The sequence below is a fragment of the Streptomyces sp. NPDC058796 genome (assembly GCF_042745235.1).
Lineage (GTDB): Bacteria > Actinomycetota > Actinomycetes > Streptomycetales > Streptomycetaceae > Streptomyces.
This window is the reverse complement of sequence record NZ_JBHYOP010000008.1, coordinates 1-224486: the sequence shown is the minus strand read 5'-3', so window position 1 is coordinate 224486 and position 224486 is coordinate 1. Positions and strand designations below refer to the sequence as shown.

At 72.1% G+C, this 224486-nt stretch carries 201 protein-coding genes and 18 pseudogenes (1 of these 219 running past the window's edge); 109 read left to right on the top strand and 110 right to left on the bottom strand.

The features are described from left to right. A protein-coding gene (locus ACFW47_RS21450; protein ID WP_386283387.1) for a haloacid dehalogenase type II crosses the window boundary here: on the top strand, window positions 1–205 show its 3' portion. Its footprint begins 479 nt before the window's first position; the window shows 205 of its 684 coding nt (coding positions 480–684); the start codon falls outside the window, past its left edge; the stop codon is at window positions 203–205. A gap of 3 nt (window positions 206–208) precedes the next feature. Here ACFW47_RS21450 and ACFW47_RS21445 read toward each other — a convergent pair whose 3' ends face one another. Then, window positions 209–1222 carry a LacI family DNA-binding transcriptional regulator gene (locus tag ACFW47_RS21445; RefSeq protein ID WP_386306687.1) on the bottom strand — a complete coding sequence of 338 codons (1014 nt, stop codon included), beginning with the start codon at window positions 1220–1222 and terminating at the stop codon, window positions 209–211. 260 nt (window positions 1223–1482) lie between these two features. On the opposite strand from ACFW47_RS21445, the gene ACFW47_RS21440 reads away from it, so the two are divergent. From ACFW47_RS21440 to ACFW47_RS21425, 4 genes are all read left to right on the top strand, one after another. Next, window positions 1483–2790 carry an ABC transporter substrate-binding protein gene (locus ACFW47_RS21440; RefSeq protein ID WP_386306686.1) on the top strand — a complete coding sequence of 436 codons (1308 nt, stop codon included), beginning with the start codon at window positions 1483–1485 and terminating at the stop codon, window positions 2788–2790. 106 nt (window positions 2791–2896) lie between these two features. Beyond that, entirely contained in the window at window positions 2897–3883 is a 987-nt protein-coding gene (locus ACFW47_RS21435; protein ID WP_386283379.1) for a carbohydrate ABC transporter permease, read from the top strand. Between the two features lie 12 nt (window positions 3884–3895). Beyond that, window positions 3896–4819, top strand: coding sequence for a carbohydrate ABC transporter permease (locus ACFW47_RS21430; protein ID WP_386283376.1), 924 nt, complete (start codon window positions 3896–3898; stop codon window positions 4817–4819). 90 nt (window positions 4820–4909) lie between these two features. Continuing rightward, window positions 4910–6352 carry a GH1 family beta-glucosidase gene (locus ACFW47_RS21425; RefSeq protein WP_386283373.1) on the top strand — a complete coding sequence of 481 codons (1443 nt, stop codon included), beginning with the start codon at window positions 4910–4912 and terminating at the stop codon, window positions 6350–6352. A gap of 111 nt (window positions 6353–6463) precedes the next feature. Here ACFW47_RS21425 and ACFW47_RS21420 read toward each other — a convergent pair whose 3' ends face one another. Continuing rightward, entirely contained in the window at window positions 6464–7660 is a 1197-nt protein-coding gene (locus ACFW47_RS21420; protein WP_386306684.1) for a glycoside hydrolase family 64 protein, read from the bottom strand. Window positions 7661–7797: 137 nt separating this feature from the next. Here ACFW47_RS21420 and ACFW47_RS21415 point away from each other — a divergent pair, with 137 nt between their 5' ends. Then, a complete protein-coding gene (locus ACFW47_RS21415) occupies window positions 7798–8292 on the top strand; it encodes an HIT family protein (protein ID WP_386306683.1) in 495 nt (164 codons plus the stop codon). A 9-nt stretch (window positions 8293–8301) separates the two neighbouring features. Here ACFW47_RS21415 and ACFW47_RS21410 read toward each other — a convergent pair whose 3' ends face one another. From ACFW47_RS21410 to ACFW47_RS21385, 6 genes are all read right to left on the bottom strand, one after another. Next, window positions 8302–8808, bottom strand: a complete 507-nt coding sequence (locus ACFW47_RS21410; RefSeq protein WP_386306681.1) for an NUDIX hydrolase — start codon at window positions 8806–8808, stop codon at window positions 8302–8304. Between the two features lie 42 nt (window positions 8809–8850). Beyond that, the gene (locus ACFW47_RS21405; RefSeq protein WP_386306679.1) at window positions 8851–10896 is read right to left on the bottom strand and encodes a CocE/NonD family hydrolase; all 2046 of its coding nucleotides are present in this window, start codon (window positions 10894–10896) and stop codon (window positions 8851–8853) included. 12 nt (window positions 10897–10908) lie between these two features. Further along, window positions 10909–12213: an acetyl-CoA carboxylase biotin carboxylase subunit family protein gene (locus ACFW47_RS21400; protein ID WP_386283365.1), complete on the bottom strand. Its 1305-nt coding sequence runs from the start codon at window positions 12211–12213 to the stop codon at window positions 10909–10911. Between the two features lie 70 nt (window positions 12214–12283). Further along, complete coding sequence (locus ACFW47_RS21395) at window positions 12284–13894, bottom strand: VWA domain-containing protein (protein ID WP_386283363.1); 1611 nt, start codon at window positions 13892–13894, stop codon at window positions 12284–12286. A gap of 20 nt (window positions 13895–13914) precedes the next feature. Next, window positions 13915–15114 carry an AAA family ATPase gene (locus ACFW47_RS21390; RefSeq protein WP_386283360.1) on the bottom strand — a complete coding sequence of 400 codons (1200 nt, stop codon included), beginning with the start codon at window positions 15112–15114 and terminating at the stop codon, window positions 13915–13917. 138 nt (window positions 15115–15252) lie between these two features. Beyond that, complete coding sequence (locus ACFW47_RS21385; RefSeq protein ID WP_386283358.1) at window positions 15253–15771, bottom strand: lytic polysaccharide monooxygenase auxiliary activity family 9 protein; 519 nt, start codon at window positions 15769–15771, stop codon at window positions 15253–15255. Window positions 15772–16067: 296 nt separating this feature from the next. On the opposite strand from ACFW47_RS21385, the gene ACFW47_RS21380 reads away from it, so the two are divergent. The 6 genes from ACFW47_RS21380 (at window position 16068) to ACFW47_RS21355 (ending at window position 19582) form a co-directional block, all read left to right on the top strand. Then, window positions 16068–16376 carry an ArsR/SmtB family transcription factor gene (locus ACFW47_RS21380; RefSeq protein WP_386283356.1) on the top strand — a complete coding sequence of 103 codons (309 nt, stop codon included), beginning with the start codon at window positions 16068–16070 and terminating at the stop codon, window positions 16374–16376. Further along, window positions 16373–16762 (top strand): VOC family protein, encoded by a 390-nt coding sequence (locus tag ACFW47_RS21375; protein ID WP_386283354.1) that lies wholly within the window; start codon window positions 16373–16375, stop codon window positions 16760–16762. Before ACFW47_RS21380 ends, ACFW47_RS21375 begins: the two co-directional genes overlap by 4 nt. Window positions 16763–16863: 101 nt before the next feature. Then, a complete protein-coding gene (locus ACFW47_RS21370) occupies window positions 16864–17700 on the top strand; it encodes an alpha/beta fold hydrolase (protein ID WP_386283352.1) in 837 nt (278 codons plus the stop codon). A gap of 22 nt (window positions 17701–17722) precedes the next feature. Beyond that, window positions 17723–18256 (top strand): TetR/AcrR family transcriptional regulator, encoded by a 534-nt coding sequence (locus ACFW47_RS21365; protein ID WP_386283702.1) that lies wholly within the window; start codon window positions 17723–17725, stop codon window positions 18254–18256. Window positions 18257–18436: 180 nt separating this feature from the next. Further along, window positions 18437–18952: a hypothetical protein gene (locus tag ACFW47_RS21360; RefSeq protein ID WP_386306677.1), complete on the top strand. Its 516-nt coding sequence runs from the start codon at window positions 18437–18439 to the stop codon at window positions 18950–18952. A 21-nt stretch (window positions 18953–18973) separates the two neighbouring features. Continuing rightward, window positions 18974–19582, top strand: a complete 609-nt coding sequence (locus ACFW47_RS21355) for a DUF998 domain-containing protein (protein ID WP_386306675.1) — start codon at window positions 18974–18976, stop codon at window positions 19580–19582. A gap of 24 nt (window positions 19583–19606) precedes the next feature. On the opposite strand, the gene ACFW47_RS21350 is transcribed toward ACFW47_RS21355, so the two are convergent. Further along, on the bottom strand, window positions 19607–20212 hold the full coding sequence (locus ACFW47_RS21350; protein WP_386306674.1) for a TetR/AcrR family transcriptional regulator: 606 nt from the start codon (window positions 20210–20212) through the stop codon (window positions 19607–19609). Between the two features lie 154 nt (window positions 20213–20366). On the opposite strand from ACFW47_RS21350, the gene ACFW47_RS21345 reads away from it, so the two are divergent. Both ACFW47_RS21345 and ACFW47_RS21340 read left to right on the top strand, forming a co-directional pair. After that, window positions 20367–21818, top strand: a complete 1452-nt coding sequence (locus ACFW47_RS21345; RefSeq protein ID WP_386306672.1) for an amidase — start codon at window positions 20367–20369, stop codon at window positions 21816–21818. 165 nt (window positions 21819–21983) lie between these two features. Continuing rightward, the gene (locus ACFW47_RS21340; protein WP_386283341.1) at window positions 21984–22961 is read left to right on the top strand and encodes a DUF3500 domain-containing protein; all 978 of its coding nucleotides are present in this window, start codon (window positions 21984–21986) and stop codon (window positions 22959–22961) included. Between the two features lie 20 nt (window positions 22962–22981). On the opposite strand, the gene ACFW47_RS21335 is transcribed toward ACFW47_RS21340, so the two are convergent. From ACFW47_RS21335 to ACFW47_RS21315, 5 genes are all read right to left on the bottom strand, one after another. Continuing rightward, a complete protein-coding gene (locus tag ACFW47_RS21335) occupies window positions 22982–24541 on the bottom strand; it encodes a mucoidy inhibitor MuiA family protein (protein ID WP_386283339.1) in 1560 nt (519 codons plus the stop codon). A 6-nt stretch (window positions 24542–24547) separates the two neighbouring features. Continuing rightward, window positions 24548–26644 (bottom strand): DUF4139 domain-containing protein, encoded by a 2097-nt coding sequence (locus ACFW47_RS21330; protein ID WP_386306671.1) that lies wholly within the window; start codon window positions 26642–26644, stop codon window positions 24548–24550. A gap of 23 nt (window positions 26645–26667) precedes the next feature. Next, window positions 26668–27366, bottom strand: coding sequence for a YceI family protein (locus tag ACFW47_RS21325; protein ID WP_386306670.1), 699 nt, complete (start codon window positions 27364–27366; stop codon window positions 26668–26670). A gap of 290 nt (window positions 27367–27656) precedes the next feature. Next, entirely contained in the window at window positions 27657–27893 is a 237-nt protein-coding gene (locus ACFW47_RS21320; RefSeq protein WP_386283332.1) for a hypothetical protein, read from the bottom strand. Window positions 27894–28122: 229 nt separating this feature from the next. After that, window positions 28123–28506, bottom strand: coding sequence for a winged helix-turn-helix transcriptional regulator (locus tag ACFW47_RS21315; RefSeq protein ID WP_386283329.1), 384 nt, complete (start codon window positions 28504–28506; stop codon window positions 28123–28125). Window positions 28507–28605: 99 nt separating this feature from the next. Here ACFW47_RS21315 and ACFW47_RS21310 point away from each other — a divergent pair, with 99 nt between their 5' ends. Beyond that, complete coding sequence (locus ACFW47_RS21310) at window positions 28606–29007, top strand: RidA family protein (RefSeq protein ID WP_386306668.1); 402 nt, start codon at window positions 28606–28608, stop codon at window positions 29005–29007. A 39-nt stretch (window positions 29008–29046) separates the two neighbouring features. On the opposite strand, the gene ACFW47_RS21305 is transcribed toward ACFW47_RS21310, so the two are convergent. Further along, window positions 29047–29949: an aminoglycoside phosphotransferase family protein gene (locus ACFW47_RS21305; protein WP_386283327.1), complete on the bottom strand. Its 903-nt coding sequence runs from the start codon at window positions 29947–29949 to the stop codon at window positions 29047–29049. A 150-nt stretch (window positions 29950–30099) separates the two neighbouring features. On the opposite strand from ACFW47_RS21305, the gene ACFW47_RS21300 reads away from it, so the two are divergent. After that, window positions 30100–30507 carry a YciI family protein gene (locus tag ACFW47_RS21300; protein WP_386283697.1) on the top strand — a complete coding sequence of 136 codons (408 nt, stop codon included), beginning with the start codon at window positions 30100–30102 and terminating at the stop codon, window positions 30505–30507. Window positions 30508–30515: 8 nt separating this feature from the next. Beyond that, window positions 30516–31661, top strand: a complete 1146-nt coding sequence (locus tag ACFW47_RS21295) for an RNA polymerase sigma factor (RefSeq protein ID WP_386283695.1) — start codon at window positions 30516–30518, stop codon at window positions 31659–31661. Here ACFW47_RS21295 and ACFW47_RS21290 read toward each other — a convergent pair. Further along, window positions 31639–32235, bottom strand: a complete 597-nt coding sequence (locus tag ACFW47_RS21290) for a TetR/AcrR family transcriptional regulator (RefSeq protein WP_386283325.1) — start codon at window positions 32233–32235, stop codon at window positions 31639–31641. The two genes, ACFW47_RS21295 and ACFW47_RS21290, sit on opposite strands and share 23 nt — an antisense overlap. Window positions 32236–32327: 92 nt before the next feature. Here ACFW47_RS21290 and ACFW47_RS21285 point away from each other — a divergent pair, with 92 nt between their 5' ends. Both ACFW47_RS21285 and ACFW47_RS21280 read left to right on the top strand, forming a co-directional pair. Further along, window positions 32328–32750 (top strand): nuclear transport factor 2 family protein, encoded by a 423-nt coding sequence (locus ACFW47_RS21285; protein ID WP_386306667.1) that lies wholly within the window; start codon window positions 32328–32330, stop codon window positions 32748–32750. Next, window positions 32747–33625, top strand: a complete 879-nt coding sequence (locus tag ACFW47_RS21280; protein ID WP_386306665.1) for an NmrA family NAD(P)-binding protein — start codon at window positions 32747–32749, stop codon at window positions 33623–33625. Before ACFW47_RS21285 ends, ACFW47_RS21280 begins: the two co-directional genes overlap by 4 nt. Here ACFW47_RS21280 and ACFW47_RS21275 read toward each other — a convergent pair. After that, window positions 33603–34304 (bottom strand): 2-phosphosulfolactate phosphatase, encoded by a 702-nt coding sequence (locus ACFW47_RS21275; protein ID WP_386306663.1) that lies wholly within the window; start codon window positions 34302–34304, stop codon window positions 33603–33605. The two genes, ACFW47_RS21280 and ACFW47_RS21275, sit on opposite strands and share 23 nt — an antisense overlap. Window positions 34305–34438: 134 nt before the next feature. On the opposite strand from ACFW47_RS21275, the gene ACFW47_RS21270 reads away from it, so the two are divergent. Next, complete coding sequence (locus tag ACFW47_RS21270; RefSeq protein WP_386306661.1) at window positions 34439–34987, top strand: pyridoxamine 5'-phosphate oxidase family protein; 549 nt, start codon at window positions 34439–34441, stop codon at window positions 34985–34987. A 28-nt stretch (window positions 34988–35015) separates the two neighbouring features. Here ACFW47_RS21270 and ACFW47_RS21265 read toward each other — a convergent pair whose 3' ends face one another. Continuing rightward, window positions 35016–37022 (bottom strand): CocE/NonD family hydrolase, encoded by a 2007-nt coding sequence (locus ACFW47_RS21265; protein WP_386306659.1) that lies wholly within the window; start codon window positions 37020–37022, stop codon window positions 35016–35018. A 55-nt stretch (window positions 37023–37077) separates the two neighbouring features. Then, window positions 37078–38583 (bottom strand): peptide MFS transporter, encoded by a 1506-nt coding sequence (locus ACFW47_RS21260; RefSeq protein WP_386283310.1) that lies wholly within the window; start codon window positions 38581–38583, stop codon window positions 37078–37080. A gap of 178 nt (window positions 38584–38761) precedes the next feature. On the opposite strand from ACFW47_RS21260, the gene ACFW47_RS21255 reads away from it, so the two are divergent. Then, a complete protein-coding gene (locus ACFW47_RS21255) occupies window positions 38762–39559 on the top strand; it encodes a VOC family protein (RefSeq protein WP_386283307.1) in 798 nt (265 codons plus the stop codon). 33 nt (window positions 39560–39592) lie between these two features. Here ACFW47_RS21255 and ACFW47_RS21250 read toward each other — a convergent pair whose 3' ends face one another. Then, window positions 39593–40774 (bottom strand): serine hydrolase domain-containing protein, encoded by a 1182-nt coding sequence (locus ACFW47_RS21250; protein ID WP_386306657.1) that lies wholly within the window; start codon window positions 40772–40774, stop codon window positions 39593–39595. A 206-nt stretch (window positions 40775–40980) separates the two neighbouring features. Between ACFW47_RS21250 and ACFW47_RS21245 the strand changes: the two genes are divergently transcribed. After that, entirely contained in the window at window positions 40981–41559 is a 579-nt protein-coding gene (locus ACFW47_RS21245) for a dihydrofolate reductase family protein (protein ID WP_386306655.1), read from the top strand. Window positions 41560–41577: 18 nt separating this feature from the next. Here ACFW47_RS21245 and ACFW47_RS21240 read toward each other — a convergent pair whose 3' ends face one another. The 6 genes from ACFW47_RS21240 to ACFW47_RS21215 all read right to left on the bottom strand — a co-directional run bounded on the left by ACFW47_RS21240 (window position 41578) and on the right by ACFW47_RS21215 (window position 53022). Further along, window positions 41578–43983: a SpoIIE family protein phosphatase gene (locus ACFW47_RS21240; RefSeq protein WP_386306653.1), complete on the bottom strand. Its 2406-nt coding sequence runs from the start codon at window positions 43981–43983 to the stop codon at window positions 41578–41580. 72 nt (window positions 43984–44055) lie between these two features. Further along, window positions 44056–46782 (bottom strand): SpoIIE family protein phosphatase, encoded by a 2727-nt coding sequence (locus ACFW47_RS21235; RefSeq protein ID WP_386306651.1) that lies wholly within the window; start codon window positions 46780–46782, stop codon window positions 44056–44058. Window positions 46783–46845: 63 nt separating this feature from the next. Then, a complete protein-coding gene (gene betT, locus ACFW47_RS21230; RefSeq protein ID WP_386283296.1) occupies window positions 46846–48969 on the bottom strand; it encodes a choline BCCT transporter BetT in 2124 nt (707 codons plus the stop codon). Then, window positions 48966–50528, bottom strand: coding sequence for a GMC family oxidoreductase (locus ACFW47_RS21225; RefSeq protein WP_386283294.1), 1563 nt, complete (start codon window positions 50526–50528; stop codon window positions 48966–48968). Before ACFW47_RS21225 ends, betT begins: the two co-directional genes overlap by 4 nt. Window positions 50529–50568: 40 nt before the next feature. Continuing rightward, the gene (locus ACFW47_RS21220) at window positions 50569–52035 is read right to left on the bottom strand and encodes an aldehyde dehydrogenase family protein (RefSeq protein ID WP_386306649.1); all 1467 of its coding nucleotides are present in this window, start codon (window positions 52033–52035) and stop codon (window positions 50569–50571) included. A gap of 126 nt (window positions 52036–52161) precedes the next feature. Next, entirely contained in the window at window positions 52162–53022 is an 861-nt protein-coding gene (locus ACFW47_RS21215; RefSeq protein WP_386306647.1) for an alpha/beta fold hydrolase, read from the bottom strand. Window positions 53023–53182: 160 nt separating this feature from the next. Between ACFW47_RS21215 and ACFW47_RS21210 the strand changes: the two are divergent. Both ACFW47_RS21210 and ACFW47_RS21205 read left to right on the top strand, forming a co-directional pair. Continuing rightward, window positions 53183–53937, top strand: a pseudogene (locus ACFW47_RS21210) (helix-turn-helix domain-containing protein). A gap of 24 nt (window positions 53938–53961) precedes the next feature. Beyond that, window positions 53962–54552 (top strand): annotated as a pseudogene (locus ACFW47_RS21205) (hypothetical protein). Window positions 54553–54559: 7 nt separating this feature from the next. Here ACFW47_RS21205 and ACFW47_RS21200 read toward each other — a convergent pair. Further along, window positions 54560–55435, bottom strand: coding sequence for an NAD(P)-dependent oxidoreductase (locus ACFW47_RS21200; protein ID WP_386306645.1), 876 nt, complete (start codon window positions 55433–55435; stop codon window positions 54560–54562). A 119-nt stretch (window positions 55436–55554) separates the two neighbouring features. On the opposite strand from ACFW47_RS21200, the gene ACFW47_RS21195 reads away from it, so the two are divergent. Next, complete coding sequence (locus ACFW47_RS21195) at window positions 55555–55989, top strand: winged helix-turn-helix transcriptional regulator (protein ID WP_386283281.1); 435 nt, start codon at window positions 55555–55557, stop codon at window positions 55987–55989. Here ACFW47_RS21195 and ACFW47_RS21190 read toward each other — a convergent pair. The 3 genes from ACFW47_RS21190 to ACFW47_RS21180 all read right to left on the bottom strand — a co-directional run bounded on the left by ACFW47_RS21190 (window position 55938) and on the right by ACFW47_RS21180 (window position 60088). Further along, window positions 55938–57236, bottom strand: coding sequence for a VWA-like domain-containing protein (locus ACFW47_RS21190; RefSeq protein ID WP_386306643.1), 1299 nt, complete (start codon window positions 57234–57236; stop codon window positions 55938–55940). The two genes, ACFW47_RS21195 and ACFW47_RS21190, sit on opposite strands and share 52 nt — an antisense overlap. 77 nt (window positions 57237–57313) lie before the next feature. After that, a complete protein-coding gene (locus ACFW47_RS21185; RefSeq protein ID WP_386306641.1) occupies window positions 57314–58582 on the bottom strand; it encodes an AAA family ATPase in 1269 nt (422 codons plus the stop codon). Between the two features lie 51 nt (window positions 58583–58633). Next, window positions 58634–60088: a hypothetical protein gene (locus ACFW47_RS21180; protein ID WP_386306639.1), complete on the bottom strand. Its 1455-nt coding sequence runs from the start codon at window positions 60086–60088 to the stop codon at window positions 58634–58636. A gap of 308 nt (window positions 60089–60396) precedes the next feature. Between ACFW47_RS21180 and ACFW47_RS21175 the strand changes: the two genes are divergently transcribed. Genes ACFW47_RS21175 through ACFW47_RS21165 form a run of 3 tightly spaced genes read left to right on the top strand, consistent with a single transcriptional unit; the run spans window position 60397 to window position 63201 of the window. Continuing rightward, window positions 60397–61416 carry a FecCD family ABC transporter permease gene (locus ACFW47_RS21175; protein ID WP_386283693.1) on the top strand — a complete coding sequence of 340 codons (1020 nt, stop codon included), beginning with the start codon at window positions 60397–60399 and terminating at the stop codon, window positions 61414–61416. 1 nt (window position 61417) lies between these two features. Beyond that, the gene (locus ACFW47_RS21170) at window positions 61418–62215 is read left to right on the top strand and encodes an ABC transporter ATP-binding protein (RefSeq protein WP_386306637.1); all 798 of its coding nucleotides are present in this window, start codon (window positions 61418–61420) and stop codon (window positions 62213–62215) included. Then, complete coding sequence (locus tag ACFW47_RS21165) at window positions 62206–63201, top strand: ABC transporter substrate-binding protein (RefSeq protein WP_386306635.1); 996 nt, start codon at window positions 62206–62208, stop codon at window positions 63199–63201. The genes ACFW47_RS21170 and ACFW47_RS21165 overlap by 10 nt, the downstream gene beginning before the upstream one ends. 115 nt (window positions 63202–63316) lie before the next feature. On the opposite strand, the gene ACFW47_RS21160 is transcribed toward ACFW47_RS21165, so the two are convergent. Then, window positions 63317–64624, bottom strand: coding sequence for an MFS transporter (locus ACFW47_RS21160; RefSeq protein WP_386306633.1), 1308 nt, complete (start codon window positions 64622–64624; stop codon window positions 63317–63319). A gap of 248 nt (window positions 64625–64872) precedes the next feature. Here ACFW47_RS21160 and ACFW47_RS21155 point away from each other — a divergent pair, with 248 nt between their 5' ends. From ACFW47_RS21155 to ACFW47_RS21140, 4 genes are read left to right on the top strand one after another with little or no spacing between them, the layout of a single operon-like run. After that, window positions 64873–65625 carry a methyltransferase gene (locus tag ACFW47_RS21155; RefSeq protein ID WP_386283264.1) on the top strand — a complete coding sequence of 251 codons (753 nt, stop codon included), beginning with the start codon at window positions 64873–64875 and terminating at the stop codon, window positions 65623–65625. After that, window positions 65622–66428 carry a Rossmann-like domain-containing protein gene (locus ACFW47_RS21150; protein WP_386306631.1) on the top strand — a complete coding sequence of 269 codons (807 nt, stop codon included), beginning with the start codon at window positions 65622–65624 and terminating at the stop codon, window positions 66426–66428. The genes ACFW47_RS21155 and ACFW47_RS21150 overlap by 4 nt, the downstream gene beginning before the upstream one ends. Further along, complete coding sequence (locus ACFW47_RS21145; RefSeq protein WP_386283260.1) at window positions 66425–67477, top strand: GHMP kinase; 1053 nt, start codon at window positions 66425–66427, stop codon at window positions 67475–67477. Before ACFW47_RS21150 ends, ACFW47_RS21145 begins: the two co-directional genes overlap by 4 nt. Further along, on the top strand, window positions 67398–68453 hold the full coding sequence (locus tag ACFW47_RS21140; protein ID WP_386283258.1) for a pyridoxal-phosphate dependent enzyme: 1056 nt from the start codon (window positions 67398–67400) through the stop codon (window positions 68451–68453). The genes ACFW47_RS21145 and ACFW47_RS21140 overlap by 80 nt, the downstream gene beginning before the upstream one ends. Here ACFW47_RS21140 and ACFW47_RS21135 read toward each other — a convergent pair. Continuing rightward, window positions 68404–69138 carry a class I SAM-dependent DNA methyltransferase gene (locus ACFW47_RS21135; protein WP_386283256.1) on the bottom strand — a complete coding sequence of 245 codons (735 nt, stop codon included), beginning with the start codon at window positions 69136–69138 and terminating at the stop codon, window positions 68404–68406. The genes ACFW47_RS21140 and ACFW47_RS21135 overlap by 50 nt on opposite strands. 142 nt (window positions 69139–69280) lie before the next feature. On the opposite strand from ACFW47_RS21135, the gene ACFW47_RS21130 reads away from it, so the two are divergent. Beyond that, a complete protein-coding gene (locus ACFW47_RS21130) occupies window positions 69281–69886 on the top strand; it encodes a class I SAM-dependent methyltransferase (RefSeq protein WP_386283253.1) in 606 nt (201 codons plus the stop codon). Between the two features lie 24 nt (window positions 69887–69910). Here the strand turns inward: ACFW47_RS21130 and ACFW47_RS21125 are convergent. The 3 genes and pseudogenes from ACFW47_RS21125 to ACFW47_RS21115 all read right to left on the bottom strand — a co-directional run. Then, window positions 69911–70116, bottom strand: a pseudogene (locus ACFW47_RS21125) (pyridoxamine 5'-phosphate oxidase family protein); the annotation flags it as partial. Between the two features lie 58 nt (window positions 70117–70174). Beyond that, window positions 70175–70735: a hypothetical protein gene (locus tag ACFW47_RS21120; protein WP_386283251.1), complete on the bottom strand. Its 561-nt coding sequence runs from the start codon at window positions 70733–70735 to the stop codon at window positions 70175–70177. Between the two features lie 54 nt (window positions 70736–70789). Continuing rightward, window positions 70790–73276: an SCO7613 C-terminal domain-containing membrane protein gene (locus ACFW47_RS21115; RefSeq protein WP_386306629.1), complete on the bottom strand. Its 2487-nt coding sequence runs from the start codon at window positions 73274–73276 to the stop codon at window positions 70790–70792. Between the two features lie 145 nt (window positions 73277–73421). Here ACFW47_RS21115 and ACFW47_RS21110 point away from each other — a divergent pair, with 145 nt between their 5' ends. Both ACFW47_RS21110 and ACFW47_RS21105 read left to right on the top strand, forming a co-directional pair. Then, on the top strand, window positions 73422–74942 hold the full coding sequence (locus tag ACFW47_RS21110; protein WP_386306627.1) for a carboxylesterase/lipase family protein: 1521 nt from the start codon (window positions 73422–73424) through the stop codon (window positions 74940–74942). A 78-nt stretch (window positions 74943–75020) separates the two neighbouring features. Next, window positions 75021–76427, top strand: coding sequence for a glycoside hydrolase family 5 protein (locus tag ACFW47_RS21105; RefSeq protein WP_386306626.1), 1407 nt, complete (start codon window positions 75021–75023; stop codon window positions 76425–76427). Window positions 76428–76486: 59 nt separating this feature from the next. On the opposite strand, the gene ACFW47_RS21100 is transcribed toward ACFW47_RS21105, so the two are convergent. The 4 genes from ACFW47_RS21100 to ACFW47_RS21085 all read right to left on the bottom strand — a co-directional run bounded on the left by ACFW47_RS21100 (window position 76487) and on the right by ACFW47_RS21085 (window position 81239). Further along, window positions 76487–77149 carry a histidine phosphatase family protein gene (locus ACFW47_RS21100; protein WP_386306624.1) on the bottom strand — a complete coding sequence of 221 codons (663 nt, stop codon included), beginning with the start codon at window positions 77147–77149 and terminating at the stop codon, window positions 76487–76489. A 104-nt stretch (window positions 77150–77253) separates the two neighbouring features. Beyond that, entirely contained in the window at window positions 77254–77988 is a 735-nt protein-coding gene (locus tag ACFW47_RS21095) for a D-Ala-D-Ala carboxypeptidase family metallohydrolase (protein ID WP_386306623.1), read from the bottom strand. A gap of 111 nt (window positions 77989–78099) precedes the next feature. Further along, window positions 78100–78963, bottom strand: a complete 864-nt coding sequence (locus ACFW47_RS21090; RefSeq protein ID WP_386306814.1) for a phosphotransferase — start codon at window positions 78961–78963, stop codon at window positions 78100–78102. Window positions 78964–79121: 158 nt separating this feature from the next. Continuing rightward, window positions 79122–81239 carry an acyltransferase family protein gene (locus tag ACFW47_RS21085; RefSeq protein WP_386283239.1) on the bottom strand — a complete coding sequence of 706 codons (2118 nt, stop codon included), beginning with the start codon at window positions 81237–81239 and terminating at the stop codon, window positions 79122–79124. A 130-nt stretch (window positions 81240–81369) separates the two neighbouring features. On the opposite strand from ACFW47_RS21085, the gene ACFW47_RS21080 reads away from it, so the two are divergent. From ACFW47_RS21080 to ACFW47_RS21055, 6 genes and pseudogenes are all read left to right on the top strand, one after another. Next, entirely contained in the window at window positions 81370–82008 is a 639-nt protein-coding gene (locus ACFW47_RS21080; RefSeq protein WP_386283237.1) for an RNA polymerase sigma factor, read from the top strand. Then, window positions 82005–82934: a CU044_5270 family protein gene (locus tag ACFW47_RS21075; protein WP_386306621.1), complete on the top strand. Its 930-nt coding sequence runs from the start codon at window positions 82005–82007 to the stop codon at window positions 82932–82934. Before ACFW47_RS21080 ends, ACFW47_RS21075 begins: the two co-directional genes overlap by 4 nt. A gap of 229 nt (window positions 82935–83163) precedes the next feature. After that, on the top strand, window positions 83164–83544 hold the full coding sequence (locus ACFW47_RS21070; protein WP_386306619.1) for an RNHCP domain-containing protein: 381 nt from the start codon (window positions 83164–83166) through the stop codon (window positions 83542–83544). 21 nt (window positions 83545–83565) lie between these two features. Continuing rightward, entirely contained in the window at window positions 83566–83994 is a 429-nt protein-coding gene (locus ACFW47_RS21065) for an RNHCP domain-containing protein (RefSeq protein WP_386283231.1), read from the top strand. A 132-nt stretch (window positions 83995–84126) separates the two neighbouring features. Then, a pseudogene (locus tag ACFW47_RS21060) lies at window positions 84127–84609 on the top strand (CatA-like O-acetyltransferase); the annotation flags it as partial. Next, on the top strand, window positions 84522–85163 hold the full coding sequence (locus ACFW47_RS21055) for a DJ-1/PfpI family protein (RefSeq protein ID WP_386306813.1): 642 nt from the start codon (window positions 84522–84524) through the stop codon (window positions 85161–85163). The pseudogene ACFW47_RS21060 and the gene ACFW47_RS21055, both read left to right, overlap by 88 nt. Before the next feature lie 162 nt (window positions 85164–85325). Here the strand turns inward: ACFW47_RS21055 and ACFW47_RS21050 are convergent, their stop codons facing one another. The 4 genes and pseudogenes from ACFW47_RS21050 to ACFW47_RS21035 all read right to left on the bottom strand — a co-directional run bounded on the left by ACFW47_RS21050 (window position 85326) and on the right by ACFW47_RS21035 (window position 86720). Then, window positions 85326–85574 (bottom strand): hypothetical protein, encoded by a 249-nt coding sequence (locus tag ACFW47_RS21050; RefSeq protein ID WP_386306617.1) that lies wholly within the window; start codon window positions 85572–85574, stop codon window positions 85326–85328. A 110-nt stretch (window positions 85575–85684) separates the two neighbouring features. Beyond that, a pseudogene (locus ACFW47_RS21045) lies at window positions 85685–85936 on the bottom strand (class I SAM-dependent methyltransferase); the annotation flags it as partial. Beyond that, a complete protein-coding gene (locus ACFW47_RS21040; protein ID WP_386306615.1) occupies window positions 85933–86097 on the bottom strand; it encodes a hypothetical protein in 165 nt (54 codons plus the stop codon). The pseudogene ACFW47_RS21045 and the gene ACFW47_RS21040, both read right to left, overlap by 4 nt. 80 nt (window positions 86098–86177) lie before the next feature. Next, a complete protein-coding gene (locus tag ACFW47_RS21035; RefSeq protein WP_386306613.1) occupies window positions 86178–86720 on the bottom strand; it encodes a hypothetical protein in 543 nt (180 codons plus the stop codon). A gap of 160 nt (window positions 86721–86880) precedes the next feature. On the opposite strand from ACFW47_RS21035, the gene ACFW47_RS21030 reads away from it, so the two are divergent. Continuing rightward, entirely contained in the window at window positions 86881–87639 is a 759-nt protein-coding gene (locus ACFW47_RS21030) for an IclR family transcriptional regulator (protein ID WP_386306611.1), read from the top strand. An 84-nt stretch (window positions 87640–87723) separates the two neighbouring features. Further along, complete coding sequence (locus ACFW47_RS21025; RefSeq protein WP_386283221.1) at window positions 87724–88140, top strand: STAS domain-containing protein; 417 nt, start codon at window positions 87724–87726, stop codon at window positions 88138–88140. A 25-nt stretch (window positions 88141–88165) separates the two neighbouring features. Here the strand turns inward: ACFW47_RS21025 and ACFW47_RS21020 are convergent, their stop codons facing one another. The 3 genes and pseudogenes from ACFW47_RS21020 to ACFW47_RS21010 all read right to left on the bottom strand — a co-directional run. After that, window positions 88166–88612, bottom strand: a complete 447-nt coding sequence (locus ACFW47_RS21020; protein ID WP_386283219.1) for a TIGR03618 family F420-dependent PPOX class oxidoreductase — start codon at window positions 88610–88612, stop codon at window positions 88166–88168. Between the two features lie 33 nt (window positions 88613–88645). After that, complete coding sequence (locus ACFW47_RS21015; RefSeq protein WP_386283217.1) at window positions 88646–89488, bottom strand: alpha/beta hydrolase; 843 nt, start codon at window positions 89486–89488, stop codon at window positions 88646–88648. Window positions 89489–89680: 192 nt separating this feature from the next. Continuing rightward, window positions 89681–90567: pseudogene (locus ACFW47_RS21010) on the bottom strand (proprotein convertase P-domain-containing protein); the annotation flags it as partial. Between the two features lie 347 nt (window positions 90568–90914). On the opposite strand from ACFW47_RS21010, the gene ACFW47_RS21005 reads away from it, so the two are divergent. Next, on the top strand, window positions 90915–91355 hold the full coding sequence (locus ACFW47_RS21005; RefSeq protein WP_386283215.1) for an OsmC family protein: 441 nt from the start codon (window positions 90915–90917) through the stop codon (window positions 91353–91355). 246 nt (window positions 91356–91601) lie between these two features. Here the strand turns inward: ACFW47_RS21005 and ACFW47_RS21000 are convergent, their stop codons facing one another. Next, complete coding sequence (locus ACFW47_RS21000) at window positions 91602–92015, bottom strand: arsenate reductase ArsC (RefSeq protein ID WP_386283213.1); 414 nt, start codon at window positions 92013–92015, stop codon at window positions 91602–91604. Between the two features lie 95 nt (window positions 92016–92110). On the opposite strand from ACFW47_RS21000, the gene ACFW47_RS20995 reads away from it, so the two are divergent. Genes ACFW47_RS20995 through ACFW47_RS20985 form a run of 3 tightly spaced genes read left to right on the top strand, consistent with a single transcriptional unit; the run spans window position 92111 to window position 94613 of the window. After that, window positions 92111–92419: an ArsR/SmtB family transcription factor gene (locus ACFW47_RS20995; protein WP_386283211.1), complete on the top strand. Its 309-nt coding sequence runs from the start codon at window positions 92111–92113 to the stop codon at window positions 92417–92419. Then, on the top strand, window positions 92416–93525 hold the full coding sequence (arsB, locus tag ACFW47_RS20990; RefSeq protein ID WP_386283209.1) for an ACR3 family arsenite efflux transporter: 1110 nt from the start codon (window positions 92416–92418) through the stop codon (window positions 93523–93525). The genes ACFW47_RS20995 and arsB overlap by 4 nt, the downstream gene beginning before the upstream one ends. Then, the gene (locus ACFW47_RS20985; RefSeq protein WP_386306609.1) at window positions 93522–94613 is read left to right on the top strand and encodes an ArsO family NAD(P)H-dependent flavin-containing monooxygenase; all 1092 of its coding nucleotides are present in this window, start codon (window positions 93522–93524) and stop codon (window positions 94611–94613) included. Before arsB ends, ACFW47_RS20985 begins: the two co-directional genes overlap by 4 nt. Before the next feature lie 106 nt (window positions 94614–94719). On the opposite strand, the gene ACFW47_RS20980 is transcribed toward ACFW47_RS20985, so the two are convergent. Further along, the gene (locus ACFW47_RS20980; RefSeq protein WP_386283203.1) at window positions 94720–95094 is read right to left on the bottom strand and encodes an ArsR/SmtB family transcription factor; all 375 of its coding nucleotides are present in this window, start codon (window positions 95092–95094) and stop codon (window positions 94720–94722) included. A 37-nt stretch (window positions 95095–95131) separates the two neighbouring features. Further along, complete coding sequence (locus ACFW47_RS20975) at window positions 95132–96193, bottom strand: flavin-containing monooxygenase (protein WP_386306607.1); 1062 nt, start codon at window positions 96191–96193, stop codon at window positions 95132–95134. A 108-nt stretch (window positions 96194–96301) separates the two neighbouring features. Here ACFW47_RS20975 and ACFW47_RS20970 point away from each other — a divergent pair, with 108 nt between their 5' ends. After that, a complete protein-coding gene (locus tag ACFW47_RS20970; RefSeq protein ID WP_386283198.1) occupies window positions 96302–97627 on the top strand; it encodes an NAD(P)-binding domain-containing protein in 1326 nt (441 codons plus the stop codon). A 41-nt stretch (window positions 97628–97668) separates the two neighbouring features. On the opposite strand, the gene ACFW47_RS20965 is transcribed toward ACFW47_RS20970, so the two are convergent. Together ACFW47_RS20965 and ACFW47_RS20960 are read right to left on the bottom strand one after the other, a co-directional pair. Then, window positions 97669–98145 carry a nuclear transport factor 2 family protein gene (locus ACFW47_RS20965; RefSeq protein WP_386306605.1) on the bottom strand — a complete coding sequence of 159 codons (477 nt, stop codon included), beginning with the start codon at window positions 98143–98145 and terminating at the stop codon, window positions 97669–97671. Between the two features lie 230 nt (window positions 98146–98375). Beyond that, window positions 98376–99095, bottom strand: a complete 720-nt coding sequence (locus ACFW47_RS20960) for a VOC family protein (RefSeq protein WP_386283194.1) — start codon at window positions 99093–99095, stop codon at window positions 98376–98378. Window positions 99096–99509: 414 nt separating this feature from the next. Here ACFW47_RS20960 and ACFW47_RS20955 point away from each other — a divergent pair, with 414 nt between their 5' ends. After that, complete coding sequence (locus ACFW47_RS20955; RefSeq protein WP_386283192.1) at window positions 99510–99917, top strand: ASCH domain-containing protein; 408 nt, start codon at window positions 99510–99512, stop codon at window positions 99915–99917. Window positions 99918–99935: 18 nt separating this feature from the next. Next, window positions 99936–100403 (top strand): annotated as a pseudogene (locus ACFW47_RS20950) (GNAT family N-acetyltransferase); the annotation flags it as partial. Here the strand turns inward: ACFW47_RS20950 and ACFW47_RS20945 are convergent. Next, window positions 100331–101179, bottom strand: a complete 849-nt coding sequence (locus ACFW47_RS20945) for a helix-turn-helix transcriptional regulator (RefSeq protein WP_386283189.1) — start codon at window positions 101177–101179, stop codon at window positions 100331–100333. The pseudogene ACFW47_RS20950 and the gene ACFW47_RS20945 overlap by 73 nt on opposite strands. An 80-nt stretch (window positions 101180–101259) precedes the next feature. On the opposite strand from ACFW47_RS20945, the gene ACFW47_RS20940 reads away from it, so the two are divergent. Further along, window positions 101260–101790, top strand: a complete 531-nt coding sequence (locus ACFW47_RS20940; RefSeq protein ID WP_386283187.1) for an SRPBCC family protein — start codon at window positions 101260–101262, stop codon at window positions 101788–101790. Window positions 101791–101869: 79 nt separating this feature from the next. On the opposite strand, the gene ACFW47_RS20935 is transcribed toward ACFW47_RS20940, so the two are convergent. The 4 genes from ACFW47_RS20935 to ACFW47_RS20920 all read right to left on the bottom strand — a co-directional run bounded on the left by ACFW47_RS20935 (window position 101870) and on the right by ACFW47_RS20920 (window position 104861). Next, entirely contained in the window at window positions 101870–103057 is a 1188-nt protein-coding gene (locus ACFW47_RS20935; protein WP_386283184.1) for a GTP-binding protein, read from the bottom strand. A 6-nt stretch (window positions 103058–103063) separates the two neighbouring features. Then, the gene (gene rpmF, locus ACFW47_RS20930; RefSeq protein WP_386283182.1) at window positions 103064–103234 is read right to left on the bottom strand and encodes a 50S ribosomal protein L32; all 171 of its coding nucleotides are present in this window, start codon (window positions 103232–103234) and stop codon (window positions 103064–103066) included. A gap of 100 nt (window positions 103235–103334) precedes the next feature. Next, window positions 103335–103856 carry a GNAT family N-acetyltransferase gene (locus tag ACFW47_RS20925; protein WP_386283180.1) on the bottom strand — a complete coding sequence of 174 codons (522 nt, stop codon included), beginning with the start codon at window positions 103854–103856 and terminating at the stop codon, window positions 103335–103337. Window positions 103857–103946: 90 nt separating this feature from the next. Next, entirely contained in the window at window positions 103947–104861 is a 915-nt protein-coding gene (locus tag ACFW47_RS20920; RefSeq protein WP_386283178.1) for a YceI family protein, read from the bottom strand. Between the two features lie 401 nt (window positions 104862–105262). Here ACFW47_RS20920 and ACFW47_RS20915 point away from each other — a divergent pair, with 401 nt between their 5' ends. Both ACFW47_RS20915 and ACFW47_RS20910 read left to right on the top strand, forming a co-directional pair. Further along, window positions 105263–105622 (top strand): hypothetical protein, encoded by a 360-nt coding sequence (locus tag ACFW47_RS20915; RefSeq protein ID WP_386283176.1) that lies wholly within the window; start codon window positions 105263–105265, stop codon window positions 105620–105622. Window positions 105623–105707: 85 nt separating this feature from the next. Further along, window positions 105708–105923 (top strand): annotated as a pseudogene (locus ACFW47_RS20910) (transcriptional regulator); the annotation flags it as partial. A 141-nt stretch (window positions 105924–106064) separates the two neighbouring features. On the opposite strand, the pseudogene ACFW47_RS20905 reads toward ACFW47_RS20910, so the two are convergent. The 10 genes and pseudogenes from ACFW47_RS20905 to ACFW47_RS20860 all read right to left on the bottom strand — a co-directional run. Continuing rightward, a pseudogene (locus ACFW47_RS20905) lies at window positions 106065–107155 on the bottom strand (deoxyribodipyrimidine photo-lyase); the annotation flags it as partial. A 43-nt stretch (window positions 107156–107198) separates the two neighbouring features. Continuing rightward, window positions 107199–108767, bottom strand: coding sequence for an SDR family oxidoreductase (locus ACFW47_RS20900; RefSeq protein ID WP_386306603.1), 1569 nt, complete (start codon window positions 108765–108767; stop codon window positions 107199–107201). Between the two features lie 249 nt (window positions 108768–109016). Then, on the bottom strand, window positions 109017–109580 hold the full coding sequence (locus tag ACFW47_RS20895) for a GNAT family N-acetyltransferase (RefSeq protein ID WP_386306601.1): 564 nt from the start codon (window positions 109578–109580) through the stop codon (window positions 109017–109019). 239 nt (window positions 109581–109819) lie between these two features. Then, window positions 109820–110530, bottom strand: a complete 711-nt coding sequence (locus ACFW47_RS20890; protein ID WP_386283169.1) for an ATP-binding cassette domain-containing protein — start codon at window positions 110528–110530, stop codon at window positions 109820–109822. Then, a complete protein-coding gene (locus ACFW47_RS20885; RefSeq protein WP_386306599.1) occupies window positions 110527–111486 on the bottom strand; it encodes an ABC transporter ATP-binding protein in 960 nt (319 codons plus the stop codon). Before ACFW47_RS20885 ends, ACFW47_RS20890 begins: the two co-directional genes overlap by 4 nt. After that, complete coding sequence (locus ACFW47_RS20880; protein WP_386306597.1) at window positions 111455–113227, bottom strand: ABC transporter permease subunit; 1773 nt, start codon at window positions 113225–113227, stop codon at window positions 111455–111457. The genes ACFW47_RS20885 and ACFW47_RS20880 overlap by 32 nt, the downstream gene beginning before the upstream one ends. Next, complete coding sequence (locus ACFW47_RS20875) at window positions 113224–114711, bottom strand: ABC transporter substrate-binding protein (protein WP_386306595.1); 1488 nt, start codon at window positions 114709–114711, stop codon at window positions 113224–113226. Before ACFW47_RS20875 ends, ACFW47_RS20880 begins: the two co-directional genes overlap by 4 nt. A gap of 296 nt (window positions 114712–115007) precedes the next feature. Continuing rightward, window positions 115008–115316, bottom strand: a pseudogene (locus ACFW47_RS20870) (MarR family transcriptional regulator); the annotation flags it as partial. A gap of 156 nt (window positions 115317–115472) precedes the next feature. Continuing rightward, window positions 115473–116078, bottom strand: a complete 606-nt coding sequence (locus ACFW47_RS20865) for a dihydrofolate reductase family protein (protein WP_386283158.1) — start codon at window positions 116076–116078, stop codon at window positions 115473–115475. A gap of 125 nt (window positions 116079–116203) precedes the next feature. Beyond that, window positions 116204–117079: a sigma-70 family RNA polymerase sigma factor gene (locus tag ACFW47_RS20860; RefSeq protein WP_386306593.1), complete on the bottom strand. Its 876-nt coding sequence runs from the start codon at window positions 117077–117079 to the stop codon at window positions 116204–116206. 87 nt (window positions 117080–117166) lie between these two features. On the opposite strand from ACFW47_RS20860, the gene ACFW47_RS20855 reads away from it, so the two are divergent. Next, entirely contained in the window at window positions 117167–117625 is a 459-nt protein-coding gene (locus tag ACFW47_RS20855) for a carboxymuconolactone decarboxylase family protein (protein ID WP_386283153.1), read from the top strand. Between the two features lie 14 nt (window positions 117626–117639). On the opposite strand, the pseudogene ACFW47_RS20850 reads toward ACFW47_RS20855, so the two are convergent. Beyond that, window positions 117640–117960, bottom strand: a pseudogene (locus tag ACFW47_RS20850) (hypothetical protein); the annotation flags it as partial. Window positions 117961–118005: 45 nt separating this feature from the next. Between ACFW47_RS20850 and ACFW47_RS20845 the strand changes: the two are divergent. The 4 genes and pseudogenes from ACFW47_RS20845 to ACFW47_RS20830 all read left to right on the top strand — a co-directional run bounded on the left by ACFW47_RS20845 (window position 118006) and on the right by ACFW47_RS20830 (window position 119982). Continuing rightward, window positions 118006–118296: a hypothetical protein gene (locus ACFW47_RS20845; RefSeq protein ID WP_386306591.1), complete on the top strand. Its 291-nt coding sequence runs from the start codon at window positions 118006–118008 to the stop codon at window positions 118294–118296. Between the two features lie 90 nt (window positions 118297–118386). Next, a pseudogene (locus tag ACFW47_RS20840) lies at window positions 118387–118965 on the top strand (ABC transporter permease); the annotation flags it as partial. Next, window positions 118965–119144, top strand: a pseudogene (locus ACFW47_RS20835) (SUMF1/EgtB/PvdO family nonheme iron enzyme); the annotation flags it as partial. The pseudogenes ACFW47_RS20840 and ACFW47_RS20835, both read left to right, overlap by 1 nt. 280 nt (window positions 119145–119424) lie before the next feature. Then, window positions 119425–119982 carry a GNAT family N-acetyltransferase gene (locus ACFW47_RS20830; RefSeq protein ID WP_386283685.1) on the top strand — a complete coding sequence of 186 codons (558 nt, stop codon included), beginning with the start codon at window positions 119425–119427 and terminating at the stop codon, window positions 119980–119982. Window positions 119983–120775: 793 nt separating this feature from the next. On the opposite strand, the gene ACFW47_RS20825 is transcribed toward ACFW47_RS20830, so the two are convergent. Beyond that, a complete protein-coding gene (locus tag ACFW47_RS20825; RefSeq protein WP_386306589.1) occupies window positions 120776–122260 on the bottom strand; it encodes a PHB depolymerase family esterase in 1485 nt (494 codons plus the stop codon). A 270-nt stretch (window positions 122261–122530) separates the two neighbouring features. On the opposite strand from ACFW47_RS20825, the gene ACFW47_RS20820 reads away from it, so the two are divergent. Beyond that, window positions 122531–123187 (top strand): hypothetical protein, encoded by a 657-nt coding sequence (locus ACFW47_RS20820; RefSeq protein ID WP_386283146.1) that lies wholly within the window; start codon window positions 122531–122533, stop codon window positions 123185–123187. Between the two features lie 215 nt (window positions 123188–123402). Here ACFW47_RS20820 and ACFW47_RS20815 read toward each other — a convergent pair whose 3' ends face one another. Then, window positions 123403–124269, bottom strand: a complete 867-nt coding sequence (locus ACFW47_RS20815) for a DMT family transporter (protein ID WP_386306587.1) — start codon at window positions 124267–124269, stop codon at window positions 123403–123405. Window positions 124270–124342: 73 nt separating this feature from the next. Between ACFW47_RS20815 and ACFW47_RS20810 the strand changes: the two genes are divergently transcribed. Then, complete coding sequence (locus ACFW47_RS20810) at window positions 124343–125254, top strand: LysR family transcriptional regulator (RefSeq protein ID WP_386306585.1); 912 nt, start codon at window positions 124343–124345, stop codon at window positions 125252–125254. Window positions 125255–125328: 74 nt separating this feature from the next. Here the strand turns inward: ACFW47_RS20810 and ACFW47_RS20805 are convergent, their stop codons facing one another. The 5 genes from ACFW47_RS20805 to ACFW47_RS20785 form a co-directional block, all read right to left on the bottom strand. After that, window positions 125329–125748 carry a hypothetical protein gene (locus ACFW47_RS20805; protein WP_386306583.1) on the bottom strand — a complete coding sequence of 140 codons (420 nt, stop codon included), beginning with the start codon at window positions 125746–125748 and terminating at the stop codon, window positions 125329–125331. Window positions 125749–126264: 516 nt separating this feature from the next. Next, window positions 126265–126840: a GNAT family N-acetyltransferase gene (locus ACFW47_RS20800; RefSeq protein ID WP_386283138.1), complete on the bottom strand. Its 576-nt coding sequence runs from the start codon at window positions 126838–126840 to the stop codon at window positions 126265–126267. A gap of 217 nt (window positions 126841–127057) precedes the next feature. Further along, a complete protein-coding gene (locus ACFW47_RS20795; RefSeq protein WP_386306581.1) occupies window positions 127058–127804 on the bottom strand; it encodes a phosphotransferase family protein in 747 nt (248 codons plus the stop codon). 127 nt (window positions 127805–127931) lie between these two features. After that, window positions 127932–128780, bottom strand: coding sequence for an ABC transporter permease subunit (locus tag ACFW47_RS20790; protein WP_386306579.1), 849 nt, complete (start codon window positions 128778–128780; stop codon window positions 127932–127934). After that, entirely contained in the window at window positions 128777–129685 is a 909-nt protein-coding gene (locus tag ACFW47_RS20785) for an ATP-binding cassette domain-containing protein (RefSeq protein WP_386306577.1), read from the bottom strand. The genes ACFW47_RS20790 and ACFW47_RS20785 overlap by 4 nt, the downstream gene beginning before the upstream one ends. A gap of 133 nt (window positions 129686–129818) precedes the next feature. Between ACFW47_RS20785 and ACFW47_RS20780 the strand changes: the two genes are divergently transcribed. Together ACFW47_RS20780 and ACFW47_RS20775 are read left to right on the top strand one after the other, a co-directional pair. Continuing rightward, complete coding sequence (locus ACFW47_RS20780; RefSeq protein ID WP_386306575.1) at window positions 129819–131117, top strand: sensor histidine kinase; 1299 nt, start codon at window positions 129819–129821, stop codon at window positions 131115–131117. Then, window positions 131114–131773 carry a response regulator gene (locus ACFW47_RS20775; protein ID WP_386306573.1) on the top strand — a complete coding sequence of 220 codons (660 nt, stop codon included), beginning with the start codon at window positions 131114–131116 and terminating at the stop codon, window positions 131771–131773. Before ACFW47_RS20780 ends, ACFW47_RS20775 begins: the two co-directional genes overlap by 4 nt. A gap of 3 nt (window positions 131774–131776) precedes the next feature. Here the strand turns inward: ACFW47_RS20775 and ACFW47_RS20770 are convergent, their stop codons facing one another. The 6 genes from ACFW47_RS20770 to ACFW47_RS20745 form a co-directional block, all read right to left on the bottom strand. Further along, window positions 131777–132748 carry a fumarylacetoacetate hydrolase family protein gene (locus tag ACFW47_RS20770; RefSeq protein ID WP_386306571.1) on the bottom strand — a complete coding sequence of 324 codons (972 nt, stop codon included), beginning with the start codon at window positions 132746–132748 and terminating at the stop codon, window positions 131777–131779. Window positions 132749–132882: 134 nt separating this feature from the next. After that, on the bottom strand, window positions 132883–133821 hold the full coding sequence (locus ACFW47_RS20765) for a VOC family protein (RefSeq protein ID WP_386283122.1): 939 nt from the start codon (window positions 133819–133821) through the stop codon (window positions 132883–132885). Next, window positions 133818–134837 (bottom strand): amidohydrolase family protein, encoded by a 1020-nt coding sequence (locus tag ACFW47_RS20760; RefSeq protein WP_386306569.1) that lies wholly within the window; start codon window positions 134835–134837, stop codon window positions 133818–133820. Before ACFW47_RS20760 ends, ACFW47_RS20765 begins: the two co-directional genes overlap by 4 nt. Continuing rightward, window positions 134834–135964 (bottom strand): FAD-dependent oxidoreductase, encoded by a 1131-nt coding sequence (locus ACFW47_RS20755; protein WP_386306567.1) that lies wholly within the window; start codon window positions 135962–135964, stop codon window positions 134834–134836. The genes ACFW47_RS20760 and ACFW47_RS20755 overlap by 4 nt, the downstream gene beginning before the upstream one ends. 23 nt (window positions 135965–135987) lie before the next feature. Continuing rightward, window positions 135988–136968 carry a cyclase family protein gene (locus ACFW47_RS20750; protein WP_386283116.1) on the bottom strand — a complete coding sequence of 327 codons (981 nt, stop codon included), beginning with the start codon at window positions 136966–136968 and terminating at the stop codon, window positions 135988–135990. After that, window positions 136965–137966, bottom strand: coding sequence for a fumarylacetoacetate hydrolase family protein (locus ACFW47_RS20745; protein WP_386306812.1), 1002 nt, complete (start codon window positions 137964–137966; stop codon window positions 136965–136967). The genes ACFW47_RS20750 and ACFW47_RS20745 overlap by 4 nt, the downstream gene beginning before the upstream one ends. 127 nt (window positions 137967–138093) lie before the next feature. On the opposite strand from ACFW47_RS20745, the gene ACFW47_RS20740 reads away from it, so the two are divergent. Continuing rightward, the gene (locus ACFW47_RS20740; protein WP_386283114.1) at window positions 138094–139011 is read left to right on the top strand and encodes a LysR family transcriptional regulator; all 918 of its coding nucleotides are present in this window, start codon (window positions 138094–138096) and stop codon (window positions 139009–139011) included. Between the two features lie 196 nt (window positions 139012–139207). Here the strand turns inward: ACFW47_RS20740 and ACFW47_RS20735 are convergent, their stop codons facing one another. Continuing rightward, the gene (locus ACFW47_RS20735) at window positions 139208–140041 is read right to left on the bottom strand and encodes a helix-turn-helix transcriptional regulator (protein WP_386306565.1); all 834 of its coding nucleotides are present in this window, start codon (window positions 140039–140041) and stop codon (window positions 139208–139210) included. 141 nt (window positions 140042–140182) lie between these two features. On the opposite strand from ACFW47_RS20735, the gene ACFW47_RS20730 reads away from it, so the two are divergent. The 8 genes from ACFW47_RS20730 (at window position 140183) to ACFW47_RS20695 (ending at window position 149664) form a co-directional block, all read left to right on the top strand. Continuing rightward, window positions 140183–140449 (top strand): Atu4866 domain-containing protein, encoded by a 267-nt coding sequence (locus ACFW47_RS20730; RefSeq protein ID WP_386283110.1) that lies wholly within the window; start codon window positions 140183–140185, stop codon window positions 140447–140449. Beyond that, on the top strand, window positions 140446–141180 hold the full coding sequence (locus ACFW47_RS20725) for an SDR family oxidoreductase (RefSeq protein WP_386283108.1): 735 nt from the start codon (window positions 140446–140448) through the stop codon (window positions 141178–141180). The genes ACFW47_RS20730 and ACFW47_RS20725 overlap by 4 nt, the downstream gene beginning before the upstream one ends. After that, window positions 141084–141698: an MFS transporter gene (locus ACFW47_RS20720; protein ID WP_386306810.1), complete on the top strand. Its 615-nt coding sequence runs from the start codon at window positions 141084–141086 to the stop codon at window positions 141696–141698. Before ACFW47_RS20725 ends, ACFW47_RS20720 begins: the two co-directional genes overlap by 97 nt. 568 nt (window positions 141699–142266) lie before the next feature. Further along, entirely contained in the window at window positions 142267–143121 is an 855-nt protein-coding gene (locus ACFW47_RS20715; protein WP_386283102.1) for an oxygenase MpaB family protein, read from the top strand. A gap of 219 nt (window positions 143122–143340) precedes the next feature. Next, window positions 143341–144177 carry a DUF899 family protein gene (locus ACFW47_RS20710; protein WP_386283100.1) on the top strand — a complete coding sequence of 279 codons (837 nt, stop codon included), beginning with the start codon at window positions 143341–143343 and terminating at the stop codon, window positions 144175–144177. A gap of 497 nt (window positions 144178–144674) precedes the next feature. Further along, window positions 144675–145643: a PfkB family carbohydrate kinase gene (locus tag ACFW47_RS20705; protein WP_386306563.1), complete on the top strand. Its 969-nt coding sequence runs from the start codon at window positions 144675–144677 to the stop codon at window positions 145641–145643. A gap of 293 nt (window positions 145644–145936) precedes the next feature. Beyond that, entirely contained in the window at window positions 145937–147439 is a 1503-nt protein-coding gene (locus tag ACFW47_RS20700) for a multicopper oxidase family protein (protein WP_386283095.1), read from the top strand. A 173-nt stretch (window positions 147440–147612) separates the two neighbouring features. After that, window positions 147613–149664, top strand: a complete 2052-nt coding sequence (locus tag ACFW47_RS20695; RefSeq protein ID WP_386306561.1) for a flavin monoamine oxidase family protein — start codon at window positions 147613–147615, stop codon at window positions 149662–149664. Window positions 149665–149840: 176 nt separating this feature from the next. Here ACFW47_RS20695 and ACFW47_RS20690 read toward each other — a convergent pair whose 3' ends face one another. Then, window positions 149841–150530 (bottom strand): nitroreductase, encoded by a 690-nt coding sequence (locus ACFW47_RS20690; RefSeq protein WP_386306559.1) that lies wholly within the window; start codon window positions 150528–150530, stop codon window positions 149841–149843. A 102-nt stretch (window positions 150531–150632) separates the two neighbouring features. Between ACFW47_RS20690 and ACFW47_RS20685 the strand changes: the two genes are divergently transcribed. Then, on the top strand, window positions 150633–151226 hold the full coding sequence (locus ACFW47_RS20685) for a TetR/AcrR family transcriptional regulator (RefSeq protein ID WP_386306557.1): 594 nt from the start codon (window positions 150633–150635) through the stop codon (window positions 151224–151226). Between the two features lie 33 nt (window positions 151227–151259). On the opposite strand, the gene ACFW47_RS20680 is transcribed toward ACFW47_RS20685, so the two are convergent. From ACFW47_RS20680 to ACFW47_RS20670, 3 genes are all read right to left on the bottom strand, one after another. Beyond that, complete coding sequence (locus tag ACFW47_RS20680; protein WP_386283083.1) at window positions 151260–151916, bottom strand: hypothetical protein; 657 nt, start codon at window positions 151914–151916, stop codon at window positions 151260–151262. Next, on the bottom strand, window positions 151913–152344 hold the full coding sequence (locus ACFW47_RS20675; protein ID WP_386306555.1) for a hypothetical protein: 432 nt from the start codon (window positions 152342–152344) through the stop codon (window positions 151913–151915). The genes ACFW47_RS20680 and ACFW47_RS20675 overlap by 4 nt, the downstream gene beginning before the upstream one ends. A gap of 62 nt (window positions 152345–152406) precedes the next feature. Beyond that, window positions 152407–157344: a CHAT domain-containing protein gene (locus ACFW47_RS20670; protein ID WP_386306553.1), complete on the bottom strand. Its 4938-nt coding sequence runs from the start codon at window positions 157342–157344 to the stop codon at window positions 152407–152409. A gap of 277 nt (window positions 157345–157621) precedes the next feature. Here ACFW47_RS20670 and ACFW47_RS20665 point away from each other — a divergent pair, with 277 nt between their 5' ends. Further along, window positions 157622–157792, top strand: a complete 171-nt coding sequence (locus ACFW47_RS20665; protein ID WP_386283077.1) for a polysaccharide deacetylase family protein — start codon at window positions 157622–157624, stop codon at window positions 157790–157792. 320 nt (window positions 157793–158112) lie between these two features. On the opposite strand, the gene ACFW47_RS20660 is transcribed toward ACFW47_RS20665, so the two are convergent. Then, a complete protein-coding gene (locus ACFW47_RS20660) occupies window positions 158113–158541 on the bottom strand; it encodes a VOC family protein (protein ID WP_386283075.1) in 429 nt (142 codons plus the stop codon). A gap of 151 nt (window positions 158542–158692) precedes the next feature. Here ACFW47_RS20660 and ACFW47_RS20655 point away from each other — a divergent pair, with 151 nt between their 5' ends. Beyond that, window positions 158693–159265, top strand: a complete 573-nt coding sequence (locus ACFW47_RS20655) for a PadR family transcriptional regulator (protein WP_386283072.1) — start codon at window positions 158693–158695, stop codon at window positions 159263–159265. Between the two features lie 58 nt (window positions 159266–159323). Beyond that, window positions 159324–161042 carry an acyl-CoA dehydrogenase family protein gene (locus ACFW47_RS20650; protein ID WP_386306551.1) on the top strand — a complete coding sequence of 573 codons (1719 nt, stop codon included), beginning with the start codon at window positions 159324–159326 and terminating at the stop codon, window positions 161040–161042. 68 nt (window positions 161043–161110) lie between these two features. On the opposite strand, the gene ACFW47_RS20645 is transcribed toward ACFW47_RS20650, so the two are convergent. Beyond that, complete coding sequence (locus ACFW47_RS20645; RefSeq protein WP_386306549.1) at window positions 161111–161701, bottom strand: TetR/AcrR family transcriptional regulator; 591 nt, start codon at window positions 161699–161701, stop codon at window positions 161111–161113. Between the two features lie 114 nt (window positions 161702–161815). Here ACFW47_RS20645 and ACFW47_RS20640 point away from each other — a divergent pair, with 114 nt between their 5' ends. From ACFW47_RS20640 to ACFW47_RS20600, 9 genes and pseudogenes are all read left to right on the top strand, one after another. Further along, window positions 161816–162289: a DUF1348 family protein gene (locus ACFW47_RS20640; protein ID WP_386283065.1), complete on the top strand. Its 474-nt coding sequence runs from the start codon at window positions 161816–161818 to the stop codon at window positions 162287–162289. 316 nt (window positions 162290–162605) lie between these two features. Next, the gene (locus ACFW47_RS20635) at window positions 162606–163280 is read left to right on the top strand and encodes a hypothetical protein (RefSeq protein WP_386306547.1); all 675 of its coding nucleotides are present in this window, start codon (window positions 162606–162608) and stop codon (window positions 163278–163280) included. After that, window positions 163229–163345 (top strand): annotated as a pseudogene (locus ACFW47_RS20630) (hypothetical protein); the annotation flags it as partial. The gene ACFW47_RS20635 and the pseudogene ACFW47_RS20630, both read left to right, overlap by 52 nt. A 166-nt stretch (window positions 163346–163511) precedes the next feature. Beyond that, entirely contained in the window at window positions 163512–163670 is a 159-nt protein-coding gene (locus ACFW47_RS20625) for a hypothetical protein (RefSeq protein WP_386306823.1), read from the top strand. Continuing rightward, entirely contained in the window at window positions 163667–164161 is a 495-nt protein-coding gene (locus tag ACFW47_RS20620; protein WP_386306821.1) for a hypothetical protein, read from the top strand. Before ACFW47_RS20625 ends, ACFW47_RS20620 begins: the two co-directional genes overlap by 4 nt. Before the next feature lie 14 nt (window positions 164162–164175). Next, complete coding sequence (locus ACFW47_RS20615) at window positions 164176–164586, top strand: hypothetical protein (RefSeq protein ID WP_386306808.1); 411 nt, start codon at window positions 164176–164178, stop codon at window positions 164584–164586. Between the two features lie 144 nt (window positions 164587–164730). After that, the gene (gene lanA / locus ACFW47_RS20610; protein ID WP_063484126.1) at window positions 164731–164892 is read left to right on the top strand and encodes an SCO0268 family class II lanthipeptide; all 162 of its coding nucleotides are present in this window, start codon (window positions 164731–164733) and stop codon (window positions 164890–164892) included. Window positions 164893–164979: 87 nt separating this feature from the next. Beyond that, window positions 164980–168120 (top strand): lantibiotic dehydratase, encoded by a 3141-nt coding sequence (locus ACFW47_RS20605; RefSeq protein ID WP_386306544.1) that lies wholly within the window; start codon window positions 164980–164982, stop codon window positions 168118–168120. Between the two features lie 13 nt (window positions 168121–168133). Beyond that, on the top strand, window positions 168134–169534 hold the full coding sequence (locus ACFW47_RS20600) for a lanthionine synthetase C family protein (protein ID WP_386306542.1): 1401 nt from the start codon (window positions 168134–168136) through the stop codon (window positions 169532–169534). A gap of 246 nt (window positions 169535–169780) precedes the next feature. Here ACFW47_RS20600 and ACFW47_RS20595 read toward each other — a convergent pair whose 3' ends face one another. The 5 genes and pseudogenes from ACFW47_RS20595 to ACFW47_RS20575 all read right to left on the bottom strand — a co-directional run bounded on the left by ACFW47_RS20595 (window position 169781) and on the right by ACFW47_RS20575 (window position 175874). After that, the gene (locus tag ACFW47_RS20595) at window positions 169781–170707 is read right to left on the bottom strand and encodes a hypothetical protein (protein ID WP_386283060.1); all 927 of its coding nucleotides are present in this window, start codon (window positions 170705–170707) and stop codon (window positions 169781–169783) included. Between the two features lie 130 nt (window positions 170708–170837). Further along, complete coding sequence (locus ACFW47_RS20590) at window positions 170838–171395, bottom strand: dihydrofolate reductase family protein (RefSeq protein ID WP_386306540.1); 558 nt, start codon at window positions 171393–171395, stop codon at window positions 170838–170840. Window positions 171396–172325: 930 nt separating this feature from the next. Continuing rightward, window positions 172326–173417, bottom strand: a pseudogene (locus ACFW47_RS20585) (cellulosome protein); the annotation flags it as partial. A 137-nt stretch (window positions 173418–173554) separates the two neighbouring features. Then, window positions 173555–175012 (bottom strand): sugar porter family MFS transporter, encoded by a 1458-nt coding sequence (locus ACFW47_RS20580; protein ID WP_386306538.1) that lies wholly within the window; start codon window positions 175010–175012, stop codon window positions 173555–173557. 286 nt (window positions 175013–175298) lie between these two features. After that, complete coding sequence (locus ACFW47_RS20575) at window positions 175299–175874, bottom strand: helix-turn-helix domain-containing protein (RefSeq protein ID WP_386283052.1); 576 nt, start codon at window positions 175872–175874, stop codon at window positions 175299–175301. 121 nt (window positions 175875–175995) lie between these two features. Between ACFW47_RS20575 and ACFW47_RS20570 the strand changes: the two are divergent. The 3 genes and pseudogenes from ACFW47_RS20570 (at window position 175996) to ACFW47_RS20560 (ending at window position 178002) form a co-directional block, all read left to right on the top strand. After that, window positions 175996–176577, top strand: a pseudogene (locus ACFW47_RS20570) (hypothetical protein). Window positions 176578–176602: 25 nt separating this feature from the next. Continuing rightward, on the top strand, window positions 176603–177250 hold the full coding sequence (locus ACFW47_RS20565) for an FMN-binding negative transcriptional regulator (RefSeq protein ID WP_386283050.1): 648 nt from the start codon (window positions 176603–176605) through the stop codon (window positions 177248–177250). Between the two features lie 44 nt (window positions 177251–177294). Beyond that, window positions 177295–178002, top strand: coding sequence for a B3/4 domain-containing protein (locus ACFW47_RS20560; RefSeq protein WP_386306536.1), 708 nt, complete (start codon window positions 177295–177297; stop codon window positions 178000–178002). A 220-nt stretch (window positions 178003–178222) separates the two neighbouring features. Here ACFW47_RS20560 and ACFW47_RS20555 read toward each other — a convergent pair whose 3' ends face one another. Next, window positions 178223–178819, bottom strand: a complete 597-nt coding sequence (locus ACFW47_RS20555) for a TIGR03086 family metal-binding protein (protein WP_386306534.1) — start codon at window positions 178817–178819, stop codon at window positions 178223–178225. An 82-nt stretch (window positions 178820–178901) separates the two neighbouring features. On the opposite strand from ACFW47_RS20555, the gene ACFW47_RS20550 reads away from it, so the two are divergent. Next, entirely contained in the window at window positions 178902–179804 is a 903-nt protein-coding gene (locus ACFW47_RS20550) for a DUF6597 domain-containing transcriptional factor (RefSeq protein ID WP_386283043.1), read from the top strand. 140 nt (window positions 179805–179944) lie between these two features. Here the strand turns inward: ACFW47_RS20550 and ACFW47_RS20545 are convergent, their stop codons facing one another. Together ACFW47_RS20545 and ACFW47_RS20540 are read right to left on the bottom strand one after the other, a co-directional pair. Continuing rightward, the gene (locus ACFW47_RS20545) at window positions 179945–180916 is read right to left on the bottom strand and encodes a CU044_5270 family protein (RefSeq protein WP_386283041.1); all 972 of its coding nucleotides are present in this window, start codon (window positions 180914–180916) and stop codon (window positions 179945–179947) included. Then, on the bottom strand, window positions 180909–181541 hold the full coding sequence (locus ACFW47_RS20540) for an RNA polymerase sigma factor (protein WP_386283039.1): 633 nt from the start codon (window positions 181539–181541) through the stop codon (window positions 180909–180911). The genes ACFW47_RS20545 and ACFW47_RS20540 overlap by 8 nt, the downstream gene beginning before the upstream one ends. A gap of 311 nt (window positions 181542–181852) precedes the next feature. Here ACFW47_RS20540 and ACFW47_RS20535 point away from each other — a divergent pair. After that, window positions 181853–182149 (top strand): annotated as a pseudogene (locus tag ACFW47_RS20535) (serine hydrolase domain-containing protein); the annotation flags it as partial. On the opposite strand, the gene ACFW47_RS20530 reads toward ACFW47_RS20535, so the two are convergent. Both ACFW47_RS20530 and ACFW47_RS20525 read right to left on the bottom strand, forming a co-directional pair. Then, on the bottom strand, window positions 182125–182586 hold the full coding sequence (locus tag ACFW47_RS20530) for a hypothetical protein (RefSeq protein WP_386306532.1): 462 nt from the start codon (window positions 182584–182586) through the stop codon (window positions 182125–182127). The pseudogene ACFW47_RS20535 and the gene ACFW47_RS20530 overlap by 25 nt on opposite strands. After that, a complete protein-coding gene (locus tag ACFW47_RS20525) occupies window positions 182580–182774 on the bottom strand; it encodes a hypothetical protein (RefSeq protein WP_386283035.1) in 195 nt (64 codons plus the stop codon). Before ACFW47_RS20525 ends, ACFW47_RS20530 begins: the two co-directional genes overlap by 7 nt. A gap of 210 nt (window positions 182775–182984) precedes the next feature. On the opposite strand from ACFW47_RS20525, the gene ACFW47_RS20520 reads away from it, so the two are divergent. Further along, window positions 182985–183308, top strand: coding sequence for a hypothetical protein (locus tag ACFW47_RS20520; protein WP_386283033.1), 324 nt, complete (start codon window positions 182985–182987; stop codon window positions 183306–183308). A 1054-nt stretch (window positions 183309–184362) separates the two neighbouring features. On the opposite strand, the gene ACFW47_RS20515 is transcribed toward ACFW47_RS20520, so the two are convergent. Together ACFW47_RS20515 and wrbA are read right to left on the bottom strand one after the other, a co-directional pair. Continuing rightward, on the bottom strand, window positions 184363–184806 hold the full coding sequence (locus tag ACFW47_RS20515; RefSeq protein ID WP_386283031.1) for a YybH family protein: 444 nt from the start codon (window positions 184804–184806) through the stop codon (window positions 184363–184365). 52 nt (window positions 184807–184858) lie between these two features. After that, on the bottom strand, window positions 184859–185467 hold the full coding sequence (wrbA, locus tag ACFW47_RS20510) for an NAD(P)H:quinone oxidoreductase (protein WP_386306530.1): 609 nt from the start codon (window positions 185465–185467) through the stop codon (window positions 184859–184861). 171 nt (window positions 185468–185638) lie between these two features. Between wrbA and sigJ the strand changes: the two genes are divergently transcribed. The 3 genes and pseudogenes from sigJ (at window position 185639) to ACFW47_RS20495 (ending at window position 188426) form a co-directional block, all read left to right on the top strand. Then, complete coding sequence (gene sigJ / locus ACFW47_RS20505) at window positions 185639–186574, top strand: RNA polymerase sigma factor SigJ (protein WP_386306528.1); 936 nt, start codon at window positions 185639–185641, stop codon at window positions 186572–186574. 94 nt (window positions 186575–186668) lie between these two features. Continuing rightward, window positions 186669–186958: pseudogene (locus ACFW47_RS20500) on the top strand (transposase family protein); the annotation flags it as partial. Between the two features lie 709 nt (window positions 186959–187667). Beyond that, entirely contained in the window at window positions 187668–188426 is a 759-nt protein-coding gene (locus ACFW47_RS20495) for a PAS domain S-box protein (protein ID WP_386306527.1), read from the top strand. A 105-nt stretch (window positions 188427–188531) separates the two neighbouring features. On the opposite strand, the gene ACFW47_RS20490 is transcribed toward ACFW47_RS20495, so the two are convergent. Continuing rightward, a complete protein-coding gene (locus ACFW47_RS20490) occupies window positions 188532–189050 on the bottom strand; it encodes an RNA polymerase sigma factor (protein ID WP_100047403.1) in 519 nt (172 codons plus the stop codon). Between the two features lie 73 nt (window positions 189051–189123). Continuing rightward, complete coding sequence (locus tag ACFW47_RS20485; RefSeq protein ID WP_386306807.1) at window positions 189124–190452, bottom strand: condensation domain-containing protein; 1329 nt, start codon at window positions 190450–190452, stop codon at window positions 189124–189126. 485 nt (window positions 190453–190937) lie between these two features. On the opposite strand from ACFW47_RS20485, the gene ACFW47_RS20480 reads away from it, so the two are divergent. From ACFW47_RS20480 to ACFW47_RS20465, 4 genes are all read left to right on the top strand, one after another. Then, a complete protein-coding gene (locus tag ACFW47_RS20480) occupies window positions 190938–199571 on the top strand; it encodes an amino acid adenylation domain-containing protein (protein WP_386306526.1) in 8634 nt (2877 codons plus the stop codon). Beyond that, a complete protein-coding gene (locus ACFW47_RS20475; protein ID WP_386306525.1) occupies window positions 199564–203547 on the top strand; it encodes a type I polyketide synthase in 3984 nt (1327 codons plus the stop codon). The genes ACFW47_RS20480 and ACFW47_RS20475 overlap by 8 nt, the downstream gene beginning before the upstream one ends. A gap of 31 nt (window positions 203548–203578) precedes the next feature. Next, window positions 203579–204808 (top strand): crotonyl-CoA carboxylase/reductase, encoded by a 1230-nt coding sequence (ccrA, locus tag ACFW47_RS20470; RefSeq protein WP_386306523.1) that lies wholly within the window; start codon window positions 203579–203581, stop codon window positions 204806–204808. 98 nt (window positions 204809–204906) lie between these two features. After that, complete coding sequence (locus tag ACFW47_RS20465; protein ID WP_386306522.1) at window positions 204907–205104, top strand: antitoxin; 198 nt, start codon at window positions 204907–204909, stop codon at window positions 205102–205104. 58 nt (window positions 205105–205162) lie between these two features. Here ACFW47_RS20465 and ACFW47_RS20460 read toward each other — a convergent pair whose 3' ends face one another. The 3 genes from ACFW47_RS20460 to ACFW47_RS20450 all read right to left on the bottom strand — a co-directional run bounded on the left by ACFW47_RS20460 (window position 205163) and on the right by ACFW47_RS20450 (window position 207763). After that, window positions 205163–205909 (bottom strand): enterobactin synthetase, encoded by a 747-nt coding sequence (locus ACFW47_RS20460; RefSeq protein WP_386283015.1) that lies wholly within the window; start codon window positions 205907–205909, stop codon window positions 205163–205165. Window positions 205910–206012: 103 nt separating this feature from the next. Then, entirely contained in the window at window positions 206013–207497 is a 1485-nt protein-coding gene (locus ACFW47_RS20455; RefSeq protein WP_386283013.1) for a class I adenylate-forming enzyme family protein, read from the bottom strand. Beyond that, the gene (locus ACFW47_RS20450; protein WP_019328959.1) at window positions 207497–207763 is read right to left on the bottom strand and encodes an acyl carrier protein; all 267 of its coding nucleotides are present in this window, start codon (window positions 207761–207763) and stop codon (window positions 207497–207499) included. Before ACFW47_RS20450 ends, ACFW47_RS20455 begins: the two co-directional genes overlap by 1 nt. 336 nt (window positions 207764–208099) lie before the next feature. On the opposite strand from ACFW47_RS20450, the gene paaA reads away from it, so the two are divergent. From paaA to ACFW47_RS20405, 9 genes are all read left to right on the top strand, one after another. Next, on the top strand, window positions 208100–209107 hold the full coding sequence (gene paaA / locus ACFW47_RS20445) for a 1,2-phenylacetyl-CoA epoxidase subunit PaaA (protein ID WP_386306521.1): 1008 nt from the start codon (window positions 208100–208102) through the stop codon (window positions 209105–209107). Continuing rightward, the gene (gene paaB / locus ACFW47_RS20440) at window positions 209104–209415 is read left to right on the top strand and encodes a 1,2-phenylacetyl-CoA epoxidase subunit PaaB (protein ID WP_386283007.1); all 312 of its coding nucleotides are present in this window, start codon (window positions 209104–209106) and stop codon (window positions 209413–209415) included. Before paaA ends, paaB begins: the two co-directional genes overlap by 4 nt. A gap of 130 nt (window positions 209416–209545) precedes the next feature. Then, window positions 209546–210286 (top strand): 1,2-phenylacetyl-CoA epoxidase subunit PaaC, encoded by a 741-nt coding sequence (paaC, locus tag ACFW47_RS20435; protein ID WP_386306806.1) that lies wholly within the window; start codon window positions 209546–209548, stop codon window positions 210284–210286. After that, window positions 210283–210795: a 1,2-phenylacetyl-CoA epoxidase subunit PaaD gene (gene paaD / locus ACFW47_RS20430; protein WP_386283005.1), complete on the top strand. Its 513-nt coding sequence runs from the start codon at window positions 210283–210285 to the stop codon at window positions 210793–210795. The genes paaC and paaD overlap by 4 nt, the downstream gene beginning before the upstream one ends. Window positions 210796–210836: 41 nt before the next feature. Next, the gene (locus ACFW47_RS20425) at window positions 210837–211928 is read left to right on the top strand and encodes a 2Fe-2S iron-sulfur cluster-binding protein (RefSeq protein ID WP_386306804.1); all 1092 of its coding nucleotides are present in this window, start codon (window positions 210837–210839) and stop codon (window positions 211926–211928) included. Between the two features lie 62 nt (window positions 211929–211990). After that, the gene (locus ACFW47_RS20420) at window positions 211991–212767 is read left to right on the top strand and encodes an SDR family oxidoreductase (RefSeq protein ID WP_386282999.1); all 777 of its coding nucleotides are present in this window, start codon (window positions 211991–211993) and stop codon (window positions 212765–212767) included. A gap of 25 nt (window positions 212768–212792) precedes the next feature. Then, a complete protein-coding gene (locus ACFW47_RS20415) occupies window positions 212793–213641 on the top strand; it encodes a tryptophan 2,3-dioxygenase (RefSeq protein ID WP_386282997.1) in 849 nt (282 codons plus the stop codon). Further along, entirely contained in the window at window positions 213631–214461 is an 831-nt protein-coding gene (locus ACFW47_RS20410; protein WP_386306520.1) for an alpha/beta hydrolase family protein, read from the top strand. Before ACFW47_RS20415 ends, ACFW47_RS20410 begins: the two co-directional genes overlap by 11 nt. Window positions 214462–214759: 298 nt before the next feature. Then, window positions 214760–214918, top strand: coding sequence for a DUF6207 family protein (locus ACFW47_RS20405; RefSeq protein WP_386306518.1), 159 nt, complete (start codon window positions 214760–214762; stop codon window positions 214916–214918). 157 nt (window positions 214919–215075) lie between these two features. On the opposite strand, the gene ACFW47_RS20400 is transcribed toward ACFW47_RS20405, so the two are convergent. Both ACFW47_RS20400 and ACFW47_RS20395 read right to left on the bottom strand, forming a co-directional pair. Continuing rightward, the gene (locus ACFW47_RS20400; RefSeq protein WP_386282990.1) at window positions 215076–215636 is read right to left on the bottom strand and encodes a DUF6328 family protein; all 561 of its coding nucleotides are present in this window, start codon (window positions 215634–215636) and stop codon (window positions 215076–215078) included. A 126-nt stretch (window positions 215637–215762) separates the two neighbouring features. Beyond that, entirely contained in the window at window positions 215763–216101 is a 339-nt protein-coding gene (locus tag ACFW47_RS20395; RefSeq protein ID WP_386282988.1) for a helix-turn-helix transcriptional regulator, read from the bottom strand. 108 nt (window positions 216102–216209) lie between these two features. On the opposite strand from ACFW47_RS20395, the gene ACFW47_RS20390 reads away from it, so the two are divergent. Further along, window positions 216210–216593, top strand: coding sequence for an STAS domain-containing protein (locus ACFW47_RS20390; RefSeq protein WP_386282986.1), 384 nt, complete (start codon window positions 216210–216212; stop codon window positions 216591–216593). A 553-nt stretch (window positions 216594–217146) separates the two neighbouring features. Here ACFW47_RS20390 and ACFW47_RS20385 read toward each other — a convergent pair. Beyond that, the gene (locus ACFW47_RS20385; protein ID WP_386282984.1) at window positions 217147–217443 is read right to left on the bottom strand and encodes an STAS domain-containing protein; all 297 of its coding nucleotides are present in this window, start codon (window positions 217441–217443) and stop codon (window positions 217147–217149) included. Then, a complete protein-coding gene (locus ACFW47_RS20380; RefSeq protein WP_386306517.1) occupies window positions 217443–221600 on the bottom strand; it encodes a SpoIIE family protein phosphatase in 4158 nt (1385 codons plus the stop codon). The genes ACFW47_RS20385 and ACFW47_RS20380 overlap by 1 nt, the downstream gene beginning before the upstream one ends. 200 nt (window positions 221601–221800) lie before the next feature. Here ACFW47_RS20380 and ACFW47_RS20375 point away from each other — a divergent pair, with 200 nt between their 5' ends. Together ACFW47_RS20375 and ACFW47_RS20370 are read left to right on the top strand one after the other, a co-directional pair. Beyond that, window positions 221801–223117: a PP2C family protein-serine/threonine phosphatase gene (locus ACFW47_RS20375; protein WP_386306516.1), complete on the top strand. Its 1317-nt coding sequence runs from the start codon at window positions 221801–221803 to the stop codon at window positions 223115–223117. Continuing rightward, complete coding sequence (locus tag ACFW47_RS20370) at window positions 223114–223473, top strand: STAS domain-containing protein (protein ID WP_386282978.1); 360 nt, start codon at window positions 223114–223116, stop codon at window positions 223471–223473. The genes ACFW47_RS20375 and ACFW47_RS20370 overlap by 4 nt, the downstream gene beginning before the upstream one ends. A gap of 71 nt (window positions 223474–223544) precedes the next feature. On the opposite strand, the gene ACFW47_RS20365 is transcribed toward ACFW47_RS20370, so the two are convergent. Together ACFW47_RS20365 and ACFW47_RS20360 are read right to left on the bottom strand one after the other, a co-directional pair. Beyond that, entirely contained in the window at window positions 223545–223988 is a 444-nt protein-coding gene (locus ACFW47_RS20365) for an ATP-binding protein (RefSeq protein ID WP_386282975.1), read from the bottom strand. A gap of 147 nt (window positions 223989–224135) precedes the next feature. Continuing rightward, window positions 224136–224486: sigma-70 family RNA polymerase sigma factor (locus tag ACFW47_RS20360; protein WP_386306514.1), on the bottom strand; the 351-nt coding region annotated here is incomplete at its 5' end.

Here is a 224486-nt window from a genome sequence, read left to right as displayed (position 1 = left end):
GTACCGGTTGGCCGTCACCGTCTCCGGCCGGCCGCCGGCCCGGCTCCTCATGGTCGCCGCCCACGCCTGGGACCTGCGTGCCGCACAGGCCCTCGGCCTGCGCACCGCCTACGTCGCCCGTCCCGTCGGCGACCCGCCGGCCCCGGCGGACCGCTTCGACCTGCACGCCGACGGCCTGGCGGATCTGGCCGGCCGGCTCGGCTGAACGTCAGGACGACTCGCGCACCACCAGCTCCGTCGGAAGCGTCGTCTGCTGACGTGGCGCCCCGTGCCGCGTGATGTCGGTGAGGATACGGGCCATGGTCCGGCCCAGTTCCTCCACCGGCTGACGCACCGTCGTGAGCGGCGGATCGGTGTGGCGGGCGAGGACGGAGTCCTCGAACCCGACGACGGCGACGTCCCCGGGCACCCGCCTGCCCCGCCCGCGGAGTTCGGCCAGAGCACCGACCGCCATGAGGTCGGAGGCGGCGAAAACCGCGTCCAGATCGGGGACGCGTTCAAGAAGCAAACGCATGGCCCGCCGACCGCCCTCCTCGGTGAAGTCACCCGCCTCGACCAGGAGTTCCCCGGCGGGCAGCCCCGCCTCCTCGTGCGCGGTCCGCCAGCCCGCCAGCCGGCTGCGGCCGACGTCCATGTCCAGCGGCCCGGCGATCGTGGCGATCCGCCTCCGGCCCCTGCCGATCAGGTGCCGGACCGCCGCGGCGGCACCCCCGGCGTTGTCGGAGTTTACGTAGCTCAGCCGCTCGCCCGCGTCCCGGCGGCCGGCCAGCACGGTGGGCAGGCCCATCTCCTCCAGCATGCCCGGCAACCGGTCCTCGGAGTGCACGGAGACCAGGAGGACGCCGTCCACGCGGCGGGTCGCCACCGACTCGGTCAGCTGGTCCCGCTCCGCCTGGTCACGGACGAGCATCAGCTGCAACTGGGTCCGGCTGTCGGCGAGCGCGCCGCTGACGCCGCGGATCAGCGCGGCGAAGAACGGCTCCGAACCGAGCCTGCTCTCCGATTCCGGGATCACCAGGGCCACGGCGTCGGTCCGGTTGGTGACCAGGCCGCGCGCGACCGAGTTGGGAACGTAGTTGAGCTCCTTGATGGCCGCGAGGACGCGGGCCCGTGCGTCGGCACTGACGAGATCCGAGCCGTTGACGACCCGGGAGACGGTGGTGCGGCCCACGCCGGCACGGGCGGCGACCGTTTTGATCGTGGGACGGCGGTCTCCGGTCATGTACTCCCCCCTCGGCGGCCGCGGCGGCGATGCCTGCCGCGGAGGTGACCTGCGGCAATTCTTGCAGACGCCGCCCCGGGCAGAGTGACTTCGGGGACCGGGCAACGAATGCGGGGCCCCGGACTTACGGGTGACTTGCGTTCAAGTCATTGACAGATGGGCGCGCTCCCACGAGTCTTCACTGCGCCGGGTGGGCACGTGCCCACCAAATTGGGCACGTTCCCACCTCATGTGTGAGCGCCGTCGCTAGGAGGAGATCCATGGGCAGTCTCGGTTCGTTGCGCACGAGGGCGGTGGCGGCGGTCGCGGCCGTCGGAGCGCTGACACTCGTGGTCGGCTGCAGCAGCGGTGACGACTCCGTCACCGGCGGCGGCAAGAAGGACGGCAAGACCGTCATCACCATGGGCCTGTACGGGGTGATGGGCATCAAGGAGACGGGCCTCCTCGAGAAGTACGAGAAGGAGAACCCGGACGTCGACATCCAGGCCGAGATCGCCGGTGACGAGCAGACGTACTACACCGCGCTGCAGACCAGGCTCGCCGCCGGCAAGGGCCTGAAGGACATCCAGGGCATCGAGATCGGCCGCGCCAAGGAGATCACCGAGACGCAGGCGGACAAGTTCGCCGACTTCTCCAAGATGGCGGGCACCGACCACTTCCTGCCCTGGAAGGAGTCGCAGATCAGCACCGAGGACGGCAAGGTGCTGGGTCTGGGCACCGACATCGGCCCGATGGCCGTCTGCTACCGCAAGGACTACTTCGAGCAGGCCGGCCTGCCCACCGACCGCGAGGAGGTCGCCAGGCTGTGGGCGGACGACTGGAAGAAGTACGTCGAGGTCGGCCGCACCTTCAAGAAGGACTTCAGGAGCGACGACGTGGCCTACATGGACGCGGCCAGCGGCCTGTTCAACGCCATGGTCTACGGCTATCCCGAGCAGTACTACAACGAGCAGGGCGACCTGATCCACGAGACGAACCCGGCCGTCAAGGAGGCGTGGAACCTCGCCGCCGACGCCGGTGAGGGCGGGCTGACCGCCAAGCTCCGCCAGTTCCAGCCGGGCTGGGACCCGGGCCTGGCCAACGGCACGTTCGCCACGGCCGTGTGCCCGGCGTGGATGCTCAGCCACATCAGCGAGAAGGCCGGTGAGGCGAACAAGGGCAAGTGGGACGTCGCCCGGGCCCCGAAGGGCGCCAACTGGGGCGGCTCCTTCCTCGGCGTGGTGGAGCAGAGCCCGGTCAAGGAGGAGGCCAAGAAGCTCGTCGCCTGGCTGACCGCGCCCGAGCAGCAGGCCCACATCTTCAAGGAGATCGGCAACATCCCCTCCTCGGAGCAGGCGCTGCAGTCCGCCGACGTCAAGAACGCCAAGTCGGAGTACTTCAGCGACGCGCCGATCGGCCAGATCTTCGGCGCCGCCGCCCAGGAGATACCGGACAAGCAGGTCCTCGGCCGCAAGGACGGCACGATCAAGGACCTCTTCTCCCAGGGCCTGACCCTGGTCGAGCAGGGCGACTCGCGTGACGAGGCGTGGAAGACCACCGCGGAGCGCATCGAGAAGGCGGTCGGCTGACCCGCGGGCCGCTCGCTCCCGTGGCCGTCCGGGCCCGCCGCCAGTCGAGCGGCGGGCCCGTGCCCCGGCCCGCACATCCGCTTTCCGCTCTCAGGAAGGAAGTCCGGTGGCCACCTCCACCACCAAGGCCCTGACCGGCGAGGAGCCGCCCGGCAGGACGGGCGCCGAGGGCACCGCCCGGCGGCGCGGCGCACTGATGCACCGGCTCGACGTCAAGGGCGCCCCGTACGCCTTCGTCGCGCCGTTCTTCGTCGTCTTCGCGGCGTTCAGCTTCTACCCCCTCGTCTACACCTCGTGGATCTCCCTGCACGACGTGGAACTGGCCACCCTCGACGTCATGGAGTGGGTGGCGTTCGACAACTACGTCGAGCTCTGGGGCGACTCACGGTTCTGGAACGCGCTGCAGAACACCATTACCATCGGCATCATCTCCACGGTGCCCCAGCTGATGATGGCGCTGGGCCTCGCCCACCTGCTCAACTACCGGATGCGCGCCTCCCTGTTCTTCCGCGTAGCCTCGCTCGTTCCCTACGCCACATCGGTCGCCGCCGCCGCCCTCGTGTTCACCATGATCTTCGAACGCGACTTCGGCATGATCAACTGGGCGCTGGGGGCGGTCGGGATCGACCCGGTGAACTGGGAGGCCGACAAGTGGCCCGCCCAGGTCGCGATCTCCACCATCGTCATCTGGCGCTGGACCGGCTACAACGCGCTGCTCTACCTGGCCGCCATGCAGGCCATCCCCGCCGACCGCTACGAGGCCGCCTCCCTCGACGGCGCCTCCCGGTGGCAGCAGTTCACCCACGTGACCGTCCCCGGCATCCGCTCCACCATCGTCTTCACCATCGTGCTCTCCACGATCGGCGCCACCCAGCTGTTCGGCGAGCCGCTGATCTTCGGCCAAGGCCCCAACGGCATCACCGGCGGCGCGGACAACCAGTACCAGACGCTCGGCCTGCTCCTGTACGAGGAGGGCTGGAAGAACTACCAGATGGGCCGCTCGGCGACCGTCGCCTGGGCGATGTTCATGCTGCTCGTCCTCGCCTTCGTGGCGCAGCGTCTGATCAAGCGCCTGCGCTCCCGCACGTCCTGACCTGGAGTCGCCATGACCACTCAAAGTCTCCCGGCCCGGACGGACGCGCCGGCCCGGACCTCCGTCGGGCAGCCGGCCGGCCGCGGCGGCCGCCGGCTGCTGCGCCAGCGCGCCGGCCGCCAGCACCACGCGGGCCCGCTCGCCTACGTCCTGCTCGCCGTCATGGCGGTACTGTCGATCTTTCCGCTGTACTGGACCATGGTGGCCGCCTCCACCGACAACACCCGGGTCAGCCAGACGCCTCCGCCGTTCCTGCCCGGACCGAACCTGTTCAGCAACCTCGCCCGGGCCTGGGACGAGGCCGCGATGGGCAAGGCCATGATCAACAGCCTCATCGTGGCCGGGGTGATCGCCCTGTCCACGGTGCTGTTCGCGACCCTGGCCGGATTCGCCTTCGCCAAGCTGCGCTTCAAGGGCCGCAACCTCCTGCTGATGCTGGTGATCGGCACCATGATGGTGCCGCCGCAGCTCGCCGTCGTGCCCCTGTTCATGATGATGTCCGAGCTGGGCTGGTCGCAGCAGCTGCCCGCCGTCATCTTTCCCACCCTGGTCAGCGCGGTCGGCGTCTTCTTCATGCGCCAGTACCTCTCGGAGGCGCTGCCGGACGAACTCGTCGAGGCCGGACGTGTGGACGGCGCGCACTCGCTGCGCATCTTCTGGAGCATCGTGCTGCCCGTCGCGAGGCCCGCCATGGCGGTCCTGTTCATGATCACGTTCGTGCACGCGTGGAACGACTTCTTCTGGCCGTTCGTGGTGCTCGACATGACCAACCCGACGGTCCCCGTCGCCCTCACTCAGCTCAGCGCGGGCTACGTCCGCGACCAGTCGCTGATCATGGCCGGCGCGCTGCTCGGCACGCTGCCCCTGCTGGTGATGTTCATCGTCTTCGGCCGGCAGATCGTCAGCGGCATCATGGCGGGTGCCGTCAAGGGCTGACCGGCCGCCCTCCTGCTCCTCCGCGCCGCCTTCCCGCCGGGCACGAGCCCGCGCACCCCCTCACCGCACCCTTCACCCGAAAGGACTCACGTGGTCACCGCCGCACAGCAGGCCGCGTCCGCCGCCCAGGACGCCCCCCTGACCTTCCCCAAGGGCTTCCTCTGGGGCTCCGCGACCGCCTCCTACCAGATCGAGGGGGCCGCCACCGAGGACGGCCGCACCCCGTCCATCTGGGACACGTACGCCCGCACCCCCGGCCGGGTCCGCAACGGCGACACCGGCGACACCGCCACCGACCACTACCACCGCTGGCGCGAGGACGTCGCCCTCATGGCCGAACTCGGCCTCGGCGCCTACCGCTTCTCCCTGGCCTGGCCCCGCGTCCAGCCCACCGGCCGCGGACCCGCCGTACAGAAGGGCCTGGACTTCTACCGGCGCCTCGTCGACGAACTGCTGGACAAGGGCATCCAGCCCGTCGCCACCCTCTACCACTGGGACCTGCCGCAGGAACTGGAGGATGCCGGGGGCTGGCCCGAGCGCGCCACGGCCGAGCGGTTCGCCGAGTACGCGGCCCTCGCCGCGGACGCCCTCGGCGACCGGGTGAAGACCTGGACCACCCTCAACGAGCCCTGGTGCAGCGCCTTCCTCGGCTACGGCTCCGGCGTGCACGCCCCCGGCCGCACCGACCCGGTCGCCGCCCTGCGCGCCGCCCACCACCTCAACCTGGCCCACGGCCTGGCCGTCCAGGCCCTGCGCGAGCGCCTCCGCGCGGACGCCCAGTGCTCGGTCACCCTCAACATCCACCACGTCCGCCCGCTGACCGGCAGTGACGGCGACGCCGACGCGGTCCGCCGGATCGACGGGCTCGCCAACCGGGTCTTCACCGGACCGATGCTCCAGGGCGCCTACCCGGAGGACCTGCTCAAGGACACCGCCGCGCTCACCGACTGGTCCTTCGTGCGCGACGGCGACCTCCAGCACATCCGGCAGCCGCTGGACTTCCTCGGCGTCAACTACTACACGCCCACCGTCGTCTCCGAGGCCGACGGCAGCGGCGCGCACACCTCCGACGGGCACGGCAACAGCCCGCACAGCCCCTGGCCGGGAGCCGACCGGGTCGCCTTCCACCAGCCGCCGGGCACCACCACGGCCATGGGCTGGGCCGTCGATCCGACCGGCCTGTACGACCTGCTGCGCAGGCTGACGTCCGACTTCCCGAGGCTGCCGCTGGTCATCACCGAGAACGGTGCCGCCTTCGACGACTACGCCGACCCGGCGGGCCAGGTCAACGACCCCGCCCGGATCGCCTACGTGCGCGACCACCTGGCCGCCGTGCACCGGGCCATCGTGGACGGCGCGGACGTGCGCGGCTACTTCCTGTGGTCGCTGCTGGACAACTTCGAGTGGGCGCACGGCTACGGCAAGCGCTTCGGCGCCGTCTACGTGGACTACCCCACCGGCACCCGCATTCCCAAGGCGAGCGCCCGCTGGTACTCCGAGGTCGCCCGCACCGGCGTCCTGCGCGGCGCCTGACCGACCCGGTGCGGCATCGCCGTCCACCGCCCCGCGCGGTGCCGCACCCAGAGCCCGCCCCCGGCCCCCCGCCGATGCGCGGGGCCGGGGGCGGGGCACCTTCCGACCGGGTCAGTCCAGCGGGTCGAGCGTCAGCCGCGCCTCGACCGGGTTGCCGTCGTGCACCAGCGACTCGTGGTGGCCGACGTCGTCGAAGGCGAAGGCGTACGCCTTCCCGTCGGCCATGTGGTCGTGGACGATCCGCGCGTAGTGGTTGGTCACGGAGTCCTGGTAGAAGCCGGCCGCCGAGGGGTCGGGCTGGTTCGGGTTGCTCAGCAGCGTCGAGCGGTTGAAGCCGGCGCACAGGGTGCGGGAGACCGGCCCGCGCACCTGGTCGTTCGGGGCGTCCAGGAGCTTGTGGCAGCCGAAGACACTCGAGGCGTCGGGCTTCTGGAAGCTCGTCACGACCGCACCGGAGCCGTCGGTGAAGTTCATGACGCCGCCCGAGACACGTCCGTAGTACTTCGTGCCGGGCCGGTCCGCGAACGGGGAGACGGTGAGGGTGCTCGTCGTGTACTTCTGCCAGACCCGGTTGATGTAGTCGTCCATGACCGACGCCGGCAGGGCCCCGGTCTCCACGCCGTACAGCGGCGCCAGCGCCCGCAGGACGGTGCCGTCGGGCCGGGTCTGGATCAGCCCGCCCCAGCCGGGCTGTGCCCGCAGCGCGCTGAACACGCCGTGGTAGCCGCCGGCCTCGAGCCGGCCCGCGCTGCTCACGCCGCCGTCGGCGCGCTGCACGCCGACGGTGTAGGGCGCGGAGAACATGTCGACCTGCGTGCTGTTCAGCCACAGTCCGGAGTCGTTGAGCGTGTACTCGGACCAGTTGAACAGGATGTCGCGGTTGGGGTCGTTCGGGTTCTGGACCGCCGGTTGCACCAGGCCGCCCGTGGTGAGCCGGAAGTCGAGCTTCCGGCCGTACGAGAAGTAGATGCGTCCCGACACCTTGGGGATGCGGATCGTCTTGGTCTGTCCGGCGGCGGGTCCGGGGATGGACGCGTCCGGTGCGGGGGTGGGGGGACTGCCGCCGGCGGGCCAGGCGTGGAAGGTGCCGTTCGCGTCGGCCCAGCCCTGCTGACCCGTCGTCAGCGAGGTGCCCAGGTTGTAGATGTGGACCGGCTCGCCGCGGTCGGAGTTGTTGGTGATCTTCAACGGGATGGTGGCGGGAACCGCCGCGTCCGCGGGTGGCGAGCCGCCGAGCGTGAGCAGGACGCCGGCCAGGCCCGCGGCCGAGACCACGGCGAGCAGACGGTGTTTGAGGCTGGTGAGCACCCTCGACCTCCGTGCGGGTGTGGAGGGATTGGTCCGTACCGAACGTGAGAGCGCTCTCAGAGTCTCGCCGGGACGCGTCCATGTCAATGCGTGGATAGGGTGGCGGGACCTGTCCGGTGGTGCGGGAGGAGAGTGGCGTGGTCACGGGTTCCGGTGCGGACGACGACTGCCTGGCGTGCGACCTGATGACGGGGAAGGCGCCGTTGCCGGGCGGCACCGTACTGCGCACCGGAACATGGGTGGTGGAGCACTGCGTCGGACCGTTCGGTCCGGGCACCCTCGTGGTCAAGCCCGTCCGGCACGTGGTGCACGTCGCCGGCCTGACCGCGGAGGAGTCCGGCGAACTGGGGCCGCTGCTGCGGAAGGTCGGCGCCGCCGTCACCGAGGTGACGACCCCGGAGCAGGTCTACGTGTGCCTGTGGTCGCACGCCGGGGGAGTGCCCGGCCACATCCACTTCGTCGTGCAGCCCGTCGGCGGCGCGGACATGGCCCGCTTCGACGCCTTCGGGCCGGCGCTGCAGGTGGCGATGGGGCAGGCCGGGTGCTTCCCGGACGCGGTGGAGGTGGAGCGTGTGTGCGACCGGCTGAGGGAAGTGCTCCGCTCGACCGGCCCGGCGGACCCGACGCGCTGAGCGGCCGGATCAGCCGGTCCGGGTGCCCCCGCCGCAGAGCAGCCCGTAGTGCCGTACTCCGGCGGGCCCCCGCGGCGTCGCCTCGGGCCACAGGCAGTCCAGCACGCAGGCGGACGGCGCGAAGAGCACGGAGGGCACCGCCGGGCGGGCGAACCACTCCCAGCGCACGATCTTGTCCGGCTCGGTGACCCGGGGCGTCCCGGCAGCGCCCTCGGTGACGGCCGCCGCCGTCACGCGGGTCAGGCCGCCCAGGCCGTCGACGAGAACGGCCAGGACCCGTACGTCCGCCGGGTCCGCCACGAGCCCGGTCTCCTCCGCCAGTTCCCGGGCGGCGGCCGTCTCGAAGTCCTCACCGGCGTCGACCTTGCCGCCCGGGAGTTCCCAGCGGCCGTCGTGGCCGAGGCCGAGCAGGACCCGGCCGGAGGGATCGAGGACGGCGAGGCCGACACCGGTGAGACTGTGGGGTGAGGGGTGGGCGCGTTCGGGGCGTTCGGCGCCGGGAGTACGAGAGTTCACCCGGCCATTTCACACCGTCGAGACCGTCCGGAACCACCGGCCCTACAGCAGGTCGCGCGGCACCGTCTCGTTCCAGGTGCGCGAGAACACCCGTCGGCCGCCCTCGTAGCCGTCCAGCGTGGCGTCGACGAAGAACCGGTTCTCGTCGCAGGTGAGACGGGTGTGCGTGACCACGCGCACGTCCCAGTCGGCGCGCCTGAAGTCCATCGTCCACGTGGACTCACCGCTCACGGACGTGAAGTCGTCGGCTACGGAGGAGTAGCGTTCGTGCGCGCGGCGGCCGACGTCGAGGCCGATCTCCTCGAAGCGGACCGTGCCCCGGTCCTTCACCGTCTCCAGCTCGGCCCGGTAGCCGACCAGGTCCCGCTTCACGTCCCACCGTTCCTCCGGGGGCGTGATCGTCGTGGTGGCGATGGGCGGGGTGCCCTCGGGCTCGCCGAACGGCACCGACAGGCTGTCGTCGGCCTTCTCCGGGGGACGGACCGGGAGGGTGATCGTGCTGGAGCCCTCGCGGAGGCCGAGCGTCGCCGGTTTCGGCGGCGGCCAGGCGAGCGGCCAGTAGGAGGTGGACAGCGAGAGCCGGACGCGGTGACCGGGCGGGAAACTCTGCGCCACTCCGTTGAGGTGGACCCTGGCCCGGTAGCGGCGGCCGGGCACCAGTGGCTCGGGCTGTTCGGCGCTGGCCAGGCGGGTGAGGTTGAGCAGGCCGTAGGTGACCCGGGTGGCGGCTCCGTCCGGGTGGACGTCCGACAGGCGCGCGGCCACCATGGCGACGGGCTGGTCGACCGTCAGGTCGAGGTCGACGGCCGGCGAGCCGAGAATCTCCACCCGCTCGGTCAGCGGCTCGGTCTCGAAGACGAGGGAACCGCCGTCCTCCTCGCGCTGGTCGTACGGCAGGTCGGGCGGCGCGTTGTAGGAGGCCCACTTGCCCGCGAACTGACCGACGGACAGCGGGGACCGCACGGTCAGCACCCCCCCTCCGTCACCGGGATCCGCCTCCGCGTCCGCTGCGAGGGCCGGCCCGATCCGCCGCCCGGTGAGCGGGTGCGTGACCGGACGGACGTGCGGTGACGGCCACTGGGGCTCCGCCACCCAGCGTCCCGGCCGCTCCTCGTACGACGTGGACGGCGGGACGCTGTCCTGCATCCACGTCTGCAGCATCGGGCCGTCCATCACGCCGTTGTCGACGCCCTTGAGCCAGTGGTCCCACCAGCGCACGACCTCCTGGAGGTAGCCGATGGCGGGCCCCGGTTCGCCGAGGTGGGGGAACTTGTGCGACCAAGGGCCGATGAGCCCCTTGCGGGGCACGTCCAGGTGGGCGAGCAGCCGGGTCACGGCGTTGGAGTAGCCGTCCGCCCAGCCGCTGGACGCGAGCACCGGACAGCGCACGTCCGCGTAGTTCTCGGCGACCGAGGCGTGCCGCCAGTAGTCGTCGAGCCGCTGGTGGCGCAGCCACTCCACGACCCAGGGGCGCGCGTGCTCGAGGCGTTCGCGCCACATGTCGCGCCAGCTGTCGCCGACCACGGCCGGGTCGGGGGGACAGGTGGCGTAGGCGAACATGGTGCCCGCCTCGGCCAGGTTGTCCGACAGCATGGCGCCGCCCATGTAGTGCATGTCGTCGGCGTGGCGGTCGTCGGTGAAGGACGCGATCACGACGGCCTTCAGACTCGGTGGCCGCCGGGCCGCCACCTGGAGGGCCGCGAACGCCCCCCACGACAGCCCCATCATCCCCGTGCTGCCGTCGCACCAGGGCTGGTCGGCGAGCCAGGCCAGCACCTCCTCGGCGTCGCGCTGCTCGATCTCCAGGTACTCGTCGCGCAGCACCCCCTCCGACTCGCCGGTGCCCCGCAGGTCGACGCGGACACAGGCGTAACCGTGCCCGGCGATGTAGGGGTGGTGGATCGAATCGCGTTCGGCGGTGAGGTCCCGCTTGCGGTACGGGATGTACTCCAGCACCGCCGGCACGGGTTCGTGGTCCGACGACGTGGGCCGCCAGATCCGCGCCGACAGGCGGACGCCGTCCGACATGGGGATGACGACGTGTTCCTCTTCCTTCGTCGTGTACGGCAGATGGGTCACATGACGCATGGTCGGCGCTCCTTAACCCCGCGCTCCTTCCGGCGGCCCGTCGAAGGTGAGGCCCAGGGCAGCGACGCACTGGTCGTACTTCCTGCGCAGGTCGTCCTCGTCGTCGCCGCCGGTGAAGATGTGCGCGAGTTCGTAGCTGTAACTGTCCTGCTGGGAGAGGTCGGAGAGCCGCCGGCCCGGCTCGGGCAGGACCTCGATCCGCACGCCCGGTATCTCGCGTTCGACGCGGGCGATGTCCTCGGCGGAGGGCACGTGCCGCACCACACCGTCCGTGAACCACCGGTAGTACCACTTCGCCGCCATCGCGTACGGGCCCTCGCGGTGCGGCATGCGCGGGTCCTGCCCGAGGGCGAGGGCGAGCATCGCGTGGTGGTTGGGTACGCCGTCCACGTACTGGAACAGCTCGGCGTGGGACTGGGAGTGGCGCGGGTTGATCTCCAGCAGGCTGATGTCCTGGCTGCCCGGGTCGTAGAAGTACTCCACGCTGAACGTCGCGTTGTCGAAGCCGATCCGGCGCATCACCCGCTCGGTCACGTCGCGCAGCCGGGCGACGACGTCGGGGGGCAGCATGGAGGGGTACTGGTGGCGCAGGAAGCACGGTGAGTCCGGATAGTCGATGGAGTCGAGTGTGCCGTAGACGATCACCTCGCCGTCGTGCACATAGCCCTCCACCGCGACCTGCACGCCCGACAGCGCCTCCTCGGCGAGACACACCCGGCCACCGACACCGTCCATCTCGGTCGGCAGGTCCACCCGGTCGAGGACGTGCTCGAAGGGGCGGCCGATGCGGGAGATGCCCTCACGTATCTCCGCGACGGCCTTGCGGAACTCCTCCTCGTCCCCGACCCCGAAGGCAAGTTCGGACGAATAGGACAAAGCGGGCTTGAGCCACATCGGGAACCGCACGCCGTCCGGTGGACGCGGCGGGTCCGCCGTCAGGTCGACACGGCCGAAGCGCGGATGCCGGTCCGTCACCTCACGCTGCTCGAGCCGGCTCCAGTACTTGTGCTCGCACTTGACCACCGACTCGAGGCTCGTGGTCCGGGTGCCGTACCTCTCGCCGAGGATCGGGACGAGGGTGCTGACCGGGAAGTCCCAGTAGCCGACGATCGCGTCGATGCTGCCGTCGAACGCGTCCAGCACCGCCTGCGCCTTCTCCAGCACCGTCGGCAGGTGCACCTCGCCGTCCTGCAGCTCCTGGACCGTCAGCAGTCCGTGGAAACGAAGTGAATCGGCACCAGGCGCCGCTTCGAGCGTCGGAAGGTTGGCCTCGTCGAGACCGACCACGAAAACGTTCTTGACCTTGTCGTCAGACACGGCTCTCCTCTCTCCTCCCAGGTTCGGCGGGGTACCCCGGCACGGCGCGGGAAACCTCCACCGTGTCCGGTCAGATGACGCGGAAGAGGTCCGCGGCGGAGTGGACGTCGGTGAGGTCCTCGACGGCGCGGAGGTTGTCGCACAGGGCGTCGAGGACCGAGTCGGCCTCGGCGACGCGCGGGGTGCCGACGGCGATGCCGAAGACACGGAAACCGAGCCGCTGCTTGGCGGCGTTCCAGTCGCGCATCCACTTCTCGGTGACGCCGCAGTCGTCGTCGGTCAGCATCACGATGTCGCCGCGGGCGCGGCCCGTGTCGTTGAACTCCTCCTCCAGCAGCCCGGCGGCCGCCGTGAGCGGCCGCTGGTAGCTGGTGCCGCCGCCGAGGAAGGACTCCGCGAAGTCGAGCACCTCGGTGACGGGGGCGGGCCGGCCGGCCGGGAAGCGGAAGACCCGGAGCTTGTCGGCGGCGGCGAACAGGACGCCCACGAAGTCGCGCCCGGCGTCGCGGGCCTGGTCCAGCAGCGCGAGGGCGCACGCCTTGGCCCACGCCTCCCGGGTGATGCCGCCGGGCCCCGCCTCGTACATCGAATGCGAGGTGTCCACGCAGGCGATGATCGCGCCCCGGCCGGTGGCCTGCTCACCCTGGCTGTCGTAGAGCATCAGCTCGCCGGCGGCGTAGCGGGCGGCGAACACCGCCCGCAGTTCGGGCAGTCCCAGGGTCGCCAGCTCGGAGGGGAGGACGCGGGAGAGGTCGTCGCCGAGCGTGACTCCGACCAGTTCCCCGGTGGCGTTCTCCACCCTGCGGGCCCGCTCACCGTCGGCCATCTGCCGGAAACGTCCGATCAGTTCGGCCCACCGGGCCAGCCGGCCGGTCCGCAGCCGCTCGGCGAGCCGGGCCCGCTGCTCGAAGGGCATCCGCTCCAGTGCTCCGGGGCCGACGCCCCACGCCCGCATCAACGCGGTCTCGCTGCGCGCGGCCTCGGCGGCCTGGGTCACGGCACTCTGCGCGGTGGCCCGGATTCCGGGGGCGGCCACCCCGAGCGCCTGTGCGGCGCCGACGGAGGCCTCACGCGCGGCGTCCTCGGCGTTCTCGGCCGCCTCGGCGGCCCGTCCCACGGCGTCGGTGTCGTCCTCGTGGGTCTCGTGGGCGGCCCGCCGGAGGGCGTCGGCCACGGCGGCGGCCGCCTCCTCGGCGTCCCGCAGGCGTCGCTTCGCCCGCTCGGCCAGTTCCTGGGCGCGCCCGGAGTGCTCCAGCATCCGGCGCAGCGCGCCGGCCTGGGCGAGTACGGCCATGGCGGCGGCATACGCGTCACCGGCCGTCTCCCGGTGCAGCGCGGTGAACTCCGGGGAGTCCGTCAGGGACGTGATGATCTGGTGGTTGACCAGCCGGGACGGGTCCATCTCCGCCGGCCGCCGCAGCCGTGGCCGTGCCTTGTAGGCGGCCAGGAAGGTGTCGGCCAGGAGATCGGCGGCGTGGGCGTGGCGTTCGCCCAGTTCCCGGGTCAGCTCGCGCAGTCCGTCCGACTGTCCGTGCATGTCGCGCCAGGTCATGAGGTCGAACCGGTCCGCGACCACGGCGGCGGTGTGCCGCTCGGCCGTGGCGCTCGAAAGGCTCAGCCACTTCCCGGCCCGGCTCGCCGGCTCGCCGTGAGCGTCCGTCGCGTCCGGTGTCCCGTCCATGCTTGCGACCGTCCCGGCGCTCAGAGCTGGGCCTGCACCGTGCTCGCGTCCACGCCGAGGGCCTCGGTCAGGACGCGGGCTCGTACCGCGCGTTGGCGACGGGCGACCCGGTCGATGGCGGCGGTGCTGCGTCCCGCGCTCGCGGCCTCCGCGCGCAGCTTCTCCAGCCGCTTACCCGTCGTGGCGAGCTGGTGGTGGGCCTTCTTGATGACCCACTCGCTCAGCGCCTCGCGGGACTGGCCGGCCATGGCGTCGAGCTGGGCCTCCAGTTCCTCGACGGTGTCCGCCAGGTCGAGGGCCTCCTTGGCGTCGGGATTGACCAGGTGCAGCACCTCCCGCTCGACGACCGGACGCTGGGCCGGGGAGTCCCACAGCACGTGTGTCAGCACCGACAGGTCGGTGTCGGTGACCGCGGGGCGGCCGTCGAGGTAGGCGGAGGCCTGGAGTAGGCGGACGGCCTGCCGCCAGCGGCGGTCCGAGGCGACGAGTTCCTTGCGGCGCAGCGCGGCCCGCAGCGTGCACACGGCGTCCACGACGGCGTCGGGGACCTCGACGGCCGGGACGGCCTCGGCCACGGCGTACTGCAGCGAGTCCAGCTCGATCGTGGTCCGCGGCGGTGCCTCGGTGGTGCCGACGGCGGAGCGGACCAGCGCGGCGAAGTTGGAGGGGTCCGTCAGGTAGCCGACCTCTAGGCGTACGAGCAGCCGGTCGTAGATCGCGGCCGAGTCCTCTCCGGTGGGCAGCTCGTTGCTCGCGGTGATCGCTCCTATCAGGGGACAGCGGATCGGTTCGCCGCCGTTCTCGGGATGGTAGATCCGTTCGTTGAGGAAACCGAGCGTCTCGTTGAGCGCCGCCGTGGAGCACTTGAAGATCTCGTCGATGAACGCGATGTGCGCGGTCGTGGCGCGGCCGTCGTAGACCTGGCGGTACTCGCCCCGGGCCAGGGCGGCGACGTCGATGGGACCGAACATCCTCGTCGGCGCGGTGAACTTCGACAGCAGGATCTCCCAGTAGGAGGCACCGTCGACCCGGCTCGTCAGCTCCCGGGCCAGTTCCGACTTGGCCGTTCCGGGCGGTCCGAGCACCAGTGAGTGCTGTCCGGCGAGCAGCGTCACCAGCAGCGTCCGCACGACGTCGGCTCGCTCGTAGAAGCGGTCCGACAGTTCGTCACCGATGGACCGGAGCCGCTCCGCCGTGTCCTGCGCGTCCTGTGCGCCCATAGCCAACTCCTCGCCTCGGCGCTCGGATGGGCCGACGATTCGTAGCCTATTACGCACATGTCCGTCCCCCGGCGAGGGGGAAGGCACCCGCTCGCGGCGGGTGCCTTCCCCCTCTTCACCGGGCGAAAGCGGTCGCGCTCAGCCGCCGACGTTGACGTCGATGCAGGCGTAGAAGGCGTTGTCGGTGTCGGCCACGTTCCACACGGCGAGCACCTTCTGCGGACCGGACAGGCCGCCGAAGTCGACCTGGTGGTTCACGACGGCGTCGGGCTTGGCGCCGCCGTCGTCGAACACGGCGATCCGCTGCCCGCCCGCGTAGTACTCCCAGGTGCTGGTGGCGTGCTGCGCGGTGAGCCGCCACGAGAACGTCGCGTTCTTCGGCACCGGGGTGACGGTCCAGCCCTTGCCGTCGTCGTCCAGCTCGGCGAAGCGGCTGTTGCCGCCGCTGCAGCTGGTCAGGCCCTTGGGGCCCTCGACGCTCTGGGGCTCGTACTTGATGTCCCCGCAGGACACCGTGCCCGCCGCGCACTGGGCCTGGCGGCTGGGCGGATCGGAGATGTAGCCGTGCGCGCTCGCCGACGAGGCGGGGAGGCTGACGGCGATGACGGGGGCGAGAGCCGCGCCGATCAGGGCAGCGGTCTTCCTGCTGGCGTGCATGTGAAGCTCCTTCACCTCGGGCCGTCCCGGGGGGCGCGCGGTCTTGTGTGGGGGCGACCGCACGTCGGGAACGGCCTCTCTGAGTGGGGGTCGAGAGACGCGAAGGTGACGCGCACCCGCCGCCCCGCGCGTGGAGTGGTGAGCCCGCGCGGGGCTCAACTCCGAAAGCGGAGCGGCGAGTTCTGTTGGACTAGACCATACAAGCGGTCGACGTGAGCGTGTCAAGAGTGTGGCGACCTGTGTCCGGGTGCCGCCCCGACTTGATAGGCAAGTGAAAGCTTGCCTATCCTGGAGTGGTGGCCGACGACCTGTTCAAAGCGCTGGCCGACCCCACGCGCCGCATCATCCTCGACGAGCTCACGGAGAAGTCCGGGCAGACCCTGTTCGAGATCTGCTCGCGGCTGAGCATGAAGCATCACCTCGGCATCTCCCGTCAGGCGGTCTCCCAGCACCTCGCCGTGCTGGAAGGCGCCGGGCTCGTCGAGGCCAGGCGGGAGGGGCGCTACAAGTTCCACGACCTGAACGTGGCCCCGCTCCGGCAGATAGCCGAGCGCTGGCCCGCGTCCGACCCCGACGCACCCGAACCGGAAGAGAGCACCCCATGAAGATCCATCTGACCAGCGTCTTCGTCGACGACCAGGCGGCGGCACTGCGCTTCTACACCGAGGTCCTGGGCTTCGTGAAGAAGCACGACGTCCCGGTGGGGGAGACGGACCGGTGGCTGACCGTGGTCTCGCCCGAGGACCCCGAAGGCCCGGAGCTCCTCCTGGAGCCCCTCGGCCACCCGGCCGCGCGGACCTACCGCGACGCCCTGGTCGCGGACGGCATCCCGCTCGCCCAGTTCGCCGTCGACGACGTCAAGGCGGAGCACGAGCGGCTGCGGGGCCACGGTGTCCGCTTCACCCAGGAGCCGGTGGAGATGGGCCCCGTCACCGCGGCCGTCTTCGAGGACGGCTGCGGCAACCTGATCCAGATCGCCACTCAGGGGTAGTGGGCGGTCTCCGTACCGCGGTGAGGGGTGGCATTGACAGGTCAGGCTAATGGCAATAGCTTGAGGCTAATACCATTAGCCAATGCTCCCCGGAGGCGTCCGTGACCGAGTACCTCCCCGTCGACGGCGGGACGATCGCGTACGAGGCGGCGGGCTCCGGCCCCCTGATCGTCCTGGCCCACGGCATGGGTGACAGCCGCGCCGCCTACCGTGCCGTCGTCCCGCAGCTGGTCGCGGCCGGATACCGGGTGGCCTCGGTTGACCTGCGCGGCTGCGGCGAGTCCAGCGTCGACTGGCCGGCCTGGAGTCGCACCGACATCGCCGGTGACCTGCTCGCCGTGATCCGCCACCTCGGCGGCCCGGCCGTGCTCGTCGGCCACTCGGTCTCCGGCGGTGCCGCCACCATCGCCGCGGCGCGAGAGCCCTCGCTGGTCACCGCGGTCGTCGAACTTGCGCCGTTCACCCGCAAGCAGTCGGTCGGCCTCGGTGACCTGAGGGTGAGGCGTTTCCGCCAGGGCATGCTGCGGCTGCTCGGCGCGGGTCTGCTCGGCAGCCTGCCGCTGTGGCGCTCGTACCTCGACCTCGCCTACCCGGGCGTGAAGCCGGCTGACTGGGCGCAGCGGCTCGGGCGCATCGACTCCCTGCTGCGCGAGCCGGGCCGGATGAAGGCCATGCGGGCCATGGGGCGCAGCGCCCCGACGGACGCCGGAGCCCAGCTCGGCAACGTCCGCTGCCCGGTCCTGGTCGTCATGGGAACCCTCGACCCCGACTGGGCCGACCCGCACGCCGAGGGCTCGGCGGTCGTCGAGGCGCTCCCGTCCGGCCTCGGCCGCCTGGAAATGATCGAGGGCGCCGGGCACTACCCGCACGACCAGTATCCCGACCAGGTGGTCTCGCTCGTGCTCGGCTTCCTGCGCACGGACCCCGCCCGTGCCTAGGGCGGGCCTGGATCCGGCGGCGGTGGTCGCGGCCGGTGCCGCCCTCGCCGACGAGGTGGGTCTGGCCAACCTGACGATGGGTTCGCTGGCGGAGCGGGTCGGTGTGCGGGCCCCGTCCCTGTACAAACACGTGGGCGGACAGGAGGATCTCCTCCGGCGCATCGCCGTCCTGGCGATGGGGGAGGCCGCCGACGCGGTCGGCGGCGCGGTCCAGGGGTACGCGGGCCGCGACGCGCTGGCGGCGGCGGCCCGGGCGTTCCGTGCCTTCGTGCTGGAGCACCCCGGCCGGTACGCGGCCACGATCGGACAGGAGCCGTCCGGCCCCGACGACCCGCTGGCCGCCGCCGCACGGCGGCTTCTCGACGCCTTCATGGCGGTCCTGCGGGGTTACGAGATCGGCCCGGCCGACGTGGACCACGCTCTGCGCATGCTCCGCAGCCTGTGCCACGGCTTCGCCACGTTGCAGGCCGCGGACGGCTTCCAGTGGAGCGCCGACGTCGACGAGAGCTTCGAATGGCTGATCGACTTCGCCGATCGAGGGCTGCGTGCACTGTGAGGGGACGCCCTGCCGACATTGCAACGGGCTGTAGTGGACTGTTGCGTTAATCGGTACGCATTGCAATGATTCCGAGCCGATTACCTGCGCAGATAGCCCGTCTCTGCAATAAATTGGTTGCCCACTTCATGAACGCAACGTAGCGTTTCCCTCGTCGGAAAGGATCGAGGGGGGTGGATCATGGACGCAGCGCAGAATCGGAAGCAGGCCGCACCCGGCGCCTTCACCGCCTTCGCTCGTTTCGTGCTCTGTGGTGGTGGAGTGGGGCTCGCATCGAGCTTCGCCGTGGCGGCTCTCGCGTCGTGGATCCCCTGGATCCTGGCCAACGCCCTGATCACCGTGGTCTCCACGCTGCTCGCCACGGAACTGCACGCACGCTTCACCTTCGGTGCGGGCCGGTGCGCGACCCGGCGCCAGCACGCCCAGTCGGCCGGTTCCGCCGCGGCCGCCTACGCGGTGACCAGCATGGCGATGCTGGCCCTGTACCAGCTCGTGACGACGCCCGACGCGGTGCTCGAGCAGGCGGTGTACCTCACCGCTTCCGCGTTCGCCGGTGTCGCGCGGTTCGCGGTGCTGCGCCTGGTCGTCTTCGCGCGAACCCGGTCGCAGGCCGCCGGGGAGGCCGGCCCCGTCACCCGTCCCGTCGGCCACGCCTCGGTCCCGGCCGCTCCGGCGGGGCTCTGCCGAGCCGCCTGACGGCCGCTTTATGGTTACTTGATGCGTGTTGTCCCCAGATGGGTCCTGGTCTCCTCCGGGTGTGCGCCCGTCCTGCTGATCGGGGGCTGGTCGGGCGCGGCACTGTTCGAAGGGCCCGCGTACGACCCCGCCACCCAGACGATCAGCGTTCTGGGCGCCCATGGGGCCGCGGGCTACTGGGTGATGACGACGGCGTTCCTCGCTCTGGGCGTCTGTCATCTGCTGACCGCCTGGGGTCTGCGGGCGGCCGCGACAGCCGGCCGCGTGGCGCTGGGCGGCGGGGGTGTGGCCGCGCTGGCCGTGGCCCTGCTTCCCGCGCCGAGCAGCGGGGGTTCCCTGCGGCACGGCGCGATCGCGGTAGTCGGCTTCACTCTTCTGGCGGTGTGGCCGCTGCTGGCCGTCGACGGCACGGCGGCCGCCCCCTGGGCTCTGCGGATCGCGCCGGCGGTGGCGGTGTGCGCGCTGATGGCCGCGGGCGGAGCATGGTTCCTGTTCGAGATGCACCGACACGGCAACGCCGGTGCCGCCGAACGCGTCGTGACGTTCCTTCAGTCGCTGTGGCCGTTCGTCGTCGCCGTCTCGTGCCTGAGCCGCACACGCCGACCGGACCGACGACCCGTACCGGAGTAGCGTCCCGGCGGGAGCGGCGACCGCTCAGGTGGCCGGGGAGTGGTGCCGGTCCACGATGCGCTCGACGATGCGCAGCAAGCGTTCGCCCGCCCGGTCGATGCTGCCGTTCTGCGTGCTGACCTGTGCGCCTTCGAGTACGAAGGTGATCTCGGCCGCGGCCTGCTCGGGGTCGGGCAGTCCCGCGTCGGCGCACATGCCGACCATTCTGCGGGTCTGGTCGGCCTTGTGCTCCTCGATGACCTGTCGTGCTGGATGAGAGCGGTCGGGAAGCTCGGCGAGGGAATTGATGAACGGACACCCTCGGTGCGAGACCGCGGGCAGCCCCTCGGCGATGAAGCGGGCGAGGCCCAGGATCTGCTCCCTGGGGCGCCCGGGATGTTCGGCCTCCACCCGGTCGAAGGCCGCCCGGTACTCGGCGGCGACGATGCGCAGCCACTCCGCGACGAGGGCGTCCTTGGTCTCGAAGTGCCGGTAGATCGCCATCTTGGTGGTCTCCGCCTTCTCGGCGATCGCCTGGACGCCCACCCGTCGGATCCCCTCGCTCTGGAAGAGCTCCTCCGCCGCGTCCAGGATGCGCTCGCGCGGCGGCAGTTTCGCCACCCTGCCCGGCCTTGCGGCGGTCGTTGCCATGGCTGCTCCCTGACGTCCGGTCCCGCGGGGGCGTCGGGCCCCTCGTCGCCTGCTACGGTACCAGTCCGTCCCGATCGATACCGCTCGGTATCGTTCGGGACCTTCCGGTATCGCGGTTGCCCGCGGTACACCGCCCCTTGTCTTGGAGTGGACAGTGAGAATCGACGAGTACGCACGCTTCGACGCCGTAGGGCTCGCGGAACTGGTGGCGAAGGGCGAGGTCACCGCCGCCGAACTGGAAGCGGCCGCACGTGACGCGGCGCAGGCGGTCAATCCGGAGATCAACGCCGTGGTCGAGACGTGGCCGGCGGAGACCCTGCCGGAGCCGGGCAGCGCCCCGCTGTCCGGCGTCCCTTTCCTGATCAAGGACATCGGGGTCGCCGTGGCGGGCCGGCGCATGGAGATGGGCAGCCGCCTGGCGGCCGGCCACGTGGCCCGTTCCGACTCGGCCCTGATGCTGCGCTTCCGCCGCGCCGGCCTCAGGACGTTCGGGCGCACCGCGACACCGGAGATGGCCTACAGCAACACGACGGAACCAGTGCTGTACGGCGCCACCCGCAACCCGTGGAACCCGGGGCGGAGCGCGGGCGGGTCCAGTGGTGGCGCGGGCGCGGCCGTCGCCGCCGGGGTGGTCCCGATGGCGCACGCCACCGACGCGGCCGGCTCGATCCGCGTTCCCGCCGCCTGCAACGGCCTCTTCGGCCTCAAGCCGACCCGCGGCCGCGTCTCCGTGGGACCTCACTTCGACGAGATCTTCAACGGCCTGGCCGTGCACGGCAGTGTCAGCCGCACGGTACGCGACAGCGCGGTCCTGCTCGACCAGATCCGCGGTCCGGAACCGGGCGACCCCTACTTCGCCCAGGAGCCGTCCAGGCCGTACGCGGAGGAAGTCACCCGTGACCCGGGGCCGCTGCGGATAGGTGTCCTCACCCAGGCGTGGGGCGGACACCGCACCACCGCGCCGGTGGCCGACGCCCTCTCCCGCACCATGCGTCTGCTCGACGCGCTGGGCCACGAGGTGGAGGAGGTCGAGGTCGGCCTGGGGGTCGACTGGGAGGACTTCCTCCTGGCCAACGCCCGTCAGTGGACCGCCAACCTGACGGCGTCGGTCGACGAGCTGGCCGCCGCGTCGGGCCGGTCCGTGAACGCGTCGACCCTGGAGGAGCCCATACTCGCGAGCTACCGCTACGGACAGGAGGTCACCGCCGCCGAGTTCGTCACCGCGCTGGCGACCCGCAACAGGGTCGCCCGATCCCTGGCCCGCTACTTCACCGGGCACGACATGCTGCTCACCCCGACGCTGCCCGAGCTTCCCGTGCCCCTCGGCACGCATGCCGAGGGCGCCGGGAGGCTGGACGGCCTCGGCTGGCTGCGCCGGCTCTTCGACATCTCGCCGTTCACCGCCGTGTTCAACGTGGCGGGCACGCCCGCCATGTCCGTACCGGTGACGGCCGACGCGGCGTCGGGGCTGCCGATCGGCATGCAGTTCGCCGCCGGATACGGCCTGGAGGACAGCCTTTTCCGCCTCGCCGGACAACTTGAACAGGCCAGCCCCTGGTCGGCCCGCACCCCCACGGTGTGGGCCGGGGACCGCCGGGACGACTGACCCCGAACCGGCGGCCCCGTACATCCAGCAGCCGCGGGGCGAGCAGACCGAGCCGACGCTCAGTCGACGCTCTCACCCCGTGTCGCCGGCTTCGTCGGCACGTGAACAGGTGTCGGTACGGGTAGGGTGCGCAGCCGTACGGGGCACCGCGCGTAAGGGGAAACGGTGGGCGTTCATCCAGCGGAGGCGACGGCCGCGGAGATGCGGGAGGCGGCGCGCGGACTGCTGTCCGTACTGGAGCCGGCGCAGGTGCGCGAACTGCGCGCGGGACCCGGCCGGCTCGACGCTCCAGAGCTGCGGCAGTGGACCTACCTTCCCGGTCCGCGCCCCGGACTGTCCACCGAGTGCCTCGACGGCCGGCAGCGAGAGGCGGTCGACGCGCTGCTGGCCGCGGCGCACAGCACACCCGGATCGGCGCTGGCGCGCGGGGCGATCGAGGTCGAGCGGCACCGCCGCGCCACGGCCGGTGCCACGGGCGCCGACCGCTACTGGGTGCGGCTGCTGGGGGACCCGGACGGGGACGGCCCCTGGGGCTGGCGGATGAACGGCCACCACCTCGCCGTGCACGTGGTGGTCACGGCCGCCGGAATCCGCGTGACACCCCACTTCGTCGGGGCGGAGCCGGCCCGCATCGCGTCCGGCCCACAGGCCGGGCTCCGGCCGCTGGGCCCGGAGGAGGACCTGGCCCGGGAACTGGTCACGGACCTGGACGCCGGCCGGCGCGCGAGGGCGGTCTTCGCCGCCGCCCCACCGGACGACATCCTGACCCGGGACGACCCGTTCGCCGACCCGGACCTGCTGCCGGCCGGTCTGCCGCACGGCGACATGACTCCGGGTCAGCAGCGGCTGCTCGCCCGCCTGGTGCGCCGCTACCTCGACCGGGCTCCCGCGGCGTACGCCGACCAGTGCTGGTCCGACCTGGCGGCGCGCGGACTGGACACCCTGGCGTTCGCCTGGGCCGGCGGCCGCGCTCCCGGCGACCGGCACTACTACTGCGTCCGCGCCCCGGATCTGCTCATCGAGTACGACAACACCCAGGACGACGGCAACCACGCCCACTCCGTCTGGCGGCACGTCCGCCACGACTGGGGCGCCGATCTGCTCCGCGCCCACTACACGGAGCAGCACGGGCGGGAGCACTGACCGCTGAGAGCCGGAATCCCCTAGAGCCCCTGCACCTTGGCGTTCGTCGAGATCTCGTAGACCAGTTCGAGAGTGCGCCGGCCCCCGGGAGGCAGGAGGACGTCCCAGCGGACGACGCCGTCCGCGTCGACGTCGTCGGGCGGGGGAGCGCAGGCACCCCGGCGCAGGCTCACCTCCACCGCCGACGTCTCGGAGACCGGGACGCGTTCCCGGACGACGACCATGTGCTGATGGCGCTCGCCGGGCCCCGAGAACCGTGACAGGTGCAGGCGGACGGTCCGGGTGAGCACGGTCCGCTGGGTGAGACCGGCGGTGTCACGGCTCTCCTCGGTCTGCCTCACGACCCGGTGGTCGTCGAGACTGCCGAAGGCGAGGGCGGCCGGGGCACCGGGAGCGGTGAAGTCCAGCGTGCCGCGACCGAGGAAGCCGCCGCCGCTGACGAGGTCCACGGGCCCGGCGAGCAGCGCGTGCCCCGAGCGGTTGTCGAACCGGACCAGTCGCCCAACCAGCGGGGACAGCTCGGGCGAGCAGGCGTACTCCGTGGTCGCGGGCGTCTCGAAGGAGGACAGCGGCACCCGGTGGGCCCGGCCGTCGGACGGTACCGAGACCGAGGCGTCACAGCGCAGGACCCGGACCTCGCCGCCGTCGTCGACCCCCGGCAGGCCTTGCACGGGCGCCGGACCCGGGTCTGCGATCTCCTCCTCGCGCCATTCGACTCGGACCGTGCGGCGTTCCGCCGCCGATCGGTCCCGGAGGGTCAGCCGGTCCTCCGTGAGACGCGGCGGCTCGGTGGCGAGCGTACTGCGGGCCGTGGACAGGGTCAGCCGTACGTCCGACCAGTCCTCGCCGGTGCGCTGCCAGACCATCGCCTCCGTGTCCAGGGCGAGGGAGTCACCGTCGAGCACGGCGCGGTAGGCGGGCCGCCACAGGGCGCATGGGACGAGGTGGGCCACGCGCAGCGCGGCCGGACCGGCGTCGCTCGCCCGTACGGTCAGTTCGATGTGGCCGGCCAGTTCGGGGGGTTCCGACTCCGTGTTCGCCAAGGCGTGCCGGGCGTCGCAGAGTTCGGTGCTGAGCGCCGTCAGCCGGGAGCCGACCGCGCGCAGCCGCTCCCCGCAGGTGTCGCGCTCCGCGTCGACCCGGTCGAGTTCGCGGGTCCACCGGGCCGTGTCGGACTCACCGAGCCCCGCTCCCTCGCTGATCTCCCGCAGCAGATCCGTGGCGAGACGGCCGAGGAGGTCGACGCGGGCGTGCAGGCGCTCGCGCTGCCGGCCCAGCGCCCGCTGCTCCTCCTCGAGGTCTCTCACACGGTGCCGCAGGGCGGAGTCGTCGTCGGCGGGGCCCGGCGCTCTCGGTGTCCACTCGCGTACGACCCGGGCGTCGAGCACGGCCGCCGGGCCGTCGGCGGACAGTTCGGCGTGCAGGCTGTGGTCGACGGTCAGGGCGCTGACCGGTCCGAGACGCAGCACCTGGGTGCCGGCCGCGAGGCCGACCACGGCGGTCCGCTCGACGTACGCCCGGTCCTCCAGACAGGTGACGGCGGTGACGGGAAGGGCGATCGGAGCGGGGCTCGTGTCCATGCGGGGTCAGCTCCTGCGATTGCCGCCGGTCAGGGCCTTGCCGGCCGGGATGCGGATGACGTAGCCGCCGTCGAGGGCGGAGGTGGAGTGGGCCGGGACCTCGACCCGCCAAAGGCGGGTGCCGGGGGCGTGCCGCTCGGCGTCGGTGCCGGCCGGGGGCGCCTTCCAGTCGGCCTTCTCCTCGATCCTGATGTCCGCGTCGGAGGTGACCGGCACCCGCTCGCGCACCTCGACGGTGACGGGGACCGGGAGGCGGTTGGCCAGTTCCACGTGCACGCGGTGGTCGAGGACGGTCACGTTGTTGCGCAGCCCGGAGGCCGATTCGAGCAGACTCGTGCGGCGCGTGACCCCGATGGCCTCGTCGGCGCCCAGGCCCACGCGGCGCACGCCGCCGGGGGCGAGCGTGGGCAGTGCGGTGGTCAGCAGGAAGTCTCCGTCGGCCGAGACCTCCAGCGGCCCGGCCAACAGCGCCTGGTCCGTCGCGTTGGACAGCACCAGGGTCGTGTAGACCGCCTGTTCCACCGACGGGACGCACAGGTACTCGGTCCGCAGACCGACCGCCACCTCACCGACGGTGATCGTGTGCCACGTACCGTCCGAGGGGACGTCCGCGCGCGCCGCGGCGTCGTAGCGGTGGTCGAAGGAACCGGCCGACTCGCGGGGGCGCACGGCGTTCCCCGGCAGGGGCAGCGCGGTGACCGCCTCGGCGCGCCGCCGGTGTTCGGCCGCCACCGGGTCGGGGGCGGAGTCGGGGAACAGCCGTCCGCGCCGCTCCGGTCGGCCGTCGGGGCCGGTGAGCACCAGTGCCGCGTAGTCGAGTTCGGCACCGCTCGGCCGCGGGGGCCCGGTCTCCGGGGCCGGTGACGGGGCGGCGGGCGCCGCCTGGGGAACGGCTGCGGACGGTGCCGCGGCCCGGCCGGGCGCCGCGGGAGCCACGGAACGGGGCGCGCCGCTCCTGCGGCGGGCGTGCGGCTGGGGTGCGCCGGGCGCCGAGCCGCCCGGCATCGCGCCCCCGGCGCTCGCCGGCACGCCGCCGGGCGGTGGCGGAAGGGCGCCGGGAGGCGCACCGTAGCCGTGACCCGCCCTCGGCGGGGCGGGGGGCGGAACCGGACCGGGCGCGGGTGCGGCCGCCACCGCCACCGCGTCGCTGACGGTCACGGCGGAGTCGCCGGCGCCCGGAGGCGGTCCTGCCGCGTCGTAGCCGCTGAAGAGGCCGAGCAGCCCGCGCGGGGGCTCACGCCATCCCGACGACGCGGGAGCGGGCTGCTCGCGTCCGATGCGGATCGATCGCAGCCGGGGCACATCGGCGCGCCGTCGCAGATCGGCCGTGGCCAGCGAGACCCGGACACCGGTCCAGTCCTCGCCGGTGCGCTGGGCGATCGACGCCCGCAGCAGCAGCCGTCCGTCGCTCCCGCCCTGACGGTGGGTGAGGCGGTAGGCCGGGACCCAGACGGCGCCGGGCACCCCGTACTCCACCTCGACCTCGACGTCCGTGTCCGCGCCGCCCGTGAGGGTCACGTCCGCGCACGCGGTGGTCCCGGAGCGCGATGCGGGGGTGTCGGTGGAGGCCCGGGCGAGCCTGTCGGCGGCGACCTTCCACGCGTGCTCGGCGTGCTCCAGTTCCATCTCCGTCTCGCGCAGCCGGGCGTGCAGCACGGCAAGCCGGTCGTCCACGAACGCGGCGAGGCCGAGCCAGGCGTCGACGGGGGTGCGACGGTGGGAAGCCTCGTCCCCGCGGGGTGGCGGCACCGGGCGCAGGGCCGCCACCTCGTCGATCAGCTCCTGCTGCCGGTTGTGGCGGGCCTGGGCGGCTTCCCGGGCATCGGAGAGCCGTTCCACCTCACGCCGGAGCTCGCCGACCGGGCGGCTGTCGAGCGGTTCGGCCTCGACGGTCACTCTCGCCTCGGTGACCCGTACCCCGGTGGCGCCGACGACCCGCACCCGCAGGGAACCCGGGTCCATCGAACGGGGGAGACCGGTCACCCGCACCCGTCCGCCCCGGGGCATGCCGCCGCGGGCGAGCCGGCGGCAGAGGGCGCCCTGCGCGTACACCACCACCGAGTCGAGCGTCGACGCCCACCTCGGGGCCGCCTCAGCCATCATGTGCTCCCCCCCCACACGCCGTGTCAGTGCCGAGGGAACTCTATGCCGGATGCCGGCCGTGAGGGCTCCGGTGCGGTGGAGCGGATCGCGGAGATGTCGAACTGGAGCCGGACCTTCTCGCTGACCATGCTGCCGCCGGCCTCCAGCCGCTGGTTGTAGACGAGCCCCCAGTCGCGGCGGTCGATGGTGGTGGTGCCGTCGAAGCCCGCGCGCTCGTAGCCGAACGGATCCATGACCGAGCCGAGGTAGTCCAGTTGGATCTCGACGGACCTGGTCGTGCCGCGAATCGTGAGGTCGCCCGTCATACGGAAGCTCTCCCCGCCGTCGTGGACGGTCGAGGTGCTGCGGAAGGTCATCTCCGGGTACCGGCGCACGTCGAAGAAGTCCTTGCCGACCAGGTGCCCGTCCCGCTGCTCCACGCCGGTGTCGACGCTCCCGACCCGGATGACGAGTTCCGCCCGGGACTCGGCGGGACGGGCTCCGTCGAAGTAGAGCGCGCTGTCGTAGTCGGGGAAGGACCCGCGGACGGTCGTGACCATGGCGTGCCGCACGGAGAAGCCGATCCGGCTGTGCGGGCGGTCGATGGTCCAGTGTCCGGTCAGTGCGCGAAGCGCCGGGTCGAGTGCGGCGCCGGCCGCCGTGGCCCGCGCACCGGGCCCACCGGAGCCCGCGGCCGGCGGCGGCTCGGCGACGTCGGTCTGGCGACGGCTGAAGATACCCATGTGACGTGGCCCTTTCGAGTCGGATCACTCGGTGTTACCACGCCGTGGGCGGGCCGGACCGGGCAAGATGTGCGGCCTCGTCCGGGTTCCATGACGCCGACCGGAAAACTGCACAGGATCGCCGGATCGAGTACGCGTACCCGCACGCCCGTCGGCGACCCGCTCCGCCCGTCCCGCGGCGCCCGCGACAGCCCGTCGTTCGCGCGCCCCGCCTCCGCCGCGGGCGGACCTCCGGTACGAGACCCGGACGGAGCGCGAACACGCTGTCCGCGCGTCCGGCGGGGCGCGGACTATCCGGCCGGATCCTCCTCCGCCTGCCGTACGGCGCGATGGACCGCCTTCTCGACCGCCTCCACCGACCGGCCGTCGGCCGCGGCGTGATCGGCGATCGCCGCCCGTGCCGCCTGGGCGGCCTCCTGCCAGGCCCGTTGCTGCGCTTCGAACTCCTCGCCGTCGAGTCCGGCGAGCCGCGCGCGCTGTTCTTCCGCCGCCCGCTCAAGGCTGATCAGGTCCTGGGGAATGTCCACGCCGCCGATCCTAGGCTCGGACGCGGCCGGGCCCCGGCCCCGACCCGCGGGCGTCGCGAGGGGCGTCAGTCCGCCGGGGACGCCCTCGGGGCGGCGAACGGGCAGGACAACGGTGACCGGCCATGTGAAGAGGAACGCGGAGGCCCCGTGAGCGAGCAACCCCGGCTGCGGCGCTCACGGCGCCGAGCGCCGAGCCGTGACGCAGTGCCGCGCCGTCGGCGCCGCCCCGTCACTCGCCGAACGTGCGGCGCGCGTCCTCGATGTGGCCGAGGTACTGGTGGGTCCAGCCGCACATGGCGTCGACCGTGGTGCGCAGGGCCCGGCCCGGCTCGGTGAGCGTGTACTCGACCCGTGGCGGCACCGTGGGGTACACCTTCCGCTCCAGCAGGCCGTTGCGCTCCAGCATGCGCAGGTTCTGCGTGAGCATCTTGTGGCTGACGCCCTCCACCTCGTCGCGCAACTCGCTGAAGCGCAGGGTGCGCTCGCCGAGCGCCTCGATGATCAGGAGCGCCCACTTGTTGGCGACGTCCGAGAAGATCTCCCGTGCCAGGGAGTCCGCGCGCCGCAGGTCCGCGTCCTCGGGCAAGCCCTTGAGCAGCTGTGTGGTCACCATCTGGTTCCTCAGTTACCGAAAAGTGCGTTCTTCCAGGTCCGCGCTGACTCTCCTACAGTTCTTCAGTAACCACAAGAGAGTGAACGAAGGGTGCGCACGTTGACTGCCATGGATGTCTTCAACCACCGGGTGCCGGCCGAGAGCGAGTTCGGCTACGCGCAGGCGATCAAGTCCCGCGATCTGATCCACGTCTCCGGGCAGCTGTCGCTCGACCGGGCGGGCGAGTTCGTCCACGCGGACGACTTCACCGCCCAGCTCGAGCAGACGTACGCCAATGCCGACAAGATTCTGGACCACTTCCGCGTCACCCGGAACCAGATCGTCTCGCAGACCCTGTACGTGGTGAACCTGCGGCAGCACGCCGCGGCTGCGGCGGCGGGCAATCTGACGTACTTCGGTGAGCACCGCCCGGTCAGCACGGTCGTCGGCGTCACCGAACTGACCTTCCCCGGCCAGGTCGTCGAGATCGCGTTCGTCGTCGACGAGAAGCTGCCGGCCTGACCGGGGCCCGGCGAGGACGCGCCGCCGCAGGGGGCGCGTCTACACCGGGGCGCCCCGAAGAACACGGTCGAGCGCCGCCCGGCCCGCGGGGCCCCAGGTCGGTTTGCCGCCGGGCAGCCCTCGGTCCCCGTTCCGGCCGATCAGCATGAGGACGAGGCCCTTCAGGGCGGCCAGCCCGCGGGCGCGCCGGACGGTCCCCTCGTCCGCGTGCGCGTACACGTCGAAGAAGCGTGCGGCGGCGCCCTCGGGAAGGACCACCCACGCGGCCGCGAGGTCCCACGCCGGATCACCGGCGAACAGGTCACCGAAGTCGATCACGCCCGAGAGGGTTCCGTCCGAGACGACGACGTTCGCGGGATGGAGATCACCGTGCACCCATACCGGCGGGCCCTCCCACTCGGGTGCCGCGACGGCGTCGTCCCATACGGCCCGGAGGTCCTCGGCGATGTCGCAGGGGGCGACGGCCTCGAAGAAGTGGTCGAAGCCGTCCGCGCAGTCTCCGGGGTGAGCGCCGCGGTCCGAACCGGCCGGCGCCTCGGCGGGAGCCGGAACGTGGAGCGCCCCGAGGAACCGAGCCAGCCTGTCGGCCGAGTCGTCGCCCCGGCTGATCGGAGTGTGGTCGAGCGGCTCGCCGGGGACCCACGTCATGACCGTCCACGGCTTGGGAAAGCGCGCGGACGGTTCACCGGTCCGCACCGGTTCCGGCACGGGGAGCGGCAGGCGCGGGGCCAGGACGGGCAGCCACCGGCGCTCCTTGCGCTGGAGATCCGGGGCACGCTCCGTACGGGGCACGCGTACGGCCAGTTCGCTCCCGAGGCGCCACTGCTGGTTGTCCCATCCGCCCGTCACCTCACGGATGGCCAGGTTCGCGAGGTCGGGGTGCTGCTCGTGCAGCAGATCGCGGACCAGGTCCGCGGTGATCTCGAATGCGGAGTCGGTCATGAGACGGCACAGTACTGGGCAGGCGGGGACCGTCCCCTCCCGAGAGCCTCGCGGAAAAAAACTCGGCGGTGATGTCGAGAATCCGTCACCGGCTCCGTCCCCGCTGTGAACGCGACCACAATGGGTCGCACCCGCACCGAGGAGACCACGATGGCCAAGTACCTGTTGCTCAAGCACTACCGGGGCGCACCGGCGGCGGTCAACGACGTGCCCATGGACCAGTGGACGCCGGAGGAGATCTCGGCCCACATGCGGTACATGCAGGACTTCGCGGACCGGCTCGAGAAGACCGGCGAGTTCGTCGACGGTCAGGCGCTCGCCCCCGAGGGGACGTGGGTGCGGTACGACGGTGAGGGGCGCCCGCCGGTAACGGACGGGCCGTTCGCCGAGACCAAGGACCTCATCGCCGGCTGGATGGTGATCGACGTCGACAGCTACGAGCGAGCCGTCGAGCTGGCCGGTGAACTGTCGGCAGCCCCGGGGGCGGGCGGGAAGCCGATCCACGAGTGGCTTGAGCTGCGCCCGTTCTACGGCGTCTCGCCCACCGTCACCGAATGACACCGACCATCGACGAGGCCCTGCTCAGGAGCCTCACGCCGAGCGTCCTCACCGTCCTCGTCCGCCGCGGAGCCGACTTCGCGGCGGCCGAGGACGCCGTCCAGGACGCGCTGGTCGAGGCGGTCCGGGTGTGGCCGGCCGACCCGCCGCGCGATCCCAAGGGCTGGCTGATCACCGCGGCCTGGCGCAAGTTCCTCGACGCGACGAGGGCGGACACCGCCCGCCGCCGGCGGGAGGACCTGGCCGACCAGGAGCCGGCCGCGGGACCCGCGTCCTCGGCGGACGACACGCTCCAGCTCTACTTCCTGTGCGCACACCCGTCGCTGACGCCGTCGTCCGCGGTCGCGCTCACCCTGCGCGCCGTCGGCGGCCTGACCACCCGCCAGATCGCCCAGGCCTACCTGGTGCCCGAGGCGACCATGGCTCAGCGCATCAGCCGGGCCAAGCGCACCGTCTCCGGCGTCCGGTTCGACCGGCCCGGTGACGTCGCCACCGTGTTGCGGGTCCTCTACCTGGTCTTCAACGAGGGCTACTCCGGCGACGTCGACCTCGCCGCCGAGGCCATCCGGCTCACCCGGCAGCTCGCGGCCGCGATCGACCACCCCGAGGTCGCCGGGCTGCTCGCCCTCATGCTCCTCCATCACGCCCGGCGCGCCACCCGGACCGCGTCCGACGGCAGCCTGGTACCGCTCGCCGAACAGGACCGCGGCCGGTGGGACACGGCGTCGATCGCCGAGGGCGTCGAGATCCTCCAGGCGGCGCTCGCCCGCGACCGGCTGGGCGAGTTCCAGGCCCAGGCGGCGATCGCGGCACTCCACGCCGACGCGCCCACCGCCGGCGAGACCGACTGGGTGCAGATCGTCGAGTGGTACGACGAACTCGTGCGGCTCACCGACAGCCCGGTCGTCCGGCTCAACCGCGCGGTGGCCGTCGGCGAGGCGGACGGGCCGCGCGCCGGCCTGGCCGCGCTCGCGGAGCTGGACGACACACTGCCCCGCCACGCCGCGGTGGCGGCGTACCTCCACGAACGCGACGGCGACCCGGCGACGGCGGCACGGCTGTACGCCGAGGCGGCCCGCAAGGCGCCCAGCCTCGCCGAGCGCGACCACCTGACGCGCCGGGCGGCCCGGCTCAACGCCCGTCGGCGTCGCTGACGGCCAGAACCCTGCCGGTGAACTCCGCCAGTTGCCTCCGCAGCACCTCCCGCGGTACACCCTCCTGACCCGCGAGCTGCTCGACGAGGTCGGCCCGGACCGCGGCGAGCAGGGCGTGAGCGGTGAAGTCGCGGTCGGGCAGGCCGGGGATCTGCTCCAGAACCGTCCGGAGCAGGAGGTGCCAGCGCGCGTAGTGCTCCGCCCGGTACGGGCTGCCCGCCCCGCCGTCCTCCAGTGCCAGCGCCAGGCGACGGTTGTCGTACTTGAAGCACAGGACGGCGTCGAGCAGGGCGGCCACCCGCTGCCCCGGCTCAGTGGCGGGCCCCAGTGGCGGCGGGCCGGATTCGACGGCCTCCCTGACCGGTTCGAGCCGCCTCTCGTACAGGGCGCGGAGCAGCCCCAGCCGGTCGCCGAACGCCCTGAAGAGCGTGCCCTTGCCGACGCCGGCGGCGGCCGCGACATCGGCCATGGTGACGTCCTCCGGGCTGTCGCGTCCGGCGAACAGGGCGTCGGCCGCCGCGAGGACGGCCTCCCGGTTGCGGGCGGCGTCCTTGCGGGGCCTGCGCTCGGCCATGGTGCTGCTCCTTCGTTTGCAAAGCGGACCAGGGGTCCGTATCGTCGATGAAACGGACTCCGGGTCCGGATTCTACGAGAAGGAGGACACCCATGTCCGCACCGACTTCCCCGGCGGATCTCTACCGCCGCAGCCTGCGCCTGCTGCTCGACAAGGACATCGCCGCCTGGACCGGCCTGTGGGCCGACGACGGAGTCATGGAGTTCCCGTTCGCCCCCGAGGGATGGCCGGGGCGACTGGAGGGGAAGGAGGCCATCGGCGCCTACATGCGCGGCTATCCCGACCACATCGATCTGCGCGACTTCCCGGAGCTGCGCATCCACCGGACCGTCGAGCCGAAGACCCTCGTCGTCGAGATGCGCGGCGTCGGCCGCCTCGTACGGACCGACGCGCCCTTCGACATGACGTACATCGCCGTCGTGACCGTGGAGGGAGGGCGCTTCACCTCGTACCGCGACTACTGGAACCCTCTCGCCGTCCTCGAACCCGGTGCGGACTTCCGGAGCGGCCGATGACCACCACCGGAACCACTTTGGTCGTCGGCGCCACCGGTACCACCGGCAGCCGCACGGTCGCGCGGCTGACCGCCGCCGGACACCGCGTCAAGGCGGCGAGCCGCCGTGCCACCCCGGTCCCCGGTGCCGAGCCGGTCCCCTTCGACTGGTACGACTCCGCCACCCACCCCGCGGCCCTCGACGCGGTCGACCGCCTCTACCTCGTGCCGCCCGTCGGCGACGCCGACCCCGCGGCGACCATGCTGCCCTTCCTCCGGCGGGCCGGGACGGAAGGGGTCCGCCGTGCGGTCCTCCTCGGCTCCTCGGCCATCGGCGAGGGCGGCCCCGCGGTGGGGGAGGTCTACGGGGCGGTGCGGGAACTGTTCCTCCAGTGGGCGGTGTTGCGCCCGTCGTGGTTCATGCAGAACTTCACCGGCACGCACGCGCACGCCCGGAGCATCCGTGAGGACGGCGCCATCCGGTCGGCGACCGGAGCCGGCCGGACCGGCTTCGTGGACGCCGAAGACATCGCGGCCGTCGCCTTCCACGCCCTGACCGACGAGCGGGCACCCTGCACCGATCTCGTCCTGACCGGACCGGAGGCGCTCAGCCACGACGACATCGCCGCGATCATGACCGACGTCACGGGCCGCCCGGTGGTCCACCACCGGCTGACCCACGAGGAGATGACCGAGCGCCTCACCGCGGTGGTGCCGCCGGAGTTCGCCGCCATGCTGGCCGGCCTGGACCGGGCCATCGCCGAAGGGGCGGAGGACCGCGTCACCGACACCGTCCGGCGCGTGACCGGCCGGGCCCCGCGCGGCTTCCGCGCCCATGTGGAGCAGGAGCTGCGTCAGGGCAGCCGGGCCGCGATCAGCCGGCGGTCACCTCGGTGAGGAGAGGGTCCGCACACGGGCGCAGGACCATGAGCGGGCCTTCCGGGGCCGCCACCATGGCGAAGGGGAAGCGGTCGAGCTCCAGGCAGAGCGCGACGTCATCGGGATGGGTTCCCTGACGCACCCCCGTCGTCAGCTCCGCGGCGGCCCGGGAGGCGGCGGCCCGGCGCAGGAACTCGGCGGCGTCCGTCGCAGTCCCGTCGGCCCGGCGCGCGATGTACTGGGCGCACGCCAGGTCTTCGTCGGCGTGCCCGTCCTCGCCGGTGACCACGAATGTGACGCGGTCGCACGCGCGTGTGCGCAGGAGCCGGGCCGTCGCCTCCGCCACCACGAAGCCGGCGCACAGCACCAGTGACGCGTCCTTGACCGCGAGGGCGCCGACCGTCCCCGCCGTGGTCTTCTGCACGACGGTCCGCCCGGCAAGGTCGGCGGACCGCAGCAGCCCCGGCGAGTTGACGGCGTCGAACCCGGACTCGGGCGGACCGTCCTTGACCGCCGCCCAGTCCGGGTGGCGAGCCTTCAGGGCCAATGCCTCGTCCAGCGACTCGGCGAGGACGATCCCTTCCGCACCCCGGGCAAAGGCCCAGGCGGCCACGGTGAAAGCGCGCATGACGTCGACCACGACCGCCACGGTGGGGGCTTCGACCAGGTCGGCGGTGCCGACGAAACGAGCGTCCATGCCGGCCATGATCGCGTACGCCGGCGGTCCCGGACAGCGAATTCACCTTCGGGGGTCCGGCGTTGGGCGCCCGAGACCGGCCGCACCGGCGAGCCTCGCCCCGCACCCCGGGGCCAGGGGGAGAGGATTCCGGCATGACACCGAAGCATCCCAAGACCGAGCTCGATGCCCGTTACAGCGCCGCGCTCAACCCGCGTCCGGGCGCGGAGGACGTCACCGCCACGGAATGGGCCGAGGCCGAGCGACGACTGCGCGCCGCCGAGATCTTCTGGATCACCACCGTCCGGCCGGACGGCCGCCTCCACGTCACGCCGCTGATCGCCGCCTGGCACGACGGCGCGCTGCACTTCAGCACCGGCTCGGGGGAACAGAAGGCCAAGAACCTGGCGGGCAACGCCCATTGTGTACTCACCACCGGGAACAACACGTTCTCCGAAGGTCTCGACATCGTGATCGAGGGCACGGCGGAGCGGGTGACCGATCCGGCACGGCAGGACGAGGTCATCGCCGCGTTCGAGGAGCAGTACGGGGACCGCGTCGCCTCGCCGGAGGGCCCCTTCTACGGCTTCGGCGAGAGCATCCGCGAAGGCAACGACCTGCTGTTCGCGGTGGCGCCCGGCACGGCGTACGGCTTCGGGCACGACGGCCAGGTGTTCAGCCACACCCGCTACACCTTCACCTGACCGCCGACGGGTGTCCGGTTCACAGAGGTCAGCGGGCGACCCGCGGGACGCGCCTCTCCCAACTGCGCCGGAAGACGACATCCTCGCCGTCGCGGCACACCACCTCGTTCGACGTGACGAAGTCCTCGGCGTCGCAGGTGATCTCCGACCTGGTCTCGACCCGTACGTCCCAGTCGCGCTCCGGACGGCGCAGACGCACGGTCCACGCGGACCCGGCCCGCGCCGACAGCGGGTCGTCCTCCCGGATGGTGTACGTCTCCAGCGCGTCCTCGGTGAACTCCAGGCCGTCGGGGTACACGCGGGTGCCGCCGTAACGCGGATCGACCTCCAGCCGCCATTCGCCCTTGGCCACATCGCGCACCACCAGCCGCTCCGGGCGTTCCTCCCGCTCGGCCGGCGGCACGGTGACGCGCAGCGGCTCGGACTGCTCGGGGGCCTCGAAACGGATGCCGGCGTCCTCCGGGTGGGCTCCGCCGTCCCGCACGGGCAGTACGAGTGCGGATCCGGCCGGTTCGAGCACGAAGCCGTCCTCGGAGCCCGCCTGCGGCCAGATCCACGGCCAGTAGGCGGAGGAGACGGCGAGGCGGATGCGGTGCCCGGCGGGGAAGGTGTGGCCGATGCCGTTGAGCTGGAAGGTCACCGTCTCCGTCGCTCCGGGCGGCCAGGGCACGTTGCGGTCCCGGCCCTCGCGGGCGGCGAGGTTGAGCGCGCCGCGGGTCACGAGGGTCGACGAGCCGTCCGGCGCCACGTCGCACAGCCGGGCGACGGCCTGCCCGTACGGCACGTCCGTCCGCAGCCGCAGGGTCACCTCGGGGCGGCCGAGGATCTCCACCGGGCCGCCGGTGACGGGGAACTCGAAGCACGCCGAGCGGGCGTCCTCCTCGCGCTGGTCGGGCGGCAGGTCGGCGTCGTTGCCGAAGGGGAAGAAGCGACCCGCGTCGATGCCGGTGTGCTGGGGCGAACGCACGACGACCGGGTCACCGCCGAGGGCGTGGGTCGTGGGGGTCGTGTACGGGGAGGGCCAGGCGGGGTCGCCGACCCAGCGGCCCGGCAGTTCGGGATAGACGGTGGCCGGGCGGTGCGACGCGCTGATCCAGGAACGGAGCAGCGGCTCCTCCATCACACCGGTGTCCCGGCCCTTGAGGTGCTGGTCCCACCAGCGCAGCGTCTCCTGCAGGAAGCCGATCGCCGGGCCCGGCGGCAGTCCGCGGTCCGGGTACTGGTGCGACCAGGGGCCGATCAGTCCGCGCACCCGGTCGCCGGGCAGGTGCTCCACGAGCCGGAGCACGGTGTCGCGGTACGGGTCGTGCCAGCCGCCGACCGCGAGGACGGCGGCGTCGATCGCGGAGTAGTCCTCGCAGACGCTGCCGTGCTTCCAGTACTCGTCACGGAGCTGGTGGGACAGCCAGGTGTGGATGAACGGGTCGACCGCCTCCAGCCGCCGCAGCCACATCCGCCGCCACTCCTCCCCGGCGTACTCCGGGTCCGGCGGTCGGCAGACGAAGGCGAGCATGGTCGAGGCCCAGGCGTGCATGTCGACGCCGAGCACCGAGCCGCCCATGTAGTGCACATCGTTGTCGTACCGGTCGTCCGCGGAGCAGACGGTGACGACGGCCTTGAGCGGTTCGGGTGCCAGCGCGGCGATCTGGAGCGAGTTGAAGCCGCCCCAGGAGATGCCGAACATGCCGACCTTGCCGTCGCACCAGGGCTGCGCGGCCAGCCACTCGACGACCGCGACGCCGTCGGCCAGCTCGGTGGCGTCGTACTCGTCGCCGGGCAGGCCCTCGCTGTTGCCGTGCCCGCGCACGTCGACGCGGACTGAGGCGTAGCCGTGGCCCGCGTACCAGGGGTGGCGCTGACTGTCCCGGGGCGCGGTCCAGTCGCTGAGCCGGTACGGCAGGTACTCCAGCAGGGCGGGGACCGGCTCGTCGGTGACCGGCCGCCACACGCGTGCGTAGAGGCGGGTGCCGTCCGGCAGGGGGATGCGGACGTCGTCGTGGGTCGTCTCGTAGGGGAAGTCGGTGCGGATGCGCATGGGGAGGTACACCTTCCGGCGGGCCGGGTGAGTCAGTGGTCGGTGGGGCCGGTGGTCAGTGGACGGGGTGCATCGTGCGCCGCAGCCACGGTGCGAGCGCGACGACGACCAGGCCGAGGACGACGGCGATCGCGCCGTTGACGCCGAAGTACGCGGGGTGGGACACGTCGTCATAGATCTTCACGACCTGGGCCTGGATGCCGTTGGCGAGGGCCAGCGACAGGAACCACAGGGCCATGGTCTGGCTGGAGAAGGCCTTCGGCGCCAGCTTGCTGCTGGCCGACAGACCCGAGGTCTCCAGGAGTACGTCGCCGAGGCCGAGCAGCAGGTAGGAGCCGACGATCCACCAGGCGGCCATCCGGTAGTCGGTGCCCTCGTGCCCGGAGGTCGGCACCACCATCAGCAGGAACGACAGGCCGCCGAGGATCACACCGAGCGCGATCTTGTTCGAGGCGTGCGGCTGCCGGCGGCCCATCCGCACCCAGACGGCGGCGACCACGGGTGCCAGCGCCACCTCGAAGGCGCCGAGCGCGGAGGCGTACCAGCTGGAGGGGAAGTCGAACCCGAGGATGCTGGTGTTCGCGTTCGTTGAGGCGAGCAGCATCATCGTCGAGTACGCCTGGAAGAGGATGAAGTTGAACACCACCGAGGCCAGGAAGAGCACGATGTAGGGCCGCAGCCGCCCGCGCTCCTCCGCGGTGACCCTGGGACTGGTGAACATGACCCAGAAGTAGACGACCGGCGCGACGACCGAGACGAGCGTGAGTACGTCGACGAACCGCCCCATGGTGAGCCAGCCGACCCCCGCGAGGACGCCGCACAGCACCGCGAAGGCCACGGCCCCGGCGGCCATCAGCCACACGGCCCGCCGCATGGCCGCCGGGGCCAGCGCGAACTCGGCGGCGTGCTTGCGGCCGGCGAGGTGCCGCCGTCCGGCGATGTACTGGATCAGCCCGAGGGTCATGCCGAAGGCGGCGGCCGAGAAGCCCCAGTGCCAGCCCTGGTGCTCGCCCAGCCAGCCGGTGATCAGCGGGCCGGCGAACGCGCCGATGTTGATGCCCATGTAGTACAGCGCGAAGCCCGCGTCGCGGCGGTCGTCGTCGGTGCGGTACAGCTTGCCGACCATGGCGGCCACGTTGGGCTTGAGCAGCCCGGTGCCGGCGCTGATCAGGCCCAGGCCGACCCAGGTCATGGTGGCGGTCGGCACGGCCATGGAGTAGTGGCCCAGCGCGATGAGGACGCCGCCCCACAGGACCGCCCGGTAGGAGCCGAGGATGCGGTCGGCGAGCCAGCCGCCCCCGACGGAGACCAGGTAGACGAGGGTGCCGTAGGCCGCCGACACGGACGCGGCGGTGCCCGCGTCCATGCCGAGGCCCTCGTTCGCCACCGAGTCGGCGAAGTACAGGACCAGGATCGCCTGCATGCCCAGGAACGAGAACCGCTCCCAGACCTCCAGGGCGGACAGCGTCAGCAGTCCCTTGGGCTGGCCGAAGAAGGCACGGTCGTCCTCGGACGGCGGCTGCTCGTCGTCGGTTGTCACGGGGCGGGCACTGTCTGTCATGGTTCCTGTCGCCGGTCGGGGGAGGTTCGCCGGTCAGGAGATCAGGGATCATGCTCGCTTCGCAACCGCGTACGTTCGCGCACCCTCCGGGCCGGCGCCCCTTCACGCTGGCCGAGGGGCGATTGTCAGTGGTGGGTGTCACGCTGAGAAGACACAGGAACTGCGAAAGGGAATCGCCGTGATCACCACTGATTTCGCCTCCGGCTCGCCCTGTTGGCTCGACCTCGGTGTCCCGGACGTTCCGGCCTCCGCGGCGTTCTACCGCGCGGTCCTGGGCTGGGAGTACGAGCCCATGGCCGGGGGAGACGGCCCGGAAGGCGGGATGTTCCGCAAGGACGGCAAGATCGTCGCCGGCCTCGGCACCCTCACGGAGGAGGGGGCCCGCCCGGCCTGGATGATCTACTACTCGGTGGCCGACGCCGACGCCACGACCCGGGCGGTGGAGGGCGCGGGCGGCACCGTGCGGGTGGCGCCGATGGACCTCGAGGACTGGGGCCGGATGGCACAGTACAGCGATCCGCTGGGCGGCCAGTTCGCCGTCTGGCAGCCGGGGAAGACCAGGGGCGTCGAGCTGGTGGACCAGCCGGGATCGCTGTGCTGGACGGAGCTGTACACGAGCGACGCCGCGGCGGCCAAGGAGTTCTACGGCGGGGTCTTCGGCTGGCAGTTCGGCGACATGGAGATGCCGGGCGGCGGGGGCACCTACACGCTCATCACCCCCGCCGGGCAGCCCGAGGAGCGGATGCACGGCGGGCTCATGCAGCTGAGGGAGCAGGACCTCGCCCTCGCGGGTGGCCGGCCGTACTGGCACCCGGTCTTCGCCGTCACCGACTGCGACGCCGCCGTCGCCGCGGTCACCGGGAACGGCGGCAGCGTACAGATGGGCCCGGAGGACGCGGAAGGCGTCGGCCGGCTGGCCGTCTGCCTCGATCCGGCCAACGCGGACTTCGTGGTGCTCCAGCCGAGCGAAGGCTGACACGGACCATTTCGGACCACCTTCGGCCACCTCTCAGGAAGCGGACGGCCTCTTACCGCAGAACGCCGCCTCCAGCGAGCCGCCGAGCGCCGTGTTCGCCTCGCCCCGGTTCGAGGTGTTCGCCATCGCGGAGAGGCCGCGCCTGCCGTCCCGGGTGGCGAACGCGTAGGTGTAGTAACCCTGGACGGTGCCGGTGTGCCCGTACACCCGCGTGCCACAGCTGAGGTCGTAGCGGCGCAGGCCGAGCCCGTAGAACCGGGAGTTCGTGGTGTCCGTCGGGGTGACGCTGGTCATGGCGTCGAGCATGCGGGGCGACAGCAGCCTGCCGCGCATCAGCGCGGTCATGAAGGTGTTGAGGTCGGCGGGGGCGGAGATGACCGCGCCGGCCGACTGGGCCCAGGACACCGTCTGCTCCGTGGAGTCCACCAGCGGGGCGCCGGCCTCGTCGGGGTGCAGGTACCCGCGCACGCGCGGCCCCGCGATCCGGGTGTCGGGATGCACGTACGAGGTGTCGCGCAGCCGGAGGGGTCCGATGATCCGCTGCTCGTACGCGCGCGCCACCGGCCGGCCGGTGACCTTCTCGACGAGCATCCCGGCCAGCACGAAGTTGGTGTTGGAGTACTCGTACGCCGCACCGGGCTCGGTGGTACGCGGCTCAGCCAGGGAGAGGTCCACGAGTTCCCGCTGGCTGAACACCCGGTTGCGGACGGCCTCGAAGCCGGGCACGGTCTCGTGGAACATCCGGTCCGTGTAGTCCGCCAGTCCGCTGCGGTGGGTCAGCAGGTGTCGCACCGTGATCCGGTCGTCGGGCAGGAGTCCGGGCAGGTAGTGGCTGACCGCGGCGTCGAGCGCCAGCCTGCCCTCGTCGACGAGCTGCAGCACCACGACGGCGGTGAAGGTCTTGCTGACACTGCCGACGCGGAAACGCGCCCGGACGTCCATGGGCGCGCCCGAGGCGCGGTCGCGGACCCCGGCAGTCCGGGCCCGGACCCCCTCCGGGCCGGTGAACCTGGCCATCGCGCCCGGCGCTCCCTCGGCCACGGCGGCGTCCAGAGCAGCGGCCACACCCGCCATGTCGGGGGACGGGGCGGCGGCCCGCGCCGCGGCGGGAGAGGCGGGGGCGCCGTACGCCACGGGGGAGGAGGCCACCCCGCCGGCGAGGGCGGCGATCAGGGCGGCAACCGCGGTCAGGCGGCGAGGCGGTGATGACGGCACGTCAGTCCTCGTTTCGTGAGCCGTGCGGGGAGCCGATGATCGCGCGGCTCCGGTTCCGGCCCAGTCTGCGGGGTGCCGTGGTCCCGCTCAGGCGTTTCGAGGGTGTTCACACCTCCGTGTCGCGACCGTCCCGGCACAACGATGACTTTCCGGCTCCGCGTCGGTCATAACCGGTACGCGCACGTACCGCGGGAAGGACAGGGCCGATGCCGGACCTCATGGTGGACTTCATCATCTCGCTCGACGGCTACGGGGCCGCGGACGGCTGGCCGGGCCTGTGGGGCATGGACGTGCCCGAGTACCTCGCCTGGCTCGACGAGGACTCCGCGGGCGACCGCACCACGCTGATGGGTGCGACGACGTACCGGCTGATGTCCGGCTTCGCCGCCGAGATGGCCGACAACCCCGTGTTCGTGAAGCTCACGGCGACGCCGAAGCTGGTGTTCTCCTCGACCCTGGAGTCCCCTCCGGCCTGGGCCAACACGGAACTGGTGCGCGGGGACGCCGCCGAAACGGTGCGGGACCTCAAGCGGCGCGGCTCCCGGCCCCTGCGCACCCTCGGCAGCGTCAGCCTGTGCCGGTCGCTGCTGCGGGCCGGTGTGGTGGACCGGTTCCGGGTGGTCGTCTTCCCGGTCATCACCGGCGCCAGCGGGAGGGACCGCATCTTCGACGAGTATCCGGACGTCGCCCTGGACCTGGTCGGGCACCGCACGTTCGACGGCCGGCTCCAGCTGCTGGAGTACGCCCCCACGGTGCTCGACGGTCCCCCCGGCACCGGTGACTAGCCCACGCGAGGCGGCCCGTCAGCCCGGTTCGGGCAGGGCCTGTTCGGTCCAGATGGTCTTGCCGGAGCCGGAGTAGCGTGTGCCCCAGCGCTGGACGAGTTGCGCGACGATGAACAGCCCTCGCCCGCCCTCGTCGTCCTCGCCGCTGTGCCGCAGGTGCGGTGACGTGTGGCCGGTGTCGGCGACCTCGCACCACAGGGTGCGGTCACGGATGAGGCGTACCTGGACCGGTCCTTCGGCGTACCTGACGGCGTTGGTCACCAGCTCGCTGACGACCAGCTCGGTCGTGAAGGACAGTTCCTCCAGGCCCCACCGGTGCAGTTGCCGCGTGGTCAGGTCCCTGAACCGGCCGGCGGTGACCGGATCGGCGGGGAGCTCCCATTCGGCCACCTGCGTGGTGTCGAGTTCGCGGGTGCGGACGAGCAGCAGCGCGGTGTCGTCGGCCGTCGACCCGCTCGGCAGGAGTTCCGCCACCACCCGGTCGCACAGCTCGTCCAGGGAGGCGCACGGGTCGCTCAGTACCCGCCCCAGGACGGCTAGTCCGTGATCGATGTCGCGGTCGCGGGCCTCGACCAGACCGTCCGTGAAGAGGGCCAGCAGACTGCCCACCGGCAGTTCGACCTCCATGGACTCGAACGGCAGGCCACCGAGGCCCAGGGGCGGACCGGCCGGCAGGTCCGGGAAGGTCACCCGGCCGTCGGGGGCGACCACCGCCGGCGGCAGATGCCCGGCCCTGGCCATGACACAGCGCCGCGAGACCGGGTCGTAGACCGCGTAGAGACAGGTCGCCCCGGTGGTCACATCGGCGTGGGTGCCGTCCGGCATGCCCATCTCACCCCATTGTTCCTCCGCCGACTGGGCCACCAGGTCGTCGAGCCGCGACAGCAGCTCCACCGGGTCCATGTCCATCTGGGCGAACGCGTGGACGGTCGTACGCAGCCGCCCCATGGTGGCGGCCGCCTGCAACCCGTGGCCGACCACGTCTCCGACCACGAGTCCGACCCGGGCCCCGGACAGCGGGATGACGTCGAACCAGTCACCGCCGACGCCGGTCACGTCGTCCGTGGGCAGGTACCGGTAGGCCAGGTCGCCCGCCGACCCCTCGGGCAGTTTCTGGGGCAGCAACTGGCGCTGCAGGGTCAGTGCGGCGGTGCGCTCACGGGTGAATCGCCGGGCGTTGTCGATGGAGACGGCCGTGCGGGCGACCAGCTCGTCGGCCAGCGCCACCTCGCCGCCGTCGAAGACGGCCGCCTCGGCGCCGCGGACGAAGGTGACCAGCCCCAGCATGCCGTCGCCCGCCCGGAGCGGCACGACGAGAGTCGTGTCGTCGAGCACGAGCCCACCGGAGGAGAGGCAACGGTCCTGCGGCGAACCGGACGGGTACTCCACGGGTGAGCGCTCCGAGACGGGGGGCGAAGGGCAGGAGGGCCCGCCCGGCCCTGCGGTGCCGTCGTTCCCGGCCGAGCAGCGGGCGGCCCGGACCAGGGGCGCCCGCGTGCCGCCGCCGGCGGCTGGGACCTCGCCCTCCAGCACCTCGCTCGCCAGGTCGACCGTGACCGTCGACGCGAAATCCGGCACCGCCACCTCGGTGACCTTGCGGGCGGTGACCATCACGTCGAGGGCGGTGCCGATGCCGCGGCCCGCCTCGACGAGCAGGGCGAGCCGCTGCTGCGCCCGGTGGCGGTCGGAGATGTCGAACGCGTCCTCGCAGACCCCGAAGACGTGGCCGTCGGCGTCCTGGAGCCGGTAGTAGGCGCAGGACCAGAGGTGGTCCGCCTCCGGATCGCTGGGCGGCCGGCCCCGGAAGTGCAGGTCGAGGAAGGGCTCCCCGGTGTCGAGTACCCGGCGCATGACCGCTTCCAGTGTGGGCGGATGCCCCTTGGTCACGAATCTTCCACCGGCGTACAGCTCGTCGGCCCGGCGCCCCCGGAACTCGGCGAACGGACGTCCGATCTCCCGCTCGTACGCCGTGTTGCACCAGATCAGACGCAGATCGGTGTCGTAGACGGCCAGGCCGACGGGTGACTGGGTGGCCAGTCCGTCGAACAGGGCCAGCCGGAAGTCCCACAGCCGGAAGTCCTTCAGTTCGGTGGCGATGAGAACGCGCTCCGCCGTGCCGGAGCCGGACAGGGGAGAAATCGCGGTGGCGAGGACCAGTTCGAGCCCGTCCCGTCGCCGGGCGGTGCGCGTCTCGTTCCCCCGGAGCCGGTGGGAGAGCGGGGCGACGGAGGCGCTCGGGCCGGGAGACAGGAAGGTGGACAGGGGACGGCCGACGACCTCCTCCGGCCGGTAGCCGAGCAGCCGCTCCGCCGCCGGGCTCCACCCGACGACCGTGTCCTGGGCGTCGATGACCATCGTGGCTGCCCTGGAGACGTCGAGAGGACCCCGGAGGTCAGCGTTCTCGTCCGCGTTCCATACAGCCATAGCCGGTACCAGCCCCGTTCCTCCCCTACAGAATCCGCCGTCCCCCGAGCGGGCACAACCGCAGCCCCGCGGTCACAGTTCGTCGAGGTCCGGGAACGCGGCGAGATCGGGAAGCGCCCCCTCGGCCGAGGGCGCGTCCGTCAGCGACTGCTCCGTCCACACGACCTTGCCGGTCGCGGTGTAGCGCGTACCCCAGCGCTGGGCGAGCTGCGCCACGAGGAACAGTCCGCGTCCGCCCTCGTCGGTCGTGGCCGCCCGGCGCAGGTGGGGGGAGGTGCTGCTGCCGTCGGACACCTCGCAGATCAGCGCACGCTCGTGGAGCAACCGCACGTGGATCGGTTCGGAACCGTGCCGGATCGCGTTCGTGAGCAGTTCGCTGAGCACGAGTTCCGTGGTGAACGCGAGGTCCTCCAGTCCCCAGACGGCCAGTTGACGGCTGCACGCGTTGCGGACCGTGCCGACGGCGGCCGGGTCGCGGGGGACGTCCCAGTCGGCGACGTGCGAGGGGTCCAGGAGCCTGGTGCGGGCGACGAGCAGTGCGACGTCGTCGCGGCGGTGCTCGGGCAGCAGGCCGTCGAGCACCGCCTCGCAGATCTGCTCCGGAGTGCGCTGCTGCGCGCCCGCGAGCGTGCCGCGCAGTATCCCCAGCCCCGTGTCGATGTCGCGGTCGCGCCGCTCGACCAGACCGTCGGTGTAGAGGACGAGGGTGCTGCCCTCGGGCAACCGCAGTTCGGCGGACTCGAAGGGGAGGCCGCCCAGTCCCAGGGGCGGGGCGAGCGGCACGTCGGGGGTCTCCACGGTGCCGTCGGGGTGGACCAGCATGGGGGCGAGGTGCCCTGCCCGGGAGATGCTGCACAGGCCGGAGACCGGGTCGTGCACCGCGTAGAGGCAGGTGGCGCCGGTGACCGCCTCCCCGCTTCGGCCCTCGGGGTCCTCCTGGTCGAGACGGCTGACCAATTCGTCGAGGTGGGTCAGGAGTTCGTCCGGGGGGAGGTCGAGCGTCGAGAAGTTCTGCACGGCGGTGCGCAGTCGGCCCATGGTCGCCGCCGCGTGCAGTCCGTGCCCGACGACGTCACCGACCACGAGCGCCACCCGGGCACCCGGAAGGGGGATCACGTCGAACCAGTCGCCGCCGACCCGTGCCTGGGCGGGCAGGTAGCGGTAGGCGACGTCGAGGGCGCTCTGGTGGGGCAGGGCGTGCGGCAGGAGGCTGCGCTGGAGGGTCTCCGCCATGGTGTGCTCGCGGGTGAAGCGGCGGGCGTTGTCGATGGCGACCGCGGCACGGGCGGTCAACTCCTCGGCGAACGTCAGGTCCTCCTGACCGAAGGGCTCCGAGTTCTCGGTGCGCCAGAAACGGGCCAGGCCCAGAGGGATGCCGCGGGCCTGCAACGGCACCGTGACCAGCGAGCGGATGCCGTACGCGCGGACGCCCGCCGGATCGGTCTCCAGCACCGCGTGACCACCGGTCGGCGCCGCGGCCGCCGACGTGTCCGTGACGTCGAACGGGACAACGCTGCCGACGGGCCGGAACGGATGGTCTGCCCGGACACCGCGCAGGACCGCGCGCCGCATCTGGCCAGGGCTGCCGGACGGCTCCTCGCCGCGCGTCACGGCGCCCAGCAGGTCCACGGTGACGAAGTCGGCGAACCGCGGCACGGCCACGTCCGCCAGCTCTTCTGCCGTCCGGACCACGTTCAGGGTGGTGCCGACGCGCACCCCCGCCTCATGGAGGATGTTCAGCCGCTCACGGGCCGTCTCCGCCGTGCCGGCCAGGGCGCGCAGCTCCGTGGTGTCCCGCAGCGTCGTCACGTTCCCGGAAGGCCCGCCGTACGGGGCGGTGTGCCTGGTGTTGACGGACACCAGACGGTCTCCGGCCAGGTGCACCTGGTCCGTCACGGGACGGTCCGAGCAGAGCAGTTCGACCGTGTTGGGGTCCAGGCCCAGTTCCGTGATGTGCCGCCCGTCGGAGTCCTCCGGCAGGTCCAGCAGCCGTCGTGCCTCGTCGTTGGCCAGGACCAGCCGGCCGTCGTCGCCGGTGATGAGCACTCCCTCGCGCACGGCGTGCAGCACCGCGTCGTGGTGTTCGTACATCCGGGTCATCTCGCTCGGCCCGATGCCCCGCGTCTGACGCCGCAGCCGTCGGCTGACCAGGGCGGCACTGCCGACGGCGAGGAGCAGCGCGACACCCGCCGAGGCGAGGATCACCGGGATCTGGCTCCGCAGGGACTGCCCGACCGTCTCGAGGGTCACCCCTGCCGCGATCAGTCCCATGACCGATCCGTCAGCACCGGTGACCGGCACGACGGCGCGCGCCGCGTCCGACGGATCACCTTCGTAGATCTCGGTGAACGGCTCCCCCCTGGCCGCTCGCTCGACGCCGTCCGCCCGCTCGCCGATCAGCCCCGGGTCGGTGTCCGCCAGACGTGTGCCGTCCGGCGCCATGACGACGATGAAATCGACCCCCGTGCCTCCGTGGGCCGCGGCCACGTACGGCTGCAACCCGGCCGTGGGATCGTCGGACTCCAGCGCCGCGGTGAGGCCCGGTGAGTGCGCGAGAGTCTCCGCTACAGCGCGTGACCTCGCCTGCGCGTCCTGTTCGGCGTCGTTGCGCGCCTGGAGGGTGAGCCCCGCGACGGCCCCCACGATGAGGAACACCGCGACGACGACCTGCAGGAAGAGCACCTGCCCGGCGACACTGCGCCCACGCACTCTCCACCACCGGCCCGGGCTCTTCTCCTCACCGGACAGGTCGGCCGAGAGCCTGTCTGCGCGGTTCCTTCGAGCGGAACGCCCCTGCATACCCCATTTCTAGCACTTTCCAGCAGAATGGCTGGCAGGCGCGGAGCAGAGCCAACGGTGGGGCTACTCCGGAAGGTGCGCCTCCGGGTCGTCGGGGCGGTGGTCGGGCAGGGCCGACCGGGCGGCCGCCTCGTGGTGCAACCGCAGGAACTCCAGATGGCGCTCGTACTGGTCGAGCACGTCGGCGATGAGCTGCTCCCTGGTGTAGCCCATCACGTCGTAGCCCTGGTTCCCTTCGGACAGCTGGACCTCGAAGCGCACGTACGTGTCGTGGGTGCTGACCGATCGGGTCGCGAAGCCGGGGGTCGGCATTTCGACGGGCCAGACCCGGTAGACGAACACGTCACTCGGCCCGATCGGTACTTGCAGACCGACGTGCGAGAGACCGTTCTCCTCGCTCTCCCCTTCCAGGAGCGCAGCCTCCGCGCCCTGCTCCCGCAGCTCCTCGGCGACGTCGCGGAACGCCGGACGGCACACGTCGTCGACGAAGCGGCGGGCCGCCCGCCGGCCGGGGAACGTCATGGCCCGCGCCAGGCGCTGCCGCCAGTTCCGCGTTCCCGGCGGGCCCTGCTGAGTGGTGCGCCCGGACAGCGACGCCGGGAGCGAGGTGGTGAGTGCCTCTTCCCGCATGCGCTCGGTACGCAGTGCCAGATAGAGCCCGATCATGATCAGAAACATGACGACGGAGAACGGCAGACCCATGATGATGGTGGCGTCGGTCAGCGCCTGCACCCCTCCCACGAGGAGCATGGCGAGGGTGAGCAGGCCTGTCGTCAAGGCCCAGAAGATGCGCATCCAGGGAGCGGCGTCCGTCACCGGAGTCGGCAGTTCGGAACTGAGATTGCCCATGACGAGCGCACCGGAGTCCGCGGAGGTGACGTACAGCAGCAGCCCGACGAAGGTAGCGAGGCCGGCGCTGAACAACGCGCCCGGATACTGCTCCAGCAGCCCGTAGAAGCCCTGCTCGGGCAGGGCCATCGCGGTCCGGCCGAACTCGGTGTCCCCGTCCCGGACGACGAACAGCGCGCTGTTGCCGAAGACCGCCAGGAAGAGACCGGTGAACAGGAACGGGATGATCAGCGTCGCGGCCACGAACTGACGCAGGGTACGGCCGCGGGAGATCCGTGCCAGGAACAGGCCCACGAACGGCGCCCAGGCGATCCACCAGGCCCAGAAGAAGAGCGTCCACGCGTTGAGCCACTCGGTGGGCTGGTCGTAGGCGAACGTGTTCAGGGTCATCGAGGGGAAGCCGCTGACGTAGTCCCCGACGTTCTGCACCAGCGCGTTGAGCAGCCTGAAGGGTTCCCCCACGATCAGGATGTAGAGCATGAGCAGGACGGCGAGGAGGACGTTGAGCTGGGACAACCGCCGGATCCCCTTGTCGACGCCCGCCACGGCGGACACCGTCGCCATCACCACCGCCACCACGATCAGGCCGATCTGCGCGGGCAGACCCTCGGGTACGTCGAACAGGACCTTCAGCCCGTAGTTGAGCTGTACGACGCCGATGCCGAGCGACACGGAGATGCCGAACACGGTGCCGATGATGGCCGCCAGGTCCACGGCGTCGCCGATCCGCCCGTGGATGCGGCGGCCGATGACCGGGTAGAGCGCGGAGCGGATCGCCAGCGGCAGCCGGTAGCGGAAGGCGAAGTAGCCGAGCACCATGCCCATGAGGGCGTACATGGCCCAGCCGGTGATGCCGTAGTGGAACAGCGTCCAGACCACCGCCTGGCGTGCCGCCTCGATGGTCTCCGGGGAGCCCTGCGGCGGCGCGAGGTAGTGGCTGACCGGTCCGGCGACGGAGAAGAACATCAGGTCGATGCCGATGCCCGCGGCGAACAGCATCGCCGCCCAGGCGAAGAGGCCGTAGTCCGGCTTGTAGTGCTTCGGGCCCAGCTTGACCGTGCCGTACTTGGACACCCCGATGAAGATGACGAACACCAGGTACAGCGTCGCGGCGAGGAAGTAGTACCACCCGAACCAGGACGAGATCCTGTCCACGGCGACGCCGATGGCCTTCTCCGCCCCGGAGGGCGTGACGATCGCCCACGTCGAGATCGCGAGGATCAGCGCGGCCGAGCCGAAGAAGACCACGGGCTTGAGCGTGCCCGTGCCCGCCGGGGCGGCTTCTTCCGTGGCCGCCTCCTCCGGTGTCCGAGGGGTGTGCTGCGGGCCTCCGGTCACGACTGTCTCCGCGGACCGGGGCGGCCGGTGAGCAGGTCGGCGGCGCGTTCGGCGACGAGCAGCACGGTCACCATGGGATTGATGGTGGGCATGGTCGGGAACACCGACGCGTCCACGACGCGTACGCCGTCCACGCCGCGCAGTCTCAGCTCCGGGTCGCAGACGGCCATCGGGTCGTCCGCCGCCCCCATCCGGCAGGTGCCCGCCGGGTGGTACACGGTGTGCGCGGCACGACGCCCGTACTCCGACAGATCGGCGTAGGAGGTCACCTCCGGGCCGGGTGCCACCTCGCGCACGAGCCAGTCGCGCAGCGGGTCGGTTGCGGCGACCTCGCGGGCGACCCGCAGACCGTCGACGATGGTGCGCTCGTCGTGTCCTTCGGGGTCGGTGAAGTAGCGGAAGTCGAGCGCGGGATGCTCGGCGGGGTTGCTGCTGCGCAGCCACATGCGTCCGGTGGACCGGGCACGCGGGACGTTCGGCGTCATGCACACCCCGTGTTCCGGGGCGGGGTAGCCGAGGCGTTCGGTGTTGACGGTGAACGGCACCTGGTAGAAGTGGAACATCAGGTCCGGCCGCGGCTGTCCCGTCTCGCGCCGCAGGAACAGACCGGCGTCGGAGTCCATCGCGGAGTTCGGCGGCAGCGGGCCGGCCGTCTCCCAGACGATCACCGATTCGGGATGGTCCAGCAGGTTCTCGCCCACCCCGGGCAGGTCGGCCCGCACGTCGATGCCCAGGCCGCGCAACTGGTCGGCGGGTCCGATGCCGGAGAGCATCAGCAGCCGCGGGGTGTCGATGGCTCCCGCGCACAGGAGCAGTTCGCGTTCCGCGCGCACGGTGGCGGGGAGGCCGTCGGGACCGCGGACGGCGACGCGGGTCGTCCGCCCGGCTTCGTCGGTGAGCAGACGGTGGGCCCAGGTCTCCAGGCGGACGGTGAGGTTCGGGCGGTCGAGCACGGGGTGCAGGTAGGCGACGGAGGCGGAGGAGCGCAGGTTGCCCTCCGGTTCGTAGGCCAGGGAGAAGAAGCCGACGCCGTCGGCGAAGGGTTCGGCGTTGAAGTCGTCGACGACCGGAACGTCCAGGGCACGCGCCGCGGCGGTGACGAAGTCCTTCGCGATGGGATTGCGGTCCGCCTCGGCCACCGGCACGATGCTGGTGCGCAGCCGGTCCCGGTAGGGGAGGACGGTCCCCGGGTCCCAGCCGGCGCAGCCCCGGGCCACCCAGTCGTCGAGGTCCTGGGGGAGGGGCAGGAAGCTGATCAGTGTGTTGTGGGACGAGCAGCCGCCGAGCACCCGGGCACGCGAGTGCAGGATGTGGGAATTGCCGCGTGGCTGCTCGACGGTGGTGTAGCCGTAGTCGAACTCCGAGCCGAGCAGGTTGATCCAGTTGCGCAGGCGCAGGATCCGGTCGTCACCGACGTCGCTGGGGCCGCCCTCCACGACGCAGACGCGGCACTCGGGGTCCTCGCTCAGGCGCGCGGCGAGCACGCATCCGGCGGTGCCGCCGCCGACGATGACGTAGTCGTAGGCGGTCTCCGGACCGTGCGGGGTGGGGGTGGCCATCGGGTGCCTTTCGTCCGTCCGAGGGAGCGCGTTCGCGGGTTCAGCCCTTGAACCAGCCGGAGGGTGCGGGGGAGAGGTTCTGGTAGATGTGCTTGGCCTCCTGGTACTCCCTCAGCCCGGAGGGTCCCAGCTCACGTCCCACGCCCGAGTGACCGAAACCGCCCCACTCCGCCTGCGGCACGTAGGGATGGAAGTCGTTGATCCACACGGTGCCGTGCCGGAGCCGCTGGGCGACGCGCTGGGCGCGGCTCGCGTCGGAGGTCCACACGCCGCCGGCCAGGCCGTAGCGGGTGTCGTTGGCCAGTTCCACCGCCTCGTCCTCCGTGCGGAAGCGCTCGACGGTGACGACCGGGCCGAAGACCTCCTCCTGGACGATGCGCATCGACCTGTCGCAGTCCGCGAACACGGTCGGCAGCAGGAAGTAGCCGCGGCTCAGCGCGGGATCGTCCGGACGGGTGCCCCCGGTGACGAGCCGGGCGCCCTCCTCCAGGGCGGCGGCGATGTGCCGCTCGACCTTGTCACGGTGCTCGGCGGAGCTGAGCGGTCCGCTCTCCGTGCCCTCGTCCAGGCCGTTGCCGAGCCGGATCGCCCGGGCCCGGCCGGCGAGGGCCTCGACGAACCTGTCGTACAGGCCGTCCTGCACCAGCAGGCGGGAACCGGCGGAACAGACCTGGCCGGAGTGGAGGAAGGCCGCGTCCAGCGCGTAGTCCACGGCGGCGGCGAAGTCCGCGTCCTCGAACACGACGTTGGGGTTCTTGCCGCCCAGTTCGAGAGCCACCTTCTTCGGCCCCTCGGCGGCCGCCGCCATGATGCCGCGTCCGGTGGCGAGGCCGCCGGTGAAGGACACCAGGTCCACCTCGGGGTGGCTGGTGAGGGCGGCGCCGACGGTCGCGCCGGCGCCCAGGACCAGGTTGACGACGCCGGGTGGCGCCCCGGCCTCCTCGATGAGCCGGACCATGGTGATCGTGGTGAGCGGCGTGACCTCGCTCGGCTTGAGGACGACGGTGTTCCCGGCGGCCAGCGCCGGCGCCACCTTCCACGACGCCTGGAGCAGCGGGTAGTTCCAGGGAGCGATGAGTGCGCACACCCCGACCGGCTGGTGGACGACGCGGCTGAGGACGTCGGGGCCGACGTCCACGATCCGCCCGCCGTCCTTGTCGGCCAGTTCGCCGTAGTAGCGGAAGGCGTTCGCCACGTCCTCCACGTCGAGACGCGCCTCGGTCAGCGTCTTGCCGGTGTCCAGCGTCTCGGTACGGGCGATGTCCTCCTTGTCGCGCAGCAGCAGGGAGTGCACGCGCAGCAGCAGGTCGGCCCGTCGGCGGGTGGGGACGTCCGCCCACTCCTCCTCGTCGAAGGCCCGGCGGGCGGCCCGTACCGCGCGGTCCGCGTCGGAGGCGTCCGCCTCGTCGACGGTGGTGACCACCGAGGCGTCGTACGGGTTGAGCACCTCGCGCCGCCCGCCGGCCGCCGGCCGGGTCCACTCACCGTCGATGTACAGGTCGCTCACCGTGGATTCTCCTCTGCGACGGACCGGACCCGAGCAAATCGGGACATTACCCTCTGCTGCCGCGTGAGGGTCTGCTGAGCGGCCCTTCGGAGTGACGCGACACCTGAGTGGGTGCGGGGCGCGGCGTCAGGGGGCGCCCCGGCTGGTGGCGTGTGCCTCGGCGAAGGCCAGCAGCAGGTCGGCGGTCCGCCGCGGTTCCTCCAGGATGGGCGTGTGTCCGGCACCCGGCAGCATCTCCACCTCCGCCCCGGGCACCGCGCGGTAGTCGGCGGCGGAGGAAGGGCGCCATCTGCGGTCCTGGTCCCCGAAGATCACCAGAAGCGGTTTGCCGAGGACCGCCAGCCGGCCGGGGAGCGGCTGCTCGTCCACGTAGGCGGTGGACGCCCGCATGGCGGCGGTGACCGCGTGGTGGGTCATCCCGCGCAGGTCGTCGACGAGTTCTTGGGGGATCCGGTGACCCGCGCGGAAACCGGTGCTCGCGAACCGGCGGATCTGCTCGTCGGTCGGTGGCCACCGTGCGGGATCGAGCCCGGGGGCGTCCAGTGCGACGAAGGCGTCCATGCCGGGGCCGGTGCTGATGAGCGCCAGCGCGGTCACCAGGCCGGGCCGCTGCTCGGCGAGAGCGGTGACGGCGTAGCCGCCACTGGAGTGGCCGACGGCCAGGACCTGGTCGACGCCGAGCCGGTCCAGCGCCGCGCCGAGCGTGCGTGCCTGCTCGGAGGTGTCGTAGTCACGGCGGGCCGGTTCGGCCGAGCGGCCGTGGCCCGGCAGGTCGATCCGGATGACCTGACGGGAGCCGGCCAGCAGGGGAACGAGTGCGTCCCACGAACGGCTGGAGGTGGCGGAACCGTGGATGAGCAGGAGAGCGGGGGCGTCACGAGGACCGTCCCGGCGGACGTGGAGGTCGCCGCGCTCCAGGTGCAGCACCGAGCTCTGGGTGTCACCGTCGCCGCCGGTCGTCGGCGGTTCCCTGTCGAGAGGAGTCATGGGCCCACGGTCGCTTCCGGTGCTCGCCTGCGGCTTGGACGAATGTTCCCCGCGGCCGCGTAGCATTCGACGGAGGGGGTTCGCCGTGAGGAGAGGTGACGATTCCGCCGGGTGGGACGTGGCGCGTCCGCGAAGGCCCGGCCGGATGACCGGTGTCGACATGGCGGGGTTCCGGGTGCCGGGCCCGCTCGTGGGCGACCTGAGGATGGTTCCCCACCCGGCCGTGATGCTGATCCTGGAGTTCGGGGCGGGGCCGCCCACCGTGGACGACGGTGCCGGACGGCGGCTCGCGGGAAGCCTTGTCGCCGGGCCCGGGTTCGGCTCGGGGGGCGGGGTCCGTGCCTGGGGGGAGCACGTCGAGTGCGTGCAGGTGCGCCTGTCGCCGCCGGTCGCGAGCGCCGTTCTGGGAGCCTGCCCGGCCGACCTGGGCAGTGGCGCGGTCACGCTCGACGAACTGTGGGGCCGGGAGGCGTCACGGGTCCGTGAGCGACTGAGCGCGGCGCCCACATGGCAGGAGCGCTTCGATCTCGTGGACGCGCTGCTCGCCCGCCGCTGCCGGACGCGTCCGCCGGCGGACCCCGGGGTGGCCTGGGCCTGGAAGCGGATCGTGGCCGGCGGGGGTCTCTACGGTTCGAGCACCTGGCGGCCGAACTCGGATGGAGCCGCAAGCGTCTGTGGTCCCGGTTCCAGTCCCGCGTCGGCGTGCCGCCCAAGCGTGCCGCGAGACTGGTCCGCTTCGACCGCGCGGCGCACCGCCTGGTCGGTGGAGAAGGCGCCGCCCGAGTCGCGGTGGACGGCGGCTACTTCGATCAGCCCCATCTGCACCGGGACATCATGGCGTTCACCGGCGCGACACCGGCGACCGTGGTGGGCGAACCCTTCCTGACGGTGGACGAGCGGGCATGGCCGCCGTGAGACCCCGTGGCCGACCATTGTCCCGTGGACATCGTCGGACTGCTCGAAGCGGCGTCCCTTCTGGTGCCGGAAGAAGCCGCCGCCGCGAACGACGTGACAGCGCGGGACATCTGGGACTGCCTGGCCCACGACGACTGGCAGACCGCTCTGCACCTCCTGGAGTGAGGGGACGGACGGCCGCTGCCCTCGACGTTCTGGGAGCAGCTCGCCGCGGCGGCCGAACAGCTCCGCCTCGGGCGGAGCGCCGCCTGGTGCCACTGGCGGGCCGCCGAGACACGGAACGGGATGGTCCGGGCGGAACTGACCCTGCGTCCCGCCGCTGAGTCGGGACGCAGCACACCGATCCCCGGTCACGGTGTGCTGCGGCCCATGTGGGACATCGGCAACCTCTCACCCACCGGGGGCGTCTCGGTGAGCATCGCCGGGCTCTGGGTCGAGGACGTCCCACTCCTGGAGCCCGGCGGCCGGGCCACCGTCCGGCTCGTTCCGCTCACCCCGTCCCACTGGCGGCACGTCGAAGCCGGCCTGCGGATCACCATGCACGAGGACCGGACCGTGGCCGGTACCGCACTCGTGCTGGAGACACGTCCGCCCGCGTACCGCGCCGGCACGTGACGACGGCTCAGCCCGGTCGCCTGATGCTCTCGTAGATCCGGGCGAACCCCTCGGCCCCGCGCCCCGCGTCGGTCTGACGCCGGATCAGCCGCTGCACCATGGCGACCGCCTCGTTGTCGATGCCCTGCTCGGCGCCGGCCGCCAGGATGTGGCCGAGGTCGGAGAACTCGAGGCTCTGCTGCCCCTCCACGGTGTAGTCGCCGCCGTCGATCACCTCGGCGAATCCTTCGAACGCGCCGGTCATGGCAGTGAGCCAGGGCGCGGCCATGGCGGCGAACTCGCCCGCCGTCACGCCGGCCGGGGCGACCATCGCGGCACCGTGCATGAAGCCGGCGAACATGACGTACATCCCCGAGAGCAGGGCGAGGTCGTACAGCGACGCCAGCCCGGCGTCCTCCCCGAAGTAGGTGCTGGTTCCCCAGACGTCCAGCAGCGGCTTGTGCTGACGGAAGACGTCGGCGGATCCGCTGTAGAGGATCGACGAGCCGGGTGCGCCGATCATGTGGGGTACGGCCATGATGCCGCCGTCCAGGTACGCGATGCCGGCCCGCGCGGCCCAGTCGGCCAGTTCCCGTGACTGAGCCGGGGACGTCGTGGTCACGTTGATCAGCGTGTGCCCGGCCAACTCGTCGGAGAGCGGATCGAGCACTTCGTGGACCGACGCGTGGTCCAGCAGACACGCGATCACCAGGGAGCCGGCCCGGACCGCGTCACCGGCCGTGGCCGCGGCTTCCGCGCCCTGCGCGACGAGGTCCTTCTCCTTCCCCGGTGAGCGGTTCCAGACCGTCGTCGCGTGCCCGGCCTTGACCAGGGCGCCCGCGAGGGCGCTTCCCATCGCCCCCAGCCCGAGAACGCTCACCCGCACTTCGCTGTTGGTCGTCACAGCTCTGATTCCCCTCTGTTCGTGGTTCGGTTCGATCCTCTCCGTCGTCGGTAGGGTTGACCAGTACGGACCAATTAGTGGGGTACTCACTCTCGGGTAAGTACGCCTTGGAGGGGCGAATGGCGACAGCGGCACGACGTGGTCCCTATTTCTGCGGCATCGACGCGGCGATGGACGTGGTCGCCGGCAAGTGGAAGTCGCTGATCCTGTGGGAGCTCCACCACCACGGGACCCGCCGGTTCGCGGAGCTCCGGCGCGGTCTGCCGGGAGTCAGCGAGAAGATGCTGGTCCAGCATCTGCGTGAGATGGAGGAAGACGGTCTCGTGCACCGTGAGGTGTACGCCGAGGTGCCGCCGAAGGTGGAGTACTCCCTGACGGAGCACGGCGTCTCGCTCAACGCCGCGCTGGCCTCGCTGGGACACTGGGGCACCGAGCGCATGCGGCGGATCGGCGCCGAGAAGGTCTTGGTCGACGACGCCGCGACGGTTCGGCGGAGTGTGCGTCAGCCGATGGTCACGACCCGCGCCCAGGGCGGCGGGAGGTCGGGCACGTAGTCGGGGTTGTCGGTGTCGGCGTCGGTCGGCCGGGGGAAGAGTCCGACCACCGTGCGGCAGGGAGGTTGTGCGGAAGGCCAGGGTGTCTGGCCGTCCGTCAGGGCGACGATCACGTCGGGCCGGTGCCGGTCGCGCAGGGCCCGCGTGAAGCCGGAACGCAGGTCGGTCCCGCCGCCGCCGAGGAGCTCGATGTTCTCGGCCTGGCAGACGGGGACGGCGGTGCGGGCCGCGGCGTCGCAGGAGATGACCGTGACCAGGTCGCGCCGGCCGCCGACCGCGCGGGTGACGGCCGCGACCTCCAGCAGCGCGCTGCCGAGTTCGCCGTCGCTCACCGATGCGGAGGTGTCGATCACGACGCAGACCCGGGGCGGTGTGCGGCGCAGGCTGGGCAGCAGTACGCCGGGCACGCTCGCCGAGCGGCGGGACGGGCGCCGGTAGCTGTGGTTGTCGCCCGTTCCCGGCGCGCCGACGGCGGAGCGGACCGCCGCTCCCAGCAGTTGCCGCCACGGCTGTGGCGGGTGGAATGCCTCGTCCGCCCAGCGGCGCCAGCCTTCGGGCGCGTTGCCGGGACGTCCCTTGATTCCCTGCGCCACCCGGAAGCGGACCGCGTCCCGCTGCTGTCGGGTCAGTCCGTGCGCGCCGTCGGGTCCGAGCTCCCACGGGCGTGCCTGCCCGTCGGCTCCGCTGCCGCAGTCCAGCCAGGCCAGGTCAGCGGCGAGCGGGGACATCGACGTGGTGCGCAGGTACTCCTCCATCAGCAGCCCGGAGGGGAGCCGCAGGAGTGAGGGCATCACGGCGCCGTGGGGGCGGGGCAGGCCGTCACCGTAGATGTCGTCGTTGATCTCGAAGTCGGCCGCGATGTTGCGCCGCAGCCGCTGGCCCGGCCCGTGTTCCTCGTGCTGTCTCGCGTACCGCTCGCCTCGTCCGTGGTGGTCGCGCAGGAGGTGGGAGACCTCGTGGACCCATACGCCGGCGAGTTCCTCCACCGGCATGCGCGCCACGAAGGCGGGGGAGACGTAGCAGCGCCAGTGGGCGTCCACCGCCATCGTCGGCACCGACGGGTCCTCCACCACGTGCAGCGCGAAGAGCGCGTCGGCGAGGTAGGGGCGTACCTTCACCGCGTGCAGCCGGGCGGCCAGCAGTTTTCCGGTGTCGAGCCGGAGTCGGGGCCGGGCGCCGGATTCCCCGGCGCGGGGCGGTTCGGCCGGGGTGGCCCGCACCGGGCGCGGCGGCGCGGGCGGGGGCATGGGGTGCGGTACCGGACGTGCCGGCCGGGGGACGGGGCGTGCGTGCGGGCGCGGCTCGGGTCGCCGTGCGGCCCCCGTCACCGGCGCGCCTCGGACGCCCGCCGGGCGGCGCTCGCTGCCGTGGCCCGTCCCACCGACCGTTCCGCCTGCCGGGCCAGCCCGATGACCCCGGTCAGCCGCTCAACGGTTTCCGGCACCTCCCAGTCGTCGCGCCGCAGTGCGGCCAGAGCGGTCGCCGGGGCGACCAGCAGGTCCGGGGCCCCGGAGTCCAGCGCTCCGGCCAGTAGCGTCCAGGCGGCCTCCCACCGTTCCCGTCGCGGCCGGGCCCCCACGGCGGCGACCACCGCCTCCAGGGTCGCCTGCCGAAGGTCGCCCCGTTCGGGCAGGTCCGCGGCCGCCGGGTCGGCGAGGAGCGTCTCCGGGTCCGGCAGGTCCATCCGGTCCAGGTGGGCGAGGAGTTCGAGGCCGGCACCGTCCCCCACCGCACCCCTGACCAGCAGCGCCAGTACTTCCCGGGAGACGGAGGCCGCCGTGCCGAAGGCCAGCAGGGTAAGCGCGGCCTCCCAGCTGCGGGGTGAGGGCCACGCGCCGCCGCGCCGTGCCTCACTGCTGGGCAGCCGGTGGATCAGCGTCGGCCGGGCATTGAGGAACCCGCAGACCGCCCGCCGGGCCGTCGCGACCGCCTCCGGCAGCCGTTGCTCCTCGAGCCGGGGCAGTTCCGCCCGGGGCCATACTCCGCCCAGCCCGCGTACCACCACCTGCGGGTCATGTGTCCAGTGGAGGTGGACGAAGCGGTTGGCCAGCGGGGGGCTCAGCTCCCACCCGTCGGCGGCGGACGCCCTCGGGTTGGCGGCGGCCACGATCCGTACTCCGGGCGGCAGTCGCAGCGCTCCGACCCGCCGTTCGAGAACGACCCGCAGGAGCGCGGCCTGGACGGCCGGGGTGGCGGTGGAGAGTTCGTCCAGGAAGAGCAGGCCCCGCCCGGCCCGCACCAGCTGAACGGCCCACTGCGGCGGTGCCATCGGCACCCCCTGCACGGCGGGGTCGTCGCCCACGACGGGCAGCCCGGAGAAGTCGGACGGTTCGTGGACACTGGCGATGACGGTGGTCAGCGGCAGGCCGAGCGAGTCGGCGAGCTGAGTCAGGGCCGCGGTCTTGCCGATGCCGGGCTCGCCCCAGAGCAGTACGGGCAGGTCGGCGGCGACGGCGAGGGTGAGCGCCTCGAGCTGTTCGTCGGGACGCGGCTCGCTGGTGGTGGTCCGCAACAGGGCCAGGAGGGTGTCGGCGACGCCGAGTCCGGGGTCGTGGGTGTCGGCGGGTCGGGACATGAGCGTACTGGAGGTCATGGGCATCACCTGGGTGTGAGGAATGACAGGAATGGCGGGTTACGTGAAAGGTCAGGCGGTGAGGGCGGTGCGGGGCCGTTGCCTGCTGTCGCGCTTGTGGCGCATGGTCTCCGGCATGCGCCGGTCGGCCCGGGGGCGGTGCCCCTCCTCCGACCGCGCCGCCCGGGCCGCCGGGTGAACGGGGACCAGTCCCGAGCGGAAGAGCCCGTGGTCGACGCGGCGGCTCGCGGCAGAGCGAAGCGCGTCCCGCAGTGGCCCGTCGCGCAGGAGCGCGCCGGGCCCGAGGAGCGCCTCGACCACGGTCAGCGCCCCGGCGACGTCCCCGTGAGCCAGCCGTTCCCGGACCGCGGGCAGGGCCTCGGGGCTGCGGTGCACGGCGTCGATGGCCCGAAGGCAGGGCAGCGGCGGGCCGCCGAGCGCCACCAGCAGTTCCTCCCGGCGCAGTTGGCCGGCGTCGTGGTCGACCGCCGTCAGCACACCGTCGCGCAGGGCGATCCGGTGGACCTCGCCCCGGCAGTCCACCGTGTGCGGATCGCCTGATCCCGCTGCCGAGCCCTCCGGCAACGCCCCACGGGCAGCGCCCGGCACGGGTGGTGCGCCGGGCGCCGGCAGGGCCGCGGCCACGAGCGGATGCAAGCGTTCCGCCGTGATCAGCCCCGCCCGCAGCAGCTCCAGGTCCGGCGGCACGCGGACCGCTGCCTCCGGCAGCACCGGGAGCGCGGCGATCGCCTGCGTCGGCACCGGGCCGCGCAGCCGGCGCAACGTCGGAACGTGGCTGTCGTCGGGCGCGACGAGTTCGAACACGGTGCGGTTCCGGGCGCCGAGCCGCACGGTGAAGGCCCCGCGAGGGAGCCCTTCCGCCCGCAGCAGGTGTTCCGCCTCGGCGGCCCAGCGCCCCGTCGCCCAAGGGCCCTCGGGGTGATCGTGCGGAGCGGGCCCGGCGGTCGGACCGCGTGCCGGCCCGGCCGCGCCGCACCGCCGGGACAGGTCGCCGCTGCGTACGGCGTCCCAGAGGTGGCGGTGCAGGTCGAGCCGGAAACGCCGGTCGGGGCGCGGGTGCGGATGGTGTCCGGCCGTGCCGAGGCGGGACCCGTCCCACAGGGCCAGGGACATGCGCTGTCCGGCGTCCGCCCAGGCCGGCGGCGTCCGGACGACGAGGTGCACGACCGGCGTGCCGGGAGTGCGGTAGCGGGCGAGGGACAGCGTGAGGCCGGGCCGCAGCCTGCCGTCGGGGGCGATTCTGGGCATGTGCCAGCGCAGCAGATCCGGCGCCAGGCGGCGCAGATCCGCCCGGAGGCGGGCGACGAGGTCGGTGCCGTGGTGCTTGGCCACGGCGCGCAGATCGAGATCGACGTCGATCCGGGCGGCGGCACACGCCCCCGCCCAGTCGCCGACCGCACGTCGTGCGGTCGCGGTCTCGATCATGGACGGTGGCACGGCGTACTCACGTACGCGCCGCCACATCGACTGGTGGGGTGGAACACCGTTCGCGAGGTGATGAGTCATCAGCACTCACCTGACGCGAACGATTCCCCCAATCCGTACGAGGAGAAGGTCATCATCGCGGGCATCGTAACCACTCGCGGATGATCTGTCACCCTTCCGGGCGCGACCCGCCGTCGGCGGACGGGACATGCTAGATTCCCAGACTTGAACATGGTTTCCATTATCGAGAGAAAGTGTAGGTAGGCCACGTGCCTCCGCCTTCGACCTCCATACCGTCGGCGAGCGCGGACACGGCCGGCCCGGCCGAGGTGCAGGCGTCCGCACCGGCGGCGGCCGTGAAAGGCCGGTTCGCCTCCCGCAGGGCCCTGCTGCTCGGCTGCGCGGGGTTGACCGCGGTCCTGTTGGTTTCCGTCGTCGTCGCCATCGGGCTCGGACCCGCGGTCATCTCCCCCGGGGAGACCGCGCGCCATCTGTGGGCGGCTCTCCACGGCGGGCGCATCGCCCCCGACGAGGTGACGACGTACCAGATCGTCTGGCAGATCCGTACCCCCCGAGTGCTGCTGGCCGCGTTGGTGGGGGCGGGGCTCAGCGCGATCGGCGTGGCGGTCCAGGCCCTGGTGCGCAACGCGCTGGCCGACCCCTTCGTCCTCGGCGTCTCGTCGGGCGCGTCCGTGGGCGCCGTCGGCGTCACGGTCACCGGAGGACTCGCCGCGTTCGGCATCTACGCGGTGTCCGCCGGAGCCTTCGTCGGTGCGCTCGCCGCCTCGCTCCTGGTGTACGCCGCCGCCGCGAGCCGGGGCACGCTCTCGCCGTTGCGCCTCGTCCTCACGGGCGTGGCCATGTCCCTCGGCTTCCAGGCGGTGATGAGCCTGATCGTCTACTTCGCGCCGGACAGCGAGGCGACGAGCATGGTCCTGTACTGGACGATGGGCAGCTTCGGCGCCGCGACCTGGGGCGCGCTGCCCGTCGTGTCCGTGGTGGTGCTGGGCGGACTCGCCGTCCTCCACCGGTTCGGGAGGGTGATGGACGTCCTGGCCCTCGGCGACGAGACCGCCGCGAGCCTGGGAGTCGGTCCGGACCGGTACCGGAAGGGGCTGTTGCTCCTCGTGTCGCTCGTCACGGGCGTCATGGTCGCGGTCAGCGGCGCCATCGCTTTCGTCGGGCTCGTCATGCCGCACGTGGTACGGATGCTCGTCGGTGCCACGCACGCCCGCGTGCTCGCCGTGGCCCCACTGGCCGGGGCGGTCTTCATGGTGTGGGTCGACCTGGCGGCACGCACCGTGGCCGCACCGCGCGAACTGCCGCTCGGGGTGGTCACCGCGCTCGTGGGAGTGCCCGTCTTCATCGGCCTGATGCGCCGCAGGGCCTACACCTTCGGGGGGCGCTGACATGGACCTGAGACTCGACGAGCTCTCCGTCGTGACCGACGGCAGGACCCTCGTACGCGCCTTGTCCCTGGAAGTGGCCGACGGGCAGGTCGTGGGTCTGGTCGGCCCGAACGGAAGCGGCAAGTCCACCGCGCTGCGATGCGTGTACCGGGCGTTGCGCCCCAGCTCCGGAACCGTCTGGCTGGGCGAGCGGGACCTGACCCGGCTCCCGCTGCGCAGCACCGCCCGGACCGTCGCGGCGATGACCCAGGACGGCGGCGTCGACTTCGACTTCACGGTCGAGGAGGTCGTCGCACTCGGACGCGCGCCGCATCTGCGCGGGAACCAGGCGCTCAGCGGTCGCGAGCGCGAACTGTGCGAGCGGGTGATGGACCGGCTGGACATCGGACACCTCGCGCACCGGGGGGTTCTGACGCTGTCGGGCGGAGAGCGCCAGCGCGTCCTGCTGGCCCGTGCGCTGGTGCAGGAGCCGAAGGTCCTCGTCCTCGACGAGCCGACCAACCACCTCGACGTCCGCCACCAGGTCGACCTGCTCTCGCTCCTGCGCGGGTCGGGGCTCACGGTCCTGGTCGTCCTGCACGACCTCAATCTCGCCGCGGCGGCCTGTGACCGGCTCGGCGTGCTCTCCCAGGGCCGCCTGGTCGCTTCCGGCGCCCCTGCGGAAGTGCTCACGCCGCACCTGGTCGCCGAGGTCTTCGGAGTGCTGGCCAGTGTCGTCCCGCATCCCCTGACGGGCGATCCCCAACTGCTGTATTCGCTCAACCCACGTCATGGAAAGGTATGTGACACATGCTCATAAGCAGATCCCGCGCCGCCGTCGGATGCGCCCTCGCGACGGCACTGGTGCTCGGCGGCTGCGGCGCCGAGATCGAGTCGGACGACGCCAAGGCCTCCGGCAAGGTCACCGTCAAGCGCTGCGGTGAACCGGTGGAGTACACGGTCCCCGAGCGCGCCGTCGCCTACGAGGGCGGCAGCGCGGACAAGTTGTTCGCGCTGGGCCTGACCGAGCACGTGTACGGCTATGTGATGCCGCCCGCCAACCCGCCGGTGAGTGAGTCCCCGTGGGCGTCCGAGTACGCGAAGGTGAAGATGCTCAGCGACGACCTCCTCAACAAGGAGGTCGTGGTCGAGGCCAAGTCCGACTTCGTGGTGGCCGGATGGAACTCCGGCTTCAAGGACGAGCGGGGCATCACACCGGAGATCCTGGACACGCTCGGCATCCAGAGCTTCATGCACACCGAGAGCTGCTTCAACTACCCCGGGTTTCCTGAGAAGGTGACCCCCTTCGAGGCTCTCTACACCGACCTCGAACGACTCGGCAAGATCTTCCGGGTCGAGGACAAGGCCACGCAGGTGGTCGACGAGTTGCGCGGGCGCGTGAGGGAGGTCGAGGCCAAGGCCCCGGAGGGCGACCCCGTGCCCGTCTTCCTCTATGACTCCGGCACCGACCAGCCGTTCACCGCGGGCAATCAGGTGCCGCCCAACGACATCATCAAGACCGCGGGCGGCAAGAACGTCTTCGACGGCCTCGACGAGCGCTGGACCCAGGTCAGCTGGGAATCCGTCGCCGAGGCCGAGCCCGAGGTCGTCGTCGTCCTCGACTACGGCGACATGCCCGCCCAGAAGAAGATCGACTTCCTGAAGAAGTCCCCCCACACCAGGGGGCTGCCCGCCGTGAAGAAGGACAACTTCTTCGTCCTCGACTACAACGAGGGCATCAGCGGCCCCCGCAACATCGACGGTCTGGAGAAGTTCGCCGCGTACCTGCGCGAACTCCAGAGCTGAACCGCCGGCGCACCCGCCGCGGCGCAGGCCCCCGGCCCCCGGACGTGCCGTTCGCTCCCGCCGCCCACTGCGGACGGCGGGAGCGAACGGCTGAGCGCATGGCCGCGGGCGCCCGTCAGGCGGAGGGTTCCGTCCCCCGGGCGTCGGTGGCCGCACCAGTGGGCGCGTGGGAGAAGGCCCGGGTGCTGGGGACGAGGGCGGCGGCCGCCGGTGCCGCGAAGCAGACGACCGCGCAGCCCGCGAGCACCGCCCTGGCACCGAAGGCGTCGATGGCGGGGGCGATGACGGCGAGTCCGACCGGGGCGAGCCCGTAGGAGAGCAGGAAGTCCAGGGAGGAGACCCGGGCCAGCTTGTCCGGGGCCACCTCGCGCTGGGCGGCGGTGAACCACGGCACGTTGAACAGTTCGATGCCGATGCCCGCGACGGCGTAGGCGGCCATCACGACGACCGGGTGCACGGGGAACACGAGGCTGAGCGGGGCGAATCCGTACGCGGCGAGTCCGGCGAGGGCGGTCCGGCCGGGGGAGCGGGGGCGCCAGCGGGCGATCAGCAGCGCACCGGCCAGCGCTCCGGCGGTGTAGGCGGTCATCGCACCCGCGAGCACGACCTCGGTGCCGTACTCGTCCCTGCTGACCACGGGGAGAGCGACGCCGGTCGCGGAGTAGCCGGTGGCTATGACGGCCGTCAGCGCGCCCAGCCCGGCGAGGAACCACGGGTGCCTGCGGGCCTCGCGGACCCCCTCGGCGAACTCGGTGAGGAACGATGCCCTGTCCGTACCGGCCGAGGGCTGGGTCGCGCCGTTCAGGGTGCCGGGCCGCGCGCCGCGGCCGGGAACACACGCGGCGACGAGCCACAGCAGGCCGATGCCCACCAGCAGCGCCCCGGTGCTGAGGAACACGGCGAGCAGAGCGGCCAGCGAGGGTCCCACGAGCGTGGTGGCCCGTACCGCCAGGGTCATGGCGGCGTTGGCCTGCTGCCTGCGGTCGGCGTCCACCACTTCGGCGGTCAGTGCCTGGTAGGCGGGCCGGCAGGCGCCCTGACCGGCGCCGGCCACCGCGGCGGCCGTGGCCATCAGCGGCACCGAGCGGTCCAGTCCGGCGGCGAGCACGGGGGCCGCGGCTCCGGCGGCGAGCCCCGCCCACAGGACGACGCCCCGGCGGGAGTGCCGGTCGGCCAGCACCCCGGCCATGGGCACCGCGGTGAGGAACCCCACCGTCCGGGCGGCGAGCAGCAGTCCCAGGTCCGTGGCGGTGAGCGTCCGGTCGAGGACCGCGAGGCCGAGCACGAACGGCAGGGCCCAGGTGGCCAGGCCCGACGCCGTGGCGCCCGTCCAGAGGCGGAGGAAGGCGATGTCGAGCAGAACGGTCCGCTGCTTCGCGGCTCGGTCGTCGACAGCGCCGGGCGGGGCGGAGGGGGTGGGCACGATGACGCGCTCCTGTCGTGTACGGGGTCGGCGGGCCGGACGCATCGCGGCCCCAACGACCTTGACCGGCCTGAGACACGGGGCGACGCCGCCCGTCGTGGAGGTGGGTCGGGCGAGCGGGATGGCGCTGCGTCGGCAACAGACTACCGCAATGACAATCATTTCCATTAGTGTGCTGCCGGAGGAGGCCGGCGCCTCGTCGGCCACGCACACCCGACGCCTCGTCACCCGCCAGGAAGGACTCGCCAATGGACCGGAACACCACCGGCCCCGCGCTCCTGGAGCAGCTGCCCCCACCGCTGCCCGCGGACCGGATCATCGCCCTGAACCAGCCCAAGGGCGATCTGCACACCACCCGCTCCTACGAGTGGAACGGATGGACCTTCGACGTTCCGCCCGGCGTCTTCATACCCGGCTGGACCAGCCGCCTGATCCACGAGCGGCTGCTCGACGGCCGTATCGAGACCCGCGGTCGCCGTTACGCCGCCATGGGCGTCGGTCTCGGCGTCGAGGCCGTGGCAGCCGGCACCCGGGGCGCCCGGGAGATCCACGCGCTCGACGTCCATCCACAGAGCGTGGCCGCGGCCACCCGTCATTACCGGCGGCTCGTCGGCGAGCGCCCGGACACCGCGTTCCTCCCCGCCGTGAGCGACGTCTTCGACGCCCTCCCGGACGCCGTCCAGCTGGACGTCGTCACCTTCAACCCGCCCGCCGTCAGCCAGACCGTCAGCGACGACCCCGACGTCGTACGCAACGTCTGCGTGGGCGCACCGCTGATCGCGAAGTTCTTCGCCCAGATCGCGGAGAAGGACCTCCTCGCGCCCGGCGGCGAGATCCACCTCATCGCCTCCAACACCGCCGACCTGCGTGCCCTCGTCCAGCACGCCATGGACCACGGGCTGACCCCTCGGGTCGACCACCTCCACGACTGGCGGGACGGCGTGCTGACCTTCCTGTTCCGTATCACCCGCGACACGCCCCGCTCCGGAGGCCGGCGATGAAGAACACCGAGGAACTGCTGGCCGGCGTACTGGCGGGCGAACACGGTCGCCCTCCCGCCGGCATGACGGCGACCAGCGTGTTCTGGGCGCACCACGGCACCCGGCTGGCCGGCGGGAACACCACCTACCTCAACCAGTACGTCCTCGTCCGCGTGGGCGCCTCGTTCGGCGGCTGCGCTTTCGAGGCAGGCGAGGCCGACCCGTCACTGTGCCGCGACGCCTCCGGCGCCCCCCTCGACACGCTGCTGCGCGACGCGCCCCGCCCGCTGCGGATCGCCGCACTCGACGCCTACCTGAACGCGGTCCGGCCGCACCGGGAGGTGGCCGAGGCGGAACCGGTCACCCTGCCCGCCGGGACACCCGAGACCCGTGCGCAGGCCCGCGACGCGGCCATCGCCGGCCTCCTGGACATAGAGGCCGGCGCCCGGGTCGGCCTGATCGGCGTGGTCAACCCGCTCGTCGCGGCCATCCGCGAACGCGGCGGCGTGCCCCTGCTCTGCGACTTCAACCTCCGTACCACCCAGTGGGGCGACCCGGTCACCGACGACATGCACGAGCTCCTCGGCACCGCCGACGCCGTGGTCGCCACCGGCATGACCCTGAGCAACGGCAGCTTCGACACCGTCCTGGCCCGTTGCCGCGAGCGCGGCGTGCCCCTGGTGGTCTACGCCCAGACCGGGAGCGCCGTGGCCCGCGCGTTCCTCGGAGCGGGCGTGACCGCCCTGTCCGCCGAACCCTTCCCCTTCTCCCAGTTCAGCGCGGAACCCACGACCCTGTACCGCTACCGGGCGGCCGGCGTATGACGTCCGCCACCCGCCGGCCGGCGCCGCCGGACGACGCCGCCCGTGAGACGGCGGGCACCGGGCACGCCGCCTGCCATCACGGTGAGATCCTCCAAGGCGTCTTCCTCGACGAACGGCGCCGCCCCCGCCACGGGCTGGTCACCCTGCCCATGGCCGCACGGGGCAGCACGGCCCGCTTCACCCACCGGCCCGGCAGTTCACCCGACGAGGTGACGGTGACGCCGGGCGGCCGGGCCAAGGCGCGGGCGGCGGCCGTCCTCGCGCTGCGGGAGTGCGCGGAGCGCCTCGGCGAGGAACCGTGCGGCGGCGAGCTGACCCTCACCGGCGATCTCCCCGTCGGACTCGGCATGGGCTCGTCCACCAGCGACGTCATCGCCACGGTGCGTGCGGTCGCCGACTCCCGGGGCCTGCTCCTGCCGCCGGAGACCATCGCCCGACTCGCGGTGCGCGCCGAGGGCGCCAGCGACCCCCTGATGCACGGCTGTCGCCCGCTGCTCTTCGCGCAACGGGAGGGCCGCGTCCTCGAAACCCTGGGCTCCGCACTGCCACCCGCGGTGGTGGTCGGGTGCGCGCTCGGCGGGAGCGAACCGGTCGACACCCTCGCCCTGCCGGTCCTCGTCCAGGACGACGACCTCGCCGCGTACGAGCACCTGCGCCGCATGCTGCGCAGGGCGGTGACCGACGCCGACACCGCGCTGCTCGGCAGGGTCAGCACGGCCAGCGCCCGCCTGCGCCAACGCGTGCTGCGGCACCAGGAGTTCCCGGCCCTCACCGGCATCGCCGACAGCGTGGGCGCCGCCGGGGTGCAGATCGCCCACAGCGGCAACGTCGCCGGCATCCTCTTCGACCCCCGCGTCCCCGGGCTGAACCGCAGGCTGCGCCGTTGCGCCCGCGCCCTGGACCGTGCAGGCATCCCGTCGACCCGGACCTTCACCACCTTCGCGACCCCCGCCAGTGAGGAGTTCCCCCGTGGACGAACACATCTCGGAGGCCATCGGCCGACCGGACCTGATACGTCTCGACGACGGACTCGTCTGCCTGCGGTTTGAGACGATGAAGGTCGTCTCCGCCCTGGCCGCCGTACGCCACCTGCTCGACACCAAGACCGTGCGGCGCGGCGACACCCTCGTCGACAGTTCCAGCGGCATCTACGCGTACGCCCTGGCGCTGGCCTGCCACCGCTACGGCATGCGCTGCCACATCGTCGGCTCCACCACCGTCGACCACACGCTGCGCACCCAACTCGGCGTCCTCGGTGCCACCTTGGAGCAGATGCGGCCCAGCACCGACCTCAAGCTCGACCAGAGCCGCCGCGTCGCCCGCGTCCGGGAGATCCTGCGCGACCACCCCGACTACCACTGGATGCGCCAGTACCACGACGACGTCCACTACCTCGGCTACGAGGCCGTGGCCGAACGGATCCAGGAGGAGACCGGCGCCGCCGCCCTGTCGCTCGTGGGCGGCGTGGGATCGGGGGCCTCCACCGGCGCCCTCGCCCACTACCTGGGAAAACGCTCCGTCGATGTGCGGCTCGTCGGCGTCCAGCCGTTCGGCAGCGTCACGTTCGGCAGCGACCACGTCTCGGACCCGGAGATCATCATCGCCGGCATCGGCAGTTCCATCCCGTTCGCCAACGTGCGTCACGACCTGTACGACACCGTCCACTGGCTCGCCTTCGACGCCGCCCTCACCGGGAGCGTCGACCTGCTGCGCCGGCACGCCGTCTTCGCCGGTCTGTCCACCGGCGCCGCCTATCTCGCCGCCCGCTGGGAACGCGGTGCGCAGCCCGGCCGGACGGCCGTGTTCATCGCCGCGGACACCGGCCACCGGTACGTCGACACCGTGTTCGCCCGGCACGCGGAGGCGGCGCGGGTGGAGGACCTGGCACCACGTCCGGTGGATGGCACGGACGACCTCGCACTGCCCTGGTCCCGCATGGACTGGAAGGGCTCGCCCGCCCCCGCGGCGGCGGTCGTCAGGCCGGCTTGCGCCACACCGAGATGTGCTTCGCCGAGTCCTGGGTGAACGGTGTCCGGTCCCAGTCCGCGTAGCGGTGTTCCAGGCCGAGACCGGCGATGCGCGCCATCAGGTCGAGTTCCGCCGGCCAGGCGTACCGGTGCCGGGAACTCCCGCGGCGGTAGTGGTCGCCGTCGCGGGTGAAATGGTGGGAGACCAGGATCTGCTCGACCAGGTCGAAGGTGTCGAATCCGAGGTGCCGGTCGGAGACGTCGAACGGTACCGCGGTCTGGCCGGGCGGCAGGGACCGCAGGGGCGGCACGCCCAGCTCGATGACGAACCTGCCCCCGGGCCTCAGGTGACGGGACGCGTTGCGGAAGCACTCGACCTGTTCGTCCTGGGTCAGCAGGTTGCTGATGGTGTTGTAGACGAGGTAGACCACGGCGAACTCACCCGGAACGACGGTGGTGGCCATGTCCCCGAGGGTCACCGGCAGCGTGTCCTCGTCGGCCTTGCGTCGCAGAACCGCCGCCATGTGCTCGGACAGTTCGATGCCGACGACCGGTACGCCGCGCTCGCGGAGGGGGACGCCCACCCGTCCGGTCCCGATGGCGAACTCCAGAGCCCGGCCGTCCCCGGCGAGCTCGGCGAGGAGGTCGAGGGTGGGTCCGAGGACGGCGGCCGAGGACATCTCGGTCTCCTCGGCGTCGTAGCGGTCGGCGGTCGCCCGTGTCCACAGCTCACTGCTCGTCACGGGCGTCCACTCTGCCGGGCGCGGGGGGTGTTGTCGACGCATTTGCCTCGCCGGGCGGACGACGCCGGTGGCGGCCGGCCCGGCGTGGTGGGCGGGGCCGCCGTGCCGCACGGCCGGCCACCGGCCCGTTAGTCTTGCCGCCATGAGCCGATGGGAGCAGCTGACCGGCGGCACGTCCGGTGAACAGTACGCCGCGCGTTTCGCCGAACTCGCCGAACGCGGGCAGGACGTCCATGGCGAGGCGCGACTGTGCGCCACGCTGGTGCCGCCGGGGGCCCGGGTGCTGGATGCCGGCTGCGGCACCGGGCGGGTCCTGATCCAACTCGCCCACCTCGGCTACGACGGGGTGGGCGTGGACCGCGACGCCTCCATGCTTGCCGTGGCCCGTCGGGACGCGCCCCGGCTGACCTGGCTGCAGGCCGACCTGGCCGAGTTCGACCCGGCTGCCGCGGACCTCGGCCCCGGCTTCGACCTCGTCGTCGCCGCGGGCAACGTGTTCCCGCTCCTCGCGCCGGGCACCGAGGCCGCCGTAGCCGCCGCCCTGGCCCGGGCGCTGCGCCCGGGCGGCCTGCTCGTCGCCGGCTTCGGCCTGGACGAGGAGCACCTTCCCGTGCCCCCCAGCATCACGCTGGCGGAATACGACGCCCACTGCGCCGCGGCCGGTCTTACGCTCACCGACCGCTTCGCCACCTGGGACGCCGACCCCTACGACGGCGGAGGTTACGCGGTCAGCGTCCATCGCCGCTGATGCCGCTGCTCCGGACGGCCGGTGCCGGGCAGCCACGTCGCCGGGCACCGTCGTGATCTCCGAGACCTCGGCCTCGCCTTCCGCGACGGCGAACGACCACACGTCGTCGCCCTGTACGTGCAGCGCCACACGTGGATCACGCCGTATGGGCCCGAGCTTGGCCCGGTCGGCCGCGGTCGAGAACCGGACGACAGGGGCTTCGGGGTGCCGGACTGCTGGCGGCCGAGCAGGCCGGAGAGCGCTTCGTCGGGTAGTGGGGGATGTCGGCGCGGGCGGCGCGGGGGACGGTCAAGCCGGGCCTTCGATGTACCCCAGGACGTCCACCGCCTCGAATCGGCGCTCCGCCAGGTCCCTTCTCTTGACCGTCCAGTAGACGTCACCGTGGACGTGGACACCCCCGTACCACTGGGCGAGCAGGGCCCAGTCCTCCGGCTGAGGCAGGGCCCGGGGGCCGGCGGGCTCGCCCGGCGGCCGCCCTTCTCTCTGAGCCCTCAGCGACGCTGCCGCGTGCAGCATGTCGAACTCGCCATAGGGGCCGGGGGCGTACCCGTCGATCCGCAGCAGGGGCCTGCCGAGTGACCGGTCCGGGTCGCGCACCGACCGCCAGGCATCGCGCAGTTCCGCGGCGTGGGCGTGCTCGGCAGGCACGTACACCGCTTCACCGGCGGCGTCGAAACCGTCGTCGGCGGACCGGGCGAGCAGGCGCAGCACACCGTCGGGCGGCAGTGGCAGGGTCGTGGCGTCCGGACGGGCGGCCTCCAGCCACCTCTCCACCTCGTCGGGCGGGGCGCCGCGCGCGAGCGCCGACTCGCGGACCCGGTTCACCTTGTCGAGCAGCTCGGGCTTCATGCGCGAACTTGGCGTCGGGGACCGACAGTCGGCGGTCCGCATCCGGGGCGTCGCCTACCGGAGCCGCCCCAGCGCTTCCCGCAGCCGCCGTGCGTCGCGCAGTCGCTGTTCGTAGGTGGCGCCCAGGGCGAGCAGGGCCAGACCGGCGAGTGCGGGAGGTGCCCATCGGGGAAGCGCGCCGACGGCCTGGGCGACGTACGGGGCGAGCTCGTGCAGCGCCACCAGCGCGAGCGCGCACCCGCCCAGGACCAGCGGGGCCTGGAGCCGGAACCGTGCGCCCGCCAGGGTCATGGCCAGCGCGGCGGTGCCGAGCAGCAGGGGTCGCAGCCAGTGCGGATCACCCCACATCGCGAGCAGACTCGGCACCAGGGTGGCGGCCGGCCCCGCCGCGTACGCCATCCAGGAGGAGACCGCCGGATCACGACGCCGGGTCAGGTGCCCGACGGCCAGCGCGGCGACGGTCACCGGCAGCGTGTAGGCCTCGGGCGTGGTGACGTCCCACGCCGCCAGCCGCACCCAGGCGGCCAGCAGGAACAGGGCGGCCGCCGCGTGACCGGCCCGTCGCCGCATGGGCCGCAGCGCGGTCCCGGCGGTGACGACCCCGCAGAGCGAGAGGACCAGGGCCAGCATCGGCAGATCCCGCACCGTGAGAGCGAGCGACAGCAGCGCCGCGGCCGCACCTGCCCCTTCGACCGCCACGGTCGCGGCCGAGCCTCGCGTCCGCGCCGCGACCAGAGCCGCCACGACGGGCACGACCAGGACCAGCAGCGCGGTGTGCTCCGGCGGCCGGCCGGCGGACGCCCCGACCGCGCAGGCCAGAGCCGCGGCGTATCCCAGGGCGGCGGGCGCGGCGAACACGACAAGCCCCGCACGGGTGCTCGCGACGCCGAACAGCGCCGTCAGCGTCAGGAGCACACCGATCGTCCCGGACTCGGTGGCCAGTGAGAGGAGGGCGAGAGCGACGGAGGTGACGAGGGCCAGCACCACGGCCGTCACGGCCCGCGCTGACGGCCCGCCCGCCACGCGACGGGCCCGCTCGGCGACCCCCAGCGAGGCCAGGACCACGACACCCTGCACCACCAGCCCCGACCCATAAGGCAGTTCGAGCACCACCGGAGTCACGACCGCCGCCGCCCACCCGAGGACGAGCGCACCCGCCCCGGCCGCCGGGCGCCACACCGCGCGGCGCTCGCACACGGCCAGCACAACGGCCACGACGGCGAGGACGAGCGGCGCGGCAGCCGCGTAGGAAGGCCAGCCGGCGTCCGCGAACACGGCTTCCCGCGAGTCGAGCGGCACGCCCGACCAGGGCCGCTCGATCCAGGCCACCGAGCCGAAGACCGTCCCAGCGACCAACGGGAGCGCCCACAGCACCGCGAGGCCCTGGACGACCAGCGAAGCCCCGGCCATCCCCCGCCGCAGCGGCCGGGAGAGCGGCATCCGGACAGCCATGAGCAGACCGGTCCCGAAGGCCAGGCATCCCGGCACCGTCCACTCACCGGGCACCGAGGCCCGCAGTACCCCTCCGGCCCCCGCGACCAGGCACAGCCCCGCGGAGAAGGCGGCACAGGCGGCGACGTCCGGCTTCGGGGCGAACCAGGCCGCGGCCAGGCCGATCGCCGCGGCGAGGACCAGGAGCGCGGCGCCCCGCGCGGCCGCACCCGGACCGGGCGCGCTCCAGCACAGCCATCCGGCCGACAGCACACCGACGGCACCCGTGCCGCAGGCGCCGACGAGCGTGACGACCCGCACCGGCGCGTGTGCCGACCGGAGCGACACGGCGGTGTCGGCCGTGGCGGTCACCAGCAGCACGGCGGTGAGCGCGTGCGGGCCCGCGTCGACGGCGAGCGCCCACAGAAGCAGCGGCAGTTGCGCGGTGACCGCGGCGAAGGGGAGCGGGAGCCGCAGGGCGAGGCGCGTGGCCGCCCGCGCCGGGCCCTGCTCCGCCCCGACGTCGCCGGCCGACTGCGGCACCAGCAGGCCCACTCCCGCACCGTACGCGGCCCAGGCGCCGGCCAGGACGGCCGACGCGGCAGCCGTGTACCCGAGACCGCCACTGCCGGTGAACGCCACTTCGTGCAGGGCGTAGGCATCGAGCACGGTCAGGGCCATGCCCAGAGCCGCCACCGCCTCGGCGGTCGAGTCCAGTCCTCGCCGCAGCAGGGGCACGGGCGCCGCCAGCGCGCTCAGGGTCACCGCGCCCAGAACCAGCGCCCGTCCGGTGATACCCAGGTGCCCCCAGCCGACCAGGGTGAAGGCGATGGCTGCGGTCGTCAGGAGGACGCCGCCGAGGAGCAGCAGCACGTTCTGCACGCCGGGTGCCGTGGCCTCCGGCCGTCGGGCGGCCGTGCCGGCCGCTCCTGCGGGCCACACCGGGCGCGCCGGACCGGCGCTCCGGGCGGGCTGCGGTGCGGAGGCCGTACGCAGAGTGTGGACCAGCCACTGGCGGCGCCGCAGCAAGAGGGCGCGGCGGGCGTCGAGTTGCCGCAACTCGGCGTCGAGGAAGCGCAGTTCCTCGGCCGGAGGCGGGATGTTCGTCATGGCTGTGAGTGTGGCCCCCGCCACTCGGCCGCGTATGGGCGCGCGTACTCAGGTTCCTACTCATGTGCCGCCCCGCCCCGTCCTCGCGCCTCGGTATCCGAATCCCTTCGCGTCCGTGCCCCCCGATCAGTCAGACTGACGCGCGATGAGTGAGCAACCACGTGATGAAGAGGCCGTCTTCCGTACGACCGGCGGCCCGGTGCGGGGCACCGCGGCCGGTGACGGTGTCACAGCCGTGCTGGGTGTCCCGTACGCCGCTGCGCCCTTCGGTGCCCGCAGGTTCCAGGAGCCGCGAGCGGCGCCGAGCTGGACCGGAGTACGGGACTGCACGGACTTCGGCCCCATCGCCCCGCAGTCGGCCGAGTTGCCGGGAGCGCCGGTGTGGCGCCCGGGCGACGAGGACGTCCTCACCGTCAACGTCTGGGTCCCCGACGGTGCGGGAGACGGCGGGCTGCCGGTGTTCTTCTGGATCCACGGCGGCGCCTACACCTTCGGCTCGTCCGCCCAGCCCGACTTCGACGGGTCGTCCCTGGCCCGCGCCGGTCTGGTCGTGGTCAGCTGCAACTTCCGTGTGGGCTTCGAGGGCTTCGGCCACGTGCCCGGGTTCCCCGACAACCGCGGGCTGCTCGACCAGGCCGCCGCGCTGGTCTGGGTCCGGGAGAACATCGAGGCCTTCGGCGGCGACCCTGACAACGTCACCATCGCCGGGCACTCCTCCGGAGGAGGCTCGGTGGCCTGCCTGATGGCCATGGAGCGGGCACGCGGGCTGTTCCGGCGGGCCATCGCCCACAGTGTGCCCGGTGCCTTCTTCACCGTGGAGCTCGCCGAGGCGGTCACCGGGCGCATCGCGGCCGAGGCCGGGGTGAGTCCGACGGCGGCCGGTCTGCTGTCCGCGCCGCCCGAGGCGCTCGTGACCGCGTCCGACAAGGCGGCCGCGGACTGCCGGACCAACCCCGTGACGCCGATCCAGGCCTTCGACCCCGTGATCTTCCAACCCGTCGTCGACGGTGAGGTGCTGCCCACGGAACCGCTCCGCGCGCTCGCCTCCGGCACGGCGCGGGAGGTGGACCTGCTGGTCTGCCACACGCTGGAGGAATACCGATTCCTCCACATGGTGGGAGCCGTCCGGGGAGCCGTCACCGAGGCGGAGCTCGCGGACGTCTCCGAGGCCCTGCGCCTCCCCGCCCGCCTGGTCGACGGCTACCGGGAACTGATGCCGGACGCCCCGGTGCTCGACCTCTGCCTCGCGATCTTCGGCGACGCGCAGTTCGGCGAGTACACCACCCGACTCGCCGAGCAGCACGCGAGGGCCGGCGGCCGGGCGTACCTGGCCCGCTTCGGTCGCCGGCGCGGTGCGGCCGGGCCCTGGCACACCGCGGACATCCCCTTCGCCTTCGGCAACCTGGACGCCGTCGGCGCCGACTTCCTCATCGGCGGCGCACCCGACGAACACGACCGGGCCCTGTCCCGCCGCATGCTCCGTTCCTGGGCCGGCTTCGCGACCACCGGGGACCCGGGGTGGCCGGCGGTCACGTCGGAGACCACGCCGGTCCGGTTCTGGGCCGTCCCCGACGACGACCTGACCGCCGACGACACGTGCGGCGTCCGCGAGATGTGGCGCCACGTCCGGTTCGATCCGATGCGTCCCGGCCGCCGAAGCCGATGAACCCTCCGCCATCTTGAACAATCCTCATCTTCCCTGATGTGATCTGCGGCACAACCGACCGACCGTGCCGGAGGTCCCATGTACCGCCGTCTGCTCACCGCGCTCGTCTGCGTCGCGCTGCTGGCCACCGGGACGGCCTACGCGCAGCCGGTCGTCGAGGACCACCGGGTCCCGCCCTCCGGCATACCCCGGCTCACGGACGACCGGGGCCGTGTCCTGACCCTGCGCGGCTGGAACGTCGAGGACAAGACGCACCGGGGTGAGGACGCCCTGTCCGCGATCGGCGAGCGGCACTTCCGGGACCTGCGGGCCCGGGGCTTCAACTTCGCCCGGCTCCTCGTCTTCTGGGACGACCTCGAACCCCGGCGGGGCCACTACAGCGAGCGGTACCTGCGCAGGATCGAGCGTGTCCTGGACTGGGCGCACAAACACCGCGTGCACGTCCTGATCGACGCGCACCAGGATGTCTTCGGGCCCGCGTTCGGGCACCGCGGCATCCCCGAGTGGGCGACCAGGACCGACGGTCTGCCTTTCACCCCGCACCCCGACGACTGGTTCGCCGAGTACTTCGAACCGGCCGTGCAACGGGCGTTCACGCACCTCTACGAGGACCCGGACCTGCGCCGCGCCCAGGCGGACATGTGGCGGGTGCTGGCCCGACGCCTCGGGAACCATCCGGCCGTCCTCGGCTACGACCTGATCAACGAGCCCATGGGCGAGATCGCGCAGGGCGAGGACCTGCCGACGGCCGCCCGGCGCATCGAGCGCGAGCAGCTCACCCCGCTGTACAACCGGCTCGCCGACGCAGTCCGCACCGTCGACGACGACTCCTGGATCTTCTTCGAACCGACCCCCGTCGTGGGCGAGGGCGTCCCCACCGGCCTGGGCCGGATCGACGACCCGAAGGCCGTCTACGCGCCCCACTTCTACAACACGGCCATGGAGGCCGGCGCCGACTACGATCCGTCAGCCGGCTGGATCGAGGCGTACGAGTCCGCGGTGACCGTCTATCCCGGCCGGTACCGCGTACCCGTCGTGGTGGGAGAGTGGGGCCCGCTCAACAACTCCCTGCCGAACATGGGACGCTTCTACCGCGACGCCCTTTCGTCCCTGAACCGCTACACCTCGGGCTGGGCGGGGTATGTCTGGTGCTACGGCGGCGGGTACTGCGCCGTGGACGCCGAGGGGTGCTTCCGGACCAACAAGGAGCAGACCTCGGCGCCGTACGCCCCGGCCGTCGCCGGACGGGTCACCGCCGAGACGTACGAGCCGGGCGGCGGCGTCTTCCGGCTCTCGTACCGCGCCGGGCACGGCGTCACCGAGGTCTCCCTGCCGCCCCGGGCGGGCGGCTGGCGCATCGAACTGACCGGTGCCGCCCGCCCCGCCACGCGGTCCCTGCCCGGTGGCCGTGCGGAGATCGTGCGCGTAGTCGCGCGGCCTGGCGCGCACGTCACCGTCGTCGTCAGTCCGCGCCCGCCGCGGTGACCCGCCGAGGAGTCCGCGACGGCGGAAGGCGAGGGCGGCGGGAGGGGTGGTTGGTCCCCTCAGGGGCGAGGGGCCGCCTCGCCGGCCGGGCCGCTGTCCTCGGGGAAGTCCCCTTCCGGCCCGAGCGGACGGCCCTCCCACAGGAGTGCCCGCCAGCCTCGGTCGGGCGAGCCGGTGAGCACGACGACGCCGGTGTTGCCCAGCGGGTGGCCGGCGGCGTACGACACGTCGACGTTGTCCGCCCGGGCGGCCACCCACGCACGGATCATCGCGCCGTGGCTGATCATGGCCACGGTGTCCGCGCCCGTCCCCGCCGCCTCGGCGACGACGGCGTCGAAGCGGCCCAGGGCCTCCACGCCGTTCTCACCGCCGGGCATCCGGCGGCCGGTGTCGCCGGCGGACCAGGCGAAGGCGGTGGAGAGATACACGGCGGCGGCGTCCTCGTCGCCGCGCATCTCCAGATCCCCCGCGACCAGCTCCCGCAGCCCGTCCCGGACGCGGACGTCCAGTCCTGTCGCGGCCGACAGCGGCGCGGCGGTCAGCTGGGTACGCACCAGCGTGGAGGCGTACAGCGCACCGATCCGCTCCGTCGCCAGGGCCTGGGGCAGGGCGGCTGCCTGCTCCTGCCCCAGAGGCGTCAGCCCCGGCCCCGGCGCGCCGGTGTCCAGCAGGTGCTTGACGTTGGACGGGGTCTGACCATGGCGTACGAGCAGCAGACGCATGCGGGGCTACCTCCACAGGACGGAAAACTCCCTCCACTGTGCCACCGTCGCCGTGGGCTCCGGAGCAGGGGACGGGCCGCGGGGCCGCTCCGGTCACGGCCGGATCAGATGCCGCAGGTGGGAGCCGACCAGTAGGGCGACGGGTCGAAGGCCACGTGCGTGTGGTCGTTGTGGCCGGGGTAGCCGGGGCCGAGGATTTCCGAGAAGCCGTGCGTCCTGGACTGCTGGGCCAGCCGGCACAGGGATGGCGAGCCGACGAGGTCGGCCGCGTCGCCGTACAGGTGGCGGCTGGTGGCGGAACCGCCGACCGCGTTGTTGCACGCGCGGGAGCGGAAGCCGCTGGAGATGGTGATGGGGACGTCGCCGAGGGCGTGCCGCATCGCCTCCAGCTTCCACATGGTCTTGAGCGCGTTCGACTTGGCGGTGGCCGCGGAGACGGCGCCGCCGGACCAGTCGGAGTTGCACTTGTTGAGTTCGGCGTAGCTGAAGTGGACCGGCGTGCAGTCGGCGTCCTGGAGGGCGTAGATCTTGCTGAAGGTGGCGGGTCCGGCGACGCCGTCCGCGCTCAGTCCGTACGCGGCCTGGAACTTCTTGACGGCGGCGGCGGTCCGTGCGCCGTACTGGCCGTCGTAGGCGAGCCGTTCGCCGGACGTCACCCAGCCGGCGACCCGGATCTGCAGCTGGGTCACGTCGCTGCCGGAGGACCCCTGGGACAGGGTGCGGTTCCAGGTGTAGCAGGAGTCGGCGTGCGCGGTGCCGGCGGTGGCGCCCACGCCGACCACCGCAGCAGCCATGAGCATGACAAACGAAAGAAGCAGACGTGACACGCGTCTGAACATCCCGGCCTCCCGACCGTTGAGCCGACAACAACCGAAGCCCAGCGTGCGGGAACGGGCTACGCGCGTCAATGGCGCCGGGGCCCGACCCGTCGCCGCCGTGACGGGCATGCGTCAAACCGTGCCGAACCACGCTTCCGCGAGCGAGTGCAGCGTCCCTTCGGCGGGCACTCCCAGTTCCCGCATGTACCAAGGGAGGTTGCTGTACACGTGCAGCAGCGTGTACGCGAGCAGTTCGACCGGCTCGAAGGTGCGCCCGTAGGCCTTGGTGAGGCGGCCCAGCAGGTCCGGATCGCCCCGGGTGACGAACAGGCCCGCGCCCACGAAGTCGTAGGCGCGGTCGCCGATCATGGCCGGTTCGAAGTCGAAGAGCCCGGTCAGCCGCCATCCGTCGGGATCGACCAGGAAATGCTGCTGCATCACCTCGGTGTGCAGCAGACAACGGTCGGGGTCGCGCGGCAGCGGCACCGAGGCCAGGAAGTCCGGTATCTGCTCCAGCCAGCCGGCGGACAGCCCGCGGGCGCGCCGTTGTTCCACGGCACCGGCGCTCTGGCGCTCCACGAAGGCGCCCCAGTCCCCGGGGCCGAGCACGTCCCCGAGCGGGCCGGGGTCGAGGGAGTGGAGCACTGCCAGGGCTTCACCCACCTCGGTGACGAGCCGTTCCCGGTCGGCGCGCGGCACGCGGCCCCAGGCCTGGGCCAGGTTCTCGCCGCGGAGCCGGGACATGAGCACGTACTGCCAGCCGTTCTCGTACGGACCGCGGTCGCGTACCCGCGGCGTCGGCACCGGAAGCCGTCCCTGCAGGTGGGCGAGGACCCGGCCCTCCGCGACGCCGTCCTGCGCGGCGGCCTTCGGGAACAGCTTGAGGACGTGCTCGTCACCCACCGCGTAGACCGGCTGCGACCCGTCCGGGAAGCGGGTCAGCGGCGCGTCGGCGAGACCGAGCCGCGCACAGAGATCCGACGCGCCGGGACGCATCACCGACTCGTCGGGAACGATCGCGTCCCACTCTTCGTCCGTCTCCACCACAGGCAGCGTGATCGTGACCGTAGGCCACCGGCTGCCGGGCGGCGACGGAGTTCCGGTTGGAGGGAGACCGCTCCCGTGCGCACCGGCGACCGGCGTCGTGCCCGCCGTCAGCCGGCGGGGTGCGCGTCGCCGCTGAGTCCCAGTTCGCGGAACTCCTCCCGCAGCACCGGGGCCAGTGCCCGGGCGTACGACTCCGCCACGTGACTCCCGTCGCGGTAGACGAAGGTGTCCGCGACGACCGCGGGACACCTGCCCGCCCGTGGACACAACCACGGCCGCGGATCGATCACCGCGGCGCCGGCCCGGCGGGCCGCCCGCTCGCCGGCCTCCCTCAGGGCGGGGGACCTGATCGCGTCCCGCTGGTCCGTCTCGCACTTCGCCAGCCGCAGCGGATGCCGCGCCGCGCACTCGACGGCGTCGCCCTTCGGCCACGGACTGTCGAGCAGCACGGCGACCGAGCCGGCGTCACGGGTCAGCCGCCGGTACACACGCTCGTACCCCGCCGTCCATTCCCGCGGCGGATCCTCCATCCGGTCCACCGGCTCCGCCGCCTCGGACGAGGCGGCCACGACCAGCATCGGCCGCAGCTCCGTGATGCGCCGCAGCGCCCGCTCCCGCCAGGTGTCGCACGCCTCGTACGCCCGGCCGCGGGTCCGGGTCGTGACGTCGGCGGTCTTGCACGACGCCTTCGTCAGGGACACCAGCTTCCACCCGTTCTCCCGGCTCAGCCGGTCGAGCGCGGGAAACCACTGTGCCGCGTGGGAGTCGCCGAAGAGGACCACGACGTCGCGCGAGGACGGGTCCCCGTAGACGCACGCGGGCGAGTGAGTGGCCCCGTAACCGACGTGGCAGCCGTCTCGGTAGACGGCCGACCGCTGCTTCTTCACGTCCGGCAGCGACGGGGAGAGATTGGCGGGCAGCCGGCCCCCGGACGTGGATATGAGGCCGGCCAGCCGGTCCTCGGGGTCCGGTGCCGTCGCGAGGGTCTCGCTCAGCTTCGGGGAGCGCACACCGGAGCTGATCGTCGGAGGGAAGGACGCCGCGACCAGGCAGACGCACACGACGCAGGCGGTCAGGCCGAGGCCGAGGCTCACCGCTGCCGTGGGCCTGCGCTTCAGCGACGCGCGGAAACGGACCGGGTTCTCCACCAGACGCAGGGTCGCCCAGGCCAGCAGCAGCGCCGCCGCGCTCACCTGGAGGGACAGCAGGAGAGCGGCCGAACGGTTCAGGGCGGCGGGGACCAGCACCAGCAGCGGCCAGTGCCACAGGTACCAGCCGTACGAGAGGTTCCCCACCCATGTCGCGGGAGGCAGCGCGAGCAGTCGTGAGGCGCCGGAAGGGGACGGCCGGCATCCGCCGGCGATCACCAGCACGGCGCCGAGCACGGGCAGGCCGGCGTGGTGCCCGGGGAAGGGCGTGTCGGCGTCGTACGCCACGGCCGACGCGACGATCGCGGACAGCCCGAGCCACGATCCCGCCGCGGCCACAGGACGCGGAACACGGGCCAACGCCCCCGTGCAGAAGGCCAGCAGACCACCGGCGCCCAGTTCCCACAGCCGGGTGTGGGCGCCGAAGTACGCCCAGGAGGGCGAGCCGGCGGTCGTCCACACGCTCAGGACGTACGAGACGAGGCAGAGCACGCCCAGCGGCAGGACCCTCAGCCACGGACGTCGCAGAGCCTTCCAGGTCACCAGGAGAAGCGCGGGCCACAGCAGGTAGAACTGCTCCTCCACGGACAGCGACCAGAAGTGCTGGAACGGCGACGGCGCACCGCCCTCCTGGAGGTAGTCGGTCCCCGAGACCGCCAGGTTCACGTTCATGACGTACAAGCCGCTGGTCAGCGCGTCGTGCAGGAACTCCTCGTAACGGATCTTCGAGGCGAAGAGCCGGCAGCCGACGAGGGTGCAGAGGCAGACCAGGGTCGCCGCCGGGAGGATGCGCAGCGCGCGTCTGCCGTAGAAGCGCCGCAGGGAGAGCGATCCGCTCCGCTCGGCCTCACCCAGCAGACCGGCGGTGATGAGGAAGCCCGAGATGACGAAGAAGACGTCGACACCGACGTAGCCGCCGGCGAGAAGGGGGAGTCCGGCGTGCGCGAGCACCACGAGGGTGACGGCGAGCCCGCGCAGTCCCTGGATGTCGCCTCGGAGCGGACGAGGCGACGGGGCCGGCCGCTTCGGCGCCGAAGGCCGTGGAGGAAGGAGGAGGACGTCGGAGGTGCGTGTCACACTCCGGACTGTCCGCACGGACGGGGCGATTACTGTTGCCCCGGTCACACGGCATACTGCCGTCCGCTCTCCACCGGCCCGTATGACGCACGTCACCGATGCGTCCCCCGTCCTGCGGACAGTCACAGACGTGGAGCACTCACTGCGCGACCGTGTCCGAGCCGGGGACCCCGAGGCCTTCGGGCGACTTTTCGACGCCTTCGCCTCGTCGGTCCACCGGCACGCCGTACGGGTCACGGGCGACTGGTCCACCGCCGAGGACGTCGTGTCGCTGACCTTTCTCGAGGCCTGGCGGCTGCGCGAACGGGTGCTGCCGGAGGGAGACAGTCTGCGCCCCTGGCTGCTGGGCATAGCGACGAACGTCATGCGCAACATGACGCGCACGACACGCCGGCACCGGGACGCTCTCGCGCGGCTCCCTCCCGCCGCCCCGGTCCCGGACTTCGCCGACGAGGTGACGCAGCGGCTGGCCGACCGGGAGGAACTGGCCGCAGCCCGAAGGGCGTTGAGCGGTATGCGGCGCGCCGAACGGGAGGTTTTCACGCTGTGCGTCTGGGAGGGGCTCGACGCCGCCGAGGCGGCCCAGGCCCTGGGCGTGACGGCCGGCACGGTACGGGTGCGGCTCTCGAGGGCCAGGAAGCGGCTGCGCGTGCTCACCGACGCGGAGCGCGGTCGGGTGCCCGCCTCGGCTCGGTACCCGGTACCCGGTGGGCCGACGCTCGCGCGGCACGGGCGGGCGGAGCGGTGCGCGCAGGAGAGTGGGCGATGACCCCGAAGGATCCCCGCGGGTTCGGTCACGAGGAGAGGGCCGAGCCGCTGCCGGCCCCGGGCGGCCCGATGCTGGGACCGGACCGGCGCCGGGTGCTCAGAGAGCACCTGGTGCGGGAGATCGCGAGGAAGCGGGTGGGCGCGCCCCGGAGGTTCTCGGGCCGGCGGCTCGTCGTCTGGGCGGCGCCACTGGCCCTCGCGGTCACCGTGGTGACGGGAACGGCCGTCGTCACCGGGCTGCGGGGCGGACAGGAGGCCGTCCACACTCCCGGCCGGTCCGCTACGACGGTCGGCCGTCCCCCGGTCATCGCGATGGGTGAGGACCAGTTCCTGTACAAACGCCGTGCCATGAGGGAGGAGTACACGGACCACCGCGGTGGGGCGGAGGTGGTCCAGCGCGAGGACTGGCTCGCCGTGGGCGGCGGGCGGGACGGTCTGGCCCTCACGGGGCCTCAGCCCGTGGCCGCCGGCCGTCTTGACCCTCACTCGCCGACGACGGAGCACATGGCCATGTCCGGCGGCAGGGACTACCGGGAACTCCGGGAACTGCCCACCGACCCGCGGAAGCTGCTCGCGTACGTCTACCGGGAAACGGAAGGGCAGGGGCCGACCCACGAGGAGGCGGTCTTCGAGTACATCGCCGGTGTGCTGGAACCGGCCGCCCTGGTCCCCGCCCTCAGTGAGGCGCTGTACCGGGCCGCGCGCCGGATCCCCGGCGTCGTCGTCGAGAACGGGGTCCAGGACGTCGTCGGGCGCACCGGCACCGGCCTGGCACTCCCGAAGTCCGCCACCGGTGGCCGGGCCCTGGTCTTCGACGTGTCGAGCCTCGTCTTCCTCGGCGTCGAGGAGACGACCGCGCTGCTCGAGATCGGCGTCGCCGACCGGGCCGGTGCGCCACCGGCCGATTCCTGGGAGCTGGGGCCGTAATTCGGTGGCACCCGGCCTGGAACGGTGGTTACCGTATCGGTGCTCTGTCGATCTGCTCTGGGCCAGGTATGGCCCTGGAAACGAGACTTTATGACCCGGCCCGCGCTGAGCGCGCCTCGCTGCACCGCCTGACCGTCCGACCCTTCGTGCCGTCGGGTGGGCTCCTTCGTCGAGGCCGCTCGGCCTGCTCTTGCTGTCATCACCGATCACTCAGCAAGGAGCACCCCGGGTGTCCAGCATCAGAAAGACTCCCTCAAGCACTCCGCACCGCACCCTCACCGGAACATTCGTCTGCGCGTGGTGCGGCCTGACCGTGTCCGCCGCCGCCGGTGACGGCGCACGGCGGAACCACTGCCCGTCCTGCCTGCACTCTCGGCACGTCCTCGACCACGTCGAGGGCGGGCCCAGCGATTGCCACGGCCGGATGTCGCCGATCTCCATCGCCGTCCTGCGGACCGGTGACTGGATGGTCATCCACCGCTGTGTGCGCTGCGACGAGCTGACCTCCAACCCCGTCTGCACGGACGACAACCAACTCGTCCTGATGCGCATGGCCGTGCGGCCACTGGCCCAACCGCCCTTCCCCCTCGAAGTGTTCGGTGACCTGTGAGCCGGAAGGAGAAGCGCGATCATGCCAAGGCGCAGTAAGCCGCACAGGCGTGCGCGGGCCGAGCGGCGGCCGCAGCGGCGCAAGGACGTCCTCCACGGGCAGGGAGAACACCGGGCGAACGCCTTCCGGTGCGTCGGCTGCCGCATGGACGTGTCACTGGACGCACCGGGCACCACGCACCGCAACCACTGCCCGAACTGTCTGACCAGTGCGCACGTCGACCGACGGGTCCCGGGCGACCGGGCCGCGGACTGCCGGGGCCGGATGGAAGCACTGAGCATGTCGGTACGGCCCGACGGTGAGTGGATGATCATCCACCACTGTCTGGCCTGCGGTGAGCTCAGTGCCAACCGCATCGCGGGCGACGACAACGCACTGGTCCTCGTGCGTCTCGTCCTCAAGCCCCTGAGGGACACCAGCATCGCGCATCGTGTGCTGCTGACCCTGTGAGAGGGCAGGTGACGGGCGCCGCCCGGTGAAGGGGCCGGGCCGCGCCGTCAGCCGGCGGCGCGGTCCGGCCAGGTCGGGTCCGCCACCCAGGCGTGTTCCACGACGTCGCCGCCCCCTGCCACCGGGTTCAACCTCAACATCGGCGGCGGCTGGGACCACCTCGCGCCGATCTCCGCGCTCGGCAGGTACACCGAGCGCGGCGGCGGGGTCCTGGTGCCCCCCGCGCTGCGGGTGCACCACGCCGCCGCGGACGGGTTCCCCTGTCCGCGGTTCTGGCCGGGGACGGGGCTGAGCAGCCGTGGAACTCATCGGCGTCACCACGCGACTGCTCGTTGGTCAGTGCCCCGACGGGGTGTGTCGAGGACAGGGAGTCGGACATGTCAGAGATGGACCGTGATCGTCGACGGTTTCTTCACACCGCAGTCGCGAGTGGCCTGGGGGTGGGGCTGGCGGCGGCCGGCGGAGCGTCGGCGGCCCAGGCCGAACCGGCGGGAGACGAGGGTGCCACCAGAGACGGAGGGAGCAAGGTGCGGGTGGCGGTGCTGCTGTACGACGGGTTCACCGCGCTCGACGCGGTCGGCCCGTACGAGGTGCTGTGCCGGGTACCCGGGGTGACGGTGACGACCGTGGCCGAGAGGGCGGGGCGGATCCGTACCGACACCGGCGAGCTGGGGCTCGTGGCCGACCGTTCCCTGGACAGTGTGACGCGGGCGGAGGTGCTGCTGATTCCCGGAGCGGGCCAACGCGGGACCACGGCCACGATGGCCAACCCGGTCGTCCTCGACTGGATACGTCGCATCCACCGCCGGTCGGCGTGGACCACCGCCGTGTGCACGGGGTCGTTGATCCTCGGTGCGGCCGGTCTGCTGCGCGGCCTGCCCGCCACCACCTACTGGGCCTCCCGGTCCTACCTGGCGGAAGTCGGAGCCGTTTACACGCCGGGGCGTTTCGTCGAGGCCGGGAGGATCGTCACCGCCGCCGGCGTCTCGGCCGGCATCGACATGGGGCTGCACCTCGCCGCGCGACTGGCGGGAGACCAGGTGGGACAGGCGATGCAACTCGCCGTGGAATACGACCCCGACCCCCCGTTCGACACGGGCAGCCCCGAGAAGGCGAGCCCGGAGATCCGGGAGCTGGCACTGCGGCTGCTCGCGGACGCGGCGAAGTGACAGCCGTGTGCTGAGACGGGGCCGGTCGGCGCGCGTCCCGGTCCGGGAGTGCACGGTCAATGGCCGGCCCGGCCTGTCGGCCCGGCTGCGCGGGACCGCCGTGTCGGTGAGACGGGCCGGCCTCCGCCCTGGCCGGGTCCTCACGATCATGCGTCCGGGGCCTCACGGGCGCAGGGCGTAGCAGCGGAGTACGTCGAGGTCGGCGACGCGGACGTCGGACCAGCCCGCGGTGAGCGTCTCGGCCTCGGCGGCACTGATCCCGAGGTGGGCGAGGGGGTGCCCCTCGCCGCGGCGGCCGGCGATCTCGGTGACGGCCCAGAAGGTACCGCCGGGCGCCAGGAGCCGACGGACACGGTCGAGGAAGGCCGGCTTGTCGTCCATCCACCGGTAGACCAGGCGGCAGGTGACCACCGCGTACGCGGGGTACGGGAGGGCGGAGAGGTCGTCGGCACCACCGCGTACGCGGGGTACGGGAGGGCGGAGAGGTCGTCGGCGGCGAAGTCCATGCACTGCCATGACGGCCCGGGCCCGGCACCGTGGTCGGCAGCGAGGACGACTGCGCTGGGAGCGCAGTCGATGCCCGTGGTGCGGTAGCCGAGCCGGTGGAGCCGGCGCGCGAGGGCCCCGTCGCCGCTGCCGATGTCGAGGGCGGGCCTGCCGCGCCCGGGGCCGAGATGCTCGGCCAACAGCAGGGCTTCTGCCTCGCTGATCCGCCGGTAACGGCGGCCACGAGCCCACAGCGGCTCCCAGTACGCCGAAGACGTGGTCGTCATGGGACTCCTCCGGAGCCTCGATACTCCGTCAGGGCAAGCTCTCGCAGGTGGACCAGTCCCTCGAAGGCCTCGGTGACCTGGCCGAAGGCTCCGAACGGGACCAGCTCGGTGGCCCGGCCCTGGAGGGTCTGGCCCACCGCGGTGTTCTCGGCAGCGTCCATGGACGGCACGGCCCCCCTTGATCCAGCACGACGACTGATGCTCCCCTCGGGAGGCCTCTGCCACAACCCCGCTGCAGGGGTCACCGACCTGGAGCGTGGCCAGAAATTTCCGGGAAGCGCCTCCGGGTCCGGTGGCGCTTCGCGTACGACCAGGTCACCGCAGTGGTCAGGACGGGAATGGCGAGCAGCGGGGCGAAAGCGACGCCCCAGACCGTCTGCGCCGCACCGCTCGACATGTACGTCTGGCTTTCCACGGTGACGGCGACGACGAGTTGCCACAGCGCCACCAGGACCAGGGCGCCAGATGCGGCCCAGGCCACCGCCGTGAGGGTCGCGGGGCGCAGGGGCCGCCACCGGTCGCTGACGAGCAGCAGCGGGAGCAGTGCGGCCAGCTCGGCGAGGACGGACAGGCCGACCACGTATGCGATGCCCCAGCCCGGGATGCCGTAGACCTCGCGCAGCACCTGGTCGCTGTAGCCCACGTAGACGCCGGATGCCATGGCGATGCGCCACAGGCCCGACGGAAGCGCGCACAGTGCGACGGCGTGGGCGGCACGGCGCGCCCAGGCGGGCGCGGGCGCGGCTGCGGGGAGGTGATCGTTCGCGGTCGTCATGGCGTACATGCTGACCTCGGACGCGGCAGGGGGCGTCGTCCGGTGCGGCGGACCTTCTCCGTCCCCCGGAGGAGGACGCGGTCTCTCAGGTAGGACTCGCGGGCGTCCAGTGGGCTCCGCGGATAAATCCGACTTGCCATGACTTGTCCGTACCAAGCATGGTGGAGGCATGGGCGGCAAGGACGGCCCGACACTCATCTCGTCGGTGCAGCGAGCCTTCCGGCTGATGGAGGCCGTGGGTGCGCACGAGAGCGGCGTTCCGGCCAAGCAGCTGGCACGCGAGACGGGGCTGGCGCTGGCCACGACCTATCACCTGTTGCGCACGATGGTGCACGACGGCTACGTGCGCAAACTCGAGGACGGCGCGTTCGTCCTGGGGGAGAAGCTGGACGCGCTGCACGGAGGGAGCCGTGATCAGGCGGCGCTCAGCAGGGTCCGTCCGACGCTCACGGAGCTCAGGAACGGCCTGTCGGCCGCAGCCTATCTGACCTTCTACGAGGAAGGCGAGATCCGGGTCGCGGAGATCGTGGACGGGCCGAAGGCGCCCCGTGTCGATCTCTGGGTCGGCTTCGAGGAGGCGGGGCACGCCACGGCCCTCGGCAAGTGCGTGCTGCGCGACCTCGACGGCGAGGCCCGCGCCGACTACCTTTCCCGCCACAAGCTGCACGATCTCACCCCGCGCACCATCACCCACCGTGCTGAACTGCTGCGACGCCTCGACCTCATGTCCCACGGCCCGGCCGTCACCGACATCGAGGAGTACTCCCTGGGCACCGCGTGCGTAGCGGTGCCCGTGCGGCACGGCGACACCATCGGCTCGCTCGGGATCTCGCTGAGCGCCGGCCGCACCTCCAGCTTGGAAGGCGCGGCGGCGACCCTGGTCGCCACCGCGGAGCGAGTGTCCCGGAGGCTCTCGCTCACCATCTGAAATCCTCATTCTTGTGACTTATGGCGCATAGCGCGTTTCCTGGTCTTGTCGGTTGAAAACGGGCAAGGCTGAGGGAGTGCGGACGTGCGTGATCAGGGCATGGCGAGGCAGCGGGAGTCGGTCGGCTGGCGCGTGACGAACGGCTGGACGGTCGTCGAGGCCGACGGCGAGATCGACATCGCCTTCGCTCCCCTCGTCCGAGCCGCAGTGGACGGCCTCCTCGCCGACGGTCACCGCCATTTCGTTCTGGACCTGTGCAGCGCACCCTTCCTGGACTCGACGGGGCTCGGCATGATCGTCGCCGTCACCAAGCACATCCAGAGCCGCCACGGCTCGCTGCGGCTCGCGTGCGCCGACCCAGGGCTGCTGCGCGTCTTCTCCCTCGGTGGCCTGCGTCCCGTCTACTCGTTCCACGACTCCGTCGAGCAGGCCGCCGCACAGCCCCCCGGCGCTGACGAGCTCGCCGACTGGCCGCACGTGCGACGCCGTCGTCAGAGGTGACGCCCTCGCGGCCCGTCAGGGAGCGTCAGGGAGCGGGAACGGGGCCACCGGGCCGGAACCGTTCCACCCCTACGATGTGCCGCACCTTGACCGGCCGCACGATCACCGCGACCCGTTGTTCTCCGGGCATGATCCATTCGAACCGTTCGCTGCCCAGGTACTTGCGGGCCAGCCGGTCCATCCGGTCGTGCGCCTCCTGACCCTCGACGAAGCGGGCCACCACACCACTGATCTGCACTCGGTCGAAGGGATCGGCGGCGTCCGCGTGCGAGAGGTAGACGCGGGGATCGCGGCGCAGATTCTCCTCCTTCACCCGGCCCACCGACGTGTTGAAGGTCAGCTCGTCCTCTCCCTCCAGGTCCACCCACATCGGACTCACCTGCGGGGCTCCGTCGGCGAACACGGTACCGACGTACCAGATGTTGGGAGCTTGCAGCCGGGCACGGACGGCATGGTCGAACGTCGCAGTCATCCCGGGAGGCTACCAACCACCAAGGGCCCGGCTTCAGGTGAGCTCCCCCAGGACGCGGGCCGCCGGCGCCGGATCGACGAGCCACTTCAGGTGGCTGCCGGCGAGGGTCCGGACGTCGTACGGGTTGTCCGGGGTGAGCGCGTTGCCCTCGCGGATCAGGCGGTCCTGCATGGCGAGGGGCATACTCGCGTCGTCGGCGAGGCGTACGAAGGTCTTCGGGACGCGGCCCCAGGTCGCCGCCTGTGCGCGGTCGGCACTGGTGCCGACGTCGAGGTTCTCGTCCGGCTGGAAGGTGCTCAGGAAGGTCAGGAACTCCTCCTCCGTACCGTCGGCCAGGAAGGCGGCCCGGAGCGCCGCGAGGGCGTCACGGTCGGCGGTGCGGAAGTTGACGCGCAGCAGACCGAGTTCGGCCGGATTGCCTGCCATCGCCAGGCCGAACGAGGCGGCGTCGACCGAGGCCATCTCAGGTTCGGCGTAATAGTCGTTCACGTCCAGGTCGACCGGGCACCAGGCGGAGACGTAGACGATGCGGTCGATGAGGTCCGGGCGCGCGTTGGCCGCGGCGGTGGCCGTGACACCGCCGCGGCTGTGTGCGACGAGGATCACCGGCCCGTTCTCCCTGGCCCGTTCCAGGACGCCGATGAGGTGCGCGGCGTTGTCGGCGAGCGTGACGCCCTTGATGGATCCCGGCGCGGTGGCGAGGCCTTCGAGATCCTGCGGCGCCTGGTAGGCACGCGAGTAGGTCGCCGCGAAGCCGTGACCGGGGAGGTCGACGGCGACCGAGCGGTGCCCCAGGAGGCCGAGCTCGGCCTGGAGCGGCGCGAAGGAGAAGGAGTTCGCGAAGGCTCCGTGTACCAGTACGAACGTCGGCTGCATAGGTCTACTCACTCTCTGCCCCCATGGGCGGCGAACAGCTGCCCGATACGCCATGGAGCGTACGTAGCCGAAGATCGCCGGTGCAACCGACTCGACGCGGTCCCCCCGGTGTGGCCGGTCGGCCGGGTGGGTGAGTTCCGGGCTGCCCAGGGGAGGGGCGGCCCGGAGCCCGCGAGCCGGGAGAGCGGGCGGTCAGAACTGGAGCGACCAGGCGTTGATGTACCCGGTGTCGTTGACACAGTTGTCGCTCACGCGCAGCTTCCATGTGCCGTCGGCCGTCTCGGTGGAGGCGTTAACGGTGCAGGTGGCCTGCACGTTGTCGTGGTCGTCGTAGCTGGCGTAGTCCTCGAGCGGATACGTGGTGCCGTCGGGGGCGACCAGCTCCACCCGCAGATCGCCGCGGTAGGTGTGCCGGATGTCGACGTTGACGGAGAGACCGGCCGGGGCGTTGCCGCCGACGCCGGTGACTGCCAGGGGCGACTCGACGGTGGCGTTGTCACGGATGGTGTAGTCGTCCGTGTTCTCGAACTGCGGTCCGGTGGGCGGCGTGCCGGTCCCGGTGTGCAGCAGCTTGTTGGGCGAACCGGCCCGCGCGTCGCTGATCCGGCCGGACATGGCGTCGGCGACCATCCGGTCGCGCACTGGGCCGGGGACCACGTCGGGCTGGACCAGCCGGTCGAGCGGGCGTCATCGGCGGGAGTGGCACCGGCCGTGATCGCCGACGGGATGGAGGAGGGGGAGTACTGACAGGAGTCGGCGTTGTTGTTGCCGGCGGCCACCACCCAGGTGACGCCGGAGGCTATGGAGGCGGCCACCGCGTCGTTGACGGACTGGGTCCGTCCGCCGCCGATGCCCATGTTGGCCACGGCGGGCTGGACCGCGTTCTCGGTGACCCAGTCGATGCCCGTGAGGACCGGGCCCCGGGTGCTGCCGGACGTGCCCTGACAGTTCAGCGCCCGGACACCGACCAGCTCGACCCCCTTGGCGACACCGTGCGAGGCTCCGGCGACGTGGGTCATGCGGATGCCGGTGTCCACGATGTACGCGGTGACGTTCGAGGCCGCGGTGGAGTACGTGTAGCGCGTCCTCACCGCGTTCCGGCCACGCACCTGTGAACCCAGTGTGCTGCCGCTGTTCCGCAGGGAGCTCGACGACGACCAGTGGCGACCGGGTCCCTCTCCGCCGGCTGGGCTGTGGAAGACGGCACCGGAGCCATGTTCACCGATGGCCTGCTGACCGAGGCCGTGACCCGCACGCCAAAGGCGCGCCTGCACCACGTACGGGCGGGCGGGGGCGGGTGCAGCGGGGTCACGGAGCAGGCCGTGCCCTGCCGCCTGCTCTCGCCAGAGGAATGGCGCATCGTGCCTTGGCACGTGTGCGGATCACGTCCCCACTCCACGATCGCCCGCAGACTAATGTCGGTGACATGAGCGAACACTCGGAGCGTTCCGTCGTCGTCGAACGCGTCAGCAGCGGCCAGTTCGTGGCGACCAACACCCGCGGCGGATCGATCACTTTCGGTACGTCCTCGGACAGCGGCCAGAACACCGGATTCACCCCGGTCGAGTTGTTGCTGGCCGCGATCGGCGGCTGTTCGGCTGTGGACGTCGACGTCGCCACTGGACGTCACGCGGAGCCCACCCGGTTCTCCGTGACGGTCACCGGGGACAAGGTCAGCGACGACCTGGGCAACCGCATGACGAACCTCGAGGTCACCTTCACCGTGGCCTTCCCGGACGACGAGGGAGCGGAGCGCGCCCGCGCGATCCTGCCCCGCGCGGTGAAGGCGTCCCACGACCGTCTCTGCACCGTGAGCAGGACCGTCGAGATCGGCACGCCCGTGACCACGACGGTCACCGACGCCTGAGGGCGTGCGGCGCCTGTCGAGGCGTGCGGCGGCCCCCTCGTCCGTGTCAGGCCGCAGCGGAGACACGCGTCGTCAGACGACCGGGCAGGCTTCCGGACCGGAGGCGGTCAGTGAGCTGAGGTCGCAGTGGAGATCGTCGCCCGCATCGTCCGGGCCGGGACCGGAGCCGGACGCGCGGGCGGCCTCTGCGGGCTCCGCACGGAGTGCTGCGCCCCGAGCCGGTGACGACGGCGTCACGTCTCGCGCTCAAGCCGTCCTCTCCGGGGCGATCTCGGCGATCAGTCCCTCGACCAGGGTCTTGATCTCGTCGCGGATCGGACGCACCGCCTCGACGCCCTGGCCCGCCGGGTCCGTCAGCTCCCAGTCCAGGTAGCGCTTGCCGGGGAAGACGGGGCAGGTGTCGCCGCAGCCCATGGTGATGCAGACGTCCGACTCGCGGACCGCGTCGAGGGTGAGGAGCTTCGGCGTCTTGCGGGAGATGTCGATGCCGACCTCGGCCATGGCCTCGACGGCGGCCGGGTTGACCTCGGAGCCCGGGGCGGAGCCGGCGGAGCGGACCTCGACGCGGTCTCCGGCCAGGTGGGTGAGCCAGGCCGCGGCCATCTGGGAGCGGCCGGCGTTGTGGACGCAGACGAACAGGACGGTCGGCTTGTCGGCCATGGTGATCGTTCTCTCCTGTCGCACGGCGGAACCCGGCCGCCGATGACTTCAGCCCCCGCTGGTATCAGCAGGCGGTGATGTGACAGTATCAGTGCATGCTGACTTCAGTCGATCCTGATGTGATCCGGGTGCTGGGCGACCCCCTCCGCCTGCAGATCGTGACCCTCCTGGCGCGCGAGACACTCTGCACGACGCACCTGGTCGAGGAGACCGGAGCCAGGCAGACCAACCTGTCCAACCACATGAAGGTGCTGCGCGAGGCCGGGATCGTGGAGACCGAGCCGTGCGGCCGCTTCACCTACTACAAGCTCAAGCCGGAGGTCCTGGCAGGCCTGTCCGAGCAGTTCGCCACACTGGCCGCCTCCGCCCGCACCGCCGCCGAGAACAAGAGGTCCTGCCCGTGACCTCCACCGAGCCCGCCACCTCCGCGCAGACCGAGGGCGGCGACGACTCGATCGTCAAGAAGCTCTCCACGCTCGACCGCTATCTCGCGGTGTGGATCCTGCTGGCCATGGCCGTCGGTCTCGGCGTGGGCAGGCTGGTTCCGGGGATGGACGACGCGCTCGCGAAGATCGAGGTCGGCGGCGTCTCCCTGCCGATCGCGCTCGGCCTGCTGGTCATGATGTACCCGGTCCTGGCCAAGGTCCGCTACGACCGGCTCGACCGCGTCACCGGCGACAAGAAGCTGATGATCTCCTCGCTGGTCATCAACTGGATCGCCGGGCCCGCGGTGATGTTCGCGCTGGCGTGGACCTTCCTGCCGGACCTGCCCGAGTACCGCACCGGCCTGATCATCGTCGGCCTCGCCCGCTGCATCGCCATGGTCATCATCTGGAACGACCTCGCCTGCGGCGACCGCGAGGCCGCTGCCGTCCTGGTCGCGCTGAACTCGGTGTTCCAGGTCCTCGCGTTCGGCCTGCTGGGCTGGTTCTACCTCGACCTGCTGCCGCGCTGGATGAACCTCGGTGACGGCCAGGGCCTGGACGTGTCCGTGTGGCAGATCGCGCTGAACGTCGTCATCTTCCTCGGCATCCCGCTGCTCGCCGGCTTCCTCACCCGCCGCGTCGGCGAGCGGCGGATGGGCCGCACCGCCTACGAGACGAAGTTCCTGCCGAGGATCGGACCGTGGGCGCTGTACGGGCTGCTGTTCACGATCGTCGTCCTCTTTGCCCTGCAGGGCAGGACCATCACCTCCCAGCCGCTGGACGTCGCCCGGATCGCGCTGCCGCTGCTCGTGTACTTCGCGGTCATGTTCTTCGGCACCTTCCTCCTCGGGAAGGGCCTCGGCCTGGCCTACGACCGCACCACGACCCTGGCGTTCACCGCGGCGGGCAACAACTTCGAGCTGGCCATCGCGGTCGCCATCGCCACCTTCGGCGTCACCTCCGGCCAGGCGCTGTCCGGCGTCGTCGGCCCGCTGATCGAGGTCCCGGTGCTGATCGGTCTGGTGCACGTCGCGCTCGCCTGGCGCGGGAAGTTCGCCCCGGACGCGGTGACGACGGCCCCGTGACCCGGCACACCGACGTGGTGGTGGTCGGCGGCGGCCAGGCAGGGCTCGCCGCCGGCTACCACCTGCGCCGCCAGGGCCTCGACTTCGTCGTCCTGGACGCCGACCCGGCGCCGGGCGGGTCATGGCAGTACATGTGGGACTCCCTGCGCCTGTTCTCCCCGGCGGAACACTCCTCCCTGCCCGGCCGGCTCATGCCCGCCCAGCCCGGCGGGACCTGCCCGGGCGCCGGGCACGTGGTGGCCTACCTCAGTGACTACGAGAAGCGCTACGGCCTGCCCGTCCAGCACGGCACCCGCGTCGACGCCGTACGCCGCGACGGCGGCGGCCTCGTGACCGAGACGGACGACGGTACCTGGCGGGCGAGGGCGGTCATCAGCGCCACCGGCACCTGGTCACGGCCGTTCGTCCCCGCCGTCCCCGGCCGCGGCCTCTTCACCGGCCGGCAGCTGCACACCGTCAACTACCGATGCCCGGCCGACTTCGCCGGACCGGGGGACCTTCCGGCCGGAGACCGGCGGAGCGTCATCGTGGTCGGCGGCGGCAACTCCGGCGCCCAGATCGCGGCCGACCTCGCCCTGGACGGCAACGCCGAGGTGACGTGGGTGACCAGGAGGCCGCCACGCTTCCTGCCGGACGACATCGACGGCCGCGCCCTGTTCGACGTCGCCACCGCCCGCCGTCGCGCCCTCGAACAAGGCGACGGTGACACCGGCGGCGTGGCCTCGCTCGGCGACATCGTCGCCGTACCCCCGGTCCGCGCCGCCCGCGACGCCGGACGCCTGTCCGCGAAGCCAATGTTCGCGCGGCTCACCGCTACCGGTGCCAGGTGGGCCGACGGCAGCCACATCCGCGCCGACGCGATCGTCTGGTGCACCGGCTTCCGCCCGGCCCTGGCCCACCTCGCGCCCCTCGACCTCCGCGGCCCGCGCGGGCACATCGCCACCGACGGCACGCGCGCCCTCGGTGAACCGCGGCTGCACCTGCTCGGCTACGGCGACTGGACCGGCCCGGCCTCGGCCACGCTCATCGGCGTGGGCCGCCCCGCCCGCGACGCCGCCCGGGACATCGCGCGACTGCTGGGCGACTGACGCGGACCACGCGGACGTCACGACCGGGCGAGGAGCGTGCGGATGCCGTGGGCGGAGCAAGCGCCCGGTCGGCCGGACGGCGCCCGGTGCCTCTTCCCGCTTCGCGTCAGGCGGCGGCCGGCAGCGCGAGGAGCTTGCCCATCGCCGCGAGCACGGACGGCTCGACCCGGTAGTAGACCCAGGTGCCGCGCCGCTCGGAGGTGAGCAGCCCGGCCTCCTTCAGCTTCTTCAGGTGGTGGGAGACGGTGGGCTGGGAGACGCCGACGTCGGAGATGTCGCACACGCACGCCTCCCCGCCCTCGTGCGAGGCGACCGCGGAGAACAGCCGCAGCCGGACCGGGTCACCGAGCGCCTTGAACATCCGCGCCGCGGTCTCGGCCTCGTCGGCGGTCATCGGTCGCTCGGTCAGCGGCGGGCAGCACGGCACCACACCCCGGCCGTCGGCGGGCTCGAGCAGCGGCAGCACCTTCGCGTTCGACATACGCCTATGTTGACACACATCGAACCAGTGCGGCCCGTCATCGGCGCGCGAGGCAGGCGGCCAGACGCCGGGCGACCCGGTCCGCGTCCCGCCCGACACCGCGCAGCGAGTTCGACGACAGGCTGCGCTGCCACTCCAGCCCCACGAACGCCAGCCCCGGCACCCCGGTGGCGATCCCCTCGCGGTGCCGCGGGTTCCCCTCGGCGTCGAGGGCACCGTCCAGGCGGGCGAGGTAGGGCAGGTCGGGGCGGTAGCTGGTGGCGAGGACGATCGCGTCTGCCTCCTCCCGCTGTCCGTCCGGCCAGACGAGCTCCGCTCCGACCGCGCCGGTGAACAGCGGCCGCCGCTCGGGCCGCCCGGCGGCCAGGGCGGCCTGGTAGCGCCCGTCGTCGAGGACGGGCTGCGCCGGCGGGCGCGGCAGGAGCCGGCCGAGGGGCGCGGCGTCCAGGCCGGTGCGGGGCAGCCAGAAGTGGAGGTCGCGGCCGAGAACGCGCTGCGCCGCGAACCTCACCGGAGCCCTGGTGGCGAGCGTGACGCGTGCGGTCTCGGCGAGTTCGGCGGCGATCTGCACCGCGGAGTTGCCTGCCCCGACCACGACCACCCGGCGGCCGGCGAACGGGGCGGGGTCGCGGTAGTCGGCTGCGTGCAGCACCTGCCCGGCGAACCCTTCCAGGCCCGCCCCTGCCGGCCGGTGCGGTCGGCCGAAGGTGCCGGAGGCCGCGACGACGGCGCGTGCCGTGAGCCGGCCGCCGCCTTCGAGGGTCACCTCGAAGGCAGGGCCGGCCCTGCGTACGCAGATGACGCGCCGGCCGGTGCGGATCTCGGCGTCCAGGCGGCCGGCGTAGGCCATGAGGTAGGCGACGACCTCGTCGCGGTGCGGGTGGCGGTCCCGGTCGGTGCCGGGGAACGGCATTCCGGGCAGGGAGCTGTGCCGGGCGGGCGAGAACAGCGTGAGGCTGTCGTAGTAGCGCGGCCACGAGCCGGCCGTGCGGTCGGACGCCTCCAGCACCACCGGCCGCAGCCCGTGACGCAGCAGGGCGTGGGCGGTGGCGAGACCGGACTGGCCGCCACCGATCACGGCGACGTCGACGTGTTCCATCGGCGAGTTCCCCTATTTCGATGCAGGTCTATGTTGACGTCCATCAATACAGGTGCCATGCTGGCCCCGCAAGCCATCGACAGATGTCGAAACACGCAAGGAGTCGCCGTGAACGCGCCCGCCACCACCGATTTGCCCGTCGTCGTGATCGGGGCCGGACCTGTCGGCCTGGCCGCTGCCGTCCACCTGGTCGACCAGGGCGGCGAGCCCCTGGTCCTCGAAGCCGGCCGGGCCGCCGGCGCCGCGGTGCGCGAGTGGTCCCACGTGCGCCTCTTCTCCACCTGGGCCGAGGTGGTCGACCCGGCCGCAGAGAAGCTCCTCGCCCCTACCGGCTGGACGCGCCCCGACCCGGCCACCTACCCCTCCGGCGGCGACTGGGCCGACCGCTACCTGCAGCCGCTCGCCGACGTCCTGGGTGACCGTGTCCGGCTGGGAGCGACGGTCACGGGTGTCTCCCGGTCCGGGCGGGACCGGATCGTGGACGCCGACCGGGAGAGGCAGCCGTTCGTCGTGCACGTCGTCCATGCCGACGGCCGTGAGGAGCGGATCCTCGCCCGCGCGGTCATCGACGCCTCCGGTACCTGGTCCGCACCGTCCCCGGCCGGCGGCAGCGGTCTTCCCGCACTCGGCGAGAAGGCCGCTGCCGACCGGATCAGCTACCGCGTCCCGGACCTCGAGGACCCCGCCGTCCGTGCCCGGTACGCGGGCCGGCGCACGGCCGTGATCGGCGCCGGTGCCTCGGCGTTCACCGCTCTCGCCCACCTCGCCGACCTCGCCGGGTCCGGCGACGGCGCGGGGACGAAGGGGATGTGGATCCTGCGCCGCGGCATCTCCGGCTCCACCTTCGGCGGCGGGGAGGCCGACCAGCTCCCGGCGCGCGGCGCGCTGGGCCTGGCGGCGAAGGCCGCCGTCGACGAGGGGCACGTAGACGCGGTCACCGGGTTCCGCACCGAGGCGATCGAGCGTGACGCCGACGGCCGCCTGGTCCTGGTCGGCGAGGACGGGCGCCGCCTGGACGCGGTCGACGAGGTGATCGTCCTGACCGGCTTCCGTCCCGACCTGTCCTTCGTCGACGAGCTGCGCCTCGGTCTCGACGAGCGGCTCCAGGCGCCGGTCGCGCTGGCACCGCTGATCGACCCCAACCAGCACTCCTGCGGCACCGTCTACCCGCACGGCCACCGAGAGCTCTCCCACCCCGAACAGGGCGTGTACCTGGTCGGGATGAAGTCCTACGGCCGCGCCCCGACCTTCCTCGCCATGACCGGCTACGAGCAGGTCCGCTCCGTCGCCGCCGCGATCGCAGGCGACCTCGACTCCGCCGACCGCGTCGAACTCACCCTCCCCGAGACGGGAGTCTGCGGCGGCGCGGGCCTGTTCGACACCCCCGACGCCCAGCGGTCCGACGGCGACGGCGGCGGGTGCTGCGGTTCGTGACCGCCCCGAGCGCCCGCCAGGAGCTGAGGGCTGTACACCGGTCAGGCCCGGCCGGGACTGTCGAGGCGTTCCGTCGGCCCGCCGAAAGACAGGAAGAGCGTCCTCGTCGCCATGAGCCAGGAGCCGTCGATCTTGCGGAAGGTGTCCTGGTAGTGGCCGACGTTCACCGGCAACCGGGGCGCCACCAGTGTCCCCTCGGTATAGCCGTCCACTCGGTAGGTGGCGAAGTAGGTGGTCGCCGCGGCGGTGTCCGGCGAGTCGACAGTGACCAGGATGTTCGTGCACATGCGCCGGGACAGCCGATCCGCGGGGCGGGAGCCGAAGTACTCGCGCAGAGCCTCACGGCCGTGGACCCGCCGCCGGTCATGCGGCCACTCCCACACGCCGTCGGGCGTGAAGAGGTCGCAGACCGTGCTCGGCTCACCGAGGTCGAGCCGGCGGACGAGCTCCAGGATCAAACGCTCACAGGCGCGTTCCGCGAGGACACGCTCCATCGGGTCGACGTCACTGGTGGTCATCTCCACTTCCTCCCTGCCCTGTTGGCACGTTCGCGACTCGTTGAACCGGGTCCCGCGCCGAAAGCCCTCCCGGATCAGTCCTCGTGGAGCCGGCGCGCCAGACGGACGACCCGCAGGTGTCCCGTCAGGCGGCGGAATCTCGTCACTCTCCGAGAACGGCGGATGAACGCAGTGGGCGGATGGCGCATCGTCGGAGCGCAGCTCACCTTGCCTCCACCCGTTGGGCGGCGTCACCGGCGTGTGAGCAGGCTGAACTCATTGCCGTCCGGGTCGGCCAGCAGTACCTCGCCATCGTTTCGGTGGCCGGAGGGGAGAGGCTTCGCGCCGAGGGAGAGCAGACGCTCGACCTCCGCCTCCGCTGGACCACCGTCGTCGGGCGCGAGGTCGAAACGCAGGTCCTTGCCCGCGTCCGGCATGAGCGGTGGGCCGCCCCACGTGATCTTCGTACCGCCGTCGGGCGACTGGATGGCGGTCTCCTCGTCCTGGTCCCACACGAGTGGCCAGCCCAACGCCTGGCTCCAGAAGTGGCCCACGGCCTGCGAACCGTCGCAGGCGAGCGCTCCGAGGAAGCCGCAGCCGGCAAGGAAGCCGTTGCCCGGTTCGAGGACGCAGAACTCGTTGCCCTCGGGGTCGGCGAGCACCACGTGGGCGGCGTCCGGCCCCTGACCGACATCGGCGTGCCGGGCGCCGAGGTCGAGTGCCCTGGCCACGGTCCGCCGCTGCTCCTCCGTGGACGAACTGGTCAGGTCGAAGTGCATCCGGTTCTGGGCGGCCTTCCGGCGCTGGGAGGGGCGGAAGCGGAGGCGGTAGCCGGCATCGTTCCCGGACGGCAGGCCGACCCCGTCGTGCGCGTCGCCGGTCCGCTCCGAACTCAGGAGGCCTGACCAGAACCGCGCCAGGACCTCGGGCTGATGCGCGTCGAAGGAGATTGCGAAGAGTCGGCTGCTCATTGCCCCACGCTTCCTCGGACCTTTGCGTAGGTCCGCTGAGTGCCACAAAGCCGGCATGGCGCCGTGGCGGCGCCTTGAGCGGGGATCCTAAGGGCCGACCGGGCCCGACCGCAGCCGAGTATTCGGCGGTTCGCGCGCGTGCGGGAGGCGGGAACGGAACGGGAACGGCGGACGATCAACGGCTGACGGACCCGGCGCTTCTTCCTGCCCCACCGGCCCTCACGGAGCCCGCCCCCGACGCTCCAGCCCTGCGCGGCGCGCGAAGGCGTCCGCGCGGGGATCGCGGCAGGTCCCGGGGAGGCGGAGCTGTCCGGCGTGGTCGAGGTCCTGGTCGCGGAAGACCCGCGCTATCGTCGAGGTTTGTCCGGGCGGGGACGATCGGCGCGGGGCGGCGCCGGAAGGGGAGGTGGGACCATGTGGCCACGCATCAACGGCATGCGGGCACTGGAGCTCGGTACGGCCGGTGAGATGCGGGAGCGGCTCAACGGCCTCGTCCTGGCCGGGAGGAAAACCGCCACCACCGGGCTGCTGGCAGAGTACGTCGAGGAGACGGAGGGCCTGGAGTTCGAGGGTGAACGCCTGGCGCTTGCCGGGAACGACGGAGACTCCGTCGCCACGATCGAGATCACTGGCGTCGAGCTGGCTGCCTTCGGCGGTGTCACCTGGGAACACGCGGCCGCCGAAGGAGAGGGCGACCGATCGCTGGACGAATGGCGGGCCGGACACATGCGCTTCTGGGAGGGCATCGGCACACCGGTGGATGACGACACGCCGCTGGTGTGCCTGCGGTTCCGGCTGGTCACACCTTCCGGCGACTCGTGAGGTCGCGGGTGGAAAAGGCTGCTGGCGTCGCCGGACGTGCATACCTACCTCGGCGGGCCCCGCCCGCGTGACGAACTCGAGCGAGAGTTGCCAGAGGTGCCCGAGCGGTGGCCCGGAAGCTTCGTCGTCGATCTCGACGGAGCGATGATCGGCCAGGTCTTGCTCAGGAGAGCAACGGAGCACCACCGCCCGGCTGCTGCCGGGAAGGCCGATCTCGGCTACCTGTTCCTGCCACGGGCGTGGGGGGCCGGATACGCCGCCGAGGCGTGCGCGGCGGCACTCGACTGGCTGGGAGTCGCCCTCCCCGGTGAACCGGTGATGCTCGCCACCCAGACGGCCAACGTCGGCTCGATGCGCCTCGCGGCGAAGCTGGGGTTCACCGAGGTGGAGCGGTTCTGGGCCTGGGGCGCTGATCAGTGGCTCGGCCTGCGGCGGTCACCGAGAAGGCTCAGCGCGTCCGCCGACGACCCGTCGTTGGGGGTGTAGACCTCAAGGCGGTGGTCCGGACTGTCGGGCTGCAGCCAGACCTGGTAGGCGATGTTCACGGACCCGACGGTGGGGTGCTGCAGGTGCATGTCGCCGGTGGTGCAGTCCGCGACGTCCCCGGTCGCCCACATCCGGGCGAACTGGTCGCTGCGCATGGTCAGCTCGCCGATGAGGTTCGCGAGCCGGGCGTCGGTCGGGAACCGGCCCGCGGTGAGTCGGAGGTACGCGACGTGGACGCGGGCGAGTTCCTCCCAATTGCGGTGCAGGTCCCGGGTCAGTGGGTCGAGGAAGAACATCCGCGGGATCGAGGGGCGGCGTCCCGCGTCGCCGGGCGCGTCGAAGTCCAGGTGCTCGGCGAACAGCGCGTGGCCGGTGCGGTTCCAGGCGAGCACGTCCCCGCGCCTGCCGAGCAGGATCGCGGGAGTCGCCTCGCCAAGCGCGCCGAGCAACGTGAGCACACGGGGGTGGGGGTGTTCTACGGGAGGCTCGGCAAGGCCGGCCCGACTGGCCCGGCGGGCGAGGTTGTGCAAGTGGACCGTCTCGACCTCGTCGAGTTCCAGTACGCGGGCCAGGGCGTCGAGGACCTGTGCCGAGGCAGTGCCGGCTTGGTCCTGCTCCAGCCGCGTGTAGTAGCCGGCGCTGACACCGGCGAGGTGAGCCAGTTCCTCTCGACGCAGGCCGGGAACGCGCCGACTGCTGCCGTAGGTGCGTAGCCCGATCGCGTCCGGGGTGACCTGGTCGCGGCGGCTCTTCAAGAACGCTCCGAGGCTCTCCATGTCCCCGAGCGTAGACGTGGGCCGCGGTGGTGTGGGTATACCTGCCGGGTGTACCCACACCACTGAGATTCGGGGGCGACATGCGCTTTGACGACGGCCTGAGTGTGCACTGCGACGTTCTTGTCGAGGCGGACGTGCCGCAGGTCTGGGATCTGGTGACCGACATACGCCTGCCCGCCCGGCTCAGCCCGGAACTGCAGCGCGTGGCTTGGCTGGACGGCGCGACCCGGCCTCGGCCAGGCGCGCGCTTCGAGGGATACAACCATCACCAGAGGCTCGGCGAGTGGCGGACCGTCTCGCATGTGATCGAGCTGGAGGAGCCGCGGGCGTTCGCCTGGGCGGTTACGGATGCCGACGGCCGATACGGAGAACCGACGCTGGATCCGGCGACATGCATGGCGTCCTGGCGCTTCCTGCTCGAGGCCGAGGGCGAGGGCACCCGGCTGCGGCAGTCCGCCTTCATCGGGCCGGGCCGCAGCGGAGTCACCTTGGCTCTCGAACGCCGGCCGGACCGAGAGGAGGAGATCATCGCCGTCCGGATGCGGGAACTGCGCGCCGGCATGGAGGCCACCCTCCACGGCATCAAGACGCTCGCCGAGGAAGGCACCTGACCGATCGGGGTCCGAACCGCGTGACCCGGTTACCGGGCCGGACGGTGCCGTGGCTGCGACCACCGTCCGGCCCGGAGGCTCAGTGCCCCGTCACGGCGGTGAGGGGCTCGTGCTCGTGCGCGCAGGTTTCGTCGAAGCCGTAGGTGTCCCAGGCGGGGAAGGGGTCCGAAGCGGGAGGCTGCTCGACCTCCCGCATGAGGCAGTCGGCGAGGGCCGCCCGGAGGGCCTCGGCGTCGAGGTGGGTGCCGATGAAAACGAGTTCCTGGGCGAAGGGGCTGTCGGTGTCGCGTGCGTAGGAGGGCTCGAAGCGTGCCACCGAGCCGGCCTGGGACCACAGTCCCGTCACGCGGGGGCGGCTGGCCAGCGTGAAGAAGCCCTTGGACCTGAGGACCTCTCCGAAGGCGCCGCTGTCGAGCGTCTCGGTCACGAACGTCCACAGCCGCCCGGGATGGAAGGGCGTCGCCGAGCGGAAGACGGTCGAGGAGATGCCGTACTCCTCCGTTTCGGGCACGTGGTCGCCGTTGAGTTCCCTGACCCAGCCCGGGGCCTGTTGCGCTCGCTCGAGATCGAAGCGGCCGGTGCCCAGGACATCGCCGACCGGGACGCGGCTCCGCACGGCCGGCACGACGCGGGCGGCGGGGTTGAGCCGGCTCAGAGTTGCCAGCAGGCGGTCGGCGGACGCGGCGTCGACGAGGTCGAGCTTGTTGAGGACGATGACGTCGGCGAACTCGATCTGGTCCATGAGCAGGTCGCTGACCGTACGTTCGTCGTCCTCGTACTGGTCCAGGCCCCGTTCGGCCAGTTCGTCACCGCCGGTCAGTTCGGGCAGGAAGTTCGCGGCGTCCACGACCGTGACCATCGTGTCCAGCCGGGCCCGGTCACCGAGGGTGGCGCCGTCGTCGCGGGCGAAGGAGAAGGTGGCGGCCACCGGCATGGGCTCGGAGATGCCGGAGGACTCGATGAGGAGGTAGTCGAAACGCCCCTCGCGCGCCAGCCGGTCCACCTCTTCCAGCAGGTCGTCGCGGAGGGTGCAGCAGATGCAGCCGTTGGTCATCTCGACCAGGCGTTCCTCGGTGCGGGACAGGGCCGCCTCGCCGCCGCGCACGAGTGCGGCGTCGATGTTGATCTCGCTCATGTCGTTCACGATGACGGCGACGCGCAGGCCCTCACGGTTGCCGAGGACGTGGTTGAGCAGGGTGGTCTTGCCCGCACCCAGGAACCCCGACAGGACGGTGACGGGCAGACGCGCAGAGGGGGCGTTCGTCATGCGGTGTCAGCCCTCGGGACGGAGCAGGCCGCGCTCGTAGGCTTTGGCGAGCCGCTGGGGGACGCGGTACCGGGCCCCGTCCACCGTGACCGTCACCAGCTGCGGTGTGTCCGCCTTCCATTGGGCGCGGCGGTGCCGGGTGTTGCTGCGCGACATCTTGCGTTTGGGTACGGCCATGGGGTCCTCCGGTGGGAAACGTGGGCTCCAGGCAGACAGTACATGAAAATGGATGTCGTTACGACATGGGTCCATGCCGCCCACCGCCGGCTCCCCGCGCTCAAAGGTCCCTCCGCATGAGGACGCACATCGTCTCGTGGCGGCGTACCAGCCCGCCGGGCCCTTCCTCGTCCCAGGCGTCCGGTTCGCGGCCGTACGCGACGTAGCCCAAGCGCTCGTACAGGGCGCGAGCACGCATGTTGTCCTCCTCCACGGCGAGTTCCGCCCTGCGCCGCCCGCGGTCCCTGATCCGCCGTTCGGCGGCTCGGACGAGCAGGGTCCCCAGGCCGCGGGACTGGAGCGCCGGGAGCACCGCGAGCTGCCACAGGGTCCCGGCTCCCTCGGCAACCCGGTAGTCGACGCCGCCGATCGCCACCGGCAGATCGACAGGGGTGCACACGGCCAGGTAGTCCACCTCGCCCGCCGCGGCGCGCACCAACTCGCCCGCCACGTGGCGCAGGTGGGTGGCCGAGCCGGACCAGGTGCAGGCCGGCAGGTCTCGCGGCAGCAGATCGCGCACGGTGACAGGCGTGACGATGGTGCCGACGGTGGAGTCGTGTTCAGTGTTCACGGCACGGAGCATGCCGACCGCGGCGATGGCGCTGCAACGCGTTTCCGCCGAGCCTGACCGCCCGAAAGCACCCGGGGCGAAGAGCGTCCGGCCGGAGTGCGTCTACTCCGGGGGCGTGGGCGTGTCGTGGGTGCGGTACATGGCCTGTACGTCCATCTCCAGCTGGATGGTCGGACCGACGACCGCGATGCCGCGGGCCAGCATGGAGCGCCAGTTGAGGGTGTAGTCCTCCCGGTGGAGTTCCGCCTTGGCGAGAGCCGCGCAGCGCAGCTCCTGGTCGTAGCCCCCGTTGACCATCCCGAGGTAGGTCGTGTCGAGGCCGACGGAGCGGCTGGTGCCGTGCATGGTGAGCGTGCCGTGCAGGGTCCACTTGGATCCGCCCCGGTAGGCGAACCGGGTACTGGTGAAGTCGATGTAGGGGTAGCGCTCGACGTCCAGGAAGTCGGCGGAGCGCAGGTGGTTGTCACGGGTGTTGTTGCCCGTGTTGATGCTGGCGGCGTCGATGCGTACCGAGACCTGTGAGTCGGCCATGTCCGGTGCGACGCGGATGCCACCCTGGAAGCGGGTGAACCGGCCGTGGACGTGGGCCATGCCGACGTGTTTGGCGATGAACCGAATCGCTGTGTGCGGAGGGTCGAACAGCCAGGTTCCGGCTGTCGGCAGTTCCAGCTGGCGCGCGGGTGCGAGGCCCACGCGCGTCGGCGCCAGGGCAACCCCGGCCGTGATGTCGACGGTCTCGCGGGCGGGTGACAGGCCCTCGGCAACAGTCATGACGCTGTAGGAGCCCGGAGGCAGAGTCGCTATGAAGTAGCCGTTGGGGTCCGTGGTTCCACGTGTCACCACCCGGTGGCTCTCCACCGCGCTCACGGTGACCTCGGCACCGCCCATGGGCTGCCCCATGGGATCGACGACCTCCAAGCCGAACGCCCCGGCGTCGGGTGGCAGGGGGACCGAGATGCTTGCCCCGGCACCGGCGGTGCCGCCCGGGCGTCGACGTCGTAGCAACCTGAGGGCCATGGAGTTCACCTTTCTTCACAGAGGCACCGCGACGCGGCCCACTCGGTCGGCGATGTTCGCGGTCGCCAAGGGGCGCGACAGGAGGGCGTATGCGGAGGCGGCGGTTCAATGATGATCATAAAGCCGCCCGGCTCGGCGCCTCGCTGCGGAGTGGTGGCGGTTCCGCCACCTGGTGCATGGTTGCAGGGGCGTAAATCAGCACATAGACGGCCCATATCACCGCACCTCGGCTTCGCTGCTTTGCAGCAATGCTGTGGCGAAGGGCACGGAAGGGGACTGCGGTTTTCACCGGCAGTCCCGAGTTTCACCACGGACCCGGCACGAGCTTTGGCCGAGTCGGCATGCTGTGTCGCCCTGACCGGTGGCGCTCCTGCCGGAGGCGGTGCATAGAATCCGGTTCCATGCCGAAGCCTGACGAGTTGATCGTAGCCCTCGCCGCCCTCGTGGAATCCGGGCAGAGCAATCGGATGTCCCTGACCGTGGTCACGAGCGGCGCTGTCCTCACCGGTCGCCTGGCTCCCGAAGCCGTATGGAGGCAGAGGGTGTCGGAAGTGCTGACGGGCTCCGCCGACCTGGGCGAGTTCTCCACCGTCTTCGACACCCCTGCGAAGAAGGACGGGCCGCCCACGCACCTGCACTTCCACGTCGCGCGAATCCTGCAGGGCACGATGGGGATCCCGGAGACGGGCGGGATGTACCGCGTGGCGATCGAGGACGTCAGCGCCTGGACCGTCGGCGACTTCAGCTACTCCGACCACTGAGTAGGTGCGGCCTGGCTCGACGAGCCGCCGCCGTGCCGGACTCACGCTGTCCCCAGAAGATCTGATCAAGGAGCGGGACAGCGCCGAGTCCCTCGTCACCGCCGTACGGAGGACCGGGCCGGCGGCCGTGGGGTTGTGGGCGCAGTCGCGGACCACGGCCAGCCGTACGCTGGCCCAGCACGTCTCCGCGATCGAGTGGGGTGTGCGAGGCGCCCGCAGGAAGCCGGTCGTGCTGATGCTCGGTCCCGGCTGGGCGGGACAGACCTCGCCCGGTCTGCCGCGTCCTGCCGGGCTGGCGGAGGGCGGTCGCGGCGGTGGAGGCGGCCGCGCGCGGGTGGAGTGACCGAGTCGGCCCACCCGGAACGACCCACCACCGCCCGACCGCACGGAGTGCGGGACCGGCACGGACCCCATGCGGCCTTCCCGGTGCGCTCAGTCGCGACCGCGAGCGTGCCGGACGTGCGAGTCCGTCGGAGAGGTCGATCAGCGGCCCGGGGTAGTCGAGGCGGGCCCGCACGTCCCCCGGGAGCCGCCAGGGCTCGTGCACGAACCGGTCGTCCACGTCGCTCAGCTCGGGGACCCAGCGGCGTACGTACGCTCCTGGAGTAGCGAAGCGTCTGCCCTGGGCGACCGGGTTCGTCCTCCTCGTTCCGCCGGCGGTCGTGCCTGGTGCGGTAGCCCCGTTCGGACGCCTCGGGCCGCGCCGCCAGCACCTGGTGGTGGAAGTCGCGCCAGCACAGCTGCCGTACGAACGCTTCCGCCCCGGCTCCACCGTGCGCGCGGGCCCGCTGGACGAGTTCCGACGCGGACAGGGTGCCGAAGAGGAGGTGGGGCGACAGCCGGGACGTCGCGTCGCCGGCCAGATCGTCGTGCCGTTCCCCGTACGCGGCCGTCCCCGGCCGCGCCCACCGGGAGAACCACTCCCCGCCCGCCTTCTCCCCGCCCGCAGGGAGACCCGGTGAGAGGCCGGACAGCGCGTCGCGGGACGGGAGCGGCTCGCCGCGCACCCCGTCCGGAACGCACACGGTGCGCGGCGGCGGGCAGACCTCCCGCAGGCGCTGGACGGGCCAGCGGCGGAAGTACGGCGTGAACACCGCGTAGTGGTCGGAGCCGGCGGGCGTCACCTGCCCCGGCGCGACGGCCGTGGTCACGGCGTCGTGCACGTGGAGTGCAACGCCGAGCGGTTCTGGGTGGCCGCGCAGCCGTTCCTCCCTCCGGCGGCCTGGCCCGTCACCGCTTCGGCCACGTGGTCCCCCGTCGCACCGCATTCGGTGGCGACCGCGCCGGCCTCCTGGTGGACCGGGCCACTGCGCACGACCAGCCGGCCGCCGCGCCGGCTCAGCGACGCGTCCAGGGCCGTCAGGCAGCCGGCGAGGAACGCGCGCGGTTCGGGGCGTCGAAGCCCGCCGCGTGGATTCCGGATCGCGGACGAAGAGCGGGACCACCTCGTCGGCCGCCGCGAGTGCGGCGCGCAGCGGCGGATGGTCGTGCAGGCGCAGGTCCGGCGGTGAACAGGACGACCGCGCGGCTCATGCCGTCGCTCCCGGTGTGGTGAGGGGGGCACCGCGGCGGCCGTTCACTGACCATGGTCCTTCGGGGAGCGGCGCCGGGCGCGGCCGGTGCGCGCCGCGGGCCCGCGTGCGCTCATCCCCTTGGTGGCGGCCTGGGCGATGTTGCGGGCCATGCCGCCGAAGACGACCGCGTGGAACGGCGAGACACTCCACCAGTAGGCGTGGCCCAGCAGGCCGCGGGGATGGAAGAGGGCACGTTGGCGGTAGCGCGTGCGGCCGTCGGTGTCCGTCTCGGCGTACATCTCCAGCCAGGCCAGTCCGGGCAGGCGCATCTCGGCGCGCAGTCGCAGCAGACGGCCCGGCTCGATCTCCTCGACCCGCCAGAAGTCCAGGGAGTCACCGACCCGCAGGCGCTCGGCGTCGCGACGGCCGCGGCGCAGGCCGACCCCGCCGACGAACCGGTCGAGCCAGCCGCGAACCGCCCAGGCGAGCGGGAAGGAGTACCAGCCGTTGTCGCCGCCGATGCCTTCGATGACTCGCCACAGCGAAGCGCGGGGTGCGTCGACCGGCAGGTGGCGTTCGTCCTGGTAGAGACTGCCGCCGGCCCAGTCGGGATCGGTGGGCAGCGGGTCGCTGGGGGCGCCGGGCACGGCCGCGGACGACCAGCGGGTGGCCACCTGGGCGTCCCGGACCTTGCGCAGCGCGAGTGCCAGGGCCTCGTCGAAGGGCAGCGGCCGACCCGGCGGGTCGGGCACGTAGCGGGCGATGTCGTGCTCGTGGCAGACGACCTCGTGGCGCAGCGACTCGGTCAGTGGACGGGCGATGGAGGCGGGCACGGGCGTGACCAGTCCCACCCAGTGGCTCGAGAGCCGTGGGGTGAGCACCGGCACCGGCACGATGAGGCGTCGCCGCAGTCCGGCGACGGCCGCGTAGCGGCCCATCATCTCCCGGTAGGTGAGGACGTCCGGCCCACCGATGTCGAACACCCGGTCGACGTCGGGCGGCATGCCGGCGGCACCGACGAGGTAACGGAGTACGTCTCGGACTGCGATCGGTTGCGTGCGCGTGTGCACCCAACTGGGCGTCACCATCACGGGCAGGCGCTCGGTGAGATAACGCAGCATCTCGAACGAGGCCGACCCCGAACCGATGACGACCGCCGCCCGCAGCACCGTGGCGGGCACCGGTGCCTCCAGGAAGATGCGGCCGACCTCGGCCCTGGAACGCAGGTGAGGGGAGAGGGAACCCTCGGGTACGCCCGCCGGGGTGAGTCCGCCCAGGTAGACGATCCGCCGGACCCCGGCGGAGTGCGCCTGCTCGGCGAAGATCCGGGCGGCCCTGCGGTCGGTGTCCTCGAAACCCGATCCCGAGCCGAGCGCGTGCACCAGGTAATAGGCGACATCGATCCCGCGCATGGCCTCGGCGACGGAGGCGGCGTCCGTGACGTCACCGCCGACCGTCTCGGCGTCCCGTGCCCAGGGGTGGTCGCGGAGCTTGCCGGGTGAACGGGCCAGACACCGGACCCGGTGACCGGCCTGCAGCAGTTCCGGAACCAGCCGTCCGCCGATGTATCCGGAGGCTCCGGTGACCAGGCAGTGCGGCTGTTCGCCCTCCACCTGTCGGTCTTCGTCCACCACGAGTGCTCCTCCCGCACGTCACCAACGGCTTCCCGCTCACGTCCGATCATGAGCGCACCGGGGTGACCGTGCAGGTTCGCGCAGGGCCGAGCCGCGACACCCGCAGCATGCGTGAGTGCCTCCCGCCGATGGCGGCGGGCGGTGCGGACCGCTTACGCGACCACTTCACCGGACAGGAGCGCCGTGGATGCACGCCGTCGTACGGGCGCGCGACCGGGCGGCTCCGGCACCCGAGGTCTCCCGGGATCAGTGCGGCATGGTCGACGGCTGCCACTCACGCCTGATCAACCCGAAAACCCACGTGTCGGACACATCGCCGTTCACGACGCAGTCCTCCCGCAGTGTCCCTTCACGTACGAAACCGATCTTCTCCAGTACTCGGGCGGACGCGACGTTGCGCGTATCGGCCTCCGCCTGGACCCGGTTCAGGTCCAGTGTGTCGAACGCCCACCGCAGCAGGGCGTGCGCGGCCTCCGTCGCATAGCCGTGGCCCCACATGGCGTCGTCGAGGCAGTAGCCCAAAGAGGCGCTGCGGTAGTCCGGGTTCCATTCGGTCAGGGAGCACCAGCCGACGAAGGCCCCGTCGGAAGCACGGTCGATGGCCACCCGCGCACCCGTTCCCTCGTCGGCGAACTTCTTGCACATCGCGATGAAGCGCTCGGAGCGGGCCCGTTCGTTCCACGGCGGGGAGTCCCAGTAACGCATCACGTACGCGCTGCTGTGCAGTGCGAAGAGGGAGTCGGCGTCGGCGTCGGTGAAAGGACGCAGTCGCAGGCGAGCGGTGGGCAGCACGGGGGTGGCCAGAGACATGCGCACCATCTTGGGTCCTCACGGGGCGGTGAGAACACCGAATTTCCGATCCCCGGTCCGGCCGGCCCTCTGCGCCTGGGGGCGGATCGTTCGTGAGATGCCAGGTCGCCCTGCGATACGCCCGGTCGCAGGCCTCGCCCGCGCGACGGCGTGCCTCCTCCGGTCGAGATACGCAAGTACCTGCGGGAGACCGCTCCGCTGGTCGCCGGCTTCCACACGGAAGGGGCGCTGCGCCCGCGCTACCACTGGCCGCTCGGCGGCGGGGCCGGCTGACCGTCCGCCGCGGTGCCGCTCCGCATCTCGACCACCCGGTCCGCGAAGTGCCGTACGACCGCCCGGTCGTGACAGACGAACAGGTAACCGAGGCCGAGTTCGTCCTGGAGGTCGGAGAGCAGGTTCAGCACGCCGGCCCGCACGGAGGCGTCGAGCGCCGACACCGGTTCGTCGAGGACGAGCAGCCGCGGCTCGGAGGCCAGGGCGCGGGCGATCCCGGCCCGTTGGCACTGGCCTCCGGAGAGTTCGTGCGGGCGCCGGTCCCCGTAGGAGGGGGCGAGGCCGACCCGGTCGAGCAGCTCGGCCACGCGGGCGGGGCCTTCGGACCGGTGCCAGGCGCCCCGCACCTTGAGTGGCTCGGCCACCGCGTCGCGGATGCGGTGGCGCGGGTTGAGGGAGCCGTACGGGTCCTGGAAGACAGGTTGCATGCGCGGGCGCAACGGGCGAAGTTCGCGCTCGGTCAGAGTCGTCAGCTCCCGGCCCTCGAAGCGGACCGTCCCGCCGTCGGGCCGGCGCAGCTGGAGCACCGCGAGGGCGGTGGAGGACTTGCCGGAACCGGAGGGGCCGTCGAGGGCGAGGGTCTCACCGGCGTCCAGCGTGAACGAGAGCCGGTCCACGGCGGTCACCGGACCGTAGCGGACGACGAGGTCGCGGACGTCCAGCAGGGGGCGGTTCACACGAACTCCCGGAGCGGGTCGGGCAGGTCATCGGCGTGGTGGCAGGCGACCAGGCGTCCGCTCACGGCCCGTGCTTCGGGCTCGCGGTCCCGGCACGGGCCGGTCGCCAGGGGACAGCGCGGCGCGAACGCGCAGCCCGGCCCGAGGGCGCCCGGTGCGGGCGGGGTGCCGGGGAGCGCCGGGAGCCGGCGGAGCCGGGGGCCGTCCTGCGGGAGCGAGGCCAGCAGGCCCGCCGTGTAGGGGGCACGCGGACGGGTCAGCACCTGCCGGGCCGGGCCGAGTTCGGCTGCCCGGCCCGCGTACATCACCAGCACACGGTCCGCGTGCTCCCGTACGACCTCCAGGTCGTGGGTGACGAGCACCAGCGCGGCCCCGACCGCCTCCCGCTGTTCGGCGAGCACCCGCAGCACCTGCTCACGGCGCTCCTCGTCCAGTGCGGTGGTCGGTTCGTCGGCGACGACGACGTCGGGCTCGTTGACCGTCGCCATGGCGATCACCGCGCGCTGCCGCATGCCGCCGGAGTACTCGTGCGGGTAGGCCCGGGCCCGGCGAGCGGCGTCCGGGATGCCGACCCGGTCCAGCGCCGCCACGGCGAGGGCGCGCGCGTGACCACGGGACAGGCCCCGCACCGACCGCACGGCCGCGGCGAGCTGGTCGCCGACCGGGTGGACGGGGGAGAGGGCGGACAGGGCGTCCTGCGGCACGAGGGTGATCCGGCGTCCGCGTTCCGCAGCGAGGTCGGCGGAGCTCCGCAACCGTACGCTGCCGCCGGTGGCCGCGCCGCGCGGCACCATGCCGAGCAGGGCACGCGCGGTGAGGGACTTGCCCGCGCCCGACTCCCCGACGACGGCGAACACCTCGCGCGCCCTGACGTCGAAGTCCAGCCCGCGGACCACCTCGACGGGGCCGAACGCGACCCGCAGGTCACGCACCGACAGCAGTGCCTCGTACGACATGGGCGGTCTCCTTCCGTACCTTGCGGCGGGTCGGGTGTGGGTGCCGGGCTCCCCGGCCCTGCGCGTACGCCGCCCCCGAGACGGCCAGGCCCGCCAGCAGGGCCAGCGCGACGGCCGGGGCGAGGGCCGCCCAGGGGGCGCGTTCGATGTAGGCGCGGGACTCGTCGAGGAGCAGCCCCCACTCGGGGGCGGGCGGCTGGGCGCCAAGGCCCAGGAAGCCCAGGGAGGCGAGGGCGAGGGCGATGCCGGGCAGCCGCAGCAGGGCGTGACGCGCGACCGGGGCCGCGACGGACGGCAGGACGTGCCGGGTGAGTATCCACAGCGGCGGTGCGCCGATGGCGCGCTGGGCGGTCAGGAAGGCCGACGCCCGCACCTCCTGGACCAGCGCGGCCGCGTGCGCGGCCAGGGGCGGCCAGGAGATGAGCGCGACGGCGAGGGCCGCGCCACCGGTGCCGGGGCCGGCCGCCGCCGCGACCAGGATGCCGACGATCACCGGGGGCAGGGCGTTGGCGATGTCGGCCGCTCCCGCCGCGACGCCGGGCAGGAAGCCCAGCGCCAGCCCGGCCAGCAGGCTGAGCAGGCACACGGCCGCCGCCGTGCCGACCGTGGCGGCGGCCCCGTGCCCGAGCCGGGCCAGTACATCGCGGCCGAGCCCGTCGGTGCCCAGCGGGTACGCCCAGGACGGTGCTGCCAGCCGGGCCGTGGTGTCCACCGCGTACGGGTCGCGCAGCAGGCCCCAGCCGATCGCCGTCAGCAGTACGGTGGCGAGGACGACCGGGACGGCGGGGTGCGCCCGGACCGGGCGGGGCGGGGGCAGCGCGAGCCTGGCGTCGCGCAGGGCGGGGCCGAGCAGTCGGCGTCGCAGGAGGGCGGCCAGCGCGCCGGTGACCAGGCCCAGGGCGAGGAGGGCGAGGACCGACCCCTGGAGCAGCGGCAGGTCCTGCGACTTGGCCGCACCCAGCGCGGTACGTCCGATGCCGGGCACCGCGAACACGGCCTCGACCGCCACCGCGCCGCCGGTCAGGCCGACGGCGACCATCCCGAACTGCGGGACCAGCGGAGGAACGACGCGGCGCAGCGCGGCGGCCGAGATCCGGGCCCGGCTCACGCCCGCGCCCCGCCACAGCTCCACCCACCGTTCGTCCAGCACGGCGGGGAGCGCGTCCGCGACGAGCCGGCCGAGCAGGCCGCCCGCCGGGACGCCGAGCGCGAGGGCGGGCAGGACCATGTACTCGGGCCCCTGCCAGCCCGATGTCGGCAGCCATCCCAGCCACACGCCGCACACCAGCAGCGCCACGGTGGCCAGGAGGAACTCGGGCACGGCGGCGGCCATGGCGGCGAACGCCCCGGCCGATTCCCGCCCACGCACCAGCACGGGGGCCACCAGTGCCACGGCCAGCAGCACCGCCACGCTCAGCGCGGCGGCCATCAGGCCCAGCGACACCTGAAGTCCGGAGAGGACCGACGGCAGGATGTCCGTCCCTGACACCCACGAGGTGCCGAGGTCGCCCCGTACCAGTCCGGCCGCCCAGTCGCCGAGCAGGGAGAGCGGACCGGCGTCCAGCCCCAGGTCCCGGCGGATGGCGGAGAGCGCCTCCTCGGTCGGTTCCTGCTCGGCGGACCGGGCGCGCAGCACGGTCAGGGCCGGGTCGCGGCCGGAGAGCCAGGGCAGCAGGCCGACGGCGGCAAGCACGGTGAGCAGGGAGACGGCGCGGGTCGCCCCCGCTGCGAACCGCCTCACCTGAGGTGGGTGTCGAGCGTGACCAGCTCCCGCTCACGCGGGTCGTGGGCCGCGCCGACAACGTCGGCGGCGTCACCCTGGATCACGCGCTCGTGGAGCATCGGCACGGCCGCGTCGGTGGCGAGTACGGCGGCCTCGGCGTCGATGGCCGCCCGGCGGCGGGCGTCACCCGTCGGGGTGGCGCCCGCCTTGTGCAGGGCCTTGTCCACGGCCGGGTCGGCGAGCTGGGAGATGTTGAAGGAGCCGTCGGAGGCGAAGTCGCTGTACAGGTACGCGGCCGGGTCGCCGGAGTCCAGGACGGTGGCCCGGGAGAGGATGAACGCGTCGAACGCGCCCGCCAGGGCGGCCGACTCGATGTTGGCGTACTCGCGGACCTCCAGTTTCACCTGGAACCCCGCCCTCTTCAGCTGCTGCTGCAGCGCGGCGGCCACCTCGGGCAGTTCGGCCCGGTCCGTGAACGTGCCGATGGTGATGGTCCGGCCGTCGGGATCGCCCGCCTTCGCCCGACGCACCGGCTTACGCAGGTCGGCCGCCCACGGGAGTGCGGGGCCGAGCAGTCCGTCGGCGACGTCCGCCCTGCCCTCGTACACGCCCTTCACGATCGACTCGGCGTCGATCGCCTCCCGGGCCGCCGCCCGCAGCGCGGGATCCTTGAAGGCGCCCTTCTCCGTGTTGAGGTACAGGGTGTTGGTACGCGGCATCGGGACCTCGGTGATCAGATCCTCGTCCAGCAGCGCGGCCTGCGACACGGGTACCGCCTCGACGATGTCGGCCTCGCCGCTGCGCAGGGCGGCGGCGCGCGCGGTGCCGTCCGGGACGAACGTGACGTCGATACCGGGGGCCTTGGCCGTGCCGCCCCAGTAGTCGTCGTAGCGGTCGAGCGTGGCGGAGGACGTGCCGTTGACCCGGGTCAGTTCGAAGGGGCCGGTGCCGGCGCCGACCGGGTCCACCGTCCTTCCCCGGTACGCCTTCGCCGCGAGGATCGACAACTGCGGGGAGCTGAGCCGCTGCGGGACCAACGGGTCCTCCTCGGCGGTGGTGACGGCCACGGTGGCGGCGTCCACCGCCTCCACGGTCAGCTCGACGCCGTCCAGGATGCGGGGCTTGGGGGAGGCGCCGGCCGCCCGGGTGAGGGAGCGGACCACGGCCTCGGCGGTCAACTCCGTGCCGTCGTGGAAGGTGACGCCTTCACGGACGGTGAAGGTCCAGCTCCGGCCGGACTGCTTCCACCCGGTCGCCAGCGCGGGCAGGGCATTGCCGTCCGCGTCCAGCTTCACGAGCGTCTCCGCCGTCGACCAGCGGGACAGCTTGAAGGCGTCGTCGGAGAGCGGGGACAGGCCCGAACGCGGCGGCTGCATCATCGCGACGCGGACGCGTTCGCCGGCGTCGGTGCCCGTGGCCTCGGTGGCGGCGAAACATCCGGTGAGCAGGGCGGAGGCGGCGAGGGCCGCCGGGAGGGGCAGAAGACGGGCAGGGGCGCGCACGGGTCACTCCGGGTAAAGGGCCGGTCAATGGTTGAGCGTGCGACGACCGTAGCACGATGACAATCATTTTCATGACCCCGCTGGACGGGCGACGTGGGCGCCTCGTGGGAGCGGGGATCGGGTCAGTCGGAGTATATGAAGATGGATGTCAGTACTAAGGCGTGTTTGAGATGTGATCACAGTGCTTGCCGTATCAGGGCGAGTTGGGCGGTGGCATGACCTCGCTGGACAGCGACGCCGACTGGCCTGCCGCAACTTCACCAGGAGCCGGGCGTCCTGCCCGGCCCCTCGTTCCGTCAGGCGACTGTCCCGCCCGCGTTGCGGATCAGCTGCTGGAGTACCTTCACCGTGGTGACGTAGTCGGCGTCGTCGATACCCTCGTGGAGGGAGGCGCGGATCGCGGGGGCGTTGCGCGCGAGGTCGACGCGGGCCTGTTCCCCCTCCTTGGTGAGCCACAGCCGGTCTTCGGTGTCCCGGGTCAGCCAGCCACGCTCCAGGAGTATCTCAGCCTCCGCCGCCAGATCGTCCTCGGGCCGGATGTAGGAGGTCATGGCCTCCCGCAGTTCGGGCAGGGGCATCCCCTCGCCGTCGGGCGAGATGTCTGAAGCAGGCCCGTGGCGTCGCGACTCGCTACGACAAGCTCGCCGTCCGCTACGAAGCCACCGTCCAACTCGCCCTGATACGGCAAGCACTGTGACCAATCTCAAACACGCCCTAGTGGCGCGAAAGGCGGCGGGGCGCCCGACCGGCGCGGCGGCTTGTCAGTAACTGTCGTGGCTGGGCTCGCCGTTCGGCCGGAAGACGCCGACGACGGTGCCGCCCTTCGTCGTCGAGACGCTGACCGGCTCCAGCGCGGTGGGTACGGCTCCGTCGGCGAACAGCCGCTTGCCCGTGCCGATGATCACCGGGTGGACGGTCAGCCGGTACTCGTCGACGAGGCCGTGCCGCATGAGGGTCTGGGCGAGGTCGCCACTGCCCACGACGTTGACGTTGCCGCCGTCGGACGCCTTCAGCTTGCGTACGGCATCGACGGTGTCGCCGCTCAGCAGCGTGGAGTTGCGCCACTCGACGGAGGTCAGGGTCCGAGACGCCACGTACTTGTGCATGCTGTTCATCCGGTTGGTGAACGGGTTGCCGGGATCGGCGGTCGGCCAGTACGAGGCGAATATCTCGTACGTCTTGCGGCCGAGCAGCATCGCGTCGGAGTCCTGGTACCAACCGGCGATGGCCGTGCCGACCTCGTCGTCGGCCACCGGCTTCTGCCAGCCGCCGTGCTCGAAGCCGCTCTGAGTGTCCTCGTCCGGACCGCCGGGCGCCTGCATGACGCCGTCCAGCGTCAGGAACGTGCAAATGACGATCTTGCGCATGGTGTGCTCCCTTCCTCGGTGGGGTAGACCGCGCAAACACCGGAAACTCATCGGCGGAACGTCCGAGGCCGCCGGCGACCCCGGCAGGCCGCTGCCGTCCTGGTCTCACGAGCACCCGCGGTCAGTCACACCGGGGCCGGCAAGTCCATGAGCGCGAGTGCGGCCGGGTCGACCACGGCGGTGATCTCGGTGATGAGGCCGTCGGCGACGGTGAAGGCGAGCACGGACAGCGGGGTGCCGTCCTCGTTCCACGCGAGGACGCCGGGTCGCCCGTTGACGGTCGCCGCACGTCCGCGTGCCGCGCCGCCGGCCACCCGGGCGCGGCCGGCGACCTCGGTGGCTCCGATCGTGACGAACCGTCCGCCAGGAGCGTGGACGGTGAATTCCACCTCGGGGTGGAGGACTTCCAGCAGTCGGCTGAACCGGCCCTCGCGGGCCGCGGCCAAGAACGCGGCGACCACCTCGCGCCGCTGCTGTGGGTCGCCTGCCGAGTGCTGTGCTGCCTGCACTTTCCTGCGGGCGCGGCTGGTGAGCATCTTGGTTGCGTCGGTGGACCTGCCGAGGATGGTGCCGATCTCCCCGTGCGGCAGGGCGAACACGTCGTGCAGTACGAATGCCAGCCGCTCGTCGGGACGCAGTGAGTCCAGCACCGTCAGCAGCGCCAGGCCCACCGAGTCGCCCAGTGCCACAAGCTCCTCCGGAGTCGGACCGTCGTCGAGCGTCACCGTGAGTTCGGACAGCTGGTCGTCCAGGGGGACTGTCGCGCGCGTGCGGCGTGAGCGGAGGAGATCGAGGCTGATGCGGCCGACCACGGTGGTCAGCCAGCCGCCGAGATTGTCGATGGCGTCGGCGTGCTGGCGGGACAGACGCAGCCACGTCTCCTGGACCGCGTCGTCCGCGTCGGCGTGCGAGCCGAGCACTCGGTAGGCGACGGCTGTGAGCCGGGCGCGGTGCGCCTCGAAGGCCTCGGCGATCGGGTCGGCGGGGTGGGCGCCGGACATGGTGTTACCTCCCTGGCAGGTGCTCCGTCATAGGGGTGACGGGCGCCGGCCCGGCAAGGTAACCCCGATCAAGGAGAGCATCCTGCCATGCAGAACCGACTGAAGAACAAGAACACCGACAACCCCGACGTGTGGAAGGCGATCGGGCACCTGCAGAAGGCGATCGCCGCCGGGGGCGTCGACCCGAAGCTGCTCGCGCTGGTCCACCTGCGCGCCAGCCAGATCAACGGATGCTCGGCGTGCGTCTACGCCAGTGTCGCCGGAGGGAAGAAGGCCGGTGACACCGACGAGCGGCTGCACAACGTCGCGGCGTGGCGTGAGGCGCCGTTCTACACCGCCGCGGAGCGCGCGGCACTGGCGCTGGCCGAGGCGGCCACCCGGCTGCAGGACGGTGCTCAGGGAGTCACCGACGAGATCTGGGAAGAGGCCAACGCCCATTTCACCGAGGAGCAGATCGGCGCGATCAACCTGGAGATCGCGCTGACCAACTTCTTCAACCGCATCAACCGCACCATTAAGGAACCGGCCGGCCGGGCCTGGGGCTGAGCCGCCTCGAACCGTCACTGTCGCCCGGCACGGCGCCGCACGTACAGGCGGCCGCCCTTCCGGCCGGTCCGCTCCAGTCGTACGACACCGGGCACGGCGGAGTCGGCTACACGCTCCGGATGCTTCCAGTAGCCCTGGGCAGGGTTGCCGAAGAACGTCGCTGACAGGCCGCCCTTGTGGTCCTCGAAGAAGTTGTTGTGTCCCGCTCCCTCCCTCGCGGTCCACCGCTCGGAGTACGGACCTTCGAAGTGGTCGGAGACGGCGACGATCGCGTCGTACTGGTACTGCACGCGTCCCGTCCCGGGCGGCTCGTAGGCGTTGCGCGTGCTTCCGTAGGCAAGGCGGCCGGCGCACTCGGCCGCGTCGTCGGAGCGGCGACGATGACGCTCAACCCCTCGAAGGCCGTCGTCGGCGGCGAGATCACGCAGTTGGCCCCCGCCATCGTCGAGCAGGTCGCCGCCACGCTCGCCGCCGACCTCTTCCCGACGGCTTCGGCCGGTCCCGCGGTCGAGGCCGCGCGGCTCTCGGACGACGACGGCGCCATCGGTGCCCTCGCCGCCGTCTTCCACAACTCCCCACTCCTGGCCAGGCACCCGGAGTCCGCCGATATGAAGGGCGGCACCGGTCCAGGCGACGCCACCACCGACGGAGCCGCTCATGTCCGTCCTTGACGAGCAGGGCGCCGCTGCGATCGAGCAGACGCCCCGGCCTCGGACCACGCCCACACAGCGGACGGCGCGAAGACCGGGGCGGAGGGCCGGGGAACGGGCCGGCGCGGCCTTCCCCTCGTCCTCAACGCTGTGTCCATCACCCTCGGCATCGTGCTGTGGTGGGTCCTGGCGGCGGCCGGCTTCAAACTGCCGACACCGCCCGAAGTCGTCTCCCGGGCGGGCACACTGCTCAGGAACGGAACGCTCGGCGAGGACGTCCTCGCCAGCCTGACCCGCGTACTCATCGGCTTCGCACTCGGTACGGCCGCGGCCGTACCGGTCGGCTTCCTCATGGGCTGGTACGGCATCGCGCGCGGCCTGATGGAACCGTGGATACAGTTCTTCGATACCGTCCCACCTCTGGCGATCATCCCGCTGGCCGTGGTCGCCATGGGCGTCGAGGAGACGCCGAGGATCTTCGTCTTCCTCGCCGCGTTTCTCGCGTGCGTGATCTCCACCTTCCAGGGCGTGGCACCCTTCATCCTCGTCGGCATGCGAGTCGGCCTCGGCTCGGCCTGGGCCACCCTGGTCGCCGCCGAGCTCATCGCCGCCCAGCAGGGCCTCGGCTACCGCATGCAGAACGCCCAGTTCTACTACGACCTGCCGACCATCTTCGTCGGACTGATCTCTACTACGCCCGCTCCGCGCCGGAGGACCCGCACGGCCCCGAGACCGGCACGGCACGGGTCATGCGGGGCGGCTCCTACCTCTGCCACGACTCCTACTGCAACCGCTACCGCGTGGCCGCCCGTTCCTCCAGCACCCCGGAGTCCTCCTCGGCCAACCTCGGCTTCCGCTGCGCCAACGACGTGCCCGGAACGGCGACTGTGCAGGCCCCCGGCGCTGTCGGCGCAACCGGCCGTCCCGCCCCTGCGACTCACGGGATCGGCCAGGACCGGCGACCGAGTCACCGAGCGCGTCGTCGAGTGGCATGAGCGGCCTCGTCGACAGTGCCGGCAAGCACACCCGCACGTGCGCCCCGGTGTGCAATTGCCTCGCGCATGAGCCGTCCCGCGCTCTACCCTCGCGGCCATGACGTCACACGATGCGCCTGCTGGCCCCCGGACGGCTCCCGCCAGTGCCCGGCTGGTGATCCGGCGGGAGACCGCTGACGATCACCGAGATGTGCGCGAGGTTCATGCGCGCGCCTTCGGTGACAGCGATCGGGTTCCCGGGCTCGTGGAGGCGCTTCGCGTCGCGGAGGCTGCACTGACCCCGATGTCCTTCGTCGCCGTCGTCGATGACCGGGTCGTCGGGCACGTCATGCTGAGCGCGACGCGGTTGGACGCTCCGCGCCGGATCGTGGACGTCCTGTCGCTGTCACCGTTGGGCGTGGTCCCGGAGTTCCAGCGTCAGGGCATCGGTACCCGGCTCATCGCCCACGCCCTGGAGGCGGCCGACAGCCAGAGTGTGCCGTTGGTGTTCCTGGAGGGTTCGCCGCGCTACTACGGCACGCGCGGCTTCGAGGGTGCCGCCGCCGCGGGCTTCCGTTCGCCTTCGTTGCGTATCCCTGAGGCCGCGTTTCAGGTTGCCCGGCTGTCCGCTCACGAGCCGTGGATGACGGGCACCTTCGTCTACTCGGAGGCGTTCTGGGCCTTTGACTGCGTCGGCCTGCGCGACCCCGAGGTCCGAGGGGACGGGCAGTGACGTCGTCTCACCTCGGTGCGCTGTACGAGTTCTGCTGGATGGACCTCAAGACGCACGACGTGCCGGGCACGGAAGCATTCTTCTCCGCTGTGCTGGGGTGGCGCTTCGCCGTATCCGCCGGGCACTCCTGCGCACATCGCCTACTACCTGGCCGTCGACGACATCGCGGACCGCACCGAAGCCGCCACCGCGTTCGGGGCCCGACTCGTGCTCGCGCCGTTCGACGCCGGGGACCAGGGCCGCATCGCCACACTGATCGATCCCGTCGGCGCGGCATTCTCCCTGTGGCAGACACATCCCTCCAACCGATGGTCTCCGTCGGCGCGCGCACCACGGCGCATGGTCCTTGCCTGCCCTGGTCCTGAGCGGGCCCGCCGCTTCTACCGGGACATGCCCGGCAGGGTTCCCAGCTGCGCTGCCTTCGTTGCGACGCACGGCCCCGTGGAGCCCGGACCTCGCTGGGAGCTCGTCGTCGCCGTCGACGACCCGGGCGCCGTGGCCGCCCGCGCACGCGCTGTGGGCCACGGGATTCCGGACGGTCCCGATCACGTCGGCGAGCAGCGTCTGACCGGCCCGGACGGACTGACGTTCCGCGTCCGGGCTGTGCCGCGTGAACTGCCGGAAGGCGGCTGCCAGGATCCGGTGTGGCTCGCAGTGCGGCGTCCAGGGTCGGCCCCGTCGGCGGAGCACCTCGCCGGCGCGCTTCGAGCCGGGTGCGGCGAAGCGGCGGATGGCCGACGGCCCACGTGTCCCACATCATCGCTGCCGCAGACCGGCGTGCGCCTCTTCCGCTTCAGGCGGGGCACCCGTCGTCGGCGATCACGTAGTGGCCGGGTGCGGTCTGCTGGAGGGTGTGGATGGTGAAGGTGTTCCACAGTCCCATGGCTTGGCCGGAACCTTTGGCGAAGGTGAGGCCGCCGCTCGCGTAGGCCCTTCCGGCCGTGGTGTGGTCGTAGTTGCTCGCCGTGTGGCACGTGGGCGTGTACCCGGTGGTGGTCGCGGTGACCGCCGGAGAGACCGCGCCGGCCCTGCCCGCGGCGTCGGCGGCGGCCACGGTGTAGCTGTAGGTGGTGCCGGTGGCCAGGCCGGTGTCGGTGTAGAGGGAGGACGCGGTGGTGCTCATCTTGGTGCCGTTGCGGTGGACGGTGTAGGAGGTCGCTCCGGCAACCGCTTCCCAGGCCAGGGCGACGGTCGTGTCGGTGGTCGCGACGACGGTCAGCCCGGCCGGTGCGGGGAGCGTTCCCGGGTTCTCGCCGCCGTCGCCCTCGCCGTCACCGTCGAGGCCCCAGAAGTGGGCGGTGTGGTAGGTGGAGCAGATGGTGTCGAGGTAGTAGGTGCCGGCGGTGCCGCACTGTTCGGCGCCGCTGCCGGGGTCGACGGCGAGTCCGTGGGCCATGCCGGCGACCGAGTAGACCTCGACCGCGGGCCGGCCGGACGCGTCGTCGTACGTCGTCACCGTCGTGCCCCCGGTGAGGCTCCGGGTGTCGGAGGGGGTCTGCCCGATGCCCCACACGTTGGTCCACTGGTCGCGCAGTTCGGTGGCGTTGGCGGGCCGGACGGTGGTGTCGGCGGTGCCCTGCCAGATCGCCACGCGAGGCCAGGAGGTGGTGCCCGCGGGGGCGGCGGAGCGCACGAGGTCTCCCCACCGTGCGGGCGTCCTGTCCGGCGGACTGTACATGCAGGTGTAGGCCGCGGTCAGCGCCTCGGCGCAGCGTGCGGGCAGGCCCGAGGCGATGGAACCGCCGGCGAAGACGTCGGGGTAGGCGGCGAGCATGTTGGCCGTCATGCCGCCGCCGGCCGACAGTCCGGTGATGTAGACGCGTCCGGGGTCGCTGCCGTACTGCGCGACCGCCTTGTCGGCCATCTGCTTGATCGACAGGGCCTCGCCCCGACCGCGGGCGCTGTCGCCCGCCTCGAACCAGTTGAAGCAGGAGTTGGCGTTGTTGGCAGTGCTCGTCTGGGGGTAGACCACCGCGAGGCCGTGACGGTCGGCGAACGTGGACCAACCCGAGTGTGTGTGATAGTCGTTCGCGCTCTGTGTACAGCCGTGCAGCGCGAGAACGAGTGGCGCGCCGGCCGGGAGGGAGTCGGGCACGTACGCGTACATGGAGAGGTTCCCGGGGTTGGTGCCGAACCCGGAGACCTGGGTCAGACTCGCGGCGGACGCCTGCGGACCGGCCGCGAGGAGGCAGGCGGTGAGGGCCAGGGCGCCCGCCGCCGCGGCGGCCCAGCGGCGGATGCCCCGGACAGGGCGGCACGGAAGGTGCGGCTGTGACATGGGACTGTCTCCTGAGGGGTACGGGCTGCGCTCGGAGCCCGGGGACGGTGGGGTCCCGCATTCGCGCGGTGTTGCATCGTCCGGCGCCCGATGCCGTATTGGCATGGTCCCGACAGCCAGCGCTGCCGAAGGTCCTGTGTGACGGCCGCCCATGGCCGTGCGGGTGACCGGTCGTGTATGACACCGGTGCGCTAGGAGCGTAGGAGCGGAGACGGGATCTTCCGCCGCCGGTAGCGGGTTCGCCCGCTTCGCCCGCGATACGGTGCTGTCATGTCTTTATCAGGTGAAGCCGGATCGGTCCTGTCTCCCCTCACCGCGGACGACGTCGACCTCGCCGTTCGGCTCGCCGTGGGTGCCCTTCGGGAGGCGCCCACGGACGGGTGGGGCGGTAGGGCCGGTTCGCTGGAGTGGGACTGCTGGGAGACCGTCGAGCACCTCGCCAACGACCTGCTGTACTACGCGGTGCAGCTGGGACCGCAGAGCCCGCCGCTGGACACCCATGTGCCATTCGCGTTGCGTCAGAAGAGGCCGGAAGGACCCGTGGTCTTCGTCTACGCGGAGCGTGATGCTGGTCCGGCCGGCCTGGTGCAGGTGCTGGAGGCGTGCGGCGCGCTGCTGGTCGCCATGGTGCGTACGATGCCACCCCGGGTCCGCGCCCACCACGCCGCCGGGGTGTCGGACCCGGAGGGCTTCGCCGCGCTGGGGGTGCAGGAAACGCTGGTGCACATGCACGATGTGGCGGAAGGCCTCGGGCTTGTCTGGACCCCGCCCTCCGCTCTCTGCGCGCGAGTGCTCGCCCGCCTGTTTCCACAGGCTCCGGGCGGCGCGGATCCGTGGCTCACATTGTTGTGGGCCACCGGCCGCACCGAACTCCCGGGGCACCCTCGCCTCACCACGTGGCGCTCGGACAGCACACCGCGGTCATAGGCGCGGATCGACCTCAGCGCCCGTCCTGAACACCCCTTCCGTAACGTGCCCGTCCCCGCCCACAGGGCTCCCGCCCTCGGACGAGCGCTCCCACCGCACTCAGCGCCGCGCCCTCGCGGCGGACACGCCTCTCACGGCGCCGGCCGCAGGCGCCGCGCCGAAGACCGCCGCGCCCAGAGCATGCACCGGGACGAGTCGGCACCGTCGTGAGACTGTCAGCCCGAATGGTTCCGCGTGGGTGGCTCGGGTGGGCATCCGGCTTGCCGACGGCTCACGGTCCCCGCACTGGCTGCACCCACGCACGCCAGAGCCGTCCATTGCACCATTCTCAGGTTCTCGTCCAGCACCAGTACTCCCGCGAGACCCGCGCTCGCCGGCTCCAGGCTTGCCAGCACGCCAACTTCCCTTGTCGGAAGGCGCCGCAAGGCTGCCAATTCCAGTGAGTACGGAAGCACGGCCGACAGCACCGCCACCACGGTCCCGGTCAGCAGGATTCGGGGGGTGAGCAGGTCCGTTCCCTGCTTCAGCACGCCCAGCGGCACGGTCAGCACCGCTGCCCAGGTCAACGCCAGGGCAAGCGCGCCGCCACCCGTGTTCCGGGTCCCTGCCTGCTTGCTCAGCAGCAGGTAAGCGGCCATGCAGGCTCCGGAGGCCAGAGCGAGAAGCACGCCGCCGAGCGGAAATCGGAGGCCGAGCGGGGCGTAGAAGAGCCACACACCGACTCCGGCCAGGACGGCGCAGCCCGTGTCGAGGAGGCGGCGCGAGGTGAGCAGCGCAAGGGTGATCGGTCCGAGGAGTTGGAGAGCGCTGGCCAGGCCCAAGGGCAGGACTGTCAATGCGGGGTAGATCAAGTTCATGCCCGCGATCGCCGTACCGAAGCCGAGTATCACGCCTGCGTCTGTACGGTTGCTCGGCAATGAGGGGCGGTGGAGGAGCAGCAGAACTACCGCAGCGAGCCCGAGGCGCAACGCCACCGTTCCAGATGCTCCGATCGTGCCGGAGAGCTGTTTGCCCACGGCCTGCCCGAACTGGATGCTCAGTACGCTCCCCAGCATCAGCGCAGGGGCGGGAAGTTTCGTCATCTTTTCAGGCTTGACGGCACGAGCATCCACGTCCAGTGAAGATTTGAGCGGGTGACCTTTTAGGCTTCACTGCATGATTGACCATCGTCTGCGCGTGTTGCGGGCACTCGCCGAGCACCGGACGGTGACCGCCACCGCCGCCGCACTGCACCTGACCCCCTCGGCCGTGTCCCAACAACTGCGGTCGCTGGCCCGTGATCTCGGTGTGGAACTGCTACGACCCGAGGGGCGGCGCGTGCGGCTGACACCGGCCGCGCACATCGTGCTGCGGCACGCCGACACGCTCCGGCTTCAATGGGAAGCGGCTCAGGCCGAACTGGCTCAGCACAGCGAGGCCGTCCGGGGCACGCTGCGTCTGTGCGGCGTCTCCTCCGCACTGGCCACGCTCGCCGCACCGGCCGTCACCGCTCTGCGAACAACGCACCCCCTGATACAGCCGTTGGTCATCGAGGAAGAGAGCACCGAGTGCTGTCAGATGCTGCTCGCGGACGAGGCGGACATAGCCCTGGTACTGCCCGGACCGGACGCGCCGCCCATCACCGACGCCCGGTTCGAGCAGACACCGTTGATGACCGACCGTCAGGACCTGCTGGTCGCTGAGAACCACCGGCTCGCCCGACCCGAAGGAATACGGCTCGACGAAGCGGCCGGCCAGGCCTGGATCGTGAAGAAGCACAACAACGACTCCTACCCGCTGCTGCTGGCGGCGTGTACGGCCATCGGCTTCAGCCCGCGTATCGTCCACCAGGTAAAGGAGTGGTACGCGGTCTCCTCGCTCGTCGCGGAAGGGCTGGGCGTCTGTCTCCTGCCGCGTATCGTGCCGCTGCCCCAGCATCCCGTGATGCGAGTCCCTTTGCTGGGCGAATCAACTCCCGTACGGCAGTTGCTCACCGCGGTGCGGCGCGGCAGCGCCGGCCACCCACTGGTCGCGGCGGGCCTGGCAGCGTTGCGCGACGCGACCTCGGCGCGCGCCTTCGGAAGCTGACAGTCCGCCGTGGAAGACGACGGCTCAGGCGCCGTTCGACGGGGGTTGGTTCGGTGGCAGGACCTCTAGGACCTCTAGGACCTCCAGGAACCCCGAGGGGCGGACGGCTGGACGGGGAGGGCGGCGAGGACCGTCCACTTGCCCTTCGTGAGGGACGTGCCCGGTCGCCCGGGTCGGGGCCTGGCTGCCTCCCATCTGCTCCGGCCCTCCAGCATCAGCCGGATCTGCGGTCTCAGATCGAGGCTGTCGGGGTACTCGGTGATGGCCTCCAGTGCCAGCGTGCAGGGCTCCGGCACATAGCCCTCACAGTGCACCTCGTGCGGCTCCGGCGGTGTGGCGAGGATGCCGACGACCGCGGCGGCGGACCGCCACAACAGCGCGGTCGACGGCTTGTACTCCGGACCGTTGTCGTAGGGGCACCAGAGAACCTGGAGGAGATCGGCATGTCCGGGCGGCCGCAGCAGGGGCACGTCGCGCAGATACAGCTGGGACACGGGCAGCATGGGGACCGGGCAGTCCGCGGGCCACGGGGGCCGGCGTCGAGACGCTCTGCGAGCACCGCGGCATTCCGCTCCTTGGTCCTTTCCTCCTCGGGCGTTCTCCCTGGACGACCGTGATCACCGTGCCGCCGGGCCCGCATCCGTCTCGTCAGCCGCACTTCGGCCGGTGACTGGCGGACCCACTGTCACGGTGCAGGTGCGAGGCGTCGCAGTGCGGCCACGGCTCATCAGCCGGCCACAGCAACGGTCCTCCGACCGAGCTGTCCCCGGCCGAAGGCGCCCCGGGACGGGGGTGCAGCCGAATCGCAGGACGCGCCAACGGCGCCGGCTCGGGAAAGACCGCGGTCAAGTCCACGGGCCGCGGCGGAGTCGTACGTACGAATACCATGCGGGTGATCTGTCACCAGGCACTGACAACCCCGGCCGCCCCGACCAGGTTCGGTGGCATGGGTGTTCAGTTGGTCAGCTCCAACGCACGGGCCCCGGCCCGCGGCGCAGTTCCGTCTCACCTCACACATGACCCAGTACGTCCGTCTGACGGGCAGGCACTTCGAAGACGAGTTCGCGGCCGTCCTCCTCGTCCCACTGCTCCCCGACCTCAACGAAGCCGAAGCCCGAGATCGTGGCCAGGGATGCCACGTTGTCGGGGCTGATCGTCGCCCGCACAGTCGTGACTGCGGGTTCGGCCGCCGCCCGGCGGAGCAACTCGACCAGCGCGGATCGGGCGTATCCCCGGCGACGAAAGCCGGGAGCGATGGAGTAGCCGATCTCGACCATGCCGACCTCGTCCGGTGGCCCGTGGAACCCGGCATGTCCCACAACGAGACCCTTGTCGCCGACGACCGCTTGTCGCACCATCCACCGCGCCCGGCCGGGATCGGCGGCCATCTGGCCGAGCCGGAACTGCCACAGCCACTGTGCTCTGCCGGTCACGAAGTACTCGGTCAGCGGGACCCCGGCCAATCTGCCGGCTTCGGACAGGTCGCCATCGAGCAGAGCGGACATTGCCCCGCCGGACAGCTCGACAAAACGTACACACTTCGGGCTCCGCCTGAACGGTCCCCGGTCATCGGCTTCATCAGTCACCTGCGGATGTTCGCCGACTCACCCACAGGAAGTCCAACGATTTCGAAGCAAACCAGATCTGCCGGACTTCTCCCGCGCCGCGGTCGGCTCCAGCCGTATCCGCGCACGGCATCCCGGTCGCCGAGATCACTACCGGCGGGCAACCGAAACGATGTCACCCGGCTGATCCCACTGTCCCAGCGGATACGCAGGCGGCGGAACCCGTACCCACGTAGCCTCACATCCGGGATCTCAGTACGTCGACCTCACAGCCTGGTGCGAACGGGTCGAAGCCGTGCTCGATCAGCCAGCGAACTGCCAGCAGGCTTCGCAACGACCACCACGCGTGGATCACGCCGAGGTCGATGTCGGTGCCGTAGCCGGCGAGGACGTCGTCGAGGTGCTCCTCGTGTCCGAGCGTGAAGGTGGCGAGGTCGTACAGAGCATCACCCCGGCCCGCCTCGGACCAGTCGATGATGCCGGTGACCTCGTCGCCGTCGACGAAGACGTGCGCGATCTGCAGGTCGCCGTGCGTGAACGCCGGAGTCCAAAGCCGGAGCGCGGCCTCGGCGACCTGGCGGTTACGGGTGACCAGGTCCGCGGGCAGGAGGTCATTCGCCACGAGTGACTCGCATTCGTCGTCGAGTTCCGCCGTCAGCGCGACGATGCTCCGCCCGGCCCGGCCGGGCCGGGGCGGCAGCGGCCCGTCGTGCAGCGTCCGGATGGCGGCGCCCGCCGCGGCCCACGCCGCCGACGACCCGGTCGACGGCCCGCCGAGGCGCCCAAGCGTCGTCCCCGGGAGCGCGGCGATCGCGAGCACGGGCGGCTTGCGCCACAGGACCTCCGGGGTCGGGACCGGCGCGAGGGACATCGCCTCGACTTCGACGTCGATACGCGCCTGATCGGCGTCCACCTTCAGGAACACGTCCCCGACGCGCAGGGTCGCGCGCTCGGAATGGGCGACGACGACTTCGACCTCATCCATGGGCGAGCAGTATCCCGGAGGTGATCGCCGACGTCGCCGGATTTTTCGCATGCGATGACACGGCCGGCCGCGTCCCGCTACCCGACGGCCTCATGTACAGCACTGCCCCTTGACCAGGCCAAGCCCCCTACTGGTCTCGCCGGTGGACGCCGGCGACGGCGATCGCACATGCGGCGCATGCCCAGACCGCGTAGACGGTCCAGGCTCCGCCGGTGGTCCAGGGGAAGAGCGTCGGGGAATGGCCGGCCTCCACGAGCCGTAGCCACGCGGGGTAGGGCAGGGCGTGCCTGACGACCGCCGACCAGTGGCGGCCGTCGGTGAAGACCAGGGGCAGCACGAGAACGACCACCACTGAGGTGATCATGGTGGAGGCGGTGTGCCGGACGACGGCCCCGAGGGCGAGACCGGCGAGCGCGCACACCGGAGCGAGCAGGGCGGAGGCCAGGACGACACGGAAGGCGCCCGGATCGCCGATGGAGACGCCCGCGTCCCGACCGTCGAGGATCGCCTGCGTCACGGTGAACGAGACCCCTGCGACGAACGCGCCGAAGACGGTGGTGACCAGGGTGACGACGACCGCCTTGGCCGCCATCACCGAGCGGCGGGACGGGACGGCCGCGAACGTCGTCCGGATGGTGCCCGTGCTGTACTCGCCGATGATCACCAGCGCACCGATGGCGCTCATGGCCAGAGCCATGAGCAGGGCCGCGTTCGCGCTGAAGGCCTGCTGCAACGCGATCCCGTCGTCGGCGAAGGAGGCGCGGTCCCTGGACACCTGCAGCGTCCAGTGGCTGTACGTGTCGTAGGCGATGCCGGTGTTGAAGCCGATGACGGCCAGGGCGGCGGCCCCGTAGGCGATCCAGGTCGAACGCAGCGACCGGTGTTTGAGCCACTCGGCGGCGACCAGGTCCCGGAAACGGGCGCGGGGTTCGCGGGCGGCGTGCTCGCCGCAGGAAACGTGCGGTGCCGTGGTCATCGGGGATCTCCTCCGGGGAACTGGACACGGTCGGCGGTGAGCTCCATGAAGGCCTCTTCCAACGAGGCGGAGCGGGTACTGAGCTCGTACAGCGGGAGACCGTGCCGTCGGGCGATCTCGCCGATCAGTACCGCGCTCAGGCCGGTCACGGTGAGCTGCTCGCCCTCCAGGTGCACGGCCGCACCCGCGTCCGTCAGCAGGTCCCTCAGGGCGGTCGCGGCGGGCGTGGTCACGGAGACCCTCTGGCGGTCGCCGCGGGACGAGAACTCCGCGAGGCCCTCCGCCGCGATCAGCTCCCCGCGACCGATCACGATCAGCTGGTCGGCGGTGTGCTCCATCTCCGACATCAGATGGCTGGAGACGAAGACGGTACGGCCCTCGGCGGCGAGCCGCCTGAACAGCTCACGCACCCACTTCACCCCCTCCGGGTCCAGGCCGTTGAGCGGCTCGTCGAACAGCAGCACCGGGGGGTCGCCGAGCAGGGCGGACGCGATGCCGAGCCGTTGCTTCATGCCGAGCGAGAATCCGCCGATGCGGCGCCGGGCGACCTCGGCGAGACCGACCTCCCGCAGCACCTCGTCCACTCGGCGCCGCGGGATGCGGTTGCTGCGCGCCAGCGCCGACAGATGCGCTGCCGCGCTGCGCCCGCCGTGCACGTCGTGCGCGTCGAGGAGGGAACCGACATGACGCAGGCCGCGGGGACGGTCACGGAAGCGCCGGCCCTCGATGGTGACCGTGCCGCTGGTGGGCTCGTGCAGGCCGAGGATCAGCCGGAGCGTGGTGCTCTTGCCGGAGCCGTTCGGCCCGAGAAACCCGGTCACCCGGCCGGGACGCACGGTGAAGGACAGGCCCTTGACGGCTGTCGTGCCGCTGTATCGCTTCGTGAGTTCGCTGACTTCGATCATGGTGCCCACGGTGCCGTTCAGCGCCCCCGCTCGTCGTCGGACCGGTGATGACAATCGCCGGGCGCGGACGTCGACCCTGGTTGTACGACCGCAGGCCGATGCCCCGTCGCGTGTACGGGCTTACGATCTCCGCATGCCCCCCTCACCGTCGCCGCCGTTGCCACTGCTCAAGCGCATACCACCGGGCCTGTGGACGGCGCTGGTGTGGGTCCTGGCAGCGGTGCAGCCCATCGTCGAGTACGTCCTGACGCCACCGCGGCACGAGTACTCCCGCAGCTATCCCCGGGACGGCCTCGACTCGCTCACGGCTCAGGGACTGCTCGCCCTCGCCCTCCTGGTCGTCCTGACCGGCAGCGCGCTGCTGCGCCGCCAGACGGAGGTGGCGTACGGTCTGGTGGTCGTCGGCACGGTCGTCTCGTCGGTGGCCTGGCGGCAGGACGAAGTCATGCCCCTGCAGTTTCTGGCGGTGGACGTCGCCCTCTGCTACGTCGCGGCCACCCGGGCCCGGCGCATCGCGATCACCGCGACCGCCGGAACGCTGGGCGTGCTCGCCGGCTACCCGGTCGTGCGGTGGATCACGGGAGGGGGAGGCTCGGGCACCGCCTCCGAACCGTTCGTCGCCCTGACGGTCGTCATCGCCTGGCTCATCGGCAACTCGGTGCACCAGGCCCGTGCCCACACCGCGGAGCTGCACGCCCGGGCCGCCGCCCAGGCCGTCACCGCCGAACGGCTTCGCATCGCCCGAGAGATGCACGACACGGTCGCCCACAGCATCGGCATCATCGCCCTGCAAGCCGGAGCCGCCGCCCGCGTCGTCGAGACACAGCCGGCCAGGGCCCGCGAAGCGATGATCACCGTGGAACACGTCGGGCGTGAGACGCTGGCGGGACTCCGGCGGATGCTGGGCGCACTGCGGCAAGCCGACCAGGAGCAGGAAACCGTCCTCCGGGACCAGGAATCGACCAGCCACGACCAGATGCGCGCACAGACTCCTCCGCAGCCGGCCGTCGGCCTGGCGGATCTGGAACGGCTCGCCACGACGACCACGGCCGCCGGCGTCCGGGTGGAAGTGTGGTGGCAGGGCAAACGCCGCCCGCTCCCCGCGGACGTGGACCTCGCGGCGTTCCGCATCGTCCAGGAGGCGGTGACCAACGTCGTGCGGCACGCGGCTGCCGATCGCTGTCGGGTCAAGGTCGAATACCGGGAGGACGAACTCGTCGTCGAGGTCGCCGACCGGGGCAAGGGCGGCGACACGAAAACCAGGAACCCGGACACCGGATTCGGCCTGGTCGGCATGCGGGAGCGAGTCGCCCTGCTGGACGGCCGATTCACCGCAGGCCCGCGTCCGGGGGGCGGCTTCCGGGTCGCCGCCCGGCTACCGGTGCCGACGGCGGCAGGGAACGAACCCGCAGCGAAGGCCGGAGCCAGATGACCATCCGCGTACTGCTCGCCGACGATCAGCCCCTGGTCCGCGCCGCCCTGCAGATGGTCATCACCGACACCGCGGACGTTCAGGTCGTGGGCGAGGCCGGAGACGGCACCGAAGCGGTCCGGCTGACCGGGGAACTCACCCCCGACGTGGTGGTGATGGACATCCGGATGCCCGGCATGGACGGCATCGAAGCCACCCGCCTGATCACCACGGGCACCAGCACCACACGCGTTGTCGTCCTGACCACCTTCGACGACGACGACTACGTCTACGGAGCGCTGCGCGCCGGCGCGTCCGGATTCCTGGTCAAGGACATGGCCTTGGACGACATCCTCGCCGCAGTCCGCGTCGTGGCCGCCGGGGACGCCCTCATCGCACCGAGCGTCACCCGCAGACTGATCAAGGAGTTCGCGGACCGTCCCGCGGCGACGCCGCCACGCCGGACGGAACTCGAGCGCATCACCGACCGGGAACGTGAGGTGCTCACCCTGGTCGGCAGGGGCCTGTCCAATGCCGAAATCGCCGATCAGCTCTCCATCAGCGCCGCCACCGCCAAGACCTATCTGACCCGGCTGCTCGCCAAGCTCGACGCACGTGACCGGGTGCAACTCGTGATCCTCGCCTACGAAGCGGGGCTGGTGGCACCGTCCTGCTGACGTTCACGGCCGCTCCCGGCCGCGCCGTCGGCCCGTCGGCAGGGGGACCGGGGCGGTGCCGGGGACGACCGTGTTCGTCAGGGTGCCGATGCCCTCCACCGTGAGGGACACGGTGTCGCCGGGCTTCAGCGGCGCAGGGCACTGTTCGCCGCGCCTGCCCCACAGCTCGGCCAGACAGCCGCCGTTGCCACAGGTTCCCGAGCCGAGGACGTCACCCGGTACGACGCGGGTGCCGCGGGAGGCGTACGCGGTCATCTCCTCGAAGGTCCAGCTCATGTTGGACAGCAGATCCTCACCGACCTTCTCGCCGTTGACCTCGGCGGTAAGGGCCAGGCGCAGGAACCCGTCGGCGTCCCGGTGGGGCTCCAGCTCGTCCGCGGTGACCAGGTACGGACCGAGGGTGGTGGCGGTGTCCTTGCCCTTGCAGGGACCGAGGCGCACCTTCATCTCCGCGCTCTGCAGGTCGCGCGCGGACCAGTCGTTGAAGACGGTGTAGCCGACGATGTGGTCACGGGCCTGCTCGGGGGTGAGGTCCCGGCCCTCGCGCCCGATCACCGCGCCCACCTCCAGCTCGTAGTCCAGCACGGCCGAGCCGGGCGGCACCGGGATGTCGTCCCGGTGGCCGTAGATCGCGTGCGGGTTGGTGAAGTAGAAGGTCGGGGCCGCGTACCACTGCTCGGGGACACCGTCCGCTCCGTCGATGGAGCGGCGTACTCCTTCGACGTGCTCCTCGAAGGTGACGAAGTCCCGTACCGACGCGGGCGTCAGCGGGGGGAGCAGCCGCACCCGGGAGACGTGCGGACCGGGCGGGACGTCGAGTGCCTCCCGGCCGGCGGCGAGCAGCCCGGGCAGGCCGTCGGTCTCCGCTAGCAGGGCCGACAGGGAGGAGACGCCCGGTAGCGGCAGGAGGGTGCCGTCGGCTTCGACGACGGCCACCCGGTGGCGGTGGCGGTGCTCGTAGGCGGCGAAACGCATGGTGTGGCTCCAGTGGGAGGAACGGTCGGTCCAGCGGGATGCGCCTCAGGTCGTGGTCCACGGTGACCTGGCACATGTCAGGTCGCGGGCAGCACGGCCGTGACCCCGGGGCCGGGGCGGGGCGGGGCGTCGGCTCAGACCGGCGGGGCGACGAAGACGCCGCGGTCGGGGTCGTTGAAGGACTCCTTGGCGACGAGTTCGTTCATGGGGTTGGCGGTGCCCCACTGGTCGGTGACCTCGGGCTGGGAGAAGTCGTAGACGTGAGGGTGCCAGGTGTCCTCGTCCAGGCACTCCAGTTCGGTGGTGTACTCGACGGTGTTGCCGTGCGGGTCGAGGAAGTAGGTGAACGTGTTGTCGCCCGCCATGTGCCGGCCCGGGCCCCAGATCTTCTTGAAGCCGGCCCGGATGACACGGCCGGAGCCGCGCATGTACTCGTCGATGCCGCGCATCTCGAAGGAGACGTGGTGCAGGGAGGTGTGCGGGCCCTTGGCCAGTGCCATGGAGTGGTGCTGGTTGCTGATCCGCATGAAGTGCATGACCTCGCCCATGTGCGGCGAGCTGAGCGTGTCGGAGAGGGCGAAGCCGAGGTGGCGCTCGTACCACTCGCGGGTGCGGTTCAGGTCGGGGGAGTTGAGGACGACGTGGGAGAGCTTGACCGGGATGGACTCCTTCTCCTCGATCCTGCGGTGCTGCCGGACCCCGACGTCGGCCGAGACCTCGATGGTGCGGCCGTCGACGTCGAAGAAGCGGAAGCCGTATCCGCCGCCCGGGGTGTCGACCGTGCCGGGCCGGGATATCAGCTGCACACCGCCCGCGAGCAGCCGCTCGGCGAGGGTGTCGACGTCGGCCGCGGACGCGGCGCCGTAGGAGACGAGGTCGAGGCGCTTCTCCTCGGCCTTGCGCAGCCGGACGACGTACTGCTCGGGGGAGCCCTCGGCGGCCAGGAAGGAGATGCCGGAGTCCTCGGTGACCTTGGTCAGGCCCCAGACCCCGGAGTAGAAGTCGAGCTGCTTGTCGTAGTCGGGCACGGCGAGGTCGACGTGCCGCAGGTGGGTGAGCAGGCGTGCGCTCATGGGGTTCCTCCTCGGGTGAGGGCGAGGTTGAGCAGGGCAGCGGCGTTCGCACCGCGGACGGCGGCGGTGTCGGCCTCGGACAGACGCGCGGCGCGCAGGGCGCCGACGGGATCCTCGGTTCCCATGTCGAAGGGGAAGTCCGAGCCGAGCAGCACCCGGTCGGCCCCGGCGGCGCGCACCAGTTCGCGCAGGACGTACGGATCGTGGACGAGGGAGTCGAAGTACAGCCGCTTCAGATAACTGCTGGGCGGGCGGGCGCAGCCGGCGCCCGAGTCGGAGCGGGCCGACCAGGCGTGGTCGGAGCGGCCGATGTGGGTGGGCAGGTAGCCGCCGCCGTGCGCCGCGACGATCTTCAGCCCGGGGTGCCGGTCGAGGACACCGGAGAAGATCAGGTGGGACAGCGCGACGGCGTTCTCGGTGGGCTGGCCGACGGTGTTGGACAGGTACCAGCGGTCCAGACGCTCGTCGAGCGTGCACCCGAAGGGGTGCAGGAAGAGGATCGCGCCCCTCTCCGCGGCCCGGGACCAGAAGGGCTCGTAGGCCGGGTCGGACAGCTCCCGGCCGGGGGCGTGGCTGGAGATCTCCACCCCCGCCAGGTCCTGGTCGAGGGCGTGGTCCAGGGCGTGCACCATGTGGTCCGGGTGCTGGAGGGGCGCGAGGCCGAGCCCGCGCAGCCGGTCGGGCGCCCGCGCGCAGTGCGCGGCCGTCGCCTCGTTGGCCAGCCGGTACACCTTCTCCGCCGTCGCCTCGTCGGCCCAGTAGTGGTAGTGCGAGGGGGAGGGGCTGACCAGCTGCACGTCGACACCCTGCGCGTCCATCGCGGCCAGGCGCAGGGCGACATCGGTCATCCGGGGGACGCGCTCGCGGACCATGGGCCCGTTGACCGCGAGTGCGGCGGGCCCGTTGCGCCGGGCGTCCAACTCCCTGGCCTCGGCGTGGCCGGGCAGGCCGGCCACGAGTGATTCGACCACGGGGAGCAGGACGTGTGCGTGCACGTCGACGGTGGGCCGGGTCACGGCAGTTCCCTGAGCATGGTCATGGTGCGGGCCATCAGGCCCGGCACGTCGGCGTCCCGTACGCCGTCGAGCTGCCACTGCCCGATCTGCACGGACGCCTCCACGACCGGGCGGACGCGGGCGATCCGCCGGTGGTAGTACGCCTGGAACAGCGCGTCGTCCCACGTCTCGGAGGAGGTCAGCAGTCGCGCGAGTACCCAGGCGTCCTCGAGGGACAGCGCGGCGCCCTGGGCCAGGGTGGGCGGACAGCAGTGGGCGGCGTCGCCGACGAGGACGACGCGGCCGCGGTGCCAGGAGCCTTCGACGAGCATCCGGTCGAACCAGGTGTAGTTGACCCTCGCCGGGTCGGTGATCTGCTCGGTGATCTCCGGCCAGTGCCCGCCGTAGTGGCGGGTGAGGCGTCGCATCTCCTCGGCGTACGACTGGGGCGGTATGGAGGCGCGGTCGCGGTTGGCCTCGACGACGTAGGCGTAGAGGGCGGTCTCGCTGGTGGGGCAGTAGCCGGCGATGTAGGCGGGGCCGCCGTAGGCGAGGTCGGTGCGGGCCACGCCCGCCGGGCGCGGGGCGGCGACGCGCCAGATGGCCATGCCGGTGGGCTCGGGCCTGTCCGTGATGCCGATCGCGGCGCGGGTGGCGGAGCCGAGGCCGTCGGCGGCGACCACCAGGTCGTAGCGGTGCTGGGAGCCGTCGGAGAGCCGGACGTGCACACCGTCGGAGTGCTGGCCGAGGATGTCGGCGGTGGTGCCCAGCCGGACCGACGCGCCGCCGGCGCGCACGGCTTCGATGAGGATCTGCTGGAGCCGGGGGCGCTGCATGCCGACGGTGGCGGGCAGGTCGTCGCCGCCGGTGCGCAGGTCGTCCTGAACATGCAGGACGGTTCCGTCGGGGGCGGTGATGCCCACGGAGCCGAAGCCGTGTCCGGACGCCTCCACCTGTTCCCAGACACCGAGTTCGCGCAGGACGCGCAGGGCGTTGCCCTGGAGGGTGATGCCGGAGCCGGCGGTGGCGTTCCAGTCGTCCTTGGCCTCGATCAGGTCCACGGCGATTCCGGCGCGGCGCAGCAGGATGGTGACGGCGTTGCCGGCCGCGCCGCCACCGACGACGAGGACCGTGCGGGGCTGGGTCATGAAGAACTCCTCCGTTCCTCGGACTACTTGACGGCGATCGGGTTGACGGGCGAGCCGACCGCTCCGGTGATGGGCAGCGGCGCCGCGGTGAGCCAGCAGCCGTACCGTCCGTCGGCGGCGCAGTCGTCGGCGAGGGCTTCGAGGTCCCACATCTCCCCGATGAGCAGGCCGATGTGAGGGATGGCGACCTGGTGCAGCGGCTGGAAGGCGTGCTCGAACTCGTTGGGCCGCACTTCGAACCCCCAGGTGTCGGTGGCGAGCGCGGCGATCTCGCTGCCGTGCAGCCAGCCGGCCGTGGTGAACGACAGGCCGGGAGCCGGACCACCGGCGTACTCGCCCCAGCCTCCGGCGTGGGGGGATTCCCGTCGGCGTACCCGGGCGAGCTGACCGGTGCGGACGAGGACGATGTCGCCTCTACCGACCCGCACACCGTGCGCCTCGGCGGTCGCGGCCAGGTGCTCCTCGGTGATCGCGAAGCCGTCCGGCAGCTCACCGTCCTCACCGACGACCCGGCCGACGTCCAGGAGCACCCCGCGTCCGGCGACGTGCGGGGCCATGTGCTCGATGCCGGTGACCAGGTCACCGTCGGAGGTGACGACCTGCTCGGCCGGGCGTCCGTTCCACGCCTTGCCGTGGTCGAAGATGTGGCCGAGACCGTCCCACTGGGTGGAGCACTGCAACGGCATCGCTATGACGTCGTCGGCGCCGCCGATGCCGTGCGGGAAGCCCTGGTTGCCGAGGGCGGCGTCGGTGCCGGTGTCCAGCATGGTGTGCACCGGGTTGGTGCGACGCCGCCAGCCCTTCTGGGGGCCGTTCATGTCGAACCGCTGCGAGAGGGAGAAACTGACGCCCCGCCTGATCAGCGCGGCACCTTCACGGCGCTTGGCCTCGTCGAGGAAGTTGAGCGTGCCGAGCACGTCGTCCTCGCCCCAGCGGCCCCAGTTGGAGTACGCCTTCGTGGCCCGGGCGATCGAGCCCTCGGGGTCCGTGCGGTCCAGGATCACCGGGCCGCCTCCGCCACGCACCGGGTGCGCTGGGCGCCGAGTCCGGTGATGGAGGCGTCCATGACGTCGCCGTCGCGCAGCAGCCGGCCCCAGTGCATGCCGTTGCCGGCCGGGGAGCCGGTGAGCACCAGGTCGCCGGGGAGCAGGCGGGCGGTCCGTGAGGCGTAGGACACCATCCGGGCGACGTCGAAGATCATGTCGTTGGTGGACTCGTCCTGCATGTTCTGGCCGTTGAGCTTCAGCGTGAGGCGCAGGTCGCCCGGGTCCGCGATCGACGCGGTGGGCACGATCCAGGGGCCGAGCGGCGTGAATCCGGGGGCGTTCTTGCTGCGCAGCCAGTCGGTGCCGATCTGCGGCATGTCCCGGCGGAAGACGGTGGCCCGGTCGGTGAGGTCGTTGGCGATCGTGAAGCCCGCGACGTGGCCGAGGGCCTCCTCGACGGACACCCGGTGGGCGGGGCGGCCGATCACCGCCGCCAACTCCAGCTCCCAGTCGGGCTTTTCGGCCCAGGCGGGCAGCACGACCTCGTCGTACGGCCCGGTGATCGCACTCGGCAGGCCGATGAACACGTACGGCAGGTCCTCGGCCGCCCTCCGGTCCATGATCTCCGCGGCCTCGGCGCGCCGCTCCGGCTCCGGCCTCTCGTCACCGGGCGCACGGTGTGCGACGTGCAGGTCGATGACGTGCTGCCGGTAGTTGGCGCCGGACTGGAACACCTGGCGCGGCTCGACCGGCGCGTGGACCTTGTAGTCCGCGAGCGGCCGACCAGCCCCATCGGCCTCGTCGGCCAGCGACCGCAGCCGAGGCAGTGCTGCGTCCCAGCCCTCCAGCAGCGTACGGGTGGTCAGCCGTTCGTCGTCGAATGCGACGCGCAGGTCGAGCACCAGGGCGTCGGGGGTGACGAGGGCGGGGAAGGCGGGTCCCTCGAGGGCGGAAAGGGTGGCCAGTGCGAAGGGTCCGGCGAAGAGGGCGGACGCGGCTTCAGGTTTCACGGACAGGTCCTCCTGATTGCGGTGGCACTAATCTGGACCCGCCTCTTGCGATCAGGGAAATCGATTGTGTGGATGCTCGTCATCCATCAGGCGAATTCCCGCAGGTCGTCGTCGGACAGCTAGGGAAAACGCCGTGAATCTCAGTCGCCTGGACCTCAATCTCGTCGTCGCCCTGCGCGCCCTCCTCGAAGAGCGCAACGTCACCCGTGCCGGGCAGCGCGTCGGCCTCAGCCAGCCCGCGATGAGCGCGGCCCTGTCCCGCCTGCGCCGCCACTTCGACGACGACCTGCTCGCCCGGGTCGGCGGCCACTACGAGCTGACGGCCCTCGGCCAGGTCCTCATGGACCGCACCGCCACGGCGTACGACGTGCTGGAGCGCCTCTTCGCCAGCCAGGCGGACTTCGATCCCGCCGAAGAGCGCCGGGAGTTCAAGCTGATCGCGTCCGACTACGCCGTCGCGGTCTTCGGTGCCGAGCTGGCCCGGTTCGTGCACGAGGAGGCTCCCGGCATCCGGCTGCGCTTCGCCCAGACCCCGACCAGCGTGGTGGACGGCACGGAAACGCTGCTGAGCACGTCCGACGGCCTGTTGATGCCGCACGGCGTCATCAGCGACTTCCCGGCCACCGACCTGTACGGGGACCGGTGGGTCTTCCTCGTCGCCGACGACCATCCGAACGTCGACGACCGCCTCACCCGCCAGGACCTGACCCGCCTTCCCTGGGTCACCTACCAGCGCACCTACGACGCCCCGGCCGTGCGCCAGCTCGGGATGCTGGGCATCGAGCCCCGGGTCGAGGTCTCCGTGGACAGCTTCCAGATCATCCCGCTGCTGGTGGCCGGCACCCGGCGCATCGCCCTGATCCAGGCCCGCCTGGCCCGGCTCCTGGCGCCGCTCGCCGGCGTCCGCGTGGTGGAGCCGCCGTACGAGGCCGTGCCGTTGCGGGAGGCCATGTGGTGGCACCCCGTGCACACCCACGACGCGGCCCACATCTGGCTGCGCGAGACCGCGGCCCGTGTCGGCCGACGGATGGCCGACGGGCCCGAAGAGTGAGGGGCGCGGCCCGCTGTGGGCGACTGATGCCACCCACGTGACGGATGAAGCCGTCCGCAAGGTGAATCAGGTGTGGTCGCCCAGGTGGACCGGCACGGCCCTCTCGCTGAACGACCTGTAGGCCCTCGCCCAGGCGTGGTGCGTGGAGCGCGGTGCGGCCGCCCCGAACACCGCACATCACGATGCGTTCTTCCGGCTACGGGGCGTCTCGCTTCGCGGTGGCGTGGACGGAGCCGAGCAGGTCGAGGGCCTGGGCGTCGGGGCTGCCGGGCTCGGCCTGGTAGATGACGAGTTGTTGGCCCGGAGCGTCCCGCACGTCGAACGCCTGGTAGGTGAGCGTCAGGGGCCCGACGTCCGGGTGGAGGAAGTGCTTGGCGTCCTGGGTCTTGCCACGCACGGCGTGCGTGTTCCACAGGTGGGTGAAGTCCGTGCTGTGCTCGGTGAGGTCGCGGACGAGTTCCCGAAGCCGTGGATTGTCCGGATCGAGGCCGGCAGCCTGGCGCAGGTGGCTCACGGTGGCCTGCGCCGTGTGGCTCCACCGGGTGTAGAACTGGCGGCCTGCCGGATCGAGGAAGGTCATGCGCGCCAGATTGTCCGCATGCCGGAAGGGCGAGTGCAGGGCCTCGGCCAGGGCATTGCTCGCCAGGACGTCCAAGGTCCTGTTGATGACGAACGCCGGGGCGCCCGGGTATCCGTCCATCAGCTGACGAAGGGCGGGACCGACTCGGTCCGTGGTGTGGGTGAACCGGTTGCTCGGCGCCGTCCCGGCCAGCCGGTGCAGGTGCGCGTGGGCGTCGGGGTCCAGTCGCAGGGCGCGGCCGAGCGCGTCGAGTACTTGGGCCGAGGGGTGGCGTTCGCGCCCCTGTTCCAGGCGGGTGTAGTAATCCGCGTTCACCCCGGCCAGGACTGCGACCTCTTCACGACGCAGTCCGGTGACCCGGCGCACGCCGTAGCTCGCCATGCCGACGTCCCGCGGCCGGAGCCCCGCCCTGCGTGCGCGAAGGAACTCTCCCAGGTGGTTGTCGGTCATGCCCTCAGGTTAGAGCGCAGGGGCGGTGTGCTGCCCGGGTGCACCGCACCCAGGCAGCACACGTCCTGGTGGGCGGTCGCCGACCTGACCAGACTCGGTCGGGCAGGACAGATCCGCACCCATGGACGAGGGGAGTCCGCCATGACGGGCAGCACGGAGAAGAGCCATGCCGACGTGGTCGGCATGTGGGTGACCGCGAACGGTCACATCCGCCAGGAGTTGCGGCCGGACGGCCGCTACGACGAGGCCCGCGGCGACCGGCGCAGCGCGTACACGGGCCGCTACACGGTGACCGGCAGCCACATTGACTACGTCGACGACTCCGGGTTCCACGCGACGGGCGACATCCGCGATGGCGTGCTCTACCACGAGCACCTCGTGCTCTACCGAGAGGAAACGCAGGCATGACAGACACAGCCAAGGTCGTGGCGATTACCGGAGCGAGCAGCGGAATCGGCGAGGCGTCCGCCCGCCGGCTTGCCGCGGACGGCCACCGTCTGCTCCTCGGGGCGCGGCGCACCGGTCGTCTCGACGCGCTGACCAGAGAGATCACCGCAGCAGGGGGCACCGCGACGTTCCAGCGGCTGGACGTCACGGACGCCGACGACGTCCGGGCGTTCGTGTCCGCCGGACGCGAGCACTACGGCCGAGTGGACGTGATGGTCAACAACGCCGGAGTGATGCCGCTCTCGCCGCTGGAGGCACTGAGGACCGACGAGTGGAATCGCATGCTCGACGTCAACGTGCGGGGAGTCCTCCACGGTATCGCCGCCGCCCTGCCCACGATGCGGGCCCAGGGCGGCGGGCACTTCGTGAACGTCGCTTCCGTCGGCGCCTACGAGGTCTCTCCGACCGCCGCCGTCTACTGCGCCACCAAATTCGCGGTCCGCGCGATCTCCGAAGGACTGCGCCAGGAGTCCACCGGGGACATCCGGGTCACCCTCGTTTCCCCGGGCGTGACCGAGTCGGAGCTCGCCGACAGCATCTCGGATCCGGCTGCCAGGGAGGCCATGAAGGCGTACCGCGCCGTGGCACTGCCCGCATCCGCCATCGCGGAGGCCATCGCCTACGCCATCTCCCAGCCCTCGCAGGTCGACGTCAACGAGATCGTTGTCCGCCCCGCCGCCAGCGCCCAGTAGGCCGCGGTGGCGCCACTCGTTGCACACGTTCGGCGCGGCGGTGGAACTTCGGAGGCGGCGCCCGGCAGGCGGCTGATCATCGCCTGCGTCTCTTCGTCGCGTACATCTCAGGCTGGGCGCGGTCGGACAGCGGCGGCTGGCGTCTGGAGTTCGGTCTGGCCGTCCTGCCGGCCGTTGTCCTCGGCGTCGGCAGGCTGCACATGCCCGAGAGCCCCCGCTGGCTCCGAGCGCGGTCTGCGCGAGGAGGCCGCGACGGTCCTGACCCGGCCCCGGCCGCCCGGCGGGGCGTGGGCCGCGAGATCGACGAGATGACCGGCGTGGCCACGGCCACGCCCGCCGGCGGTTGGCGCGACCTGCGGCAGCGGTGGCCGCGCCCCGCGCTGCCGACCGCCGTCGGCATCGCGGCCTTCTCCCAGCTCACCGGCGTCAACGCCGTGGTCCACCACGCACCGACGATCCTCGTCGAGCCGGGTTCGGCGACTCGGGCGCGCTGCTCACCGGTATCGGTATCGGCGTGATGCTGGTGATCGCCGGTGTGGTCGGCGCCGTCACCGTGGACCGGGTGGGCCGCCGGCGCGTCATGCTGTGGTTCCTTCCGGCTCCGGCCTCGCCACGGCGGTCATGGCGCTGGCCTTCCTCCGCCCGGAGGGCTCGGCGCCCGGCGGTGGACAGCGATTACCGCGCTCGTCGCGTACCTCCTGTTCAACGGCATCGGGATCCAGGCGGTCGCCTGGATCATCGGCCCGCAGATCCTGCCGCTGAGTGTGCGCGGCCCGGCGACCAGGGGACGGTCCCCGGAGAGCATCGAACGCGCACTGAAGCGCGGCGGATCCTTCCGGAGGCCGCCCCGTCTTACGCGCCCTCCACGGAGGACGGGGCCGCACCGGCCTGACGACGTCCGGCGCCCGCGCGCCACTCGGCAGCGGTCAGTCAGTGGCCTCGGGAACTGGCTTGCCGCGGGTTGCGCCGGACCGGTCGGTCATGGCCGGTTGCTTGCCGAACACGGCAGGAGGAAGGCGTCGGAGAACGCGGGACGGACGGATTCAGTCGGCCATGCCGGATACTGGTAGCAGGGCGGAGGCGACCATGCTGACTGAGCTGCGCGAGCATGTGGGCAAGTCCCTGTTCGAGCGAGTGGCGGGCCCGGACGGACCGGCCACTCGGGTCCGGATCCACGACACCCCTGGTCCTCGCTGGTTCGGTCCCGACCGTCCCATACGCGCTGTCCACGGCGATGCCTCGATGTTCATCGGCGGAATCAGTGCCCTGCTGCTGCAGTCCCTGCACCCACTCGCCATGGCGGCTGTCGCCGCCCACTCCGGCTACCGGGGCGACCCGTGGGGCCGATTGCAACGCACCAGCACGTTCCTCGCCGTCACCACGTACGGCACCGCCGACGACGCCCAGCAAGCGGTCGACCACGTTCGCGGAATCCACGAGAGCATCAGCGGCAGGACCGCGGAGGGGCTGACCTACCGTGCCGCAGACCCGCACCTGCTCGGATGGGTCCACGCGGCCGAGACCGACAGCTTCCTCCGCGCCCATCAGCGCTACGGGTCCTGCCCTCTCGACGACGCGGACTACGACGCCTACGTAGCCGACACCGCTCGGGTGGCTGAGGCCCTGGGAGTGATCGACCCTCCCCGCGACCGTCACGACCTGTCCCAGCGTCTCTGCGCCTACCGGCCTGAACTGCGGGTCACCCCCGAGGCCAGGGCCGCCGCGCGCTTCCTGCTGCTGCAACCGCCGATTCCCCTCGTGGCACGGCCGCTATACGCCGGACTCGCGGCGAACGGCGTGGCCTGCCTCCCGGCCTGGGCCCGGGACGCGCTGAAACTGCCACGCCTGCCGGTCATCGAGGACCTCGCTGTACGCCCCGTCGGCCGCGCACTGACCGGCGCCATCCGCTGGGCCATGGCCCCGCCACCGCCAAGCCCGTGACGGGGCACGGGCGCCACGGTGCGCGGGTCGAGCGTGGCCTGCCCCATACACACCGTCGTCCCGGTCCGCGAGCGGCGAGACCGCCGAGCCCGGCAGGTCGATCCCTCATCGTCTGCGGACCGCAGGTCACGAAATCCATGGACCAGGGCGTTTCCGACCAGCGGCCAGGACGCTGAGGCGCGACTCTGGGTCATGACGAAGTGACCCTGGGAGCCGCTGATGTCCGAGAACCTGAGCAAGGCACAACCACCGGTCGTCGACCGGGCGACCTTCGAACGCCGACTTGAGGCGCTGAGGGAAAGGGAGAAGGGCCATACCCGCGAAGGGGATGCGATCGCCGCCGCGCGCCGCAGGCTTCCGATGGTCGAGGTGGCCGCCGACAGCCCGCTGCTGGGACCGGATGGCCCCGTGACGCTCCTGGACGCGTTCGAAGGGCGACGCCAGATGATCGCCTACTACTTCATGTGGTGGCCCGGTCGGCCGGCCGCTGAGCAGTGCGAAGGCTGTACCTGGGTGATGAGCCACGTGGGGGAGCTCGCCTACCTCCACTCCCGCGACATCACCTTCGCCGCGTTCTGTCAGGGGCGGAACACCGCTTACGGTTTCGCGGATGCGCAGACGTCGTACGAGGAGAGTCTGCGCTACCGCGCCTTCATGGGCTGGACGATGCCGTGGTACTCCGCCCAGCCCTCGCTCGAGTCGCTTCTGACCGGTCGGGAGCTCGGCTTGTTCCACCTGGTGTGCTACCTGCGCGACGGCGACCGTGTCTTCGAGACGTACTGGACCAGACGCCGTGGGGCGGAGACGGTGGACTACAGCTACGCGCTCATGGACATCACGGCGTTCGGGCGTCAGGAGGCCTGGGAGGACTCACCGGCCGGCTGGCCACGCCTCGGGCAGGCCACGCGGACTCTCAGCGGGGCCCCGGACTGGAGGCCGCTACGGGATGGTGAGCAGGGCGGACGCCCTACAGCACACTGGCCACGCGTCGACGCCGGCCGCTCCGACGACCTGGGCGCCACCAGCCCCAGCCGGAGAACCGAGTCCGATCACTGACTGACTCCGACGCGCACGCAGTAGCCACGGCAGAGCCGGATGACCGGAGCCGTGGCGCGACCGCCCGAGTGAAGGTGGCGTGCCGCGGCCTCAGCCCAGCCGTGCGCCGTCCACGGCGGCCTGCCACGTACGCCACCTGCCCCGGTTCACCCGCACCCCTGTGGAGCGGGGTCAGGGACAGGCGTGGGCATCGGCCCCTGCGTCGCCGTCCTCGCCGGGGCCTGCCTGGCCACCACGACGATGCCGGACGGAGTGCCTGTGAGCCCCGCCGGGGGAGTGCCCGCCGACAGCGGGTCGAGCCGCGCATGAGAAGGCCTCAAGGAACGCCCTAGCGGGCCGGGACAGGGCCGGGGCGTCTTGTTCGCCCCGGCCGCCGGTCGCTCCGGGACTGCCGGGCCGGCTGGAATTCCGACGAAGGGACGCACCGTGAACGTCGCCTCCGAGACCGAGTTCGACCTGGACCTCGACCTGAGCATCGTCGTCGAGGAAGCCCCCGCATGGAGGCCAAGTCCTTCACCGGCACGGGCACCTGCCTCTCCTGCCCGGCGGCCTCCTGGCACCGGCGTCCGTACACGCAGGCGAGCGACGTGAACATGTGGGGCGGAGGAGGTGCGGATGAGGGACGACAGCGCATTCGACGCCGTGGGGCCGGTCCTGCTGCGGGCAGCAGTCCTTCCGCTGCCCGGCCCGGCCGGGGGCGGGGCCCCGGAGCGGATTCCGGGCGGGGCCCGGCCGGGGACCCCGGTGGGCCCGGCGCGCAGCGTGCCGAGGCGGCCCGGATGGTCGGTGACCCGGTGTTCATGGCCGCCGTCGAGCCGGCCAGCCCGAGCCTGGCGGGGGAGGCCCGCCGCCTGGTGCGCGGCGCCCGCTTCCTGTTCACCAACGAGTACGAGGCGGCCCTGCTCCAGGAGCGCACCGGCTGGACGGAGGAGGAGGTACTGCGCCAGGCCGACGTCTGGCTGCTGACCCGGGGCGCGGCCGGGATGGACATCGGCCGGTCCGGCCTGCCCTGGCTGCACGTCGACGCCGTCCCCGCCGCGGCCGTCGGCGAGCCGACGGGGGTCGGCGACGCGTTCCGCGCCGGTTTCCTCGCAGGCGTGACCGGGGGACTGTCGTACGAGCCGGCGGCCCGGCTGGGCTGCGCCCTGGCGACCGCCCCACCTTCCCTCGCTCTGACCCGACCCCGAGGAGACGAACATGACGACGAGGGCTCCGCAACTCTCCCGCGGTGTACGCGAGATAATCCTGGACGCCGGAGGGGTCGCGCTCTCCGGCCTCCTCAGCGAGCCCGGGCACACTCGGGCCGGGCGGTCGTCGTGGCCGTCCACGGCGGCGGCATGAACGCCGGCTACTTCGACGGCCAGGCCTGGGAGAGCGCTCGCGGCCGACCGATCGCCGTGGGGGCGGGGGCGCGTCCGGAGAATCGCCCGGTGGAGGTGAAGAGGGGAGACGGGAGCGCGGAATAGCGCTCGACGAGCTCGCGCAGGCGAGCCATCGGGGAGCCGTCCTCGTAACCTCCGTCGTCGGCGGGGACGACGCCGAGCTCGCGGCGGGCCTCGGCGGCGGCGTTGGTCCGCGGCTCGGCCATCCGCGCGGAGCTTCGTCGGCGATGATCCGTACCGGACGCCGGAGCCCGTGGCGCAGCTCGCCGGAGACGCCGGCGGCGTCGGCGTACCGGGGAAGTCCCTGAGGGCCGCCTCAGGGGGGAATGGGGGCCGGCCCCGATGTCCGGCCCCTGAACGGCCAAGAGTCTTGGGACATGCCCCGGACGAAGCGCGTACTCATCATCTCCGGCTCGATCCTCACCGTCCTGGTCCTCCTCGTGGGCGGGGCCTTCCTCTGGCTGTGGACGAGCGCCGACGTGACCACCGTCGGCAAGGAGTCCTTCGACAACGAACTCGCGATACCGCCCCTCGCCGAGTCGCGCGTCGACAAGGACGGGACACGCGTCTTCGACCTGCGTATGCGGCCGGGCCAGAAGGAGTTCGTGGACGGACGCAAGACCGACACGTGGGGCTTCAACGGCGACTACCTGGGCCCCACCCTGCGCGCGCAACGCGGGGAGAAGGTCCGGGTACGGGTCCGCAACGGCCTCGACGAAGCGTCCACCGTGCACTGGCACGGCATGCACCTGCCCGCGAAGACGGACGGCGGCCCGCACCAGATGGTGGCCGCGGGCGACACCTGGTCCCCGCACTGGACGGTCGACCAGCCGGCCGCCACCCTCTGGTACCACCCGCATCCCCACGGGGCGACGGAGAAGCACGTCCAGCGCGGTCTGGCCGGCATGTTCATCCTCGACGATGCGGCATCCGACCGGCTCGCGCTGCCGACGCGCTACGGGATCGACGACCTCCCCCTGATCGTGCAGGACGTCTCCTTCGACGGGGCCGCCTTCGACCATGGTCGCGGCATGATGCAGAACGTCGGCTTCCTCGGCGAGCGGACCATGGTCAACGGCACGCTCAGCCCGTACCGGGAGGTCGCCGACGAACGGGTGCGCCTGCGCCTGCTGAACGCCTCGACGGCCCGTACCTACAACTTCGGGTTCTCCGACGACCGCGCCTTCGACCTCGTCGGCACGGACGGCGGCCTCCTGACGCGGCCCGCCACACTCGAACGGATCCAGCTCTCCCCCGGGGAGCGGGCGGAGATCGTCGTGATGATGCGCCCCGGCGAGCGCACCGTCCTGCGCAGCTACCCCCAGGACAACTACGGCGATGCCTGGCAGAAGCGGTTCAACGGCGGCGACGACTTCTTCGACGTACTGCAACTGCGTGCCGCCGACCGCCTGCGCCCGTCGCCGAAGACGCCCGCCGAGCTGGGCACACTGGAGGTGCCGGACGGCACCGGGGCCGTGAAGGCCCGCCACTTCGACCTCAAGCGCTCCGGGATCAATGGCCGTGCCATGGCCATGGACCGGGTGGACGAGACCGTCACCCGCGGGACGACCGAGACCTGGACCGTGCGCAACACGAACGGCATGCCGCACAACTTCCACGTCCACGACGTCCAGTTCCGCGTGCTGGAGGTGAACGGCGGGGCACCGCCGGCCGCGCTGCGCGGCCCCAAGGACACGGTCTTCGTGCCCAACGGCACCACCATGAAACTGGCCATGCGCTTCGACGGCCCGGCCGACCCGGACACGCCGTACATGTACCACTGCCACCTGCTCTACCACGAGGACCAGGGAATGATGGGCCAGTTCGTGGTCGTCGAGAAGGGCCAACAGGCGGGACGGCCCGGCGAACACCAGCACTGACCGGCATCCGCGGGGGCCGCGCGGCCCGCCCCCGTGAGACGGACGCGGACGGGTCGACGACGACGGCCCGGGTGAACCCCGATACGTCCCGTGGACCGCATCGAGTGGTTTACGCCTCCCGTCCGTGTGAGGGCACCGCCACCGGGTCGCTCCTGCATCAAGGGTGGGACCCGATGAACACTCAGAATGCGAACAACTCAGGTACCAGCACGTCGTCCGGCACGCAGTCCCGCGCGGCCGGGGAGGAACAGCCGGCGTCCGGCGCTCACGGCGCACCGCCTCCGGCGCACCGCCGGACCACGCCCTCGCGGCGCTCCGTGGTCACGGCGACCGGAGCCTCCGCGCTCGCCGTCGGCCTCACCGCCGCCGTCACCCCCGCGACCGCGCTCAGCCCCGCGACCGTGCCCGCGGTCACGCCGGCCGCGGCGCCGCCCGGCACCGACCCCGAGGCGTACCGGACGGTCGCCCGTGCGGTCGTCGTCCACGACGAACACGACAAGCCCCTGGTCCCGGCCTACGTGAAGGCGGTCAACGACGGCCTGCCCGCCAGCCGGGGGAAGGCCACCAAGCGGGTCCTGATCGTCGGGGCCGGCCCGGCCGGACTGCTCGCCGCCGACCTGCTGAACCGGGCGGGCCACGACGTCGTCGTGATCGAGGCCAACGGCAACCGGGTCGGCGGCCGCATCAAGACCTTCCGCAAGGGCGGTCACGAGAAGGGCAGGCAGCCCTTCGCCGACCCCCGGCAGTACGCCGAGGGCGGAGCCATGCGGCTGCCGGAGAGCCATCCGCTCCTCATGGCCCTGCTCAAGAAGTTCGACCTCCCCCGCCAGGAGTTCTACCTGGTCGACGTCGACCCCGACGACCCGGCGAAGAAGACCAACCGCACCTGGATCCACGTCAACGGCGTCCGCGAGCGCCGGGCCGACTACGAGAAGAACCCGGAACGGATCAACGACACCTTCGGAGTCACCGGCGCCAACCGCAAGAAGACCGCGGCCGCCGTCCTCGCCGACGCCCTCGAACCGGCGCACCTGCTCATCCGCGGCAAGGAGGGGAAGGCACTCGTCGACGGGTGGGCCGAGGTCCTCAAGAAGTACGGACACTGGTCCATGTACCGCTACCTCACCGAAGCCGCCGGACTCGACACGCGGACCATCGACCTGGTCGGAACCATCCAGAACCTGACCTCGCGGCTGCACCTCTCCTTCCTGCACAGCTTCCTGTCCAGCGCGCTCATCGACCCCAGGACCAAGTTCTGGGAGATCAAGGGCGGCACCGCGCTGCTCGCCGACGCGATGTACGCGCCGGTGAAGGGGAAGGTGCGGCTCGACCGTCGCGCCGTTCGCATCGAACGCGCCGGCGGCAAGGTGCGGGTGCACACCGTCTCGGAGGACTGCCAGACGGGCAAGGGAGGAACCACAGAGGTCTTCGAGGGGGACGAGGCGATCATCACCGTACCCTTCTCCGGACTGCGGCACGTCGCCTTCGACCCCCCGCTGTCGTACGGCAAGCGCCGGGCCGTCACGGAGCTGCACTACGACGCGGCGACCAAGGTGCTGCTGGAGTTCTCCCGGCGCTGGTGGGAGCTGACCGAGGGGCAGTGGAAGCAGGCCCTCGACGCCATCGAGGACGGTCTGTACGAGAAGTACCGGGCGGGCAAGGTCACGGACGCCAGGTACCTCGGCGCGCACAAGTCCGTGAAGGCCCTGGGCGTGACGGTCCCCGAGGCCTACAAGCACTGCTTCGCCGCCTTCCGGCCCGCGGGGGAGGGCGAGGTCGAGGCCGCGCACGTCCGCGGTGGCGGATCCGTCAGTGACAACGCCAACCGCTTCATGTACTTCGAGCACGCCCACCCCATGGAAGGCAGCGACGGCGGCATCGTGCTGGCCTCCTACAGCTGGTCCGACGACGCTCTCAAGTGGGACGCCTACGCCGACGAGGAGCGCTGTCTGCGCGCCCTCGCCGGAGTGCAGGCCGTCTTCGGCCGCCGGTGCGAGGTCTTCTTCACCACCAAGTGCCAGACCCAGTCGTGGATGCGCGACCACTACGCCTACGGCGAGGCGTCCGTGCTCTTCCCCGGCCAGCACACGGAGCTGTTCCCGGACATCCCAACCTCTGAAGGACCTCTGCACTTCGCGGGGGACCACACCTCGGTCAAACCCGCCTGGATCGAGGGCGCCCTCGAGTCGGCCGTCCGAACCGCCCTGAAGGTACACACGGGCTGACGCCTTCCTGCCCGGCTGACCCAGCGCACCCTCGGCGGTGCCGGCCAAGGCGGTGCAACTCGTCGCCGCCCGACCGTGAGGCGAGCCTGGTGGCTTGATTCCGCACGGAAGGGCGGTCTGCCGCCCGAGTCCGCCGTAGGGTGCGCGCGAGCCGGTGCCCGGCCGCCCCCCGGGTATCAGTCGTGGAAGGTCGTGACCTCTTCGAGCGCGGCCCGCCCGGCCGTGACCCGGTTCACCGGGGCGGTCGTGTCGGCATAGCCGAAGGAGACACCGACGAGCAGCCGCCCCTCGGCGATGCCGAGTTCGTCGCGGACCGTGTCGGCGTAGAAGCTCAGCAGCCCCTGTGGGCAGCTCGCCACGCCGTACGCGGTCATCGCCAGGAGGAGGGTCTGCAGGTAGGCGCCGACGTCCGAGGCCAGCCGCGGACCGCCGTTCCCCGTGACGAACAGGAAGGCGGCGTGCGGCGCGCCGTAGAAGCGCAGGCTCTCCTCGTTGTAGGCCGCCCGCGCGGCGTGGTCGTCGGGGGCGATGCCCAGTGCTCCGTACAGGCCGGCGCCGAAGGCCGCCCGGCGTGCCTGGTGCACCGGTGCGTACATGTCGTCGGAGTACGGGAAGTCGACGGAGGTGCGGTTCGCGGCGTGAGCGGCCCGCAGCGCGTCCGCCAGGTGCTCGCGTGCTGCGCCGCTGACCACCTCCACCCGCCACGGCTGCGCGTTGGAGTTGGACGGTGCGGCCCCGGCGAGGGTGAAGATCGCGCGCATCGTGTCCTCGGGCACGGCGTCCGGGCGGAAGGCGCGGGTCGCGCGACGGCCGCGAATCAGCTTCTCCGCAGCGGTGCTGAGTTCGGTGGGGGCCAGCAGGCTCATCGAGTTCTCCTCGGCAATCGGATAGATGTAAACGCAACCGTTTACATCAGAGATCGTACCGGGTCCCCCGCATGGAAGTAAACGCTGACGTATACTCGACTCGTGAGTGTGACAACGGCGGCCGGAGGGCGCGGGCGCGGTGGGCGGGAACGCATCCTGGCGGCCGCCGCCCGCCTGTTCGCGACCCAGGGGATCAACGCGACCGGGATGGAACAGGTGGCGGACGAGGCCCCGGTGTCCAAGCGCACGCTCTACGCCCACTTCCGCACCAAGGGCGACCTGGTGATCGCCCACCTCCAGGGCCTCGCCTCGTCGGGCGCCACGGTCGAAAGCGTGCTGGTCCGCGAGGACGTGCCCGCGCGGGAGCGGATCCTCGGACTGTTCGACCTGTCCGCGCCTCCCGCCGGGACACCGGTGCGCGGGTGCCCGTTCATCGACGCCGCAGCGGAGTTCCCCGACCCGGACAGCGCGGTCCACTCCTACGCCCGCGACCAGAAACTACGCATGGTCGAGCTGGTCACGGCACTCGTGACGGAGCTGGGATACGACCACCCCGCCGTGCTCGCCGAACAACTGGTCACCCTCGCGGACGGGGCTGCCAGCCGTGCCATGGTCCTGGGCGACGCCGGCTACGGCCGGCACGCACGGGCGGCAGCGGAGACCCTCCTCGCGCACGCGCTGCCCGCCCGGACCTGATCCGCACCCGTCCGGGCGCACCGCCGCCTCCGTTCAGCAGCGGTCGACGACGCGCATACCGGTGACCTTCTCGGTGGGCACGGCGACCGCCTCCGTCGTGCCCGCAACCTGTATCCGAACAGTCCCGCCGCCGGCTCCCGCCAGCGTTCCGCACGTCGACGTCCCGTCGTGCGTGACGGTCACGTACGCGGCCGGGGCCCGGCTTGCCGCAGGGGCCCACCAGGTGGCGACGATGCCCAGGAAGAGACACAACAGCGCAACGGCGACGACCGTGCGGCCGCGTCTCAGCCGGGCCGCCGCGGAGTCGGCCAGAGCGATCTGGTACGCCGCGACCGATGCGTGGCGACGGTGGATGTCCGCCAGCGACACGGTGACTTCACGGGTGCCCGCCTGTGCCGCGAGGGCTTGCCAGAGCCCCGCGAGGCAGAGCGCGATGCCGCCGCCGATGAGCAGGGTGACGGCCGTGCGCCAGCCGACAGGGAGGTCGGCCGTCGTGTCGCGCCCCTTGAGCACCACACCGGTCGTGACCAGCGTGACGAACGCGGCCAGGCCGTTGCGCCAGGCCTCCGCGTTGGCGCGCACCGTGGGCAGGGAGGCTTCGGCCAGGGCGGCGAACCGGTCGCGCTCCGTGAGGTCCCCGGGTGTCGGCGGGCGTTCGGGCAGCCGCGGTCGCAGGGGCGTACCGGTCACGGTCGTCCGCCGACCGGATCGTGGTCGGGGGCGAGTTCGATGCGGAAGCTGACGCCGCAACCGGTGACCGCGGTGGCGTCGGCGGCCCCGGGCTCTCCGGTCGGGTGCGAGACGCCGCACGAACAGGTGACGTCCAGCACGACTGCCTCGGGCACACCGGCGGGCTCCGCCAGCCCCACGCCACCGCCGCCCGGTGCGTCCGCGCGCGTCCCGCCGAGCCCGTTGGTGACGGCGGTCAGGGAACGCCGGTCGGTGAAGGGGTGCGCACAGCGGGGGCACACGCCGTCGACGACGGCCGAGGCGATGTTGTCCCTCGCCGTCACCGTCGCGGTGAGGGCGCCGGACTCCAGCAGTCGGAAGGCGGCCTCGGTCCAGTGGTAGTCGGAGGTCTGTTGGTAGGGGACGGGTGGCTGGGGCTGCTGGGTCATGGTCACCTCTGGCCGGGACGCGAAATCGTGGTGGAAGTGGTCAGGGTCGTGGGTGGAAGGGATCAGGAACCGAAGTGGACGTACGATGCCCACTTCACGGGCGCCGTGGGATCGCTGTCGCGCAGCGCGCGCACGGCCCGGTGGAGCGCCATGGCCGGCTCCGGCCCGCCGTCGGAAGACGCCAACTCCCGGTAGAAGTGGTCCGACAGGGCCGCGGCCGACGTGTCGTCGACGGACCAGCTGGTGGCGACGATGTGCCGGAAGCCGGTCAGCTGTACCGCCGCTGCCAGGTGGATCGCCTCGTCCGCGAGGTCGGGGACGTGTGTGGCGGTCTGGCATGCCGACAGGAACGCCAGTTCGGCGCCGTCGAGTTCAACCGCCGCGATGTCCGCGACCGACAGCGGACCGTCGTGGAGGCTGAAGGCGCTCGCCGCCGGATCGACGAAGTCCTGGGCCGCGTGGCAGGCGAAGTGGACGCGGTCGCAGCGCGGGAGTTCGGCGAGGACCGCCTGCCGGGTCGCCTCCGGCCCCGCCAGACTCACCACCTCGGTCGTGCCCGTGGAATGCCGGAGCAGGCCTGCCAACTCGTCGGCGACCGCGGGGAGCCCGGCCAATCCCGGGGTCTCCTGCAGGGCGACCGCGAGGTGCCGCGCCACGGTCGGCGACGAGCGCGGGGTCCGGCTGCGGGTGAGCGCGGCCAGCGTCGGCGTGTACGAGGAGACCACCAGGTCCGCGGTCCACATACTGTCGGAATCGGTGGCCGAACCGTGGCGGGGATGGTGGCCCGCCGCGTGCAGCGGCAGCAGACTGAGCGGTCCGACCGGACACCACCACAACCGCGGCGGCGCACTCGCCGGGTGGTCGCAGCGCGACCGGTCGGTGTGTCGCAGCCGTGCCAGGATCGGTCCCACGATGTCGTCCCACACCCAGCCGAGCACGTCGTGAGTGAGGTGCCGGGCCCGCTCACGGGCCAGGAACGACGCGCGGGGGTCGGTCTGGACCCGGAGCGCGGACAGCAGCTCCGAGGCCCTGTCGGACACGTTGCCCGGGGAGACCCCGCGCAGCACCACGACCTCCGGCTCGGGCTCGTCGTCGCGGACGATCAGCGCATGACCTCCGTATGCGCTGACGTTGACGACGACCACCGGGCCGTCCGCGGCGGCCTGCTTCAGCTCGGCGTACGGCGTCGGTCCGAGGAAGTGCTCGAACCCCTCGAGCCGGCGGATCCCCTCGACCGTCTCGTCCCATTCCCGCGCCAGCTCCCGGCGGCGCTCATCGGCTTCGGCGGGGGACACCGGCTCCTGGATCCCCACGGCCCGGGCCGGCAGGTGGTGCGGCTCACCCAGGGGCGACGACTCGTCGAGCCGGCTGAGGGAAGAAAAGGCGTCGAGGCGGGCCCGCAGCTCCGTGAGCCGTTCGGCCAGAGCGGGATGGGAGCGGGCCAGATCCCCCGGGTCGCTGCGGAGTCGCAGGGTTTGTGACCAGATGACGGATCTGCTCTGTTCGAGCATCTCGACCGCGGTCGCCGGTCGACCGGCGGCGATGGCGGCCCCGGCCGCCTCGGAGGCGAGGCCGGACCATCCGCGCAGGGAGTCGCTGCGCACGTCGGTCCGCATCCCGTGCCAGGCGATCGTCGGCAGGTGGCCGACCGCGACACCGTAGTCCGCGACCGCGCCGTCGGCATCGCCCTGCCGCGCCGCGAGCCGGCCCGCGTGGACCGCGCACCGCGTGACCATGTCCGGGTGGCCGTAGGGATCCCGGGCGGCCTCGCGCCAGCAGACCAGCGCGGCCGCCCGATCCGCGTCCTGCCCGGTGGTCCGGTGCCGCTGCAGGTGGATCAGGCCCAAGGACCACAGCCACTCGGAGCGGCGGGTGTCTCCGGCCCGGGTGGACTCGACGGCTTGCCGGGCGGTGGCGAGTGCCTGGTCCAGCAGGGACCCGTCCCGTTGGAACCGGGCCGCCGTGATCTGCGCCACAGCCCGGTTGCGGAGGAAGAGGCTGTGGTCGGCGGAGCCAGGGCGGGCCGTGTCGATCATGCGCTTGCTGATCCGCAGCATCTCGGCGACGTCCGCGGGATCGGGCTCACCGGGCAGGTCGATCCGCATGGTGTAGAGCCAGGAGAGGACCGAGAGCGGCTGGCTGACGATGCCTCCGTGCTCGGGGAACTCGGGCTCCGCCTCGGCCGCCAGCGTGATCGCCTGGTCCAGGAGCGCGCGGTCACCGGTTCGCTCGTGGACCTGCCCGAGCACGTGTGCCAGGCCGACCGCGGCGATCGCTCGTTCCAAGGAGTCCCTGGACACCGTTCGCAACGCGGTGCGGTGGGCTTCGACCGCCGCGTGCAGGTCCAGGTCGTCGTGGAGGCGCGCGTGCCGGACGCGCAGCGCCATGCCCAGACTGTAGAAGTCCAGCCAGTGCGCCGGATCGTCGGCCGAGCGTGCGTTCGTCACCTCGCGCAACTCGGCCACGGACCGGTCGAAGTCCGCCGAAGACCCGGTCAGCAGGGCCCGGGCCTGCACGTAGACGGCGTGGTCGTGGAGGTTCGACAGACGTTTCCTCTCGTCGGTGATGTCCGCGAGGGCCGTCCCCAGGATCGAGATGGCCTCGTCGAGGTCCACCGGGTTCGCGGTCTGCTGGTAACGGGTGAACAGCGCCGAGGCGAGGAGGGACGGCGCGTTGGCGGGCGGTGTCGCGTTCGCGGTGGCGAGACGTACCGCCTCCCGCCCGGCGGCCGCTGCCGCGTCCAGGTCGGCCGTGTCCCTCGTGTGGTGGAAGCGCCAGACGAGGGTTCGGGTGAGTTCGACCAGCGTCGCGGGACGGCAGTCAGGGGACGGGAGTCCTGAGGCCACGGCGTCCCGGACGACCGCGACGACGCGCTCGAGGTCACCGGGGTCCCGGCGGTCCTCGTAGCGGAGCCGAAGGGCGTGAGCCAGCTTCGGCAGATACTCCGCGCGGTACCGGTCGGCGGGAGGGACGGCCCGGAAGGCCCGCGAGAAGGTCTCGACGGCGGTGTCGAGGTCGGTCGGGTCACCCTCCCGGAGGAACCTGCCGACCAGGACGTTCCCGAGATTCGACAGGTGGACGCTCAGCCTGGGGTCGTCCGGGTCCGCCGCGACGACCGTGCCGTGCATCATCCTGATCGACTCGGCACCGTCCTCGGCCCGTCCCGCGATCCCGTAGCGGGCGGCGAGCGCGATCGCGAGGAAGCCCTGGCAGGCCTCGCGGTCGTCCGCGTCGTCCACGGTGCTCGCAACCATCGACCTGGCCAGATCGACGAGGGTGTCCACGGCGTCGAGGTCGGCCGTGCTGCGTGATCGCGTCGACAACCGGGCATTGTCGAGTTCGAGTCCGACGTCGGCCGAGCGGGCGGTCGACGCGGCCCGGACGTCGAGGTGATGGGTGACCCGCAGCAGTGTCTCGGCCACCTGCCCGAGGCTACGAGCGACGGTGAGGCACTCCCGGGCAGCCGCGAACACGCGGTCCAGGTCGGCCCGGTCACCGGTGTGCTCGAAACGCCGCGCGAGGACGTGGATACTTCCGGCCAGACGCTCGCCCCGGTCCGCATGGTCGGCCGGAGTCGCCGCCAGGATGTCCGCCCAGAGGGCGATCGCCTCGTCCAGCCGGGCCAGGTCGCCCGCCCTGTCGTACCACGCGACGGTGGCATGGAGGAGATTGGCGAAGGTGACCAGGCCGTCCTCACCGTCCTCCGGCGAGGTCAGGGCGACCGCCTGGCGCCCTGTGTGAACCGCTCGGCGCAGGTCGGCGAGATCGTCCCCGTGCTGGAACCTGCGGTGCAACCGATGGCAGAGGTCGGACAGGGCGCGGACCCGCGAGCGGCTGCCCTCGGTCGCTTCGGCGACCGCGGCCTCGCACGCCTGGACGCTCCCCTCGAGATCGGCGGGGTCACCCCCGTGGTCGAACCGGTGGCACAGGGCGTCACTCAGGTCCACCAGGAAGCCCGCTCTTCGGGCATCGTCACTCGGCATGCGGCCGAGCGCCGACCGCCACAACCCGACGGCCTCGTCGAGGTCGGCCCGATCACGAGTCCTCGCATGCCGGGCTCGCAGGTTCCTGTCGAGTGTCCTCAGGGCGGAGGCCCAGTCCGGATCGGAGGCGTCGATCGTGTCGCGGGCGAGCCGGCCCCACCGCACGGCGGCGTCGCTGTCGGCCGGCGACCGAGTGAGCCCGGCCCGGTGTCGGTAGGCCCGCCCCAGACGGCTGTACCTCAGCCAGAGGAACTCGTCACCCGGTGGTGTGCCGGCGACCGAGTCCTCCAGGCACCGCAGGGCCTCTTCGAGGCAGGCCCGCTCGTTCGTCCGGTCGTACACGGTCATCAGGGCGTCGGCCAGCAGTGACTGCCTGCGCGCCCGGTCCCTGCCCGGTGGTGTGAGGAGGACGGCTTCGCGGCGGGCCGACACCGCCTTCCGTTCGTCCGCCACGTCCCCGGTGGCCCGGTGGCGTTCGTGGTAGGCGTGCCCCAGACGTCCGAGGGCGGCGACCCTGGCCGCGGGATCAGAGGGCGCGGTCCGAAGGGCCCATGACACACGCTCGATGGCCTGATCGACGGGGGCGAGGTCGGTGCCGTCGAAGAGACCCAGCAGCCTCCCCGCGGAGTCGACCGCCCAACTCAGCCGACGGCGGGCGTCCGTCGCGAGTTCCCCGACGACGTCGGCCATCTCGCCGGGAATCAGATCCGGCAAGGTCTCCCGCAGGCCGAGGAGGAAGCCGACGGCGCTGTCCGCTTCGACCTGTCCCGACACGGTCCCGGACACCGCGCCGCGCCAGAAGCGGAACCGGGCCAACTCCGCCAGTACGGCCAGGTTGTACTCCGGCTCACCTGCCCGGTCCAGGCGCATCGCCGTCCGCATGGCCGTGGCGTACTCCGCCTCGGCCCGGCGGCCGTCGAGATGCCGAGGATCCTTGTCCCTGTGGAACAGGGCCACTCTCCGCCGGACGGCTGAGACCGGGTCCGGCGTGGCTTCGGATGTCGCTTCCTCCCCCATGATCCCAGAGTACCGAGAAGGCACATCGCCGGACCGCGTATTGCGGGCGTCCTTCGGCGGACCGCCCGGCCCCGGGGCCGGGGTGGTTCCGGCGTGACCGGGCCCACGGCGGGGAACCAGGGGAAGGCCGGGCGGACATGGCGCGGCACAGCGGCGGACGGGCGTGGTACGGCATGGTGGCCGGGGCGGCGCTCAGGGTGACGGTGCTCGCCGTCGGTGCTCGGTGTGGACCGCGCAGGCCGACCCAGCGGGCGGCGGCGCGACTCCGGAGGTGTCCGTGCCGGCGAGGGCGGACAGCGGCACCGCGCCGGTCGACATGACGGTCGCCCACGCCGCCGACCAGGGAGCGAAGGGCGTCCACATCACCATCGACGAAGGCCCCGACTCGTCCTCGCCCCGAGTGCGGGATCTGCTGCGTGACTTCGGGGCGAAGGCGACGTTCTGCTGACGGCAACGCGGGACCCGGACCCGTGGAGGACGTGGTCGCGCCCCGGCGCCGACTGTGTACTGCAGGGCCCCGGTGGCGCCTTCACTCCGCACAGCCGCAAGGTGGCCGCGTCCCGGGGCGTGCGGCCGCCGGGCTGGAACGCAGCGGCGGGCCGGCGCACCGGGAAACCGAAGGAGGCGCCCTGCTCCTTCAGCCAGGGAAGGATCCTGCGTGGTCGCTCGAGGTCCTCGGTGTCCAGGCTGCCCGGCGGACACCGGTGGCCGAGCGGCCGCACGGCACCGGCGGCCGCATGGCCGGTATCGGGATCAGGCAGGCGGCCGTCAGTCGATGCAGAACTCGTTGCCCTCGATGTCCAGCATCGGGATGCACGAGTCATTGCCGTCGTACAGCGTCTGCACGTGCACCGCTCCGAGCGGGACCAGCCGTGCGCATTCGGCCTCGAGCGCGGCGAGGCGTTCCTCGCCCACGAGTCCGGTGCCGACCCGCACATCGAGATGCACCCGGTTCTTGGCGGCCTTGCCCTCGGGGACCCGCTGGAAGTACAGCCGCGGGCCCACGCCCGAGGGATCCGTACAGGCGAACCACGCGTCGCGCTCCTCGGGCGGCTGCGAACGCCTGAAATCGTCCCACGTGGCGAACCCCTCAGGTGGCGACGGCACGACGTACCCCAGTACCTCGCACCAGAAGCGAGCGAGACGTTCGGGTTCCGCGCAGTCGAAGGTGACTTGGAACTTCTTGACCGTGGGCATCGGCGCACCGTACCAACAGCCTCCGCGAGGCCGCAGCCGGATATCCAGCCCGCGGCGGCCCGACACGCACGGCGCCGGAGTGAGTGAGCAGCGTCTCATCGGGGCATGCCACCCTTGCCTATGCAACGAGTTGCATAGAAAGATCCGGGGTATGGCGCTCGAACACGCGATACTCGTCTCGCTGCTGGAGAAGCCGGGCTCGGGCTACGAACTCGCGCGCCGGTTCGAACGGTCCATCGGATACTTCTGGACCGCGACCCATCAGCAGATCTACCGCGTGTTGCGGCGCATGGAGGGCGACGGCCTGCTCGACGTCCGAGAAGTGGCGCAGCAGGGAAGGCCGGACAAGAAGGAGTACTCCGTCGCGGCACCGGGCCGCGCGGCACTCACCGCGTGGCTGCACGAACCGGTCGAGCCGGAGAGCATCAGGCACGAGCTGGCCGTCAAGATCCGCGGTGCGGCTTTCGACGACCCGTCCGCGCTGATCTCCGAGGTCGAACGCCACCGTGAGGCGCACCGTGACCGCCTCCGGCGCTATCTCACCGGGGAGCAGCGGGACTTCACCGGCCCCGAAGCCTCCCGGCCGCTCGACGCGGGCCGGGAACTCCAGCACGTCGTCCTGCGCGGAGGCATCGCCTTCGAGCGCATGACGATCGCCTGGCTCGACGACGTCCTCGGCACCCTCCACAGGCTCCGCGCCGCACGTCCCGGCAGCCAGGACTGACTCCGACGCGCGACCTGCGCGCACAACCGTCCGACCCGACCCCCGGAAGGCATCCCTCATGTCCGACCAGTTCCTGTTCAACCCGCGCACGTACGATCCCAGCCACTTCGACCCGGAGACCCGCAGGCTGTTGCGCGCCACGGTCGACTGGTTCGAGGCGCGCGGCAAGCGCAGGCTGATCGAGGACTACCGCTCACGCGTGTGGCTGGAGGACTTCCTCGCCTTCGCCGCGAAGGAGGGCCTCTTCGCCACCTTCCTGACCCCGGCGGCGGACGGCGACCGTGCGGGCCGGCGCTGGGACACCGCCCGCATCGCCGCCCTCAACGAGATCTTCGGGTTCTACGGCCTCGACTACTGGTACGCCTGGCAGGTCACCATCTTGGGCCTCGGTCCCGTCTGGCAGAGCGACAACGCGGCCGCCCGTGCCCGAGCAGCCGAACTCCTGGCGCAGGGCGAGGTGTTCGCCTTCGGCCTCTCCGAGAAGAGCCACGGCGCCGACATCTACTCCACCGACATGCTGCTGGAGCCCGACGGACAGGGAGGCTTCCGGGCGACCGGCTCCAAGTACTACATCGGCAACGGCAACGCCGCCGGTCTCGTGTCGGTGTTCGGCCGTCGCACCGACGTCGAGGGACCCGAGGGATACGTCTTCTTCGCGGCGGACAGTCGACACCCCGCCTACCACCTGGTGAAGAACGTCGTCGACTCCTCCAAGTACGTCAGCGAGTTCCGGATGGAGGACTACCCGGTCAAGCCCGAGGACGTCCTGCACACCGGGCGGGCCGCCTTCGACGCCGCGCTCAACACGGTCAACGTCGGCAAGTTCAACCTGTGCACCGCCTCGATCGGCATCTGCGAGCACGCGATGTACGAGGCCGTCACCCACGCCCACAACCGCATCCTGTACGGCCGGCCGGTCACCGCGTTCCCGCACGTCCGGCGCGAGCTGATCGACGCCTACGTGCGCCTGGTCGGGATGAAGCTGTTCAGTGACCGCGCCGTCGACTACTTCCGCTCCGCAGGCCCGGACGACCGCCGCTACCTGCTCTTCAACCCGATGACCAAGATGAAGGTCACCACGGAGGGCGAGAAGGTCATCGACCTGATGTGGGACGTCATCGCCGCCAAGGGCTTCGAGAAGGACACCTACTTCTCCCAGGCCGCGGTCGAGATCCGGAGCCTGCCGAAGCTCGAGGGTACGGTGCACGTCAACCTGGCCCTGATCCTGAAGTTCATGCGCAACCACCTGCTCGACCCGGTCGACCACCCGCAGGTGCCGACCCGTCTCGACGCGGCCGACGACACCTTCCTCTTCCGGCAGGGCCCGGCCCGCGGGCTCGGTTCCATCCGCTTCCACGACTGGCGCGCGGCGTTCGACACCTACGCCGGGGTGCCGAACGTGGCCCGCTTCCGGGAACAGGCCGACGCCCTGTGCACGTTCGTCACCGAGGCGGCGCCCGACGAGCGGCAGAGCCGCGACCTGGACCTGCTGCTCGCCGTCGGTCAGCTGTTCGCCCTCGTCGTGCACGGTCAGCTGATCCTGGAGCAGGCCGGGCTGACCGGCCTCGACGCGGACGTACTGGACGAACTGTTCTCCGTCCTCGTCCGCGACTTCTCGGCCCACGCCGTCGAACTCCACGGCAAGGACTCCGCCACCGGGGCGCAGCAGAGCTGGGCCCTCGGCGCCGTCCGGCGGCCCGTCGTCGACGAGGCCCGATCGGCACGGGTCTGGGAGCGCGTCGAGGCGCTGTCCGGCGCCTACGAGATGGCGCCGTAGAAGGAGCGCGGCCGGCGTCCCCGCTCCGGCACCCGGGCGACGTTTCCGTGTGTGCGCCTCGCCGGATTCTACGGGGCGACGCCGGGGACGGCGGGGGCGTCGCGCGTGTGGGCCCGCACGAGCAGGCGGGCGGCGGTCCGCGCGTGGACGGCCGGTACGGCCGTGCCGGAGATCGCGGCCGTGGTGATGGCTCCCTCGGCCAGGAGAGCGAGCTGGTCCGTCAGGCCCTCCGGCAGGCCGGAGTCGGCGACGAGGGAAGCCAGGTAGTCGCGGAACGCCAGTTTGTGGCGGCGGGCCTCGTCGGCGACCTCGGTGGAGACGCCGCCCAGCTCCCCGAAGGAGTTGACGAAGGCGCACCCGCGATAGCACGGTTCGGAGAACCACGTGTGCAGCCAGTCGAACACCGCGAGAAGCCGCTCGTCGGGGGTGCCGTAAGCGTCCACATGACGGGCGAGGGCCTGCCGCCACCGTTCGTCGCGCCGCCGCAGGAACTGCAGTACGAGTGCCTCCTTGGAGGGGAACAGCTGGTAGAGGCGCTTGAGCGACACGCCGGAAGCGTTGCGCACCGCGTCCATTCCCACGGCCTGGATGCCCCGGCCGTAGAAGAGCTGCTCGGCTGCGTCGAGCACCTGTTCCCGTGCGGCTTCGTGATCCGCCATGCCTCCTCCTTGCCGAGAAAACGTTCGTTCTCTATCGTACTGGGAAGTGGAGAACGAACGTTCTCCCCGTTGGGGGGCCCGCCGCCCCCACAAGGGCCCGGAACTGGAGCTGACATGGCTGACGCGATACGTCCCCCGGTGCCGCCGTTCACGCGCGAGACCGCCATCGAGAAGGTCCGCCTCGCCGAGGACGCGTGGAACTCCCGTGATCCGCGGAAGGTGTCGTTGGGCTACACGGTGGACTCACGCTGGCGCAACCGTTCTGAGTTCGTCACCGGACGGGAAGCGATCGTCGCGCTGCTGACCCGCAAGTGGAACACCGAGCTCGACTACCGACTGATCAAGGAGCTGTGGGCCCACGACGACCACCGCATCGCGGTGCGCTTCGCCTACGAGCACCACGACGACGCCGGCAACTGGTACCGCTGTTACGGCAACGAGAACTGGGAGTTCGACGAGCACGGGCTGATGCGCACCCGCCACGCCTCCATCAACACCTTGCCGATAGCCGCGTCGGAACGCGCGTATTTCTGGCCGCTGGGCCGCCGCCCCGACGGCCACCCGGGCCTCAGCGACCTCGGCTTCTGAGCTCCCCGACGCACGGTGACGCTCCCGCACGGACCGGACCGCACGAGGGCGACACCGGACGCAGTAGCGGTTCCATGGAACGTCGCACAGCGCTCGGCCCGGTCGCCGCCACCGGTGCCGTCGCTCGGCCTCGCCCGCGGATCCGAGCGGGCGGTACGCGATGGCCTCCAGCCGGGGATCGGCGGCCCCGAACAGGTCGACGTCGTGGGCGGTCCGGGCCATGCCGCGACTTCGTCCCCCGTTCACCCGTCGTCCCCCTCGCACTCGCCCTCCGCTGAAAGTGTGCGGCGACGGAGTGGACCGGACCGGAGGAAGGATGTCCCCCAAGAGCAAGAGAACCCGCGCCGCGCTGGCAGCCCTGGTGGTGGCCGCCGGCACCCTGGGGACCGCGGGAGCCGCGCCGGCGGGGCGGCCGGACGGGCAGCAGCACCAGCAGCGGCGGCCGGGTCTGTTCGAGCGCACCGCCACCTGCCCGGTCTTCCAGAACCGTCCGGCCGGTGAGGACGCGGCGGCCGGGACCGTAGCGGAGATCTCCGCGGTCAGCGACGACGGCCGCACCCTCGTCCACACCGACGCGGTGGCCCGGCGGATCGGCTTCCTGGACATCACCGGCCCCGACCGCCCGCGCGGCCTGGGCACCCTGTCGCTGGAACAGCTCGGCGACGCCGAGGACGAGCCGACCTCGGTCACCGTGGTCGGCCAGTACGTCATGGTGGTCGTCAACACCAGCGCGGGCTGCGCACGTCCCTCCGGACGGCTCGACGTCGTCTCGCTGCGCGACCGCGAGCGGGTGGCGAGCTTCGGCTTCGGCGGGCAGCCCGACTCCATCGCCCTCAGCAAGGACAAGCGGTACGCCGCCATCGCGATCGAGAACGAGCGCGACGAGGAGACGACACCGCCCGGCCGCGACAAGGGCGACCTGCCGCAGGCACCGGCCGGATGCACCCCCGCGACCGCGAGCGGCTGCGCGGGCCGTGGCGCGCCGCTCTGAGCGGCACGGCGCCGGATGTCTACGAGGCCGTCTACCGGATCCGGGCCGCCGACGGCTCCTACCGGCACCTGGCCACCCGCACCGTGCCGGTGCTGCGGGACGGGAGAGCGGCCGAATGGGTCTGTGCCGCCGCAGACGTCGAGGACGCGTGGCGGTCTCGGCTGCGCGAGCGGATGCCGGCCCAGGTCGCTGCCGTCCCGGGGGCGGGGCTGCAGGGGTGCGTTCAGCGAGTTGGTGAAGGTGGGCGTCCCGGAACTCGTCGATGTCTGCCTGATCCTGCTGCTGACGCACGACGACTGGCCCCTGCCCGAGACCGCCACGCTCACGGCACGACGGGTCGCCTCGGCCACCGGTCCCGGCCCCGCCTGTTCCGCGGGGGGCAGAGCGTGACCCTCTCCTCGACGGTCCGCGAGACTCTGGAGTCGCGCGTCCCCCGCACGTTCCTCCTTCCTTCCGGCGGGCCGGTCCCGTCCGACCTCGTCCCGGCCGTCACCGAACGATGGCTGGCCGCCGCGGGCGCCACCAGCATCACCCTGACCCCGCTCGTCGCCGGCGACACCGTCCTGGGCTACGCCGTCACCGGTAACAGCGGTGACAGCCCCGTGCCGACCGCCTCGGAGACCAACCTGCTGCGCGAAGTCCTCCACCACGCCCAGCGGCCCATCCGCAAGGCCCTCGACCTCCAGCAGGCCCGTCGCATCGCCCTCGGCCTGCAGCGCACCCACCTCACCGAGCCACCCTTCGTCGACGGGGCGGAACTCGCCGCCCGTTACAGGCCGACCAGCTCGACCGGCGAGATCGGCGGCGACTGGTACGACGCCTTCGTCCTGCCGGACGGCACCCTGAGCCTCGCACCGGCGACGTGGCCGGCCACGACCTGACCGCGGCCACCATCATGGGGCAGATGCGCAGCATGCTCCGCACCCTCGCCTGCACAAGCGCTGCCCGAACTGCGGGAGACCCTGGAGAAGTTCTCGGAGTACCGGGACGACCTCGTGATGGTCGCCTTCCGGACGGCTGCAGCGACCTGACGCCGCCCATCAGCGCCCGGACCGATGAACTCCCGCGCGCCACGTGTCCACGGAGCGGGGACAGCGGAAGGCAAGAACTGGGGATCCGGCTGGCACAAGATCCACAACAGCGTCGAGTGCCACATCGTCAGGAGCAACTGCTGACATCCGGTCAGGGCACGCGGGGCGCTGACCGGATCCGCTGCGGTTCCAGTCGTCCGCCGCGACAAGCCACTCGTCGGACTCGGCGTGGTGGACGACCCGGTTCAGGCCGAGACCGGGCAGAGGGTGCCTGACCCGGCGACGCCGATCAGCCTTGATCCTTGGCTCGATTTCGTCTACCGACTGTCAGTGGCGTGAGCAAGGGTTGCGCCTGTCCATACCTCAACCGGGGTCCTGGATGTTCGAGTCCGTGCAACCCCATCACCCAAGGGAGAAGCATGCGTACCGAGATCGTTCTGTCCCACGAAGCTCCCGAGCTCGACCTCGACCTGGACCTGCGCGTCTCCGACCTCCCGGAGCAGGCCGAGTCGTTCGGCCAGGGCACCTTCACCTCGCCGAGCAGCTACGCGATCGGCACGCGCTGCCCCATCTGCTGCTGACGGACTGAGATCCCTCGGGGCTCTTCCGGGCGGGGCGGGCGGCGCGTCCGCCCCGCTCTCCTGTAACGCGGCGAGGAGGACACACACGTGGCGCCGGAGTCCGATGCCCACCAAGCATCCGCAGCATTCGAGGTACGTGAGCCCGTTCTCGTCCGTATGGCGAGCCGGCCGCGCGATGCCGCCCCGGCCACGGTGGACGCCGCCGAGCCGGTCTCCGGAGCGCGGCAGCTCGCCTCCGATCCCGTGCTCGGCCAGGCGGTTCGGGTGGCCAGCGGCTCACTGGCCCACAGTCTGGCCGGCCTGACCAGTGACGAAGGAACGACCGCGCTGGGCCGCAAGCGGACCCTGAGCGCCGCGCGGACCCTGACGCGGTACGCCCGCCGCGCCGGAGCGCGCCCGACGCCGTTCGGCCTGTTCGCGGGTGTCGGCGCCGCCCGGTTCGGTTCCGCGGCCAAGGCGGCGCCGGGCACCGGTGAGGTCGCGGTCCGGCTCGACGGGGCGTGGCTGCGCCGCCGGGTGCTGGCCTGGCTCGCCGAGCCCGCCGACCGCCGGCGGGTGGACGTCGTACTCAACGACCTGTGCTTCCTGCGGGACGGCCGGCTGTATCTGCGCACCGGCGGTCAGGAGCAGTCGGTGCGCGACAACGCGCTGGTCGGCGCCGTGCGCGAGCGAGCGCGGACCCTGGTGCCGTATGCCGACCTGCTCGTCACCCTGACGGAGCGCTTTCCGGCACTGGACGCCGAACGACTCGACCGTCAGCTGGCCGGACTCCTGCAGCACGGATTCCTGCTCACCTCGATCACCCCGCACCGCATCGACAGCGCGCTGCTCGACGGCATCGAGACGGTCCTGGACGCGGCCCTCCCCGAGGACGCGCAGGCACTGCGGGACATCCGGACGGCCTGTGCACGGCACCAGGAGGACCCCCCGGGGTCGGGCGGCGACTCCTGGCAGCAGCTCCTGGACCAGGTCCGCCGCCTCGACGTTCCCGGCACGGACCGCGACGCGCACGCCCGGCCACCCCTGCACGTGGATCTGCACATCCCCGGCGAGTTCGTCGTACCGGAAGCGGTCGGCCGGGAGGTGTGCCGGTACGCGGCGGCCATCTGGGCGATCACACCGGAGTGGACGACACTGGCGTACATGCGGGACTACCGCGAGCGCTTCATCGAGCGGTACGGCACCGCCTGCGCCGTGCCGTTGGGCGAGCTGGCCGACCCGCACCGCGGACTGGGGCTGCCGCCCGAGTACGGCGCAGAGCCCGCGTACGCACGCAGCGGCCCCGGCGACGAGGCGGACGGTCCCAGGCGCGCGATGATCGGCGAGCTGCTTCAGGAGGCTGTGCTGTCCGGCGGCGACCTGGTGCTGACCGACGACGCCGTGCGTCGCCTGGCCGGAGTCGCCGGGCACGATCCCGCGACCGCGCCTCCGCGCGGTCTCGAACTGTGCTTCCAGGTGCTCGCCGAGAGCACCGCCGCACTGGACCGAGGCGACTTCCGGCTGCTCGGCAGCCCGCACATCGGATCCTGGACCGCGGGGGCCACCGCGGGCCGGTTCGCCCAGGCGGCCGACCTCACCGGCGAGCTCGCCCGGCTGGTCGCCGACACCGCCGTCAGCCCCGACGCCCCGGTCATCGCGGCCCAGGTCGAGATGATGCCCCGCGAGCCGCGCGGCCTCAACATCGTCCAGGTGCCCCGCCTGCTGCCGTACCGCATCCCCGTCGGCGTACCCGACGACCGGGACGACCCCCGTTGCCTCGACTGGCGTTCGCTGCTCGTCGCCGCCGGCTCCGACGGACTGCGGCTGCTGCACGCCGAGAGCGGCCGTCAGGTCCGCCCGGTACTGCCGCACATGCTCGCCCTGGACACACAGGCCCCGCCGGTGGCCCGGTTCCTGATGGATCTCGCGACGGCGAGACCTCGAGTGTGGTCGGGCTGGGACTGGGCGGGGCACGACGCCCTGCCGTATCTGCCGCGCGTCCGGTTCGGGCGCGTGGTGGCGATGCCCAAGCGCTGGCTGCCCGGCCGCCGACTGCGTGACGCGGCCCGGGGGGAGGGCGCCGAGGTGTGGGAGCAGGGCCTCGAAGCCTGGCGCTGGCGCCTTGCCGTACCGGACCGGCTGCAGATCGCGCGCAACGACCAGATGTACCCCGTCGACCTGCGCGACCGCTGGGACCGGGAACTGCTCCGCGCCGAACTGACCGCCACTCATCCCCAGTTCGTTCTCTACGAGGATCTCACGGCCGACGGCGCGGGCCTCGGCTGGAACGGCGGGCACAGCACGGAGATCGTGGTGCCCCTCGCGGGGACGCGGCCGCCCGCAGGGGGTACGCCGAGGGACGGAAGCGACGGACCGGCGCAGACCGCCCCGCCGGTCCGTCCCGCCCCCGCCCGGTTCCACCTGCCGGGCGAGGACTGGCTGTTCGCCAAGTGGTACGCCGAGCCCTCGGCCCACGAAGCTCTGCTCGTCGAGCACCTTCCGGCCGTACTCGCCGAAATCGAGGGCGAGATCGACCGCTGGTTCTTCCTGCGCTACCAGGACCCCGAGCCCCATCTGCGGCTGCGTTTCCACGGCGACCCCGGGGTGTTGAACAGCCGGGTGCTGCCCGCGATCAGCCGTGCGTCACGAGCCCTCGTCGAGAGCGGGGCCCTGAGCACGATGACCCTCGACGCATACCGCCCCGAGAGCGACCGGTACGGAGGGGAGGCCCTGCAGGAGGCGGCCGAGCGACTCTTCCGCACGGACAGCCTGTCGGCGCTCGTCCAGTTGCGCGCTCTGCGGGGCGTCGCGCGGGGGCTTCCGGCGGCCGTGCTCGCCGGGCTCGGGCACGCGGTGCTCCTGGAGTCACTGGGGGACTGGGACTGGTGCGGATGGGTCGACCGGATGTTCACGAAGACCGCGGAGCACGGCGTGTACCAGCGGCACCGCGCCGTCGCCGACCGGCTGATCAGACCGGGCAACGCTGTGTCGTCGGCCGCGGAAGCACTCGGGGAGCCGTCCCTCGGCACGCTGTGGTCCGAGTCGCCCGAGCCGCGCGCGTACGGGCGGCTGGTCCTGTCCGCTCCGGAAGCCGACCGTGACGAGGCCCTGCTGTCGTTGCTGCACATGCGCCACAACCGGCTGTTCGGCATCGACCGGACGGCCGAGGCCCGCGGGTACGCCGTTCTGCGGGGCGCGGTGCGGACCCACGTCGGCCGACGACGGCACGAGAGCGGGAGCGGACGATGAGGGGGAGCGGACGATGACCGGGACCACCGGGGACGGGACACGGGAACGCACGACGAACGGGTCGACCGGGAGCGGGACGCGGGAGCGTGCCGCCGGTCATCCCGTTCAGGACCTGCGGGAGAGCGCGGCCGCAGTCTCCGCCGAGATCCTGAACCGGCTCGCCGATCCCACCGCCACCATGGCGGCCACGCGCATCCCGGCCCAGGCCGCGGACGACGGTTTGGCCGAGCCGATCTGGGCCGAGCTCACCCTGGGCAGCGGCAGCCCCGGGCTCGCGCTCGCCTTCGCGGGAGCCGCCCGTGACGCGGCGCGGCAGGTACCGCGCGCCCACGCGTACCTCACCGCGGGAAGCCGCGCCGTCTCGGGCCGGGCCGGCACCGTGGGTGGAATCTTCAAGGGGCCCGGGGCCCTGGCGTTCGCCGTGCTGCTCGCTCACCGCACCACCGGCGGGTACGTCTCCGCACTCCATCGCTTCGACGCCTACCAGCGCGATCTCGTACGGAGCGTCCTGCCGCCCGTCGAGGACCGCCCGCTGCCCACCATCGGCCGCTACGAGGTGGTCCGCGGTCTGACCGGTGTCGGCCGCTATCTCCTGGCCAGGGCGGAGAACTGCGAAGAACCGCTGACGGCGGTGCTCGACTACCTCGTACGCCTGTCGCTCGGCACCGTCGAGCACCAAGGCGCGGAGGTGCCGCGCTGGTGGGCCCTGGACGCCCCCCGGATCGGCTCCGAGGCGGCGTTCCCCGGCGGCCACCTCAACCTGGGCCTCTCGCACGGCGTAGCCGGTCCACTCGCCCTGCTGGCCCTGGCCTGGGAGCAAGGCGTGCGGGTGCGGGGCCAGCAGGAGGCCATGGAAGCGACGGCCGAACTGCTGCGGACCTGGGCGGTGACGGACCGGCACGGCCTGTTCTGGCCCGGCTACCTCTCCTTCGCCCAGTGGCAACGAGGCCCTGCCGCCTACGACGGCAGCGCGAAGTGGCCGGCCTGGTGCTACGGAGCTCCCGGGGTCTCCCGCGCCCTGCAACTGGCCGGACGGGCGCTCGGCCGGACGGACTTCTCGGACCTCGCCCGCGCCTCGGTGGACCGGCTGCTCGTGCTTCCCCGGTCGGCCTGGGGCATCGACGACCATGCGCTGTGCCACGGTTGGGCCGGGGCCCTGCACCTGCTGGGCCGACTCGACGAGGCGTGGCAGGACCCCCGGCTGGCCGAACTGCGGGACGCCATCGCCGCCGAACTCGTCTCCGCCTTCGACCCGGCACTGCCGTTCGGACTGCGGTTCACGATGACGAAGGTGCCGTTCGGCTCCGACGTCTCCGGCTACCTCGACGGTGCGGCCGGCGTCGCGCTCGCCCTGGACTCGTACGCGACGGCCGGCACACCGGCCGACTGGGACATGCCGCTGATGCTGGCCTAGGCACCCACGGGGACAAGCCTCCTGGAGATCCCCCGCGTGCCGGCTGCGGCCTTCACGTTCTGTCGCAGTGGCTCGGGGACGAGTTGTGGCCCTCGCCCACCGCGGCCAAGCGCGCGCCTCCGGGGGCCTTCCTCGTGACGCTCGGAGGTGTGGTCGCGACGGTAAGGGGGCCCCGTCGGCAAGCAACTGATGCTCGGGCGTGCAGTGTGCAGCATTCGCCGTCAGAGGTCTCGGGCGGACCTTTGCTCAGAACCTGTGGACGATCTTCTTTTCCGTCATCAGCTCTTGCAACTCCGCGTCCGACAGTGGGTGCAGAGTGTCCAGGAGGCGGCGTAGCCCACGCTCGTCGAGGCTCTGGCTGGTGACTTCGACCTCTGTGTCGTGGTGGCGGCGCGTGAGAGTGACCCCGTCGGTGCCTCCGGGGATTTCGTGGACCTCGACCATGTCACCGTGCGCGTCCACCGTGCAGGTCTCGTTCTGCGCCGAGAATTCGGAGCACTGGAGGGCGGGCGTGATCGGCGTGCGTACGACGAGACCCACGTACCCCAACTCGTACCCTGCCCGGACGGGGCGGTAGTCGACGACGAAGGAAGCGGGGCCGACCTCGGCGCGGGACACCTCCATGCCCTGCGGCGCATCGCCCAGAACCAGCAGTTCGGCCCTCTCTCGGTACCGTGCCGTCTCCGCCTCCCGCTCACGTTGTTGCGCCTGCGCCGGGCCGACGAAGCCCCCGTAGGCCACGCCGGTCACCAGTACGGCCAGTGCCCCCGACCGCACCCACCGGCTCGGCACGAAGAACGCCGCGGCCACGGTGTACGGAGCCCCCGTGAGCGCCACCCGCGCCTCGGCGCTCCCCAGGTCGACGTCCCCGCTGTAGACGGCCAGACCCGCCATGACCCCGAGCGTTCCGAGGACGAAGACCAGCACGGCCCAGCCCAGCCGCCGCCGGACGGAGCCGCACAACGGAACCACGGTCCTCGCTGGTAGACCCGCCATGGTCAGCAGTCCCAAGGCCAGCGGCACGCCGACCAAGAAGACCGGAACCGTCGCACCGACCCCACCACCCCAGGCCGATGCCACCAGCCCGAAGCCGAGCATCGGCACCGCGGCCGCCATGGTCGCCCAGACCAGAAGGAGGTGCAGGGCTGTGAGCGTCCCTCTGCTGGTTTTCACCTCACGGAGCCTGCCAGGTGACGTACCGGCGGACATGAGTACGCGTACTCAAAGGACGGCCCGTACCGGTCATGCCGGAGAGCGGCGGCCGTCGTGCCCGGGGCCGGAGCGGCCAGTGCACCAGCCGCAGTTACCGAGGACGGTAGCGGAGGTGGACGACGCCGTTGCTGAACCGGTGCTCGTCGATGAACTCGAGGTCCGCGCGTGCGTCCGTCGGCAGGGCGGGGTTGCGCCCACCGAGGACGACGGGCCAGACGAAAAGGGCGAGCTCGTCGACCAGTCCGGCCGCGAGAGCCTGCGCGGCCAGGTTCGGACCACCCACCAAGAGATCTCTGGTGGCGGCGGCCTTCAGGGCGCGTACCGCATTGGGGTCGAAGCGACGTTCGAGACGAGTGTTCGCGGTGGGCGGCTCGGCGAGGGTCGAGGAGTAGACGACCTTGTCCGCCGCCCGCCATGCGCTGGCATAGTCGGCCATGAGATCCGACCGCGCGGCCAGGGTGGGGTCGGTCTCCCAGACGGCCAGCGTCTCGTACATGCGCCGCCCGTACAGGTAGGTGCCTGCAGATCGCATGAGATCGGTGATGAACGCGAAGACGTCGTCGTCCGGCGGAGCCCAGTCGAACGCGCCGCGTTCGTCCTCGGTGCAGCCATCGAGCGACATGTTCGACGCATAGATCAACTTCGCCATGACCGCTCCTTCGTCATCGTCGAGATGTCTCGATGACCTCGCCGTCCACACCTTAGCCCCGCGCGAGTAGGAGGGGAGTGGTCATCCGCCAGCCGAATGTGCTTGATGCCGCGCCGCACGACGTGCTAGCCCTGGCACACTGCAGGTTCCGCCCGATCACGATTCACGGCTGGAGTGAACTGGTTGAGCGCTGACGGGGTTGGGGCGGCGAGGAGTGGGTGCCCCACACAATCGTCATTCACGTCACGGGTCTGACCTGGAAGGCATGGGTCGGAAGGCTGGCAACGCATTAGAATGACGGTCATGACGAGCGACTTCTGTGAAGTCATGTTCCTTCCCTCCTCCCAGTGCGACCATTGTCGTTCAGCACAGTCGAATCTTCCCCGAAGGGTGTTTGTCACGAAAGGGGGAAGTGTTTATCACCGCACCCCGAACTGTGAGGGCCTCAAGGACGGGCAGCGGTTCGCCCGCTGGAAGGGCCTGGATAGCCACGACGTGGAATCCAGACCGCGCAGTGATGTCTTGGCCCGGCTCGGCCCGTGCGAAATATGCCGCCCAGATCTTCCGGCACCTCGCGGGTGAGGATTCCAAGAGCGCTTCGCCCCCGGCGGGGGAGTCGAACAAGCGGGACCGGACGACTGCGGCTGAAGGTCTCTCAGTTCCCCGTCTTCCTCGCCGAGCTGCTGCCGGCGAGGGCGACGGCCGGGAGACCGCTGCCGTCGGCCGGTCTGCGCGGACGGCGATGGCGGCGCCCGGCATCTCCGGGTACTTGTCGCACCGGTTCCTCCATGGGCGCATTGCTCACCACCGCCCAACCGCCCCGCTGAGCTGGAAGTCGCCGCGCAGCCGTCCGCCGGTGTGGGGCTCCGGTGCGTCAGCCGAGGCGGGGCACCGTGGGACGTCGGTGCCCCGCCTCAGCAGCCAAGGGCCTTACCTCGCGGCCAGCGGCGTGACGGCGACCTGGTCGATCACCGGCGCGTACGGGGAGCGCTGGTCGTACCGGTTGTAGGTGTCGCCGTCGAAGTCCGGCAGCTCCTCCGCGGTGAAGGTCAGACTGTTCGTGCCCTCCTTGAGCGTGACCGGCACGGTCAGCTCCCTGAAGTTGTTGAAGTGGAAGGTGGTCGGGAACAGAATGCGGCGGGCCGCCCCTCCGTTGACGGACAGGTCCGCGTGGCGCGCGACGGGGTCGGGGTTGTAGTGGGTGGCGGGTGCCTGTTCGGCGTTGGAGTAGCGGATGGTCAGCGCGTGCCGGCCGGACTTGGCGGCTGTCACGTCGAGCGTCAGGGCGTTGGCCTTTCCGTCACCGATGTCCGTGACGGCCTTGCCGCCGTGGGCGAAGCGGTAGGCGTCGGTCGCTCTGGCGGCACCGGAGAGCGAGCCGTTCTCGGCCTGCTGGACGGTGGGCACCAGCGCACCTCGTGACGGGGCGACCCGCAGCCGGTCGAGGACCAGTGCGTCCGAGGCGCCGGTCAGGGTGATCTTGTTGATGCCGCCGGAGAGGAACAGTTTCACCGTGTTCGTCCCCTTCCTGGCACCTCCGAGCAGGGGCAGCTGGAGCTGCTCACCGTTGAGGGCCAGACTCGCCCGGCCGCCGCCCAGGTGGTCGACGGAGACGGTGGATTCTCCGTCGGTGGCGGAGTGGACCCAGAAGGTGGTGGAGGCGCCGTCGGCCAGCGCCACCGTGCCGGGACCGGAGACTCCGGAGCGGGTGTAGGCGGGCTGGGTCCCGTCGAGCGCGGCGTACTCGGCCTCGTAGAGGGCCGGCTGCGTGACGTGCGCGTCGCGCAGGCTGAGGTCGATCTTGTCGATGATCGCGTCGCCCTTGGTGACGCCGAGATCGGGATCCTGCGCGGCGAGGGTGATCCGGTGTCTGCCGGCGCTCAGCTTCACTGTGGTGTCGGTGTGGCCCCACACCACCCACTTGTAACCAAGCGGCAGCCGCAGCTCCTGTGCGGCCCCGCCGTCGACGCGCGGGAAGACATTGGTCGGGCCCTGCTCCTTGACCAGGTCGTACAGGTTGTAGGGCGGGGAGCAGCATCTTCTTGGCGAGGTCGCCGGTGATGCCGAAGAGCACCAGGGCGTCGGAGCGTTCCATGCCGGGAGGGCTGAGGAGGGCGTCGCTCATCGTGAGCGTCCTTTCTCGGCTCTCGGAGTCGCCGTCAGTGGGTGTCCGCGGCCGGCGCCGAGGCGTCGGGCCCGTGTCCGAAGCGGGAGTGCAGGGCGCGCTGGATCTGTTCGGCGTCGCGGTTACGGGTCTCGGGCAGGTAGCGGCTGACGAAGACGAACGCGAGCACGCAGATTCCGGCGAAGATCCAGAAGGTCTCACCCTGACCGATCGCGGACGCGAGGGGAAGGAAGGCGAGACTGACGACGAAATTGGACACCCAGTTGACCGCCGTGGCCACGCTCGACCCCTGGGCCCGCACGGACGGCGGGAAGATCTCGCCGAGCAGCGTCCAGAACACCGGTCCGAGGCCACCCGCGTACGCGGCGATGTAGATGACCATGAACAGCAGCGTCAGCACCGAGTTCATGCCGACCACGAACGCGAGACCCAGCAAGAAGATCGAGACGGCCATGAGAGCCAGCGAGACGAGGACCAGGACGCGACGGCCCGCCCGGTCGACCAGGCGGAGCGCGACCAGTGTCATGACGAGGTTGATCACACCGATGAACACGGAGTAGAAGATGGAGTTCGACGCGTCCAGGCCGGTCTGCTGAATGATGGTCGGCGCGTAGTAGATGATCGTGTTGATGCCGCCCAACTGCTGCACGGCGGCGAGGGCGAGCCCTACCACGAGAGCCGGTCGGACGTCGGGCGTGAGGAGCTTCCTGGCGCCCTGGCCGGTCGCACCGGGTTTCGCTTCCTGCTTCTCCCGCTCCTGCGCGATCCGGCGCCGGGCGCGCGCGATCAGCCGGTCCGCCGTGGCCTCGTCCGTGACCGAGGCGATTGTCCCGTGCGCCCTGTCGACCTGGCCATGGGAAATGAGCCACTGCGGTGATTCGGGAAGAACCCACAGGGTGGCCGCGACCATCAAGAGGGCCGGAACCGCGCCTACGGCGAACATCGCGCGCCACATCCCGTTGCCCGAGAACGCGAGATTCACCAGGTAGGCGACCAGGATACCGAGCGTGATCATCAGCTGGTTCATGGTGAGGAGCCGCCCGCGGATCCTCGACGGCGAGATCTCGGACAGATAGACCGGTACCGTCGCCGACGCCGCGCCGACCGCGAGACCGAGAACGACACGACCCGCCATGAGCAGTGCGTATCCATTCGCCGCGCAGGCGATCGCCGTACCGATCACGAAGACCACGCCGATCACGCCCAGGGTCTTCCGCCGACCGTATCGGTCGGACAGTCGGCCGACCGAGCTGGCGCCGATCACCGCGCCGATGAGCAGCACGCTGACCACGCTTCCCTGCTCGAAAGAGTTCAGATCGAAGTCGTGTTTGACATAGAGCAGGGCGCCCGACACCACGCCTGTGTCGAAGCCGAAGAGGAAGCCGCCCAAAGCGATCACGGCCGCCCAGAAGGTGATCCTCCGCTGCCCTCCGGGAGAGACTTCGGTGAGTGGCCCACGGACGCCTGGTTGTCCGGAGAAGCCCTGAACCATGTCACTTCCTCGTGTCTCGGTCGTGTCGCGAGGGGCGCGTTCAGTCAACGTGAACACTCTTCGGGACGTGAGGACACCAACAGCGAAGCAATCGGGTGGCATACGGCCCTGCTCGGAACGATGCTGTGGTTCCCCGCCCCGGCGGGGGCGACGCGAATCCCTCGCGTACGGGCTCAGTGTCGGGCGGCCGGGGGGGCGGGGCGGGGCCGCAGGTTTCGGCGGGCCATCAGAGCTGGGTGGCTGGTGAACGTGGCCGGCTCCGGGTGGGCTGTGAACCGTTGAGGTGCTACGCGGGGCTCGGGGGCAGGTGAACGGTCATGATCAGGTGGCAGGGTTCGTCGCCTGAGCCGCGGTAGGCGTGCGCCCGGTCGGCGTCGAAGGCGGCGGTCTGTCCGGGCTCGACGGGATGCTCGGCGCCGTCCACGACGAGGACCATGCGTCCGGCGGTGACACTGACGGTCTCCACTACACCGGCCTGATGCGGGTGGCTGGGGTACTCCTCGCCGGGTTGCAGAGTCCATCGCCAGACCTCGGTGGCCGCGGGACCGCTGGTGGTCAGCATCAGCCGGGCTTCGCTGCCGCGCTCGCCCTTCCACAGGGGGGTCACGGCATCGGCGCTCACTACCCGGACACGTTGTTCGGGGCTGCCTTCCATCAGCGCGGAGACGGAGATGCCGAGGGTGTCGGCGAGACGGACCAGCGTGGCGAAGTTCGGGTTGCCCTGTGCCTTCTCCAGGGCGACCAGAGCGCCCTTGCTGACCTTGGCGCGTCGACCGAGTTCGTCCAGGGACAGACCGGCGCGGATGCGGGCCGCGCGAACGTTGTGCGCGAGCGTCCGCAACGCCGCCTCGGTCTCGGCCATGGCTGCCACCCTTTCAGTCGGGGGATCAGCGCACTGCACCGTGCGGTCGTTCGGTTGACGACTTTCGGTCGGTGCGCTGTACGGTGTAGTCGTTCCATTGATAGTAAGGGATACGCCACCCGTGATCGCTCTGCTGCTGGCCCTGGGCAGCTCCCCGGCCTGCGGATGCGCCGACTTTCTCGGCGGCCTCGGCGCCCGGAAGGCCCACGTCCTGCGCACCGTGATGATCGCCGCGCCAGCCTCGCTCACCGTCGAGCTGCCGCTGTGGCCGCTCCTCGGCGGCGATGCTGCCGGTCGGCGTGGGGCTGGTACAGGGCGAGCACCTGGACCTGGCCGGGCTGATCGGCCTACCGCTGGCATTGGCAACGGTGGTGCTGGTCAGTGCGGGACACGGCGTCGGCAGCGCGCGCCCGTCGCGCACCGCGCTTCCGCTGGCCCTCGGTGCCGGGGGCGCCATCGCCCTGCAATTGGTCAGGCTGTACCAGGCACCCTCCGACAGCGGTGCGCTGGACGCGGTGGCCAATCTGCTGTTCCTGCTCGCAGCCCGCAGCGGCGACCTGGCCGTCGTCGCTGTAATCACCGCCCCGTACCCGCCGGCACCGTCCTGCTCGCCCGCAGCGTCCTCGCCGAGCGGATCCACCGCGGGCAGCTGATCGGCCTGGGCACCGCCGCCGTCGCCGTCAGCCTCCTCGCCCTCGCCTGACCCGCACTCCCGAAAGGAGCCCCGCATGTTCATCCAGCCCTGGGACGCCGCCCTGGACGACGCCGAATGGCAGACCTGGATCGCTGACGGCCACGACTTCGGCATCCTCAGCGTCAACGGCCCGCCCGGTCAGGCACCGATCGTCGTGCCCACCCACTTCACCGTCGACGGCAGCACCCTGCTGATCCACCTCGCCCGCCCCAACCCCGCCTGGAAGGCGATCGAGGCCGATTCGAACGTCACGTTCACAGTCACCAGCGACTACGCCTTCATCCCCGGCCCATGGCGGGCGGGAACGGACACCCCGTCCACCCACGGCGTCCCCACCAGCTACTACGCGGCCGTCCAGTTCACCTGCCGGGCCACGGTCGTCGACGAGCCCGGGGCCAAGGCCGAACTGCTGCGCCGCCAGATGGCTCACTTCCAACCGGACGGCGACCACGCCCCCATCGCCCCCGACCAGCAGCCCTACGGGCGGATGCTGCCCGGCATCCGCGGTCTGCGCCTGGACGTCACCGAGGTCCGCGCGAAGTTCAAGTACGACGACCACAAGCCGGTCGAGCAGCGCACCGACACCGCGCTCCGGCTCGTCGAACGCGACACCGCCCTGGACGCGTCCACCGCGGCCCAGCAGATACGCCGCCGCAACCGGATCGGCACCTGGAAGCCGTGATCTCCTGCCACCCAGTCCCCCTCTCCCGGAACGGATCCCTCTCGATGACCACCTTCCGCCTCAGCCCCGCCGTCGCCGACGCCTTCCCCGACACCCTCATCGCCGTCGTCATCGCCACCGGCGTGCGCGGCCGTGAGGCTTGGCCCGCCACCGCCGCCGCCCAGGAAGACCTGGAGCAGCGACTCGCCGCCGGCACCTGGGCCCCTGCCGACGAGAGCGACCCGCGTATCGAGGCATGGCACACCGCCTACCGCTCCTTCGGCACCAACCCCCGCCGCGTCCGCCCCAGCGTCGACGCCCTCGGCCGTCGTCTGGCGAAGAAGGGCTCCCTGCCCCGGATCAACCCGGCCGTCGACTCCTACAACGCCGTCTCCGTCCGCCACGGCCTGCCGGCCGGAGCCTTCGACCTCGACCGCGTCACCGGAGACGTCGAGATCCGCTACGCCGACGGCAGCGAGACCTTCACACCACTCGGCGAACCCGACACGGCCGAGACCCCGAAGCCCGGGGAGGTCATCTACACCGACACCACCGACGTCCTCACCCGACAGTGGAACCACCGCGACGCCCACCGCACCCGCGTCACCGAGGACTCCACCCATGTCGCCTTCGTCCTCGAAACCCTGCACGCCACTCGCGACGGTCACCTCGTCAAGACCGCCGCCAGCGAACTCCAGGACCTGCTCACCGGTCACTCCACCCAGAGCACCGTCCACTGCCTCGGCCCCGCCCACCTACAGGTCACCGCCTGAGAGACGCTCACTCCTGGCCGCCGTGCTCCCGTCCAGTTCCCTGGGTCCGGGCGCTCGACGGCCGCAGCACGCAGGTCTCCGACGGCGGTGTGCCGTGTGAAGTCGCTCGCCATCAGCGGCGGGTGACCCTTCACTCCGCGGGGGGCGCACCCGGTTCCGTCCCGGTACGGAGTCCCACAGGACACGGGACCACCGACGCGCCCGGTACCGGTCCCGGCGCTCAGGCCCTCCACCGCGGGTTTCGGCCCGTCAAGGTGAGCACCCGCTCCAGTTCCGTGGCGTGCGCGGGCGTCGGCACCTCGGGTCCGAAGACACCGTACGCGCGGGCCTGCGGGGCCATGGCCTCGACCGCGCCGACCAGTTCGGCGACGACCCCGGGGTCCGCCTCGTAGGGCTGTCCGGTGGACACGGCGAGGTCCCAGGCGTGGACGGTCAGGTCGAGCAGCGCCATGTGGGCGACCGTCCGGGCGGGCAACGCCAGCTGCCCGGCGGTGCCCTCCTCCGCGCCGGGTACCGCCCATGCCGCGACGAGCGCGTCGGCCTCCCGGGCGAACGCGGCGCGCCAGTCGGTGCCCGGACGCACGGCGGGCGGGGTGGCGGAGAAGTCGGCCTCCTTCTTCGCGGCGAGTTCCTGGAACTGGACGACGACGTGGTGCAGATGGTCCAACAGCGCCCGCACGTCGTAGTCGGCGCACGGGGTGGGCGCGGTGAGCGCGTCGTCCCCGGTGCCCCGTACCAGGGGTACGGCCTGGCGGGCGGCGGCGTCGAGGAGGACGGCGACGGGGACGTGGGCGGTGGTGGGAGATGTGGTTGTCATGTCTCCGACGTTAGGAGCGGGGTGGCGCGCCGGCTTGAACAAACGCGACATCGACCGGTCGGACCGGTCCTAAGATCGGTCCGTGAGTCCCTCAGCCGCCACCTCCCCGGGCCCGCCCGGCGACAGCGCCGCCCGGACCCCCGCCCCCGGTGGCCCCGGTCCTTCGGGCATGGTGCCCCGTGGTGACACCCGAGGGATCCTCAGCCCGTCGGCCTTGCTGCGCCACACCTCCTTCCGGCGCCTGCCGCCGGCGCCGGCGCTTCGGCCGTACATCGAGCACTACTGGCTGATCGACTGGGATCTGCCCGCCCCGTACGAAGCGCGAGTGCTGCCGCACCCGGCGGTCAACGCCGTCCTGCAGTGGCGCGGCGGGCAGTCCCGGTGCGAGGTGTCGGGGGTCGGGCTGCAGGTACACACCGAGCGGCTGGAGGGTGCGGGACGGGTAGCGGGGGTGCAGTTCCGGCCGGGCGGCTTCCGGCCGTTCGCGCCCGAAGTGCCGGTCGCGGAATGGACCGGGTGCCGGCTTCCGGCGGAGGAGGTCACCGGCACCGGGCCCGCGCTCACCGAGGCGCTCGCCGCCCTGGGCGAGGAGGGCGACGACGCCCGCCGCGCCGCCGCCGTCGACGCCTGGCTGCTCTCCCTGGCGCCGCACCCCGACCCGCAGGCCGCTCTCGCCTTGGAGCTGGCCGACCTCGCATGCCGCGATCGCACGGTACGCCGTACCTCCCGCCTCGCGGAGCTGGGCGGGCTCTCGGTCCGCGCACTCCAGCGGCTCTTCGCGGCGTACGTCGGGGTGAGTCCCAAATGGGTGATCCTGCGCTATCGGGTACTCGACGCCCTGGAACGGGCCGCGGCGGACGGAGCGGGGGACTGGGCGGGGATCGCTGCGGAGCTGGGCTATGCCGACCAGGCCCACCTGGTACGGGACTTCACCGCCACCGTGGGTGTCCCGCCGACCGTCTACGCGGCGCGGAGCGCGGCCTGAGGCGGTACGGACTTCGCCGAGTGCCTGGGGTTCCGCCCGGAGTGCGCACGACCCGGCACCGGAGACAGACCGAAGGGCCGCCGGCGACCATCTGCCGGTGTTCCGGCGGCCCTGCGGGTCCCGGCCGCGGGACCAGCGGTCTACGGGCGCTGCTTCACCCGGTCGACGATCCCCCATTCCACTACGTGCGACAGCTGGATGTACTTCTTCTTCCCGGAAGCCGAGATCCGCTCGTCGCGGAATCCCAGGAACTCATATGACGTCGGGTCGAAGATCAGGTACTTGCCTTCATAGGACCCGCGTCCGGTATGGGCGATCCCCACCCCGGTCCGTCCGGCGGAGTCCTTCACTCCGGGGATCGTCCTGACGCCGGGCACAAGGGCGAGCGCCTCGTACGCCGCGGGGCGCAGTCCCTGGGGCAGCACCGGGTTCTTCAGGAGCTCGCCGAGCAGCCAGTAGGCCTCGAACCGTTCATGCTCGTCGAGATCGCTGATCGGCCGGTCGTCGGCGCGGGAACCGAGGGAGATGATGGCCAGGACAAGCTCTTCCGGGTCCTGGGGCAGCTTCTCCAGCTCGCTCCACTTCCGGGGTGGCCACACCCCGCCGCCCTCGTCCGCAGGCTCCTCCCACATCTCGCGGCCCAGTTCCATGGTCAAGGAGGGCTTGGAGACGTCGACCGAGTCCCACATCTCGTCGGTGTACGTCTTGACCTCTCCGGTCTTCTGCTCCGTCTCCTTGATGATCCGCTTCGAGTAGATGAACTGGTCGTCGCGCGGCGCCACCGGCTCCTTCTCCTGCCCGCGTTCCCACGCCGCCGCCCCGTTCAGCACCGTCGCGGCGGCGTTCTCCACTCGCGGGCTGCTCGTGCCCGGTGTGCCGCCCTCGCCGGAGCCGTCCGTGCCGACCAGCACCGCCGCCCCCGTAACGCCCGCGGCGACCACCGCCGCCGCGGCGAGGCGCAGTGCATGGCGGCGACCGGGGCCGGTGCCGGTGCGCCGGTCCGGGTGGGCCATCGCGTTGAGCAGCTGGTGCCGGGCCCGGTCCCGGGCCGGACCGGTGAGCGGAGCCGCGTCCGCGTCCCACTTCCTCAAGAGTTCGAGTTCGTCATTCATGGCCGGATACCTCTCGCAGTGTCGTCGGATCGGATCCGCCCAATGCTTCGCGCAGCTTGCCGCGAGCCCGGTGCAGCCGTGATCTGACCGTGCCCACGGGGATACTGAGGGCCTGGGCCGCCTCCCCGTAGCCGAGATCACCCCAGGCCACCAGCAGCAGCACGTCCCGGTGCCGGGCGGGCAGCGCGGCCAGCGCCGCCGCCAGCTCGCGGCGTACGGCCTGCGCCACCACCCGGTCCGCGGCCCGGTCGGCCAGCGGCTCCTCGTGGTCGGCGGGGGCCGGGACCCGGGCCATGGCCTTGAACCGGCGGGCCTCGGCCCGCCGGTGCCGGCCGACCAAGTTGGTCGCTATGCCGAACAGCCAGGGCCGGGCGTCGGCGCCCGCGCCGCGGGCCGGGTCGTAGCGGTGCCGCTGCTGGAACGCGGTGGTGAAGGTCTCCGCCACGAGGTCGTCGGCGACTTCGCCGCCGAGGCGGCGGGCCGCATAGCGGTGCACGGCGTCGGCGTGCCGGTCGAAGAGCGCGGCGAACGCCTCGGGCTCGTCCCGGGACCGCGCGATCACTGAGGCGTCGCTCTCCGCATCGGCACGTGCGGTGCCGATGCCGACGCCTGGTCCGACGGTCATCCGGGCTCCTCTCGTCCAGGGGACGATGCTCGAACAGGTGGGCTTTCACCAGTCCTTCGCCCGTCGCGCCGTAGCGGTTCCCTCAGCCCCCGGCGACTGCCCCGTCCCCTAGACGGTTCGTCGTCTCCTCAACCGGATTGCACCGGCCGAGATTACGCAGGTCCTCGAGCGCCTCCACCGGCAGGGCCGGCGGGCCGGCCCCGGGAGAAGTCGGCACGATCACGAGACGTCGCCTCCCGGGGCGAAACCGGGATGCGGAAGTCCGCAGCTCCTCGAGGCCGGGCATGTGGTCCGGTCCGAGAAGCCGGAGCTTGGCCGGCCTGCGCGGACCGCATACATTGGCCGAGGCGTACGACCGGGAGCTGACCACCGCACGGCTCGCGGCCACCGAACCCTGGCGGGAACCGGGCACCCGCTCCGGCTACCACGCGCTGACCTACGGCTTCCTGGTGGGCGAGGTCGTACGGCGCATCACCGGACAGCTTCCCTCCACCTTCCTGGACCAAGAGGTCACCGGACCACTCGGCGTCGACTTCTGCATCCGCCTTGCGGAAAAGGAAGCCCGGCGCGTTGCCGAGCTTGTTCAGGTGATCTCGTCGTCCAGGTCGAGACCGAAGTGGTCGTAGGAGTGGAAGACGAGCTTGCACTCCTGCGGTGAGGCGCCGACGGCGCGGGAGAGGGCCGTGCCGGAGCCGCGGTAGAGGTAGCGGCCGGGGTCGAAGTTGTCGTCGACGGTGACCGTGCCCGCGCTCTGGCCGCCGCGGCCGTAGCGGAAGGCGTCGCGGAGGTCGTCGACGGACTGGGCGTAGTCGGCGACGGCGCCGAGCTTGCCGAAGTTCATGATGTCGTTGAACTCGGCCCACATCCAGGACTCGGGCGTGGTGCGGGCGACCCAGGGCTCCCAGCCGAGGTCGGTGAGTTCGTCGAAGTTGTAGTCGTTGAAGGTGAGGTCGTCGGCGACGCGCGGGTCGGCCGGGACGGGCGGGTGCTGGGGGTCGGGGGCCTTGCGGCGGCTCTCGTGGAACGACGACTGGTGGATCAGCATGTCGGTCGAGGGAGGATCACCCGGGTCTCCGCCGTCGCCGGGGCTGTCGCAGTGGACTCCGGGAACTCCCGCTCCTCGGCAGGGAGCCTGGTGACCTGGAAGCCGCCGACCTGGTTGAGGGTCGTGTCGGCCTGGGTGGCGCCCCAGTCGGCGGTCTTGCGGTAGCCGTATATCGTGACGCTTTCCATTTCGGAGACGGTCTTGACCCGGGTTCGGCCTACGAGGGCCGAAGCCGTCGCGGTGTCCGGCTCCTTGCCGGGTTCCGGCAGACATGCGGGTGAGTCATCTGCCGTGGGTCGTGGGTGAAAACGCCGCATGGGGCGGGCAACATGCCCTGCTGCGGGGCGGTCCCTCGAAGGGTGGGGTCCGCGCGCTGCGCGGGAAGGCGTGTGTGCTCGATGTTCGACCGGGTCTTGGACGGTTTCGTTCTGATCGTGGGGCTGTGGTGCATGGTTCTGGGCTGCTGGTGTCTGCTCCAGCCCTACCAGGCACCAGATGTGGTCCGAGGCCCTGTGTGGGCGATCCGCGCCTGGGCGCTCGGCTTCGCACTGCTCGGCGTCTCGCTCACCGCCGAGATCGTGACGCTGTGGAGCGGCGGCGATCCGGGCCGGATGGCAGGGATGACCCGCTGGGTGACCGGTCCGCTGGTGATCGGGCCATTGCTGCTCGCCTTCGTGATCAGGCGGCGGGACCGTCGCCGCCGTGCCGCCCGGAGCAAGTGACCACGAAACGAGCCGCACTGGGTGGAGTGCTCGCACCAGAAGGCCGCCTGCGCCAGCCGTTCACGCTGAAGAGCTCTGGGATCGGTGCGGGCTCTATGCGTAGACTCCAGCCGCCGGTTGGGGCCGGAGTGGAGCGTAGTGGTTGGTCTCGTGGTCGTGGGGGATGTCCCCGATGGCGGTATGGAAGCGCTGGTTGTTGAACCAGTCGACCCCTTCTGCGGTGCCGAGCACGACGTCGGCCAAGCTGTGCCGGGGTCCGCGGGGCTTGATCAGCTCCGTCTTGTAGAGGCCGATCTGGGGCTCCGTGAGTGTGTTGTCCGTATCGGCTGTCCGCGTCCGAGTGATGAATGAGCCCGGCACCTGCGGGAACGCCAGCCCGGTCGCGGCACCACAGGGCCATTTCGAGGGCGTCGAGGACGGGCTGTATCCTCGCTCGCCGTCAAGCGCACCCCAAGGTTGAGGCCAGAATGCCTGGTCACGACCTTGGCTGCAAGGCTCACTGGATGAAACTTCCCACCACCGGCGTGATGATCTGTCGTGGATGCCACCATAGTTGCCGCGCTCGTAGCCGTCCCGACTGCCCTTGTAGCGGCTGGATCCGCGTATGCGGCTGGCCGGCGGCAGGCACGGGGAACGCACGCGGGAGCACGGGAGCAGTTGACGCGGTAAGGCGCCCGCAACAGCGCGAGGCGTACCTTCGCCTGAGCGAGGAGGCACGCACCTGCCTCGCCGGAGCCGACCGCGCCACGATCTGCGACAGACACCGAGGCCATCGAGCCAGTGCAGACATCGAGGAGTGGGGTGCGCGAGACGAGGAAGTAATGCCGGATGCCCGACGAGCTCTGGAGAAGTACGAGGAAGCGGTGAACCGGCATCTCAGCCGCCTTCTCTGACTCACCCTCCCAGACGCAGCGCCCGCGCTGTGAGACCCGGGTTGATCGCGGTCCCCGCTCCGTTCGCCGTTGCACGATGACCTCGGGCTTCTTCGTGGTCTCGGCGGCCGCGCCCTCGACCGCCCACACGCCGGTCGACCCCGCGGCAAGTGGCGATGAGGTCAGGCGAGCTGGTCCTTGTCGGACGGGAGCCAGACCGTCATGGTGGCCGGGTCGATGGGGATCGAGATGTGCTCGTGCGTGATCGACCACGCTCCGTCCGTCCACCGGAGGCAGACGCTCTCCCGTACCCATACCGAGGCCTGGAGGCCGCCCTTCCGCTCCCCCGAGTCGCGGTGGAGCATGTGCGCGAAGGCGGTGTTCCCACTGGTCACGAGGGTGAGGTCGTGAGTCTCCAGACTGATGGGGCCGACGTATCCGTCGAACCACCGCAGGAAGTTGCGGCGGATCTCGTCGGTGCCGGTGAACCTCAGCGGGGGGACGACGTCGTAGTAGACGGCGTCGGCGGCGTAGAAGGACATGAGTCGGTCGATGTCCTTGGTCTGCTGGGCGCTGGCGCGGCTCGCCAAGAGCGCCCGGAGCTCGGACTCGTGGGTGGTGGTCATCGCGTACTCCTTCGGTGGTGTTGTGCTGGAGGGGGAAGAGGGAGAGCTGGCTTCAGACGGTGCGTCCGGACTTGAGCGCGGTGGTGACCTCGACGACCCGGCGAGCCTGGTGGCGAGCAGCCTCCAGAGTCACCTCGCCGGGCTCCGCGTCGCCGACCACAGCCGAAGTGCCGTAGGGGTTGCCCGACTTGAACTGGATCGGGTCGGTGTAGCCGGGCGGCACGATGACGCCGCCCCAGTGGTAGAAGGTGTTGCCGAGCGCCAGGAGGGTCGATTCCTGCCCTCCGTGGGCGCTGTTGGAAGCAGTGAAGGACGAGTACACCTTGTCCGCGAGCTTGCCCGCGAACCACAGGGGGCCGGTGGTGTCGATGAACTGCCTCAACTGCGCTGCGGGGTTGCCGAATCGGGTCGGGGTACCGAATAGCACCGCGTCCGCCCACTCCAGGTCGCCGTGTCCTGCCTCGGCGACCTCGGCGGTGTCCCGGTGATGCCGGGCCCAGGCCGGATGGGCGTCGATCGCCTCGGCCGGGGCGGTCTCGGCCACCTTGCGGAGCCGGACGTGCGCCCCGGCCTTCTGCGCGCCCTCGACGACGGCTCGCGCCAGGGCGTGCACGTTGCCGCTGGTGCTGTAGTAGATGACTGCGACGTTCGCGGGCTCCATGCCGTTCTGCCTCCGTCTGCTTCCGTCGCGTTCCTTTGCCGGGTACGACGAGACGGCCCGGCGGAATGTGAGGCGGGGCGGCGGAGTACGAGGCGGGGCGGCGAGCTCACGTTTTGGGACGCTGCCGCGTCATGACGGTGAAGGAAGACCCGACCGAGGAGCCTCAGGACCATGACGCACCGCTCGACCGCGCCGCAGGACAGCCGACCGGACTCGACGGCGAGCGCGCTCGCGGCCGAGCGCCGCCGGCTGATCAACCTTGCGTACCGAATGCTGGGCTCCCTGGCCGAGGCCGAGGACACGGTGCAGGAGACGTACGCCCGCTGGTACGCGATGTCCCCGCGGCAGCGGGAGGCGGTGGCGTCCCCCGGTGGCTGGCTGACCAAGGTCGCCGGCCGCATCTGCCTCGACGTGCTGCGCTCGGCACGGGCCAGGCGGGAGCGCTACGTGGGGCAATGGGTGCCCGAGCCGCTGCCCGCGCGCACCGAGTGGCCCGCCGGCGCGACGGACGACAGCACGGCCGACCCGGCCGACCGGGTCACGCTCGACGAGTCGGTCAGCATGGCCTTTCTCGTCGTCCTGGAGGCGATGACCCCGGCGGAGCGCGTGGCGTTCGTGCTACACGACGTCTTCCGCTACCCGTTCTCCGAGGTGGCCGACATTGTCGGCCGCACCCCGGGGGCTTGCCGACAGCTGGCGGCCTCGGCCCGCCGCCGTGTCGACGCCTCACGGGCTCCCCTGTCACCGGCGGCGCAACGGACGGATGTCGTAAGGGCGTTCAAGCAGGCGTGGGAGGCGAAAGACATCCCCGCCCTCATTGGCCTGCTCGACCCCGGTGCTGTCGCCGTCGGTGACGGCGGCGGACTTGTCACGGCCAAGCTCCACCCGATCGAGGGCGCGGAGCCCATCGCCCGCTTCTTCGCCGACCGGACCCTCCCGGGCCGGCTCACGGTCCGGGAGTGCACGGTCAACGGCCAGCCCGGCCTAGTGGCCCACGTGGACGGCGCCGTCGTGTCGGTGTACGCATTCGACATCGCGGACGGCCGGATCCGGCGGATCTGGGCCGTGCTCAACCCCGAGAAGCTCAGGTCGTGGAAGTCGGCCTGACCAGGGCCTGTTCGGGCGATCCCCGTGATGCGGTCGACGGGCCTGGACACCTCAATCCGGGAGGTCGAGCTGAGCTCGGCGCCAGGCCGCGGCGTTGTCCGGGTGGCGGGTCGAGCAGTTCGGCGGGTTGCTGAAAGCGGTCCGGGAACGTGGTGGCGAGGGGCGCGGCCGGGGTCACCCGTGGCGGCTTACACTGGCCGAGCGGGTCCTGCGGGCGGCCGTGTACTACCGCACGAACCTCACCATGCGGCAACTCGCCCCACTGTTCGGCGTCTCACCGGCGAGCGTGTGCCGGCTGATCCGACGGCTCGGCCGCTGCTCGCGCTCGAGCCGGTCCGCGCCCCCCAGGACGCAGTCGAGCGGCTGTGGATTGTGGACGGCACCCGTCGAACACTTCTCGCAACGGCGACCTCGCCTCCGGTATCGCGCATCGGTGGGCGGCACATTTCCTCTCCGGCTGCCCGTTCGGGCACGTCGAGTCGTCAGTGCCTCACGAAGCCCGCACGCCGCGCACAAGCTGATGGACGTGGGGCGAATCCCCTTTCAAAGGACTGTGTCCGGTACTCCGGCAGTGTTTGCAACGGTGGTTCCCGCGGCCCGAAAAATGCCCGTTCACAAAGGGGTTGGCAGGTTACCGAGGTCACTTGACGAACCCTTGCTAGGGAGGTTGTCCGCCCTTAGTCTCGAAAGCGCTCCTTGATGCGGTCGCCCTTCATCTCGTGGAGGTTTTTCGTGCTGCACAGCTCCCGGCCGGACTCCTCGCGCAGGCCGACCGCACGGCCGAGCGATCCCCCTGGCGCCTACCCAGCAGGGCCGGACAGCGAAATCGAATGACCGTGACAACGTTGTCCGCAGCATATGGATGTCGGCCGTCCCGCCGCCGTCCGCTCAGCTCACCTTGACCCCTCCGGGGAGCCCGGCGCCAGCTGCCGGTCGACCCGGGGCGACGCGGAACATCCGGCCCGGCCACCGACACCAGGTGGTGCGTGCCGTCACCGGGCGCCCGTCGACACCCAGGCCCAGCGCACCGGTCCGCTCCGCGCTCGCCGACCCTTCCCAGCCCCCCACGCGCAGGAAGAAGGACGGTACGTCCGTGGCGACCACGAGTTTCCCCGACGCCTCGCCCAGCAAGAACAAGAAGGGTGCCGCCGCTCCGGCCGCGCCCGCCCGCCCCGGCCCGACCGGAAGCGGCACGCACCGCGGTGCCGCCTCGGTTGGCGCCTGCACGGCCCGTGTCTCCCCCGGGGACCTGACCGTCACGGTCGCGGAGCCCGAGTTCGCCCGCCGATTCGGCATGAGCACCGACGAGATTCGCGGACGCCGAATTCTCGACCTGCTCCATTCACCTGTTCCCGCACGGCTGCGGAAGAAGTTCACCGCTCTCTCATCAGGCGCATGTCGGGGATTCACGGAGACCGTGACCTATCGGGACGGCGGTGGCCGGGAATTCCTGGCGGAAGTCACGGGGGTCGCCGTCAGAAAACCCTCGGGTGCCGTATCCGGCTTCGTCGTCCTTCTGCGCCGGGCGGAAGCGGCGCCCCGTGCGGGGGACATGCGCCGGGCCGAAGGAACGCGGGGAACACAGCGGGGCACCCGACCGGAGGCCGCCGACGGGCCCGTGCTCAGTGCCCTCGACGCACAGGTCCTGGAAGGGGTCGCGAGTGGCGAGTCCACGGTGCAGTTGGCCTCCCGCCTCTATCTGAGCCGTCAGGGAGTCGAGTACCGCGTCGGGCAGATGTTCCGGCGGTTCGACGCACCCAATCGGCCGGCTCTGGTGGCGCGAGCGCACGCCCTCGGGATGTTCGCGGCCGGCCAGTGGCCCCCGCGTGTTCTGCCCGACCGCGTGCGGTAGCGCGGACCGGGGCTGCGCTCCTGGACCCCGGGCGGTGGCCGTGGCGGTGATGCACCGCCACGGCCACCTGCGTACGGAAGCGGCAGCGCGGCACCGGCGAGCGTCTCACGCCGCCGAGGGCTGCCACGCCTCCTGGAACCGCCGGCGGGCGCGGAAGAGACGGGAACGGACGGTACCCAGGGGCAGTGCGAGCACCTCGGCCATCTCGTCCTCGTTGAGTCCGTAGGCGCGCAGGGTGAGGACCTGCCGGTGCGCCTGGGACAACCGCTCCAGCACGTCGCTGATGTGCACCGCGTCCAGCGGGTTGGTCTCCTGCCGCGTCTCCAGCTCGCAGCAGCTGCGTTCCTCGCCGTAGCGCTTGGCGGTGCGGACGGCCTCGCGAACCGTCACCGAGCGCACCCAGCCGTAGAACGCCGCCGGTTCGCGCAGGGTCCCCAGGCCGCGGTAGATCGCGAGCAGCGCCTCCTGGGTGGCGTCGGCACCGTCGTCATGGGTGATGGACCGGCAGATGCGCGCCACGTAGGGCGTGATGCCGGTGAGCAGGTGGTTCATCGCGTGCTCGTCGCCCGCCTGGGCTCGGGGGAGCAGCGTCAGGGGAGAGGGGAGTTCGCTGACGGTGGTCATGTCGGGCAGAGACTCCTTCGGGCAGCCGTACGGCCGGGATGCGTGAGCCGGGGGAGGGGGGATGGGGCTGAGGTCAGCCGGTGGCGGCGTGGGCGTGGGCCGGCTCGGGTTCCGTCGCGGTCGCGAAACGGAGCAGGCCGGTGCTTACGTCGTCGCGGAACGCCCTCATGAAGTCCGGGCTGAAACAGGCCGTGGAGTGCGGGAACTCGATGGCCAGCCGGCCTTCGAAGGAGACCACGCACGCCATGACGGGGCTGCGTCCCGCCTGGGGGAAGTACTGTTCGCGGGCCGGCACCAGCCGCACGTCCACCGCCCGCAGACCGCTCGGCAGCCGTGGACCGGGGACGGCGCCCATGTTGGTGGCGATCACCGTGGCCAGTTGCAGAGCGGGATTGCGGGGGATCTCCGGCGTGATGCGCATCTCGTGGAAGTGGTCGCCGCGGGCGAGGAAGTCGCTCAGGCGGGTGTGCACGGTGCGGGCCAGCTCCAGCGGTTCGGAGGTCTCGGACACGGCGAGGGTCTGGAGGTGGGTGGTCACCGCGGGCACCATCGCGGAGGCGGGCAGCGGCGGGGACAGCCGGGACCGCAGGTCGACGGGGGAGAGGCAGCCGAGCGTGCGGGGGCCGTCGCCGTCCAGGCGCCGCCGGGCCGCGGTCAGCAGCGACGCGGCGACCAGGGCGTGCACGGAGACGCCCGAGGCACGCGCCGTCCGGCGCAGGCGCCGGGTGAGGCCGGCCTCCAGGGTCAGCCGGCTGACCTCGATGTGCCCGTCGGGTCCGGCCTGCCGGCCGGCGGTGCCGGAGGGGTGCCGCACGTCGTACGGCACCAGCTCGACCGGGTGCAGCCGAGTCTCGGCCAGGCGGCCCTCCAGGTACTTCGCCGTGTCGGCCGCGTCGGCCGGAGGGAGCAGTCGGCTGACGGGTACGGGCCAGGGCGGGAGGCCGGCGTCGGAGGTCCCCGCGGTGCGCTCGCCGTCGACCAGGGACCGGTAGCGGTCCCACAGCGCGTTGTGCAGGGCGATGCTGCTGTGGCCGTCGGTGATGGTGTGGTCCACCACCAGCACGAACAGGTGGCTCTGGCCGTCGGGCGCGCTGACCAGGACGGCACGGCTCAGCGGGCCGCCGACCGGCAGGGGCCGGTTCAGCTCCGCGGCGTAGGCCTCCTCCTCGCCACCGGTGCGGGTGGCCAGCCGGGGCCGCTCGTCCTCGTCCAGGAGGCGCAGTACGTGGCCCGGGCCCTCCTGGACGATGCGGGTCCGCAGCGTCGGGTTCGTCTCCGTGAGGGCGTCGAACGCGGCCGACAGCGCCGCGACGTCCACGGGTCCGCGCAGGGTGCAGGACAGGACGGCTCTGCTTCTCTGGCCCACGTAGAGCGCCTCGACCGGACACAGCGCACGGTGCATGCCGTCAGCCTTCTTTCCGTCGTTCATGTCGGGGGTCCCACGGCCCGGGATCGGTCTGCCACCGCCGGCTGTCCGCGGGGGTGAGGGGCTTTCGAGAGTGCACGGCGGAATGCGGCCGGATCCAGCCGAAGTCCCGGTGCGAGGGAAAGTCGCGTGATTTCTCTAGAAGTTGCGGCGAGCCGCGCTCTCCCCGTCCCCGCGCACTCCCCGTCCCCGCGCACTTCAGGGAAATCCCCGGAACCGGTGCGGACGGGGCCCGGTCCCGCTTGACCCGTCCGGTTCCGGTGACCCACCGTGATGTGCCGTGAGACCGGGGCCGGGTGACGTGATCCCCCTGCCCCTGGCGTGCGACCCCTTTTCCGCCCCGTGGGCCGGCCCGGTGCGTACACACACGCGAGGGCGGCACGGCGCGATGGGCGCACGCGTCCGAACAGGCCGGGCCTTCGTCGTCCGGGACATTACGGCTTGCCACGTGAGGTTGTGCTATGTCACTCCAGGCGGACGAACGCCGACCGCTGTCCGGAGCCCAGGAGGGCCTCTGGTACGCCGGACGGCTCGCACCGGACAGCGCCGCGTACCACACCGCGGAGGCCGTGGAGATCCACGGTCCCCTCGACACCGGCCTGTTCGAGACCGCGCTGCGCCGTACCGTCGCTGAGGCAGACACCTTCGCCCTGCGCTTCACCGACACCGACGACGGCCCCCGCTGCCACCGTGCCGCGGACGCGGACGACTGGATCCTGCACCGGGTCGACGTCAGCGGCGCCGACGATCCCGAGGCCGCCGCGTGGGCGCACGTCCGCGCCGACCTAGCGGTCCCCGTGGACGTCGAGAAGGGGCCGCTGTTCGCGCACTCCCTGCTGACCCTCGCCCCCGACCGTTCCCTCTGGCTGCTGAGGGCCCACCATCTCCTGCTCGACGGCTACAGCTACAAGCTCCTCGGGCGGCGCCTGGCCGACACGTACAACGCGCTGGCCGAGGGGCGTGAACCGGCACCCTGCGACTTCGCGCCGGTGAGCCGGCTCCAGGCGGAGGAGGCGGCCTACCGCGCCTCCGAGGGGTACGCCCGCGACCGCGACCACTGGGCGCGCCGCCTGGCGGACCTGCCGGAGCCGGCCCGGCTCACCTCCCGTGCGGCCGCCCCCACCGCGCCCTTCCTGCGCCGCACCGCCGAGCTGGCGCCCGCCGACACCGACGCCCTCGACGCCGCCGCGGCCCGCCTCGGCGTCCGGCGCACCGACCTGCTCACCACCGCCATCGCCGCCTACCTGCACCGGATGACCGCCGCCGGGGACCTGGTGCTCGGCCTGGCCACCATGAGCCGCCTCGGCAGCGCCGCCCTGCGCACGCCCGGCACCGCCTCCGACGTCCTCCCGCTGCGCGTGACCGCCGCTCCTGGCACGTCCGTCGCGGAGCTGGCGCGGGCCGTCGCCGACGAACTGAAGGCACTGCGCCGCCACCAGCGCTACCGGGGCGAGTTCCTCCGCCGCGACCTGGGCCTGCTGGGCACCGGACGCCGGCTGTACGGGCCGGTGCTGAACATCGTCCCGTTCGACGAGTCACCCGTCTTCGGCGGACACCCCACCACCTGGCACCACCTCTCCGGCGGAGCGGTCGACGACCTCCAGATCTCGGTACGCCCGGGCGGCCCCTCCGGCGGACTGTGGCTGGCCTTCGACGCCAACCCGGCCCTCTACGACGAGGACGAACTCGCCCTGCACCGCGACCGGTTCCTCACACTGCTGCGTCGGCTGGCCGAGGCGGCACCGGCCACCCCGCTGGGCGACCTGGACGTCCTGCTGCCGGGCGAGCACCCCCGCGACGCCCCCGTACGCACCTTTCCGGTCGAGCGGACCCTCACCGAGCTGTTCGAGGAGCGGGCGGCGGACGGGCCCGAGCGCACCGCCGTCACCTGCGGCGACGACCGACTGACGTACGCCGCGCTCGACGCCGAGGCCAACCGGCTCGCCCGGCTGCTCGTCGATCGGGGCGCGGGGCCGGGCCGGGTGGTGGCCCTGGCCCTGGACCGGGGGACCCGGCTGCTGCCCGCCCTGCTGGCCGTCCTCAAGACGGGCGCGGCCTACCTGCCGCTGGACCCCGGACATCCGGCGGAGCGGCTGCGGCTGGTCGTCGAGGACGCGTCCCCCGTCGTGCTGGTCACCGAGCGCGCCCACGCCCACCTCGCCGGGGACGCGCTTCCCGTCGTCCGCCTGGACGACGAGGGGGTCGCGGCGGATCTGGCCCGCCGCTCCGCCGCCGACCTCACCGACGCCGACCGGCTCGGGCCGGTGAGCCCGTCCGACACCGCGTACCTCATCCACACCTCCGGCTCCAGCGGCCGCCCCAAGGGCGTGCCGGTCCCGCACTCCCACGTGGTGCGGCTGTTCACCGCCGCGGCCGAGCACTTCGACTTCCGGGCCGACGACGTGTGGACGCTGTTCCACTCGTACGCCTTCGACTTCTCCGTCTGGGAGATCTGGGGCGCCCTGCTGCACGGCGGCCGGGTCGTCGTCGTCCCGTACGCCGTCAGCCGCTCGCCCCGGGAGTTCCTGGAGCTGGTGCACCGCGAGGGGGTGACCGTCCTCAGCCAGACCCCGTCCGCGTTCGAGCAGTTCGTCGACGCCGACCTGGAGCGGGGCGGGGACGCCGGGGCGCTGCGCCACGTCGTCTTCGGCGGCGAGGCCCTGCGCCCGGCCCGGCTGCGCCCCTGGGCCGACCGCCACGGCCTGGACCGCCCGACGCTGGTGAACATGTACGGCATCACCGAGACCACCGTGCACGTCACCCACCACCGCCTCACCCGCGCCGACCTGGACGACCCGCGCCGAGGCAGCGTCATCGGCACCCCCCTCGCGGACCTCCGCGTCCACCTCCTGGACGCCGCGGGACGCCCCGTGCCGCCGGGCGCCACCGGGGAGATGTACGTGTCCGGCGCCGGCGTCGCCCCCGGCTACCTCAACCGGCCCGAGCTGACCGCCGAACGCTTCCTCGACGACCCCTTCGGCCCGCCCGGCACCCGCATGTACCGCTCGGGCGACCTGGCCCGGCGCCGCCCCGACGGCACGCTCGACTACCTCGGACGCGCCGACGCCCAGATCCAGCTGCGCGGGTTCCGCGTCGAACCCGGAGAGATCGAGGCCGTCCTAGCCGCCCACCCGGGCGTCGCCCGCGCCGCCGTCGTGCCCCGCCGCGCCGACAACGGCGCCCAGCACCTCGTCGCCTACACGGTGCCCTCGGGCGCCACGTCCGTGACCCCCGCCGAGCTGCGCGCCCACGCCGCGGCCCACCTGCCCGAGCACATGGTCCCCGCCGTCTGCGTCCCGGTCGACACGCTCCCCTTGACCGCGAACGGCAAGCTCGACGTACGGGCCCTGCCCGCCCCCGACTTCACCGCCGCCGCGGCCGGCACCCGGCCCGAGACTCCCGCAGAGGCCCTGGTGTGCCGGTTGTTCGAGGAGGTGCTGAAGCTGCCCGGGGACACCGTGGGCACGGACGTGAACTTCTTCGACCTCGGCGGCGACTCCCTGCTCGCCACCCGTCTGCTGGCCCGCCTGCGGCACGGGACCGGTGCCGAGATCCCCATCACCGCCCTGTTCGAGACGCCGACCCCCGCCGCCCTCGCGCTGCGGCTCACCGCGCACACCGACGCCGGCCCGCCCCGGCCGGACCTCGGTGACGCCGCACGCCCGGGGCGGGTTCCGCTGTCCTTCGCCCAGGAGCGCATGTGGTTCCTCAACCGGCTCGACGACGGGGCGGCCACCTACAACATCCCGCTCCTCGTCCCGCTCGCCGCCGACCTCGACACCGAGGCGCTCCGGGCGGCCCTCGGTGACCTGGCCGACCGCCACGAGATCCTGCGGACGGTGATCGCCGAGGACGACGGCGTCCCGCACCAGCGCATCCTGCCGCCGGGGGAGACACGTCCGGTGCTGCGCCGGGTGGACTGCCCCGCCACGGAGACCGCCGCCCACGTCACCGCCGCGCTGCGGTACCGCTTCGACCTGACCGCCGAAAGCCCCCTCGCCGTCTGGCTGCTGGGCACCGGTGCCGACCGGGTGCTGCTGTTCGTCCTGCACCACAGCGCCGCCGACGGCTGGTCCCTGCGCCCCTTCGCCGACGACCTGAGCACCGCCTACGCGGCCCGCCGGGCCGGCCGCGCCCCCGCGTGGGCGCCGCTGCCGGTGCAGTACGCGGACTACGCGCTGTGGCAGCGCGCCCTCCTGGCCCCGGGACCGGACGGCCCGGGGCGGCTGGAGCGGCTGACCGCCCACTGGCGCAGCGCCCTGGAGGGTCTGCCCGAGGAGTGCACCCTGCCCGGCGACCGGCCGCGCCCCACCGCGCCGCGCGGCGGCGGCGCGCACGTCGAGGCCGGCCTCGACGCCTCCTCGCACCGCGCCCTGGTCGACCTCGCCGACCGGGAGGGCGCCAGCCTGTTCATGGTCCTGCACGCCGCCCTCGGCGCCCTGCTCACCCGCTGCGGCGCCGGTGAGGACATCGTCGTCGGCACCCCGGTGGCCGGCCGCACCGAACCCGCCCTCGACCCTCTGATCGGCCTGTTCACCAACACCCTCGTCCTGCGCGCCGACACCTCCGGCGACCCCGCCTTCCGGGACCTGCTCGCCCGGCTGCGCACCGCCGACCTGGCCGCCCTGGACCACCAGGACCTGCCCTTCGACCGGCTGGTGGACGCGCTCAACCCGCCCCGCACACCCGGCCGGCACCCCCTGTTCCAGATCATGCTGGCCCTCCAGAACAACGAACCCGCCGTCCTCGTACTGGACGGCTCACGAACCAGGCTGCGGCCCACCGCCACCGGCACCGCCAAGTTCGACCTGTTCGTCGACGTCCTGGAGAGCCGCACCCCCGAGGGCGCCCCCGACGGCCTGACCCTGCACGTCGAGTACGCCACCGACCTGTACGACACCGGCACCGTCGAGGCGTTCGCCCACGCCCTGCGCGAGGTGCTGCGCACCGTGGGCGCCGACCCCGGCGTCCGCGTCGGGCGACTGCCCGCGCTCCCCGAGCGGGCCCCCGCCCCGTCCGCGACCGGCCTCACGGAACTGGAGGACGCGGCCCGCTCCGTGCCCGGCGTCCACGACGCCCACGCCCTGCCCGGCACCGACGGCGCCCCACCACGCCTGTACGTGGTCCCGGCACGGGCGGACGCCGCCGAACGCGTCGAGAACGCCCTGGACCGCGCGGGCCACGGCACCGTCCGCGTCACCGCCGTCAACGCGCTGCCCCGCACCGAGGACGGCACCGTCGCCACCGCGGAGCTGGACGCCCTGCCCACCGTCGACCGCACCGCCGCCGGGACCTGGCGGGAACGGCTGGCCCGGATCCCGGGCGTCACCGTCGCCGAGGTGACGGTGGAGAACGCCCCGGAGGAACTGGAACGCCGCCACACCGGCCTGCCCGACCGCCCCACGGGACCCGCCCCCGCCTCCGCCCGCCCCGGCCGCGCCTCCGCCGTACCGGCGCTCAGCGAGGGTCCCGCCCTCGCCGAACCGTCCGTGCCGAGCTGGGCCGACGCCCTGCGCCGCGCCGCCGAACGGGGCCGGGGCGACATCATCCACGTCCACGCCGACGGCAGCGAGCACCGGCGCGACTACGCGTCCCTGATCCCCGAGGCGTCCCGCGTCCTGGCCGGACTGCGCCGGACGGGCCTGCGCCCCGGCGACCCGGTCATCCTCCAGTGCGACGCCACCGAGGACTTCCTCGCCGTGCTGTGGGGCTGCCTCCTGGGAGGCTTCGTCGCGGTCCCGCTGACCGTCCCCGCCTCCTACGACACCCCCTCGGCGGCCCTGACCAAACTGGAGGGCATCTGGCGGATGCTCGGCCGTCCCCGGATCGTGTGCTCCGCCGGGCGCGAGGCCGGGCTGCGTGACCTCGCCGCCCGGCGGGACTGGCCCGGACTGCGGCTCACCACGGCCGACGCACTGCGCGAGGCGCCCGAGGACCACGACTGGCACCCCGCCCGGCCGGACGACCTCCTCCTGATGCTGATGACGTCCGGGAGCACCGGCCTGCCCAAGGCGGTGCGGCTCACCCACCGCAACGTGCTGACCCGTTCCGCCGCCACCGAGCAGCTCAACGGGCTCGGCGCGGACGACGTCTCCCTGAACTGGATCCCGCTCGACCACGTCACCGGCGTGGTGATGTTCCACCTGCGGGACGTGTACCTGGGCTGCCGCCAGATCCACGCCCCCACCTCCTGGATCCTGGAGGACCCCCTGCGCTGGATGGACCTCGCCGACCGGCACCGGGTCACCGTCACCTGGGCGCCCAACTTCGCCTTCGGGCTCCTCGCCGAGCAGTCCGACCGCTTCGCGGGACGCACCTGGGACCTGTCGCCGATGCGGCTGGTGATGAACGCCGGCGAGGTCGTCGTGGCCTCGGCCGCCCGCCGGTTCCTGCACACGCTCGAGCCGTTCGGGCTGCCGCAGGACGTGATGCACCCCGGCTGGGGCATGTCCGAGACCTGTTCCGTGGTCACCGACACCGTCCTGCCCGCCGAACCCGTCCCGGACGAGGGGACGTTCGTGAGCTGCGGCCGGCCCTACCCCGGCTTCGCCATGCGGATCGTCGACGAGCAGGGCACGCTCCTCACCGAGGGTGAGGCGGGCCGCTTCCAGGTCCGCGGCACCTCCGTGACCGGCGGCTACCACGACAACCCGGAGGCCAACGCGGAGGCGTTCACCGAGGACGGCTGGTTCGACACCGGCGACCTCGCGTACCTGCGCGACGGCGAGCTGTACATCACCGGCCGCGCCAAGGACGTCATCATCGTCAACGGCGTCAACCACTACAGCCACGAGATCGAGGCGTGCGTCGAGGAACTGCCGTACGTGGAGCGGAGCTTCACCGCCGCCGTCGCGGTGCGCTCCGATCCGTCGTCGCCCACCGACGAACTGGCCCTCTTCCTCCACCTCACCGAGGAGGCCACCGCCGAGGCCCTGCGGGAGATCGCCGGGAAGGTGACCCGGGAGATCGGCGTCAGCCCGGCCTTCATGGTCCCGGTCGGGCGGGACGCGATCCCCAAGACCGAGATCGGCAAGATCCAGCGCACCAGGCTCCGCAAGAGCTTCGAGGCGGGCACCTTCGACGAGGAGATCCGGCGGACCCAGCTCCTGCTGGGCAGCGCCGCGACCGTCCCCGACTGGTTCCTGCGGCCGGTGTGGCAGCGGGCGGAACGCCCCGAGGTCCGTACGACGCCGGCCGGCCGGCACACCCTCGTCCTCACCGGCGCCGACCCCCGGGTGCGGCGCCTCGCGGAACGGCTCGCCGACCTCCTGCGGTCCGGCGGGGGCCTGTGCACGGTCGTCGACGAGGGGACGGCGTACGCCCGGCTCGACGCCGCGCACCACCGGGTACGGCCCACCGAGGAAGCCGACCACGCCGAGCTGCTGCGGCGGCTGGAGGCGGACCGGCGGCCGGTCGACGCCGTCCTGCACCTCGACGGGCTGCGCGACAGCCGTGATCCGGAGACGGCGCCGCAGGACACGACCGATGCGCGGGAACTGCTCGCCCTCACCCGTGCCCTCGCCGCCCGACCGGGCCGGCGACGCCCGGTCGACCTCGTGTACGTGACGGCGGGCGCCCAGGCCGTACGCCCCGGCGACCGCCCGTCCCCGGCCCACGCCATGGCGGGCGCGCTGCTCAAGTCGCTGACCGAGGAGTTCGGATGGCTGCGCGGCACCCACCTCGACCTCCCGCCGGACGACGGCACGGACCCGACGGCCCTGCTGGCGGCCGAGGCGACGGTCACCGTGAACGGCGCGGAGGTGGCGTACCGCGACGGACACCGTTACGTACGCCGCCTCGCCGCCCTGCCCGACACCCCGCCCCGCGCCGAGCCGCCCACACGCGACGGCTTCACCCTGCTCACCGGCGGCCTGGGCGGCGTCGGCACCGAGGTCGCCACCCATCTGCTGCGCACCCCTGGCACCCGGCTGCTGATCACCGGCCGCACACCGGAATCCGGGGCCGAGGGCCTTTCCCGTCTGCGTGAGCTGGGCGAGGTCCGCTACGTCCGGGCCGACGTCACCGACGAACACCAGGTACGGGCCGCGGTGGTAGCCGCCACCGAGGCGTGGGGCGTGCCCCTGGTGTCGGTGCTGCACCTGGCCGGCGCGCTCGTGGAACGCCCCGTGGGCGAACTGGACGCCGCCACCTGGAACCGGGCCCTCGCGGCGAAGACGCGCGGCGCGTGGACCCTGCACCGGCTCACCGCCGACCATCCGGTCACCTCCTTCGTCACCTTCTCCTCGGTGAACGGCTTCTTCGGCGGTGCCATGAACGCGGCCTACGCCGCGGCCAACGCCTACCTGGACGCCCTCGCCCGGTACCGCCGGAGCCTCGGTCTGCCCGCGCAGTCGCTGGCGTGGAGCATGTGGCGCGAGCGCGGCATGAGCCGGGGCTACGGACTCACCGCCCTCACCGAGGCCCGTGGCTACCGGCTGCTCGACGTGCCCGCCGCGCTGCGCTCGTTCGACCTGGCCCGCACCTTGGACGAACCGCACCTGCTGCTCGGCGCCGACCGCACCGCCCCCTGGGTCCGCAGCCACGTCGTCGCCCCCGTGCGCCAGACGCGGCGCCTGGCCGCCCGCGTCGGCCTGGAGGACGGCACCGACCTGAGGGCCCTGTACCGCGCGGCGGCCGACGCGGCCCGCGCGACCGGGCTGCGCGACGACGTGTGGACGCTGTGCTCGGCGGGCACCACGGCACACTCGGGCAGGACGGAGACGGGGGAGGAGCTGCGGCGGCTGGAGAGCCGGCTCGCCGAGGTGTGGCGCGGCGTACTGGGCCGCGACCGGGTGGGTCGGGACGACAACTTCTTCGACCTGGGCGGCAACTCCCTGCTCCTCGTCACCGCCCAGACCGCCGTCAACCGCGCCTTCGGCACCGACCTGTCGGTCGTCGACCTGTTCGCCCACCCCACCGTGCGGGACCTGGCCCGCCACCTGTCGGCCACACGGGCCGGAACCCCGGCGGTCGCCGAACAGCCGACACGGCAGGAGACCGGCGGCCTGGACCGCGCCAAGGAGCAGGCACAGCGGCAGCGCGCCGCCCGCGCGCGCCGTACCGCACGGCACGGCAAGGACCGGGGCCGTGTCTGACGGCGCGAACGGCGGCGCGCGGCACGCCACCGGGCCGGGAGCCGGCCGGACACACCCTCCGCGGCACCCCGCCCAGCCGTACGACGACCAGGCGAAGCCCACGCCGCACACCACCCAGCCGGGAGAGGACGAGGCACACGCCGTGCACGACACCAGCGCACCCCACGACAAGGAGTTCCCCGAGTTCCCCGCCGTCGCCGTCATCGGCATGGCGGGCCGCTTCCCCGGAGCCGACGACCTCGACGCCTTCTGGGAGAACCTGGCCGCCGGCAGGGAGTCCGCCCGGCCCGTCACCGACGAGGAGTTCCTCGCCGCCGGCGGCGACCCGCGCGACCTGGACGACCCCTCACTGATCCGGCTGGCGTCGGTCGTCGAGGGCATCGACCGCTTCGACGCCGGCTTCTTCGGCTACAGCCCCGCCGAGGCCGCCGTCGTCGACCCGCAGCAGCGGCTGCTGCTGGAGACGGCGTACCACGCCCTGGAGGACGCCGGCTGCCTCGGCGGCGACCGCACGGGCGAGGCGTTCGGCGTCTACGCGGGCGCCGGCGACAGCCGCTACTACCCGGCCCACGTGTACCCCCGCTTCGCCGGGCAGCCCGGCTCGGTGGCGCTCGTCCACGCGGCCACCGCCAACTCCCTGGGCACCCTCGCCACCCGCCTCTCCTACGAACTCGGCCTCACCGGCCCCAGCGTCTCCCTCCAGACCGCCTGCTCCACGGCGCTCGTCGCCGTCCACACCGCCTGCCAGGACCTGCTGGACCACCGCTGCGACACCGCACTCGCCGCGGCCGTCTCCCTCAACCCCTCCGCCGTACTGGGCTACCGCCACGTGCCCGACGGGCCGTTCTCACCCGACGGCCACTGCCGCGCCTTCGCCGCGGACGCCGCCGGCACCTCCTCCGGCGACGGGGTCGGAGCCGTCGTACTCAAGCGCCTGGAGGACGCTCTCGCCGACGGCGACCGCGTCCGCGCCGTCATCCGCGGCAGCGCCGTCAACAACGACGGCCGCCGCAAGGTCGGCTTCAGCGCGCCCAGCGCCGCCGGACAGACCGAGGTGATCCTCGCCGCACAGGCCCAGGCGGAGGTCGACGCCGGCACCATCGGCCTGATCGAGGCGCACGGCACCGCCACCAGGCTCGGCGATCCGATCGAGGTGTCCGCGCTCACCGAGGCGTTCCGGCACAGCACTCGACGGACCGGGTTCTGCGCGCTCGGCTCGGTCAAGACCAACATCGGCCACCTGGGCGCCGCCGCGGGCATCGCCGGACTCATCAAGGCCGTCCTCGCCCTGGAACATCGGCAGATCCCGCCGAGCCTCCACTTCGACCGGCCCAACCCGCTCATCGACTTCGACGCGAGCCCCTTCCGGGTCCCCACCGCCCTGGAGGAGTGGCCCGCGCCCGGCCACCCCCGCCGGGCCGCCGTCAGCGCCTTCGGCATCGGCGGCACCAACGCCCACGTCGTCCTGGAGGAGGCCCCGCCCACCGCCTCCGACGCGCCCCGCCCGCCCGAGGACGGCCGCCGCCTGGTCCTGCCGCTGTCCGCCCGCACCGCCGGCGCCCTGCGCGGCCAGGCCGACGCCCTCGCCCGGCACCTCGAACGCCGCCCCGGACTGCGCCTGGACGACGTCGCCCACTCCCTGCGCACCGACCGGCCCGCACTGCGCCACCGCCTCACCGTCACGGCGGCCACCCGCGAGGAGGCCCTCGACGCGCTGCGCTCCGCCCCGCCCGGCCCCCCGCCGGCCGACGACCCGGTCCGCGTGGCGTTCCTGCTGCCGGGCGGCGGCACCCAGTACCCCGGCATGGGCGCGGAGCTGTACCGCGACCACACCCTCTACCGCGACACCGTCGACGAGTGCGCCCGCGTCCTGCGCCCCGTCCTCGGCGCCGACGTGCGCACCGCCCTCTTCGAGGAACGGCACCCCGACGACACGGCCGCGTTCCTCGGGCTCGTCGTCACCGAGTACGCCCTGGCCCGCACCCTCGTCGAGTCCGGCGTCCGCCCCGACGCGCTGATCGGCCACTCGCTCGGCGAGTACACCGCCGCCTGCCTGGCCGGCGTCATCGACCTGGACGACATGCTGCCCCTGGTCACCGAGCGCATCCGGCTCATCGGCTCCGCCGGCGGCGCCACCGTCGGCGTGGCCGCCCCGGCCGAGGAGATCGAACTGCTGTTCGACGACACACTGTCCCTGGCCGCCGTCAACGGCCCGAACGCCTGCACCGTCGCCGGACACCTCGAAGCCGTCACCCGCTTCGAGGACCGGCTCACCCGCCGCGGCGTCCCGTTCCGCCGCCTGCGCATCCCCGTCGCCGCCCACTCCCACGTCCTGGACCCGGTCCTGCCCGCCTACGAGACCCACCTCGGCCAGGTCACCCTGCGCCCGCCGCGCCTCCCGTACGTCACCAACGTCACCGGGACCTGGGTCACCGACGCCCAGGCCACCTCCGTACGGCACTGGCTGGACCACACCCGGAACACCGTGCGGTTCACCGACGGCATCGCCGCCCTGTGGGACCGTATGCACCCCGTCCTGGTGGAGATCGGGCCCGGTGACACCCTGACCAAGCTGGCCACCGCCCGGCTCGCCGACGAGGCACCGGTGACGGTGACCACCATGCGGCATGCCAAGGCCGAGGCGTCCGACGGCTTCGTCCTCGCCGAGGCGCTGGGGCGGCTGTGGAGCGCGGGCGTCGACGGCGCCCTGCCCCCGGTGCCGGGCGTACCCCGGCGGGTCCCGCTGCCCCCGTACGCCTTCGAACGCCGACGCCACTGGATCGACGCCCCCGGCGCGCGTACCGGCGCCGACGACACCCCGGCCACGGAGGACGCCGTCCCCGCCCTCGCCCCCCGGCCCCGGCTGACCACCGCACACGTGCCGCCCCGCACGGAACGGGAGGCGGCGGTGACCCGCCTCTGGGAGGAGACCCTCGGCATCGGCGGCATCGGCGTCCACGACAACTTCTTCGACCTCGGCGGCGACTCGATGCGCGCCGTGCTGCTGGCGGGCCGGCTGCGGCAGACCGGCACCCTCGACGTCCCGGCGGCGACCCTGCTGGCCGCGCCCACGGTCGCCGGGGTCCTGGCCGCCGCCGACGAGCCCGACGGTCAGACGCCGGGATCCGCCCCCACCGCTCTCGCCCCGCTGCTGCCGCTGCGCCCCGAGGGCACCGCCCCGCCCCTGTTCTGCGTCCACCCCGGCGCGGGCGTCTCCTGGCGCTACACCGGACTGCTGCCCCACCTCGGCGGCGACCAGCCGGTCTACGGCATCCAGGCGGCCGGCCTCGACGGCACCCGGCCACCCGCGCCGGACGCCGCCGCCATGGTCGCCCGCTACCTCGACCTGGTGCGCCAGGTGCAGCCGCACGGCCCGTACCGGCTGCTGGGCTGGTCCTACGGCGGATTCGTCGCCCACGCCCTGGCCTGCGCGCTCCAGAGCGGCGGTGAGTCCGTCGAACTCCTCGCCATGCTCGACGCCCCCCAGCCGCACGGCACCGCCCACGACCCCGACGCCGCCGAACGGCAGGTGACGGCCCTGCTGTCGCGGGTGGCCGGTCTCCCCGTCGACACAGGGGCCGCAGACGTGGACGCCGTCCTGCGGCGGATCGACGCCCGGGTCACCGCCGACCCGACGAGCACCCCCGTCACCCGCGCCGAGGCCGCCGCCATCGCCGCCGTCATGCGCAACAACCTGCGCATCGCGCCCCAGTTCGCCCCCGGGGTCTACCGGGGCGACGTGCTGTTCTTCAGCGCGGCCGAGGAGCGGCCCACCGACTTCCCGGCGGACCTGGCGGTGCTGCCCGGCAAGGCCGACAGCTGGCGCCCCCACGTCGACGGCACCCTCCACGATCACCAAGTGCCCTGCGGTCACTACGAGATGACCGAACCCGAACCGATCGCCCGCATCGGCGAGGCGGTCGCCAAGGCCCTGCGGGACCTCGGTGACCGAGCCGCCGCACCCCCTGCCCCCTGAACACGTCGAACGCGCCTTGAGGAGAGCCAGCGTGGGACCGACCCAGGACCTCTACGAACTCGGCGACGCGCCCGAGATCGGCACCGCCCCGAAGCAGATGTACGCCTCGCTCATCCGCCGTGAGCGCTACGGACAGCCCATCGACGCCTTCCGGACCGAGGTGGTCGACGTCCCGCCCGTGGGCCGCGGACAGGTCCTGGTGAAGGTGATGGCCGCCGGCATCAACTACAACAACGTCTGGGCGGCGCTCGGTTCGCCGCTCGACGTGATCGCCGCCCGGCAGAAGGCGGGCGCCACCGAGCACTTCCACATCGGCGGCTCCGACCTGTCCGGGATCGTCTGGGCGGTCGGCGAGGACGTGCGCGGGGTGAAGCTCGGCGACGAGGTGGTCGTCCTCGCCAACCGCTGGGACGAGAAGGCCGACGACATCCGCCTCGGCGGTGAACCCGCCTGGTCGGCCAGCCAGCGGGTCTGGGGCTACGAGGAGAACTACGGCTCCTTCGCCCAGTTCGCGGTCGTCGACGACTACATGCTCCACCCCAAGCCCGCCCGGCTGTCCTGGGCACAGGCCGCCTGCTACATGGCGACCGCCGCCACCGCCTACCGCCAGCTCTTCGGCTGGCCGCCGCACACGGTGCGCCCGGGCGACCCCGTGCTGATCTGGGGCGGGGCCGGCGGCCTCGGCTGCATCGCCATCCAGCTGGTCCGGCACGTCGGCGGCATCCCCGTCGCGGTCGTCTCCAGCGAGGAACGCGGCGAGTTCTGCCTCAAGCTGGGCGCCGAGGGCTGGATCGACCGGCGGGAGTTCGACCACTGGGGGAGGCTGCCGGACACCTCCGACGAGGAGGCGATGGGCCGCTGGCTGTCGGGCGCCCGCGCCTTCGGCCGGGCCTTCTGGGAGGTCATCGGCGAGCGCCGCGGCCCGCGCGTCGTGCTGGAACACTCCGGCGCCGACACCGTCCCCACGTCCCTGTACCTGTGCGACAACGGCGGCATGGTCGTCCTGTGCGGCGGCACCACCGGCTACAACGGCGACGTCGACCTGCGCTTCCTGTGGATGCGGCAGAAGCGCCTGCAGGGCTCGCACGTCGCCACCGCCCGCGAGGCACGGGAGGTCACCCGGCTGATCGACCAGGGCATCGTCGACCCGTGCCTGTCCCGCACCTTCGACTTCGACGAGATCGGCCTCGCCCACCAGCTCGTCCACGACAACCGGCACCCGGCCGGGAACATGGCCGCACGGGTCGGTGACCGCGGGTGAGGAGCGTGACGGAGATGAACCGGAAGGGCTGATTCACCCAGGCGCCGAGGGGTACCTGCGGTGGGGTACGAGGCACGCGCACCACCGGGAGGAACCCCATGGGCAAGCTGGGCGAGATGATGAACAAGGCCAAGCAGATGGCCAAGGGCCACCCCGATCAGGCGGACAAGGGCGTCGCGGGCGCCGAGCGGGCGGTCGACCAGCGGACGGGCAACAAGTACGACGCCCACACCGACAAGGCCGCCGACGCGGCACGGCGCTCCTACCGGGACGGCGGCGGCACGCCCGAACGCTGACCCGGCACGACTGCCTCGCCGGTCCCGACGCACCGCGCCGGGGCCGGCGAGGGCGCGCTCAGCCGAAGGTGGCGGACGGGCCGAGGACGCAGCCGAACACGCCGGTCCCGACGCGCACCACCCCCACTCGCACGGCGCGTGCCGGGTCCGCACGCAGCCGGACGACGCACAGACGGTCCCCCGCCGGGCCCACCCGCAGGTCGCGCAGGCTCACTATGGGCCGGGCATGACGCAGGCCCTGGGGCCCCTCCCCAGCCTCGCCGAGGCACGCGGGGCCGAGGCCGAGGCCGGTGCCGGCCAGGGCCTTCCACGCCGCTTCCTTGGCGGAGAACAGCTCCGTCACCGTCCAGCCGGCGCCCGTCGGCCGGGAACCGGCGCCGAGCGGTTCGTCTCGGCCGTCCAGTAGTTCCTCCTCGTCCTCGCGCAGCACCAGGCGGGCCGCCGCGCGGGGGAGGGGCCGCAGCTCCAGGTCGCAGCCGAGCGGCAGGTCCGTGCCGGGCGGGCGGGCCACGGCGACGGCGATGCCGGCGCTGTGCGAGATCGACGCCGCCCGGCCCGGCGGGAACACCGGCAGCCGCCCCGACCGGGGGATCTCACCGCAGTCCAGGCCCACCGCGCGCAGCGCTCGGCGGGCGGCGCGCCGGCCGGCCAGGAACTCCAGCCGGCGCCGAGCCGGCATCGAGGCGGCCGCGGCCGCCTCGGCGGGCCCCGCCGGCCGCGGACCCGGCTCCCGGACGGTCGCGATGCCCAGACCGAGCCCGGCGGCGGCCAGCAGCGGGCGCAGTACGGACACCTCACCGACCACGTCGGCGGGATCGCGATCGGCCCCGGTCGGCCGCGAGGCCCGTGTCACGGCCGGCCCGGCCGACGCGGGGCGCCCGGTTCTCGCCGTACGACGCGGCACCCGCTCACGCCCGCAGCAGCTTCTTGACGATCTTCCCGGCGGGGTTGCGCGGCACCTGCTCGATGAACTCCACGCGCCGCGGCCACTTGTACGGCGCGAGCAGCCCCTTGACGTGCCCGAGGAGCACCGCCGCGCCCGGGTCCGCACCCGGCTCCGGGACGACGTACGCCAGCGGTACCTCGCCGTAGTCCTCGTCGGGCACGCCCACGACCGCCGCGTCCCGTACGGATGGGTGGGTCAGCAGGGCGCGCTCGATCTCCGAGGGGTAGACGTTCTGGCCGGCACGGATGATGACGTCCTTGGTGCGGTCCACCAGGCTGATGCGGCCCTCGTCGTCCATGAAGCCGAGGTCGCCCGTCCTGATCCAGCCGTCGAGGGTGATGTCCCGGGTGGCCTGCGGGTCGTTCCAGTAGCCCCGCATGACGCCCGGCCCGCGCACCACGATCTCGCCGATCTCGCCGGGGGGCAGTTCCCGGCCGCACTCGTCCACCGCGCGGGCGGACATGCCGGGCACAACCCGCCCGCACGGGATGCGGGCGGTGACGTCTCCAGGTGCGGGGTGCTCGTCGGGGCCGAGGGTGACGAACGGGCCGCCCACCTCGGTCATCCCGTACACCTGCCGGAAGCCGCAGCCCAGCCGTTCGACCGCGTCGGCGTAGACGTCGAGCGGCATGGGGGCGGCGCCGTACAGGATCTCCCGCAGGCAGGACAGGTCGGTGCGGTGGGACGCCTTGGCCTGGAGCATGAAGCGCAGCATCTGCGGCACGAGCCACATGTGGGTGGCGCGGTGCCGCTCCACCGCGGTCAGCGCCCGCTGCGGCGTGAAGCCGGGCATCAGGACGACGGTGGCGCCGGCCGCCAGATAGGTCAGGGACACGACCATGCTGCCGTGGTACAGCGGGCAGCAGTTGACCATGACGATGTCGTCGGTGGGCCGGGCCATCACGAGCCAGCCCAGGGCGATGGCCCGGAACGACCCGCTGTCGACGGTGACCCCCTTGGCCCGACCGGTGGTCGCCGAGGTGTGCAGCACGGCGATCGGGTCGGTGTCGGCGACCTCCGGCAGGTCGCGCTCGGCGGCGAGGGTGCCCAGCGCCTCGAAGGCGGGCTTGTCGAGGGCGAGCCTGATGCGCACCGACGCCGGCAGCTCGGGATGCCGGTCCAGCAGTTCCGACTCGCCGATGACGGCCACCGCCCCGACGCGCTCGATGATCCCGGCGACCTCGGGCTCGGCCAGACTGTGGTTCAGCGGTACGAACAGCGCCCCGAGCCGGGCGAGCGCGAAGTAGCTCTCCAGAACCTCGATCCGGTCCTTGGACAGCACGGCGACCCGGTCACCCCGCTCGATGCCCAGCTCGGCCAGTCCGCGCGCCAGTTCCAGCGTGCGGTCGTGGAACTCGGCCCAGGTGACGCTGCGTTCCTCGTCCACCAGGGCGGTGCGGCCGGGCCGGCACTGGCGGTTGCGTTCCAGCAGTTGCGTCAGCCACATCACGCACCGCCGCTCGCACCGGCGACGCCGCTCGCACCGGCGGCCGAGTGCCCGGCCACGAAGCGCTCGTAGTCGGCGATCGTGCGCAGCCCCTCCATGTCCTCGGCGGTGATCTCCACGCCGAGGCGCTGTTCGACCAGCAGCACGAGGCGCACCAGATCCCCCGAATCGATGCCGCTGGCAGCCAGGTCCACGTCGTCGCCGACCTGGTCGGCGTACTCGGCCGTGCCCGTGAGTTCGACCAGCAACTCCCTGATGGTGCTCATGGTTTCCCCTTTCGCCTCGGCGTGCCGGCCGCCGTGCGGTTCTCGACTGTCACCCCCACAAGAGGCGGGCGCCGGCGGCTCCCACTCCCTCGGCCGCCCCGTGAGCTTTGTCACGCGGCCGAACCGCCGCACGCGGGGATAGCCGGGCCGCCCGTCCGGCCTCTTACCGCAACGAGACGATCCGCTCCGCGCGGCCCCGGCGGCCGGTCGCGGGGCGTCCCGAGCCGAAGGAGTGATGTGAGTGCCCAGGCAGCCGGTACGGGTCCGGGCCCCGGGAGGGTGCCCGTCGCGCCCCACGGCCACGCCGGCCGGCACCGGACGCGCCGGTGGTGCCCGGTGACCGCGCCCCCTGCCGTCAGTGCCGCGCCCGAGGACGAGCCGCCGGCGCACTTCGACGCCCTCGTCGCCGCCGGCGGGACGGTCGAACCGCGCGACTGGATGCCCGACGGGTACCGGCGCATGCTGGTCCGCCAGATCGCCCAGCACGCCCACTCCGAGATCATCGGCATGCAACCGGAGGGCGCCTGGCTCACCCGTGCCCCGTCCCTGCACCGCAAGTCGGTCCTCATCGCCAAGGTCCAGGACGAGGCCGGACACGGCCTGTACCTGTACTCCGCCGCTGAGACGCTCGGCGTGGACCGCGCCGACCTGCTGGACGCGCTGCACCGCGGGCAGCAGCGTGCCTCCGCCACCTTCAACCACCCCGCGCTGACCTGGGCCGACACCGGTGCCATCGCGTGGCTGACGGACGGCGCCGCCGTCATCAACCAGGCACCCCTGTGCCGTACCTCCTACGGCCCGTACGCCCGCGCCATGCGCCGCGTCTGCCAGGAGGAGGCCTTCCACGTACGGCAGGGCTACGACCTGATGCGCGCCCTGTGCGAGGGAACACCCGAGCAGAAGCAGATGGCGCAGGACGCGGTGAACCGGTGGTGGCTGCCGGCCGTGGCCCTGATGTTCGGGCCGCCCGACACCGCACCGGGCGGCGCCGACGCGCGGACCGCCGCACCGGGCGCCGCCGTCTCCCGCCGCGCGCGGGCCTGGGGCATCAAGCACCACACCAACGACGAGCTGCGCCAGCGCTTCGTCGACAGTTGCGTCCCGCAGGCCGAACGCATCGGCCTGACCCTGCCCGACCCGGCGATCCGCTGGAACGAGGAGCGCGGTCACTACGACTTCACCCCCGTCGACTGGGACACCTACCGCCGGGCCCTGGGCGACGACACCCACTGGGCGAGGCAGCGGATCGCCCACCGCCGGGCCGCCCACGAGGACGGCGCCTGGGTCCGGGAGGCCGCCGCGTACGCCGCCCGGTCGGACAAGACGGGAGGACAGGCCGGATGAGCGGGGCACGGGAGGGCGTTCCGGCGTCCTGGGAGGTCTTCCTGCGAGTCCGCCGTGGCCTGGCCCACCAGCACGTGGGATCGGTGCGCGCGCCCGGCCCCGACGCGGCGCTGGCCGCGGCCCGCGACCTGTACACGCGCCGGGGCGAGCCGCTGTCGCTGTGGGTCGTCCGCTCCGACGCCGTCCACACGGCCTCCCCGGACGAACGCGACCCGTACTTCGCCGCCGCCCGACACAAGCCGTACCGCCACCCCGAGCACTTCGCGCCGCTGACCGAGAAAGGCCCCGAAGGTGAGCACGACGCGTGACGCCCCGACGAAGCCCGCGACCACCGACGTCTCGGAGGCGTCCACGCCGACGTCGGCCCCGGCGACCGGCACCTCGAGGGGGACAGCGGGCACCGCGCCGGGGGCCCCGCCGGCCGGCTCGGCCGCCGACCTGGCGCTCCACCTCCAGCGCCTCGGCGACGACGCCCTCGTCCTCGGACAGCGCCTGTGCCAGTGGATCACCCGCGCGCCGACCCTCGACGAGGACCTGGCCCTGTCCAACATCGCCCTCGACCTCGTCGGCCACGCCCGCACCCTGCTCACCCGCGCCGGACGCCTCGACGGCACCGGCCGCACCGAGGACGACTTCGCCTACGGCCGCACGGACCGAGAGTTCACCAACACCCTGCTGACCGAACTCCCCAACGGCGACTTCGCGACGACCGTGGCCCGGCAGCTCGCCTACACCCACTACGCCGTCCTGTACTACGAGACGCTCACGCACTGCCCCGACACCGAACTCGCCGCGTTCGGGGCGCGGGCCGCCAAGGAGGTGGCCTTCCACCGGCTGCACGCGGACCGCTGGACGGTGACGCTGGGCCGCGGCACCGAGGAGAGTGCCCGCCGCATGCGCCACGGCCTGGAACGGGTGTGGCCGTACACCGGTGAACTCTTCGAGGAGGACGAGGTACTGCGCCGCCTGTCGGCCTCCGGCACGGTGCCCTCGCCGGCACCGCTGCGCGAGACGTGGCTCCACCGCGTGACGGGCGTCGTCACCGAGGCGGGACTCGCCGTGCCCGCGCCCACCTGGTCGGCCAGGGGCGGCCGTTCCGGCCTGCACACCGAGGAGTTCGGCCCGCTCGTCGCCGAACTCCAGTCGGTGCGCCGCCAGTTCCCCGGGGGCACCTGGTGAGCGGGCGGGCACCCTCCACGCCGCGCCGGTCGGTCCGGGAGGTGCGCGAGCGGGTGATGGCGCTTCCGGACCCGGAACTGCCGGTCATCGGCCTGGGCGACCTCGGCGTGGTGGGCTCCGTCGCCCCGGGTGCCGACGGGGTGCTGGAGGTCGAGATCACACCCACCTACCTGGGCTGCCCCGCACTGACCGAGATCACCGCCGCGGTACGGGACGTCCTGACCGCCTGCGGCCATCCCGACGGCCGCGTACGGCAGGTCCTGGCGCCGCCCTGGACGACGGACCGCATCACTCCCGAAGGGCGGCGCAAGCTCGCCGCGCACGGGATCGCCCCGCCCGTGTCCCCGGCCCCCGACGGTCCCGTCCCCGTCGGGCTGGGCGGTGTGCCCTGCCCGCACTGCGGTTCGCGCGCCACCCGCCCGCACAGCCCCTTCGGCCCGTCCCGCTGCCAGTCGGTGTGGTGGTGCACGGCGTGCCGCGAACCCTTCCCCCACGTGACCGCGCTGTGAGGCCCACCGTGAACACCGCCACCACCACCGCGCCCGCTCCGCTGGCCGGCCTCGCCCGCTCCGCCCGCCGGTACCGGCTCCGCGTCACCGAGGTCCGTCACCTGACCGCCGACACCGTGGCCGTCACCCTCGACGTGCCCGACGCCCTGCGCGCCGTCTTCACCCACCGTGCCGGCCAGCACGTCACCGTCCGGCACCGCGAAGCCGGCGCCGAACTGCGCCGCAGCTACTCGATCTGCCCGCCCCCGCACGCCCCCGAGACACTGCGTCTGGTGATCAAGCGGGGCCGCCCCGACGGCTTCGGCGCCCACGTGGCCACCGTCCTCGCACCCGGCGACCACCTGGAACTCTCCCCGCCCACCGGGACCTTCGCCCTGCCGGAGCTGTCCGGCGCCCACCACGTCCTGATCGCGGGCGGCTCCGGCATCACCCCTCTGGCCCCGATGGCCGCCCACGCGCTGCGCCGCGATGCGGCCTGCCGCGTCAGCCTCGTCCACTCGGTCCCCACCTCCGCCGACGCCCTGCTGGCCGACGAACTGGCCGAACTGAAGGACGAGTTCGTCGACCGCTTCACGGTCCTGCACGTACTGACCCGCGAGGACCGGGGGAGTGGTGGCGGCCCGCTCGCGCGGCGGCTCGACGAGGACGGGCTGCGCCGCCTCCTGGCGGCCCTGGACGCCCGCCCCGGCCCGGACACCACCTTCGCCCTGTGCGGACCGCCCGGCCTCATCGACACCGCACGGCGGGTCCTCACGGACCGGGGAGCCGATCCGGCACTCGTCCGGCAGGAACTGTTCACGACGGCACCACGGGCCCCGCAAGCACCGGAGCCGGCGCCGGCGGCCGACGCGGGACGGGTCCGAGTCACCGCCCTGCTCGACGGACGCCGCCGCGTCGCCGTCGTTCTGCCCCACGACTCGGCCCTCCTCGACGCGCTGCTGCGCGCCCACCCCGACGTGCCGTACGCCTGCCGCGAGGGCCTGTGCGGCAGTTGCCGCGCCAAGGTCGTCTCCGGACAGGTGAGGGCGGACCGCCAGTACGCCCTGGACGAGCGCGACCACGCCGCCGGATACACCCTCGCCTGCCGGGCCCGGCCCCGCACCCCCGAGGTGACCCTCGACTTCGACGCCTGACCCGAGCCCTGCCCCGCCCCCGGCCGTTCGGCCGCCCCACCCCTCACCGAAGGAGCCCCACCATGACCACCGCCGCCCGCCACGACGGAAAGACCGCCCTGGTCACCGGAGGCAGCCGCGGCATCGGCAGAGCCATCAGCCGCCGCCTCGCCCGCGAGGGCGCCCTGGTGGCGGTCCACTACGGACACGACCTGACGGCCGCCGAGCGGACGGTCAAGGAGATCGAGGCCGACGGCGGCCGCGCCTTCCCGGTGCACGCCGAACTCGGTGTCCCCGGCGACGCCGACGCCCTCTGGGCCGCCTTCGACCGCGCGCTCGCGAAGCAGGGCGCGCCCACGGGCCTGGACATCCTCGTCAACAACGCGGGCATCACCGTCCCCCGGCGAATCGCCGACGTCACCGAGGCCGACTACGACCGTGTCTTCGCCGTCAACACCAAGGCACCGTTCTTCATCGTCCAGCGCGGCCTGGACCGCCTGCGCGACGGCGGCAGGATCGTCAACATCTCCTCCGTCGCGACGCGCGTCGCCTTCCCGGCGATCGTCGCGTACACCATGACCAAGGCGGCCCTCGACTACCTCACCCTCTCCCTCGCCCAAGAGCTGGGCCCCCGGGGCATCACGGTCAACGCCGTCGCTCCCGGCTACACCGAGACGGAGATCAACCCCACACTCGCCGTCCCGGAGATCCGCCGTCGCTACTCCGAGGCCTCCACCTTCGGCAGGCTCGGCGACCCGGTGGACGTCGCCGACGTCGTCTCGTTCGTCGCGAGCGACGACGCCCGCTGGGTGACCGGTCAGTGGATCGACGCCTCCGGCGGCGCCCACCTCGGCGTGTGACCCGTACGCACCCCCAGGAGAAGCGATGAACGACAGCACGACCGCCCTCGACGAGCCGGTGACGGACGCCGCCCTCACCCGGCCCTTCACGGGCGCGAGCCCGTACGACACCTACGTGCGCGCCTCCGTACTCAACTCCCTGCAGCAGCCGCTCACCGAGGCCCCGGACGAGATGGGCTTCCTCGTGACCACCCAGGTGATGGAACTGTGGTTCACCCTGATCGTGCACGAGTGGCGCACGGCACGGGTGGCCTTCGCCAAGGACGACCTGCACACGGCCACGGACGCGCTGACGCGCAGCCGCCGGGCCCTGACCGCCCTGGGCGGCGCCTGGGCGCCCATCGCCGCACTGACCCCCGCACAGTTCAACGGCTTCCGGGCCGCGTTCGGCCAGGCGTCGGGCTTCCAGTCGGCGATGTACCGGCACATGGAGTTCCTCCTCGGCGACAAGTCCGCCGGCCTGCTGCGCGCCCACCGGGGCGACCGAGCGGTCCACGAGGCGCTCGCCGAGACCTACCGCGAACCGTCCCTCTACGACGAGGCGCTGGCGTACCTCCACCGGCAGGGCCTGCCCGTCCCGCGCCACGTCCGGGAGCGCGACGTGACGCGTCCGTACACCAGTGACCCCGGGGTCGTGGAGGTGTGGCGGCACGTCTACGCCGGACCGCGGCACCATCCCCACCTGGCGCTCGGCGAACTGCTCACCGACATCGCCGAACTCGTCACCCGCTGGCGCTTCGACCACGCCCTGGTGGTCCGCCGCGCCATGGGCGCCAGACCGGGGAGCGCCGGTTCCGCAGGGCTCGCCTGGCTGGAGCGGCGCGCGGCCCGCCCGGTCTTCCCCGAACTGTGGGAGGTGCGCGGTGACGTCTAGGGCGATCTCCGCCTTCGCAGCCGAGGAGGAGCAGCGGGTCCTGAGCCTGAAGCCGGTGCTGGCACCGGTGCACGGCCGCTACGGCGACCATCCCCACCAGTCCTACGACGCCTGGCCGTCCGGCGACACCGACGCCCCGCTGGTGATCCTGCTGCACGGCGGCTACTGGCGCTACGACCGGATGCACCTGACCCCGTTCGCGGCGTACCTGTCCGAGCAGGGCTTCGACGTGCTGCTCCCCGGCTTCCGCCGTTCCGGGGGCGCGGGCGGATACCCGGAGACCTTCGACGACGTCTCCCGCGTCGTGGACACCCTGCCCGAAGGGCGGCCCTACGTCCTGGCGGGTCACTGCTCCGGCGGTCACCTGGCGCTGTGGTGCGCGGCCCGGGGACTGCTGCCACCGGGCTCCCGCTGGCACACGCACACGCTGCCGACGAGCGTGCTCGCCCTCGCCCCGCTCACCGATCTCACCGCCACCCGACGCGACGGCCTCAGCGACGACGCCGCGCTGCAACTCCTCGGCGGCGAGGAGTACTTCGGCGAACGGTGCCGACAGGTGGACCCCCTCACCCTGCTGCGCGGCACCGGCACCACCGGCGTGCCGACCGTGCTGCTGCACGGGGCCGCCGACGAGGAGGTCCCGCTCACCCAGTTCAGCGACTACGCGGCCGCGCACCGGGACCTCAGAACGGTCGTCCTGCCCGGTACCGGCCACTACACCCTCATCGAACCGGGAGCACCCGCCGCCCGCGCGGTCACCGGCACCCTGCGGGAGATGACGGCCGCCTTCACCCCTGAGAGGAGCGGCACGGTCCGGTGACGTGGGAGCCGCGGTCCAGGCCGGAACGAGCCCGACGGCCGTCCGACCTGGCCGCTCGCCCTCGATCCCGGCTGCGAGGGCTCGACCGGGCCGGCTAGCGCGTGTCACTTTGATGGATTGGCCAGTTGATCGGATGTGTCCGTCCGATCAGTGAACACCGATGCGATGTGGGACCGCGGCGGGCTGCGCCGCAGCCGCCGGGTCAAGCTTCTTCGAGGGCCGGACCGGGCGGTGAACGGCAGGGGCCCGGTAGCGGCGAAGACCAGATCGTGGTCCAGGAGGGACGGGCCGGTAAGCGGTGTCTGCGCACGGCCTGGCTGTCGTCGACGTGGCCGAGGACGAGACCGCCTTCGCGTCCCACACGGCGCTGGGCGCACAGTGGGCGGCGACATCCGTGGACACACGATCCGGGACGCCCGCCAGGCGGATGTCCGACTGCGCTGCTGCCTCGACCTGAGCCAGCCCCTGAACCGGCCTGGCTCCCGTGGTGGTCACCGCTGAATCCGTGGGTCGGCGGGCGTCCCCCTTCACGGGTCGTGGCGGAGGTGAGCCGAGGGCCGCCGCGCTCACTGGTGGAGACGCAGCAGCCGGCCGGGAGCGTCCCGGGGTGAGTTTCACTCGTCCCGGGCCGCGCGCCTGGCGGACCGGCGACGGAGCCACAGGGGGAGGGCGTACCACGACAGGGCGAACCAGGCCATGACACCGGCGACGAGCAGTTTCGCCAGGAGTCCCGGCACAACCACGTGCAGGATCAGGAGGAGCGTGCACCCGATGGTCACGGCCATCAGGAGCATGCCGCACATCATCAGGCGATGCGCCACCTCCACCATCTCGTCCTTCATCCGCTGCCCCGACAGGAAGCGGTGGATGGAGACCGGGGCGATCAGGCAGGCGGTGGCCGTGGCACCCGAGACCACGGTGAGGACGTAGGCGGCGTGCTCGAACGTTCCCAGGTCGTGGAAGAGAGGTGTGAAGGCGACGCTGAGCAGGAAGCCGAAGAGGATCTGGACGCCCGTCTGAGCGACGCGCGTTTCCTGCATGATCTCGTTCCACCGGCGGTTGACGCGCTCGCGCGGCGTCTCTGGCGCCTCGTCCAGGGCCTCGGGGCCGTGTCCTCCGCACGCACCGCAGCCGCTGGGATTCGCCTCCGACCAGGTGATCGGCTCAGTCGTCATGATCGTCGTTCCCCTCCCGTCATGGAACGTGCATGTGCCCGTTGAAGCCGTTCACATGCAGAAGGCACCTGACGATTCTTCTGGGGTTGGGAGTGACTTCCTGCGACTCGGAGACCTGGTACGCCGTCAGCGGGCTGCGCTGGAGCCGGCCGACCGCCCGTGGTCGGTCTCGTCCCGAACGAGCAGGGACAGCAAAGCGGCCACGGTCAGTCCTGCTTCCGCAGGGTGACGCAGAACTCTGTCCGGCTCGATACGGTAGATGTTGCTGCGCCCGTCGCGGGTGTGGGAGAGGTAGCCGTCCTGTTCCAGGTCCGAGATGATCCGCTGGACGGCGCGCTCGGTGAGTCTGCAGTGGGCGGCGATATCACGGATCCGCACGTTCGGCTTGTCGGCGATGGCCGCCAGCACACGCGCGTGGTTGGTGACGAACGTCCATCCGGAGTGAGATTCAGGCACTTCAACCATGTACAGCATTCTAGGGACCGTCTTGGCGTGACAGCCAATACATGACATCCTTTTCGTGCTAGGGGTGACATGTTCCATCCCCGTGGGAGACGTAGGAGGGATCCGAGGGTGTCTTTGGATGAAGCGGTCGCAGGGTGCTCGCGCCACATCGGCCGGAGTCGAGCCCCGGCCCTGGACTCGCCCACACAAACGCAGTACGCAACGAACGGCGCCTGGGTCGTCGGCGCCCGGGGCGCGTACGACATCAACTCGGTCGAGCCGCTCGCCGATGCACTGAGGAACGCGGCCGAGAAAAGTCCGAAGGTGGTTCTGGACGCGTCCGGTATCACGTTCGCCGACTCCACCCTGCTGAGTCTGTTGATTCTCACCCACCAGGCGACCGACTTCCGGGTGGCCGCGCCGACGCGGCAAGTGCTGCGACTCTTGCAACTGACGGGCGTCGATGCCCTCTTGAAGGTACGGGCGACAGTGGACGAGGCCGCTGCGGCCTAGGGGCCACCGCGTGCCGGGCCTGGGGTGAACGCAAGTCGTGTGGATTGGAGCTGAGTGTTCCGGGCATTCGACGTTCTGCCTGCCCCCTCCAGCCGCGGACGGTGGCTGTCAGGCGTGATGGAGACTCGAACAGTTCGCCGAGCGCACCGCCGCCCCCGTGGGGGACGAGGTCCTGGCCGCGTGAACCGCCAGTCCACGGCGATGCAGCCCGGGATTCGTGAAGCATCTGGATGCGTCGACGGAGCGGCGGCGACTCGAGCACATGAGGAAGTGGAAGTCAGGTATGAGCGATATTCGGCTTCGGCAGCGCGGTGAGACGGTGAGTGGGCCGGCCGCCGACGTTCCGGCACCACAGTGGCGGAACCTGTTCCTCGCCCCGGACTGGGGCGCTGATGATCAGGTCGTCACCGAAGAGGCGCCCGGTCGGTCCGAGCACTCCACCGGAGTGCGGCGCCCACGCGGTGGCCGCCGATCGGGCCGACGGACCGCGTGAGCGCCCACCCGGACACGTCACCGGTAGTCGGCCGGAGCCGCCGGGGACAGGGACGGGCGGTCAGGCACCATCCGGACCATGCACGGTGGTGAGGTCGGCCAGGCCCGAGACTTCCAGTACGGGCGCCAGGAGCGGGGTGGCGATGAGCTGGATCCGGTCGATGTGGCGGAAGAGGACGCTCAGGCCGGCGCTGTCGAGGTACTCGACCTCGGTCAAGTCGATGACGAGCGGACCGTCCGTTGTCTCGATCGCCCTGGCGAGGGCCTCCGTGTTGCTCATGTCGATCTCGCCGACGGCTGTCAGCTGAGTGACGCCATCGGGCCGTCGACTGGGCGTCAGGGTCAGGAGCGTGGTCATCAGGCAATCCTCGTGTGCATGTCGACGGTGGTGCCGGCGGTGCCGGAGGTGATGGTGACCTGGTGCATCAGCGCCCGCATCAGCGCGACGCCTCGGCCACGGTGGCTGTTCTCGCCAGGCTGCGGCGTCCTCCAGCGGCCGGTGTCGGCGACCGTCAGGTGCAGGTCGTCCACCAGGGCCTCGGCACGGAGCCGGACCGTGTCACCAGGAGCGTCCCGGTGACCGTGCTCGATGGCGTTCGCGCAGGCCTCTCCGGCCGCGACCAGCACGTTCTGCACGGTGTGCGGGGGGAGTTCGCACTGGGTGAGCCAGCTGCGCAACGCTTTGCGCACCGGGGCCAGTTGCGATGATTCCGCCGGGAAGGCCACCTCCAGGGGAGCCGGATGGCGGTACAGGAGGAGAGCCACGTCGTCGTCGAAGCCGCCGGACGGCGCAAGCTGCGACATGACATGCGTGGCGAGGTCGTCGACGGCCACGTCGCGCCCCGCCTGGACGGCTTCACCGGCCTGGTCTATGCCCGCCGTCAGCGGACGGCGCCGGCGTTCCACGAGACCGTCGGTGTACAGCAGGAGCGTGGCGCGGGCGGGAACGGTGCACGTGCCCTCCGGACGCTCCCTCCCGGGGCGCACGGCCAACGGCACGGAACGCCCGTCGTCGAGCAGGACGGTGGTGCCGTCGGGAAGGGCGAGGATGCCCGGCGGGTGCCCGGCGCTGGAATAGGTGAGCCTGCCGGTGCCCGGATCGAGGACGCCGCAGAACACGGTGGTGCACATGGCGCCGGTGATGCCCGCGGCGAAGTGATCCAGTGCCATCAGGGTCTGGGCGGGGCCGGAGTCCTGCAGCAGCAGTGCCCGGCACGCGCTGCGCAACTGCCCCATGACGGTGGCCGCTTCGAGGCCGCGGCCGACGCAGTCGCCGACGACGATGCCGATGCGGCCGTCCGGAAGCCGGACGGTGTCGTACCAGTCCCCGCCGACCTCCAGGGGAGGGGTGGCGGGCTCGTAGCGGACGGCGAAGCCGTCGGGGAGGTTCGCCGGACCGAGGATGGAGCGCTGCAGGGCGATCGCCGTCTCGCGCTGCTGGTCGATCTGGTGGGCGCGCGCCAGGCCCTGCGCGAGTTGACCGGCGAGGAGGGAGAGCAGGAGCTGGTCCTCGCCGGTGAAGGGCCGGTGGTCGCCGAGATCGATCCACAGCACCATCCTCCCTTCCGGGTGACTGACGGTGATGCCCGCGCCGGAGGGTTCTTCGACGGGGGTCAGCAGAGGACCGTCGAGCCAGGCCGACAGCCGCTCCCGGCGCTCGGAGGGCAGATCCCGCCAACGCAGACCGGCGTCGGTCGCCGTGACCGAGACGTCCTGCCCGGAGGTCGCTACGGCGGCCAGCACACACTCGGCGCGCCATAGTTCCTTGAGGACCGTCAGCGAGCCGGCGAGGGCCTCGGGAGAACTGGTCGCCTGGGTGAGCCGCATGCCCAGGGCGGCCTGCGCGCTCTCGCGCTGCACGGCGTAGTGCTCGGCGGTGACGTCGCGGAAGGTGCCGACGGTGACCTTGCGCCCGGTGTCCGGGTCCTGCGCCTGGTTGAAGGTGGCCGTCACCCACAGGCGGTGCCCGTCGCGGTGGGTGACGGGGATGGTGTAGGAGCCCTTGGGATCGTTGAGCAGTCGGGCGAAGGCCTCGTCCACCTCGCGATGTGCCTCGGGATCGGCGTCGGCGTCCGGCCACCAGGGATGGACCGGCTGGTAGGGGAGGCCGTCGGGGGTGTAACCGAGGATGTCGGTGAACGCCGCGTTGATCTCGATGACGGCGCCCTCCTCGTCGCAGACGAAGAACGCCTCCTGCAAGGAGTCCACCAGCGCCTGGCGCCAGCGTGCCTGATGGTTGCGCAGCCGTGCCAGCTCGATGTTGGCCCGTACGCGGGCGAGGAGCTCGGCGGCGGCGAACGGCTTGACGAGATAGTCGTCGGCGCCGGCCTGCAAGCCCTCGATGGACGCCTCCTGCCCGGCCCTGGCCGAGAGCAGTACCACGGGCAGCGAAGCGGTTCGCGGGTCGGTGCGCAGCGCGGCCACGAGGCCGAGGCCGTCCAGGCCGGGCATCATCACGTCACTGATGACCAGGTCGGGGGAGTCGGCGCGGACCGTCCGCAGGGCCGACAGGCCGTCGTCGGCGGTGCGCACCTGGTAGCCGGCCCCCTTGAGTAGCCTCGTGAGGTACTCGCGCATGTCGGCGTTGTCGTCGGCGACCAGGATCTGTGCCGGGACGGAGGTGGCCGTGGCGTAGCCCGACGCGTCGGTGGCGGTCACCGCCGTTCGCGCGTCCGAGGCGTCCTCGTCCGCAAGCCAGCGCAGCGCCTCCTGCAGATAGGGGTCGGCGGTCGACGCTCCCCAGCCGCTCTCGGCAGGGGCGAGGGACTCGGGGGGCAGGTGGGCGGAGCCGAACGGCAGGCTGACGGTGAAGCAGGTGCCCTCGCCCTCGGTGCTGTCGGCGGTGATGGTTCCGCCGTGCAGTCCCACCAGCTCCTTCACCAGGGCCAGACCGATGCCGCTGCCCTCGTTGGAGCGGGAGCGGGCGTTCTCGATCCGGTGGAACCGTTCGAACAGCCGCGGCATCTCCGCGGCCGGCACACCGATGCCGGTGTCGGCGACGGTGACGACGGCGTGCGTCTGCGCGGCGCGTACGGACACGTGGATCGAGCCGTCGAAGGTGAACTTCAACGCGTTGCTCAGCAGGTTGAGGATCACCTTCTCCCACATGCCGCGGTCGATGTGGACCGGCTCGGGAAGCTCCGCGCAGTCGATGCGGAAGTCCAGGCCGGCCTTGTCGATGGCGGAGCGGAACACGCTGGCCAGGTCGGCGGTGAGCAGGGACAGGTCGGCGGGCTCGTAGCGGGCCTGCATACGGCCGGCCTCGATGCGGGAGAAGTCCAGCAAGGAGTTGACCAGTTTGCCGAGGCGCAGGCCGTTGCGGTGGACGACCTCCAGTTCCTCGCGCACGTGGGCGTCTGCCCCCGACAGCCGGGAGCGCAGCTCGTCCACCGGTCCCATGATCAGCGTGAGAGGGGTGCGGAACTCGTGGCTGATGTTGGAGAAGAAGGCCGTTTTGGCCCGGTCCAGCTCCGCCAGTTCCTCGGCCCGCCGCTGCTGGGCCTCGTAACTGCGGGCGCTCGCGATACCCGCCGCCAGGTGCCCCGCGACCAGCTCGACGAACCCGCGGTAGCCGTCGTCCAGGGCACGGTAGCGGTTGAGCCCGGCCACCAGGAACCCGTAGGGCGAGCCACCCTGCTGGAGGAGCGGGAGGACCAGCGCGTGCGAGGGCGGCCGGGGCCAGTCGCCGGCCGGCAACCCCGCGAAGGGAGCGTCTTCGAGCGGAACCAGCACCGACTCACCGTGCGTCAGAGCCGTCACGGGCCACACGCCGGAGGCGCCGCCCGGCAGGGTCCCGGGAGCAGCGGGGTGCCCCTCGCCGAGCCCCGTCGAGCCCGCGAGGCGCGCGGAGCCGTCGTCCGCCAGGAGGTACGTCAGCGTGAACGGCAGGTCGCGCCTGTTGGCGTTCAGCTGGTGGTTGGCGAAGGCGAGCCACTCCTCCTCGGTCCGTACCACACTCGGGTCGGAGCCGAGATCGCGCAGTGTCGCCATGCGGCGCTCGCCGATGACTCGCTGAGTGTCCTCGCTGACCACGCAGAGCATGCCGACCACGGTGCCCCGGTCGTCACGCAGGGGACTGTAGGAGAAGGTGTGGTAGCTCTCCTCCGTGTAGCCGGACCGCTCCAGGAAGAGCAGCAGGCCCTCGTCCCAGGTCGCCTCTCCCGTACTCATGACGGTGTCGATGCGCGGACCGATGTCGTCCCAGATCTCCGCCCACACCTCGCGCGCCGGCCGGCCCAGGGCCCACGGATACTTGCCGCCCAGCGTGTCGCGCCGGTATGCGGCGTTGCAGAAGAACGTCAGGTCGGGGCCCCACGCCATCCACATGGAGAACCGGGAGGACAGCAGGATGCTGACCGCGGTCCGCAGGCTCTGCGGCCACTGCTCCGGCGGGCCGAGCGGAGTCGCCGACCAGTCCACCGCGGCGAGATCCGAGCCGATCTCCTCGTCGGCAGTGAAAACGCTTCCCCCGGTCGCAGCCGGGACCTCGCAGCCAGCGTCTTGCGAACGCTCCACCGCACTCCCTTTCGTCACGTCGCCGGACGGCCGCGTCGGCGGGTAACTGCGCCGTCACTTCACCGCCATCGCCGCGGACCAGCGGAAAACCCGGGGGGCATGCCCACAAGTCGCGACGGCTTCGTAGGATAGGCCAGCTGAGGGGGTACATGCTGCCCGGACGGTCATGACCAGGCCGGGTACGACGAGCAGGGGAAACGATGACGGCGAGCTCCGTGCAGGCCGGGCCGACAGCACCGGTCGCCGAGGAGGCGCGGCTGGCCGCCGTCCGCCGCTACCACATACTGGACACACCGCCTGACGGCGCCTTCGACCGGATCGCGTCGCTGGCTGCCCGCCTGTTCGACGCCCCCATGGCCACAGTGGCGATCGTCGACACCGACCGGATCTGGTTCAAAGCCGCCCACGGCCTCGACGGGATCACCGAGACCGACCGGGAGCCGGGGCTGTGCGCCTCCGCCATCCTGCACGGCGAGCCCTACGTGGTGACCGACGCCGACTCGGATGCCCGCGCGTTCGCGAACCCGCTCGTGCGCGGCGACCTCGGCGTCCGCTTCTACGCCGCCGCACCGATCACCACGGCCGACGGACAGCGCCTGGGCACGGTGGACGTCCTGGACACCCGGCCCCGCCGGCCCACCGACGACCAGCTCGAGGCCCTGAAGGATTTGGCCGCGCTGGTCATGGACGAACTCGAACTGCGGTTGTCGGCCATCCGCACGGTCGCGGCCGAGCGCGAACGGCGCGCTGAGGCAGAGCGTCTCGCACGTGCCCTGCAGCGGACACTCCTGCCGCCCGCCCTGCCCGACGTCCCCGGACTGCAGGTGGCGGCCGCCTATCACACGGCCTCCGCCGACGAGGTGGGCGGGGACTTCTATGACCTCTTCCCCCTGGACGACGGCCGGTGGGCGTTCTTCCTGGGCGACGTGTGCGGCAAGGGCGCCGACGCTGCCGCGCTCACCTCCCTAACGCGCTACACCTTGCGGGCCGCCGCCATCTACGACCCGGATCCCTGCGCGGCGCTGGCCAACCTGGACGTCGTCCTCAAGGGGGAGTACCAGGGCAGTGACCCCCGCTACTGCACCGCGGTGTTCGGCGTCCTGCAGCCCATGCCCGACGGCTCCTACTCCGTCACGCTCGCCGGCGGCGGGCACCCGTCCGCCCTCGCCCTGCGCGCGGACGGGTCCGTGCAGGCGATCTCCACGGCGGGTGGCCAGCTCATTGGCATGCTGCCCAGTCCGCAGTTCGTCCAGACCACCGCACGGCTCTTCCCGGGTGAATGCCTCCTGCTGTACACGGACGGTCTGACCGAAGCACGCACGTCCGACGGCAGAATGCTCGACGAGGACGGCCTGACCCGGCACCTGGCCGCAACGGCCCCTCGCACGGCGGACCAGCTGCTGCAGTCGGTCGAGACACTGCTGGAGTGCTTGGGCGAGGGCGTCACCGACGACACCGCTCTCCTCGCGCTGTCCGTACCCGTACCCTTCGCATCCCGCATCCAGGAGAACCGGTGAACGACCCAGAGCACCTGTTGACCGTCACACCGCACGCGACCCCGTCGGGTCCCTTCGTCCTGGAGGTGTCGGGCGAGATGGACCACCACACCTCCCAGCTGCTGAGCGAGGCGGTCAAGGACGCCCCCTTCGGAGACGAGGGGGTGGTTATCGACCTCTCCGGCCTGACCTACTGCGACTCGACGGGCATCACCGTGCTCATCGGCGCCTACCAGAGGGCGCAGGCGACCGGTTCGCCGCTCAGTCTGGCCGGTGTCCGTCCGGACCAGATGCGTGTCTTCTCCGTCGTGGGCCTCGATCAGGTCTTCACGTTCCACCCCGACACCGAGGCGGCCATCGCGTCCTTGGGACGGTGACCGCGGGACGCACTTGGCACCGGCTTGTTGTGCGGGGTTCGCGTGCGGGGCCCTACCCAGCGGCCGCAGGATCAGCCGAGGGCGATCCGCGCGGTGATGCGCTTGCCGGACGGCTCGCGCCTTACGTCGACGGCCTGGCTCAACGCCGCCACGATCTCCAGACCGTGCTGACCGACGCGGGCGGGATCGGCGGGCCTGGGAGCCGGCAGTGTGGTGTCACCGTCCCGTACGGTGACGGTCACCGAGTCGTCCGTAAGGCTCAGGGTGAGTTCGATGGGATCGGCCCCGTACTTGACCGCGTTCGTGATCAGCTCGCTCACCACCAGGTGGACGGCCTCCGACGCGCTCTCCGGCAGCGGCGACGGTCGGCCCCGCTGCGAGCGGGTGAGATACTCGGCCGCGAAGTGACGGGCGTCGGCGATGCGCAGCGCCTGCCGCCGGAACCTCACCGAAGCCGTCCGCGGATCCGCACCGTCCGGTGCCCGCCGCATCGAGTCCAGACCGGTCTCACCCATGCCAGCCGCCACGTTACCCCCGAGCCATGCGCGCTCCGACGCCTCCCGAGCGATGAGAGCATCCTCTGTGTTCCTACGATAGTTCCGCTTCCGCCGGTCACCGTACTCGTCGGCCGGTAAAGCGGCGGCCGAGGTTCCGGTCCGGCCTCAGGCTGTGCTGAGCATGCCTTCGCGCAGGCGGGTCAGCAGGCGGGAGATGAGCCGGGACACGTGCATCTGCGAGACGCCGAGGCGTTCGCCGATGTCCTTCTGGGTGAGTTCCTCGACGAACCGCCAGTGGATGATCTGCCGGTCCCGTTCGTCGAGCTCGGCGATCATCGGGGCGAGCGCGTGGAAGTCGTCGACGAGCGCCAGTGCGGCGTCGTCGGCGCCGATGAAGTCCGCCAGGGCCGACTCGCCGTCCTCGCTGCCGCCGATGGCGGCGTCCAGCGACGCGGAGTTGTAGCCGTTCGCCGCGAGGCGGGCCTCGACGACCTCGTCCTCCGGCAGGCTCATCAG

What these genes read in the sequence shown, in the direction of transcription:
- ACFW47_RS21445 (WP_386306687.1), bottom strand. Translation starts at nt 1,222, where the DNA reads ATGACCGGAGACCGCCGTCCCACGATCAAAACGGTCGCCGCCCGTGCC.
- ACFW47_RS21440 (WP_386306686.1), top strand. Translation starts at nt 1,483, where the DNA reads ATGGGCAGTCTCGGTTCGTTGCGCACGAGGGCGGTGGCGGCGGTCGCG.
- ACFW47_RS21430 (WP_386283376.1), top strand. Translation starts at nt 3,896, where the DNA reads ATGACCACTCAAAGTCTCCCGGCCCGGACGGACGCGCCGGCCCGGACC.
- ACFW47_RS21405 (WP_386306679.1), bottom strand. Translation starts at nt 10,896, where the DNA reads ATGCGTCATGTGACCCATCTGCCGTACACGACGAAGGAAGAGGAACAC.
- ACFW47_RS21395 (WP_386283363.1), bottom strand. Translation starts at nt 13,894, where the DNA reads ATGGACGGGACACCGGACGCGACGGACGCTCACGGCGAGCCGGCGAGC.
- ACFW47_RS21390 (WP_386283360.1), bottom strand. Translation starts at nt 15,114, where the DNA reads ATGGGCGCACAGGACGCGCAGGACACGGCGGAGCGGCTCCGGTCCATC.
- ACFW47_RS21385 (WP_386283358.1), bottom strand. Translation starts at nt 15,771, where the DNA reads ATGCACGCCAGCAGGAAGACCGCTGCCCTGATCGGCGCGGCTCTCGCC.
- ACFW47_RS21375 (WP_386283354.1), top strand. Translation starts at nt 16,373, where the DNA reads ATGAAGATCCATCTGACCAGCGTCTTCGTCGACGACCAGGCGGCGGCA.
- ACFW47_RS21360 (WP_386306677.1), top strand. Translation starts at nt 18,437, where the DNA reads ATGGACGCAGCGCAGAATCGGAAGCAGGCCGCACCCGGCGCCTTCACC.
- ACFW47_RS21355 (WP_386306675.1), top strand. Translation starts at nt 18,974, where the DNA reads ATGCGTGTTGTCCCCAGATGGGTCCTGGTCTCCTCCGGGTGTGCGCCC.
- ACFW47_RS21350 (WP_386306674.1), bottom strand. Translation starts at nt 20,212, where the DNA reads ATGGCAACGACCGCCGCAAGGCCGGGCAGGGTGGCGAAACTGCCGCCG.
- ACFW47_RS21335 (WP_386283339.1), bottom strand. Translation starts at nt 24,541, where the DNA reads ATGGACACGAGCCCCGCTCCGATCGCCCTTCCCGTCACCGCCGTCACC.
- ACFW47_RS21330 (WP_386306671.1), bottom strand. Translation starts at nt 26,644, where the DNA reads ATGATGGCTGAGGCGGCCCCGAGGTGGGCGTCGACGCTCGACTCGGTG.
- ACFW47_RS21325 (WP_386306670.1), bottom strand. Translation starts at nt 27,366, where the DNA reads ATGGGTATCTTCAGCCGTCGCCAGACCGACGTCGCCGAGCCGCCGCCG.
- ACFW47_RS21315 (WP_386283329.1), bottom strand. Translation starts at nt 28,506, where the DNA reads ATGGTGACCACACAGCTGCTCAAGGGCTTGCCCGAGGACGCGGACCTG.
- ACFW47_RS21305 (WP_386283327.1), bottom strand. Translation starts at nt 29,949, where the DNA reads ATGACCGACTCCGCATTCGAGATCACCGCGGACCTGGTCCGCGATCTG.
- ACFW47_RS21300 (WP_386283697.1), top strand. Translation starts at nt 30,100, where the DNA reads ATGGCCAAGTACCTGTTGCTCAAGCACTACCGGGGCGCACCGGCGGCG.
- ACFW47_RS21290 (WP_386283325.1), bottom strand. Translation starts at nt 32,235, where the DNA reads ATGGCCGAGCGCAGGCCCCGCAAGGACGCCGCCCGCAACCGGGAGGCC.
- ACFW47_RS21285 (WP_386306667.1), top strand. Translation starts at nt 32,328, where the DNA reads ATGTCCGCACCGACTTCCCCGGCGGATCTCTACCGCCGCAGCCTGCGC.
- ACFW47_RS21280 (WP_386306665.1), top strand. Translation starts at nt 32,747, where the DNA reads ATGACCACCACCGGAACCACTTTGGTCGTCGGCGCCACCGGTACCACC.
- ACFW47_RS21275 (WP_386306663.1), bottom strand. Translation starts at nt 34,304, where the DNA reads ATGGACGCTCGTTTCGTCGGCACCGCCGACCTGGTCGAAGCCCCCACC.
- ACFW47_RS21270 (WP_386306661.1), top strand. Translation starts at nt 34,439, where the DNA reads ATGACACCGAAGCATCCCAAGACCGAGCTCGATGCCCGTTACAGCGCC.
- ACFW47_RS21265 (WP_386306659.1), bottom strand. Translation starts at nt 37,022, where the DNA reads ATGCGCATCCGCACCGACTTCCCCTACGAGACGACCCACGACGACGTC.
- ACFW47_RS21260 (WP_386283310.1), bottom strand. Translation starts at nt 38,583, where the DNA reads ATGACAGACAGTGCCCGCCCCGTGACAACCGACGACGAGCAGCCGCCG.
- ACFW47_RS21245 (WP_386306655.1), top strand. Translation starts at nt 40,981, where the DNA reads ATGCCGGACCTCATGGTGGACTTCATCATCTCGCTCGACGGCTACGGG.
- ACFW47_RS21240 (WP_386306653.1), bottom strand. Translation starts at nt 43,983, where the DNA reads ATGGCTGTATGGAACGCGGACGAGAACGCTGACCTCCGGGGTCCTCTC.
- ACFW47_RS21235 (WP_386306651.1), bottom strand. Translation starts at nt 46,782, where the DNA reads ATGCAGGGGCGTTCCGCTCGAAGGAACCGCGCAGACAGGCTCTCGGCC.
- ACFW47_RS21225 (WP_386283294.1), bottom strand. Translation starts at nt 50,528, where the DNA reads ATGGCCACCCCCACCCCGCACGGTCCGGAGACCGCCTACGACTACGTC.
- ACFW47_RS21215 (WP_386306647.1), bottom strand. Translation starts at nt 53,022, where the DNA reads ATGACTCCTCTCGACAGGGAACCGCCGACGACCGGCGGCGACGGTGAC.
- ACFW47_RS21195 (WP_386283281.1), top strand. Translation starts at nt 55,555, where the DNA reads ATGGCGACAGCGGCACGACGTGGTCCCTATTTCTGCGGCATCGACGCG.
- ACFW47_RS21190 (WP_386306643.1), bottom strand. Translation starts at nt 57,236, where the DNA reads ATGCCCCCGCCCGCGCCGCCGCGCCCGGTGCGGGCCACCCCGGCCGAA.
- ACFW47_RS21185 (WP_386306641.1), bottom strand. Translation starts at nt 58,582, where the DNA reads ATGACCTCCAGTACGCTCATGTCCCGACCCGCCGACACCCACGACCCC.
- ACFW47_RS21180 (WP_386306639.1), bottom strand. Translation starts at nt 60,088, where the DNA reads ATGACTCATCACCTCGCGAACGGTGTTCCACCCCACCAGTCGATGTGG.
- ACFW47_RS21170 (WP_386306637.1), top strand. Translation starts at nt 61,418, where the DNA reads ATGGACCTGAGACTCGACGAGCTCTCCGTCGTGACCGACGGCAGGACC.
- ACFW47_RS21165 (WP_386306635.1), top strand. Translation starts at nt 62,206, where the DNA reads ATGCTCATAAGCAGATCCCGCGCCGCCGTCGGATGCGCCCTCGCGACG.
- ACFW47_RS21155 (WP_386283264.1), top strand. Translation starts at nt 64,873, where the DNA reads ATGGACCGGAACACCACCGGCCCCGCGCTCCTGGAGCAGCTGCCCCCA.
- ACFW47_RS21150 (WP_386306631.1), top strand. Translation starts at nt 65,622, where the DNA reads ATGAAGAACACCGAGGAACTGCTGGCCGGCGTACTGGCGGGCGAACAC.
- ACFW47_RS21145 (WP_386283260.1), top strand. Translation starts at nt 66,425, where the DNA reads ATGACGTCCGCCACCCGCCGGCCGGCGCCGCCGGACGACGCCGCCCGT.
- ACFW47_RS21130 (WP_386283253.1), top strand. Translation starts at nt 69,281, where the DNA reads ATGAGCCGATGGGAGCAGCTGACCGGCGGCACGTCCGGTGAACAGTAC.
- ACFW47_RS21120 (WP_386283251.1), bottom strand. Translation starts at nt 70,735, where the DNA reads ATGAAGCCCGAGCTGCTCGACAAGGTGAACCGGGTCCGCGAGTCGGCG.
- ACFW47_RS21115 (WP_386306629.1), bottom strand. Translation starts at nt 73,276, where the DNA reads ATGACGAACATCCCGCCTCCGGCCGAGGAACTGCGCTTCCTCGACGCC.
- ACFW47_RS21110 (WP_386306627.1), top strand. Translation starts at nt 73,422, where the DNA reads ATGAGTGAGCAACCACGTGATGAAGAGGCCGTCTTCCGTACGACCGGC.
- ACFW47_RS21105 (WP_386306626.1), top strand. Translation starts at nt 75,021, where the DNA reads ATGTACCGCCGTCTGCTCACCGCGCTCGTCTGCGTCGCGCTGCTGGCC.
- ACFW47_RS21100 (WP_386306624.1), bottom strand. Translation starts at nt 77,149, where the DNA reads ATGCGTCTGCTGCTCGTACGCCATGGTCAGACCCCGTCCAACGTCAAG.
- ACFW47_RS21095 (WP_386306623.1), bottom strand. Translation starts at nt 77,988, where the DNA reads ATGTTCAGACGCGTGTCACGTCTGCTTCTTTCGTTTGTCATGCTCATG.
- ACFW47_RS21090 (WP_386306814.1), bottom strand. Translation starts at nt 78,963, where the DNA reads ATGCGTCCCGGCGCGTCGGATCTCTGTGCGCGGCTCGGTCTCGCCGAC.
- ACFW47_RS21075 (WP_386306621.1), top strand. Translation starts at nt 82,005, where the DNA reads ATGACCCCGAAGGATCCCCGCGGGTTCGGTCACGAGGAGAGGGCCGAG.
- ACFW47_RS21065 (WP_386283231.1), top strand. Translation starts at nt 83,566, where the DNA reads ATGCCAAGGCGCAGTAAGCCGCACAGGCGTGCGCGGGCCGAGCGGCGG.
- ACFW47_RS21040 (WP_386306615.1), bottom strand. Translation starts at nt 86,097, where the DNA reads ATGGACGCTGCCGAGAACACCGCGGTGGGCCAGACCCTCCAGGGCCGG.
- ACFW47_RS21035 (WP_386306613.1), bottom strand. Translation starts at nt 86,720, where the DNA reads ATGTACGCCATGACGACCGCGAACGATCACCTCCCCGCAGCCGCGCCC.
- ACFW47_RS21030 (WP_386306611.1), top strand. Translation starts at nt 86,881, where the DNA reads ATGGGCGGCAAGGACGGCCCGACACTCATCTCGTCGGTGCAGCGAGCC.
- ACFW47_RS21020 (WP_386283219.1), bottom strand. Translation starts at nt 88,612, where the DNA reads ATGACTGCGACGTTCGACCATGCCGTCCGTGCCCGGCTGCAAGCTCCC.
- ACFW47_RS21015 (WP_386283217.1), bottom strand. Translation starts at nt 89,488, where the DNA reads ATGCAGCCGACGTTCGTACTGGTACACGGAGCCTTCGCGAACTCCTTC.
- ACFW47_RS21005 (WP_386283215.1), top strand. Translation starts at nt 90,915, where the DNA reads ATGAGCGAACACTCGGAGCGTTCCGTCGTCGTCGAACGCGTCAGCAGC.
- ACFW47_RS21000 (WP_386283213.1), bottom strand. Translation starts at nt 92,015, where the DNA reads ATGGCCGACAAGCCGACCGTCCTGTTCGTCTGCGTCCACAACGCCGGC.
- ACFW47_RS20995 (WP_386283211.1), top strand. Translation starts at nt 92,111, where the DNA reads ATGCTGACTTCAGTCGATCCTGATGTGATCCGGGTGCTGGGCGACCCC.
- ACFW47_RS20980 (WP_386283203.1), bottom strand. Translation starts at nt 95,094, where the DNA reads ATGTCGAACGCGAAGGTGCTGCCGCTGCTCGAGCCCGCCGACGGCCGG.
- ACFW47_RS20975 (WP_386306607.1), bottom strand. Translation starts at nt 96,193, where the DNA reads ATGGAACACGTCGACGTCGCCGTGATCGGTGGCGGCCAGTCCGGTCTC.
- ACFW47_RS20965 (WP_386306605.1), bottom strand. Translation starts at nt 98,145, where the DNA reads ATGACCACCAGTGACGTCGACCCGATGGAGCGTGTCCTCGCGGAACGC.
- ACFW47_RS20960 (WP_386283194.1), bottom strand. Translation starts at nt 99,095, where the DNA reads ATGAGCAGCCGACTCTTCGCAATCTCCTTCGACGCGCATCAGCCCGAG.
- ACFW47_RS20955 (WP_386283192.1), top strand. Translation starts at nt 99,510, where the DNA reads ATGTGGCCACGCATCAACGGCATGCGGGCACTGGAGCTCGGTACGGCC.
- ACFW47_RS20945 (WP_386283189.1), bottom strand. Translation starts at nt 101,179, where the DNA reads ATGGAGAGCCTCGGAGCGTTCTTGAAGAGCCGCCGCGACCAGGTCACC.
- ACFW47_RS20940 (WP_386283187.1), top strand. Translation starts at nt 101,260, where the DNA reads ATGCGCTTTGACGACGGCCTGAGTGTGCACTGCGACGTTCTTGTCGAG.
- ACFW47_RS20935 (WP_386283184.1), bottom strand. Translation starts at nt 103,057, where the DNA reads ATGACGAACGCCCCCTCTGCGCGTCTGCCCGTCACCGTCCTGTCGGGG.
- rpmF (WP_386283182.1), bottom strand. Translation starts at nt 103,234, where the DNA reads ATGGCCGTACCCAAACGCAAGATGTCGCGCAGCAACACCCGGCACCGC.
- ACFW47_RS20925 (WP_386283180.1), bottom strand. Translation starts at nt 103,856, where the DNA reads ATGCTCCGTGCCGTGAACACTGAACACGACTCCACCGTCGGCACCATC.
- ACFW47_RS20920 (WP_386283178.1), bottom strand. Translation starts at nt 104,861, where the DNA reads ATGGCCCTCAGGTTGCTACGACGTCGACGCCCGGGCGGCACCGCCGGT.
- ACFW47_RS20915 (WP_386283176.1), top strand. Translation starts at nt 105,263, where the DNA reads ATGCCGAAGCCTGACGAGTTGATCGTAGCCCTCGCCGCCCTCGTGGAA.
- ACFW47_RS20895 (WP_386306601.1), bottom strand. Translation starts at nt 109,580, where the DNA reads ATGTCTCTGGCCACCCCCGTGCTGCCCACCGCTCGCCTGCGACTGCGT.
- ACFW47_RS20885 (WP_386306599.1), bottom strand. Translation starts at nt 111,486, where the DNA reads ATGTCGTACGAGGCACTGCTGTCGGTGCGTGACCTGCGGGTCGCGTTC.
- ACFW47_RS20865 (WP_386283158.1), bottom strand. Translation starts at nt 116,078, where the DNA reads ATGCGCAAGATCGTCATTTGCACGTTCCTGACGCTGGACGGCGTCATG.
- ACFW47_RS20860 (WP_386306593.1), bottom strand. Translation starts at nt 117,079, where the DNA reads ATGTCCGGCGCCCACCCCGCCGACCCGATCGCCGAGGCCTTCGAGGCG.
- ACFW47_RS20855 (WP_386283153.1), top strand. Translation starts at nt 117,167, where the DNA reads ATGCAGAACCGACTGAAGAACAAGAACACCGACAACCCCGACGTGTGG.
- ACFW47_RS20845 (WP_386306591.1), top strand. Translation starts at nt 118,006, where the DNA reads ATGACGCTCAACCCCTCGAAGGCCGTCGTCGGCGGCGAGATCACGCAG.
- ACFW47_RS20825 (WP_386306589.1), bottom strand. Translation starts at nt 122,260, where the DNA reads ATGTCACAGCCGCACCTTCCGTGCCGCCCTGTCCGGGGCATCCGCCGC.
- ACFW47_RS20820 (WP_386283146.1), top strand. Translation starts at nt 122,531, where the DNA reads ATGTCTTTATCAGGTGAAGCCGGATCGGTCCTGTCTCCCCTCACCGCG.
- ACFW47_RS20815 (WP_386306587.1), bottom strand. Translation starts at nt 124,269, where the DNA reads ATGACGAAACTTCCCGCCCCTGCGCTGATGCTGGGGAGCGTACTGAGC.
- ACFW47_RS20810 (WP_386306585.1), top strand. Translation starts at nt 124,343, where the DNA reads ATGATTGACCATCGTCTGCGCGTGTTGCGGGCACTCGCCGAGCACCGG.
- ACFW47_RS20795 (WP_386306581.1), bottom strand. Translation starts at nt 127,804, where the DNA reads ATGGATGAGGTCGAAGTCGTCGTCGCCCATTCCGAGCGCGCGACCCTG.
- ACFW47_RS20790 (WP_386306579.1), bottom strand. Translation starts at nt 128,780, where the DNA reads ATGACCACGGCACCGCACGTTTCCTGCGGCGAGCACGCCGCCCGCGAA.
- ACFW47_RS20785 (WP_386306577.1), bottom strand. Translation starts at nt 129,685, where the DNA reads ATGATCGAAGTCAGCGAACTCACGAAGCGATACAGCGGCACGACAGCC.
- ACFW47_RS20780 (WP_386306575.1), top strand. Translation starts at nt 129,819, where the DNA reads ATGCCCCCCTCACCGTCGCCGCCGTTGCCACTGCTCAAGCGCATACCA.
- ACFW47_RS20775 (WP_386306573.1), top strand. Translation starts at nt 131,114, where the DNA reads ATGACCATCCGCGTACTGCTCGCCGACGATCAGCCCCTGGTCCGCGCC.
- ACFW47_RS20770 (WP_386306571.1), bottom strand. Translation starts at nt 132,748, where the DNA reads ATGCGTTTCGCCGCCTACGAGCACCGCCACCGCCACCGGGTGGCCGTC.
- ACFW47_RS20765 (WP_386283122.1), bottom strand. Translation starts at nt 133,821, where the DNA reads ATGAGCGCACGCCTGCTCACCCACCTGCGGCACGTCGACCTCGCCGTG.
- ACFW47_RS20755 (WP_386306567.1), bottom strand. Translation starts at nt 135,964, where the DNA reads ATGACCCAGCCCCGCACGGTCCTCGTCGTCGGTGGCGGCGCGGCCGGC.
- ACFW47_RS20735 (WP_386306565.1), bottom strand. Translation starts at nt 140,041, where the DNA reads ATGACCGACAACCACCTGGGAGAGTTCCTTCGCGCACGCAGGGCGGGG.
- ACFW47_RS20730 (WP_386283110.1), top strand. Translation starts at nt 140,183, where the DNA reads ATGACGGGCAGCACGGAGAAGAGCCATGCCGACGTGGTCGGCATGTGG.
- ACFW47_RS20725 (WP_386283108.1), top strand. Translation starts at nt 140,446, where the DNA reads ATGACAGACACAGCCAAGGTCGTGGCGATTACCGGAGCGAGCAGCGGA.
- ACFW47_RS20715 (WP_386283102.1), top strand. Translation starts at nt 142,267, where the DNA reads ATGCTGACTGAGCTGCGCGAGCATGTGGGCAAGTCCCTGTTCGAGCGA.
- ACFW47_RS20710 (WP_386283100.1), top strand. Translation starts at nt 143,341, where the DNA reads ATGTCCGAGAACCTGAGCAAGGCACAACCACCGGTCGTCGACCGGGCG.
- ACFW47_RS20705 (WP_386306563.1), top strand. Translation starts at nt 144,675, where the DNA reads ATGGAGGCCAAGTCCTTCACCGGCACGGGCACCTGCCTCTCCTGCCCG.
- ACFW47_RS20700 (WP_386283095.1), top strand. Translation starts at nt 145,937, where the DNA reads ATGCCCCGGACGAAGCGCGTACTCATCATCTCCGGCTCGATCCTCACC.
- ACFW47_RS20695 (WP_386306561.1), top strand. Translation starts at nt 147,613, where the DNA reads ATGAACACTCAGAATGCGAACAACTCAGGTACCAGCACGTCGTCCGGC.
- ACFW47_RS20690 (WP_386306559.1), bottom strand. Translation starts at nt 150,530, where the DNA reads ATGAGCCTGCTGGCCCCCACCGAACTCAGCACCGCTGCGGAGAAGCTG.
- ACFW47_RS20675 (WP_386306555.1), bottom strand. Translation starts at nt 152,344, where the DNA reads ATGACCCAGCAGCCCCAGCCACCCGTCCCCTACCAACAGACCTCCGAC.
- ACFW47_RS20670 (WP_386306553.1), bottom strand. Translation starts at nt 157,344, where the DNA reads ATGGGGGAGGAAGCGACATCCGAAGCCACGCCGGACCCGGTCTCAGCC.
- ACFW47_RS20660 (WP_386283075.1), bottom strand. Translation starts at nt 158,541, where the DNA reads ATGCCCACGGTCAAGAAGTTCCAAGTCACCTTCGACTGCGCGGAACCC.
- ACFW47_RS20655 (WP_386283072.1), top strand. Translation starts at nt 158,693, where the DNA reads ATGGCGCTCGAACACGCGATACTCGTCTCGCTGCTGGAGAAGCCGGGC.
- ACFW47_RS20650 (WP_386306551.1), top strand. Translation starts at nt 159,324, where the DNA reads ATGTCCGACCAGTTCCTGTTCAACCCGCGCACGTACGATCCCAGCCAC.
- ACFW47_RS20645 (WP_386306549.1), bottom strand. Translation starts at nt 161,701, where the DNA reads ATGGCGGATCACGAAGCCGCACGGGAACAGGTGCTCGACGCAGCCGAG.
- ACFW47_RS20640 (WP_386283065.1), top strand. Translation starts at nt 161,816, where the DNA reads ATGGCTGACGCGATACGTCCCCCGGTGCCGCCGTTCACGCGCGAGACC.
- ACFW47_RS20635 (WP_386306547.1), top strand. Translation starts at nt 162,606, where the DNA reads ATGTCCCCCAAGAGCAAGAGAACCCGCGCCGCGCTGGCAGCCCTGGTG.
- ACFW47_RS20615 (WP_386306808.1), top strand. Translation starts at nt 164,176, where the DNA reads ATGGGGCAGATGCGCAGCATGCTCCGCACCCTCGCCTGCACAAGCGCT.
- lanA (WP_063484126.1), top strand. Translation starts at nt 164,731, where the DNA reads ATGCGTACCGAGATCGTTCTGTCCCACGAAGCTCCCGAGCTCGACCTC.
- ACFW47_RS20600 (WP_386306542.1), top strand. Translation starts at nt 168,134, where the DNA reads ATGACCGGGACCACCGGGGACGGGACACGGGAACGCACGACGAACGGG.
- ACFW47_RS20590 (WP_386306540.1), bottom strand. Translation starts at nt 171,395, where the DNA reads ATGGCGAAGTTGATCTATGCGTCGAACATGTCGCTCGATGGCTGCACC.
- ACFW47_RS20580 (WP_386306538.1), bottom strand. Translation starts at nt 175,012, where the DNA reads ATGGTTCAGGGCTTCTCCGGACAACCAGGCGTCCGTGGGCCACTCACC.
- ACFW47_RS20575 (WP_386283052.1), bottom strand. Translation starts at nt 175,874, where the DNA reads ATGGCCGAGACCGAGGCGGCGTTGCGGACGCTCGCGCACAACGTTCGC.
- ACFW47_RS20565 (WP_386283050.1), top strand. Translation starts at nt 176,603, where the DNA reads ATGTTCATCCAGCCCTGGGACGCCGCCCTGGACGACGCCGAATGGCAG.
- ACFW47_RS20560 (WP_386306536.1), top strand. Translation starts at nt 177,295, where the DNA reads ATGACCACCTTCCGCCTCAGCCCCGCCGTCGCCGACGCCTTCCCCGAC.
- ACFW47_RS20555 (WP_386306534.1), bottom strand. Translation starts at nt 178,819, where the DNA reads ATGACAACCACATCTCCCACCACCGCCCACGTCCCCGTCGCCGTCCTC.
- ACFW47_RS20545 (WP_386283041.1), bottom strand. Translation starts at nt 180,916, where the DNA reads ATGAATGACGAACTCGAACTCTTGAGGAAGTGGGACGCGGACGCGGCT.
- ACFW47_RS20540 (WP_386283039.1), bottom strand. Translation starts at nt 181,541, where the DNA reads ATGACCGTCGGACCAGGCGTCGGCATCGGCACCGCACGTGCCGATGCG.
- ACFW47_RS20530 (WP_386306532.1), bottom strand. Translation starts at nt 182,586, where the DNA reads ATGCTGATCCACCAGTCGTCGTTCCACGAGAGCCGCCGCAAGGCCCCC.
- ACFW47_RS20525 (WP_386283035.1), bottom strand. Translation starts at nt 182,774, where the DNA reads ATGGAAAGCGTCACGATATACGGCTACCGCAAGACCGCCGACTGGGGC.
- ACFW47_RS20520 (WP_386283033.1), top strand. Translation starts at nt 182,985, where the DNA reads ATGTTCGACCGGGTCTTGGACGGTTTCGTTCTGATCGTGGGGCTGTGG.
- ACFW47_RS20515 (WP_386283031.1), bottom strand. Translation starts at nt 184,806, where the DNA reads ATGACCACCACCCACGAGTCCGAGCTCCGGGCGCTCTTGGCGAGCCGC.
- wrbA (WP_386306530.1), bottom strand. Translation starts at nt 185,467, where the DNA reads ATGGAGCCCGCGAACGTCGCAGTCATCTACTACAGCACCAGCGGCAAC.
- sigJ (WP_386306528.1), top strand. Translation starts at nt 185,639, where the DNA reads ATGACGCACCGCTCGACCGCGCCGCAGGACAGCCGACCGGACTCGACG.
- ACFW47_RS20490 (WP_100047403.1), bottom strand. Translation starts at nt 189,050, where the DNA reads ATGACCACCGTCAGCGAACTCCCCTCTCCCCTGACGCTGCTCCCCCGA.
- ACFW47_RS20485 (WP_386306807.1), bottom strand. Translation starts at nt 190,452, where the DNA reads ATGCACCGTGCGCTGTGTCCGGTCGAGGCGCTCTACGTGGGCCAGAGA.
- ACFW47_RS20480 (WP_386306526.1), top strand. Translation starts at nt 190,938, where the DNA reads ATGTCACTCCAGGCGGACGAACGCCGACCGCTGTCCGGAGCCCAGGAG.
- ACFW47_RS20465 (WP_386306522.1), top strand. Translation starts at nt 204,907, where the DNA reads ATGGGCAAGCTGGGCGAGATGATGAACAAGGCCAAGCAGATGGCCAAG.
- ACFW47_RS20455 (WP_386283013.1), bottom strand. Translation starts at nt 207,497, where the DNA reads ATGTGGCTGACGCAACTGCTGGAACGCAACCGCCAGTGCCGGCCCGGC.
- ACFW47_RS20450 (WP_019328959.1), bottom strand. Translation starts at nt 207,763, where the DNA reads ATGAGCACCATCAGGGAGTTGCTGGTCGAACTCACGGGCACGGCCGAG.
- paaB (WP_386283007.1), top strand. Translation starts at nt 209,104, where the DNA reads ATGAGCGGGGCACGGGAGGGCGTTCCGGCGTCCTGGGAGGTCTTCCTG.
- ACFW47_RS20420 (WP_386282999.1), top strand. Translation starts at nt 211,991, where the DNA reads ATGACCACCGCCGCCCGCCACGACGGAAAGACCGCCCTGGTCACCGGA.
- ACFW47_RS20415 (WP_386282997.1), top strand. Translation starts at nt 212,793, where the DNA reads ATGAACGACAGCACGACCGCCCTCGACGAGCCGGTGACGGACGCCGCC.
- ACFW47_RS20400 (WP_386282990.1), bottom strand. Translation starts at nt 215,636, where the DNA reads ATGACGACTGAGCCGATCACCTGGTCGGAGGCGAATCCCAGCGGCTGC.
- ACFW47_RS20395 (WP_386282988.1), bottom strand. Translation starts at nt 216,101, where the DNA reads ATGGTTGAAGTGCCTGAATCTCACTCCGGATGGACGTTCGTCACCAAC.
- ACFW47_RS20385 (WP_386282984.1), bottom strand. Translation starts at nt 217,443, where the DNA reads ATGACCACGCTCCTGACCCTGACGCCCAGTCGACGGCCCGATGGCGTC.
- ACFW47_RS20375 (WP_386306516.1), top strand. Translation starts at nt 221,801, where the DNA reads ATGACGGCGAGCTCCGTGCAGGCCGGGCCGACAGCACCGGTCGCCGAG.
- ACFW47_RS20365 (WP_386282975.1), bottom strand. Translation starts at nt 223,988, where the DNA reads ATGGGTGAGACCGGTCTGGACTCGATGCGGCGGGCACCGGACGGTGCG.